This is a genomic window from Streptomyces sp. NBC_00080 (assembly GCF_045041255.1).
Lineage (GTDB): Bacteria > Actinomycetota > Actinomycetes > Streptomycetales > Streptomycetaceae > Streptomyces > Streptomyces coriariae.
This window is the reverse complement of sequence record NZ_CP108235.1, coordinates 4,570,655-4,797,796: the sequence shown is the minus strand read 5'-3', so window position 1 is coordinate 4,797,796 and position 227,142 is coordinate 4,570,655. Positions and strand designations below refer to the sequence as shown.

General features: G+C 71.2%; 215 protein-coding genes, 4 tRNA genes and 2 pseudogenes (2 of these 221 only partly in view). 107 read left to right on the top strand and 114 right to left on the bottom strand.

Translation table 11 applies throughout. The features are described from left to right. The 6 genes from murJ to trxA all read left to right on the top strand — a co-directional run. On the top strand, positions 1–128 hold the final stretch of the coding sequence (gene murJ / locus OHU34_RS21490) for a murein biosynthesis integral membrane protein MurJ (RefSeq protein WP_230195233.1). The gene continues 2,146 nt to the left of window position 1, outside the view; 128 of the gene's 2,274 nt are visible here — the last part of the coding sequence; its start codon lies beyond the left edge, outside the window; it ends in the stop codon at positions 126–128. 138 nt (positions 129–266) lie between these two features. After that, positions 267–1,982, top strand: a complete 1,716-nt coding sequence (locus OHU34_RS21485; protein WP_142265151.1) for a protein kinase family protein — start codon at positions 267–269, stop codon at positions 1,980–1,982. Between the two features lie 27 nt (positions 1,983–2,009). Beyond that, positions 2,010–2,729, top strand: a complete 720-nt coding sequence (sigM, locus tag OHU34_RS21480) for an RNA polymerase sigma factor SigM (RefSeq protein WP_142265152.1) — start codon at positions 2,010–2,012, stop codon at positions 2,727–2,729. Next, positions 2,726–3,637 carry an anti-sigma factor family protein gene (locus OHU34_RS21475; protein WP_405767862.1) on the top strand — a complete coding sequence of 304 codons (912 nt, stop codon included), beginning with the start codon at positions 2,726–2,728 and terminating at the stop codon, positions 3,635–3,637. The genes sigM and OHU34_RS21475 overlap by 4 nt, the downstream gene beginning before the upstream one ends. Positions 3,638–3,813: 176 nt before the next feature. After that, on the top strand, positions 3,814–4,782 hold the full coding sequence (gene trxB, locus OHU34_RS21470; protein ID WP_020130655.1) for a thioredoxin-disulfide reductase: 969 nt from the start codon (positions 3,814–3,816) through the stop codon (positions 4,780–4,782). A gap of 41 nt (positions 4,783–4,823) precedes the next feature. Then, entirely contained in the window at positions 4,824–5,156 is a 333-nt protein-coding gene (gene trxA / locus OHU34_RS21465) for a thioredoxin (protein ID WP_020130654.1), read from the top strand. Between the two features lie 92 nt (positions 5,157–5,248). Here trxA and OHU34_RS21460 read toward each other — a convergent pair whose 3' ends face one another. The 9 genes from OHU34_RS21460 to rpmH all read right to left on the bottom strand — a co-directional run bounded on the left by OHU34_RS21460 (position 5,249) and on the right by rpmH (position 12,155). Then, on the bottom strand, positions 5,249–5,866 hold the full coding sequence (locus OHU34_RS21460; protein ID WP_142265154.1) for a GNAT family N-acetyltransferase: 618 nt from the start codon (positions 5,864–5,866) through the stop codon (positions 5,249–5,251). Between the two features lie 327 nt (positions 5,867–6,193). After that, on the bottom strand, positions 6,194–7,294 hold the full coding sequence (locus OHU34_RS21455) for a ParB/RepB/Spo0J family partition protein (protein ID WP_142265155.1): 1,101 nt from the start codon (positions 7,292–7,294) through the stop codon (positions 6,194–6,196). Then, on the bottom strand, positions 7,291–8,364 hold the full coding sequence (locus tag OHU34_RS21450) for an AAA family ATPase (protein ID WP_078615788.1): 1,074 nt from the start codon (positions 8,362–8,364) through the stop codon (positions 7,291–7,293). The genes OHU34_RS21455 and OHU34_RS21450 overlap by 4 nt, the downstream gene beginning before the upstream one ends. Before the next feature lie 250 nt (positions 8,365–8,614). Next, entirely contained in the window at positions 8,615–9,331 is a 717-nt protein-coding gene (rsmG, locus tag OHU34_RS21445; protein ID WP_028806977.1) for a 16S rRNA (guanine(527)-N(7))-methyltransferase RsmG, read from the bottom strand. A gap of 119 nt (positions 9,332–9,450) precedes the next feature. Next, entirely contained in the window at positions 9,451–9,963 is a 513-nt protein-coding gene (locus tag OHU34_RS21440; protein ID WP_020130649.1) for a R3H domain-containing nucleic acid-binding protein, read from the bottom strand. Between the two features lie 15 nt (positions 9,964–9,978). Next, the gene (yidC, locus tag OHU34_RS21435) at positions 9,979–11,265 is read right to left on the bottom strand and encodes a membrane protein insertase YidC (RefSeq protein ID WP_020130648.1); all 1,287 of its coding nucleotides are present in this window, start codon (positions 11,263–11,265) and stop codon (positions 9,979–9,981) included. Between the two features lie 3 nt (positions 11,266–11,268). Beyond that, positions 11,269–11,628, bottom strand: coding sequence for a membrane protein insertion efficiency factor YidD (yidD, locus tag OHU34_RS21430; protein WP_405767857.1), 360 nt, complete (start codon positions 11,626–11,628; stop codon positions 11,269–11,271). Continuing rightward, positions 11,625–11,996: a ribonuclease P protein component gene (gene rnpA / locus OHU34_RS21425; protein WP_078615780.1), complete on the bottom strand. Its 372-nt coding sequence runs from the start codon at positions 11,994–11,996 to the stop codon at positions 11,625–11,627. Before rnpA ends, yidD begins: the two co-directional genes overlap by 4 nt. Positions 11,997–12,017: 21 nt before the next feature. Beyond that, positions 12,018–12,155, bottom strand: coding sequence for a 50S ribosomal protein L34 (gene rpmH, locus OHU34_RS21420; protein ID WP_020130646.1), 138 nt, complete (start codon positions 12,153–12,155; stop codon positions 12,018–12,020). A gap of 377 nt (positions 12,156–12,532) precedes the next feature. Here rpmH and dnaA point away from each other — a divergent pair, with 377 nt between their 5' ends. The 10 genes from dnaA to OHU34_RS21370 all read left to right on the top strand — a co-directional run bounded on the left by dnaA (position 12,533) and on the right by OHU34_RS21370 (position 26,129). Then, positions 12,533–14,530 (top strand): chromosomal replication initiator protein DnaA, encoded by a 1,998-nt coding sequence (dnaA, locus tag OHU34_RS21415; RefSeq protein ID WP_142265157.1) that lies wholly within the window; start codon positions 12,533–12,535, stop codon positions 14,528–14,530. Positions 14,531–15,628: 1,098 nt separating this feature from the next. Beyond that, complete coding sequence (gene dnaN, locus OHU34_RS21410) at positions 15,629–16,759, top strand: DNA polymerase III subunit beta (protein ID WP_054242113.1); 1,131 nt, start codon at positions 15,629–15,631, stop codon at positions 16,757–16,759. Positions 16,760–16,960: 201 nt separating this feature from the next. Then, positions 16,961–17,836: a phosphogluconate dehydrogenase (NAD(+)-dependent, decarboxylating) gene (gene gnd, locus OHU34_RS21405; RefSeq protein WP_142265159.1), complete on the top strand. Its 876-nt coding sequence runs from the start codon at positions 16,961–16,963 to the stop codon at positions 17,834–17,836. 52 nt (positions 17,837–17,888) lie between these two features. Further along, positions 17,889–19,010, top strand: coding sequence for a DNA replication/repair protein RecF (recF, locus tag OHU34_RS21400; RefSeq protein WP_020130642.1), 1,122 nt, complete (start codon positions 17,889–17,891; stop codon positions 19,008–19,010). Beyond that, positions 19,007–19,540, top strand: coding sequence for a DUF721 domain-containing protein (locus tag OHU34_RS21395; protein ID WP_142265161.1), 534 nt, complete (start codon positions 19,007–19,009; stop codon positions 19,538–19,540). Before recF ends, OHU34_RS21395 begins: the two co-directional genes overlap by 4 nt. Positions 19,541–19,914: 374 nt before the next feature. Further along, positions 19,915–21,999, top strand: coding sequence for a DNA topoisomerase (ATP-hydrolyzing) subunit B (gene gyrB / locus OHU34_RS21390; RefSeq protein ID WP_142265162.1), 2,085 nt, complete (start codon positions 19,915–19,917; stop codon positions 21,997–21,999). A 42-nt stretch (positions 22,000–22,041) separates the two neighbouring features. Continuing rightward, the gene (gene gyrA, locus OHU34_RS21385) at positions 22,042–24,636 is read left to right on the top strand and encodes a DNA gyrase subunit A (RefSeq protein ID WP_142265163.1); all 2,595 of its coding nucleotides are present in this window, start codon (positions 22,042–22,044) and stop codon (positions 24,634–24,636) included. An 18-nt stretch (positions 24,637–24,654) separates the two neighbouring features. Next, positions 24,655–25,446 (top strand): DUF3566 domain-containing protein, encoded by a 792-nt coding sequence (locus tag OHU34_RS21380; protein WP_230195229.1) that lies wholly within the window; start codon positions 24,655–24,657, stop codon positions 25,444–25,446. 123 nt (positions 25,447–25,569) lie between these two features. After that, a tRNA-Ile gene (locus OHU34_RS21375) sits at positions 25,570–25,646 on the top strand. A gap of 129 nt (positions 25,647–25,775) precedes the next feature. Next, the gene (locus OHU34_RS21370) at positions 25,776–26,129 is read left to right on the top strand and encodes a VOC family protein (protein ID WP_142265177.1); all 354 of its coding nucleotides are present in this window, start codon (positions 25,776–25,778) and stop codon (positions 26,127–26,129) included. Positions 26,130–26,272: 143 nt separating this feature from the next. Here the strand turns inward: OHU34_RS21370 and OHU34_RS21365 are convergent, their stop codons facing one another. Continuing rightward, positions 26,273–26,638 carry a DUF6344 domain-containing protein gene (locus OHU34_RS21365; RefSeq protein ID WP_142265178.1) on the bottom strand — a complete coding sequence of 122 codons (366 nt, stop codon included), beginning with the start codon at positions 26,636–26,638 and terminating at the stop codon, positions 26,273–26,275. Between the two features lie 349 nt (positions 26,639–26,987). Between OHU34_RS21365 and OHU34_RS21360 the strand changes: the two genes are divergently transcribed. Further along, the gene (locus tag OHU34_RS21360; protein WP_003999697.1) at positions 26,988–27,116 is read left to right on the top strand and encodes a DLW-39 family protein; all 129 of its coding nucleotides are present in this window, start codon (positions 26,988–26,990) and stop codon (positions 27,114–27,116) included. A 179-nt stretch (positions 27,117–27,295) separates the two neighbouring features. Next, entirely contained in the window at positions 27,296–28,714 is a 1,419-nt protein-coding gene (locus OHU34_RS21355) for a hypothetical protein (protein WP_405767850.1), read from the top strand. On the opposite strand, the gene OHU34_RS21350 is transcribed toward OHU34_RS21355, so the two are convergent. Beyond that, on the bottom strand, positions 28,678–30,921 hold the full coding sequence (locus tag OHU34_RS21350; RefSeq protein ID WP_405767849.1) for a protein kinase domain-containing protein: 2,244 nt from the start codon (positions 30,919–30,921) through the stop codon (positions 28,678–28,680). The genes OHU34_RS21355 and OHU34_RS21350 overlap by 37 nt on opposite strands. A gap of 166 nt (positions 30,922–31,087) precedes the next feature. Then, positions 31,088–31,636 carry a DNA-binding protein gene (locus OHU34_RS21345; protein WP_020130633.1) on the bottom strand — a complete coding sequence of 183 codons (549 nt, stop codon included), beginning with the start codon at positions 31,634–31,636 and terminating at the stop codon, positions 31,088–31,090. A gap of 180 nt (positions 31,637–31,816) precedes the next feature. On the opposite strand from OHU34_RS21345, the gene OHU34_RS21340 reads away from it, so the two are divergent. Then, positions 31,817–31,889 (top strand) — tRNA-Ala (locus OHU34_RS21340). Positions 31,890–31,969: 80 nt separating this feature from the next. Here OHU34_RS21340 and OHU34_RS21335 read toward each other — a convergent pair. Then, positions 31,970–32,674 carry a DUF5324 family protein gene (locus tag OHU34_RS21335; RefSeq protein WP_142265180.1) on the bottom strand — a complete coding sequence of 235 codons (705 nt, stop codon included), beginning with the start codon at positions 32,672–32,674 and terminating at the stop codon, positions 31,970–31,972. A gap of 332 nt (positions 32,675–33,006) precedes the next feature. On the opposite strand from OHU34_RS21335, the gene OHU34_RS21330 reads away from it, so the two are divergent. Then, positions 33,007–33,540 (top strand): peptidylprolyl isomerase, encoded by a 534-nt coding sequence (locus OHU34_RS21330; protein WP_020130631.1) that lies wholly within the window; start codon positions 33,007–33,009, stop codon positions 33,538–33,540. 156 nt (positions 33,541–33,696) lie between these two features. After that, on the top strand, positions 33,697–34,587 hold the full coding sequence (locus tag OHU34_RS21325) for a rhomboid family intramembrane serine protease (RefSeq protein ID WP_020130630.1): 891 nt from the start codon (positions 33,697–33,699) through the stop codon (positions 34,585–34,587). Positions 34,588–34,864: 277 nt separating this feature from the next. On the opposite strand, the gene crgA is transcribed toward OHU34_RS21325, so the two are convergent. Next, positions 34,865–35,119 (bottom strand): cell division protein CrgA, encoded by a 255-nt coding sequence (gene crgA, locus OHU34_RS21320; RefSeq protein WP_054242100.1) that lies wholly within the window; start codon positions 35,117–35,119, stop codon positions 34,865–34,867. Between the two features lie 140 nt (positions 35,120–35,259). Between crgA and OHU34_RS21315 the strand changes: the two genes are divergently transcribed. Genes OHU34_RS21315 through OHU34_RS21290 form a run of 6 tightly spaced genes read left to right on the top strand, consistent with a single transcriptional unit; the run spans position 35,260 to position 39,474 of the window. Beyond that, positions 35,260–36,078, top strand: a complete 819-nt coding sequence (locus OHU34_RS21315) for a DUF881 domain-containing protein (protein WP_142265182.1) — start codon at positions 35,260–35,262, stop codon at positions 36,076–36,078. Between the two features lie 33 nt (positions 36,079–36,111). After that, entirely contained in the window at positions 36,112–36,789 is a 678-nt protein-coding gene (locus tag OHU34_RS21310) for a class E sortase (protein WP_142267948.1), read from the top strand. 52 nt (positions 36,790–36,841) lie between these two features. Continuing rightward, a complete protein-coding gene (locus OHU34_RS21305; protein ID WP_142265183.1) occupies positions 36,842–37,003 on the top strand; it encodes a hypothetical protein in 162 nt (53 codons plus the stop codon). After that, positions 37,000–37,638, top strand: a complete 639-nt coding sequence (locus OHU34_RS21300; RefSeq protein WP_020130625.1) for an aminodeoxychorismate/anthranilate synthase component II — start codon at positions 37,000–37,002, stop codon at positions 37,636–37,638. The genes OHU34_RS21305 and OHU34_RS21300 overlap by 4 nt, the downstream gene beginning before the upstream one ends. Then, positions 37,635–38,690 carry a class E sortase gene (locus OHU34_RS21295; RefSeq protein WP_142265184.1) on the top strand — a complete coding sequence of 352 codons (1,056 nt, stop codon included), beginning with the start codon at positions 37,635–37,637 and terminating at the stop codon, positions 38,688–38,690. The genes OHU34_RS21300 and OHU34_RS21295 overlap by 4 nt, the downstream gene beginning before the upstream one ends. 22 nt (positions 38,691–38,712) lie before the next feature. Further along, positions 38,713–39,474, top strand: coding sequence for a class E sortase (locus OHU34_RS21290; protein ID WP_142265185.1), 762 nt, complete (start codon positions 38,713–38,715; stop codon positions 39,472–39,474). Positions 39,475–39,624: 150 nt separating this feature from the next. On the opposite strand, the gene OHU34_RS21285 is transcribed toward OHU34_RS21290, so the two are convergent. From OHU34_RS21285 to OHU34_RS21255, 7 genes are all read right to left on the bottom strand, one after another. After that, the gene (locus tag OHU34_RS21285) at positions 39,625–40,302 is read right to left on the bottom strand and encodes a restriction endonuclease (RefSeq protein WP_142265186.1); all 678 of its coding nucleotides are present in this window, start codon (positions 40,300–40,302) and stop codon (positions 39,625–39,627) included. Between the two features lie 234 nt (positions 40,303–40,536). Next, complete coding sequence (gene pknB, locus OHU34_RS21280; protein ID WP_142265187.1) at positions 40,537–42,519, bottom strand: Stk1 family PASTA domain-containing Ser/Thr kinase; 1,983 nt, start codon at positions 42,517–42,519, stop codon at positions 40,537–40,539. Positions 42,520–42,688: 169 nt separating this feature from the next. Continuing rightward, positions 42,689–44,158, bottom strand: a complete 1,470-nt coding sequence (locus tag OHU34_RS21275; RefSeq protein WP_142265188.1) for a penicillin-binding protein 2 — start codon at positions 44,156–44,158, stop codon at positions 42,689–42,691. Further along, positions 44,155–45,594, bottom strand: coding sequence for an FtsW/RodA/SpoVE family cell cycle protein (locus tag OHU34_RS21270; RefSeq protein WP_020130620.1), 1,440 nt, complete (start codon positions 45,592–45,594; stop codon positions 44,155–44,157). Before OHU34_RS21270 ends, OHU34_RS21275 begins: the two co-directional genes overlap by 4 nt. Before the next feature lie 27 nt (positions 45,595–45,621). Then, a complete protein-coding gene (locus OHU34_RS21265) occupies positions 45,622–47,145 on the bottom strand; it encodes a Stp1/IreP family PP2C-type Ser/Thr phosphatase (protein WP_037735838.1) in 1,524 nt (507 codons plus the stop codon). Between the two features lie 140 nt (positions 47,146–47,285). Continuing rightward, positions 47,286–47,801 (bottom strand): FHA domain-containing protein, encoded by a 516-nt coding sequence (locus tag OHU34_RS21260; RefSeq protein WP_020130618.1) that lies wholly within the window; start codon positions 47,799–47,801, stop codon positions 47,286–47,288. Positions 47,802–47,811: 10 nt separating this feature from the next. Further along, on the bottom strand, positions 47,812–48,684 hold the full coding sequence (locus OHU34_RS21255; protein ID WP_054242092.1) for a DUF3662 and FHA domain-containing protein: 873 nt from the start codon (positions 48,682–48,684) through the stop codon (positions 47,812–47,814). A 411-nt stretch (positions 48,685–49,095) separates the two neighbouring features. Between OHU34_RS21255 and OHU34_RS21250 the strand changes: the two genes are divergently transcribed. The 5 genes from OHU34_RS21250 to OHU34_RS21230 all read left to right on the top strand — a co-directional run bounded on the left by OHU34_RS21250 (position 49,096) and on the right by OHU34_RS21230 (position 52,722). Beyond that, a tRNA-Leu gene (locus tag OHU34_RS21250) sits at positions 49,096–49,179 on the top strand. Between the two features lie 225 nt (positions 49,180–49,404). Further along, positions 49,405–49,662: a hypothetical protein gene (locus OHU34_RS21245; RefSeq protein WP_235034531.1), complete on the top strand. Its 258-nt coding sequence runs from the start codon at positions 49,405–49,407 to the stop codon at positions 49,660–49,662. Positions 49,663–49,937: 275 nt separating this feature from the next. Beyond that, positions 49,938–51,416 carry a DUF2252 domain-containing protein gene (locus tag OHU34_RS21240; protein WP_405767840.1) on the top strand — a complete coding sequence of 493 codons (1,479 nt, stop codon included), beginning with the start codon at positions 49,938–49,940 and terminating at the stop codon, positions 51,414–51,416. Positions 51,417–51,531: 115 nt separating this feature from the next. Beyond that, positions 51,532–52,329 (top strand): J domain-containing protein, encoded by a 798-nt coding sequence (locus OHU34_RS21235; protein WP_054242089.1) that lies wholly within the window; start codon positions 51,532–51,534, stop codon positions 52,327–52,329. Between the two features lie 63 nt (positions 52,330–52,392). Continuing rightward, positions 52,393–52,722 (top strand): rhodanese-like domain-containing protein, encoded by a 330-nt coding sequence (locus tag OHU34_RS21230; RefSeq protein ID WP_142267949.1) that lies wholly within the window; start codon positions 52,393–52,395, stop codon positions 52,720–52,722. Positions 52,723–52,943: 221 nt separating this feature from the next. On the opposite strand, the gene OHU34_RS21225 is transcribed toward OHU34_RS21230, so the two are convergent. The 6 genes from OHU34_RS21225 to paaA all read right to left on the bottom strand — a co-directional run bounded on the left by OHU34_RS21225 (position 52,944) and on the right by paaA (position 57,904). Beyond that, the gene (locus OHU34_RS21225; RefSeq protein ID WP_142265190.1) at positions 52,944–54,140 is read right to left on the bottom strand and encodes an acyl-CoA dehydrogenase family protein; all 1,197 of its coding nucleotides are present in this window, start codon (positions 54,138–54,140) and stop codon (positions 52,944–52,946) included. Between the two features lie 141 nt (positions 54,141–54,281). After that, a complete protein-coding gene (locus tag OHU34_RS21220) occupies positions 54,282–55,343 on the bottom strand; it encodes a 2Fe-2S iron-sulfur cluster-binding protein (RefSeq protein ID WP_142265191.1) in 1,062 nt (353 codons plus the stop codon). Further along, complete coding sequence (gene paaD / locus OHU34_RS21215) at positions 55,343–55,894, bottom strand: 1,2-phenylacetyl-CoA epoxidase subunit PaaD (RefSeq protein WP_405767836.1); 552 nt, start codon at positions 55,892–55,894, stop codon at positions 55,343–55,345. Before paaD ends, OHU34_RS21220 begins: the two co-directional genes overlap by 1 nt. After that, a complete protein-coding gene (gene paaC / locus OHU34_RS21210; RefSeq protein ID WP_142265193.1) occupies positions 55,888–56,610 on the bottom strand; it encodes a 1,2-phenylacetyl-CoA epoxidase subunit PaaC in 723 nt (240 codons plus the stop codon). The genes paaD and paaC overlap by 7 nt, the downstream gene beginning before the upstream one ends. Beyond that, entirely contained in the window at positions 56,607–56,894 is a 288-nt protein-coding gene (gene paaB, locus OHU34_RS21205; RefSeq protein ID WP_054242083.1) for a 1,2-phenylacetyl-CoA epoxidase subunit PaaB, read from the bottom strand. Before paaB ends, paaC begins: the two co-directional genes overlap by 4 nt. Further along, on the bottom strand, positions 56,891–57,904 hold the full coding sequence (paaA, locus tag OHU34_RS21200) for a 1,2-phenylacetyl-CoA epoxidase subunit PaaA (RefSeq protein WP_054242082.1): 1,014 nt from the start codon (positions 57,902–57,904) through the stop codon (positions 56,891–56,893). Before paaA ends, paaB begins: the two co-directional genes overlap by 4 nt. A 565-nt stretch (positions 57,905–58,469) precedes the next feature. On the opposite strand from paaA, the gene OHU34_RS21195 reads away from it, so the two are divergent. The 3 genes from OHU34_RS21195 to OHU34_RS21185 are packed head-to-tail and all read left to right on the top strand — an operon-like array spanning position 58,470 to position 61,098. Then, a complete protein-coding gene (locus tag OHU34_RS21195; protein WP_399048072.1) occupies positions 58,470–59,108 on the top strand; it encodes a DUF5819 family protein in 639 nt (212 codons plus the stop codon). Then, a complete protein-coding gene (locus tag OHU34_RS21190) occupies positions 59,105–60,325 on the top strand; it encodes an HTTM domain-containing protein (protein WP_142265195.1) in 1,221 nt (406 codons plus the stop codon). Before OHU34_RS21195 ends, OHU34_RS21190 begins: the two co-directional genes overlap by 4 nt. Then, on the top strand, positions 60,322–61,098 hold the full coding sequence (locus tag OHU34_RS21185) for a TrmH family RNA methyltransferase (RefSeq protein WP_362267704.1): 777 nt from the start codon (positions 60,322–60,324) through the stop codon (positions 61,096–61,098). The genes OHU34_RS21190 and OHU34_RS21185 overlap by 4 nt, the downstream gene beginning before the upstream one ends. A gap of 4 nt (positions 61,099–61,102) precedes the next feature. On the opposite strand, the gene paaN is transcribed toward OHU34_RS21185, so the two are convergent. Next, positions 61,103–62,812 carry a phenylacetic acid degradation protein PaaN gene (gene paaN, locus OHU34_RS21180; protein ID WP_405767831.1) on the bottom strand — a complete coding sequence of 570 codons (1,710 nt, stop codon included), beginning with the start codon at positions 62,810–62,812 and terminating at the stop codon, positions 61,103–61,105. 159 nt (positions 62,813–62,971) lie between these two features. Between paaN and OHU34_RS21175 the strand changes: the two genes are divergently transcribed. Next, on the top strand, positions 62,972–64,495 hold the full coding sequence (locus OHU34_RS21175) for a 3-hydroxyacyl-CoA dehydrogenase (RefSeq protein WP_405767829.1): 1,524 nt from the start codon (positions 62,972–62,974) through the stop codon (positions 64,493–64,495). Then, positions 64,492–65,082, top strand: a complete 591-nt coding sequence (locus OHU34_RS21170; RefSeq protein ID WP_142265199.1) for a TetR/AcrR family transcriptional regulator — start codon at positions 64,492–64,494, stop codon at positions 65,080–65,082. Before OHU34_RS21175 ends, OHU34_RS21170 begins: the two co-directional genes overlap by 4 nt. A 3-nt stretch (positions 65,083–65,085) precedes the next feature. On the opposite strand, the gene OHU34_RS21165 is transcribed toward OHU34_RS21170, so the two are convergent. Further along, positions 65,086–65,661 (bottom strand): Lrp/AsnC family transcriptional regulator, encoded by a 576-nt coding sequence (locus OHU34_RS21165; RefSeq protein WP_230195216.1) that lies wholly within the window; start codon positions 65,659–65,661, stop codon positions 65,086–65,088. A gap of 175 nt (positions 65,662–65,836) precedes the next feature. On the opposite strand from OHU34_RS21165, the gene pdhA (OHU34_RS21160) reads away from it, so the two are divergent. From pdhA (OHU34_RS21160) to OHU34_RS21140, 5 genes are all read left to right on the top strand, one after another. Then, positions 65,837–66,982, top strand: a complete 1,146-nt coding sequence (gene pdhA, locus OHU34_RS21160; RefSeq protein WP_405767827.1) for a pyruvate dehydrogenase (acetyl-transferring) E1 component subunit alpha — start codon at positions 65,837–65,839, stop codon at positions 66,980–66,982. After that, positions 66,979–67,983, top strand: a complete 1,005-nt coding sequence (locus tag OHU34_RS21155; protein ID WP_054242075.1) for an alpha-ketoacid dehydrogenase subunit beta — start codon at positions 66,979–66,981, stop codon at positions 67,981–67,983. Before pdhA (OHU34_RS21160) ends, OHU34_RS21155 begins: the two co-directional genes overlap by 4 nt. Further along, positions 67,983–69,293, top strand: coding sequence for a dihydrolipoamide acetyltransferase family protein (locus OHU34_RS21150; protein ID WP_405767823.1), 1,311 nt, complete (start codon positions 67,983–67,985; stop codon positions 69,291–69,293). Before OHU34_RS21155 ends, OHU34_RS21150 begins: the two co-directional genes overlap by 1 nt. 81 nt (positions 69,294–69,374) lie before the next feature. Beyond that, positions 69,375–70,295 (top strand): NTP transferase domain-containing protein, encoded by a 921-nt coding sequence (locus tag OHU34_RS21145; protein WP_405767821.1) that lies wholly within the window; start codon positions 69,375–69,377, stop codon positions 70,293–70,295. After that, complete coding sequence (locus OHU34_RS21140; protein ID WP_405767818.1) at positions 70,292–71,719, top strand: molybdopterin molybdotransferase MoeA; 1,428 nt, start codon at positions 70,292–70,294, stop codon at positions 71,717–71,719. Before OHU34_RS21145 ends, OHU34_RS21140 begins: the two co-directional genes overlap by 4 nt. Positions 71,720–71,823: 104 nt before the next feature. Here OHU34_RS21140 and OHU34_RS21135 read toward each other — a convergent pair whose 3' ends face one another. After that, entirely contained in the window at positions 71,824–72,942 is a 1,119-nt protein-coding gene (locus tag OHU34_RS21135; RefSeq protein ID WP_230195210.1) for a potassium channel family protein, read from the bottom strand. 120 nt (positions 72,943–73,062) lie between these two features. Between OHU34_RS21135 and OHU34_RS21130 the strand changes: the two are divergent. Beyond that, positions 73,063–73,761: pseudogene (locus OHU34_RS21130) on the top strand (potassium channel family protein); the annotation flags it as partial. A 54-nt stretch (positions 73,762–73,815) separates the two neighbouring features. Here OHU34_RS21130 and OHU34_RS21125 read toward each other — a convergent pair. Together OHU34_RS21125 and OHU34_RS21120 are read right to left on the bottom strand one after the other, a co-directional pair. Then, a complete protein-coding gene (locus tag OHU34_RS21125; protein ID WP_142265206.1) occupies positions 73,816–74,664 on the bottom strand; it encodes an ABC transporter permease in 849 nt (282 codons plus the stop codon). Then, complete coding sequence (locus tag OHU34_RS21120; RefSeq protein ID WP_405767815.1) at positions 74,661–75,704, bottom strand: ATP-binding cassette domain-containing protein; 1,044 nt, start codon at positions 75,702–75,704, stop codon at positions 74,661–74,663. The genes OHU34_RS21125 and OHU34_RS21120 overlap by 4 nt, the downstream gene beginning before the upstream one ends. A gap of 163 nt (positions 75,705–75,867) precedes the next feature. Here OHU34_RS21120 and OHU34_RS21115 point away from each other — a divergent pair, with 163 nt between their 5' ends. Then, positions 75,868–76,848, top strand: a complete 981-nt coding sequence (locus tag OHU34_RS21115) for an NAD(P)H-quinone oxidoreductase (RefSeq protein WP_142265208.1) — start codon at positions 75,868–75,870, stop codon at positions 76,846–76,848. A 26-nt stretch (positions 76,849–76,874) separates the two neighbouring features. Here OHU34_RS21115 and OHU34_RS21110 read toward each other — a convergent pair whose 3' ends face one another. Beyond that, the gene (locus OHU34_RS21110; RefSeq protein WP_142265209.1) at positions 76,875–77,417 is read right to left on the bottom strand and encodes a hypothetical protein; all 543 of its coding nucleotides are present in this window, start codon (positions 77,415–77,417) and stop codon (positions 76,875–76,877) included. A 163-nt stretch (positions 77,418–77,580) separates the two neighbouring features. On the opposite strand from OHU34_RS21110, the gene OHU34_RS21105 reads away from it, so the two are divergent. Continuing rightward, positions 77,581–78,129: a bacterial proteasome activator family protein gene (locus OHU34_RS21105; RefSeq protein ID WP_054242066.1), complete on the top strand. Its 549-nt coding sequence runs from the start codon at positions 77,581–77,583 to the stop codon at positions 78,127–78,129. 86 nt (positions 78,130–78,215) lie between these two features. On the opposite strand, the gene OHU34_RS21100 is transcribed toward OHU34_RS21105, so the two are convergent. After that, positions 78,216–79,844 (bottom strand): protein kinase domain-containing protein, encoded by a 1,629-nt coding sequence (locus tag OHU34_RS21100; protein ID WP_405767811.1) that lies wholly within the window; start codon positions 79,842–79,844, stop codon positions 78,216–78,218. Positions 79,845–80,256: 412 nt separating this feature from the next. Between OHU34_RS21100 and OHU34_RS21095 the strand changes: the two genes are divergently transcribed. Further along, complete coding sequence (locus OHU34_RS21095) at positions 80,257–81,771, top strand: protein kinase domain-containing protein (protein ID WP_142267950.1); 1,515 nt, start codon at positions 80,257–80,259, stop codon at positions 81,769–81,771. 73 nt (positions 81,772–81,844) lie between these two features. Here the strand turns inward: OHU34_RS21095 and OHU34_RS21090 are convergent, their stop codons facing one another. The 3 genes from OHU34_RS21090 to OHU34_RS21080 all read right to left on the bottom strand — a co-directional run bounded on the left by OHU34_RS21090 (position 81,845) and on the right by OHU34_RS21080 (position 84,398). After that, positions 81,845–83,071, bottom strand: coding sequence for a phosphotransferase (locus tag OHU34_RS21090; protein WP_200839932.1), 1,227 nt, complete (start codon positions 83,069–83,071; stop codon positions 81,845–81,847). Positions 83,072–83,230: 159 nt separating this feature from the next. Next, positions 83,231–83,635, bottom strand: a complete 405-nt coding sequence (locus OHU34_RS21085) for a pyridoxamine 5'-phosphate oxidase family protein (RefSeq protein WP_405767808.1) — start codon at positions 83,633–83,635, stop codon at positions 83,231–83,233. A 70-nt stretch (positions 83,636–83,705) separates the two neighbouring features. Continuing rightward, entirely contained in the window at positions 83,706–84,398 is a 693-nt protein-coding gene (locus OHU34_RS21080; protein WP_405767805.1) for a response regulator, read from the bottom strand. Between the two features lie 321 nt (positions 84,399–84,719). Here OHU34_RS21080 and pdhA (OHU34_RS21075) point away from each other — a divergent pair, with 321 nt between their 5' ends. Genes pdhA (OHU34_RS21075) through OHU34_RS21065 form a run of 3 tightly spaced genes read left to right on the top strand, consistent with a single transcriptional unit; the run spans position 84,720 to position 88,462 of the window. Then, on the top strand, positions 84,720–85,943 hold the full coding sequence (gene pdhA, locus OHU34_RS21075) for a pyruvate dehydrogenase (acetyl-transferring) E1 component subunit alpha (protein ID WP_142265213.1): 1,224 nt from the start codon (positions 84,720–84,722) through the stop codon (positions 85,941–85,943). A 1-nt stretch (position 85,944) separates the two neighbouring features. After that, the gene (locus tag OHU34_RS21070; RefSeq protein ID WP_054242059.1) at positions 85,945–86,937 is read left to right on the top strand and encodes an alpha-ketoacid dehydrogenase subunit beta; all 993 of its coding nucleotides are present in this window, start codon (positions 85,945–85,947) and stop codon (positions 86,935–86,937) included. Positions 86,938–86,947: 10 nt separating this feature from the next. Further along, entirely contained in the window at positions 86,948–88,462 is a 1,515-nt protein-coding gene (locus OHU34_RS21065; protein WP_142265214.1) for a dihydrolipoamide acetyltransferase family protein, read from the top strand. Positions 88,463–88,665: 203 nt separating this feature from the next. On the opposite strand, the gene OHU34_RS21060 is transcribed toward OHU34_RS21065, so the two are convergent. The 4 genes from OHU34_RS21060 to OHU34_RS21045 form a co-directional block, all read right to left on the bottom strand. Next, a complete protein-coding gene (locus OHU34_RS21060) occupies positions 88,666–90,987 on the bottom strand; it encodes a hypothetical protein (RefSeq protein ID WP_405767801.1) in 2,322 nt (773 codons plus the stop codon). Positions 90,988–90,990: 3 nt separating this feature from the next. Next, positions 90,991–91,062: transfer RNA gene (locus OHU34_RS21055), tRNA-Ser, on the bottom strand. Positions 91,063–91,217: 155 nt separating this feature from the next. Continuing rightward, positions 91,218–92,465, bottom strand: coding sequence for a nitrate/nitrite transporter (locus tag OHU34_RS21050; protein ID WP_142267951.1), 1,248 nt, complete (start codon positions 92,463–92,465; stop codon positions 91,218–91,220). A gap of 62 nt (positions 92,466–92,527) precedes the next feature. Continuing rightward, positions 92,528–93,199 (bottom strand): GntR family transcriptional regulator, encoded by a 672-nt coding sequence (locus OHU34_RS21045; protein WP_405767798.1) that lies wholly within the window; start codon positions 93,197–93,199, stop codon positions 92,528–92,530. A gap of 255 nt (positions 93,200–93,454) precedes the next feature. Here OHU34_RS21045 and OHU34_RS21040 point away from each other — a divergent pair, with 255 nt between their 5' ends. After that, a complete protein-coding gene (locus OHU34_RS21040) occupies positions 93,455–94,357 on the top strand; it encodes a D-alanyl-D-alanine carboxypeptidase (RefSeq protein ID WP_230195199.1) in 903 nt (300 codons plus the stop codon). A gap of 125 nt (positions 94,358–94,482) precedes the next feature. Here the strand turns inward: OHU34_RS21040 and OHU34_RS21035 are convergent, their stop codons facing one another. Beyond that, complete coding sequence (locus OHU34_RS21035; protein WP_142265218.1) at positions 94,483–95,307, bottom strand: maleylpyruvate isomerase family mycothiol-dependent enzyme; 825 nt, start codon at positions 95,305–95,307, stop codon at positions 94,483–94,485. A gap of 211 nt (positions 95,308–95,518) precedes the next feature. On the opposite strand from OHU34_RS21035, the gene OHU34_RS21030 reads away from it, so the two are divergent. Then, positions 95,519–96,343, top strand: a complete 825-nt coding sequence (locus OHU34_RS21030) for a carbon-nitrogen family hydrolase (RefSeq protein WP_142265219.1) — start codon at positions 95,519–95,521, stop codon at positions 96,341–96,343. Between the two features lie 67 nt (positions 96,344–96,410). On the opposite strand, the gene OHU34_RS21025 is transcribed toward OHU34_RS21030, so the two are convergent. After that, a complete protein-coding gene (locus OHU34_RS21025) occupies positions 96,411–96,905 on the bottom strand; it encodes an LURP-one-related/scramblase family protein (protein ID WP_020130573.1) in 495 nt (164 codons plus the stop codon). Next, positions 96,902–97,912, bottom strand: a complete 1,011-nt coding sequence (locus OHU34_RS21020) for a GlxA family transcriptional regulator (RefSeq protein WP_142265220.1) — start codon at positions 97,910–97,912, stop codon at positions 96,902–96,904. The genes OHU34_RS21025 and OHU34_RS21020 overlap by 4 nt, the downstream gene beginning before the upstream one ends. A 52-nt stretch (positions 97,913–97,964) precedes the next feature. Here OHU34_RS21020 and OHU34_RS21015 point away from each other — a divergent pair, with 52 nt between their 5' ends. Beyond that, complete coding sequence (locus OHU34_RS21015; RefSeq protein WP_142265221.1) at positions 97,965–98,363, top strand: cupin domain-containing protein; 399 nt, start codon at positions 97,965–97,967, stop codon at positions 98,361–98,363. Between the two features lie 136 nt (positions 98,364–98,499). Here the strand turns inward: OHU34_RS21015 and OHU34_RS21010 are convergent, their stop codons facing one another. From OHU34_RS21010 to OHU34_RS21000, 3 genes are all read right to left on the bottom strand, one after another. Continuing rightward, positions 98,500–98,748 carry a DUF6458 family protein gene (locus OHU34_RS21010; RefSeq protein WP_054242050.1) on the bottom strand — a complete coding sequence of 83 codons (249 nt, stop codon included), beginning with the start codon at positions 98,746–98,748 and terminating at the stop codon, positions 98,500–98,502. 93 nt (positions 98,749–98,841) lie between these two features. Beyond that, the gene (locus OHU34_RS21005; protein ID WP_142265223.1) at positions 98,842–100,164 is read right to left on the bottom strand and encodes a M18 family aminopeptidase; all 1,323 of its coding nucleotides are present in this window, start codon (positions 100,162–100,164) and stop codon (positions 98,842–98,844) included. Positions 100,165–100,320: 156 nt separating this feature from the next. Next, the gene (locus OHU34_RS21000) at positions 100,321–102,162 is read right to left on the bottom strand and encodes an acyl-CoA dehydrogenase (RefSeq protein ID WP_142265224.1); all 1,842 of its coding nucleotides are present in this window, start codon (positions 102,160–102,162) and stop codon (positions 100,321–100,323) included. Between the two features lie 207 nt (positions 102,163–102,369). Here OHU34_RS21000 and OHU34_RS20995 point away from each other — a divergent pair, with 207 nt between their 5' ends. Next, positions 102,370–102,852 carry an SseB family protein gene (locus tag OHU34_RS20995; RefSeq protein WP_028806966.1) on the top strand — a complete coding sequence of 161 codons (483 nt, stop codon included), beginning with the start codon at positions 102,370–102,372 and terminating at the stop codon, positions 102,850–102,852. A 272-nt stretch (positions 102,853–103,124) separates the two neighbouring features. Further along, positions 103,125–104,096, top strand: coding sequence for a pirin family protein (locus tag OHU34_RS20990; protein ID WP_142265225.1), 972 nt, complete (start codon positions 103,125–103,127; stop codon positions 104,094–104,096). A gap of 96 nt (positions 104,097–104,192) precedes the next feature. Here the strand turns inward: OHU34_RS20990 and OHU34_RS20985 are convergent, their stop codons facing one another. Beyond that, positions 104,193–105,122 (bottom strand): Bro-N domain-containing protein, encoded by a 930-nt coding sequence (locus OHU34_RS20985; protein WP_142265226.1) that lies wholly within the window; start codon positions 105,120–105,122, stop codon positions 104,193–104,195. Positions 105,123–105,294: 172 nt separating this feature from the next. Between OHU34_RS20985 and OHU34_RS20980 the strand changes: the two genes are divergently transcribed. Further along, positions 105,295–106,347, top strand: coding sequence for an AI-2E family transporter (locus OHU34_RS20980; protein WP_142265227.1), 1,053 nt, complete (start codon positions 105,295–105,297; stop codon positions 106,345–106,347). On the opposite strand, the gene OHU34_RS20975 is transcribed toward OHU34_RS20980, so the two are convergent. Beyond that, positions 106,311–108,452: a SpoIIE family protein phosphatase gene (locus tag OHU34_RS20975; protein WP_230195197.1), complete on the bottom strand. Its 2,142-nt coding sequence runs from the start codon at positions 108,450–108,452 to the stop codon at positions 106,311–106,313. The two genes, OHU34_RS20980 and OHU34_RS20975, sit on opposite strands and share 37 nt — an antisense overlap. 144 nt (positions 108,453–108,596) lie before the next feature. Between OHU34_RS20975 and aspS the strand changes: the two genes are divergently transcribed. The 4 genes from aspS (at position 108,597) to OHU34_RS20955 (ending at position 112,189) form a co-directional block, all read left to right on the top strand. After that, on the top strand, positions 108,597–110,360 hold the full coding sequence (gene aspS, locus OHU34_RS20970) for an aspartate--tRNA ligase (protein WP_142265229.1): 1,764 nt from the start codon (positions 108,597–108,599) through the stop codon (positions 110,358–110,360). Between the two features lie 139 nt (positions 110,361–110,499). Next, entirely contained in the window at positions 110,500–111,444 is a 945-nt protein-coding gene (locus tag OHU34_RS20965) for an intradiol ring-cleavage dioxygenase (protein ID WP_142265230.1), read from the top strand. A 77-nt stretch (positions 111,445–111,521) separates the two neighbouring features. Next, positions 111,522–111,680, top strand: a complete 159-nt coding sequence (locus tag OHU34_RS20960; protein ID WP_160159987.1) for a hypothetical protein — start codon at positions 111,522–111,524, stop codon at positions 111,678–111,680. Between the two features lie 44 nt (positions 111,681–111,724). Next, positions 111,725–112,189, top strand: coding sequence for a hypothetical protein (locus OHU34_RS20955; RefSeq protein ID WP_200839741.1), 465 nt, complete (start codon positions 111,725–111,727; stop codon positions 112,187–112,189). Positions 112,190–112,381: 192 nt separating this feature from the next. Here the strand turns inward: OHU34_RS20955 and OHU34_RS20950 are convergent, their stop codons facing one another. The 4 genes from OHU34_RS20950 to OHU34_RS20935 all read right to left on the bottom strand — a co-directional run bounded on the left by OHU34_RS20950 (position 112,382) and on the right by OHU34_RS20935 (position 115,694). Continuing rightward, on the bottom strand, positions 112,382–113,173 hold the full coding sequence (locus OHU34_RS20950) for an ABC transporter permease (protein ID WP_142265231.1): 792 nt from the start codon (positions 113,171–113,173) through the stop codon (positions 112,382–112,384). After that, entirely contained in the window at positions 113,170–114,171 is a 1,002-nt protein-coding gene (locus tag OHU34_RS20945; protein ID WP_200839742.1) for an ATP-binding cassette domain-containing protein, read from the bottom strand. Before OHU34_RS20945 ends, OHU34_RS20950 begins: the two co-directional genes overlap by 4 nt. A 60-nt stretch (positions 114,172–114,231) precedes the next feature. Then, the gene (locus OHU34_RS20940) at positions 114,232–115,080 is read right to left on the bottom strand and encodes a DUF4097 family beta strand repeat-containing protein (RefSeq protein WP_142265232.1); all 849 of its coding nucleotides are present in this window, start codon (positions 115,078–115,080) and stop codon (positions 114,232–114,234) included. A gap of 98 nt (positions 115,081–115,178) precedes the next feature. Beyond that, complete coding sequence (locus OHU34_RS20935) at positions 115,179–115,694, bottom strand: toxin-antitoxin system HicB family antitoxin (protein WP_142265233.1); 516 nt, start codon at positions 115,692–115,694, stop codon at positions 115,179–115,181. A 483-nt stretch (positions 115,695–116,177) separates the two neighbouring features. Here OHU34_RS20935 and OHU34_RS20930 point away from each other — a divergent pair, with 483 nt between their 5' ends. Then, positions 116,178–117,212 carry a dioxygenase gene (locus OHU34_RS20930; RefSeq protein ID WP_405767788.1) on the top strand — a complete coding sequence of 345 codons (1,035 nt, stop codon included), beginning with the start codon at positions 116,178–116,180 and terminating at the stop codon, positions 117,210–117,212. A gap of 52 nt (positions 117,213–117,264) precedes the next feature. On the opposite strand, the gene OHU34_RS20925 is transcribed toward OHU34_RS20930, so the two are convergent. From OHU34_RS20925 to OHU34_RS20915, 3 genes are all read right to left on the bottom strand, one after another. Next, on the bottom strand, positions 117,265–117,942 hold the full coding sequence (locus OHU34_RS20925; RefSeq protein WP_142265235.1) for a hypothetical protein: 678 nt from the start codon (positions 117,940–117,942) through the stop codon (positions 117,265–117,267). An 89-nt stretch (positions 117,943–118,031) separates the two neighbouring features. Next, a complete protein-coding gene (locus tag OHU34_RS20920; RefSeq protein ID WP_230195193.1) occupies positions 118,032–119,489 on the bottom strand; it encodes an FG-GAP-like repeat-containing protein in 1,458 nt (485 codons plus the stop codon). 130 nt (positions 119,490–119,619) lie between these two features. After that, a complete protein-coding gene (locus tag OHU34_RS20915) occupies positions 119,620–119,985 on the bottom strand; it encodes a PH domain-containing protein (protein WP_142265237.1) in 366 nt (121 codons plus the stop codon). A gap of 228 nt (positions 119,986–120,213) precedes the next feature. Between OHU34_RS20915 and OHU34_RS20910 the strand changes: the two genes are divergently transcribed. Then, a complete protein-coding gene (locus OHU34_RS20910) occupies positions 120,214–121,557 on the top strand; it encodes a polysaccharide lyase family 1 protein (RefSeq protein WP_405767784.1) in 1,344 nt (447 codons plus the stop codon). 121 nt (positions 121,558–121,678) lie between these two features. On the opposite strand, the gene OHU34_RS20905 is transcribed toward OHU34_RS20910, so the two are convergent. From OHU34_RS20905 to OHU34_RS20885, 5 genes are all read right to left on the bottom strand, one after another. Beyond that, positions 121,679–122,296 (bottom strand): Uma2 family endonuclease, encoded by a 618-nt coding sequence (locus OHU34_RS20905; RefSeq protein ID WP_142265239.1) that lies wholly within the window; start codon positions 122,294–122,296, stop codon positions 121,679–121,681. A gap of 49 nt (positions 122,297–122,345) precedes the next feature. Continuing rightward, a complete protein-coding gene (locus tag OHU34_RS20900; RefSeq protein WP_405767782.1) occupies positions 122,346–123,230 on the bottom strand; it encodes a helix-turn-helix domain-containing protein in 885 nt (294 codons plus the stop codon). Between the two features lie 441 nt (positions 123,231–123,671). Further along, positions 123,672–124,163, bottom strand: coding sequence for a hypothetical protein (locus OHU34_RS20895; RefSeq protein ID WP_405767779.1), 492 nt, complete (start codon positions 124,161–124,163; stop codon positions 123,672–123,674). A 141-nt stretch (positions 124,164–124,304) separates the two neighbouring features. Further along, on the bottom strand, positions 124,305–125,921 hold the full coding sequence (gene metG / locus OHU34_RS20890; protein WP_405767776.1) for a methionine--tRNA ligase: 1,617 nt from the start codon (positions 125,919–125,921) through the stop codon (positions 124,305–124,307). Between the two features lie 83 nt (positions 125,922–126,004). Next, positions 126,005–127,738: a VWA domain-containing protein gene (locus OHU34_RS20885; protein ID WP_405767773.1), complete on the bottom strand. Its 1,734-nt coding sequence runs from the start codon at positions 127,736–127,738 to the stop codon at positions 126,005–126,007. Positions 127,739–128,004: 266 nt separating this feature from the next. Here OHU34_RS20885 and OHU34_RS20880 point away from each other — a divergent pair, with 266 nt between their 5' ends. Then, positions 128,005–130,122, top strand: a complete 2,118-nt coding sequence (locus tag OHU34_RS20880) for a PhoX family protein (protein WP_405767771.1) — start codon at positions 128,005–128,007, stop codon at positions 130,120–130,122. Here OHU34_RS20880 and OHU34_RS20875 read toward each other — a convergent pair. Then, a complete protein-coding gene (locus tag OHU34_RS20875) occupies positions 130,119–131,150 on the bottom strand; it encodes an endonuclease/exonuclease/phosphatase family protein (protein ID WP_405767768.1) in 1,032 nt (343 codons plus the stop codon). The two genes, OHU34_RS20880 and OHU34_RS20875, sit on opposite strands and share 4 nt — an antisense overlap. A gap of 11 nt (positions 131,151–131,161) precedes the next feature. Further along, on the bottom strand, positions 131,162–131,944 hold the full coding sequence (locus OHU34_RS20870) for an alpha/beta fold hydrolase (protein WP_405767765.1): 783 nt from the start codon (positions 131,942–131,944) through the stop codon (positions 131,162–131,164). Between the two features lie 81 nt (positions 131,945–132,025). On the opposite strand from OHU34_RS20870, the gene OHU34_RS20865 reads away from it, so the two are divergent. Continuing rightward, positions 132,026–133,393 carry a PLP-dependent aminotransferase family protein gene (locus tag OHU34_RS20865; RefSeq protein ID WP_405767762.1) on the top strand — a complete coding sequence of 456 codons (1,368 nt, stop codon included), beginning with the start codon at positions 132,026–132,028 and terminating at the stop codon, positions 133,391–133,393. On the opposite strand, the gene OHU34_RS20860 is transcribed toward OHU34_RS20865, so the two are convergent. Further along, positions 133,290–134,198, bottom strand: coding sequence for a hypothetical protein (locus OHU34_RS20860; protein ID WP_142265247.1), 909 nt, complete (start codon positions 134,196–134,198; stop codon positions 133,290–133,292). The genes OHU34_RS20865 and OHU34_RS20860 overlap by 104 nt on opposite strands. A gap of 143 nt (positions 134,199–134,341) precedes the next feature. Here OHU34_RS20860 and OHU34_RS20855 point away from each other — a divergent pair, with 143 nt between their 5' ends. Then, entirely contained in the window at positions 134,342–134,878 is a 537-nt protein-coding gene (locus OHU34_RS20855; RefSeq protein ID WP_142265248.1) for an SH3 domain-containing protein, read from the top strand. Between the two features lie 86 nt (positions 134,879–134,964). On the opposite strand, the gene OHU34_RS20850 is transcribed toward OHU34_RS20855, so the two are convergent. Further along, complete coding sequence (locus OHU34_RS20850) at positions 134,965–135,411, bottom strand: hypothetical protein (RefSeq protein ID WP_082412815.1); 447 nt, start codon at positions 135,409–135,411, stop codon at positions 134,965–134,967. A gap of 376 nt (positions 135,412–135,787) precedes the next feature. Here OHU34_RS20850 and OHU34_RS20845 point away from each other — a divergent pair, with 376 nt between their 5' ends. The 5 genes from OHU34_RS20845 to OHU34_RS20825 all read left to right on the top strand — a co-directional run bounded on the left by OHU34_RS20845 (position 135,788) and on the right by OHU34_RS20825 (position 141,653). Then, positions 135,788–137,254, top strand: coding sequence for a hypothetical protein (locus OHU34_RS20845; protein WP_405767758.1), 1,467 nt, complete (start codon positions 135,788–135,790; stop codon positions 137,252–137,254). Positions 137,255–137,623: 369 nt separating this feature from the next. After that, entirely contained in the window at positions 137,624–138,967 is a 1,344-nt protein-coding gene (locus tag OHU34_RS20840) for a helix-turn-helix domain-containing protein (protein WP_405767755.1), read from the top strand. Positions 138,968–139,029: 62 nt separating this feature from the next. Continuing rightward, on the top strand, positions 139,030–140,037 hold the full coding sequence (locus OHU34_RS20835) for a permease (protein ID WP_405767752.1): 1,008 nt from the start codon (positions 139,030–139,032) through the stop codon (positions 140,035–140,037). Beyond that, positions 140,034–140,828, top strand: a complete 795-nt coding sequence (locus OHU34_RS20830) for a TIGR03943 family putative permease subunit (protein ID WP_230195207.1) — start codon at positions 140,034–140,036, stop codon at positions 140,826–140,828. The genes OHU34_RS20835 and OHU34_RS20830 overlap by 4 nt, the downstream gene beginning before the upstream one ends. Positions 140,829–140,921: 93 nt before the next feature. Further along, complete coding sequence (locus OHU34_RS20825; RefSeq protein WP_308285912.1) at positions 140,922–141,653, top strand: GAF and ANTAR domain-containing protein; 732 nt, start codon at positions 140,922–140,924, stop codon at positions 141,651–141,653. A gap of 132 nt (positions 141,654–141,785) precedes the next feature. On the opposite strand, the gene OHU34_RS20820 is transcribed toward OHU34_RS20825, so the two are convergent. Next, positions 141,786–142,571 (bottom strand): hypothetical protein, encoded by a 786-nt coding sequence (locus OHU34_RS20820; protein WP_142265252.1) that lies wholly within the window; start codon positions 142,569–142,571, stop codon positions 141,786–141,788. Positions 142,572–142,960: 389 nt separating this feature from the next. Between OHU34_RS20820 and thrS the strand changes: the two genes are divergently transcribed. Together thrS and OHU34_RS20810 are read left to right on the top strand one after the other, a co-directional pair. Then, positions 142,961–144,226 carry a threonine--tRNA ligase gene (thrS, locus tag OHU34_RS20815; RefSeq protein WP_230195186.1) on the top strand — a complete coding sequence of 422 codons (1,266 nt, stop codon included), beginning with the start codon at positions 142,961–142,963 and terminating at the stop codon, positions 144,224–144,226. Positions 144,227–144,283: 57 nt separating this feature from the next. Next, positions 144,284–145,243: a nucleoside hydrolase gene (locus OHU34_RS20810; RefSeq protein WP_142265254.1), complete on the top strand. Its 960-nt coding sequence runs from the start codon at positions 144,284–144,286 to the stop codon at positions 145,241–145,243. A gap of 163 nt (positions 145,244–145,406) precedes the next feature. Here the strand turns inward: OHU34_RS20810 and OHU34_RS20805 are convergent, their stop codons facing one another. Beyond that, positions 145,407–146,378, bottom strand: coding sequence for an LAETG motif-containing sortase-dependent surface protein (locus OHU34_RS20805; RefSeq protein WP_142265255.1), 972 nt, complete (start codon positions 146,376–146,378; stop codon positions 145,407–145,409). A 268-nt stretch (positions 146,379–146,646) separates the two neighbouring features. Here OHU34_RS20805 and OHU34_RS20800 point away from each other — a divergent pair, with 268 nt between their 5' ends. Beyond that, on the top strand, positions 146,647–148,296 hold the full coding sequence (locus OHU34_RS20800) for a glycoside hydrolase family 13 protein (protein ID WP_405767748.1): 1,650 nt from the start codon (positions 146,647–146,649) through the stop codon (positions 148,294–148,296). Between the two features lie 211 nt (positions 148,297–148,507). Here the strand turns inward: OHU34_RS20800 and OHU34_RS20795 are convergent, their stop codons facing one another. Beyond that, positions 148,508–149,233, bottom strand: coding sequence for a DUF4142 domain-containing protein (locus OHU34_RS20795; protein WP_142267955.1), 726 nt, complete (start codon positions 149,231–149,233; stop codon positions 148,508–148,510). Between the two features lie 228 nt (positions 149,234–149,461). On the opposite strand from OHU34_RS20795, the gene OHU34_RS20790 reads away from it, so the two are divergent. Together OHU34_RS20790 and OHU34_RS20785 are read left to right on the top strand one after the other, a co-directional pair. Continuing rightward, entirely contained in the window at positions 149,462–150,145 is a 684-nt protein-coding gene (locus OHU34_RS20790) for an O-methyltransferase (RefSeq protein ID WP_230195206.1), read from the top strand. 43 nt (positions 150,146–150,188) lie between these two features. Next, a pseudogene (locus OHU34_RS20785) lies at positions 150,189–150,809 on the top strand (MOSC domain-containing protein); the annotation flags it as partial. Positions 150,810–150,820: 11 nt separating this feature from the next. On the opposite strand, the gene OHU34_RS20780 reads toward OHU34_RS20785, so the two are convergent. After that, positions 150,821–152,401 (bottom strand): carboxylesterase/lipase family protein, encoded by a 1,581-nt coding sequence (locus tag OHU34_RS20780; RefSeq protein ID WP_405767746.1) that lies wholly within the window; start codon positions 152,399–152,401, stop codon positions 150,821–150,823. 100 nt (positions 152,402–152,501) lie between these two features. Next, on the bottom strand, positions 152,502–153,317 hold the full coding sequence (locus OHU34_RS20775) for an alpha/beta fold hydrolase (protein WP_142265259.1): 816 nt from the start codon (positions 153,315–153,317) through the stop codon (positions 152,502–152,504). Positions 153,318–153,389: 72 nt separating this feature from the next. Between OHU34_RS20775 and OHU34_RS20770 the strand changes: the two genes are divergently transcribed. Then, on the top strand, positions 153,390–153,884 hold the full coding sequence (locus tag OHU34_RS20770) for a MarR family winged helix-turn-helix transcriptional regulator (protein WP_020132851.1): 495 nt from the start codon (positions 153,390–153,392) through the stop codon (positions 153,882–153,884). A 25-nt stretch (positions 153,885–153,909) separates the two neighbouring features. Here OHU34_RS20770 and OHU34_RS20765 read toward each other — a convergent pair whose 3' ends face one another. Genes OHU34_RS20765 through OHU34_RS20755 form a run of 3 tightly spaced genes read right to left on the bottom strand, consistent with a single transcriptional unit; the run spans position 153,910 to position 155,240 of the window. Next, positions 153,910–154,155, bottom strand: coding sequence for a hypothetical protein (locus OHU34_RS20765; RefSeq protein WP_020132852.1), 246 nt, complete (start codon positions 154,153–154,155; stop codon positions 153,910–153,912). A gap of 9 nt (positions 154,156–154,164) precedes the next feature. Continuing rightward, positions 154,165–154,395, bottom strand: a complete 231-nt coding sequence (locus OHU34_RS20760; protein WP_142265260.1) for a DUF397 domain-containing protein — start codon at positions 154,393–154,395, stop codon at positions 154,165–154,167. 8 nt (positions 154,396–154,403) lie between these two features. Beyond that, positions 154,404–155,240, bottom strand: coding sequence for a helix-turn-helix transcriptional regulator (locus tag OHU34_RS20755; protein ID WP_142267956.1), 837 nt, complete (start codon positions 155,238–155,240; stop codon positions 154,404–154,406). 199 nt (positions 155,241–155,439) lie between these two features. Here OHU34_RS20755 and OHU34_RS20750 point away from each other — a divergent pair, with 199 nt between their 5' ends. From OHU34_RS20750 to OHU34_RS20740, 3 genes are all read left to right on the top strand, one after another. Then, complete coding sequence (locus OHU34_RS20750) at positions 155,440–155,841, top strand: ATP-binding protein (protein WP_405767743.1); 402 nt, start codon at positions 155,440–155,442, stop codon at positions 155,839–155,841. A 33-nt stretch (positions 155,842–155,874) separates the two neighbouring features. Continuing rightward, positions 155,875–156,777 carry a hypothetical protein gene (locus OHU34_RS20745; protein WP_394641349.1) on the top strand — a complete coding sequence of 301 codons (903 nt, stop codon included), beginning with the start codon at positions 155,875–155,877 and terminating at the stop codon, positions 156,775–156,777. A gap of 121 nt (positions 156,778–156,898) precedes the next feature. Then, on the top strand, positions 156,899–157,603 hold the full coding sequence (locus OHU34_RS20740) for a DUF6445 family protein (protein ID WP_405767741.1): 705 nt from the start codon (positions 156,899–156,901) through the stop codon (positions 157,601–157,603). A gap of 24 nt (positions 157,604–157,627) precedes the next feature. Here the strand turns inward: OHU34_RS20740 and OHU34_RS20735 are convergent, their stop codons facing one another. Continuing rightward, the gene (locus OHU34_RS20735; protein ID WP_142265265.1) at positions 157,628–158,158 is read right to left on the bottom strand and encodes an FxLYD domain-containing protein; all 531 of its coding nucleotides are present in this window, start codon (positions 158,156–158,158) and stop codon (positions 157,628–157,630) included. A 190-nt stretch (positions 158,159–158,348) separates the two neighbouring features. Between OHU34_RS20735 and OHU34_RS20730 the strand changes: the two genes are divergently transcribed. Next, a complete protein-coding gene (locus tag OHU34_RS20730) occupies positions 158,349–158,837 on the top strand; it encodes a hypothetical protein (RefSeq protein WP_142265266.1) in 489 nt (162 codons plus the stop codon). A gap of 24 nt (positions 158,838–158,861) precedes the next feature. Here OHU34_RS20730 and OHU34_RS20725 read toward each other — a convergent pair whose 3' ends face one another. The 3 genes from OHU34_RS20725 to OHU34_RS20715 form a co-directional block, all read right to left on the bottom strand. Continuing rightward, positions 158,862–159,701, bottom strand: a complete 840-nt coding sequence (locus OHU34_RS20725) for a M23 family metallopeptidase (protein WP_142265267.1) — start codon at positions 159,699–159,701, stop codon at positions 158,862–158,864. Between the two features lie 62 nt (positions 159,702–159,763). Continuing rightward, complete coding sequence (locus tag OHU34_RS20720) at positions 159,764–160,774, bottom strand: glycoside hydrolase family 26 protein (RefSeq protein WP_230195180.1); 1,011 nt, start codon at positions 160,772–160,774, stop codon at positions 159,764–159,766. Positions 160,775–160,890: 116 nt separating this feature from the next. Further along, positions 160,891–161,334: a GNAT family N-acetyltransferase gene (locus tag OHU34_RS20715; RefSeq protein WP_405767738.1), complete on the bottom strand. Its 444-nt coding sequence runs from the start codon at positions 161,332–161,334 to the stop codon at positions 160,891–160,893. 110 nt (positions 161,335–161,444) lie between these two features. Here OHU34_RS20715 and OHU34_RS20710 point away from each other — a divergent pair, with 110 nt between their 5' ends. The 6 genes from OHU34_RS20710 to OHU34_RS20685 all read left to right on the top strand — a co-directional run bounded on the left by OHU34_RS20710 (position 161,445) and on the right by OHU34_RS20685 (position 170,113). After that, positions 161,445–162,347 (top strand): hypothetical protein, encoded by a 903-nt coding sequence (locus tag OHU34_RS20710; RefSeq protein WP_200839745.1) that lies wholly within the window; start codon positions 161,445–161,447, stop codon positions 162,345–162,347. Between the two features lie 178 nt (positions 162,348–162,525). Beyond that, the gene (locus OHU34_RS20705; protein ID WP_405772314.1) at positions 162,526–164,694 is read left to right on the top strand and encodes a TerD family protein; all 2,169 of its coding nucleotides are present in this window, start codon (positions 162,526–162,528) and stop codon (positions 164,692–164,694) included. 200 nt (positions 164,695–164,894) lie between these two features. After that, complete coding sequence (locus tag OHU34_RS20700; RefSeq protein WP_235034534.1) at positions 164,895–166,634, top strand: lysyl oxidase family protein; 1,740 nt, start codon at positions 164,895–164,897, stop codon at positions 166,632–166,634. A 374-nt stretch (positions 166,635–167,008) separates the two neighbouring features. Continuing rightward, complete coding sequence (locus tag OHU34_RS20695) at positions 167,009–168,322, top strand: LCP family protein (RefSeq protein WP_230195204.1); 1,314 nt, start codon at positions 167,009–167,011, stop codon at positions 168,320–168,322. 468 nt (positions 168,323–168,790) lie between these two features. After that, positions 168,791–169,159 (top strand): DoxX family protein, encoded by a 369-nt coding sequence (locus tag OHU34_RS20690; RefSeq protein ID WP_142265272.1) that lies wholly within the window; start codon positions 168,791–168,793, stop codon positions 169,157–169,159. A 30-nt stretch (positions 169,160–169,189) separates the two neighbouring features. Then, a complete protein-coding gene (locus tag OHU34_RS20685) occupies positions 169,190–170,113 on the top strand; it encodes an RNA polymerase sigma-70 factor (RefSeq protein WP_142265273.1) in 924 nt (307 codons plus the stop codon). A 33-nt stretch (positions 170,114–170,146) separates the two neighbouring features. On the opposite strand, the gene OHU34_RS20680 is transcribed toward OHU34_RS20685, so the two are convergent. After that, on the bottom strand, positions 170,147–170,743 hold the full coding sequence (locus OHU34_RS20680) for a hypothetical protein (RefSeq protein ID WP_405767734.1): 597 nt from the start codon (positions 170,741–170,743) through the stop codon (positions 170,147–170,149). Positions 170,744–170,933: 190 nt separating this feature from the next. Then, on the bottom strand, positions 170,934–172,094 hold the full coding sequence (locus OHU34_RS20675; protein WP_142267960.1) for an NADase-type glycan-binding domain-containing protein: 1,161 nt from the start codon (positions 172,092–172,094) through the stop codon (positions 170,934–170,936). On the opposite strand from OHU34_RS20675, the gene OHU34_RS20670 reads away from it, so the two are divergent. Continuing rightward, positions 172,084–172,380, top strand: coding sequence for a hypothetical protein (locus tag OHU34_RS20670; RefSeq protein ID WP_308285911.1), 297 nt, complete (start codon positions 172,084–172,086; stop codon positions 172,378–172,380). The genes OHU34_RS20675 and OHU34_RS20670 overlap by 11 nt on opposite strands. A 439-nt stretch (positions 172,381–172,819) precedes the next feature. Here the strand turns inward: OHU34_RS20670 and OHU34_RS20665 are convergent, their stop codons facing one another. From OHU34_RS20665 to OHU34_RS20635, 7 genes are all read right to left on the bottom strand, one after another. Further along, positions 172,820–173,377 (bottom strand): phage tail protein, encoded by a 558-nt coding sequence (locus OHU34_RS20665; protein ID WP_142265274.1) that lies wholly within the window; start codon positions 173,375–173,377, stop codon positions 172,820–172,822. Positions 173,378–173,408: 31 nt separating this feature from the next. Then, positions 173,409–175,367 carry a putative baseplate assembly protein gene (locus OHU34_RS20660; RefSeq protein WP_020132880.1) on the bottom strand — a complete coding sequence of 653 codons (1,959 nt, stop codon included), beginning with the start codon at positions 175,365–175,367 and terminating at the stop codon, positions 173,409–173,411. Next, entirely contained in the window at positions 175,367–175,810 is a 444-nt protein-coding gene (locus tag OHU34_RS20655; protein ID WP_020132881.1) for a GPW/gp25 family protein, read from the bottom strand. Before OHU34_RS20655 ends, OHU34_RS20660 begins: the two co-directional genes overlap by 1 nt. 49 nt (positions 175,811–175,859) lie before the next feature. Beyond that, positions 175,860–177,761 carry a VgrG-related protein gene (locus OHU34_RS20650; RefSeq protein ID WP_142265275.1) on the bottom strand — a complete coding sequence of 634 codons (1,902 nt, stop codon included), beginning with the start codon at positions 177,759–177,761 and terminating at the stop codon, positions 175,860–175,862. After that, positions 177,761–178,486, bottom strand: coding sequence for a LysM peptidoglycan-binding domain-containing protein (locus OHU34_RS20645; protein ID WP_054241994.1), 726 nt, complete (start codon positions 178,484–178,486; stop codon positions 177,761–177,763). Before OHU34_RS20645 ends, OHU34_RS20650 begins: the two co-directional genes overlap by 1 nt. 64 nt (positions 178,487–178,550) lie before the next feature. Further along, positions 178,551–178,976 (bottom strand): phage tail protein, encoded by a 426-nt coding sequence (locus OHU34_RS20640; RefSeq protein ID WP_020132884.1) that lies wholly within the window; start codon positions 178,974–178,976, stop codon positions 178,551–178,553. A 63-nt stretch (positions 178,977–179,039) separates the two neighbouring features. Next, complete coding sequence (locus OHU34_RS20635) at positions 179,040–180,446, bottom strand: hypothetical protein (RefSeq protein ID WP_405767730.1); 1,407 nt, start codon at positions 180,444–180,446, stop codon at positions 179,040–179,042. A gap of 178 nt (positions 180,447–180,624) precedes the next feature. Between OHU34_RS20635 and OHU34_RS20630 the strand changes: the two genes are divergently transcribed. After that, positions 180,625–181,599 carry a hypothetical protein gene (locus tag OHU34_RS20630; protein WP_405767727.1) on the top strand — a complete coding sequence of 325 codons (975 nt, stop codon included), beginning with the start codon at positions 180,625–180,627 and terminating at the stop codon, positions 181,597–181,599. A 105-nt stretch (positions 181,600–181,704) separates the two neighbouring features. After that, positions 181,705–181,869, top strand: coding sequence for a hypothetical protein (locus tag OHU34_RS20625; RefSeq protein ID WP_160159989.1), 165 nt, complete (start codon positions 181,705–181,707; stop codon positions 181,867–181,869). A gap of 1,022 nt (positions 181,870–182,891) precedes the next feature. Here the strand turns inward: OHU34_RS20625 and OHU34_RS20620 are convergent. The 4 genes from OHU34_RS20620 to OHU34_RS20605 form a co-directional block, all read right to left on the bottom strand. After that, the gene (locus tag OHU34_RS20620; RefSeq protein ID WP_020132885.1) at positions 182,892–183,050 is read right to left on the bottom strand and encodes a DUF6760 family protein; all 159 of its coding nucleotides are present in this window, start codon (positions 183,048–183,050) and stop codon (positions 182,892–182,894) included. Continuing rightward, positions 183,047–183,571: a hypothetical protein gene (locus OHU34_RS20615; RefSeq protein ID WP_062644980.1), complete on the bottom strand. Its 525-nt coding sequence runs from the start codon at positions 183,569–183,571 to the stop codon at positions 183,047–183,049. The genes OHU34_RS20620 and OHU34_RS20615 overlap by 4 nt, the downstream gene beginning before the upstream one ends. Next, positions 183,571–184,014, bottom strand: coding sequence for a phage tail protein (locus tag OHU34_RS20610; RefSeq protein WP_020132887.1), 444 nt, complete (start codon positions 184,012–184,014; stop codon positions 183,571–183,573). Before OHU34_RS20610 ends, OHU34_RS20615 begins: the two co-directional genes overlap by 1 nt. A 61-nt stretch (positions 184,015–184,075) precedes the next feature. Continuing rightward, positions 184,076–185,668 (bottom strand): phage tail sheath subtilisin-like domain-containing protein, encoded by a 1,593-nt coding sequence (locus tag OHU34_RS20605; RefSeq protein ID WP_142265278.1) that lies wholly within the window; start codon positions 185,666–185,668, stop codon positions 184,076–184,078. A 313-nt stretch (positions 185,669–185,981) separates the two neighbouring features. Here OHU34_RS20605 and OHU34_RS20600 point away from each other — a divergent pair, with 313 nt between their 5' ends. Continuing rightward, positions 185,982–187,406: a hydrolase gene (locus tag OHU34_RS20600; protein WP_405767723.1), complete on the top strand. Its 1,425-nt coding sequence runs from the start codon at positions 185,982–185,984 to the stop codon at positions 187,404–187,406. Between the two features lie 119 nt (positions 187,407–187,525). Beyond that, positions 187,526–188,905 (top strand): ricin-type beta-trefoil lectin domain protein, encoded by a 1,380-nt coding sequence (locus tag OHU34_RS20595; protein ID WP_142265282.1) that lies wholly within the window; start codon positions 187,526–187,528, stop codon positions 188,903–188,905. Positions 188,906–188,926: 21 nt separating this feature from the next. On the opposite strand, the gene OHU34_RS20590 is transcribed toward OHU34_RS20595, so the two are convergent. From OHU34_RS20590 to OHU34_RS20580, 3 genes are all read right to left on the bottom strand, one after another. Then, on the bottom strand, positions 188,927–191,137 hold the full coding sequence (locus OHU34_RS20590) for an ATP-binding protein (protein ID WP_405767721.1): 2,211 nt from the start codon (positions 191,135–191,137) through the stop codon (positions 188,927–188,929). Continuing rightward, entirely contained in the window at positions 191,134–191,808 is a 675-nt protein-coding gene (locus OHU34_RS20585; RefSeq protein ID WP_142265284.1) for a DUF4255 domain-containing protein, read from the bottom strand. Before OHU34_RS20585 ends, OHU34_RS20590 begins: the two co-directional genes overlap by 4 nt. Positions 191,809–191,947: 139 nt before the next feature. Next, positions 191,948–192,658 carry a LuxR C-terminal-related transcriptional regulator gene (locus OHU34_RS20580; protein WP_405767719.1) on the bottom strand — a complete coding sequence of 237 codons (711 nt, stop codon included), beginning with the start codon at positions 192,656–192,658 and terminating at the stop codon, positions 191,948–191,950. Between the two features lie 297 nt (positions 192,659–192,955). Between OHU34_RS20580 and OHU34_RS20575 the strand changes: the two genes are divergently transcribed. The 4 genes from OHU34_RS20575 to OHU34_RS20560 all read left to right on the top strand — a co-directional run bounded on the left by OHU34_RS20575 (position 192,956) and on the right by OHU34_RS20560 (position 197,153). Further along, positions 192,956–195,961, top strand: coding sequence for a LuxR family transcriptional regulator (locus tag OHU34_RS20575; RefSeq protein ID WP_230195166.1), 3,006 nt, complete (start codon positions 192,956–192,958; stop codon positions 195,959–195,961). Between the two features lie 52 nt (positions 195,962–196,013). Further along, positions 196,014–196,355 (top strand): VOC family protein, encoded by a 342-nt coding sequence (locus OHU34_RS20570; protein WP_142265287.1) that lies wholly within the window; start codon positions 196,014–196,016, stop codon positions 196,353–196,355. A 139-nt stretch (positions 196,356–196,494) separates the two neighbouring features. Then, positions 196,495–196,848, top strand: coding sequence for a hypothetical protein (locus OHU34_RS20565; RefSeq protein ID WP_020133237.1), 354 nt, complete (start codon positions 196,495–196,497; stop codon positions 196,846–196,848). 92 nt (positions 196,849–196,940) lie between these two features. Continuing rightward, a complete protein-coding gene (locus OHU34_RS20560) occupies positions 196,941–197,153 on the top strand; it encodes a DUF4287 domain-containing protein (RefSeq protein ID WP_142265289.1) in 213 nt (70 codons plus the stop codon). 24 nt (positions 197,154–197,177) lie between these two features. Here the strand turns inward: OHU34_RS20560 and OHU34_RS20555 are convergent, their stop codons facing one another. Beyond that, a complete protein-coding gene (locus OHU34_RS20555; RefSeq protein WP_142265290.1) occupies positions 197,178–198,686 on the bottom strand; it encodes a DEAD/DEAH box helicase in 1,509 nt (502 codons plus the stop codon). A 131-nt stretch (positions 198,687–198,817) separates the two neighbouring features. Beyond that, positions 198,818–199,021 carry a cold-shock protein gene (locus OHU34_RS20550; RefSeq protein WP_020133270.1) on the bottom strand — a complete coding sequence of 68 codons (204 nt, stop codon included), beginning with the start codon at positions 199,019–199,021 and terminating at the stop codon, positions 198,818–198,820. Between the two features lie 341 nt (positions 199,022–199,362). Between OHU34_RS20550 and OHU34_RS20545 the strand changes: the two genes are divergently transcribed. Then, complete coding sequence (locus OHU34_RS20545) at positions 199,363–199,686, top strand: SCO0607 family lipoprotein (RefSeq protein ID WP_405767716.1); 324 nt, start codon at positions 199,363–199,365, stop codon at positions 199,684–199,686. 22 nt (positions 199,687–199,708) lie between these two features. Beyond that, positions 199,709–200,071 carry a DUF952 domain-containing protein gene (locus tag OHU34_RS20540; RefSeq protein WP_142267962.1) on the top strand — a complete coding sequence of 121 codons (363 nt, stop codon included), beginning with the start codon at positions 199,709–199,711 and terminating at the stop codon, positions 200,069–200,071. A 177-nt stretch (positions 200,072–200,248) separates the two neighbouring features. Here the strand turns inward: OHU34_RS20540 and OHU34_RS20535 are convergent, their stop codons facing one another. Next, positions 200,249–200,704, bottom strand: a complete 456-nt coding sequence (locus OHU34_RS20535; protein WP_405767714.1) for a tellurite resistance TerB family protein — start codon at positions 200,702–200,704, stop codon at positions 200,249–200,251. Positions 200,705–201,136: 432 nt separating this feature from the next. Further along, positions 201,137–202,063, bottom strand: a complete 927-nt coding sequence (locus tag OHU34_RS20530; protein WP_405767712.1) for a hypothetical protein — start codon at positions 202,061–202,063, stop codon at positions 201,137–201,139. Between the two features lie 262 nt (positions 202,064–202,325). Here OHU34_RS20530 and OHU34_RS20525 point away from each other — a divergent pair, with 262 nt between their 5' ends. Next, on the top strand, positions 202,326–203,909 hold the full coding sequence (locus OHU34_RS20525) for a carbohydrate-binding protein (RefSeq protein ID WP_142265292.1): 1,584 nt from the start codon (positions 202,326–202,328) through the stop codon (positions 203,907–203,909). A 107-nt stretch (positions 203,910–204,016) separates the two neighbouring features. Here the strand turns inward: OHU34_RS20525 and OHU34_RS20520 are convergent, their stop codons facing one another. Further along, on the bottom strand, positions 204,017–204,481 hold the full coding sequence (locus tag OHU34_RS20520; protein ID WP_142265293.1) for a pyridoxamine 5'-phosphate oxidase family protein: 465 nt from the start codon (positions 204,479–204,481) through the stop codon (positions 204,017–204,019). Positions 204,482–204,631: 150 nt separating this feature from the next. Between OHU34_RS20520 and OHU34_RS20515 the strand changes: the two genes are divergently transcribed. After that, positions 204,632–205,177 carry a hypothetical protein gene (locus tag OHU34_RS20515; RefSeq protein WP_142265294.1) on the top strand — a complete coding sequence of 182 codons (546 nt, stop codon included), beginning with the start codon at positions 204,632–204,634 and terminating at the stop codon, positions 205,175–205,177. 50 nt (positions 205,178–205,227) lie between these two features. Here OHU34_RS20515 and OHU34_RS20510 read toward each other — a convergent pair whose 3' ends face one another. Further along, positions 205,228–205,887 carry a TetR/AcrR family transcriptional regulator gene (locus OHU34_RS20510; protein ID WP_142265295.1) on the bottom strand — a complete coding sequence of 220 codons (660 nt, stop codon included), beginning with the start codon at positions 205,885–205,887 and terminating at the stop codon, positions 205,228–205,230. Positions 205,888–206,061: 174 nt separating this feature from the next. Between OHU34_RS20510 and OHU34_RS20505 the strand changes: the two genes are divergently transcribed. The 4 genes from OHU34_RS20505 to OHU34_RS20490 all read left to right on the top strand — a co-directional run bounded on the left by OHU34_RS20505 (position 206,062) and on the right by OHU34_RS20490 (position 209,793). After that, positions 206,062–207,093 (top strand): medium chain dehydrogenase/reductase family protein, encoded by a 1,032-nt coding sequence (locus tag OHU34_RS20505; protein ID WP_142265296.1) that lies wholly within the window; start codon positions 206,062–206,064, stop codon positions 207,091–207,093. A gap of 138 nt (positions 207,094–207,231) precedes the next feature. Next, positions 207,232–207,885, top strand: a complete 654-nt coding sequence (locus tag OHU34_RS20500; RefSeq protein WP_230195161.1) for an SRPBCC family protein — start codon at positions 207,232–207,234, stop codon at positions 207,883–207,885. Positions 207,886–208,003: 118 nt separating this feature from the next. Continuing rightward, positions 208,004–208,687, top strand: a complete 684-nt coding sequence (locus OHU34_RS20495) for an RNA polymerase sigma factor (protein WP_142265298.1) — start codon at positions 208,004–208,006, stop codon at positions 208,685–208,687. Then, positions 208,684–209,793, top strand: coding sequence for a CU044_5270 family protein (locus tag OHU34_RS20490; protein ID WP_230195160.1), 1,110 nt, complete (start codon positions 208,684–208,686; stop codon positions 209,791–209,793). The genes OHU34_RS20495 and OHU34_RS20490 overlap by 4 nt, the downstream gene beginning before the upstream one ends. A gap of 12 nt (positions 209,794–209,805) precedes the next feature. Here OHU34_RS20490 and OHU34_RS20485 read toward each other — a convergent pair whose 3' ends face one another. Next, positions 209,806–210,261 carry a DUF5707 domain-containing protein gene (locus OHU34_RS20485; protein WP_142265300.1) on the bottom strand — a complete coding sequence of 152 codons (456 nt, stop codon included), beginning with the start codon at positions 210,259–210,261 and terminating at the stop codon, positions 209,806–209,808. A 258-nt stretch (positions 210,262–210,519) separates the two neighbouring features. On the opposite strand from OHU34_RS20485, the gene OHU34_RS20480 reads away from it, so the two are divergent. The 3 genes from OHU34_RS20480 (at position 210,520) to OHU34_RS20470 (ending at position 214,056) form a co-directional block, all read left to right on the top strand. After that, complete coding sequence (locus OHU34_RS20480) at positions 210,520–212,943, top strand: histidine kinase (protein WP_405767708.1); 2,424 nt, start codon at positions 210,520–210,522, stop codon at positions 212,941–212,943. Beyond that, positions 212,940–213,623, top strand: a complete 684-nt coding sequence (locus OHU34_RS20475) for a response regulator transcription factor (protein WP_142265302.1) — start codon at positions 212,940–212,942, stop codon at positions 213,621–213,623. Before OHU34_RS20480 ends, OHU34_RS20475 begins: the two co-directional genes overlap by 4 nt. 82 nt (positions 213,624–213,705) lie before the next feature. Next, positions 213,706–214,056 carry an SCO4225 family membrane protein gene (locus OHU34_RS20470; protein ID WP_372481726.1) on the top strand — a complete coding sequence of 117 codons (351 nt, stop codon included), beginning with the start codon at positions 213,706–213,708 and terminating at the stop codon, positions 214,054–214,056. Positions 214,057–214,058: 2 nt separating this feature from the next. Here the strand turns inward: OHU34_RS20470 and OHU34_RS20465 are convergent, their stop codons facing one another. The 11 genes from OHU34_RS20465 to OHU34_RS20415 all read right to left on the bottom strand — a co-directional run bounded on the left by OHU34_RS20465 (position 214,059) and on the right by OHU34_RS20415 (position 224,016). Beyond that, positions 214,059–214,397, bottom strand: coding sequence for a MerR family transcriptional regulator (locus OHU34_RS20465; protein WP_028807394.1), 339 nt, complete (start codon positions 214,395–214,397; stop codon positions 214,059–214,061). A gap of 466 nt (positions 214,398–214,863) precedes the next feature. Continuing rightward, positions 214,864–215,175, bottom strand: coding sequence for an SCO5918 family protein (locus OHU34_RS20460; RefSeq protein ID WP_142265303.1), 312 nt, complete (start codon positions 215,173–215,175; stop codon positions 214,864–214,866). 6 nt (positions 215,176–215,181) lie between these two features. Beyond that, positions 215,182–215,394, bottom strand: coding sequence for a CBS domain-containing protein (locus OHU34_RS20455; RefSeq protein WP_230195157.1), 213 nt, complete (start codon positions 215,392–215,394; stop codon positions 215,182–215,184). Positions 215,395–215,524: 130 nt separating this feature from the next. Further along, a complete protein-coding gene (locus tag OHU34_RS20450; RefSeq protein WP_142265305.1) occupies positions 215,525–217,012 on the bottom strand; it encodes a DEAD/DEAH box helicase in 1,488 nt (495 codons plus the stop codon). A 215-nt stretch (positions 217,013–217,227) separates the two neighbouring features. Then, a complete protein-coding gene (locus OHU34_RS20445; protein ID WP_020133169.1) occupies positions 217,228–217,431 on the bottom strand; it encodes a cold-shock protein in 204 nt (67 codons plus the stop codon). A gap of 307 nt (positions 217,432–217,738) precedes the next feature. Continuing rightward, entirely contained in the window at positions 217,739–218,728 is a 990-nt protein-coding gene (locus OHU34_RS20440; protein ID WP_405767704.1) for a polysaccharide deacetylase family protein, read from the bottom strand. 37 nt (positions 218,729–218,765) lie between these two features. After that, entirely contained in the window at positions 218,766–219,746 is a 981-nt protein-coding gene (locus OHU34_RS20435) for a glycoside hydrolase family 11 protein (protein WP_142265307.1), read from the bottom strand. Between the two features lie 475 nt (positions 219,747–220,221). Beyond that, positions 220,222–221,556, bottom strand: coding sequence for an ABC transporter permease subunit (locus OHU34_RS20430; RefSeq protein WP_230195154.1), 1,335 nt, complete (start codon positions 221,554–221,556; stop codon positions 220,222–220,224). Continuing rightward, positions 221,547–222,326 (bottom strand): ATP-binding cassette domain-containing protein, encoded by a 780-nt coding sequence (locus tag OHU34_RS20425; RefSeq protein ID WP_200839746.1) that lies wholly within the window; start codon positions 222,324–222,326, stop codon positions 221,547–221,549. The genes OHU34_RS20430 and OHU34_RS20425 overlap by 10 nt, the downstream gene beginning before the upstream one ends. Positions 222,327–222,359: 33 nt before the next feature. Beyond that, the gene (locus OHU34_RS20420) at positions 222,360–223,475 is read right to left on the bottom strand and encodes a sugar ABC transporter substrate-binding protein (protein WP_142265309.1); all 1,116 of its coding nucleotides are present in this window, start codon (positions 223,473–223,475) and stop codon (positions 222,360–222,362) included. A 73-nt stretch (positions 223,476–223,548) separates the two neighbouring features. Then, the gene (locus tag OHU34_RS20415; protein WP_230195153.1) at positions 223,549–224,016 is read right to left on the bottom strand and encodes a DUF5990 family protein; all 468 of its coding nucleotides are present in this window, start codon (positions 224,014–224,016) and stop codon (positions 223,549–223,551) included. A gap of 143 nt (positions 224,017–224,159) precedes the next feature. Here OHU34_RS20415 and OHU34_RS20410 point away from each other — a divergent pair, with 143 nt between their 5' ends. After that, complete coding sequence (locus tag OHU34_RS20410) at positions 224,160–225,017, top strand: polysaccharide deacetylase family protein (protein ID WP_230195152.1); 858 nt, start codon at positions 224,160–224,162, stop codon at positions 225,015–225,017. Here the strand turns inward: OHU34_RS20410 and OHU34_RS20405 are convergent. After that, positions 224,986–225,306: a hypothetical protein gene (locus tag OHU34_RS20405; RefSeq protein WP_230195151.1), complete on the bottom strand. Its 321-nt coding sequence runs from the start codon at positions 225,304–225,306 to the stop codon at positions 224,986–224,988. The two genes, OHU34_RS20410 and OHU34_RS20405, sit on opposite strands and share 32 nt — an antisense overlap. A 187-nt stretch (positions 225,307–225,493) precedes the next feature. Between OHU34_RS20405 and OHU34_RS20400 the strand changes: the two genes are divergently transcribed. Beyond that, on the top strand, positions 225,494–226,153 hold the full coding sequence (locus tag OHU34_RS20400) for a response regulator transcription factor (protein ID WP_142265312.1): 660 nt from the start codon (positions 225,494–225,496) through the stop codon (positions 226,151–226,153). Here OHU34_RS20400 and OHU34_RS20395 read toward each other — a convergent pair. Continuing rightward, complete coding sequence (locus OHU34_RS20395) at positions 226,108–226,809, bottom strand: response regulator transcription factor (protein ID WP_405772311.1); 702 nt, start codon at positions 226,807–226,809, stop codon at positions 226,108–226,110. The genes OHU34_RS20400 and OHU34_RS20395 overlap by 46 nt on opposite strands. Positions 226,810–226,866: 57 nt before the next feature. Further along, positions 226,867–227,142 carry the 3' portion of a sensor histidine kinase gene (locus tag OHU34_RS20390; RefSeq protein WP_142265313.1) on the bottom strand. Its footprint extends 1,014 nt past the window's final position, so only the last 276 of its 1,290 coding nucleotides appear in the window; its start codon lies off the right edge, out of view — the gene reads right to left on this strand; it ends in the stop codon at positions 226,867–226,869.

The window sequence follows — 227,142 nt, the reverse complement described above, 5'->3', positions numbered from 1 at the left end:
GTTCCTTCGCCGCGCTGCTGGCCGGCGGGGTCCTGTTGCTCGGCACCTTCTTCGTCGCCGCCCGCCGCATGCGCATCGAGGAGCTCAATTCGCTCGTCGGCATGGTTCGCGGACGCCTGGGTCGCTGAGTCATGGGGTAGGCGCACAACCATCGTCCGCCGCCGCGTGTCGTGCATAGCGGCGGACTGTGGGCACAATTGGGTTCGGCGTCGCACGGCGCGCACGAGGCCGGACGGCGCGCACTGAATGGGGAGGCAGGAACGACGGTGGCGGAACGGAGCACAGCTGCCGTCGACGTGGCAGACAACAGCGGTGACAAGCCGCTGACCGCACAAGCGGACCAGTCCACGGCCGACGGGGTGGTCAAGAACCGGGAGCAGGACACGGACAGCGACGAGGCACAGGGGAGCGGCGGGGCGGAACGTCCCGGGAAGGCCTCACCGCCGGAACTGCACAGTGGTCACAAGCTCGCCAGGCGCTATCGCCTCGAAGAGTGCGTCACCCGTCTGGACGGTTTCAGCAGTTGGCGTGCGGTCGACGAGAAACTCCGTCGTGCCGTGGGCGTCCACATCCTGCCCGCGGACCACACCCGGGCCCGTTCGGTGCTGGCAGCGGCCCGCTCGTCCGCCCTGCTCGGCGATCCCCGGTTCGTCCAAGTACTGGACGCCGTCGAGGAGAACGACCTCGTCTACGTGGTCCATGAGTGGCTGCCCGACGCCACCGAGCTGACCGCGTTGCTCGCGGCCGGTCCGCTGGAGCCGCACGACGCCTACCAGATGGTGAGTCAGATCGCCTCCGCCATGGCCGCCGCCCACCGCGAAGGCCTGGCGCATCTGCGTCTGAACCCCAACGCCGTTCTGCGCACCTCCTCCGGCCAGTGGCGCATCCGCGGCCTCGCGGTGAACGCCGCCCTGCGCGGGGTCACCACCGACACCCCTCAGCGCACCGACACCGAGGCGATCGGCGCCCTGCTGTACGCGGCGCTCACCCAGCGCTGGCCCTACGAGAACGACGCCTACGGCCTCTCGGGGCTGCCCAAGGACATCGGTCTGATCGCTCCCGACCAGGTGCGCGCCGGCGTCCACCGGGGCCTGTCGGAGCTGTCGATGCGCGCCCTCGTCAACGACGGCGCGACCGCCTCCCGGCACGAGGCTGCCTGCACGACGCCGGAGGAGCTGGTGAAGGCGATCGGCGAGATGCCCCGCATCCGCCCGCCGGAGCCCGCGTTCACCGCCCCGCCCGAGTACCAGCGCACGACGTACCAGCAGGGCACCTACGGCCGCCCCTCGCCCCATCCGGGCGTCACCCAGCAGGTGGCGCCCCCGCCGCCCCCACTGCAGAGCCGCACCGGCAAGGCACTGAAGTGGGCGGTCTCCGCCCTCCTCATCGCCGCCCTCGGACTGGGCAGCTGGCAGCTGGCGGACGCCCTGATGGACCGGGTCCGGTCCGACGACCCGGACCAGACGCAGACGACGGACGAGGGCGACAAGAACAGCACCGCACCCAAGCCGGTCACGACGCTCAAGATCCAGGATGCCGCCGAGTACTACCCGGACGGCAAGCCCCAGCACCCCGACGACGCGAAGCTGACGTACGACAACGACAGCTCCACGTACTGGCGGTCGTACTCCTTCGACGACGGGCCCGTGCTCGCGCCGTTCAAGAAGGGCGTGGGCATCGTCTACGACCTCGGCTCCGAGCAGAGCGTCTCGGCAGCCTCGATAGGGCTTCGCTACGGTGGCGGCCACACCGCCGTGAGCCTGTACGCGGCCGATTCGCTGTCGTCGTCGGCACCCCTCACATCCATGACGAAGATCGCCGACGCCAAGACGTCCGGACAGGAACTGAAGATCTCCGCCAAGACACCGGCGAAGACGCGGTACGTTCTCGTATGGATCACCGCCGCGCCGTACGCGCCCGGTGACCAGTACAGCGGCTCCGGCTTCAAGCAGGCCATCACCGACGTGAAGTTCACGGGCTGACGTCTCACCGCAGGGGGAGGAGGTCCGATGGCGGAAGGCGCCGGATATGACGAGGCGAGCGACCAGGACCTCCTCACCCGCCACGTAGAGGGCGACCCCGACGCCTTCGGTGAGCTCGTACGGCGTCACCGCGACCGGCTCTGGGCGGTGGCCCTGCGCACGCTGGGAGACCGCGAGGAGGCCGCTGACGCCGTCCAGGACGCCCTCGTGTCCGCCTACCGGGCCGCCCACACCTTCCGCGGCCAGTCCGCCGTCACGACCTGGCTGCACCGCATCACGGTGAATGCCTGTCTGGACCGCGCCCGCAAAGCGGCTTCCCGCAAGACCTCACCGGTCGACGACACCGAGCGACTGGAGCAGCTGCTCGAACCGCACGAGTCGGCGTCCGCGCCCGCCGAGCGCAACGACCTGCACCGCCAGCTCCTCGAAGCGCTCGGCACCCTCCCGCCCGACCAGCGAGCCGCCCTCGTCCTCGTGGACATGCAGGGCTACCCGGTCGCCGAGGCCGCCCGCGTGCTCGACGTGCCGACCGGCACCGTGAAGAGCCGCTGCGCCCGCGGCAGAGCCAGACTCCTGCCGCTCCTCACCCATCTGCGACCGGCCGGCGGCGGCAGAGAAAACGGCACAGGACGGAACCGGGCGCAGGGGACATCCGTCCCACCGGCAGCGGAACCTCGGGACGAGGGGCCGGGCAACGCCGGGACAGGCGATTCAGCTGCTGTGAAGGGCGGAGGTGGGCGAGCGTGACCTCGACGAAGGACACGACCGGGCATCCGGACGTCGCGGAGATCTCCGACCTCACCGAGGGCCTGCTCGCTCCCTCCCGGAGCGCCGACGTACGTCGGCATCTGGACACCTGCGAGCTCTGCGCGGACGTCCACGCGTCCCTCGAGGAAATCCGCGGCCTTCTGGGCACCCTCCCCGGCCCACCGCGCATGCCGGACGACGTCGCCCACCGCATCGATGCCGCACTCGCCGCCGAGGCGCTGTTGAACGCCACGGTGCCGGAGAACGCCGACACCTCGCCGTCGGCCGATGCCGTCACGACAGACACCGACGCGCTCCATGTTTCACGTGAAACACCGACGGCGACGGACCGGCCCGCCGGGCGCGCCCACGCCGCCACCGGCCCGGGCCGCAAGGACCGTAAGCGAGGCGGCCGCCGCAGGATCGCTGTCCTCGGGGCGGTCCTCACCGTCGCGGCGCTGGGGCTCGGTTCCGTCCTGGTGTCGTCCCTCACGGACGGCGGGGGGCCGGGCACTTCGGCTCATGAGTCGACCGGACCGGACACCTTCTCCGCGAGCGGGCTGGAGGGGCGGGTCACCGATCTCCTCGCCAAGGCCGCGGACTCCCGTGGCGCGCACAGCCTGGGCATCGAAGGAGCATCCGACGCCGCATCACCCGGTAACCAGTCCACCAAGATCCTCCGGCAGCCGGTGGTGCCTTCCTGCGTTCAGCAGGGCATCGGCCGCAGCGACACGGCGCTCGCCATCGAGGAAGGCACCTACCAGGGGAAGGGCGCTCTCCTCGTCGTACTGCCGGACAGATCCGACAGCACGCGGATCGACGCCTACGTCATGGACAAGACCTGTGTGGATCATCCAGCGGCGAGTCCGGCGAAGGTCCTGCTGACGAACTCCTACACGCGTCGCTGACGACCGACGCCCCTCTAGCTGCTGCGCCGTGTCCCCCCGTCATCCCCTACGGTGTGGTCCCTCCGTGTGCCCGGACACACCGGGAATGCACGCCCCTTAGGATCCGTTGGGTGGGGTGAGAGTCCAAGTAGCTCCCACCGCTCAACCGATGCAGTCCAGAGACGAGGAAACAAGCCGTGAGCGACGTCCGTAACGTGATCATCATCGGCTCCGGGCCCGCCGGCTACACCGCGGCGCTGTACACCGCGCGCGCGTCGCTGAAGCCGCTCGTGTTCGAAGGCGCCGTCACCGCGGGCGGCGCTCTGATGAACACCACCGAGGTGGAGAACTTCCCCGGCTTCCAGGACGGCATCATGGGCCCCGAGCTCATGGACAACATGCGCGCCCAAGCCGAGCGGTTCGGTGCCGAGCTGATCCCCGACGACATCGTCTCCGTCGACCTCACGGGTGAGATCAAGACCGTCACGGACACCGCGGGCACGATCCACCGGGCCAAGGCCGTCATCGTGACCACCGGCTCCCAGCACCGCAAGCTCGGCCTGCCGAACGAGGACGCCCTCTCCGGCCGCGGCGTCTCCTGGTGTGCCACCTGCGACGGCTTCTTCTTCAAGGACCAGGACATCGCCGTGATCGGCGGCGGCGACACCGCGATGGAGGAGGCAACCTTCCTCTCCCGCTTCGCCAAGTCCGTGACGATCATCCACCGCCGGGAGACCCTGCGTGCCTCCAAGGCGATGCAGGAACGCGCCTTCGCCGACCCGAAGATCAAGTTCGTGTGGGACAGCGAAGTCGCCGAGATCCAGGGCGACCCGAAGCTGGCCGGGCTGAAGCTGCGCAACCTCAAGACGGGTGAGCTCTCGGACCTCCCGGTGACCGGCCTCTTCATCGCGATCGGCCACGACCCGCGCACCGAGCTCTTCAAGGGTCAGCTCGACCTGGACGAGGAGGGCTACCTGAAGGTCGCCGCGCCCTCCACCCGGACGAACCTGACGGGTGTCTTCGCCGCCGGCGACGTGGTCGACCACACCTACCGCCAGGCGATCACCGCGGCCGGCACCGGCTGCTCCTCCGCTCTGGACGCCGAGCGCTACCTCGCCGGCCTCGCGGACGAGGAGCAGGCCGAGCCCGAGAAGACCGCAGTCTGACCCTCTCCCGCCCCACCGCCCAGAGAATTAAGGAGCCCCCTGTGGCCGGCACCCTGAAGAATGTGACCGACGCCGACTTCGACGAGGTCGTCCTCAAGAGCGACAAGCCCGTCCTGGTGGACTTCTGGGCCGCCTGGTGCGGTCCGTGCCGCCAGATCGCCCCCTCGCTCGAGGCCATCGCCGCCGAGCACGGCGACAAGATCGAGATCGTCAAGCTCAACATCGACGAGAACCCGGGTACGGCCGCCAAGTACGGCGTCATGTCGATCCCGACGCTGAACGTGTACCAGGACGGCGAGGTCGCCAAGACCATCGTCGGTGCCAAGCCGAAGGCCGCGCTCGTCCGCGACCTGGAGAGCTTCATCTCCGAGTGACACGCTGAGCCGTCCCGTCGACGGCTGATGTTTCACGTGAAACACGAATGGGCCAGCCCCTCAGGGGCTGGCCCATTGCGTTACGGAACTCTTCAGAGCGGGCGCAGCGCCGGCTCCTTCTGCACCGCACCCAGCAGCCGGTCGAGCGCCATCTCCACGTCTTCCTTCCAGGAGAGTGTGGTCCGCAGCTCCAGCCTCATCCGAGGATGAGCGGGATGAGGACGCACCGTCTTGAAGCCCACTGCCAGCAGATGGTCGGCCGGGAGGACACAGGCCGGCTCCTTCCAGCGTGCGTCGCCGAACGCCTCGATCGCTTTGAAGCCCCGTCGCAGCAGATCCTTGGCAACCGTCTGGACCATCACACGACCAAGCCCCTGCCCCTGGTAGCCCGGCATGATGAACGAGGTCATCAGCTGCACGGCGTCCGGCGACACAGGGCTCGTGGGGAACGCCGTCGAACGGGGAACGTAGGCGGGCGGCGCGTAGAGCACGAACCCCACGGGAACGTCGTCCACATAGACGACCCGGCCGCACGACCCCCAGTCCAGCAGAACAGCGGAGATCCAGGACTCCTTCTCCAGAGCGGACGTACCCGCCCTTACCGCGGCCGCACTGCTGACGGGGTCCAGCTCCCAGAAGACACACGCCCGGCAGCGCTTGGGTAGGTCTTGAAGGTTGTCCAGCGTGAGCGGTACGAGCCGACGCCCCATGAAGGCTGTTCCTCGCTTCCTTCGCTCGCAGCGTCGCGAGCGGCTGTCAGAGCGCTCCGTTCCCTGAGCAGGCTGCCGACGAACCCGCCGACCGCGCCCAGGCCCAGGCCGGCACTCACCAGTCCGGTCCGGCTCATCGTTCGCATGGCCCCCGCCTCCCGCTCCGAGGTACTGCCAGGTGGATGCGCCACAACCCCATCGCATCGTATCCACGATGCGATTCCATCGATACCGCCTGAAAGCAAAGAGCGAGCCGTGTTCCGGGACACACCGGACACGGCTCGCTCACAGGTCCCACGGCCGACAGGCGCTCGGCCGAGCCGCGGCTCAGTCTTCCGACTCCTCGGCGTCGCCGTCCACGAGGCCCTTCTGCAGCACGGGGCCTTCGCCGGGCGCGAGCGAGTCGAGGATGCGCTCCAGGTCCTCCATGGAGGCGAACTCGACGGTGATCTTGCCCTTCTTCTGGCCCAGGTCGACCTTCACCCGGGTTTCGAAGCGGTCCGAGAGCCGGGTCGCGAGGTCGGTCAGTGCCGGAGAGACCCGGCCGCCGGCCCTCGGCCCCTTGGCACGCTGAGCCGTCTGCGGACGCGAACCCATGAGGGTCACGATCTCCTCGACAGCCCGCACCGAAAGACCCTCGGCCACGATGCGGTGGGCCAGCCGGTCCTGCTCCTCCGAGTCATCGACCGAGAGCAGGGCCCGGGCGTGACCGGCGGAGAGCACTCCGGCCGCGACCCGGCGCTGAACGGCCGGCGAGAGCTTCAGCAGACGCAGCGTGTTGGAGACCTGCGGGCGGGATCGACCGATGCGGTCCGCCAGCTGGTCGTGCGTGCAGTTGAAGTCCTTCAGCAACTGGTCGTAGGCGGCTGCCTCTTCCAGCGGGTTCAGCTGGGCCCGGTGGAGGTTCTCCAGAAGCGCGTCCAGGAGAAGCTTCTCGTCGTCCGTGGCCCGCACGATCGCCGGGATCGCCTCCAGACCGGCCTCACGGCAGGCCCGGAAACGCCGCTCACCCATGATCAGCTCATAGCGCGCGGGGCCCAGCTGACGAACGACGACCGGCTGGAGCAGACCGACCTCCTTGATGGAGGTGATCAGCTCGTGCAGCGCGTCCTCGTCGAAGACCTCACGGGGCTGACGCGGGTTCGGCGCGATGTGATCGAGGGGAATCTCGGCGAAGTGCGCGCCGACGGGCGGCGCCGGCATCTCCACGGAGCCGTTCGCCGACACCTCCTCCGTTTCACGTGAAACAGGCAGCAGCGCGGCCACCTTCGCCGCTGCCACCCCGCGGTCGTTCGTCAGAACCGGCAGAGCTGCGGGGGACATGGATCCTCCGCCTCCCACCGCGGCCTGCGCCGGTGTCTTCTCCGTCGGGGCAGCAGGGATCAGTGCACCAAGACCGCGGCCCAGCCCCCTCCGTCGCTCACTCACTGAATGCCCTCCACCATGTTCGCGTTGTTCTGGGCGCCGATATGGGCGTGTGTCGCGTCGTAGCTGACCCCGACACCCCTCAGCGCCAGCTCTCGTGCTGCCTCAAGGTAGGAGAGAGCACCGCTCGATCCCGGATCGTAGGTCAGCACCGTCTGTCCATAGCTCGGCGCCTCGGAGATACGGACGGAGCGGGGAATGCTCGTCCGCAGCACCTCCTCCACGAAGTGGGTGCGCACCTCCTCCGCGACCTGCGACGCGAGGCGCGTCCGGCCGTCGTACATGGTGAGCAGAATGGTCGACACATGCAGGGTGGGATTGAGGTGTCCCCGCACCAGGTCGACGTTACGCAGCAGCTGCCCCAGACCTTCCAGCGCGTAGTACTCGCACTGGATCGGGATGAGGACCTCGGCGCCGGCCACCATCGCGTTGACCGTCAGCAGGCCGAGCGACGGCGGGCAGTCGATGAGGATGTAGTCCAGCGGCTGCTCGTAAGCCTGGATCGCTCGCTGGAGGCGGCTCTCACGTGCCACCAGGGACACCAACTCGATCTCCGCGCCGGCGAGATCGATCGTGGCGGGAGCGCAGAAGAGACCTTCTACATCGGGAACGGGCTGGACGACTTCCGCAAGCGGGCGACTGTCGACCAGCACGTCATAGATCGACGGAACCTCGGCGTGGTGGTCGATTCCCAGGGCGGTGGACGCGTTGCCCTGGGGGTCGAGGTCGACCACCAGGACCCGGCCACCGTGCAGGGCCAGGGAAGCGGCAAGGTTGACGGTCGTCGTCGTCTTGCCCACCCCGCCCTTCTGGTTGGCGACGACGATCACACGGGTCTGCTCAGGGCGTGGCAGGCCCTCGCCGGCGCGGCCCAGAGCCTCCACAGCGAGTTGGGCAGCACGACCGATCGGGGTGTCGTCCATCGGGGGCGGTGTTTCACGTGAAACATCCTCCCCAAAAGACTCGGTACGGGGACCGGGGACCGGATCGGTCATCGGTCCCGCGATGTTGGCGTCGGACCGCAAGGATTCACTCTCCTCGACTTCAGGCTCGCAATGAACAGAGCCTCCCATGGCTTCGGGGTCGTGAACCAGTGAGGCCTGGTGTTCTGTGGAGAAATCCACCTCTGTGGACAACTCCCGTCTCTCATCGAGTGAACCGAGAGGCTTACGGTCGCGGGGTTCGGCTGCGGCGCGGCCGCGGCTGATGATGCCGTGGAGCAGAGAGCGACGTTTCACGTGAAACACGATGCACAGCCGCGGCGGCCGGATCCCTCGCGACACTCCGTGATGCGTAGGTTTGGCTGCTTGTGTGGAGTACGTCTCAGCGGCGTCGGCGCGTTCGGCTGGTACGGGCCGCCTTGGCCCGCTTGGCGGCGAACCTCACACCGCCCGGACTCTCCCCGACCTCGACCCGCACCACCGTGGACAGAGGGTCCACCACGCCCTCACCGACATGCAGGATCGAGGTGCCCACGGCTCCGAGCTTGCTCAGCGCCGTGGACGCGCTCTTCAACTCCTCCTCCGCGGTGTCGCCCTTGAGGGCGAGCATCTCGCCGTAGGGGCGCAGCAGCGGGATGCCCCAGGTGGCCAGGCGGTCCAGCGGTGCCACCGCACGGGCGGTCACCACATGCACCGGCGGCATCGTGCCCATGACCTCCTCGGCACGACCACGCGCGACCGTCACATGGTCCAAGCCGAGAAGCTCGACGACTTCGGTGAGGAAGTTGGTCCGTCGCAGGAGCGGCTCCAGCAGGGTGATCTTCAGATCCTCCCGCACGAGCGCCAGGGGAATGCCGGGCAGTCCGGCACCCGAACCGACGTCGCAGACGGTCACGCCCTCGGGCACGACCTCGGAGAGCACCGCGCAGTTCAACATATGCCTCTCCCAGAGGCGGGGTACCTCTCGTGGGCCGATGAGCCCACGCTGCACGCCTGCCTCGGCCAGGAGCTCGGCGTATCGGACCGCATCGCCGAAGCGATCGCCGAATACCTCTCGTGCCACCTCAGGCGCAGGGGGGAGCTCCGCTGCCTCCGTCACGGGGACCGTCCTTCCGTACCGCATCAGCGCTGCGAGCGCCGACCACCAGAACTACCGGGCTGACAAAGTTTCGGCCCCGTCTGCGCAACAGACGGGGCCGGAGACACGTACGTACCGAATCAGTTGGGCAGGACGACGACGAAGCGCTGCGGCTCCTCGCCCTCCGACTCGCTGCGCAGGCCGGCGACCTTGACCGCGTCGTGGACGACCTTGCGCTCGAAGGGCGTCATCGGCTTCAGCTTGACCGGCTCACCGCTGTTCTTCGCGTCGGCCGCGGCCTTGGCACCCAGCTCGGAGAGCTCGGCACGCTTCTGGGCACGGTAGCCCGCGATGTCCAGCATCAGCCGACTGCGGTCGCCGGTCTCCCGGTGGACGGCCAGGCGCGTGAGTTCCTGGAGCGCCTCCAACACCTCGCCGTCCCGGCCGACCAGCTTGAGCAGGTCACGGGTACCCGCGTCGCTGATGATCGACACAGAGGCGCGGTCGGCCTCGACGTCCATGTCGATGTCGCCGTCGAGATCGGCGATGTCCAGCAGACCCTCGAGGTAGTCCGCCGCGATCTCGCCCTCTTGCTCCAGGCGGGTCAGGGTGTCTGCACCCTCGGCGGCGGCGGAGGTGGTGCCTTCCGTCACGGGATGGGCTCCTTCTTACTTCTTGGACGGGGACTTGGGGCGCTGCGGGCCGCCCTTGCGCTGCCCGGACTGGGCCTTGCTACGGCCTCCGCTGCCGGCGGGCTTGGGAGCGGCCTGCTTGGCCGTACCGGCGGCTCCGGAGGGCTTGGCGTCCTCCGGCTCGTCGGACTTGCTCAGGGAGATGGTCTCGTCGGCACCCTTCGCCGCGGCCGTGGACTGGCGCTGCGACTTGGACTGCCGCTTGGGCTGCTGCCGCTTGGCGGCGGCCGCGCTCGTCGGCGTGCCGTCCTCGGCCTGGGCCGCGGCCTGGGACTCGCTCTTGATCACGGTGCCGTCGGCCTGGGCGGCGAAGCCCACCTTGGTCAGACCGTTGATGAACTTGCGCTCGGCGTCGTTGCGCTCGCGGCCCTTGGCCACGATGGCCTTGACGATGGCCCGCTCGCCACGGCTGCGGGTCTTGCCGTGGTGCGTGACGTGCTTGTACAGGCGCTCCAGGTACGCGGCCTGAGCCTTGGAACCCGGGGTCGGGTTGTTGCGGATCACGTACATCTGCTGGCCCATGGTCCACACGTTGGTGGTCAGCCAGTAGACGAGCACACCGACGGGGAAGTTGATGCCGAAGACGGCGAACATGACGGGGAAGACGTACATCAGCATCTTCTGCTGCTGCATGAACGGGGTCTTCACCGAGGTGTCGACGTTCTTCGTCATCAGCTGGCGCTGCGTGAAGAACTGCGACGCCGACATCATGATGATCATGATCGCGGTCACGATGCGGACGTTGGTCAGCGAGGCGTCGAACGACACCAGGTCCGACGCGCTGTCCGTGAACTTCGCGGCCAACGGGGCACCGAAGATGTGCGCCTTCTGCGCGCTCTCCAGAAGGCTGTCGTTGATCACGCCAATGGTGTCACCGTTGGCGATGCCGTTGAGCACGTGGTACAGGGCGAAGAAGAACGGGGACTGCGCCAGGATGGGAAGGCACGAGGAGAGCGGGTTGGTGCCCGTCTCCTTGTACAGCTTCATCATCTCTTCGGACTGACGCTGCTTGTCGTTCTTGTAGCGCTCCTGGATCTTCTTCATCTCGGGCTGCAGCGTCTGCATCGCCCGCGTCGCCTTGATCTGCTTCACGAAGAGCGGGATCAGGCAGATACGGATCAGAATCACCAGGGACACGATCGACAGGCCCCAGGCCCACCCGGTGTCAGGGCCGAAGATGGCCCCGTACACCTTGTGGAACTGGACGATGACCCAGGAGACAGGTGTCGTGATGAAGCTGAAGAGGCTGGCAATCGTGTCCACTAATCATGCTCCTTGGGCATGGGACGGTGTCTCTGCGGCCGGGCCCGAAGGAGAAGGAAGTCCCTCTTCGGTGGCCGTTTCGGCGGCGGAGGTCCCGCCCATGCGTGCACGCCAGGCGTCACGCAACATTTCGTGCCACCGCGGGCGCTTGCGCGGCGGAACATGATCCACGCCACCGAGCGACCACGGATTGCATCGCAGGATCCGCCAGGCGGTAAGTGCCGTTCCCTTGATCGCGCCGTGCCGGTCGATGGCCGTGAAGCCGTAGTGGGAGCACGACGGGTAGTACTTGCACACCGGCCCGAGCAGCGGACTGATCGTCCACTGGTAGAGCTTGATCAGAGCCAGCAGCGGGTACTTCATCGCGCGCCCCCTCCCAGTAGCCGTTGAAGGGCGGCATCCAGGTCTTGGGCCAGCTGTGCGTGGTCGGCGTCGCCCGCCCCGGGCAACGCCCGTACGACTACCAGGCTACCGGGGGGGAACAGGGTGACTCGGTCGCGCATCAGATGACGCAGTCTGCGCTTCACCTTGTTGCGTACCACCGCGCCGCCCACGGCCTTGCTCACGACGAAACCCGCACGCGTCGGGGGAGCGCTCTCCCCAGGCGCGTGCGGGTCCGTGGCACCGCTTCGAAGATGGACCACGAGGGTCGGGCGGCCGGCCCGACGACCTCGTCGTACAGCGGTCGCGAAGTCCTCGCGCCGCCTCAGCCGATGCTCGGTAGGCAGCACGACGTCATGACCTGATCAGGCTCAGGCGGACAGGTTGGTGCGACCCTTGCTGCGGCGGTTCGCGAGAATCGCGCGACCGGCACGGGTGCGCATCCGCAGGCGGAAGCCGTGGGTCTTGGCGCGACGACGGTTGTTCGGCTGGAAGGTGCGCTTGCTCACTCGGGGGCTCCAGAAATCAATCGGTGGTGGCGGGGTGCCGTCCTGGCTGTCACCGTGCGCCCACGAGGTAGCTCGCGGTTAAACGCCCGAGTGCACCGCTTCCCGATCACCTGACGTGATCTGTGCCCATCGGAGGCAGGCGGCAGCAGCCATCGACAACTCGACCTGGTTACGGTACGCGCGGCTGCGCCATTCGGTCAAACCGGCGGTCACGAGGGACACTATCCACAGGCTGGGGACAACAACTTGAACCGTAGCCGTCGCCCTGACTACCGTGGCTGAACTCCGATTCGTTCCTTTGTCCCTGGCCCCACCCGATATGAATCCCGACCGTCCCACAACCACACGTTCGTGGGACCCACGAGAGAGCGTGCCCTGTGGCTGACGTGCCTGCCGATCTTGCCGCAGTGTGGCCACGAGTACTGGAGCAGCTCCTCGGGGAGGGCCGCGGCCAGGGTGTCGAGGTGAAGGACGAACACTGGATCCGGCGCTGCCAGCCGCTGGCGCTGGTCGCCGACACCGCGCTGCTCGCCGTACCGAACGAGTTCGCGAAGGGCGTCCTCGAAGGCCGCCTCGCCCCGATCGTCAGCGAAACACTGAGCCGCGAGTGCGGGCGGCCGATCCGCATCGCGATCACCGTCGACGACTCCGTCGGAGAACCCCCGGCCCCGCCGGCACCTTCCGCGCAGCAGCAGTCGCGCTACGAGGAGACCGAGCTCCCTGCCGGCCCCTACGACGGTCAGGACAGCCGGTACGAAGGTCAGGGGGACGGCCGGTACGACACCGGCTACGACAAGTCGCACGAGAGCCAGTACGAGGGCTACGGCCGGCACCGCGCCGAGCAGCTGCCCCCGACACCCGGTGACCAGCTGCCCGGCTCGCGTCCGGACCAGATGCCCACCGCGCGGCCCGCGTACCCGTCGGAGTACCAGCGTCCGGAGCCCGGCGCCTGGCCGCGGCCGCAGCAGGACGAGCACAGCTGGCAGCAGCAGCGGCTCGGCTTCCCGGAGCGCGACCCCTACGCGTCGCCCTCGTCGCAGGACACCTACGGCGGACCCGCGTCCCAGGCCCCTTACGGCGCCCCGCCGCAGCAGGACTCCTACGGCCCGCCGTCGCAGGACTACCGTCCCCAGTCGATGGAGCGGCCGCCGTACGACCCGTCGCCGTACCGGCAGAAGCGCCCGGAGTACGAGCAGTCGCGCTCCGACTACGACCAGCGCGACTCCGGTCGGCGTGAGCTGTCCGACCCGTCGGCCGGGCCCGGTCATCCGCACCGCGGGGGCCCGGCGGGTCCCGGCCAGCCGGCCAAGCAGTCCTCGCCGACGCCCGGCCCGGGTGAGCCGACCGCACGCCTGAACCCGAAGTACCTCTTCGACACATTCGTCATCGGCGCTTCCAACCGGTTCGCGCACGCGGCCGCGGTCGCCGTCGCCGAGGCGCCCGCGAAGGCCTACAACCCCCTGTTCATCTACGGGGAGTCGGGCCTCGGCAAGACGCACCTGCTGCATGCCATCGGGCACTACGCGCGGAGCCTCTACCCGGGCACGCGCGTGCGCTACGTGAGCTCCGAGGAGTTCACCAACGAGTTCATCAACTCCATCCGCGACGGCAAGGGCGACAGCTTCCGCAAGCGGTACCGCGAGATGGACATCCTGCTCGTCGACGACATCCAGTTCCTCGCGGACAAGGAGTCGACGCAGGAGGAGTTCTTCCACACCTTCAACACGCTCCACAACGCCAACAAGCAGATCGTGCTGTCCAGCGACCGGCCGCCGAAGCAGCTGGTGACGCTGGAGGACCGGCTGCGGAACCGTTTCGAGTGGGGCCTGATCACCGATGTGCAGCCGCCCGAGCTGGAGACGCGGATCGCGATCCTCCGCAAGAAGGCGGTCCAGGAGCAGCTGAACGCGCCGCCGGAGGTGCTCGAGTTCATCGCGTCCCGGATCTCGCGCAACATCCGCGAGCTGGAGGGCGCGCTGATCAGGGTGACGGCGTTCGCCTCGCTCAACCGACAGCCGGTGGACCTGGGGCTGACGGAGATCGTCCTGAAGGACCTGATCCCCGGTGGCGAGGACTCCGCCCCCGAGATCACCTCGACGGCCATCATGGGCGCCACCGCCGACTACTTCGGACTGACGGTCGAGGACCTGTGCGGCACCTCGCGCGGGCGCGCGCTGGTGACGGCCCGGCAGATCGCCATGTACCTGTGCCGCGAGCTGACGGACCTTTCGCTGCCGAAGATCGGCGCGCTGTTCGGCGGCCGTGACCACACGACGGTCATGCACGCGGACCGCAAGATCCGCAATCTGATGGCCGAGCGGCGCTCCATCTACAACCAGGTGACCGAGCTGACCAACCGCATCAAGAACGGCTGACGGCGCCGCAGAACGCCGTACAGACGTCGCGGAGGGCGCCCCCGGAGGGAGATCCGGGGGCGCCCTCCGTCATTCCTGGGCGCGGCGCGGCGCGGGGCGGCGCGGGGCGACAGCGGCAGCACCCGGGCTTGATCCAGAGCCCGCCGCCGGGCCTTGCCCGGCGCCCGCTCCAGGGCTTGGCGCGGGGCCGGCGCGGGGCGGCCGCGGGGGGCGATCCGAGGCCGATCCCGGGCTGTCCCGAGGCCGATCCCGGGCCGAACCGGCACCGAACCCGGGCCGGACCTCGCCCGCCAACGGTCGTCCACCGCTCACCCGTTGTTCGATTAACGGCCGGGTTACGGCCACTCTCCACAGATTCGGTGACTTTTTCCCGTCCACACCCTGGGGACTGGGAAGTTGTCCAGACTGTGTCCACAGGCGCCGCCGATGCGGGACCATCGGACCAGGTCACCTGGCTGTGGATTCGTGGACGAAGGATCTCCACAGGCTGTGGACAAAAAAATGATCCACAGGCTGTGCACGGAGTTGTCCACCGACAACCCACAGGCTGCGGCCCTTTGTCCCCAGCGATCTCGGGCTTCTCCACATGTCTGTCCACTGTTCGGCAACACGACGCGCCTCCTCACCGGGTCGAGTGAAAGGCGTCACACGAAGGTGCCGGCTTGCCCTGTGGGAAAGGTGGGTAAACCTGGGGACGCCGCTGGGGAGAACTCGCCTCAGCCTGTGCACGGCGTGTGCAGAACTTTCTGTTCTCCACAGAAGGCCCCGGTTGTCCACCGCCTCCGCCCACAGGCCCGGTGGATAAAATTCCGCCTCTGAGCTGCGAAAACAGGGTTATCCACCGTTTCCACAGCCCCTACTACTACTCCCGACTAGAGAGAGCGAGAAATCCGTTTAGAAGGGGGTCCTGTGCACAACTCGCTCCTCGGTGCCCGACTGCCCCTCGTCACGACTTGACCCCGAGGGGCACCGACTGTCAGTGCGGTGCGTCAGACTGGTCCCCGTTGGTCCTGCCCCTCACCGGGGCCGACCACACCGAGACAGACGACGAAGGCCAGGCAGGGCGAGAAGCGCCGGCAACAGCAGGAGGCGGCAAGAGTGAAGATCCGGGTGGAACGCGACGTACTCGCGGAGGCCGTGGCCTGGGCGGCACGCAGCCTCCCGGCCCGTCCGCCGGCGCCTGTCCTCGCCGGCCTGCTGCTGAAGGCGGAGGACGGCCAGCTGAGCCTGTCCAGCTTCGACTACGAGGTCTCCGCGCGGGTCTCCGTGGACACCGAGGTCGAGGAGGAGGGCACGGTCCTCGTCTCCGGCCGCCTGCTCGCGGACATCTGCCGTGCCCTGCCCAACCGTCCGGTGGAGATCTCCACAGACGGTGTACGGGCGACGGTGGTCTGCGGTTCCTCGCGCTTCACCCTCCACACACTGCCTGTGGAGGAGTACCCGTCCCTGCCGCAGATGCCGAACGCGACGGGCACGGTCCCCGGCGAGGTCTTCGCCTCCGCGGCCGCCCAGGTCGCCATCGCCGCCGGCCGTGACGACACGCTGCCGGTCCTCACCGGTGTGCGCATCGAGATCGAGGGCGACACGGTCACGCTGGCCTCCACCGACCGCTACCGCTTCGCGGTCCGCGAGTTCCTGTGGAAGCCGGAGAACCCGGATGCCTCCGCGGTCGCCCTGGTGCCCGCCAAGACGCTCCTGGACACCGCCAAGGCGCTCACGAGCGGCGACAGCGTCATCCTGGCGCTCTCCGGATCCGGCGCGGGCGAGGGCCTGATCGGTTTCGAGGGCGCGGGACGGCGTACGACGACCCGCCTCCTGGAGGGCGACCTCCCGAAGTACCGCACGCTGTTCCCGACCGAGTTCAACTCCGTCGCCGTGATCGAGACCGCCCCCTTCGTGGAGGCCGTCAAGCGTGTGGCCCTGGTCGCCGAGCGCAACACCCCGGTGCGGCTCAGCTTCGAGCAGGGCGTGCTCATCCTGGAGGCCGGCTCCAGTGACGACGCACAGGCTGTGGAGCGGGTCGACGCCCAGCTCGAGGGCGACGACATCTCGATCGCCTTCAACCCGACCTTCCTGCTGGACGGCCTGAGCGCCATCGACTCCCCGGTCGCCCAGCTGTCCTTCACGACGTCCACGAAGCCCGCGTTGCTCAGCGGCAAGCCGGCGCTGGACGCGGAGGCGGACGAGGCCTACAAGTACCTGATCATGCCGGTGCGTCTCAGCGGCTGACGCTCGTGCCGTGATCCGACCGGTCGTCCACAGGCGGTGGACGACCGGGGCGGTCCCTGGGGAGAAGCCACCGGTGAATCCCCAGGTGGGGTCGTACGTCTGAGCGCGTATGCCCACAGGTGTGCGTGACCGTCCGGGTTTAGGCTCGGACATGGGTACGAAGGTGCCCCACACGCCACACAGCGACCTAAGGAACAACTGATGGATCTCGGTCTCGTCGGCCTCGGCAAGATGGGCGGCAACATGCGCGAGCGGATCCGCCGCGCCGGCCACACCGTCGTCGGATACGACCGCAACCCGGACCTCGCCGATGTCCACAGCCTCGAAGAGCTTGTGGGCAAGCTCAAGGGCCCGCGCGTGGTCTGGGTGATGGTCCCGGCAGGCGCGGCCACCCAGTCGACCGTCGACGAGCTCGCCGAGCTGCTGGAGCCGGGCGACGTCGTCGTGGACGGCGGCAACTCCCGCTGGACGGACGACGAGAAGCACGCCGGTGAACTGGCCGCCAAGGGCATCGGCTTCGTCGACTGCGGCGTCTCCGGCGGTGTCTGGGGCCTGGAGAACGGCTACGCGCTGATGTACGGCGGCGACGCCGAGCACGTGGCCAAGGTGCAGCCCGTCTTCGACGCGCTCAAGCCCGAGGGCGACTTCGGCGCGGTGCACGCCGGCAAGGTCGGCGCCGGCCACTTCGCGAAGATGGTCCACAACGGCATCGAGTACGCCATGATGCAGGCCTACGCCGAGGGCTGGGAGCTGCTGGAGAAGGTCGACTCCGTCACCGACGTGCGCGAGGTCTTCCGCTCCTGGCAGGAGGGCACGGTCATCCGGTCCTGGCTGCTCGACCTGGCCGTCAACGCCCTGGACGAGGACGAGCACCTCGACAGGCTGCGCGGCTTCGCGCAGGACTCCGGCGAGGGCCGTTGGACGGTGGAGGCCGCGATCGACAACGCCGTGCCGCTGCCCGCCATCACGGCCTCGCTGTTCGCGCGGTTCGCCTCCCGCCAGGAGGACTCGCCGCAGATGAAGATGATCGCGGCGCTGCGCAACCAGTTCGGCGGCCACGCGGTCGAGAAGAAGTAGTCCACAGGGTCGCTCCGCGATCCACAACCCTGGGGGAGGTCGGCGAACGACCATGCACGTCACGCATCTGTCGCTGGCCGACTTCCGCTCGTACGCCCGGGTCGAGGTTCCGCTCGACCCGGGCGTCACCTCGTTCGTGGGCCCCAACGGGCAGGGCAAGACGAACCTCGTCGAGGCCGTCGGCTACCTCGCCACCCTCGGCAGCCACCGGGTCGCCTCGGACGCGCCCCTGGTGCGCATGGGCGCCGACCGCGCGATCATCCGGGCGCAGATCCGGCAGGGCGAGCGGCAGCAACTGGTCGAACTGGAGCTGAACCCGGGCAAGGCCAACCGTGCCCGCATCAACAGGTCCTCGCAGGTCAGACCCCGTGATGTGCTGGGCATCGTACGGACCGTGCTGTTCGCGCCCGAGGACCTCGCGCTGATCAAGGGCGATCCCGGTGAGCGGCGCCGCTTCCTCGACGAGCTGATCACCGCGCGCTCCCCGCGGATGGCGGGCGTGCGCTCGGACTACGAGCGGGTCCTCAAGCAGCGCAACACGCTCCTCAAGTCGGCCGCGCTCGCCCGACGGCACGGCGGCCGCTCCATGGACCTGTCGACCCTCGACGTGTGGGACCAGCACCTCGCGCGCGTGGGCGCCGAGTTGCTCGCCCAGCGCCTCGACCTGGTCGCCGCGATCCAGCCGCTCGCCGACAAGGCCTACGAGCAGCTGGCGCCCGGCGGTGGTCCGGTGGCCCTGGAGTACAAGCCGTCCGCGCCCGGTGAGGCACACACGCGTGAGGATCTCTACGGGCAGCTGATGGCCGCGCTCGCGGACGTCCGCAAGCAGGAGATCGAGCGGGGCGTGACCCTGGTGGGCCCGCATCGGGACGACGTGATTCTCAAGCTGGGCCAGCTGCCGGCCAAGGGGTACGCCTCCCACGGCGAGTCCTGGTCGTACGCGCTGGCGCTGCGGCTGGCCTCGTACGACCTGCTGAGGGCCGAGGGCAATGAGCCGGTGCTGGTTCTGGACGACGTCTTCGCCGAGCTGGACGCCCGTCGGCGGGAACGGCTGGCCGAGCTGGTGGCGCCCGGTGAGCAGGTGCTGGTGACGGCGGCGGTCGACGACGACGTGCCGCATGTGCTCGCGGGGGCCAGGTACGCCGTGGCCGAGGGGACGGTGGAGCGCGTATGACCGCCGACGAGCCTCCGAAGCGGGCTCCCGAGCCGTCCGGCGTCGACCTCGCGCGGGTGGCGCTCAGGGCGGCCCGCGAGCAGGCACGCGCGCGTGGGGACGCGGCTCAGCAGAAGAAGCAGGCACGGCGTGGCGGCGGCTTGCGCTCCGGGGCGCGCGCGGACGGCCGCGATCCCATGGCGCTGGGCGCGGCGATCAACCGGCTGCTCAACGAGCGCGGGTGGGAGGCGCCGGCGGCGGTGGGCGGTGTGATGGGCCGGTGGCCGCAGATCGTCGGCGAGGACGTGGCGAAGCACTGCGTTCCGGAGAAGTACGACGAGGACGAGCGGGCGCTGATCGTGCGCTGTGACTCCACGGCCTGGGCGACGAACCTGCGGCTGCTCGCGCCGACTCTGGTCGCGCGCCTCAACGAGGATCTGGGGCACGGGACGGTGCGGCAGATCAAGGTGCTCGGTCCCAACGGCCCCGCACGCCGCTACGGCCCCCTCAGGGCCCCTGGGAGCACCGGTCCCGGCGATACCTACGGGTGACGTGCGTCACGCTTTTCGAGGCCGGGAGGGTCCTGCGGGAACCGCCCGGCCTTTGTTGCGTGTGCCCGCGTGCGGGTGCGAATCCGGACGTGACTCCCAAGTAGCCAAGGGTTGACACCCGGAAGCGCTGAGTGCCTCCGTGAGCCTCTTGGAGCCCCCTTCCGTATATCGGGACCCGGAAGAGACCGGTTGAGGGCGGCACATGCGGACTCAGGTACCGGCAAACCCCCATCAGTGTCAGTGCTACCGGTAGACTGGAAGCCAATCCCGCCCCGAACGTGGGGACCGCCCGGGAGAAGCTGAGCAACGCTGATCAAGGCTTACCAACGCAACATGCCGCAGCCGCTCCGGCAACCTGCCGACGAGCCTGGCTGGTGCTGTGCCAGAAAGGGCGCTTCGTGGCCGATTCCGGCAACCCCAACGAGAACATCCCGTCCACCGACGCCGGCGCGAGCGGCGGGGCAGCCGCCTCGACCAGCGAGGTCACCACCTCGTACGACGCCAGCGCCATTACCGTCCTCGAGGGTCTGGACGCGGTCCGTAAGCGACCCGGTATGTACATCGGCTCGACCGGCGAGCGCGGCCTGCACCACCTCGTGTACGAGGTCGTCGACAACTCGGTCGACGAGGCGCTGGCCGGCCACGCGGACACCATCGACGTGACGATCCTGGCCGACGGCGGCGTCCGCGTCATCGACAACGGCCGCGGTATCCCGGTGGGCATCGTCGCGTCCGAGGGCAAGCCGGCCCTCGAAGTCGTGCTCACCGTGCTGCACGCGGGCGGCAAGTTCGGCGGCGGCGGCTACGCGGTCTCCGGTGGTCTGCACGGCGTCGGCGTCTCGGTCGTGAACGCCCTGTCGAGCAAGGTCGCGGTCGAGGTCAAGACCGACGGCCACCGCCACACGCAGGACTACAAGATGGGCGTCCCGACGGCCCCCCTCGTCAAGCACGAGGCCACGGACGAGACGGGCACGTCGGTCACCTTCTGGGCCGACGCCGACATCTTCGAGACCACGGAGTACTCCTTCGAGACGCTCTCGCGGCGTTTCCAGGAGATGGCGTTCCTCAACAAGGGTCTGACCATCAAGCTCACCGACGAGCGCGAGTCGGCGAAGGCCACCGCCGGTGCGGACGAGGCGGGTGCGGACGAGAAGGACGAGGTCAAGACCGTCACGTACCACTACGAGGGCGGCATCGTCGACTTCGTGAAGTACCTCAACTCCCGCAAGGGCGAGGTGGTGCACCCGACGGTGATCGACCTCGAGGCGGAGGACAAGGAGAAGAGCCTCTCCCTCGAAGTCGCCATGCAGTGGAACAGCGGTTACAGCGAGGGCGTGTACTCCTTCGCCAACATCATCCACACGCATGAGGGCGGCACCCACGAGGAGGGCTTCCGCTCGGCGCTGACGAACCTGGTCAACAAGTACGCGCGGGACAAGAAGCTGCTGCGCGAGAAGGACGACAACCTCACGGGTGACGACATCCGCGAGGGTCTGACGGCGATCATCTCGGTCAAGCTGAGCGAGCCGCAGTTCGAGGGCCAGACGAAGACCAAGCTGGGCAACACGGAGGCGAAGACCTTCGTCCAGAAGGCGGTCTACGAGCACCTCAACGACTGGCTGGACCGCAACCCGGTGGAGGCGGCGGACATCGTCCGCAAGGGCATCCAGGCGGCCACCGCGCGCGTGGCGGCCCGCAAGGCCCGCGACCTGACCCGCCGCAAGGGTCTGCTGGAGTCGGCGTCCCTGCCGGGCAAGCTCTCCGACTGCCAGTCGAACGACCCCATCAAGTGCGAGATCTTCATCGTCGAGGGTGACTCCGCCGGCGGTTCGGCCAAGTCCGGCCGCAATCCGCAGTACCAGGCGATCCTCCCGATCCGGGGCAAGATCCTCAACGTCGAGAAGGCGCGGATCGACAAGATCCTCCAGAACCAGGAGATCCAGGCGCTGATCTCCGCCTTCGGTACCGGTGTGCACGAGGACTTCGACATCTCCAAGCTCCGCTATCACAAGATCATCCTGATGGCGGACGCCGACGTCGACGGCCAGCACATCAACACCCTGCTGCTGACCTTCCTGTTCCGCTTCATGCGGCCGCTGGTCGAGGCCGGGCACGTGTTCCTCTCCCGCCCCCCGCTGTACAAGATCAAGTGGGGCCGGGAGGACATCGAGTACGCGTACTCCGACCGGGAGCGCGACGCGCTGCTCGAGATGGGCCGCCAGCGCGGCAAGCGCGTGCGCGAGGACTCGATCCAGCGCTTCAAGGGCCTCGGTGAGATGAACGCCGAGGAACTGCGCATCACGACCATGGACCAGGAGCACCGCGTCCTCGGCCAGGTCACCCTCGACGACGCCGCCCAGGCCGACGACCTGTTCTCGGTCCTGATGGGCGAGGACGTCGAAGCGCGTCGCGCGTTCATCCAGCGCAACGCCAAGGACGTCCGGTTCCTCGACATCTGAGTCGGTCTCAGCTGACCGCACCAGAAAGGATTCTCACCAGCAATGACCGACGAGAACACTCCCGTCACCCCTGAAGAGGGCGGCGATGTCGTGATGCGCATCGAGCCCGTCGGGCTCGAGACGGAAATGCAGCGCTCTTACCTCGATTACGCGATGTCCGTCATCGTCTCCCGCGCGCTGCCGGACGTCCGGGACGGCCTCAAGCCCGTCCACCGCCGCGTCCTGTACGCCATGTACGACGGCGGCTACCGGCCCGAGAAGGGCTTCTACAAGTGCGCCCGCGTCGTCGGCGACGTCATGGGCAACTACCACCCGCACGGCGACTCCTCGATCTACGACGCGCTGGTCCGCCTCGCGCAGCCGTGGTCGATGCGGATGCCGCTGGTGGACTCCAACGGCAACTTCGGCTCTCCCGGCAACGACCCGGCGGCCGCCATGCGGTACACCGAGTGCAAGATGATGCCGCTGTCCATGGAGATGGTCCGCGACATCGACGAGGAGACCGTCGACTTCACGGACAACTACGACGGCCGCTCCCAGGAGCCGACCGTCCTGCCGGCCCGTTTCCCGAACCTGCTGATCAACGGTTCGGCCGGTATCGCGGTCGGCATGGCGACCAACATCCCGCCGCACAACCTGCGCGAGGTCGCGTCCGGCGCCCAGTGGTACCTGGAGAACCCCGAGGCCTCGCACGAGGAGCTCCTCGACGCCCTCATCGAGCGCATCAAGGGCCCCGACTTCCCGACCGGCGCGCTCGTCGTCGGCCGCAAGGGCATCGAGGAGGCGTACCGCACGGGACGTGGCTCCATCACGATGCGCGCGGTCGTCGAGGTCGAGGAGATCCAGAACCGCCAGTGCCTGGTGGTCACGGAGCTGCCGTACCAGACCAACCCCGACAACCTCGCGCAGAAGATCGCCGACCTGGTGAAGGACGGCAAGGTCGGCGGTATCGCGGACGTCCGTGACGAGACGTCGTCCCGTACGGGCCAGCGCCTGGTCATCGTCCTGAAGCGGGACGCGGTCGCCAAGGTCGTCCTCAACAACCTGTACAAGCACACGGACCTCCAGTCGAACTTCGGCGCCAACATGCTGGCCCTGGTCGACGGTGTGCCGCGCACGCTCTCGCTGGACGCGTTCATCCGCCACTGGGTGGCGCACCAGATCGAGGTCATCGTCCGCCGTACGCGCTTCCGGCTGCGCAAGGCGGAGGAGCGGGCGCACATCCTGCGCGGCCTGTTGAAGGCCCTGGACGCCATCGACGAGGTCATCGCGCTGATCCGGCGCAGCGACACCGTCGACATCGCGCGCACGGGCCTGATGGCGCTGCTGGAGATCGACGAGATCCAGGCCAACGCCATCCTCGAGATGCAGCTGCGTCGGCTGGCCGCCCTGGAGCGTCAGAAGATCATCCAGGAGCACGACGAACTCCAGGCGAAGATCACCGAGTACAACGCGATCCTGGCCTCGCCGGTCCGCCAGCGCGGCATCGTGAGCGAGGAACTGGCCGCGATCGTCGAGAAGTTCGGCGACGACCGCAAGACGATGCTGGTGCCCTACGACGGTGACATGTCCATCGAGGACCTGATCGCCGAGGAGGACATCGTCGTCACCATCTCGCGCGGTGGCTACGTCAAGCGCACGAAGACGGACGACTACCGCTCCCAGAAGCGCGGCGGCAAGGGTGTGCGCGGGGCGAAGCTCAAGGAAGACGACATCGTCGACCACTTCTTCGTCTCCACCACGCACCACTGGCTGCTGTTCTTCACCAACAAGGGCCGGGTGTACCGGGCGAAGGCGTACGAGCTGCCCGACGCCGGTCGTGACGCGCGGGGACAGCACGTCGCGAACCTGCTGGCCTTCCAGCCGGACGAGGCGATCGCCGAGATCCTCGCGATCCGCGACTACGAGGCGGCGCCCTACCTGGTCCTGGCGACCAAGGGCGGCCTGGTCAAGAAGACGCCTCTGAAGGATTACGATTCGCCGCGTGCCGGTGGTGTCATCGCGATCAACCTCCGTGAGACGGAGGACGGTTCCGACGACGAACTGATCGGAGCCGAACTCGTCTCGGCCGACGACGATCTGCTTCTGATCAGCAAGAAGGCGCAGTCGATCCGCTTCACCGCCACGGACGAATCCCTGCGGCCCATGGGCCGTGCCACCTCGGGTGTCAAGGGCATGAGCTTCCGTGAGGGAGACCAGCTGCTCTCGATGAATGTTGTTCGACCCGGTACGTTCGTGTTCACTGCCACAGACGGTGGGTACGCGAAGCGGACCGCCGTCGACGAGTACCGCGTCCAGGGTCGCGGCGGCCTGGGTATCAAGGCTGCCAAGATCGTCGAGGACCGTGGTTCGCTCGTCGGCGCGCTGGTGGTCGAGGAGACCGACGAGATCCTCGCCATCACGCTGTCCGGCGGTGTGATTCGTACGCGAGTCAACGAGATCAGGGAGACGGGCCGTGACACCATGGGCGTCCAACTGATCAACCTGGGCAAGCGCGATGCCGTCGTCGGCATCGCACGTAACGCCGAGGCGGGGCGCGAGGCGGAGGAGGTCGACGGCGAGGTCGCCGTGGACGAGACCGTCGAGGCTGCCACGACCACCGGCACGGACGAGGGTGAGTCGCCCTCGTCCGAGTAGCACGAGGAGAGAGTCATCGTGAGCGGAGCCACGGGCGCCGGTACGTCTGCCGGTACGGGAAAGAACGGCGGCGGCCGTGGCTCCGCCGCGCCGGCGGGGGACGCGCGTACGACCGACGCGCGGGGCGCGGGGGGTGCCGAGGGGCGTGTGGCGGACACCCACACGACCCAGTTGAAGGCCATCAAGCCCCCTGCGGCCGACTCGCCCTCACCCTCGACCGACACGCAAGGATCGAAGGGATCCCAGGGGGGAACCGTGACGGACACCAGAGGCACGCAGGCCAAGCAGGAGGCATCGCCGCTCCCCGGTGACCGGCAGCCGCCGCAGCAGCCCGCCGGGCCCTACCACCCGCCGCAGGCCTACCCGACCCAGGCGCCCGCGGCGCCGGCCGCGACCGGCGCCGTACGGCGTCCGCGGACCGGCGCCCGCACCACGCCCCGGGTGCGCAAGGCGCGGCTGCGGGTGTCGAAGGCAGACCCCTGGTCGGTGATGAAGGTCAGCTTCCTGCTCTCCATCGCCCTGGGCATCTGCACGATCGTCGCGGCCGCCGTCCTGTGGATGGTCATGGACGCGATGGGTGTCTTCTCGACGGTCGGCAGCACGGTCTCGGAGGCGACCGGCTCGAACGAGTCGAACGGCTTCGACCTCCAGTCGTTCCTGTCGCTGTCCCACGTCCTGATGTTCACGTCGATCATCGCGGTCATCGACGTCGTCCTCGCGACGGCGCTCGCGACGCTCGGCGCGTTCATCTACAACCTGTCCGCAGGCTTCGTCGGCGGCGTCGAGCTGACGCTGGCCGAGGACGAGTGACCTCTGCCGTCGTAGCGGTTCCAAACCCTGCCGGGCCTCCCGCGACTATCGATTTTGGGACTGCCCGCGTCGTGCGCTAATCTTCAGGAGTCAGCGCGCGGGACACACACCGCAGAGCGCGGCGGGGCTATAGCTCAGTTGGTTAGAGCGCATCCCTGATAAGGATGAGGCCACAGGTTCAAATCCTGTTAGCCCCACCAGACACGAAGGCCCCCAGCCGATCATGGTTGGGGGCCTTCGGCGTGCACGGGCGGCATCAACGGCCGTGCACGGCTGGTGTCGGTCCATGAGCTTGTCCTCCGGGTTCCGGTAGCCCCTGGGCTCGGCGGATGACCTTGGAATGGGAACAGGTAATCGTTCACTCGGCGGATCCGGGTGCCCTGGGGCAGTGGTGGGCCGAGGCTCTCGGTCGGGTCGTGGTCCACTCCTCCGACGACGAGTTCGAGATCCGCCGGGAGCCGGACCGACTGCCGGGGTTGGAATTCGTCCGGCTCGAGGAGAGCAAGCAGGGCAAGAGCCGGCTGCATCTCGACTTCAGGCCCGATGACCAGGACGCCGAGGTGGCTCGCCTCGAGGCTCATGGCGCGAAGCGTGTCGACATCGGCCAGGGTGACCGGTCGTGGGTCGTCATGGCGAACCCCGAGGGCAACGAGTTCTGTGTCCTCGGCCCACGGCGCGGGTGAGAACCGCTGACCAGGGACGAGTGAGTGCCGTGGGGGCACGGCGAAGGCCCGGTGGCTCCTGGGGAGCTGCCGGGCCTGCTCGTGCGGGCTGTACGCAAGTTCGCCGTTACGTCGGGGGAGGCGGCACGTGGCGTGCCGGAGGCTCAGCGCTGCAGCGGGGTGGCCGGCTCGGCCGGGTCCGCGGAGTCGCAGGAGGCCGCGGTGTGCTCGGCCGCTTCCGTGTCCGGCAGGCCGCGGTGGCGGCAGCTGGGTGACTTGCCGTGTGCCTCGGCGCGGATGCGCTGCTTCATCGTGGGGGGCAGGGAGCGGGCTTGGGCCCAGACCCAGGGAGCCGCGACCGTCGGCCACGCCGTCGTGTCCGTGGTGGTCACGCTCTCGCTGCTGCGCGTCGGCGCGGTCTGCGCCGCCGCCGTGGTCGCGGTCGTCGTGATGAGTCCGAGCGCCGTGCACAGCGCGAGGAAGGCGGTGACGATGGCGGTCCACAGCTTCATGACCCGGTTCTCGGGCATGGCCCCTCACTTTCGGGTTGGGCGATTTGCGTACTTTCCTCATGATGTGTAGGGAGGGCGCGAAGTGGTGGACCGACGCTCGTGGCGTGGCGTTGTTCTGATGAACACCACCCGGATGGCCGCAAAGGACTACAAAAGCGGAGAAGTGAGGATCACATGGGATGAGGACGGACAAAAATCACCGTCCGTACGGATGTGATCACCCTCCGATCGGAGTGGTGTGATCCGCTCCTACTGCGCTGCCGAGGGCGGGAGTTGAGGGGCGGACGCAGGTCACCGATCGGTATCGGTCGGTGTGTATAGTCGGGCGCCAGAGGTCCCCTACGTCAAGGAAAGACGAGGTCGCGCGGTGAAGAAGCTTCTCCTGGTCGCACTGGCCGCCATCGGCGGGCTCCTCGTGTACCGCCAGATCCAGGCGGATCGCGCCGAGCAGGATCTGTGGACGGAGGCGACTGACTCCGTGCCCACGGGTTCGTGAGTATCGATACCGAAGACTGAACAGACCCCGGCCGCTCGCGGTCGGGGTTTTGTGTTGCGGATCCCCCGGCCCCCGGTTAGAGGCGGGCTTTTCGGACGCTCGTACGGAATGCGGGGGTGGCACGCGCGCGTGCGGGGGAGGATGGCCCACGTTCGGTCGAAGGCGAGGGGGCGGGGTCGATGGGCCGGCGTACGGGGCGTGGAGCGGCCGTGTGGCGGGCCGTCGTGCGGAGCGCGGTCGTAGGAGCGGTGCTCTGCGTGGCGTCGGCGGTGCTGCCCGGACGGGTCGCCCTGGCCGCGCCGGACGTGCCGTCGTACGCCTTCGCCGACGACGTCCGCAGCGCCCCCGCGACGACCGGCACCACCGGCGCCGCCCGGCTGGAACCCGGCGCGACGTACCGGAGCTCCCTCCGGGGCGAGGACAAGGCCTACTACCGCCTCGAACTCGACGGCATCTCGGACGTGTACGTCTCCGTCACGGCGATCCCGCGCGCGGGAGCCACCCTCTCCGCCGGGGACGGGATCAGCGTCTCCGTACAGGACGCCGACAGCGTCACGTGCTCCTCCGACTCCGTGACCGTCGGGACCGCCGTGAGCCCCCAGCCGCTCACCGCCTGGGGAGCGCGCGAACTCCTGCCGGGCAAGGGGCTGTGCCGGAAGGCCGGTACGTACTACGTCGTCGTCGAGCGCACCGGCACCGGCAGTAGCACCGGCACTGGCAACGGCACCGGTAGTGGCGAGGAGGACACGGACCTCTCCGACGGCCGGACCTGGGACCTGGAGCTCGCGCCCGTCTCCGAAGCGCCCCTGGCGAAGGCGGCCGCCACGCGCGTACCCGAGGTGTGGGACTCGTCCACGCCCACGCCACCCGTCGACGAGCCGGTCTCCGTCCGGGGCGGGGCAGGCTTCGCCGAGGCGGCCGCGGTGGAGCAGGGCGTCCGCAGCGACGAGATCGTGCCCGGGCAGACGCTCTTCTACAAGGTGCCCGTCGACTGGGGGCAGCAGCTGTCCGCCACCGTCGACCTGGGCGGCGCGGAGAAGAACTCCGCGTATGTGGTCGACGCCCTGGAGATGACGCTCTACAACCCGGTGCGCGCCTCGGTCAAGGACACGGGCATCGGTTACGGCGGCAGCCAGAAGTCGGCCTCGCTGCCCCCGGTACCGCCGGTCGGATACGCCAATCGGTACGCCCCCACCGACCCGACGAAGTCCCTGCGGTTCGCCGGGTCGTACTACCTGGTGGTGCACCTCGCCGCGCAGGTCGCCGATCGTTTCGGAGAGGGGCCGTACGGGCTGACCCTGCGCGTCCGGCTCGGCGGCAGCGCCCAGGCCGGTCCGGGGTACGCGCGGCAGTCGGTGCCGCGCGGGTTCTTCGACGTCGGCGCGCCGGACCCCGTGCCCTCGGGGGGCGGCAGCTTGGCGGGCGCCGACGCGTCGGGTGACGGAGCGTCGGGCGGCGATCCCGCGATGAAGGCGGTCGCCGTGGGCGGCATCGGCACCGGAAGCCTGCTGCTGATGGTGCTCGGCGTGTGGACGCTGACCGCCCGGCGCCGGGCGGCGGCTCAGATGCGCGTCAACGCCCAGAACCCCACGGCGTAGCAGGCCAGCGCGAGGAACAGCAACGGCAGCGCGACCCTGGCAGGCGGACCGGGACGCTCACGGCGGGCGGCACGATGCCCTCGGCGTCGGCCGTGCGGCGAGACGACCTGCGGCGAAGACGGGACCTGCGGGGCTCGTGCGGCGTGAGGGTCGTGCGCGGTGTAGGAGGCGGTGGACACCTCACCTTGCTGCCCGCGGGTGGGCAACACGAAGGTGGGCTCGTACGGGGGCGCGGCCATGGGGCCGGGCGTCGGCGCGTAGGCGGGAGGATACGGAGTGGAGGGCTCCGGTGCTCCGGGTTCGGTGAAGGAGCCGGCCGCCGGTTGCGGGGGCGGCAGGTGAAAGCTGCCCGTGTCCGACATGGAGGGAGCGGGCGCGGGATCGGGGGTGGAGGAGACCGACCGCGGCGTCGGGCGCGTGGGCCGACGCGGATCGGTAGGCGTCGAATCCGCTTGCTGCCGTGGGTCGTTCGGCGCGGAGCCCGGCGCACGGCCTGGCGCAGACGGTACGGATCCCCCGCCCGACCACGCAGACCCGGCACCGCTGCTGGTTCCCACGCCGCCGCCGACACCCGACCCTGTGCCGGTACCCGTACCCGTACCCGTGCCCGTGCCTCGGAGGGCGGGATCAGGCGCTCCGTCCGGCCGGGAGGGCAGGCCGCCTGTGCCCGGAGGGGCAGGAGCGGCGGGCCCCGCTTGACCGGAGGGGAGAGATCCGATGCCCGCCGGGTCTGTACCGGGGGCCACTCCCGGACGGGCGGGCAGCGAACCGATGCCTCGGCCGGCCGGCCGGGGCACGCCGTCCGGCAGACCCGGACCGGCCGCGGCGCCGAGGCCGGACGACTCGGGTGGGGTAACCGAGCGGCCTGGGTCAGGCGTGGCGGCCGAGCCACCGGGACCGGGTGCGGTGTGCGGGCGGCTCGGATCGGGAGCGGCCCCCGAGCCACCGGGGCCGGGAGCGGCGTCCAGGGCGCCTGGATCGGAAGCGTGGCCCGGGGCGCCTGGACCGGGAGCGGCGTCCAGGGCGCCTGGATCGGAAGCGTGACCCAGGCCTCCCGGATCAGGAGCGTGACCGCGGCTGCCCGGGCTGGAAGCGTCACCCAGGCCACCCGGATCGGAAGCGTCATCCAGGCCGCCCCGACCGGGAGCGTCACCCGGACCTCCCCGCTCAGGCGCGGTGCTCGGACGGCCCGTATCGGAGGTGGTGCCCGGGCGGCCCGGGTCGGGTGTGGTGTGTGGCCAACTCTGTTCGGGTGGGGTGTGCGGGCTGCCCTGTTGGAGGGTGGTGTTCGGGCGGGAGGCCGGGGAGTTGGAGGGCCTTGGTCGTCTTGGTGGGCCTTGGGGGCCGAACCCCGTGGGCAGCGGGCCGAGTTGGTCGAAGATCTCGATCAGCTCGTCGTCCGGGCCTGGCTCGGGCAGCAGCTCGACGGCCGCCGCGAGCGCCTTGCGCGCCCCCGTGGCCGTACGGAAGCGGGCCTGCGGGTCCGGCTGGAGCAGGGTCGCGACCACCTGCCACAGCGGCTCGGGAACACTCTTGGGGGCGCCCGGAGTTCCGTGCTCCGCGAAGTACTGGACGAGGGCCTTGGCGTCCGGCTTGGCGCCCTCCAGCAGATACAGCGCGACCAGTCCGACGGCGAACAGGTCGGCGGGGAAGTCCGGTTCGGCGCCCATCATCTGCTCGGGCGCGAGGTAACCGGGCGTCCCGACCACGAGGTTGGTCTCGGTCAGCCGTGGCTCGCCCAGCCGCATCGCGATGCCGAAGTCGGAGAGCCTGAGACGAGGCCGGGCCGTACCGGTGGCCTCCAGCAGGATGTTGGCGGGTTTGATGTCGCGGTGCACGACACCCTCCGCGTGGACCGCGGTGAGCCCGGAGAGCAACTGGTCGAGCAGCGTGCACACGAAGACCGGGGGCAGCGGGCCGTAGTCGCCGACGAGATGGACCAGCGAACCGCCGGCCACCAGATCCATGGTGAACAGGACCTTGTCGTCGTCGGCGGCCCAGCTGGCGGGCGCGAGCACATGGGGGTGGTCGATCCGCAGCGCCTGCTCGCGGACGAAGCGCAGCAGCGCGTGCGCGTCTCTCTGTTGCAGCACTTTGGCGGCCACGTAGCGGCGGCGGCGGTGGTCCCAGGCACGCCAGACCGCACCGACCCCTCCGCGACCGATCGGGTCGGCCAGTTCGTACCGTCCGGCGAAGACCTCACCCATGGCTGTGCGACGCTCCTCCCCCTGGTCCCGCTCGGGTCTCCCCCTCTGCCCCTCTGTTTCCCCCGCGACGAGCGATACGACCCCCGTGTGCCCCGCTGCGTACTGATACCCCCCGAGCTGCCGACTGCCCGGCTGCCGAACCCCCTTCGGCGACCGGGCCGAGGGCTCAGTTCTGGTGGGACTGGTAGTGCGTGACCGCGTCCGAGGTACGGCCGGCGCCGTACACCCGAAGGAACTCTGCCAGTTCCGGGTGGGTCGGGGCGAGGGTGTCGGCGGCGTCGATGATGTCGCCGGCGGCGGCCACCGAGCGCAGCAGGGACTGGATCTCGCGGACGACCCGCTTGACCGTGGGCGCTCCCGAACCGCTCGTCGTCTGTGTGGTGTTGCTGAGCACCGAGCCCCCCTGGGACCGCTTGATCTCGTCCATGCGCTCGGTCGCCTCGGCGGCGCTGACGCTGCCGTCCGCGACCTGTGCCGCCAACTCCTGGAGCAGCTGCACCCGCTGCACCACGGCCGGGTTGCCGATCTTCGCCCGCTGACCGCTCATCAGCTGCGACAGCATCGGCGCCGAGAGTCCCAGTACCCCAGCGAGACGAGCCTGGTTGAGGCCAAGATCGTCGATGAGCTTACGGAAGAGCGCCCCCAGCGGCTCTCCGTACCAGTTCCGCTGAAGTTCCCGCGCTCTCGCGGTCGCTTCCTGCTGTGCGGCGTCCATTGCGTCTCCCCATCGCTTCCCCAGAAACCGCGGTTCGCTGTAGCGAACCGCGTCCGAGCATCTTACGGAGAGTGGTCATCCGCGGGGACCCCCAATCTTTTTGCGAGATACCCCGGGTGACCCGGTACTCTGGTCTGCGGCGCCCGCCGGTACGAGGTTTTCCGGCCGGACGTCTCTTGCGGGGCCTTAGCTCAGTTGGTAGAGCGCTGTCTTTGCATGGCAGATGTCAGGGGTTCGACTCCCCTAGGCTCCACTGAAAAGACCCCGCCCACCTGCGTTTTTGCAGGTGGGCGGGGTCTTTTTTCGGTGTGGTGGAGGCGTGCCGTCGGCCGCTCAGCTGCGGTCGTCGCGGTTCGCGGCCTCCTCCTCGGCCTCCTTGGCCTGTACCTCGGCGTCGAGGACCGACGGGTCGCCGCTGCCGTCCACCGAGGTCAGGCCGCCCGAGACGGGTACCTCAGTGGCCGCCGGCGGCTCGACCAGCCAGTCCGGGTTGGCCTGCTTGTCCCACCACTTCCAGGCCGCGTAGGCACCGCCGGCGACGGCACCGAGGACGATCAGCGCCTTGGCGAGCTTGCCCGCCTTGGCCCGCCGCCGGTGCTTGCGCGTCAGCTTCTCGATCTCCTTCGGCGTCACCTGGCCGCGCAGAGCGGCCAGCGCGGCGACGCCTCGGGCGGCGGCCTCGTCCTTCACGGGGCCGGCCGCGGCCACGGCCTGTTCGATCCTCGGCCGGGAGTAGTCGGCGGCCTGTCGTGCGACCAGCCGGGTGCGGGCGGCCGCTTCCTGCGCGGCCAGGTCCACCTTCGGCGGGACATGGGTCTTCGCCTGTTCCAGACGCGGGGCGACGTGGGCGTCGTACTGCACGCGGGCCTGTTCTGCGGCCAGCGACACCTTGGGCGCGAGCCGTACACGGGCCTCATGCGCGTAGAGCGCGGCCCGTTCCTTGGCCGTGTCGGCGTAGGGCGCCACCACTTCCGCGGCGTGCAGCACGCTGTCCTTCGCCGAGCCGGTCGCGGCGCGCACGCTGTCGATGCGGGTCACGGGTTCCTCCTCCTCGGTGGCGTACGGTATTTCGACTTTCCACCCTTTTACGGATCATGCCTGTCAATGGCCGTCCCGGCACGCGTGGACGGGCATACGGGTGCTGATCACCTGCGATAGGGGACGGATCGGGGGCAACGGCAATAGAGGGTCGGCAGGGCGACAAAACCGACGATGCCACGGATCGGCGCCGCCCGCTCCCGTCCCGGACGGGTCGGATGCTGTTGTGTACCCGAACCGCCGGTTCTGATGCCGGAACGGGCCGTCGGGCGATGCCTGAGCCGGACCGTGCGAGGATCTGTGGGTCACAGAGAGACAACGGAAGGCAGACCGTGGCCGAGCACCTGTACGCCACCCTGAAGACCAACCACGGCGACATCGAGATCCGGCTCTACCCGGACCACGCCCCGAAGACGGTCAAGAACTTCGTCGACCTCGCGACCGGCGAGCGTGAGTGGGTCAACCCGGAGACCGGCGTGCGGTCCAAGGACAAGCTGTACGACGGCACGGTCTTCCACCGCGTGATCAGCGGGTTCATGATCCAGGGCGGCGACCCGCTGGGCAACGGGACCGGCGGTCCCGGCTACCAGTTCGAGGACGAGTTCCACCCGGACCTGCGCTTCGACAGGCCCTACCTGCTGGCCATGGCGAACGCCGGGCCGGCGACCAACGGCTCGCAGTTCTTCATCACCGTCTCCCCGACGGCCTGGCTGACCCGCAAGCACACCATCTTCGGCGAGGTCGTCGACCCGGCCGGCCAGAAGGTGGTGGACGCCATCGCGACCGCCCAGACCAACCCGCGCACCGACCGTCCGCTGAAGGACGTCGTCATCGAGTCGGTCGTCGTCGAGAGCCGCAAGAGCTGAGGCGACGCACGGCACACCGTCGGGGGCCACCGGCGCCCCGTCGGGAACCAAACGCCCTGCTCGTCCGTAAGGATGTGCAGGGCGGTTCCTTTCCGACTCCGCCGACTGCTCCGATACTCGACCACGACAACGCGGACGACTCACCTGGGGGAGCCCATGGACCAGGCGCCTGGCAGCCGGCAGGACGACGCGCAGAGCGGCCTGCCCGTCTGCTACCGGCACCCCGACCGGGAGACCGGCATTCGCTGCACCCGCTGCGAGCGCCCGATCTGCCCGGAGTGCATGGTCAGCGCCTCCGTCGGTTTCCAGTGCCCCACCTGCGTCCGCGAGGGCTCCGGCACGGGGCACGCGCCCGGTGCCTCGCAACCCCGCACCCTGGCGGGAGGCGTCGTCACCGCCGACCCCCGTCTGCTCACCAAGATCCTCATCGGGATCAACGTGGCGGTGTTCCTCGCCGTGCAGGTGCGGTCCTCGTTGCTGGACAGCCTGGTGCTGATCGGCCAGTGGCCGCCGGCCCCCTTCAACCCGACGGAGGGCGTGGCCGAGGGCGAGTGGTACCGCATGGTCACCTCGATGTTCACGCACGAGGCTCCCTGGCACCTCGCCTTCAACATGCTGGGCCTGTGGTGGCTCGGCGGCCCGCTGGAACAGGCGCTCGGCCGGGCCCGTTATCTGTCGCTCTACCTGGTGTCCGGTCTCGCGGGCAGCGCCCTGAGCTATCTGCTCGCCTCGCCGGGCACCGCGATGCTGGGCGCCTCCGGCGCGATCTTCGGTCTGTTCGGCGCGACGGCCGTCCTCATGCGCCGGCTGCGGCAGGACATGCGGCCGATCATCGCCCTGCTGGTGATCAACCTGGTCATCACCTTCGGGTGGAGCGGTATCTCCTGGCAGGCGCACATCGGCGGTCTGGTCGCCGGTGTCGTGATGGGGATCGGCATGGTCCACGCCCCCCGCGAGCGCCGGGCCCTCGTCCAGTTCGGGACCTGCGCGTTGATGCTGGCCGTCGTCGTGGTGGTGACGCTCCTGAGGACCGTCCAGCTCACCTGAGCGCACTGTTGTCCACAGTCTGTGTCGAATCTTGTGCACAACGTGCGGGAACAGCTGCGCCCCCTGCCCTCGACCTGCGTTTGCACAGGTCAGACAGGGGGCGAACACTCTTTCGAGTGAGGGGGACAGCCGGTAGTTACGTCACACCGGCGTCAACCTTCGATGAGTTATCCACAGATCGTCTTTCTTTTCCCCATGTGGAAAACTGCTGTGGATAACTCAGGGGATAGCCGTGGGCAGAGCTAATCGCCCCGCGCCGGCCCCGCTGCTGCCACCGCTACTTCCACTGCGTGGAGACGCCGAATCCGGCCGCGATGAAGCCGAAGCCGACGACGATGTTCCAGTTGTCCAGCTTGTCGATGGGCAGCGAGCCGTCCGTGACGTAGAAGACCACGATCCAGGCGAGTCCGATGAGGAACATGGCCAGCATCACCGGCGCGACCCAGGCTCGGCTGTTCAGCTTGATGGCGGTCGCCTGCTTCGCCGGGGGCGGCGTGTAGTCGGCCTTCTTGCGGATACGTGACTTCGGCACGAGGGTCTCTCCTGTCGATGCGCTGCGTGGCCGCGCAGGTGCTGGATCGGGCTCGGGGGCTGCGTGCCAGGGGACTGAAGGGCTCCCCCGGGCGTCCGTTAGCGTAGTGCTTCTACGGCGCCGAAGGAGATAAGGGTACGTTGAGCAATTCTGCCGACTCCCCCGGGACGGGTACAACGGGTTCCGCCCCCGAGTCCGCCGGCGACTCCTCCTCCGCCTACGACCGCCGGGGCGGCTTCCGGCCCGTACGGGTGCTCACCGTGGGTGTCTTCGCCCTCGCCGGCCTCCTGTTCTTCACCAGTTTCAACACGGCCAAGGGCACCAACATCCGCACGGACGCCTCCCTGCTGAAGCTGTCCGACCTCATCCAGGAGCGCAGCCAGAAGAACGGCGAGCTGGACGAGACGAACGGGGCCCTGCGCGACGACGTGGAGTCGCTGGCCGAGGCCGACGACGGCAGCACCCAGGCCCAGGACGACAAGCTCGCGGGCCTGGAGAAGGACGCCGGAACCCAGAAGGTCAAGGGCAAGGCCATCACGGTCACCCTCAACGACGCCCCGCCGAACGCCACCGCCAAACTCCCCGGCTACCCGGAGCCGCAGCCCGACTACCTGGTCATCCACCAGCAGGACCTCCAGGCCGTCGTGAACGCGCTCTGGCAGGGCGGTGCCCAGGGCATCAAGGTCATGGACCAGCGGCTGATCTCCACCAGCGCCGTGCGCTGTGTCGGCAACACCCTGATCCTCCAGGGCCGCGTCTACTCACCGCCGTACAAGATCCAGGCGGTCGGCGACCCGGAGAAGCTCCAGCAGGCGCTCGCCGAAGCCCCGGCGATCCAGAACTACATGGTCTACGTGAACGTCTACGGCCTCGGCTGGAAAGTCACCGAGGACGGGGCGGTGACTCTGCCCGGCTACTCGGGCACAGTGGATCTGCACTACGCCAAGCCTGTGGAGTAGTGGAGCAGCGGCCGCCGGGGGGCGCCTGTGTCGGTGCGGGTGATCGTCAGGACGTTCAGCGAGCTGTGCATCACCGCCGGTACCGTCATCGTCCTCTTCGTCGTCTACGTGCTGTTCTGGACCGGAGTGCAGGCCGACCGGGTCATGGGCGACCAGATCGACGACCTCCACGACCAGTGGGCACAGGGGACCGTGGCCCCCGCCCCCGGCGCGAGCGCCACCGCGCAGCCGGCGCCGTACCGGGTCGGCAGGCCCTTCGCGGTGATGTACATCCCACGCCTTGGTTTCACGTGGAACAAGCCGGTGCTCGAAGGCACGGCGACCGGCACCCTGAAGAAGGGGCTGGGGCACTACGCGGGCAGCGCTCGGCTCGGGCAGACCGGAAATTTCTCCGTCGCGGGTCACCGCCGTACCTATGGCGACCCTTTCAAGGACTTTCCCGAGCTCAGGCGGGGTGACGCGGTGGTCCTGACGGACGGGACGACCTGGTTCACCTATCGGATCGACAAAGGGCCCTACAAAACCGTGCCCTCGGACGTCGAGGTGATCGACGCTGTGCCACGTAAGTCGGGGTACACGCGTCCGGGCCGGTACCTGACGTTGACCACGTGCGATCCGGAATGGGGGCACAGTCACCGGCTGATCGTCTGGGCGCACCTGGACTCCACACAGCCCGTGGAGGCAGGCGAACCGAAGGCCCTGCGCCGTTAGTCTGGTGGCGTACGGCGTGAGTCAGGTGCCGTGATGCGACGGAAGGGACGGCATGTACGGCTGGATCTGGCGGCATCTGCCGGGAAACGCGTGGGCCAAGGCGCTGATCTCGATCATGCTGGTCGTGGCCGTGGTGTACGCGCTGTTCCAGTACGTCTTCCCGTGGGCCGAACCGCTGCTTCCCTTCAACGATGTGACGGTGGACAACCAGTGAGCGCGCGCATTCTCGTCGTCGACAACTACGACAGCTTCGTCTTCAACCTGGTCCAGTACCTGTACCAGCTGGGCGCCGAGTGCGAGGTCCTGCGCAACGACGAGGTCTCCACGGCCCACGCCCAGGACGGCTTCGACGGGGTGCTGCTCTCCCCCGGCCCCGGTACGCCCGAGGAGGCCGGCGTCTGCATCGAGATGGTCCGGCACTGCGCGGCCACCGGTGTGCCCGTCTTCGGCGTCTGCCTGGGCATGCAGTCGATGCAGGTGGCGTACGGCGGGGTCGTGGACCGGGCGCCGGAGCTGCTGCACGGCAAGACCTCGCTGGTGGAGCACGAGGGCCGGGGCGTGTTCGCCGGCCTGCCGACCCCCTTCACGGCGACCCGCTACCACTCGCTGGCCGCCGAGCCGGCCACGGTCCCGGCCGCACTCGAGGTCACGGCCCGTACGCACGACGGAATCATCATGGGCCTGCGCCACCGTGAACTGCCCGTCGAGGGCGTCCAGTTCCACCCCGAGTCGGTGCTGACCGAGCACGGGCACCGGATGCTGGCCAACTGGCTGGTGGAGTGCGGCGACCAGGGCGCGGTGGCGAGGTCGGCGGGGCTCGCCCCGGTGGTGGGCAGGGCCTCGGCGTGACCGCGCTGCGCCCCGAGCGCGAGGACTCGTACGGCACGGCGCCGTACGAGTCGTTCGGCGGTGATGCCTACGGAGCCGGTCCCTATGCCGGGGAGCCGTACCAGCCGCCGATCGACGAGGAGACGGTGGCGCTGCGGATACCGCCTGCGTCCATGTTCGGCGGCGGCCCCATATCCGCTTCTGGCGCCTCGACGTCCTCTCCCGCCCCTGGAACCCCGGCAGGCGGTCGCGCGGCCCGCAGAAAGGCCGCCAAGGGCCGTCACGGCCGTCATGGGGGCCCGGGCGAGGTCTCCGAGTCGTACAACGGGGCCGACGCGCCGGGCCAGGACGAGCGGCCGCTGTCACGCGTCGAGGCGCGCCGTCGGCAGCGGGCCCGTAAGCCGAGCGCCGCGGTGGTCGTCAGCCGGGCGGTCGGCGAGGTGTTCATCACCACGGGCGTGCTGATGCTGCTCTTCGTCACCTACCAGCTGTGGTGGACGAACGTGCGGGCGCACGCGCAGGCGGACAAGGAGGCCAGCAGCCTCCAGGACGACTGGGCGAACGGCAAGGGCGCCCCCGGGGTGTTCTCGCCGGGGCAGGGCTTCGCCATCCTGCACATCCCGAAGCTGGACGTGGTGGTGCCGATCGCGGAGGGCATCAGCAACAAGAAGGTCCTCGACAAGGGCATGGTCGGGCACTACGGCGAGAGCCCGCTGCAGACGGCGATGCCCGACGCGAAGACCGGCAATTTCGGGCTCGCGGGCCACCGCAACACACACGGCGAGCCGTTCCGCTACATCAACAGGCTCCAGGCGGGCGACGACATCGTCGTCGAGACGCAGGACGAGTACTTCGTCTACAAGATGGCGTCCTCGCTGCCGGTGACCGCGCCCAGCAACACGAGCGTCCTCGACCCCGTGCCGGCGGAGTCCGGCTTCACCGGGCCGGGCCGGTACATCACCCTCACCACCTGCACCCCGGAGTTCACCAGCAAGTACCGCCTGATCGTCTGGGGCAAGATGGTCGAGGAACGGCCGCGCAGCAAGGGAAAGCCGGATGCGCTCGTCGAGTAGGCGTGCAGTCGAGTAGGGGCAGATGAACGTGGCAGCGACCACCGGCGACACCGAGCACGAAGAGCACGCGCGCGTGGACGCGCCCGATCCCGCGCCGCGGCGCCGCGGTGGCGGCCGGATCGCGTTGGCCGTCAGCGTCTTCGGCGAACTCCTCATCACGGCCGGCCTGGTGCTTGGCCTCTTCGTCGTCTACTCCCTGTGGTGGACGAACGTGGTGGCCGACCGGCACGCGGACCGGCAGGGCGACAAGGTGCGCGACAACTGGGCCCAGCAGGACAGCGGTCCCGGGGCGCTCGACACCAAGGACGGCATCGGCTTCCTGCACGTGCCCGCGATGAGGAACGGCGAGGTGCTGGTCGAGAAGGGCACCTCGTCGAAGATCCTCAACGACGGCGTCGCCGGCTATTACACCGACCCCTTCAAGGCCGCTCTCCCGACGAGCGGCAAGGAGGGCAACTTCACGCTCGCCGCCCACCGTGACGGCCACGGAGCGAAGTTCCACAACATCGACAAGCTGGAGAAGGGCGACCCGATCGTCTTCGAGACGAAGGACGACTGGTACGTCTACAAGGTGTACGCGGTCCTTCCCGAGACCTCGAAGTACAACGTGGAGGTCCTGGGCCGGATCCCCAAGGAGTCCGGCAAGAAGAAGGCCGGCCACTACATCACCCTGACGACCTGCACGCCGGTGTACACGAGCCGCTACCGGTACGTGGTGTGGGGCGAGTTGGAGCGTGTGGAGAAGGTGGACGCGGACCGGACGCCGCCGAAGGAACTGGGCTGAAGCGAAGGCCCTTCTGCACGGGGTCCGTCGCCTGGCATGACGGTGGCCCGAAGCCGCAACTTGCCTGTGCGGCTTCGGGCCTTCTGTCTGGCTTCCGGTCACTCGAGAACCGTCAGGACCGCTCCAGCGCTCAGGTTGCTACGAACAGTGCTACCTCGGAGTCGTGCGGGACCTTGGTTGCCCCGAGGGGCGGGCTTCGAGCCGCTGGAGCCGGGCGTGGTGCTGCCGGAGCCGCTTTTCGACCTGCTGGACGCCTGCGCGGAGGGCGATCAGCTCCCGTTGGTGCTCGCCCGATGTTTCGATCAGGGCGTTGAACATGGGTACGACGGTCTGGCCGAGGATGTGGGTGATGCGCTGGTCGATGCGGTCGTCGAGAGACACGGAGTGCGAGGGGGCCGGGTTGTCCCCGGGCTGCGCCCGCGCCCGGTATTCCATGTCGAGAAGGTATGTGCGCACCTGACGGGCGACTTCACTGTCACGGAGGAGCATCGCGACGTTGAGGACCGCGCGACGGGAGTAGAGAGTGAGGCTGGACCGAGGCTGTGGATAACCCGCCGGATAGCGTGACAGGACGTCACGCTTAAATTCGACCAGGTCAGGGCCCTGCAGGGTGGACATTCCGTTGCCCGACAGCTCGTCGTGGTGCCGTGCTTTGAGCTGGCGGACGGCCTCGGCGGTGACGCCGAAGTACGCCGCCACCATCGCCGTGGTCACATGCATCCCGTCCGGCAGCAGGGACAGTGCCTTCACTCTGTCGAGTACGTCCGTGCGGTCGAGAGCGCTGTCGCGCAGGCTCTTGGATTCCAGCAGTGCCGATTCGTGGATCATGTCTGTCCCTCTGTCCGCGGTCGGGCCGTGCGGCCAGGGCAGAGCTGTGGCATGACACCCCACCCCAATCGATCAACGAGTCGGTCGATATGGAGACACGATCGTTCTGTCGGCGTGGGTTCGGTCGGGTGGAGCAAAGACGTGGGCCCCACCGGACGCATCCGGTGGGGCCACGCTCTTGCCATGTGCGGTCAACCGCCGCGGTCGACCGCCGTGCGGTCAACTGCTGTGCGGTCAACCGCCGGTGCCGCCGAAGAAGTTGACGCCGCCGTTGTTGCCGCCGTTGTTGTTGTCGCCGTTCTTGAAGGCGACCAGGTTGACCGTCTGCCCCTTGTTGACGGTGCTGCCGGGGGCCGGGTCGGAGCTGATCACCTGGGCGTCGTCGTCCGAGTTGCCGGTGATGTTGCCGACGTTCAGACCGGCGTCCTGGAGCGCCTTCTTGGCGTCCTTCACGCTCAGGCCCTGGAGGTTGTTCGGGACCTGGGTCTGGGTGCTCTTGCCGATCTGGATCTGGACCGTGGAGCCCTTGTCGGCCTGGGAGCCGATCGCCGGGACGGTCTGGATGACCTTGCCGACCTGGTTCTGGTCCTGGGTGTCGACCTCGACGCAGTTGCCCTTGAGGTCGTTCTGCTCCATCTGCGCCTTGGCGTCGTCGCAGCTCTTGTTGGAGACGTCGGGGACGGTGGCCTTCTCCTCGGCCTTGGCGATGGTGAGGGTGATGGTGGTCCCCTTCTCCACCTCCTTGCCGAGCTTCAGGCTCTGCTCCAGGACGGTGCCCTCCTCCTCGGTGGACACCTGCTGCTTGGTCTCGACGACGAGCCCGTACTGGTCGCCTTCCAGAAGCGCCTTGGCGTCTTCCAGGCTCTTGCCGAGAACACTCGGCACGGCCACCTTCGGCGCCCCGGTCGACACGACGAGGTTGACGGTGGAGTCCTTGTCGACCTTGGTCCCGGCGTCGGGGTCCTGGTCGCAGATCTTGCCCTTGGGCTGGTCCTCGCAGGCCTTCTGGGTGACCGTCCCCAGCTTGAGGTCGCTGTTGGTCAGCTGTTTCTGGGCGTCGGCCTGGGCCTGGCCGAGCAGGTTGGGCACCGCCACCGACTCGTTGTTCACGCCGCCGCTGAACACCCACTTGCCGATCAGTACCGCGCCGACGAGCACCAGTACCGCGGCGACGACCAGCAGGATCGTCGAGGCGTTGGACTTCTTCTGGCGGCGCCGGTCGGGACGGTCGTCGTAGCCGTAGCTGCCGTCGTCCGGGTTCATGGGGGGCAGCATCGACGTGGCGCCGGCGTCCGCGGAGCGCATGGCCGTGGTCGCCTGGTCGTCGCCGTAGCCGCCGTAGCCGACCGAGCCCATGGCCGCCGTCGCGCCGACCGGCTGGCCGTCGAGGCAGGCCTCGATGTCCAGGCGCATCTCGTCGGCGGACTGGTAGCGGTAGTTCGGGTCCTTGACCAGCGCCTTCAGGACGATGGCGTCCATCTCGGGGGTGATCTCGGGGTCGAAGACGCTCGGGGGCTGCGGCTCCTCGCGGACGTGCTGGTAGGCCACGGCGACCGGGGAGTCCCCGACGAACGGCGGGCGGACCGTGAGCAGCTCGTAGAGCAGACAGCCCGACGAGTACAGGTCGGAGCGGGCGTCGACCTGCTCGCCCTTGGCCTGCTCCGGCGAGAGGTACTGGGCCGTGCCGATGACCGCGGACGTCTGGGTCATCGTCATCCCGGAGTCGCCCATGGCGCGGGCGATGCCGAAGTCCATGACCTTGACCTGGCCGTTGCGCGTCAGCATGACGTTCGCCGGCTTGATGTCGCGGTGGACGATGCCGGCTCTGTGCGAGTACTCCAGGGCCTGGAGGATGCCGATGGTCATCTCCAGCGTCCGCTCCGGCAGCAGCTTGCGGCCGGAGTGGAGCAGCTCACGGAGCGTGGAGCCGTCGACGTACTCCATGACGATGTACGGGATCGAGACCCCGTCGATGTAGTCCTCGCCCGTGTCGTAGACCGCGACGATCGCGGGGTGGTTGAGCGAGGCGGCAGACTGGGCTTCCCGGCGGAACCGGGCCTGGAAGGAAGGGTCGCGCGCGAGGTCCGCGCGCAGCGTCTTCACCGCCACGGTGCGGCCGAGGCGGGTGTCATGCGCGAGATAGACCTCGGCCATGCCACCACGGCCGAGCACATGGCCCAGCTCGTACCGGCCGCCGAGGCGACGCGGCTCTTCCATAGCTACCTACCAGCCCTCTCCGTCGGTCCCGACCGGCACACGTGTGCGGCCGGAGGCTACCGTCCGGGCATACCGTACCCGGACGGCGCTGTGTGACCTGGCCAAGCCCGTCACCCGATACAGGACCGGTATCGCAACGTGCACCGATGTGTAGGCGACGTGATGGGGGTCACTTCTTGCTGTTGATGACTGCCTTCATCACGTCCCTTGCGATCGGGCCGGCGAGACCGCCGCCGGTGATGTCGCCGCGGTCGGCCGCGCCGTCCTCGACGACGACGGCGACGGCCACCGGCGCGCTGCCGTCGGACAGCTTCGCGTAGGAGATGAACCAGGCGTACGGCTTCTCGCTGTTGTTGAGACCGTGCTGGGCGGTACCGGTCTTGCCGCCGACGGTGACGCCGTCGATCTTGGCCTTGCCGCCGGTGCCCTGCGGGTCGTTGACGACCGTCTCCATCATTTCCTGGAGAGCCTGCGCGGTCTTCGACGAGACGGCCTGGGACAGCTGCTGGGGCTCCGTCGTCTCCAGGGTGTCCAGGTTGGGGGCCTTGAGCTGGTCGACCATGTACGGCTTCATCAGCTTGCCGTCGTTGGCGACCGCCGAGGCGACCATGGCCATCTGGAGCGGGGTGGCCGCGTTGGAACCCTGGCCGATGCCGTCCAGGGCGTTCTGCGGCGGGTTGTCCTCGGGGTAGGTGGACTTGGCGGCCCGCACCGGGGTGTCCAGCTCGGTCTCGTTGAAGCCGAACTTCTCCGCCTGCTCGATCATCTTCTCGTTGCCGACGTTGTCGGCCATCTTCGCGAAGACGGTGTTGCAGGACACCATGAGCGCGTAGCGCAGCGTGGCGTTCTTGCAGTCACCGTGCTCGTTGGTGAGCTTGTTCGTGGACTGCGGCAGCGGGAACGGGTCCGGGGTGTCGGTCTTCTCGTCGACGCCGGAGACCTCGCCGTTCTCCAGCGCGGCGGCGGCCGTGACCACCTTGAACGTGGAGCCGGGCGGGTAGGTCTCGCGCAGCGCGCGGTTGAGCATCGGGTCGTCGGCGTCGTTCTTCTTCTGGACGGCGTTCCACGCCTCCTGGTCCGTGTCGGAGGACCCGGCGAACTTCGACGGGTCGTACGACGGCGTGGAGACCAGCGCCAGGATCTTGCCGGTGGAAGGCTCGATCGCGGCGACCGCGCCCTTCTTGTCGCCCAGGCCCTTGTACGCGGCCTTCTGCGCGGCGGCGTTCAGGGTGGTGACGACGCTGCCACCCTCCTTCTCCTTGCCCGTGATCATGTCCAGGGTGTTGCGGAAGAAGAGCCGGTCGTCGTTGCCGCTGAGGATGCCGTCCTCGAGCTTCTCCAGCTGGTTGGCGCCGAAGGCCTGCGAGGAGTAGCCGGTGACCGGCGCCCACATCGCGCCGTTGGACCAGGTGCGCTTGTACTTGTAGTCGCCGGTGGTCTCGACCGAGCCGGTGATGGCCTTGCCTTCGACGATGATGTCGCCGCGCGGGGTGGAGTAACGCGTGATGTTGACGCGGCGGTTCTTGGTGTCGCTGGCGAGGCTGTCCGCCTTGACGTACTGCAGGTAGTTGTCGCGCAGCAGCAGGGTGAGGACCAGGAGGCCGCAGAAGATCGCGATCCGGCGCAGGGGCTTGTTCATGACGGGCGGACCACCTGGGTCATCTCGGCGTCGGGGTTCGAGGCGGGGGCGGGCGCGGGGCGGCGCGCGGTGTCGCTGATGCGGATCAGGATGCCGATCAGCGCCCAGTTGGCGATGACGGAGGAACCGCCGTAGGCCAGGAACGGCATCGTCATACCGGTGAGCGGGATGAGGCCCATCACACCGCCGGCGACGACGAACACCTGGAGGGCGAAGGCTCCGGAGAGGCCGATGGCCAGCAGCTTGCCGAACGGGTCGCGGGCGGCCAGCGCGGTGCGCACACCGCGCTCGACGATCAGGCCGTACAGCAGCAGCAGCGCCATGATGCCGGCCAGGCCGAGCTCCTCGCCGAAGGTGGCGAGGATGAAGTCGGAGTTGGCGGCGAACTTGATCAGCTCGGAGTGGCCCTGGCCCCAGCCGGTGCCGAGGGTGCCGCCGGAGCCGAACGCCCACAGGGCCTGCATGGCCTGCTCGGAGTGGCCGGCGACGCCGTCCTGGGAGAGCGTGTACTCCTTCATCGGGTCGAGCCAGGCCTGGACACGCTGCTGGACGTGGCTCTCGAACTGGGCCACGCCGACCGCGCCGGCCGCGGACATCAGCATGCCGAAGACGATCCAGCTGGTCCGCTCGGTGGCGACGTACAGCATGATGACGAACATTCCGAAGAACAGCAGCGAGGTGCCGAGGTCCGTCTCGAAGACCAGGATCAGGATCGAGATGATCCAGACGACGATGATCGGGCCGAGGTCGCGGCCGCGGGGCAGGTACAGGCCGAGGACGCGGCGGCTGGCCAGGGCGAGCGCGTCGCGCTTCACCATCAGGTAGCCGGCGAAGAAGATCGCCAGCACGATCTTGGCGAACTCACCGGGCTGGATGGAGAAACCGGCGACCGAGATCCAGATCTTGGCGCCGTAGATGTTCTGCCCGAGGCCCGGCACGAGCGGCAGCAGCAGCAGGAAGATCGCGCCGACCATGGAGATGTAGGTGTAGCGCTGGAGGACACGGTGGTCCTTGAGGAAGACCAGCACCACGACGAACAGTGCGATGCCCATCGCCGTGTACAGCAGCTGCCGTGGCGCGGCGGTACCGGCCTGTTCGATCCGCTGCAGCAGCTTGGACTGGTCGAGCCGCCAGATCGCGACGAGCCCGAGCCCGTTCAGCAGCGTGGCCACCGGCAGCAGCAGCGGGTCCGCGTACGGCGCGAACTTGCGCACGACGAGGTGCGCGACGCCGGCCAGCAGGCCGAGGCCGAGGCCGTAGCTCAGGAGGCCGGACGGCACCTCCTCGTTGATGGCGAGGCCCACGTTGGCGTAGGCGAAGACCGGGATCGCGACGGCGAACACCAGCAGCGCGAGCTCGGTGTTGCGCCGGCTCGGTGTACCGATCGAGCCGATCGTGGACGTGTGGTGCGTCGGCGAGTTGGTAGTACTGCTCATCGTGTGACGGGGCCTCTCACGGCTTGCCTACTGCTCACCGCACCGCGAGACGACCTTCTGCTCTTCCTCCGAAAGGCTGGGGCCGGGGGTGGGAGTAGTGGTCGCGGGTGCGGACGGGGACGCGGTTGCCGAGGGGCTCGGCGATGCCTTGGACGTGACGGAGACGGGCGTGGTTCCCGTGGTGCCGCCGGCCTGGCCCTCGCCGGTCTTCGAACCGGTCTTGCTCGCCGTGGGGGTCTCGGCGTGCTTCTTGCATGCGGAGGCCTGGACGGCCAGCTCGTCGATCTTCTTCTGGGCGGCGGACAGGTCGCCCTCGGCGATCGTCGCCTCGACCAGCTTCTGCTGGTAGTCCGGCAGGTACTTGAGTTCGATCTCGGGGTGGTCCTTCTCCACCTTCGACAGCGACACCCAGGCCAGATCCTGGCTGATGCCCCGGTACAGCGCGACGTGCTCGCCGCTGGTGCCGACGTAGTACTGCGTCTGCGTCCAGCGCCAGCCGCCGTACAGGCCACCGCCGATCACGGCGAGCGCGAGCACGCTGTAGAAGGATCTCTTCAGCCACCTACGGCCCTTGCGGGGCTTGACGAAGTCCTCGTCGGTGTAGTCGCCGAAGCCGTCGGTGGGGATGAAACCGGTGATGTCGCCGCCGGAGCCGGGCGGGCCGAACTCGCCGCCTCCGCCGCGCCCTTGCTGCCTGCGGCCGAGGCCCGAGGCGCGCCCTGCCGGGGTCTGCATGATGCCGTTGTCGTGCAGCTGGAGCTGGTTCTCGGCAACCGCGCCGACCACGACCGGGACGTCGGAGAGCTGCCCGGCGAGGGTGTCGCCGGTGTCCAGGTCGAGGACGTCGGCGACGATGACCGTGATGTTGTCGGGGCCGCCGCCGCGCAGCGCGAGCTGGATCAGCTCCTGCACGGTCTCCTGGGGGCCCTGGTAGCTGGCGAGGGTGTCCTCGAGTGTCTGGTGCGAGACGACGCCGGATAGACCGTCGGAGCAGATCAGATAGCGGTCGCCGGCCCGGACCTCACGGATCGACAGATCCGGCTCGACGTGCTCACCGCTGCCCAACGCCCGCATCAGCAGCGACCGTTGGGGGTGGGTGGTGGCCTCTTCCTCGGTGATGCGGCCCTCGTCGACGAGGCGCTGCACCCAGGTGTGGTCCTGCGTGATCTGGGTCAGCACGCCGTCCCGCAGCAGGTACGCGCGCGAGTCGCCGACGTGCACGAGCCCGAGGCGCTGACCGGTCCACAGCAGGGCGGTCAGGGTGGTCCCCATGCCCTCGAGCTGGGGGTCCTCCTCGACCAGTGAGCGCAGCTGGTCGTTGGCACGCTGGACGGCGGTGCCGAGCGAGGTGAGGACGTCGGAGCCGGGGACGTCGTCGTCCAGGGCGACGATGGTGGAGATGGCCTCGGAGGAGGCGACCTCACCGGCGGCGGCGCCGCCCATGCCGTCGGCGATGGCGAGCAGACGGGGACCGGCGTAACCGGAGTCCTCGTTGCCCTCCCGGATCATGCCCTTGTGCGATCCGGCGGCGAAACGCAGAGACAGACTCATGCGCACCTCGCCCGTCGGCCCCGGGTACAGCCGGTCGTGTCGAGCCACACTGCCCACCCTCCGGTCGGGAGCACGCCGGGGCCATGGGTGCCGGCCGCCGCCGCGTGCTCGCTCCGCTCGCACTCACTCATGATGTAGCACTACTTCCGCAGCTCGATGACGGTCTTGCCGATACGGATCGGCGCGCCCAGCGGGATCGGTGTGGGAGTCGTCAGCCGCGATCGGTCGAGGTACGTGCCGTTGGTGGAGCCCAGGTCCTCGACGATCCACTGGCCGTCGCGGTCCGGGTAGATCCTGGCATGACGGCTGGAGGCGTAGTCGTCGTCCAGCACGATCGTGCTGTCGTGCGCCCGGCCCAGAGTGATGGTCTGGCCCTGGAGCGCGACGGTCGTGCCGGTGAGGGTGCCCTCGGACACGACCAGCTTGGTAGGTGCGTTACGACGCGTGCGGCCGGCTGCGGCGGGCTGCTGGCGCTGCTGAGGGGGCGCCTGCTGGCGCTGTGCCTGCTGCGCCCGCCCTGCCTCCCGGCGCGACCCGCGCTGGGTGACACGCGTACCGAAGAGGTCGCTGCGGATGACCTGCACGGCCACGATGACGAACAGCCACAGTACGGCCAGAAAACCCAGCCGCATGACCGTGAGGGTCAGCTCTGACATTGCCCCCGCTTCACCCTTCGGCTTGCCGGTAAATGATGGTGGTGCTGCCCACGACGATCCGCGAGCCGTCGCGGAGCGTAGCGCGGGTGGTGTGCTGCCCGTCCACCACGATGCCGTTGGTGGAGCCGAGATCCTGGATAGTCGAGGGCGAACCGGTCCGGATCTCACAGTGCCGGCGGGATACGCCGGGGTCGTCGATCCGTACGTCGGCCTCGGTGCTGCGGCCCATCACCAGCGTCCCGCGGGAGATCTGGTGGCGGGTGCCGTTGATCTCGATCCAGTGGCGGGCACGTGACCCGGGCTGCGGAGCCCCGGCCAGGCCGCCGGCCGCCGCACCGGGGCGCTGGGCGCTCGCGGCGGGCGGATAGCCGTAGCCGCCGGCCCGGGCGCCGGGCGGCGGAGCGGAAGGCATGGGCGGAGCGGCGGTGCCGGCTCCGGCCCCGGGATAACCGGGCCCGCCGGGACGCTGCCTGCCGCCCGCGGGCGGCTGCTCCGGCGCCTGGCTGCTGGAGGAGGCGAGCGTACGGCTGCGCACCCGGTACAGGCCGGTGTCGAGGTCGTCCGCCTTCTCCAGGTTGACCTTGATCGGGCCCATGAAGGTGTAGCGCTGCTGCTTGGCGTAGTCGCGCACCATTCCGGCGAGCTCGTCGCCGAGCTGGCCGGAGTAGGGGCTGAGCCGCTCGTAGTCCGGCGTGCTCAGTTCCACGATGAAGTCGTTGGGGACGACGGTCCGGTCCCGGTTCCAGATGGTCGCGTTGTTGTCGCACTCGCGCTGGAGCGCGCCGGCGATCTCCACGGGCTGGACCTCGGACTTGAACACTTTCGCGAAGGTGCCGTTGACCAGACCCTCGAGACGCTGCTCGAACTTCTTCAGGACTCCCATGGGGCACCTCCTCCGTAGTGGCTGCTGTCCCGTGCCGTGCTGCTTACCTGGTACTGCTTACTGATCGTATCCACGCGCCGGTGAATCGGCTGGTTCCCCCTGTCGGCCCCGTCGACGGGTGTCGACGCCCTCTTGCGCACCCGCTTCTGCCCAGGATCGTAGAGGTGGCCGAGGACCAGTGTCCCGCACCTGACTGTGGTCCTCGTCCGGCTCCTGGGGAGACGGCCGCCTTAGGTACGAGGTTGATACGTGAACCAGTCACCGCCGAGACGTACGGGGGCCGCCGACGGCCTCCCACCTGCTCCCTGCCCCCGCAGAAGGGATGTGAACGCACCCTGGACCGCGTGCTAATGTTCTGCGTGTCGGAAGGCGCCAGGCCGAAAAGCCCACAAGCCCGAAGACACACCCAATGCGCGGGTGGCGGAATAGGCAGACGCGCTGGATTCAGGTTCCAGTGCCCGAAAGGGCGTGGGGGTTCAACTCCCCCCTCGCGCACAGCTGAAAGCCCCGCAGGTCTTAGACCTGCGGGGCTTTCGCGTATCCCGAAGGTGTTCCGTCCGGCACACGCGTGCGTGTCCAGGCCATGGCTGCTCACGGTGTGTGAGGAACGTCTCAGGCCCGTGCAGGGTGACGACCCGGGCGAGCCATCGGTCGTCGGCGGGGCCTCATGAGGGTGTAGCGGGCTACACCGCGTTCCCCCCGGGGGCGGCCTAGCGTTGGATGTATGGCGCAAACGATCTGGATGACGACGATCCGGCAGGCGGGACGCGCACGGGCCGGTTGCTCGTCGCCGCGCTGATGGCCTTCGGCACCTACCTCTTCGTCACCGTGCTGCTCATCGCCGCCATCGGCACGCTCGTGGTCGTCGGCGCGTGGATGCTGCCCGAGGCGGTGCTGCTGGTCCGCCGGATCGCCGGGGCCAGACGTCGCCAGGGGAGGGGTATGGGCGTTTTGGGCCGGGGGGCGTGTTTCACGTGAAACATTCCCGCTGCCGTGGAGCCGCCCCCGTGGAGCCGCCCCCGTGGGGCCGCCGTCGTGAAGCCGCCCCCGTGGAGCTGTCGCCTTCGGCGAAGGCGGGCGCCGGGCGGGCTGTCCTGCGGGGGTGGACGAGGGAATTTCCACCGGCGGGAGGTTGCCCACAGGAGCTGCCGCCGTGCCGGGCTGCCGCCGTGCCGTCGTCGGGCTGTACGGTCGGCACGAGTTGATGCTCGGCTCGTCGAGCCGACGGACGTACGTGTGCGGGGGAGGCGGTCATGGTGACCGAGGCCGGTGGCGCGGGGACTGAGACGGGTGGGGCACACAGGCTTCCCCGGGTGCGGGGCTTCGCCGAGTGGCCCACCGGGCGCCCCGCCGCGGGACCGGAAGCGGGTGCGGTCCCCGGGTCGCCCCGGCCGGGGTCCCCCAAGGAGGCGGGCAAGGCTCTGCGTGGCCGGGTGCCTCGGTCGGCGCACGCCGCGTTCGACCTGGACCCCTCCCGGCCGGACGCCGTGGCGGCGGTCGAGGAGTCCAGCCGGGGCCGCATCCCGGAGCTGGCCCCGATCCGGGTCGGCCGGATGGCGGCGACGCCGTTCGCGTTCCTGCGGGGCTCGGCCGGACTCATGGCGTACGACCTGGCCAGGACCGCCATGACCGGGATCCGCGCCCAGATCTGCGGCGACGCCCACGCCGCGAACTTCGGTCTGTACGGCGACGCGCGGGGCGGCCTGGTCATCGACCTGAACGACTTCGACGAGACCGTCGACGGGCCCTGGGAGTGGGACCTCAAGCGTCTCGCCGCCTCTCTGGTGCTCGCGGGCCGCGAGGCCGGCGCGGACGAGGACACCTGCCGCCAGGCGGCGCACGGGGTGGCCGGCTCCTACCGCCGCACCATACGGCTGCTGGCGAAGCTCCCCGTGCTGGACGCGTGGAACGCCATCGCCGACGAGGAACTGGTCTCCCACACCGACGCGCACGACCTGCTGGGCACCCTGGAGCGGGTCTCGGAGAAGGCGCGGGCCAACACCAGTGGGCGGTTCGCGGCGAAGTCGACCGAGCCGACGGAGGACGGCGGCCGCCGCTTCGTCGACGCGCCGCCGGTGCTGCGCCGGGTCCCGGACGCGGAGGCCCACGCGGTGGCCGCGTCCCTGGAGCACTACCTGACCACCCTGTCCGAGGACCGCCACCCGCTGCTGGCGCGCCACGCGGTCCACGACGTCGCCTTCCGGATCGTCGGCACGGGCAGCGTGGGGACGAGGTCGTATGTGGTGCTGCTGCTCGACCACCGGGGCGAGCCGCTGATCCTCCAGGTGAAGGAGGCCCGTGCCTCGGCCCTGGTCCCGCATCTGCTGACCGCCGGCTTCGAGGTGCCTGAGGTGGAGCACGAGGGACGCCGGGTGGTCATCGGCCAGAAGCGCATGCAGGTGGTCAGCGACATACTGCTGGGCTGGACGACGGTCGACGGACTCCCCTTCCAGGTAAGGCAGTTCCGCAACCGCAAGGGCAGCGTCGACCCGGCCGCGCTCGCCGCCGACCAGGTCGACGACTACGGCCGGATGACCGGCGCGCTTCTCGCCCGCGCCCACTCCCACAGCGCCGACCCCCGCCTCATCGCCGGCTACTGCGGCAAGAACGAGGAATTCGACGAGGCGATCGCCACCTTCGCCGTCGCCTACGCCGACCGCACCGAGGCGGACCACTCGGACCTGGTCGCGGCGGTACGCGAGGGGCGGATCCCGGCCGAGACGGGCGTGTGAGAGGCGGCCGGGCGGAGTCGGAGCACCGGAAGCCCCCGGGAAGGCAGTCCGGGCAGGGCCCCTGCGGGACCGTCGGCCGGGTGGGTTCGGGGGAGCGTTGGCCTAGGCTGGTCGGGTGACGACCCCCGAAGCTGAGCAGCCTAGGCCCGAGGCACGGCTGGAGCAGGCCGTGCGGGCCGCCGAGCAGGCGTTGATCGAGTTCGAGATCGCGGTGGAGACCTTCCGCGTCGAGGTCGAGAACTTCTCGCGGCTCCACCATCAGAAACTCGGCCCGATGTACGCCCGGCTCGACGAACTGGACGCCCAGATCGCCGAGGCCAAGGCCGCCCGCACCGGTGATCCCGAGGACAAGCGCAAGGCCGCCGAGGCGCGGGCCAGGGTGATGCCGATGCCCGGGGTCGAGGAACTGTTCCACGGCTGGATGGACGGCGAAGGTCTCTTCCCCGAGGCCGAGGCGATGCTCACGGACCAGTCGGTCCGGCCCCCGCAGCGGGTACGGCCCAGCGAGGAGGCCCGCAAGCTGTACCGCGAGCTGGCCCGCAAGGCGCACCCGGACCTGGCTCAGGAGGACGCCGAGCGGGCCCGGCGCGAGGAGTTCATCACCCGCGTCAACGCGGCCTACGCCCGTGGCGAGGAAGCCCTGCTGCGCGAGCTGGCCGAGGAGTGGGCGGCCGGTCCGGCACCCGCGGAGCGGAGCCCGAGCCCCAGCGAGGAGCTCTACGCCCGTCTCGAGTGGCTCGCCCAGCGCAAGGAGATGCTCGCGCTGGTCGCCCGGGAACTGGAGGAGGGCGCGATCGGCTCGATGCTTCGCATGGCGCCGGAGGACCCCGACCGGCTCCTGGACGAGATCGCCGACAAGCTCCTCGCGGACGTCGCCGCCCGCGAGGCGGAGCTGGCCGAGCTGGTGGGCTAGCGGGGACCGGTCGTGTCCTATGTCCGGTCGGGTAGCGTCGGGCGCATGAGTTTCGGAGCTGGTGTGCCCACGGTCGAGGTCGGCGACCTCAAGGACGACGACTTCCTGCTGGACGTCCGCGAGGACGACGAGTGGCAGGCGGGTCACGCCGAAGGGGCACTGCACATCCCCATCAGCGAGTTCGTCGCCCGCTACGGTGAACTGACCGAGGCGGCTCCGCAGGACGGCCGGGTCCACGTGATCTGCCGCTCCGGCGGTCGCTCGGCCCAGGTCACCATGTACCTCGTCCAGCAGGGCATCGACGCCGTGAACGTCGACGGCGGCATGCAGACCTGGGCCGCCGCTGGCCGCCCGGTCGTCACGGACGAGGGAAATTCGGGCTCCGTCCTGTAAGCACCCGGAACGGCAGGTCGTCGGAACGGTAGGTCGTGCGGCCTGCGGGCCGGGGGATCTGCGGGCCGGCGGATCTGCGGGCCGGGCGACCTGCGCGTTCTTGTACCGGCGGTCGCCTCGTCGGGGCGGCGGGTCCGTCGTGCCGGGTCGGCCCGTGCGTTCTGCGCCGGGTCGGTCGGTGGGTTCTGCCGGGTCGGCCGGTGCGTCGTGGCCGGGGGGCGTCAGCCGAGGGGGTGGGCGGCCAGTAGGTCGCCCAGGGCTTCCTCGTGTGCCGCGGCCGGGCCGAGCGACAGTTCCAGGTGCTTGGCCCAGGCGTGGTAGCGGTGCAGCGGGTAGTCGACGTCGGCGCCGAAGCCCCCGTGCAGATGCTGTGCGGTCTGCACGACCCGCCGTACGCCTTCCGAGGCCCAGATCTTGGCCACGGCGACATCCCCGGAGGCCGGCAGCGCGCCCGGCGCCCCGGAGGAGATCCGCCACGCGGCCTGCCACAGCGTGACCTCCATCGCGCGCAGGTCGATGTAGCGGTCGGCGGCCTGCACGGCGACGGCCTGGAACGTCGCGATGGGGTGTCCGAACTGCTCGCGCTTGCCGGCGTACTCGCCGGTCATCGCCAGGACGCGCTCGCCCAGACCGAGCGCCTGCGCGCAGGTCCCCGTGGTCAGCAGGGCGCGCAGCCACTCCCAAGCGCCGTCGGCGGTGATGACGTCCCGGTCGGCGATCCTCGCCGATTCGAGGCGCAGTTCGCCGAGCCGCTCGCCGGTGGTGGAGATCTGCTCGGCGAGCACGACTCCTTCGTGCTCACGGGCGACGACGGCGAGGACGCTCCGGTCGTCCCCGGTGCGCGCCGGTACGACGACGAAGTCGGCGTCGTACGCCCAGGGCACCACCGTCTGCACCCCGTCCAGCACCCACTCGCCGGCGCCCGGCTGCCCCGGGCCGCCCGCACCGTGTTGGTCACCTGTGCCGGTCGCGCCTGCCGTGCCGTTCTGCCGTGCGGTCACGGCGAGTTCGGCCGGATCGTGGCCGGTGCGGCCGTTCGCGGCGACGGTGAGGACGATCTCGCCCCGGCCGGCCCGGGCGAGCAGGGACGACTTCAACTCCGGTCCGCCGTAGGCCTGTAGGGCGGCTGCGGCCGCGCTGCTCTCCAGCAGCGGTACCCGTGCCAGCACCTTCGACGCCTCGCGCAGTACCAGACAGAGCGCGATCGCGTCGAGGCCGGCCCCGCCGAACTCCTCGTCCAGCAGCAGGCTCAGCAGGTCCGCCGAGGCGAGCCTGGCCCACAGTGCGCGGTCGAAGTCGTCGGCCACGGCGCCCCGGGTGAGCGCGGGGCTCGGCACCGCGTCGGGGGCGACCCCGGCGAACACCCCCCGCGCCGCCTCCGCCGCTGCCTGCTGCTCCTCGGTGAAGGTGAAGTCCACGGCCTGTCCTCCCGACGGGTCAGCTGATCTGACGGAGCGTCAAGATAGAACAGGTTCTAGAAGAAGGGAACGGTCGGTCCGAGGAGAACGGTCGCTCGCCCCCTCGTCACCCCTTCCTCATCTCCCCTCGTCGCCCGCCCCTCACCGGTCGAAGTCCACCTCCACGGCCTCCGTCAGCGGATGCGACTGGCAGGCCAGCACATATCCGGAGTCCGTCTCCTCCGGTTCCAGCGCGAAGTTGCGGTCCATGCGCACCTCGCCGGAGACCAGGAAGGCCCGGCAGGTCCCGCACACCCCGCCCTTGCAGGCGTAGGGCGCGTCCGGCCGGTTGCGCAGCACCGTCTCCAGGACCGACTCCCCGTCCCGCACGGGCCAGCTGCCGCCCCGGCCGTCGAGCCGGGCGGTCACGGTGCTGTGGGTGGGAGCCGCCACACGCACCGGGGGCGCCGTGACCTCCACGTGGAAGATCTCCTCGTGGATCCGGGATCGCGCGACCCCGATCTCCCGCAGCGCCTGCTCCGCGCCCTGGACGAGGCCGAGCGGCCCGCACAGGAACCACCCCGCCACCTCCGCCACCGGCAGCAGCGACGGCAGCAGCCCGGTCAGCCGCTCCCGGTCCAGCCGCCCGGACGGCAGTCCGGCCTGCTGTTCCTCCCGGGAGAGCACGGTGACCAGCTGGAACCGCTCGGGGTACCTGTCCTTGAGGTCGGCGACCTCCTCCAGGAACATCGTCGAGGCGGCCGTCCGGTCGCTGCGGATGAGGCAGAAGCGGGCCGCGGGCTCGCGGGCCAGCAGCGTCGAGACGATCGACAGCACCGGTGTGATCCCGCTGCCGCCGACGATCGCCGCGTACCGGCCGGGCGCGGGGGTGAGGGTGAACCGGCCGGCCGGCGTCATCACGTCCAGCTCGTCGCCGACGGCGATCTCCTTCAGCGCGTACGTCGAGAAGGCCCCGCCCTCGACCAGCCGCACGCCCACCCGCAGCGTGCCGGGCCCCGCGCCGTCGGGCCCAGGTGCGGGCGAGCAGATCGAGTACGTCCGCCTGACCTCGGTCCCGTCGACGACGCGGCGCAGGGCGAGATGCTGGCCGGGCGCGTGCCGGTACTCCTCGCGCAAGGCGTCGGGGACCGTGAGGGTGAGGGTGACGGAGTCGTCGGTGAGGTGGTCCACCGCGGCCACCTGGAGCGGGTGGAAGCGGGCCATCACAACTCCTTGAAGTGGTCGAAGGGTTCACGGCAGGCGAGGCAGCGCCGCAGCGCCTTGCAGGCGGTGGAGGAGAAGCGGCTGAGCAGTTCGGTGTCGGCGGAGCCGCAGTGCGGGCAGAGGATCGGCTCCAGGGCCACGCCCACGTCCGCGCTCGCGTCCGCGTCCCTGGTCCGGGTGGGGCCCAGGGTGATGCCGACCGGTTCGGCCGCCTTGCGCACGCGTGGTGGTGCGATGCCGAACTCCCGGAGTTTGCGGCGCCCTTCGGCGGAGATGTCGTCGGTCGACCAGGCGGGGGACAGCACCGTGCGCACGGTGACCTCGCGGACCCCGTGTGCGTGCAGCGCCCGTTCGATGTCCAGGGACATCGCCTCCACCGCCGGACAGCCGGTGTAGGTGGGGGTCAGCTCGACGTCGACGGTGTCCGTGTCGCGTACGTGCACCGCCCGCAGTACGCCGAGTTCCCGGAGGGTGACCACGGGCAGCTCGGGGTCGAGCACCGAGCCGGCGACCTCCAGGAGTTCCGCCTCCAGCGGGGTGAGCGTCACCATGACGCACCCGGGTGACTGCGGTGCAGGTGCTGCATCTCGGCGAGCATCCGGCCGAAGGACTCGGTGTGCAGGCCCTGGCGGCCCGCGCCGGCGCGCCAGGCTCCGGTGCGCGATCCCTCGGGCACGGCCAGACCGGCCCGCTCCAGCACGCTGCGCACCGACTCCAGCCAGACCGACTCCAGCTCCGACAGGTCGAGGTCGAGGCCGTCCAGGGGGGCGAACATCTCGCCGGTGAACCGCCACAGTGCCGTGCAGGCCCGCTGCATCCGCTCGTGGCTCTCCTCGGTGCCGTCGCCGAGCCGCAGTGTCCACTGTTCGGCGTGGTCGCGGTGGTAGGCGACCTCCTTGACGGCCTTCGCCGCCAGTCCCGCGAACGGGCCCTCCACGGACGCCAGCCGCGCGTACAGCAGGTGCTGGTAGGTGGAGAAGTACAGCTGGCGGGCGATGGTGTGGGCGAAGTCTCCGCCCGGTTGCTCCACCAACTGGAGATTGCGGAAGGCGCGTTCCTCACGCAGGTACGCCAACTCGTCCTCGTCGCCCGCCATCGACAGCAGGATCCGGGCCTGGCCCAGCAGGTCGAGGGCGATGTTGCCGAGGGCGACCTCCTCCTCGAGCACGGGCGCGTGGCCCATCCACTCCCCCAGGCGGTGGGAGAGCACCAGGGCGTCGTCGCCGAGGGCGAGGGCGGCGGTGTGGGTGTGCGTCGTCGTGGTCACAGGTGCTTCACCCCTTCCGGGATCTCGTAGAACGTCGGGTGCCGGTACGGCTTGTCGGCGGACGGTTCGAAGAACGGGTCCTTCTCGTCCGGGGAGGAGGCCGTGATCGCGGAGGACGGCACGACCCAGATCGAGACGCCCTCGCCGCGCCGGGTGTAGAGGTCGCGCGCGTTGCGCAGGGCGAACTCGGCGTCCGGCGCGTGCAGGCTGCCGGCGTGGGTGTGGGAGAGGCCGCGCCGGGAGCGCACGAAGACCTCCCACAGGGGCCAGTCGGTGTTCGTCATGCCTGCTCCACTTCCGTCCCAGAGCTGTGTTTGGCCGCGTAGGCGGCGGCCGCCTCTCGTACCCACGCGCCTTCTTCGTGTGCGCGCCTGCGTTGTGTGATCCGCTGCTCGTTGCAGGGGCCGTTGCCCTTGAGGACCTCCTTGAACTCGGTCCAGTCGATGGCTCCGAAGTCGTGGTGACCCCGCTCCTCGTTCCACTTCAGGTCCGGGTCGGGGAGCGTGAGGCCGAGCGAGGCCGCCTGGGGGACGCAGATGTCGACGAAGCGCCGGCGCAGTTCGTCGTTCGAGTGGCGCTTGATCTTCCAGGCCATCGACTGCGCGGAGTGCGCGGACTCGTCGTCGGGCGGGCCGAACATCATCAGTGACGGCCACCACCAGCGGTCCACCGCGTCCTGCGCCATCGCGTGCTGTTCCGGGGTGCCTCGGCTGAGGGCCAGCAGCAGCTCGTAACCCTGACGCTGGTGGAAGGACTCCTCCTTGCAGACGCGGACCATCGCGCGGGCGTACGGGCCGTAGGAGCAGCGGCACAGGGGCACCTGGTTGGTGATCGCGGCGCCGTCCACCAGCCAGCCGATCGCGCCGACGTCGGCCCAGGTCAGCGTGGGGTAGTTGAAGATCGAGGAGTACTTCTGGCGGCCGGAGTGGAGCTTGTCGAGCAGCTCCTCACGGCTGGCGCCGAGGGTTTCGGCGGCGCTGTAGAGATAGAGCCCGTGGCCCGCCTCGTCCTGGACCTTCGCCATGAGGATGGCCTTGCGGCGCAGGGAGGGCGCGCGGGTGATCCAGTTGGCCTCCGGCTGCATGCCGATGATCTCGGAGTGGGCATGCTGGGCGATCTGGCGTACCAGCGTCGCGCGGTAGGCATCGGGCATCCAGTCGCGTGGCTCGATGCGTTCGTCGGCGGCCACGGTGGCGTCGAAGGCGCGCGCGTACGCCTCGTCGGCGCCGGCTCCGCTGTCCTGCCCGGTGTGCGGCTGTGTGCGGGCCGTCTGGTGCGCGGCTGCTGTCGCCATGCGGTCCCCCTTGACCTCGGGCCTCGGCGCGGTGCCCAGGCCTCGGCTCTGCCGAGCCTTCTCCCGACCGATCGTTCGGTCCGTGCGATTCCATGGTGGGACGGCCGTCGTAAGGTGTCAACCGCTGTGGATAACCTGCGGGCATCCCCTGTGGAAAACCTGCCCCGGCCCTTCCCGGCCCGGGTGTCGCGGGGAGGGGGCTGCGCCGAACGGGTGAGGCTGAGTACCGTTCGCGATTGCGCGACGCAGCGCGAAGACGACCGGTATCGGGGAACGGGGCGGAATGGACGTGCACGACGGAGGGGCCGGCTCTCCACAGGGGCCGAACCCGTCGAGGGAGGCGGAGGCGGAGACGCCACCCGCCCGGGAAACCGTTCCCCGCCCCCGAGCCGAACTCCCGAGCCCTGAACCGGCCTCCCGGGCCGCAGACGCGGACTCCGAGCCTGTTCCTCGGGCCGAGCGCACCGACTCGGACGGTGTCTTCCAGGCTGAGTCCGCCGGTGACGCCGGTGACCCCGCCGCCGGTCTCGTGGGTGGGCCTCGGCGGCCGGAGCCCCGGACCGGTGTGGCCGCCCTCTCCCCCCGCTATCAGGTCGGCGCCGCGCTGGCGCTGGCCGTCGTCGCGGTGACCGTCTGCGTGCACATCGGGATGGTGTTCCTGCACGTCGCGCCGTCGAACACCGTCACCAAGACGCACGGCAAGGCGATCGACGACTGGATCTACCCGGAGTTCGAGCAGAACTGGAAGCTCTTCGCGCCGAACCCGCTTCAGCAGAACATCGCCGTCCAGGTCCGGGCCCAGGTCCGTACCGTGGACGGCGGCTCGCGGACCACCGGCTGGTACGACCTGTCGGCGCAGGACGGCCGGGCCATCGACGGCAATCTGCTGCCGAGCCACACCCAGCAGAACGAGCTGCGCCGCGCCTGGGACTTCTTCACCGCCACGCACGACAACGGCAACCGCCCCGTCGGCCTGCGCGGCGCCCTCTCCGAGACGTACCTGCGCCACATCGTGATGCTGCGTCTGGAGCGCGGCGGCGTGGCCGGCGACGGCGGTGTCGTCGAGCGGATCCAGGTCCGTTCGCAGACCACCAACGTGACCCCGCCGAAGTGGAGCACCGAGAAGGTGTCGATGAGCCCGGTGTACCGCGAACTGTCCTGGTGGTCGGTGCCGGACGGCGAGACCGAGGGAGGCACGAGGTGAACCGGTTCTCCCTGACGGTGTCCGCCGCCATCGCGCGCGTCACCGAGTCGGCGCTCGCGCCGTACCAGAGCGCCGTGGTCCGGATAGGCTTCAGCGCCACCTGGCTGATGTTCCTGCTGCGCGAGTTCCCCCACCGGCATGAGCTCTACGGCCCCGACGGTCCCTGGGACTGGGAGCTGGCCCGCCAGCTGATCGACACCAACGGCGCGTTCACGGCGCTGATGTGGTCGGACGGGCGGGGCTGGTTCGAGGCGGTGTACCTGCTCGCGCTGCTCTCCGCCGCGCTGCTGCTCATCGGCTGGCGCACCCGCGCGATGTCGGTGCTGTTCATGGTCGGCGTGCTGTCGCTCCAGAACCGCAGCGTCTTCATGGGCGACGGCGGGGACAACGTCCTGCACCTGATGTCGATCTATCTCGTGTTCATACGGTGCGGCCGGGTGTGGTCGCTGGACGCGCGACGCGAACGGCGTGCGCAGGAGGCACGCGCGCGTGGGGAGCGGGACACGGACCGGGTGGGTCCCGTCCTGTGGGCCGTGGCCGGGTTCGTCCTGGTCACGGTGACCGTGGCGGGCCGTTTCCACAGCGACTGGACGATTCCGGCGCTTCTGTGGGCGGCGTGGGCCGTACAGGGCCTGTGGTGGGCCGTCGGCCGTCGCACGAAGTCGGCGGAGCCCCGGATCCTGCTCGACGTGATCGGCAACATCCTGCACAACGGCGCCCTGGTCGTGATCATGGCCGAGGCCTGTCTGATCTACGCGACGGCCGGCTGGTACAAGATCCAGGGCTCGCGCTGGCAGGACGGCACCGCCGCGTACTACCCCCTGCACCTGGACTACTTCTCGCCCTGGCCCGCGCTCGCCGACCTGCTGGCCGGCAGCGGCACGATGGTCCTGCTGGCCACCTACGGGACCGTCATCGTGCAGGTCGCCTTCCCGTTCACGCTCGCCAACCGGCGGCTGAAGAACGTCCTGCTGGTCCTGATGATGACGGAGCACGCGGTGATCGCCCTGGTGCTCGGGCTGCCGTTCTTCTCGCTGGCGATGATCGCGACGGACGCCGTCTTCCTGCCGACGACCTTCCTGCGCCGGGTGGGCGGATGGACGTCACGCGCGCGTGGACGGCTGTTCTCCGACGTCGGTCGTACGCCTGCGCCGGAGTCACCGGGGGCGCGGGCCCAGGAGAACCCCGAGCACGCGCGCGTAGGGTTCACGGCATGACCGACCCCGTGACCGCCGGCTCCGATCCGCTCGGCCGGTGGCGGCGGCTCGCCGACGCCTCCGTCCTGCTCGACGGCTTCCACGCCCTCAAGCACGCCGTGCGCTTCGGAGCCGAGGTCCCGGTGGCGGTCACCGCCGACCGGCGGGCGACGCTCGCCCTCGCCGACGAACTCGCCCCGGACGTGCGTGACGCGCTGGACGCGCTGCTGACGGAGGTCCCCGAGGCGACGTACACCTCCCTGGTGCCGCGCCCGCATCCCACCGCGGTCGCCGCCCTGGCCGTACGGCCCTCCCGCGAGGCCAACCTGGAGCGGCTGGGGCGCGCGCCCCGCGCCACTCCCGTCGTGGTCCTGGACGACCCGCGCAACCTCGGCAACGCGGGCGCGGTGATCCGGCTGGCCGCCGGTTTCGGGGCCACCGGGGTGGTCACCACCGGCACCCTCGACCCCTGGCACCCGACCGTGGTGCGGGGCGGGGCGGGGCTGCACTTCGCGACCGCCGTGGAGCGGCTGACCGTCGGCGAACTGCCGGCCGGCCCGGTGTTCGCCCTCGACCCGGAGGGTGACGACCTGCGGGGCGTCAAGCTGCCGGACGACGCCCTCCTGGCCTTCGGGTCGGAGCGCAGCGGGCTCTCCGCAGAGCTGCGCGCGCGTGCCGACCACCTTCTCGCCCTGCCGATGCGCCCCCAGGTCTCCAGCTACAACCTCGCGACCAGTGTGGCCATGACGCTGTACCACTGGAGCGCCACCGGGGGCGCACCGCACGTCCCCTAGACGCCTAGGCGTCCCGGCGGACCTCCACCACCCGGAAGCGGTTGGCGACGAACGCGCCGTCGGTGAGGGCCGCGTTGGCCGCCGGGTTGCCGCCCGAGCCGTGGAAGTCGGAGAACGCGGCCGTCTGGTTGACGTAGACCCCGCCGGTGAGGTTGAGGGACAGCTGGGCGGCCTCCTCCAGGCAGACCTCCTCGATCGCCCGCTCCACCTCCGCGTCGGTGGTGTACGCGCCGACCGTCATCGCGCCCTTCTCGCGCACCGTGCGCCGCAGCAGGGCGACCGCGTCGGCCGTGGAGTCGACGGCGACGGCGAAGGAGACCGGGCCGAAGCACTCGCCCATGTAGGCGGCCTCGTCGTCCGTTCCCTCCCAGTACTTCCGCGCTCCGTCGAGCTTGACGAGCACCGGGGTGCGCACGATCGCGTCCGGGAACTCCGGGTTGGTCACCTCGCGGGAGGCGAGGGCGACCTCGCCGAGGCCCGCGGCGGCCTCCAGACGGGCCTTGACGTCCGGGTTGACGATGGCGCCGAGCAGCGCGTTGGCGCGTGCGTCGTCGCCGAGGAGGCCGTCGACCGAGCGGGCGAGGTCGGCGACGACCTCGTCGAAGGTCTTCGCGCCCTCGTCGGTGCGGATGCCGTCGCGGGGGATCAGCAGGTTCTGCGGGGTCGTGCACATCTGGCCGCTGTACAGGGAGAGCGAGAACGCCAGGTTGGCGAGCATGCCCTTGTAGTTCGCCGTGGACTCCACGATCACCGTGTTGACGCCGGCCTTCTCGGTGTAGACCTGCGCCTGGCGGGCGTTGGCCTCCAGCCAGTCGCCGAAGGCGGTCGAGCCGGTGTAGTCGACGATGCGGATCTCGGGGCGGGTGGCCAGGGTCTTGGCGATGCCCTCGCCGGGGCGCTCGGCGGCCAGCGCGACCAGGTTCGGGTCGAAACCGGCCTCGGCGAGCACCTCGCGGGCGACGCCCACGGTCAGCGCGAGCGGCAGCACCGCGCGCGGGTGGGGCTTGACCAGGACCGCGTTGCCGGTGGCCAGGGAGGCGAACAGCCCCGGGTAGCCGTTCCACGTCGGGAAGGTGTTGCAGCCGATGAGCAGGGCGATCCCGCGCGGGACCGGGGTGAAGCGCTTGGTCAGCGCGAGCGGGTCGCGCTTGCCCTGGGGCTTGCTCCACTCCGCCGTGCCGGGCGTGCGGACCTGCTCCGCGTACGCGTACGCCACAGCTTCCAGGCCGCGGTCCTGTGCGTGCGGGCCGCCCGCCTGGAACGCCATCATGAAGGCCTGGCCGGAGGTGTGCATGACCGCGTGCGCGAACTCGTGCGTCCGGTCGCTGATCCGCTTGAGGATCTCCAGGCAGACCACCGCGCGCACTTCGGCTCCCGCGTCCCGCCAGGCACCCTGTCCGGCCCGCATGGCGGGCAGCAGCGTGTCCACGTCCGCGTGCGGGTAGGCCACGCCCAGTTCGACGCCGTACGGCGAGACCTCGCCGCCCACCCAGTCGTCGGTGCCGGGCTGGCCGAGGTCGAGACGGGAGTGCAGAACGGCGTCGAAGGCGGCCTTGCCGGCCGCGGCGTCCAGGCTGCCGTTCTCCCCGTAGGCCTTGGGGTGTTCCGGGTGCGGGGACCAGTACGCGCGGGTGCGGATCGCTTCCAGGGCCTGGTCGAGGGTGGGCCGGTGCTGGGCGATCAGAGCGTGCGCGGTCGGTTCGGCGGCGGCCATGCGGGACCAACTCCTCGTCTTGAGAACTCTCCGTCGAGCTCATGACCTGGCGGAAACCTGGGCAGGAACAGCCAGTCAGGGTTAGAGTAACCGAACGATCGGTCGGGACAAGGGGGCCTGCCGCATCTGTGGAAAACCCCGTGCGGGAGGATCGCGCACATGACAGCACTCGACCTCAGCAGCCCCGTGGCCGTCGTCGGCACCGGCACCATGGGCCAGGGCATCGCCCAGGTCGCGCTCGTCGCCGGTCACCCGGTGCGGCTGTACGACGCCGTGCCCGGCCGCGCCCGCGAGGCGGCGGCCGCGATCGGCGCCCGCCTGGACCGGCTCGTCGAGAAGGACCGCCTCGCCGCCGGCGACCGCGACGAGGCACGTGCCCGCCTGCGGCCCGCGGAGAGCATCGCCGACCTCGCCGACTGCTCCCTGGTCGTCGAGGCCGTCGTGGAGCTTCTGGAGGCCAAGCAGGAGCTGTTTCGGCAGCTGGAGGACGTCGTCGGCGATGACTGTCTGCTCGCGACCAACACCTCGTCCCTGTCGGTGACCGCCGTCGGGGGCGCCCTGCGCAACCCGGGCCGCCTGGTGGGCCTGCACTTCTTCAACCCCGCGCCGCTGCTGCCGCTGGTCGAGGTCGTCTCCGGGTACGCCACCGACGTCACGTCGGCCACCCGCGCGTACGAGACCGCCCGTTCCTGGGGCAAGACGCCGGTCGCCTGCGCCGACACCCCCGGCTTCATCGTCAACCGCATCGCGCGGCCCTTCTACGCCGAGGCGTTCGCCGTCTTCGAGGCGCAGGGCGCAGACCCGGCCACCATCGACGCGATCCTGCGCGAGTCGGGCGGGTTCAAGATGGGCGCCTTCGAGCTGACCGACCTGATCGGACAGGACGTCAACGAGTCGGTCACGCACTCCGTGTGGCGGTCCTTCTTCCAGGACGTGCGCTTCACGCCCTCGCTCGCCCAGCGGCGCCTGGTCGAGTCGGGCCGCCTCGGCCGCAAGACCGGCCAGGGCTGGTACGACTACTCCACCGGGACCGGGGCCGCCGGGTCGGCCGAACCGCACACCGCGGAGAAGGCCCAGCCGCCCGCGTACGTCGTCGCCGAGGGCAATCTGGGCCCTGCCTCCGAACTGCTCGCGCTGATCCGCGAGGCGGGCATCCAGGTCCGCGAGGAGGAGGAGGACCACGGCACCCGCCTGGTGCTGCCCGGCGACGGCCAGCTCGCCCTCGCCGACGGCCAGACGTCGGTGGAGTTCCGGGACGTCGTCTACTTCGACCTCGCCCTGGACTACCGCAAGGCCACCCGCATCGCCCTGTCCGCCTCCCAGGACACCTCCACGCAGACGATGTCCGAGGCGGTCGGCCTGTTCCAGGCGCTCGGCAAGGACGTCAGCGTCATCGGCGACGTCCCGGGCATGATCGTCGCCCGTACGGTCGCGCGGATCGTCGACCTCGCGCACGACGCCGTGGCCAAGGGCGTGGCCACCGAGGAGGACATCGACACCGCGATGCGCCTGGGCGTCAACTACCCCCTCGGTCCCTTCGAGTGGAGCCGCAGGCTGGGCCGCACCTGGGCCTGCTCCCTCCTGGACGACCTGCACGAGCGCGACCCCTCCGGCCGCTATGCGCCGTCCCTCGCGCTGTACCGCCACTCCTATGCCACCGAGAAGCGGGAGGGCGCCTCGTGACCACCGCCAAGCGCGACACGTACACCCCGGAGACCCTGCTCTCCGTCGCCGTCCAGATCTTCAACGAGCGCGGCTACGACGGCACCTCCATGGAGCACCTCTCCAAGGCGGCCGGTATCTCCAAGTCGTCGATCTACCACCATGTCGCCGGCAAGGAGGAACTGCTGCGGCGCGCCGTCAGCCGGGCCCTGGACGGCCTCTTCGGGATCCTGGAGGAGGAGCACGCGGGCGTGGGGGACGCCTCGGAGCGCCTGGAGTACGTCGTGCGGCGCATGGTCGAGGTGCTCATCGGCGAGCTGCCTTACGTGACACTGCTGCTGCGCGTGCGCGGCAACACCGACACCGAGCGGTGGGCCCTGGAGCGGCGCCGCGACTTCGACCACCGGGTCGCCGAACTGCTGAAGGCGGCCGCCGCCGACGGGGACATACGCGGTGACATGGAGGTACGGCTCGCCACCCGGCTGGTCTTCGGGATGATCAACTCGATCGTCGAGTGGTACCGGCCGGGCGGCCGGGGGATGGTCGAGAGCGAGGTCGCCGACGCGGTGGTGCGGCTGGTCTTCGAGGGGCTGCGCACGGCCCCGTAGGGCTCACCCCTGCGGTTCGAGGTCCTCCTCCTCGAACACCAGCAGCGTGCGCGTGCTGAGCACCTCGGGGATCAGCTGGAGCCGGGTGAGCACCACCTCGCGCAGCGCCCTGTTGTCCGGCGTGTGCACCAGGAGCAGGACGTCGAAATCGCCCCCCACGAGGGCGATGTGGGAGGCGCCGGGCAGCAGCCTCAGCTGCTCGCGCACCGTCCGCCAGGAGTTCTGCACGATCTTCAGCGTGATGTAGGCGCTCGTGCCCTGCCCGGCGCGCTCGTGGTCGACACGGGCGCCGAAGCCGCGGATGACGCCGTCCTCGATGAGCCGGTTGATCCGCGCGTAGGCGTTGGCACGCGAGACGTGGACCCGCTCGGCGACCGACCGTATCGAGGCGCGGCCGTCCGCCTGGAGTATCTGCAGGATGTCCTGGTCGATGGCGTCCAGCGGACGCGGCGGCGGCAGCGGGGCGCCGCCCGGTGACGGGACACTGCTCGGCGACAGGACACCGGTCGGCGGCGGAGGGTTGCCCGGAGGCGGCGCGGTGCCGTTCTCCGGCCCTTCGGCCATTTGTTCAGGTGCCATGTCCCCCTGCCCTCCTGCCATGGACGTACTGCACCCATCTCAGGTTGTGGAGAACCGTTTGTCCACAGCCTGAGGGGCCCTGTAGCCAAAATGTGCCGACGACCGAACAATCGGTAGGTGAGGCGCATCACAACCGACGCGTCTCCCTTAGCCACTCCCATGAGGAGGTGCCGTCATGACGGTCATGGAGCAGCGGGGCGCCTACCGGCCGACTCCGCCGCCGGCCTGGCAGCCCCGTACCGACCCCGCGCCGCTGCTGCCCGACGCGGAGCCGTACCGCGTCCTCGGCACCGACGCGGCCGCGCAGGCCGACCCGGAGCTGCTGCGCCGGCTGTACGCCCAGCTGGTGCGCGGCCGCCGCTACAACGTCCAGGCCACCGCCCTCACCAAGCAGGGCAGACTCGCCGTCTACCCCTCCAGCACCGGCCAGGAGGCCTGCGAGGTCGCCGCCGCGCTCGCCCTCCAGGAGCGGGACTGGCTCTTCCCCAGCTACCGCGACACCCTCGCCGTCGTCGCGCGCGGAGTGGACCCCGTCGAGGCCCTCACCCTGCTGCGCGGCGACTGGCACACGGGCTACGACCCGTACGAGCACCGGGTGGCGCCGCTGTCCACCCCGCTCGCCACCCAGCTTCCGCACGCCGTGGGCCTCGCGCACGCCGCCCGGCTCAAGGGCGACGACGTGGTCGCGCTCGCCATGGTCGGCGACGGAGGCACCAGCGAGGGCGACTTCCACGAGGCGCTGAACTTCGCCGCCGTCTGGCAGGCCCCGGTCGTCTTCCTCGTGCAGAACAACGGCTTCGCGATCTCCGTACCGCTCGCCAAGCAGACCGCCGCTCCCTCGCTGGCCCACAAGGCCGTCGGATACGGCATGCCGGGCCGCCTGGTCGACGGCAACGACGCGGCCGCCGTGCACGAGGTGCTGACCGACGCCGTACGGCACGCGCGTGAGGGCGGCGGTCCCACCCTCGTGGAGGCGGTGACCTACCGCATCGAGGCGCACACCAACGCCGACGACGCCACCCGCTACCGCGGCGACGCCGAGGTCGAGACCTGGCGCGAACACGACCCGATCCAGCTGCTGGAGCGCGAACTCACCGCGCGCGGGCTGCTCGACGAGGACGCGAAGCAGTCCGCGCGGGACGCCGCCGAGGCGATGGCCGCCGACCTGCGCGCCCGCATGAACCAGGACGCGGTCCTCGACCCCATGGACCTGTTCGCCCACGTGTACGCCGAACTCACCCCCCAACTGCGGGAGCAGCGCGACCTGCTGCGGGCGGAGCTCGAGGCCGAGCACGCCGACCAGGAGGGCACGCACCGATGACCACCGTCGCCCTCAAGCCCGCCACCATGGCGCAGGCCCTCACCCGCGCGCTCCGGGACGCGATGGCCGCCGACCCGACCGTGCACGTCCTGGGCGAGGACGTGGGCACCCTCGGCGGTGTCTTCCGGGTCACCGACGGGCTCGCCGCGGAGTTCGGCGAGGACCGCTGCACGGACACCCCGCTCGCCGAGGCGGGCATCCTCGGCACGGCCGTCGGCATGGCGATGTACGGACTGCGGCCGGTCGTGGAGATGCAGTTCGACGCCTTCGCCTACCCGGCGTTCGAGCAGCTCATCAGCCATGTCGCCCGGATGCGCAACCGCACCCGCGGCCGTATGCCCCTGCCGATCACCGTCCGGGTGCCCTACGGCGGCGGCATCGGAGGCGTCGAGCACCACAGCGACTCCTCCGAGGCGTACTACATGGCGACCCCGGGCCTGCATGTCGTCACGCCCGCCACGGTCGCCGACGCCTACGGTCTGCTGCGCGCCGCCATCGCCTCCGACGACCCGGTCGTCGTCCTCGAACCCAAGCGTCTGTACTGGTCCAAGGACTCCTGGAACCCGGAGGAACCGCAGAGTGTCGAACCTATCGGCCGCGCGGTCGTGCGGCGCACGGGCCGGAGCGCCACACTGATCACCTACGGTCCTTCGGTGCCGGTCTGCCTCGAAGCCGCCGAAGCGGCGCGCGCCGAGGGCTGGGACCTCGAGGTCGTCGACCTGCGCTCGCTGGTGCCCTTCGACGACGAGACGGTCTGCGCCTCGGTGCGGCGGACCGGCCGCGCGGTCGTCGTGCACGAGTCGGGCTCCTTCGGCGGCCCGGGCGGCGAGATCGCGGCCCGCGTCACGGAGCGCTGCTTCCACCACCTGGAGGCACCGGTGCTGCGCGTCGCCGGGTTCGACCTTCCGTACCCGCCGCCGATGCTGGAGCGCCACCACCTGCCCGGCGTCGACCGCATCCTGGACGCCGTGGCGCGGTTGCAGTGGGAGGCGGACAACTGATGGCACAGGTGCTGGAGTTCAAGCTCCCCGACCTCGGGGAGGGACTCACCGAGGCGGAGATCGTCCGCTGGCTGGTCCAGGTGGGAGACGTCGTCGCCGTCGACCAGCCGGTCGTCGAGGTCGAGACGGCCAAGGCCATGGTCGAGGTGCCCTGCCCCTACGGCGGTGTGGTCACCGCGCGCTTCGGCGAGGAGGGCACCGAACTGCCCGTCGGCGCCCCGCTGATCACGGTCGCGGTCGGTGCGCCGACCTCCGGCGGCCCGGAGGTTCCCGCCACGGGTGCCGAGGGGTCGGGCAACGTGCTCGTCGGTTACGGCACCTCGGAGGCACCCGCGCGCAGGCGCCGGATCCGGTCGGCGCGACCGGAACCAGCCGCTTCGGTGACCGTCGCGGCCCCCGCCCCGGCTGTCCCGGGTGTCCCGGCCGGAAAGCCCGACGGCCCCGTCCCCGTGATCTCCCCCCTGGTGCGCAGACTCGCCCGGGAGAACAACCTGGACCTGCGGGAACTCACGGGCTCCGGGCCCGAGGGGCTGATCCTGCGGGCGGACGTGGAGAACGCGCTGCGGGGGGCCGCCCCGCGGGACCGGGCGGAGCCGTCACCCGCGTCCTCCGCTCCCTCCGGAAGCCGCCGCGTCCCGCTCAAGGGCGTCCGGGGTGCCGTCGCCGACAAGCTTTCCCGCAGCCGACGCGAGATCCCCGACGCCACCTGCTGGGTGGACGCCGACGCGACGGAGCTGATGCGGGCCCGGGCCGCCATGAACGCGTCCGGCGGGCCGAAGATCTCCCTCCTCGCGCTGCTCGCCCGAATCTGCACCGCGGCGCTGGCCCGCTTCCCGGAGCTGAACTCCACCGTCGACCTGGCGGCCCGGGAGGTCGTCCAGTTCGACCATGTCCACCTCGGCTTCGCCGCGCAGACCGAGCGGGGACTCGTCGTGCCCGTCGTCCGCGACGCGCACGCCCGGGACGCCGAGGGACTCACCGCGGAGTTCGCCCGGCTCACCGAGGCGTCCCGGGACGGTCGTCTCACCCCCGCCGACCTGACCGGCGGCACCTTCACCTTGAACAATTACGGGGTGTTCGGAGTCGACGGCTCCACGCCGATCATCAACCACCCCGAGGCGGCCATGCTCGGTGTCGGTCGCATCATGCCCAAGCCGTGGGTGCACGAGGGCGAGCTGGCGGTGCGCCAGGTCGTCCAGCTCTCGCTCACCTTCGACCACCGGGTGTGCGACGGCGGAACAGCGGGAGGCTTCCTGCGCTACGTGGCGGACTGCGTGGAGCAGCCGGCGGTGCTGTTGCGCACCCTGTGATGGCGGGCGCGCCCCGGCGATTCGCGTGTTTCCCGTGATCCGGCGGGCCCGCATCCCCGGGGCGGCCCGCATACTCGGGGGGTGACCTCGAACGAGCCCGCCGCCCACGACGCCGTCGTGCTCGCCGGTGGCGGCGCCCGCCGGCTCGGCGGCGCCGACAAGCCGGGGGTGCGGGTGGGCGGGCGCGCGCTGCTCGACCGGGTGCTGGGTGCCTGCGCCGACGCGCGTACCACCGTCGTCGTCGCCGATCCCCGGCCCACCGCGCGACCCGTGCGCTGGGCACGCGAGGACCCGCCCGGCGCGGGCCCCGTCGCCGCGCTCCACGCCGGACTGCGCCACACCGCGGCGGACGACGTCCTCGTCCTCTCCGCCGATCTGCCCTTCCTCGCGGCGGACACCGTACGGCGACTGCTGACCGCCCTGCGCGCGGGCGCGGTCGAGGGCGTGCTGCTCACCGACGCCGACGGCCGTGACCAGCCGCTCGTCGCCGCGTACCGCACGGCCGCCCTGCGCCGCGAACTGGCGGTGCTCACCGCCGGCGAAGGCGGCCTCACCGGACTGCCGCTGCGCCGGCTGACCGCCGGACTCGACCTCACCCGCGTCCCCGACCCGGTCGCGTCGTTCGACTGCGACACCTGGGACGACATCGCCGCCGCCAGAGCACGTATCAGGGAGCATGACCACGTGTTGGATGAATGGATTTCCGCAGTCAAGGACGAGCTGGGCATCGACCTCGACGTCGACACCGGCGCCCTCCTCGATCTGGCCCGCGACGCCGCCCACGGGGTGGCCAGGCCCGCGGCTCCGCTGACCACCTTCCTGGTCGGCTATGCGGCCGCGCAGGCCGAGGGAGGCCCCGAAGCCGTCGCCGAGGCCGCCCGCAAGGCCGCCGCCCTCGCGCTGCGCTGGGCGGAGGAGGCCGAACAGGAGAAAGCCGAGCAAGGGCAGGCCGAGCAGCGGAAGGCCGACAAGCCCGGCGACTCCGGACCGGACGCCGGATGACCGCCCGCGGTACGCGGCAGGGCCTCGACGCCGAGGACCTCGACGTCGAGGAGGCGCTAGCCCTCGTGAAGGACGGCAACGGCACCGCCCGCCCACCCGGCGGCCACAGCCCCGCACAGCGCGGGGGCAGCGGCGACGGCACGCCGCCCTCCTCTTCCCTCTCCTCCCCGGCCCGGAGTCCGGAGTCCGGTCACCGGGCCGACGCCGCCGAGCACCGTCACCGGGCGACCACCTGGCCCGAGGCCCGGACGATCGCCGCCCGCGCCGCACGCTCCGGCGCAGCCCGTCTCGCCCCCGTCTCCGTGCCCCTCGGCGACGCCCTCGGCCTCGTTCTGGCCGCCCCGCTGACGGCCCTCACCGACCTGCCCTCCTTCGACACCTCGGCGATGGACGGCTGGGCCGTCGCGGGTCCCGGCCCCTGGCACGTACGGGAGGAGGGCGTGCTGGCCGGCAGTTCGGCGCCCGCGCCCCTGGCCGACGGCGAGGCCGTACGGATCGCCACCGGCGCCCGGATCCCCCCGGACACCACCGCGGTACTGCGCAGTGAGCACGGCCGGACCGACGACAACGGCCGGTTGCATCCGACCCGCGAGATGCAGCACGGCCAGGACATCCGCCCACGGGGCCAGGAATGCCGCAGCGGGGATCAGTTGCTGCGGGCCGGGGCGGTGGTGACCCCGGCGGTCCTCGGCCTCGCCGCGGCCGCCGGGTACGACACGCTGGCCGCCGTCCCCCGGCCCCGGGTCGAGGTGCTCGTCCTGGGCGACGAACTGCTCACCGAGGGCCGCCCGCACGACGGCCTCATCCGGGACGCGCTCGGTCCGATGCTGCCCCCGTGGCTGCGGTCGCTGGGCGCCGAGGTCACCTCCGTACGCCGGGTCGGCGACGACGCGAAGGCCCTGCACAAGGCCATCACCGCATCCGCCGCCGATCTCATCGTCACCACCGGGGGCACCGCCTCGGGGCCCGTCGACCACGTGCACCCCACCCTGCGCCGGCTCGACGCCGAACTCCTCGTCGACGGCGTCAAGGTGCGCCCCGGTCACCCGATGCTGCTGGCCCGCCTCAAGGAGGACCGGCACCTCGTCGGCCTGCCCGGCAACCCTCTCGCGGCCGTCTCCGGCCTGCTCACGCTCGCGGAGCCGCTGTTGCGCGCTCTCGCCGCCCGCCCGGCTCCCGAGCCGTACGCGCTGCCGTTGCGGCAATCGGTGCACGGGCACCCCGACGACACCCGGCTCATCCCGGTCGTTCTGCGCGGTGACCATGCCGTGCCACTGCACTACAACGGCCCGGCGATGCTGCGGGGTATCGCGGCGGCCGACGCTCTCGCCGTCGTGCCGCCGGGCGGTGCACGCGCGGGTCAGGAGACGGAGCTTCTCGACCTGCCGTGGGCGACGGCCGGGATCGACGCCTGTTTCACGTGAAACCACCCTGGTTCACCCGTTCACCCGTTCACCCGTGTTTCACGTGAAATGGTCCCGGCTTGATGGGGCTCGCCCCCACCGCCCCGGTTTCACGTGAAACATCGTCATACCTGCTCAGGTGCCGGGACGGCCCGGCTGACCGTGATCACGCGGTCCCCCAGTTGGAGCCGGGTGAGCCGGGGGTCGGTGTAGTCCAGCAGTTCCTTGCCCCGGACGACGGCCACGACCAGGTCCGTGCAGCTGCGGGGCGCCGCGCCGACCTCCGCCTTGCTGACCGGCCGCTCGATGAGGTCCAGGCCTTTACCGAGGGTCATCAGGTTCTCCAGGGTCCTGGCCACGGTCGGGCTGACCATCGAGACGCCGAGCAGCCGACCGGCGGAGCTGGAGCTGGTGATCACGGTGTCCGCGCCGCTCTGCTTGAGCAGCGGCACGTTCTCGTCCTCCCGGGCGGCCACGACGATCGTCGCGCGCCGGTTCAGCTGCCGGGCGGTAAGGGTGACCAGGGCGGCCGTGTCGTCGCGTTGCGGGGCGACGATCACCCGGGAGGCGGTCTGGACCTCGGCCTTGAGGAGCGTCTCCGAGCGGGTGGCATCCCCGGTCACCGACACCAGTCCGTCGTCGCCGGCGGCCAGCGCGGACTTGCGCTGGGAGTCCACGATGACGATCCGGTCCTTGGCGATGCCCTGCCCGACGAGGGTCTCCACCGCGTGGCGGCCCTTCGTGCCGTATCCGACGACCACGACGTGATTGCTGGTGCGGACCCGCCAGCGGTGGACACGGACCTGCTGGCGGGTGCGCTCGGTGAGCACCTCCAGGGTGGTGCCGACCAGGATGATCAGGAACAGCACGCGCAGTGGCGTGATGACGAGGATGTTGACGAGCCGGGCCGTTTCACTGACCGGGGTGATGTCGCCGTAGCCGGTTGTGGAGAGTGTGACGGTGGCGTAGTAGGCGGCGTCGAGGAGGCTGACGGAGCCGTCCGAGTTGTCGTTGTAGCCGTCGCGGTCGACGTAGACGATCAGCGTGGTGACGGCCAGGACCAGCAGGCCCATGGCGAGGCGCCGGAGTACCTGCAGAAGCGGAGGGACGGCGATGCGCAGGGGCATCGTGATGGAACGGCCCGCCTCGGCGTCGTCCCGGGCTTCGGTGCGGGAGCGGTACCAGAGGGACCTGAAGAGGGAGAGTCTGGCCGGGCCGGCCGGCGGTCGTTCGTGGTCCTTCATCGTGTGCCCCCTGTGACGGTGATCCGATCGGTGGGCACCATGGTTCCCGGCGGGCTCCTGCCCGTCATGAAGCAACACGTGTCCATGAGTCCACAGATATCCATGATCCCGGAGGTCCCCTTGCGCGACCACACTGTCGTCGTCGGCTTCGGAACGAAGGGACGGTCCGCGATCCGGACGGCCTGTGCGGCGGGCCTGCGCAAGGAACAGGTCGTGGTGATCGATCCCAGTGCGAAGGTGATCGACGCGGCGACGGCCGAGGGCTACGAGGGCGTGGTCGGGGACGCCACCCGCAGTGATGTGCTGCGGCGGGCCGAGGTGCAGCGGGCGGGACGGATCGTCATCGCGACCCAGCGCGACGACACGGCCGTCCTCGTGGCCCTGACGGCCCGCCAGCTCAACCCCAGGGCGAAGATCGTGGCGGCGGTCCGCGAGGAGGAGAACGCCCCGCTGCTCAGGCAGTCGGGCGCCGACGAGGTCATCACCAGCGCCGGTGCGGCCGGCCGGCTCCTCGGTCTGTCCGTGCTCAGTCCGGCGGCGGGCCGGGTCATGGAGGACCTCATCCAGCAGGGCGACGGGCTCGACCTCGTCGAACGGCCCGTCACCAAGGCCGAGACGGGCCGCGGACCGCGTGAGACGGACGACCTGGTGGTCAGTGTCGTCCGCGGGCACCGCGTCCTCGCCTACGACGATCCGGCGATCGGCATGCTGGAGCCGACGGACCGGGTGGTCACGATCGTGCGGGTGGGCCCGGACCGTACCCGGGCCCCCCTCGGGAGCCCCGGCATGCCCGGGGTCCCGCCGCTCCCGCCGGCCTGAGGCGCCCGCTCCCGGGCGCTGCCCGACGGCGCTGCTTGCGGCGGTGGAGCCGCGTCACTTGCGGTTGTAGAGCCGCATCGTCACCGGCCCGAAGACCAGCACGAACAGTCCGGCCCACCCCAGCGACCAGGCGATCTCGGCAGCGGGCCAGTCACCCGCCATCAGGCCCCGCACCGCCGAGGCCAGATGGGTGACCGGGCTGTTGTTGACGAACGCCTGGAGCCAGCCCGGCATGGTGCGGGGGTCGACGAACACGTTGGACAGGAAGGTGAGCGGGAAGATCACCATCATGCTGACGCCCATCACCGACTTCTCGGTGCGCAGCAGGAGCCCGAACATCGTCCAGATCCACGAGAAAGCGAACGAGAAGACGACCAGCAGGGCGATTCCGGCGACCACGCCCGCGAGCCCGCCGTCCGGCCGGTAACCGAGGATCATGCCGACGGTGAGCATCACGACGGACGCGATCGTGTAGCGCAGCGCGTCGCCCAGCAGATAGCCGACCATCGTGGACGGCCGCCAGATCGGCAGCGACCGGAAGCGGTCGAAGACGCCCTTCTCGATGTCGGTGTTCACCGAGACACCCGTGTACATGGTGATCATCACGACCGACATCACCAGGATGCCCGGCAGCAGGAACTGGATGTACTCCTCCGGGGACCCGGCCAGGGCGCCCCCGAACAGGTACGTGTACATCAGCACCATCATGATCGGGAACGCGGTGACGTCGAAGAGCTGCTCGGGCACGTGCTTGATCTTGAGGATCGCCCGCCAGCCGAAGGTGAGGGAGGCCGACAGGGCGCTCGGGCGGGGCGGGCGCTCCTGCGCGACGAGCAGCGCGGCCAGCGACTCGGCGCTGACGGGGGCCAGATCCTGGACGTCTGTGCTGGTCACGGTGCTCATACCGCCACCTCGCCTTTCTGGCCGCGGGCCGGTGTACCGGCGTCGGCCGGTGTTCCGGACGCGGTGTCGGTCTTCGTGTCGTGTCCGGTGAGGGCGAGGAACACCTCGTCCAGGCTGGGCTGGCCCAGCGAGAAGTTGTCGACGAGGACCCCGGCCCGGGCCAGTTCCCCGAGGGCCCGGGCGGCCTGGGCGGCGGCCGTGTCGCCCGCCGCCGCGTCGAGCCGGGCGGTCAGCGCCACCGGGTCCGGCTCCCGCTGGACGTCCGCGTCCAGGGCCAGCCGCAGCACCTGCTCGGCCTCGGGCCGCTGCTCGGCGTCGCGCAGCCGCAGATGGACGGAGCCGGCGCCGACGGACGCCTTCAGCTCGCCCTTCGTGCCCTCGGCGATGACCCGGCCCCGGTCGATGACGGCGATCAAGGACGCCAGCTGGTCGGCCTCGTCCAGATACTGCGTGGTCAGCAGCACGGTGGTGCCCTGGGTGACCACGGCCCGCACGATGTCCCACACCTGGTTGCGGCTGCGCGGATCGAGCCCGGTCGTCGGCTCGTCGAGGAAGAGCAGGTCGGGCGTGCTGAGGATGGACGCGGCGATGTCGATCCGGCGCCGCATGCCGCCCGAGTAGTGCTTGACCTGCTTTCCGGCCGCGTCGGTGAGCCCGAACGCGGCGAGGAGCTGCGCGGACCGCTCCCGGGCGGCCTTCTTGCCGTGCCCGAGAAGACGGCCGAGCAGCACCAGGTTCTCGGTGCCGGTGAGGTCCTCGTCCACGGACGCGTACTGGCCGGTGAGGCTCACCCGGCCGCGCACCTCGTCTGCCTCCCGGACGACGTCGTGGCCGAAGATTCGGGCCTGGCCGCCGTCCGGCCGCAGCAGCGTGGCGAGCATCTTCACGGTGGTGGTCTTGCCGGCGCCGTTCGGGCCGAGGACGCCGTAGACCGTGCCGGCGGGGACGGCGAGATCGACGCCGTCCACGGCCCTGGTCTCGCCGAACGTCTTGACCAGGCCCGCAGTCTCGATCGCCAGGCCGGCGGTGTGCTGGCTCATGGGGGTTCCTTCCGCGTACTTGGGCTACGCATGGGGAGACCTTTACCGTCGCCCGAACTCATCGGTGATCGCATCCCGTTTTCCCCGCTCCCCCGCTTTTTGCCGCGGACCATGATCGAGAGGGAGGAAGGGGGAGGAGAGCGGGAGGAGTAGCGTCCCCTTCATGCATGCGATCACGATTCCCGAACCTGGTGGTCCCGAGGCGCTGGTGTGGGACGAGGTCCCCGATCCCGTACCCGGCGCGGGCGAGGTCCTGGTCGAGGTGGTGGCCGGCGCCGTCAACCGGGCCGACATCCTTCAGCGGCAGGGCTTCTACGATCCGCCGCCCGGCGCCTCCCGCTACCCCGGCCTGGAGTGCTCCGGCCGGATCGTCGAGGTCGGCCCCGGCGTCTCCGGCTGGGCCGTCGGCGACGAGGTGTGCGCGCTGCTCGCGGGCGGCGGATACGCGCAGAAGGTCGCCGTGCCGGCCGGCCAGTTGCTGCCCGTGCCGGACGGCGTCGATCTGCGGCGGGCCGCCGCGCTCCCCGAGGTGACCAGCACCGTCTGGTCGAACGTCTTCATGATCGCCCACCTCCGTCCCGGCGAGACGCTGCTCGTGCACGGCGGCTCCAGTGGCATCGGGACCATGGCGATCCAGCTGGCCAAGGCCGTCGGTGCCAGGGTCGCCGTCACCGCGGGCACCAAGGAGAAGCTGGACCAGTGCGCCGAGTTGGGCGCGGACATCCTGATCAACTATCGCGAGCAGGACTTCGTCGCCGAGCTGAAGCAGGCCACGGACGGCGCGGGCGCCGATGTCATCCTCGACAACATGGGCGCGAAGTACCTGGACCGCAACGTCCAGGCGCTCGCCGTCAACGGCCGCCTGGCGATCATCGGTATGCAGGGCGGCAGCAAGGCCGAGCTGAACATCGGCGCGCTTCTCGGCAAGCGCGCCGCGATCAGCGCGACCTCGCTGCGGGCCCGCCCCCTGGAGGAGAAGACGGCCATCGTGGCGGCTGTACGCGAACACGTCTGGCCCCTGCTCGCCGCCGGCCACGTCCGCCCCGTCGTCGACCGCGAGGTCCCGATGAGCGACGCGGCCGAGGCCCACCGGATCGTCGAGGCCAGCAGCCACGTCGGCAAGGTATTGCTGGTCACGACCTAGGGAAGACCCTGCCCGCGGCGGCGGCCTCAGGTCCGGCGCAGCCGCAGGGCGGCCAGGGCGAGGGCGATGCCGAGTCCGATGAGGACGAGACCGCTGCCGAGCGGCAGGATCTGCAGCACGGGGCCGTCGGCGCCCTCCGGCTGCGCCACGGGACGCCGCACGGGGTCCCGTGGCGCGCCCGAGGGCACGGGAACGGCGGCCTCCGGCGACTCGGACGCGGCGGTGTCGTCGGAGGGTTCGCCGTCGGCGCTCTCCTCGCCCGCGTCCTCGCTCGAGCTGTCCTCGCCCTCCGTGTCCTGCGCCTCCTCGTCCGCTTCCTCTTCGGCCTCCTCCGCCGCGTGGTCGCCCGCCCGGCCGGGCCGCTGGCGTCCCTCGCCCGCCCGGCTGCCGGCCCGGTCCGGTGCGGAGGAGGAGGGGGCGGGGGTGGCGGACGCCGACACGGCGGCGTACGACGTGACGGCCGCGTACGAGGAGACGCCCCCGCAGGGCATCGCGAGCACGCCCAGCACGACCGCTCCGACGCCCACGCCGGCCCGCGTCGCGCACCACGCCTGCTGCCATGGAGTCACGTCCGTGACCCCCTCCCGGTGCCCAGTCGCCAAGAAAAGACGCGACAAGCCTCACATCGGGGAACTGTCACCGCATTCCGGACTCCGCCGAACGGAAACAGTGGATCACCTTTCACGGGGGGTGCCACGGTGGTGAGGTGGGGACGTGCGCGAGAATGACGGCATGGAGATGCCGAGGAACGAAAGGTCGCCGGAGAACGCCCAGAAGATCCTGGTCGTAGGTCAGGACGGCATGGCGCTCGGTGACATCGACGCTGACGACGACTCCCGTGAGATCCCGGTGACCGAGCAGGTCGAACAGCCGGCGAAGGTCATGCGGATCGGCAGCATGATCAAGCAGCTGCTCGAGGAGGTGCGCGCGGCTCCTCTGGACGAGGCGAGCCGGGTCCGGCTTAAGGAGATCCACTCGAGCTCGGTGAAGGAGCTGGAGGACGGCCTGGCGCCGGAGCTGGTCGAGGAGCTGGAGCGGCTCTCCCTGCCGTTCAACGAGGACTCGACGCCGAGCGACGCGGAACTGCGCATCGCGCAGGCCCAGTTGGTCGGCTGGCTGGAGGGCCTCTTCCACGGCATCCAGACCACGCTCTTCGCCCAGCAGATGGCCGCGCGTGCCCAGTTGGAGCAGATGCGGCGGGCGCTGCCGCCGGGAGCGGGTCACGAGGGCGCGGACGATCCGCGCGCGGCGGGCGGCCGGACGGGCGGCCCGTACCTCTAGAGCGCCGGACAGTCGTCCCCCCAGCCGTACACACGAGAAGGGCCCGGCGTTTCGGCGCCGGGCCCTTCTGCCATGACGTCAGACGGTCACGACGCCGGGTTGCCCGTGGAGACCTTGATCTCGATCTCTGGCATGTCCTTCGGGTCGACGTCCGTCCCGGCGGAGGGGAACTGGTCCATGACCGCCCCGTCGCCGTAGGTGTTCTCGTCCACCTTCGTGATCTTGTACTGCCAGCCGGCGGCCTGGAAGCACTCCTTGACCGAGCCGATGTACTTGAACTTGAAGTTCGGCACCCGGATCTTGTCGGGGTCGTTGTACGACTCCTGCGGCTCGGAGCACTCCGTCGACTCGATCGTCTTGGAGGTGTCCGGCGCCCGGTAGTCCGCCGCCTTCGTCACCGACGGCGAGGAGCTGGAGGTACCGCCCTTGGCGTCGTCGTCGCCCTCGCTCATCGCGAGGCTGGCGATGAGGCCGCCGACCGCCACCACGGCGACGACGGCCGAGCCGATGAGCACCGGCTTGCTGTTGCGGCGGCCGCCACCGCCCGAGGACACCGTGGTGGACGGCTGCGGGCTGAGGTTGTACGCGGGCGGGGTGTGCGGTGCCTGCTGGTGGCCGTAGGCCGGAGCGGGCGTCTGGTAGCCCTGCTGCGGATAGCCGTAGGAGGCGGGCGTCGGGGTGCCGTACGGGTTCGGGGTCGGCGCGGGCTGGTAGGGCGTCTGGACGCCGGCCTGCGGCGCCGGGGTGCTCTGGCCGATCGGCGGGAACACCGCGGAACCGACGCCCGCGCCGCTCGACGTCTGCGCGCCCGGGACGATGCTCGGCGGGGCCGGCTGGAAGGAGGCGGCGACCCGCAGGCACTCGTCGCGCATGGCGACAGCGGTCGGAAAGCGCTCGTTCGGGTTCTTCTTCAGCGCGCGGGCGATCAGCGCGTCGACGGCCGGCGGCAGCGCCCGGTTGATCGAGGAAGGAGCCACCGGCTCCTCCTGGACGTGCGCGTACGCGATCGCAAGCGGCGAATCGGCCTCGAACGGCAGCCGCCCGGTGACCAGTTGGAACAGCATGATGCCGACCGAGTACAGGTCGGACCGGGCGTCCACCGCACGCCCCAGGGCCTGTTCGGGCGAGAGGTACTGCGGGGTGCCGACGACCATGCCGGTCTGCGTCATCGAGGTGACCCCGGACTGCATCGCGCGAGCGATGCCGAAGTCCATCACCTTGACCACGCCGCGCTTGGTCATCATCACGTTGCCGGGCTTGATGTCGCGGTGGACGAGCCCCATCTCGTGGCTGATCTCCAGCGCCGCCAGCACGTCCGCGGTGATCTTCAGCGCCTTGTCGGCGGGCATCGCGCCCTGCTGCCGTACGTCCTCGTCGAGCACCGAGCCGAGCGGGCGGCCCTCGATGTACTCCATGACGATGTACGGAGTCGTCAGTCCCTCGACGTCGTCCTCGCCGGTGTCGAAGACGGAGACGATGTTGGTGTGCGTGAGCTTGGCCACGGCCTGGGCCTCGCGGCGGAAGCGCTCGCGGAATGCCTGCTCACGGCCGAGTTCGGTGTGCAGGGTCTTCACCGCGACCTGACGGTCGAGCACGGCGTCGTAGGCGAGGTGCACCGAGGCCATGCCGCCCTCGCCGAGCAAGTCGCGCAGCTGATACCGGCCGGCGGCGAGCGCCCGCCCCGCATACCGGCCCTGCGCGCCGTCCTGGCTCATCTTCTGCGTCCCCCGTAGGCCCTCAAGCGCCGTTGACTGTCGTTGATCGATAGTGCTATTCCCGGCCAAGTCTGCCGTAGGGCACTGACACGTCAAGCTCGGTGCCCGTTCCGTGACCCTACGAGAAAGAAGCGTCGCGGAAGCGTTACAGGTGCCGTACGGCCGGTACACAGAATTTGCACGTCGGCACGGAGTACAGGTTTGATGGCCGGTCCGTCGCGGACCGGTGCCCGGGCTCGCCCCGGGCGATGTTCCGGGGATCGTCCCGGGCCGGAGGCTTGCGTGGAGGCTGTAGCGTGGCCGACGGAGACCGTAACAACACCGCGCGTTCCGCGGGCAGAAACGACGGCGAGGACTGATGGCACAGCAGCGCGCTCAGGGCCCGTCCGACCCCGAGGCGACTGGCGGCGGTATGTCAGATGCGCCGGAGAACTGGGGCAACGGCGGGCTGGTAGGGGACGGCCGATACCGGTTGACCCGCAGACTCGGCCGAGGTGGCATGGCCGAGGTGTTCGCGGCCGAGGACGTACGCCTCGGACGCACCGTCGCGGTGAAGCTGCTGCGCGCCGATCTCGCCGAGGACCCCGTGTCCAAGGCCCGCTTCACGCGCGAGGCCCAGTCGGTGGCCGGCCTCAACCACCATGCGATCGTCGCCGTGTACGACTCCGGCGAGGATTTCGTGGGCGGCCAGAGCGTGCCGTACATCGTGATGGAGATCGTCGAGGGACGCACCATCCGTGACCTTCTCCTCAACGCCGAGGCGCCCGGCCCCGAACAGGCCCTGATCATCACCTCGGGGGTGCTGGAGGCGCTCGCCTACTCGCACCAGCACGGCATCGTGCACCGTGACATCAAGCCGGCGAACGTGATCATCACGCACAACGGCGCGGTCAAGGTGATGGACTTCGGCATCGCGCGCGCCCTGCACGGCGCGTCCACGACGATGACGCAGACCGGCATGGTCATGGGCACCCCGCAGTACCTCTCCCCGGAGCAGGCGCTCGGCAAGGCCGTCGACTACCGCTCCGACCTGTACGCGACGGGCTGCCTGCTGTACGAACTTCTCGCACTGCGGCCGCCGTTCACCGGCGAGACGCCGCTGTCGGTGGTCTACCAGCACGTGCAGGACATCCCGGTGCCGCCGTCGCAGACCTCGGACGGGCAGTGCCCCCCGGAGCTCGACGGTCTCGTCATGCGGTCCCTGGCCAAGGACCCCGACGACCGGTTCCAGACGGCGGAGGAGATGCGCGGTCTGGTCCAGTACGGGCTCCAGATGCTGTACGACCAGGGTGGCCACACCGGCACCTGGAACACCGGCCCGGTCGGCGCGCACGACGGCCGCGGCACGCCCTCCGCCGGCTTCGCGAGCACGACCGCGCTGGCGCACGGCGCCGACGGCTCCAGCACCTCGCAGATCCCGCAGCCGATCCTGCCCACCGGCTACGGCGGCGGTGACGACGGCGGCTTCGAGGGGCACGGCAACAAGGGCAGCGGCCGCGGCAAGCTGTGGATCCTCGCCGTCTTCGCGGTGATCGCCATCGCCGCGGGTGTCGCGCTCGCGCTGAACGGCCAGGGGAAGGGAAGCGGCGACACCGACACCTCGCCGTCGCCGTCCACCTCGCAGTCGGAGACGGACGACGCCTCCACCGCGACACCGAGCGACGAGGCGAGCAACACGGCCTCGGACGACACCTCGGACGACAACTCCGGTTCGAACTCCGATTCGGACTGGACGCCGTCGTACTCGCCCTCGTACTCGCCGTCGTACTCCCCCTCGGAGTCGGCCAGCAGCGAGCCGACGGACGAGGAGACCGAGACCCAGCCCTCGGACGATCCGACGGACACGCAGCCTTCGGACGATCCGACGGATGTCGAGCCGAGCGACCCGGCCACCGAGGGTGGCACCCTCGGCAGCATCGGAAACTGACCGCAGTACGCGACACGCGCGCGTGGGCCCGTCACAGGGCTCCACGCGCGCGTGTCGCGTTCATGGGGCCGGGTCAGTCGGCGAACGCGCCGCACACCGCGTCGTACTCGCGGGTCCACCACACGGCGAGGGCCGAGGCCGCCGGGAACTGGGAATCGGCGCGGGTGTCGCCGCGCTCGTAGTGCCAGCGCAGCATCCAGAAGTCGTTGAGGCGCTCCCACCACACCCGGTGCACGGCCGCCGCGAGTTCGGAGGGCGTGGCCCCGGCCGCGCGTCGGTACGCGCGTGCGTACTGCCTCGCCTTCGGCAGGTCGAGGGTGCCGTCGGGCCGGACGAAGAAGATCGCGGCGGCGCGGACGGCCTCCTCGGCGCGGGGCTGCACGCCCAGCCGGTCCCAGTCGACGATGGCGGCCGGGGCGTCCCCGCGGTAGAGCAGGTTGAAGGGGTGGAAGTCCCCGTGCACCCAGCCGACCGGGCCGCTGTGCGGAGGACGCCGGTCCGCGTGCCGTTCCAGCAGCGTGCGCCGTTCCAGGAGGCGGTGGCGGGCGAGTTCGTCGAAGGAGTCGGCGGGGCGGTGGCGGCGCACGCGCGCGAGGAGGTCCTCGATGAGGACGAAGGTGTCGGCGGGGTCGGGGCTCGCGGCCGGGACGGCGGCCTCGACGGGCGAGGTGCGCCCGGCAGCGGTGATGGGCCCGGCGGGAGCGGCGGCCGCGGCCCGGGCAGGGCGCTCGGACGGGGCGATGCGGCCCTCAGGGGCGTGCCCCCGGGGCAGGCCCGGGTCACGTCGCGGATCGCGCGTCGGAGGCGCCTCGCCCCCCGCGGGCGCGTTGACCCCGAGGCCCCGGGGCACGTGTCCGCCACGGGCCGGGGGCAGGAGTTCGCCGTGGGCCGCCCGCATCACCTGCTCCAGGCTGGCGTGGACCACCCCCAGCAGCGCCCCCAGGCGGCCGCACTGGCCGGGGGTGAGCTGGGCGCCGTGGCGGTGGCGGCCGTCGATCCACGGGTGGAGGGCGTAGGCGTGGCCGCCGACGACGGCGACCGTGCGTCCGTCGTGGCCGGGCAGCGGGGGAGCGACCGGGACGCCGAGGTCGGCCAGTCGTTCGGTGGCCCGGTGCTGGCGGGCGATGGAGGCGGGGTCGGCGGTGTCGGGGTCGAAATGGTGCTTGAGGAAGTAGCGGCCGCGGGTGGTGCGCAGCCGGTAGCCGCGGTTCAGCAGCCCCTCGTCGACGGGCTCACAGGTGAGCGCGGTGCCGGCGGCGTACCGGCGGAGCAAGGCGCCCAGAGGGGGCGCGTGGAGCAGTAAGGGGGGTACACAGGAGCGCGGCACGCGCCCGATGCTAGGGCACGATCCGAGGCTGTGAGCTGGGCGTTGTCACAGACAGTCACTAAAGGTCAACAACTGTCACGGGCGGTCGCTCCAGGTTGCTCCACGTCGCTCCGGGTGGCCTCACGGGTCGTTTCAGGTCGCTCCCTGACGGTCCACGGTCACGAACTGCGGGGTCACGCGCAGGTGGACCGGGTCGAACGGGACGCCGCCTTCCACGGACCGGGGCGCGGGTCCGAAGAGCTCCAGTTCGGCGGCGGTGGGCTCCATGACCGCGCACTTCCCGACGATCTCCACCGACCACCGGCCCTCGGCGCGGCCCGGCCGCGCCCGGTTCAGGTTGTCCGAGCCGTAGGCGACCACATGGCCGTCGCAGGCCCGGTGATAGCCGTGGCCGCGGTGCATGCGCAGCAGCAGACGGCCGTCCACCACGATGTGGCGGGCGCAGGCCAGGAAGGGCATCGCGCGCAGGCTGGCGGCCACCCGTCCGTATTCGGTGCGGGCGAGCAGGTCGACGGCGAGTCGTTCGTCGGTCGGCATGCGACCACTGTGCGCGGCCGGTATGGGGCGCCACAGAGGCCACCGTCCCGTCCGGCCGGGACCTAGGTCCCTAGTTGCTCCCGGCCCGGTTTGCCGCCTGGATTCCCGCCTGGATTCCCGCCTGCATCCGGGCCACGTACGCGGCCGCCTGGGAGCGGCGCTGCATACCGAGTTTGGAAAGCAGACTCGACACGTAGTTCTTGATGGTCTTCTCGGCGAGGTGCAGTTCCGTGCCGATCTGGCGGTTGGTGAGGCCCTCGCCGATCAGGTCCAGGATCCTGCGCTCCTGGTCGGTGAGGTGCGCGAGCCGGTCGTCGGCCTTCGGAGCGCCCTCACGCAGCCTCTGGAGCACGCGCGCGGTGGCGACGGGGTCCGGGAGCGACTTCCCGGCGGCGACGTCCCGTACGGCCGTCAGCAGCTCCTCGCCGCGGATGGCCTTCAGGACATAGCCGGAGGCGCCGGCCATGATCGCGTCGAAGAGGGCCTCGTCGTCGGCGTACGAGGTCAGCATCAGGCATTTGACGGAGTCGTCCCGGGAGCGGATCTCGCGGCACACCTCCACGCCGCTGCCGTCCGGGAGCCGTACGTCGAGCACCGCGACGTCGGGCCGCGTGGCCGGGATGCGCACGAGCGCCTCGGCAGCCGTGCCGGCCTCGCCGACCACCTCGACATCGCTCTCCACGGAGAGCATCTCGCGGACCCCGCGCCGGACGACCTCATGGTCGGCGAGTAGAAAAACGGTGATTTTTCCTTCTTCGCGCACGCGCTCAGTCTCACATACTGAGTCTTCCCGTGGACCGGGTGCCCGGGATAACGTGCCGTTGCTCCGGCCTCCTGCAAGGCTGTGACCTGGGTCTCTCCCGACTTTGCCGATTTACTTGGAAATCCAAGCAAAAACGCAGGTCAAGAGGGGTTTCACAGAAATGTGAAGCACTGGGTAACGTGATGACCGCAGGGCGCTCGCCGGGGCACCTGTCACACCTGTTCCGACCGAGTGGCACCCACCCCGTGCACGGGCGTCGGACTCAGGTGAGCCGCACTGGTACCCGGCAACCCCGGGGGCCGGACCGACGGAGGAGCACACGTGACCGTGGAGAGCACTGCCGCGCGCAAGCCGCGACGCAGCGCCGGAAGCAAGGCCGGCACCACCGGCACCGAGCGCACCACCCGCACCACCGCCAGGAAGTCCGCCGAGCCCGAGCTCGTGCAACTGCTGACGCCGGAGGGCAAGCGGGTCAAGAACGCGAAGAACGCCGAGTACGCCAAGTACGTCGCCGGTGTGACCCCCGAGGAGCTCCGCGGCCTCTACCGCGACATGGTGCTCACCCGCCGCTTCGACGCGGAGGCCACCGCCCTCCAGCGCCAGGGCGAGCTGGGTCTGTGGGCCTCGCTGCTCGGCCAGGAGGCCGCCCAGATCGGCTCCGGCCGGGCCCTGCGCGACGACGACTACGTCTTCCCGACCTACCGCGAGCACGGCGTCGCCTGGTGCCGCGGGGTCGACCCGACCAACCTGCTCGGCATGTTCCGGGGGGTGAACAACGGCGGCTGGGACCCCAACGGCAACAATTTCCACCTCTACACGATCGTCATCGGATCCCAGACGCTGCACGCCACGGGCTACGCCATGGGCGTCGCCAAGGACGGCGCGGACAGCGCGGTGATCGCCTACTTCGGCGACGGCGCGAGCAGCCAGGGCGATGTGGCGGAGTCCTTCACCTTCTCCGCCGTCTACAACGCGCCGGTCGTGTTCTTCTGCCAGAACAACCAGTGGGCGATCTCCGAGCCCACCGAGAAGCAGACCCGGGTGCCGCTCTACCAGCGCGCGCAGGGGTACGGCTTCCCCGGCGTCCGGGTCGACGGCAACGACGTCCTGGCCTGTCTCGCGGTCACCAGGTGGGCGCTGGACCGGGCCCGCGCCGGGGAGGGCCCCACCCTCGTCGAGGCGTACACGTACCGCATGGGCGCCCACACCACCTCCGACGACCCGACGAAGTACCGGGCCGACGAGGAGCGCGAGGCCTGGGAGGCGAAGGACCCGATCCTGCGCCTGCGCCGCCACCTGGAGGCGTCAAACCACACGGACGAGGGATTCTTCGCGGAACTCGAGGCGGAGAGCGAGGCGTTGGGCAGGCGAGTGCGCGAAGCGGTCCGCGCCATGCCGGACCCGGACCGCTTCGCGATCTTCGAGAACGTGTACGCGGACGGACACGCGCTCGTCGACGAGGAGCGGGCCCAGTTCGCGGCCTACCAGGCATCGTTCGCGACGGAATCCGAGAGCGGCTTCGCCGCGGGTTCGGGGGGAAACTGAGATGGCGGAAACCGTGACGTCCAAGAACCTGGCCCTGGCCAAGGCGATCAACGAGTCGCTGCGCCGCGCCCTGGAGGCGGACCCCAAGGTCCTGATCATGGGCGAGGACGTCGGCAAGCTCGGCGGCGTCTTCCGGGTGACGGACGGCCTGCAGAAGGACTTCGGCGAGAGTCGCGTCATCGACACCCCGCTCGCCGAGTCCGGCATCGTCGGTACCGCGATCGGGCTGGCCCTGCGCGGCTACCGCCCGGTGGTGGAGATCCAGTTCGACGGCTTCGTGTTCCCGGCCTACGACCAGATCGTCACGCAGCTCGCCAAGATGCACGCGCGCTCGCTCGGCAAGGTCAAGCTGCCGGTCGTCGTCCGCATCCCCTACGGCGGCGGCATCGGCGCGGTCGAGCACCACTCGGAGTCGCCGGAAGCCCTCTTCGCGCACGTGTCGGGCCTGAAGATCGTCTCCCCGTCCAACGCGTCCGACGCGTACTGGATGATGCAGCAGGCCATCCAGAGCGACGACCCGGTGATCTTCTTCGAGCCGAAGCGGCGCTACTGGGACAAGGGCGAGGTCAACTTCGAGGCGATCCCCGGCCCGCTGCACAAGGCCCAGGTCGTCCGCGAGGGCACGGACCTGACCCTCGTCGCCTACGGTCCGATGGTGAAGCTCTGCCAGGAGGTCGCCGCCGCGGCCGCCGAGGAGGGCAAGAACCTGGAGGTCCTGGACCTGCGGTCGGTGTCCCCCATGGACTTCGACGCGATCCAGACGTCGGTCGAGAAGACCCGCCGGCTGGTCGTCGTCCACGAGGCGCCGGTGTTCTTCGGTTCGGGCGCGGAGATCGCCGCCCGGATCACCGAGCGCTGCTTCTACCACCTGGAGGCTCCGGTGCTCAGGGTCGGCGGCTATCACGCCCCGTACCCGCCGGCGCGTCTGGAGGAGGAGTACCTGCCGGGCCTGGACCGGGTGCTCGACGCCGTCGACCGTGCCCTGGCGTACTGAGGAGAGGGTCGTGACGACGATGACGGAAGCGTCCGTACGCGAGTTCAAGATGCCCGACGTGGGCGAGGGCCTCACCGAGGCCGAGATCCTCAAGTGGTACGTCCAGCCCGGCGACACGGTGACGGACGGCCAGGTGGTGTGCGAGGTCGAGACGGCCAAGGCCGCCGTCGAGCTGCCCATCCCCTACGACGGGGTGGTCCGCGCGCTGCACTTCCCCGAGGGCACCACGGTCGACGTGGGCATGTCGATCATTGCCGTGGACGTGTCGGGAGGAGCGGGCGGCGCCCCGGCGGCCGCCCCGGTCGCCGAGGTACCGGCGCAGGCGGCCGTGCAGACGCCCGCGCAGGCCCCGGCCGCCCCGCAGGGGCAGCCGCAGGCGGCGCAGGCCGAAGCACCGCAGGCCGAAGCACCGAAGGCCGAGGCCGCCAAGCCGGCGGGATCCGGCCGCCAGCCGGTCCTCGTCGGGTACGGCGTGGCCGCGTCCTCCACCAAGCGCCGTCCGCGCAAGGGCCCGGAGATCGCGGTCTCCCGGGTCCCGGACACGATCCAGGCGGAGCTCAACGGCCACGGCGGCGCGTCCGCCGTGCGCGAGCGCCCGCTGGCCAAGCCGCCGGTGCGCAAGCTGGCCAAGGACCTCGGCGTCGATCTCGCCACGGTGGTCCCGTCCGGCCCGGACGGCATCATCACCCGCGAGGACGTCCACGCGGCGGTGGCCCCGGCCGCCCCGGCGCCCCAGGCCGCTCCGGTGGCCGAGCCGGTGCCGCAGGTGACACAGGCTCCGGTCACGACCCCCGCGGCCGTGCCCGCGCCGTCGTACGACACGGCCCGTGAGACCCGCGTCCCGGTCAAGGGCGTCCGCAAGGCGACGGCTGCGGCGATGGTCGGTTCGGCCTTCACCGCGCCGCACGTCACGGAGTTCGTGACGATCGACGTGACGCGCACGCTGAAGCTGGTCGAGGAGCTCAAGCAGGACAAGGACATGCAGGGCGTGCGGGTCAACCCGCTCCTGCTGATCGCCAGGGCCCTGCTGGTCGCCGTCAAGCGCAACCCGGAGATCAACGCGTCCTGGGACGAGGCGACGCAGGAGATCGTGGTCAAGCACTACGTCAACCTGGGCATCGCGGCCGCGACCCCCAGGGGCCTGCTGGTCCCGAACATCAAGGACGCCCACGCCAAGACGCTGCCGCAGTTGGCGGAGTCCCTGGGCGAGCTGGTCTCGACGGCGAGGGAGGGCCGGACATCGCCGGCCGCCATGCAGGGCGGCACGGTGACCATCACCAACGTCGGCGTCTTCGGCGTCGACACCGGCACCCCGATCCTCAACCCCGGCGAGTCCGCGATCCTCGCGATCGGTGCGATCAAGCTCCAGCCGTGGGTCCACAAGGGCAAGGTGAAGCCACGTCAGGTGACCACGCTGGCACTGAGCTTCGACCACCGGCTGGTGGACGGGGAACTGGGCTCCAAGGTGCTGGCGGATGTGGCGGCGATCCTGGAGCAGCCCAGGAAGCTGATCACCTGGGGTTAGGGGCGACCCGGCCGGCCGGGCCGCGCACCCCGAGGGGGCGCGGTCCCGGACCTGGTGGTCCCGGACCTGGTGGTCCCGGACCTGGTGGTCCCGGACCTGGTGGTCCCGGACCCATGGCCGTGGACCCATGGCCGCGGACCCGACGGCCCCCGACGGCCCCCGACGGCGGCCTCCTCTCCATGGCGGCCCCGGGCCCGGCGGCCTCAGCCCGCCGAGGCCGGGTCCGGACGCAGCCAGTGTCCGTCCGTGGTCCAGCCGAGAAGCAGCCGCCCGGTGCCCTCGTCGGCCCGGCCGCCCTCGGCGACCTGGTGCAGGCCGGTCAGGGCGGGGGCCAGCCGGCCCGCCACATGGCCGGGGTGCCGGGTCAGTTCCTCCGGCAGCCGGGCCAGTGTGCGGGCCCGCTCGCCGGGGGTGCACAGGGACAGGTGGAACACCATCTGCCGCCAGGCGTAGGCCACGTCCTTGATCGTGCTCAGCGGGCGCGGGTTGCCGTGCACGCGGCCGGTCAGCCGGCACACGGTGACGAAGCAGCGGCGGGCCAGGTCGGGCCAGCCCGCGGCCGGCTCGATGCCGACCCGGTGGACCAGGGTGGCCAGGTTGTGCGTGGTGAGGATCTGCGCCTGCTCGATCACCTTGCCGTTCGCGGCCACCGATCCGCCTCCGCGCCGTGACCGGGACGAGCCGGCCTCGGCCCGCGCGACACACAGCTTCGCGAACCCGGGCGAGGTCCTGGCCCCGTACGACCTCGTCAGCGCCTCGCCGGTCTCGACGATCGCCAGATTGCGGACGGCCCGGTAGTCGACGGCGTAGTAGCGCTCGTAGAGCGAGCCGCCGCCCAGCAGCTCCGCCGCGACCCGGGCCGCGGCGAGGAACTTCGGGGTGAAGGTGCCCATGAAGATGTCCGCGGCCAGCTCCTCGACCAGGGGAGCGCCCAGATCGGCCTGGCGGGCCAGCACGGACAGCTCACGGACCAGGGAGTTGGGCAGGATCGTGCCGGGGAAGGCCTGCACGGACAGCTCACCGAGCCGGCGCAGCGCGACGGCCGACACCGCACCCGCCGCGCCGTCCGTGCGCTGCCCGGCCACGGCCCGTACCCACGGCAGTTCCTCCGCCCGCACCTGCCGCTGGAGGTTGAGCAGCAGCAGCGAACGGCGGCCCGCGAACGCCCGGTGGTGGGCCGCCGCCAGCGTGCGCAGGGCCGGGTCGGGGTAGGCCTGCGCGGTGGTGGCGGCGACGAGCTGCGGTACGAGCTCGGCCAGCACCTCGGCCGAGGGCACCACCCCGCGTTCCACGAGGGTGCTCAGGGGCGCGCTCAGCGCGGCCTCGACGGGCCGCCGTACGCCGGCCGGAATCACCGCGCCCGCGGGCAGCCCCGTCTCCCGCGCCTCCTCCTCGCCGACCGCGGCGACGAGCGGCGCGACCTCGGCCACGCCCGCCTGCTGGTCCAGCCCGGACAGCCGGCGCAGCACCAGCTGGGCCAGCGCGTGGTGCGAGGGCAGTGCCGCCTGCGCGGCCTGCTCCCGGCGCAGCGCGGTGAGCTCCGCGGAGCCGGGCAGCCCGCGCCGCCGCACCATGGAGGTGACGGCGTGCCGCAGCAGCCCGAGCCGGCGGGCGTCCAGTTCCCGTCCGGCGACGGTCTCCTCCAGCGCCCCGCGCAGGATCCCCAGGTTCTCCTTCGGCTTGAGGTGCTTGGTGCAGTGGGTGTGACGGTCGGCCAGGTCGCGGTAGCGGCGCAGCAGTTCGGCGCCGTGCCCGTGCCAGGCGGCGTCGGGGGCGCGCGTCAGCACCCGGGTCGGCTGCCCGGCGTCGGCGGTCTCCAGCCAGTGGCCGAGCAGTTCGTCGCCGAACGGCTGCCACACGGCCAGTGCCTCCCGCTGCGTCTCCACCGCCTCGCTGGTCCGCCGCCGCGCCAGGCTCTCGCCGGCCTCGGCGACGGTCCGGCGGTGCACCGCGGCGGCATCGGGCGCCGGTCGGGTGGACGGGCGGGGCGTGAACCGCAGCCGTCCCGCGAACGGGGCGAGCTCCTCGACGAGTCCGAGTGCCGCGTCGGTCTCCCCGGCCCTGGCCAGCCAGGCCACGGTGAGCAGGGCGGCCTCCTCGGGGACGGTCACCTCGTACCGTCCGCCGTCGAGGAGTTCGTGGAGCCGCGCCAGCCCGTCCTCGGACAGCCAGTACGCGAACAGCGCCTGCCGGTCCAGCGGCACACCGGCCCGGCGCGCGGCCTCGGTCTCGTACTCCGTCAGGGGCCCGCCGGCGCTCGGCGCGCCGGTGGCGAAGCCGCCCCGGAGCACCTCGGGTGTCACCCACGCGGGCAGATCCCGGACCGGTGTGCGGGAGCCGATGGTGAGCAGTCCGTTCGCCATGCCCGCCAGTACGGACCGCCACGCGCGCTGTCGTTCTCCGGCGCGCCGGCGGGTGTCGGGGTCTTCGTGGGTGAGCGCGGTGCTGAGCGCCCCGGCCAGTTGGCCGGAGGCGTAGCCCGGGTTGGCCTCTGCGAGGTGCTGCTGGTCAGCGTCGTCGTTCATAAGCCGACGTGGCGGGTGCCGCCCCCGCGCCCTCCGGGTCTCGAGCCCGGTGCTCTGCTGCTGAGCTACACGTCGATGAGGCCCGACGGTAGACGTCGAACGGGCGTGCGTTCAAACGTGTTTCGGCGGCGAGGAGCCCTGAACGGCCCGCACGCCGTCCGTTCCCTCCGGGCACTCCGGGCACTCCGGGCACTCCGGGCCGTTCGGGCACTCCGGGCCGTTCGGGCCGTCTACGCCGGTACGTGCACCGTCTCCACGCGGCTCGCCACCAGCCGTTCCCGCTCGCGGCGGGCCGCGCGGCTGCGCAGCCGCAGGATCTGGCTGACGCCGAGGGCCTGGAGGACGAAGACGCAGGAGAAGGCGATCGTGTAGTCGTCGCCGGTCGCGTCCAGCAGCACGCCGACCGCGAAGAGCGTCGTCATCGACGCCACGAAGCCACCCATGTTGGTGATGCCGGAGGCCGTTCCCTGGCGCTCGGGCGGGTTGGCCGGGCGGGCGAAGTCGAAGCCGAGCATGGAGGCGGGGCCGCACGCGCCCAGGACCGCGCAGAGCGTCACGAGCAGCCACATCGGCGCCCGGTCGCCGGGGTAGGCGAGCGTGGCCGCCCACATCAGGGCGGTCGCGCCGACCGTGCTCAGGGCCAGCGGCAGCCGGGCCTCGTGGTGGCGGGCGACGACCTGGCCGTAGACCAGGCCCACGACCATGTTGCTCAGCACCACCAGGGTCAGGAGTTCGCCGGCCGTCGCTCGCGACAGGCCCTGCGCCTCCACCAGGAACGGCAGGCCCCACAGGAGCAGGAACACCATCGCCGGGAACTGGGTGGTGAAGTGCACCCACAGGCCGAGGCGGGTGCCCGGCTCGCGCCAGGACGCGGCGATCTGGCGGCGGACGTACGCCGCGCCCCGGTGCGGGAACGGCTCGGGCTCGTGGCCTTCGGGGTGGTCCTTCAGGAACAGCAGCAGGAGGACCAGGACGACCACTCCCGCGAGCGAGCTGCCCGCGAAGGCCGCCGTCCAGCCGATGCCGTGCAGGAGGCGGGCCAGGACGAGGGTCGAGACCAGGTTGCCCGCCATCCCCGCCAGTCCCGCCAGCTGCGCGACCATCGGTCCGCGGCGCGCCGGGAACCACCTGCTTCCCAGCCGCAGGACGCTGATGAACGTCATCGCGTCCCCGCAGCCGAGCAGCGCGCGGGAGGCGAGGGCCGTGCCGTAGGACGGGGAGAAGGCGAAGCCGAGCTGGCCGGCCGTGAACAGCACGACGCCGATGGTCAGCACCTTCTTCGTGCCGAGCCGGTCGACCAGCAGACCCACCGGTATCTGCATGCCCGCGTAGACCAGGAGCTGGAGGATCGAGAAGGTGGACAGGGCCGAGGCGTTGACGTGGAAGCGCTCGGCGGCGTCCAGGCCGGCCACGCCGAGGGAGGTGCGGAAGATGACCGCGACGAAGTAGACCGAGACGCCGATCCCCCAGACGGCCATCGCGCGCCGTCCGCCCGGTGGATCACCCGGAAGGGTGGAGTTCAGGCTGCGGGGGCCGGGGCTCATCGGACCTCCCCGCGGGCCAGGTGCGAGAACCAGCCGACGTGCCGGTGCACGATCTCGACGGCGGCCTCGGCGTCACCGGAGCGCAGTGCCCGGAGGATCTCCTCGTGCTCGCCCAGCGTCTTGGCTATCCGGTCGGGGTGGGAGTGCATCACGGCGACGCCCATCCGCAGTTGGCGGTCGCGGAGCTGGTCGTACAGCCTCGACAGGATGTCGTTGCCGCCGCTGCGGACGATCTCGGCGTGGAAGCAGCGGTCCGTCACGGCGGCCGCGGCCAGGTCGCCCGCCGCGGCCTGCGCCTTCTGCTTCGCGAGCAGTTCTTCCAGCCGCTGGATCAGCGCGGCCGAGGCGGGGACCGCCTTGCGCGCCGCGTGCTCCTCCACCAGCAGCCGGGTCTCCACCACGTCCGCGATCTCCTGTGCGGAGACCGGCAGGACCAGGGCGCCCTTCTTCGGGTAGAGCTTGATCAGCCCCTCCACCTCCAGGCGCAGCAGCGCCTCCCGCACCGGAGTGCGCGAGACCCCCACGGCCTCGGCGAGCTCGCCCTCGGTGAGGAGCGTGCCGCCCTCGTAGCGGCGGTCCAGGACACCCTGCTTGACGTGGGCGTACACGCGGTCGGCGGCGGGCGGTTGCTTCACGGGAGCGGGGGCGGGCGGGGCGGACGAAGGCATGCCCACAGGATAGATACAACACGTACGCAACGGGGGGCCGGTCCAGAATGCGGACCCGCGACGGGCTGCGACGAGGGGTGCGGGAAGCGGGGTGGGCGAGGGCCGGGTAAGAGCAGGGTCAAGTAATCGGAAATTCGGCCCAGCGAGCGCACAACTTTCTGTGCTACTTACGTGTCACACACATGCGGCCCCTTCTTCTTTCCCCTTGAACTTGGCCGCATCGCAGGGGCATTCGACGTAATCGGGGTATTTCAGTTGATAACCGCCACCAAGGGCATCCGAGTCCGCAGGGCCGCATCCGTCGCCGTCACCGTCGGCGCAGTGCTCGCGACCGGAGCCCTCACCGCGGCGCCCGCACAAGCCGTCACGACGCCCACGATCGCCGCCAAGACCGGCTACGTGATGAACAATGCGAACGGCGCCGCGCTGTACAACAAGGGCATGGACACCAAGCTGTCCACCGGCTCCACCACGAAGATCATGACGGCGAATGTCGTGCTGTCGCAGACCAACCTGAATCTCAACACCAAGGTCACCATCCAGAAGGCGTACAGCGACTACATAGTGGCCAAGGGCGCCTCGTCCGCGCGCCTGATCGTCGGCGACAAGGTCACGGTCCGTCAGCTGCTCTACGGGCTGATGCTGCCGTCCGGTTGTGACGCCGCGTACGCCCTGGCCGACAAGTTCGGCACGGGCACGACGCGGGCCGCGCGCGTCAAGAACTTCATCGCCAAGATGAACAACAAGGCGAAGGCGCTCGGCATGACGAAGACGCACTTCGACTCGTTCGACGGCATCGGCAACGGGTCGAACTACTCGACCGCCAAGGACCTGACGAAGCTCGCCAGCAACTCGCTGAAGAGCGCGAACTTCCGTGCGATCGTCAAGACGAAGTCGTACACCGCCAAGACGATCACCAAGACCGGCTCCACCCGCACCATGGCGGCCTGGACCAACACCAACACGCTGCTGAGCAGCTACAGCGGCACCATCGGCGTGAAGACGGGCTCCGGTCCGGAGGCGAAGTACTGCCTCGTCTTCGCCGCCACCCGCAACGGCAAGACCGTCGTCGGTACGGTGCTGGCCTCCACCAGCGCGACGGTGCGTGCCGCCGACGCGACGAAGCTGCTGAACTTCGGCTTCGCCAAGCTGGGCTGACACCCGCTCAACCCGTAACACCCCGGAACGGGCCCGTCGTGATCGTCACGTCGGGCCCGTTCTGTCGAGGGGTGCGGGGTGCGCTCATACCGGCGACTTGCGGTGGCCGGGGGGAGCGCCGCCGGTTACCGGGTGACCGCGAAGTTCCGCAGGATCGCCGCCGTCAGCTCCGGATCGCCCTCCGCCTTCACCCGGTCGGCGACCGCCTCGGCCGTCACCCGGCCGCAGGCCAGCCGCACGAACGTCTCCCAGTCGAGGGTGAACGCGGCGGCCGGGCCGAGCGCCGGGGCCGTCTCCAGGGTGCCGCGGCCCTGGATGTCGACGCGGATGGTGCGCAGGAACTCGATCGGCCCGTGCACGTCGAAGACGACCGCGGAGCTGCGCGGGGCGTCGGCCTTCTCGGCGACGACCGCCGGGAGTTCGGCGAGCAGCGCGTCACGGGCGATGTGCGCGCCGGGCGAGTCGAGGTTGCCGGGCCGGCCGAGGGCGGCGCGCAGGTCCTGCTCGTGCGCCCACACGTTGAACGCGTGCTTGCGCATGGACTCCTCGAGCGTGAGCTCGGTGCCGAGCGGGCCGCGCACCATCGTGGTGGGCTGGCGCGACTCGTTGCGCAGCTGGCGGTTGCGGCGGATGACCGTGTACTCCAGCTCGGACGTCATCTCCGGCGCCGTGTGGTGGCGGCGGACGTCGACCTGCATCTCCATGTAGCGCTGGATGTCATTGGTGACGTGGTAGAGGTCGCGCGGCAGGGTGTGGATGGGGCGCGGGTCGCCGTACATCTCGCAGTCCAGCCCGATGACGTGCGACACGATGTCGCGCACCGACCAGCCGGGGCACGGTGTCCGGCGGTTCCAGTCCGCCTCCACCAGCGGCAGCACCAACTCGGATATCGCTTCGATGGAGTGGGTCCAGGCGTCGGCGTAGGGCTGGAGGGTGGGATGCAGACTCACGGAAACGGGACCCCTCGGCGGTCGGTACTCGGGTGGTTGCGGCGGCGTTGCCAGCGGGAGGTGGCGGTGTGGGCAGGTATCGGCGGGTGTCGCCGGGTGTCGGCGGGTGTCTCGGAACGCTAAGTTACGCTGCTGTGAGGCACCCCGGCAGTGCTTTCGTGTGACGATCGTAGGCCCGTGTGGACGACTCGAATGCCAGGACGGTGGTAGTGTGCGCGCCTCTCTGATCCAGATCGCTGTAGAAGAGGGCGAATCGGTCGAATCGCGACGGGTGCGGGTTGCCGCACTGGTACGGGAGCAGGCCGGTGCCGCCGACCTCGTGGTGCTGCCGGAGCTGTGGACGACCGGGGCGTTCGCCTACGAGGAGTTCGGCAGCGAGGCCGAGCCCCTTCAAGGGCCGACGTACGAGGCGATGGCCAAGGCCGCGAGCGACGCGGGCGTGTGGCTGCACGCGGGCTCGATCCCGGAGCGCGCTCCGTCCGGCGGCTCCGCCGCGGGCGAGGGCTCCCTCTTCAACACGTCTCTCGTCTTCTCCCCCTCCGGTGACCTGGCCGCCTCCTACCGCAAGATCCACCGCTTCGGCTTCGACAAGGGCGAGGCCGTGCTGATGGGCGCGGGCGAGGAACTGGTGACGGTCCGCCTTCCCGAAACGACCGTCGGTGTCGCCACCTGCTACGACCTCCGTTTCCCCGAACTCTTCCGCGCTCTCGTCGACGCCGGCGCCGAGACCCTCGTGATCCCCGCGGGCTGGCCGGAGCGCCGCCGGGCGCACTGGACGCTGCTGGCCCGGGCGCGGGCGGTCGAGAACCAGGCGTTCGTGCTCGCGTGTGGAACGGCCGGGACGCATGCCGGAGTTCCGCAGGCGGGTCACTCGATCGTGGTGGATCCGTGGGGCGAGGTGCTGGCGGAGGCGGGTTCCGGCGAGGAGGTCCTGAGGGTCGAGTTCGACCCGTCCAGGGTCGCCACCACCCGGGAGCAGTTCCCGGCCCTGAAGGACCGGGTGCTCGGCCTGCGCACTCCTGAACGCCGCCCCTAGCCGCGGCCTCCCGCGCCGGGCGGCGCCCGGCCTGCCGCGCCGGGCCGCTCCCGGTGCTTTCCGGCCCTCAGTCCTCGCGTTCCTTGTCGGCGAGGTGGATCACGCACACCGCCACCGCGATGAGCAGCGCCGGATCCGCGTCCTCCCGTACGACGTCGACGCCGTAGGTCTCCCGCACGTGCAGCCACCGCCGGGAGACGACGGCCAGCAGTTCGCCGTCGTACTCGACCGCGAACTCCCGGTCGAGGATCTTGCCGCTGACGTCGAGTTCGGTACGGCCGTCCGCCAGGGCCACCCGGTAGTGGTTGCGCAGCAGCGACAGCCGCTTGCGCCGGATCGTGGCCAGCGGTTCGCCGTCCCGTTCGATCACCATCGTGTCCCGCAGGGCGAACATCTTCTGGTGGATGTCGATCAGGACCCGCCCACGGGTGTCCTTCAGCTCGAAGGTCTCCCGCAGCCGCATCGCCTTGCCGTCGACGAGGTACACCTTGTTGCCGCGGTCGTCCTCGATCCAGTAGTCGTCACCGAAGCCGAGGAGCCGGTCGCGTACGAGGAATCTCATGCGGTTACGGCTTCCCCGACGGCCGGTCCGAAACGCCGCCGGTAGGCCGTTGGGCTGAGTCCGGTCTCGCGCCGCACGCGGGCGCGCAGGTTCGCGGCGGTCCCCAGCCCGCTCCTGGCCGCCACCACTTCCAGCCGCTGCTCACCCCGCTCGATCAGCCGGCAGGCGAGCGCCACCCGCTCCGCCGTCAGCCAGGCGAGCGGGGTGGTGCCGAGCTGAGCCCGGAACCGCCGGTGCAGGGTCGCCGGGCTCACCGCCGCCCGCGCCGCCAGCTCCGCCACCGTCAGCGGCTCCCCCAGCCGCTCCTGCGCCCACGCGAGCAACGGCGCCAGCGACTCGTCGGGCACGTCCGGCACCGGGCGCTCCACGAACTGCCGCTGGCCGCCGTCCCGGTGCGCGGCGAACACCAGCCGCCGGGAGACGGCGTTGGCGATCTCCGCGCCGTGGTCGCGTCGTACGACGTACAGCCCGAGGTCGAGGGCGGCGGCGCTGCCCGCGGCGGTGAGGATGCCGCCCTCGTCGACGAAGAGGACGTCGGACTCCAGCCGCACCTTCGGATGCAGCGCGCGGAACGCCTCGGCCCACATCCAGTGCGTGGTGGCCCGGCGTCCGTCGAGCAGGCCGGCTTCGGCGAGCGCGAAGGTGCCGGTGCAGAAACTCATCACCCGCGCCCCGCGCGCGTGGGTACGCCGGATGGCGTCGAGGACGGCGGGGCCGCGCGGGACGACGTTGTCGGGCCGGCCCGGCACCACGAGGGTGTCCGCCGAGTCCACCGCCTCCAGGCCGCGCCCGCCGGTCATGGTGAAGAACCCGTGGTTCATCCGCACCTCGCGCGCGGGGGTGCACAGCACGACCTCGTACAGCGGCCGGGCCAGCCCGAGTTCGGGCCGGGGCAGTCCGAACAGCTCGGTGGCGACACCGACCTCGAAGGGATTGGTGCCCTCGTCCACGATCACGGCGACCCGGTGCGGCGCACTCACGGCGCGTTGAGAGGAATCTTGCGGCATGTGCGATTCCTAGCACTCGCGCGGCCGCGCGGCCCACCCCACGATGAGGGACATGACCAACGAACCCGTCTCCCTCCCCGCCGCGCTCGCCTCCTTCACCGAGCAGTGGAGCCCGCGCATCGTCACCACCGTGAACGACTACGACGTGCGCGTCACCCATGTCGAGGGCGAGCACCTCTGGCACGTCCACGACGAGACGGACGAGTTCTTCCTGGTCCTGGAGGGGGAGCTCCGTATCTCCCTGCGCGAGCCGGAGGGAGAGCGCACCGTGACCCTTCCCAAGGGCTCCGTCTTCACCGTCCCGCGCGGCACCGAACACAAGCCGTACGCGCCCGTGCCCACCGAGATCCTCCTCCTGGAACCCACCGGCACCTCCACGGTCGGCGATCGTCACGAGGAGGTCCCGGCCCACGTGGACGCCACCACGGGGCACGCGCTGACGTCGCGCTGACGTGGCGGTCGGCCGGGAGAGTGCCCCGTCGGCCAGGTCCGCCGGCAGGACCGGGCTTTCCGGTCCGCCTCACCGGGGGCGGGGCGGACCGGTTGCCGTGGGTCCTGGCCGGACCGGGCGCTGACCCGGGTCACGGTCAGACGCCGTAGCCGCCGTTGTAACCGTCGCGCTGGTGCCGCTCTGTCTCGACCACCGTGGTCGAGGTCGGAGGCACCATCACCCGGCGGCGCCGGGCGATGCTGCTGAACGTCGTCACGCCGATCAGCCCGACGATCATCAGGATGACGCCGACCAGGTCGAGATTGACGCCCTGCATGTCCCAGTCCGTCGCGAACGTGAGGATGGCTCCCACGGCGATGAGGATGATGCATCCGCCGAGGCCCATGATGTTGCCTCCTGTCCGGTGTACCGGCCACTCCGGTTCACCACCGGATCCGGGTACCCCGGGGCCCGACTCCCATGCGCGGCGGCCGACTTGCTACCCCTCCAGGAACGCCGCCAGCGCGTTGGCCAGCAGGTACGGGTCGGCGTCGCCGCACAACTCCCGCGCGCTGTGCATCGACAGGATGGCCACGCCGATGTCGACGGTGCGGATGCCGTGCCGGGCGGCGGTGATCGGGCCGATGGTCGTGCCGCAGGGCATGGAGTTGTTGGAGACGAAGTTCTGGAACGGCACGCCGGCCTTCTCGCAGGCGGCGGCGAAGATCGCCCGGCCCGAACCGTCGGTCGCGTAGCGGTTGTTGACGTTGACCTTGAGGATCGGACCGCCGTTGACCCGCGGGTGGTGCGTGGGGTCGTGCCGCTCCGCGTAGTTGGGGTGGACGGCGTGACCGGTGTCGGAGGACAGACAGACGGTGCCCGCGAAGGCTCTCGCCCGGTCCTCGTACGACCCTCCGCGCGCGAACACCGAACGCTCCAGCACGCTGCCCAGCAGCGGTCCGTCCGCGCCGGTGTCCGACTGCGAGCCGTTCTCCTCGTGGTCGAAGGCGGCCAGCACCGGGATGTACGGCAGGCCCTGGCCGCCGGTCGCCACGGCTGTCAGCGCCGCCGTACCGGCGTGCACGGAGAGCAGGTTGTCCATACGGGGGCCGGCCAGCAGCTCCTCGTCGCGGCCCAGGTAGGCGGGCGGCTCCACGGAGTGCGCCATCAGGTCCCAGCCGGTGACCTGACCCGCGGCCAGCCCGGCCTCCTGCTCCAGGAAGGCGATCAGGTCGCCGTCGCGCACATCGCCCGCCAGGCCCCAGACGGGCTGGAGGTGGCGCTGCTTGTCGAGCTTGAGGCCGTCGGTGTTGACCGCCCGGTCCAGGTGGATGGCGAGTTGGGGGACCCGCAGGAGCGGGCGGCCCACGTCGACCAGACGCGTCGAGCCGTCCCGCAGGGTCAGCCGCCCCGCCAGGCCCAGGTCGCGGTCGAGCCAGGAGTTGAGCAGCGGACCGCCGTAGATCTCCACGGCCACCTGGCGCCAGCCGTGCGCCCCGGTGTCGGGCAGCGGCTTGACGCGCAGGTTCGGGGAGTCGGTGTGCGCACCGATGATGCGGAACGGCGTGTGCGGCGCGGCGCCCTCGGGCACGTACCAGGCCACGATCGCGCCGCCGCGCAGCACGTACCTGCCACCGCTCCCCGCCGCCGAGGCCTCCGAGGCCTCCGCGTCCCAGGCGTCCGTCTCCGAGACCTGCCGGAACCCGGCCTTCTCCAGGCGCTCGGCCGCGTTCGCCACGGCGTGGTACGGCGACGGGCTCGCCGTCAGGAACGTCATGAGGTCGTCGGTGTGGCCGCGGTCGAAGCGGGAGGGTGCGCTCATGGGGTTCACCTTAACGACGTACGAGAGCCCGCTCCCGGTGATGGGGAGCGGGCCCTCGTGAGGACAATGTGGAGTGTCGCGCGGTTGTGCGGATGCGTCCTGGAACGCGGCCTCTGAGTGCTGGAGGAGCTCCGAGTGCCAGAGGGCCTCCGAGTGCTAGAAGGCGGCCTCGTCCAGCTCCATCAGGTCGAGCTCGACACCCGCGGCGATCTTGCGGGCCAGGGTGACGCCCGGCAGGACGTCGGCCGCGAAGAACTTCGCCGCCGCGATCTTGCCGGTGTAGAAGGCCACGTCCTTCGCGGAGAGGGCCTTGGTGGCGGCCGACTCCAGCTTCTCGGCGGCGATCGCGGCACCCTTGAGGAGCAGGTAGCCGACGATGACGTCACCGGAGGCGAGCAGCAGACGGGTGGTGTTCAGGCCCACCTTGTAGATGTTCTTGACGTCCTGCTCGGTGGCCGCGAGGTCGGTCAGCATCAGGCCGACGATGGCCTCCAGCTCGACGGCGGCCTTGGCCAGGTGCTCGCGGGCGCCGGCCAGCTCCTCGCCGCCGGTGCCCAGCGCCAGGAACTTCTTGATGTCCTCGGCGAGGGAGTTCAGCGCGGCGCCCTGGTTGCGGACGATCTTCCGGAAGAAGAAGTCCTGGCCCTGGATCGCCGTGGTGCCCTCGTACAGGGTGTCGATCTTGGCGTCGCGGATGTACTGCTCGATCGGGTACTCCTGGAGGAACCCGGAGCCGCCGAAGGTCTGGAGCGACTGGGCGAGCTGCTCGTAGCCCTTCTCGGAGCCGTAGCCCTTGACGATCGGCAGGAGCAGGTCGTTGAGCGCGTGCTCCGTCTTCGCGTCCTCGCCGTTCGCCTCCTTCACGGCGATCGCGTCCTGGACGGAGGCCGTGTAGAGGACGAGGGCGCGCATGCCCTCCGCGTACGCCTTCTGCGTGATCAGCGAGCGGCGCACGTCGGGGTGGTGGGTGATGGTGACCTTCGGCGCGGCCTTGTCCATGAAGTTCGCCAGGTCGGGGCCCTGGACGCGCTCCTTGGCGTACTCCAGGGCGTTGAGGTAGCCGGTGGAGAGCGTGGAGATCGCCTTCGTGCCGACCATCATGCGGGCGAACTCGATGATGCGGAACATCTGGCGGATGCCGTCGTGCTTGTCGCCGATCAGCCAGCCCTTGGCCGGGTGCCGGTCGCCGAACGTCATCTCGCAGGTGTTGGAGGCCTTCAGGCCCATCTTGTGCTCGACGTTGGTGGCGTAGACGCCGTTGCGCTCGCCCAGCTCACCGGTCTCGAAGTCGAAGAGCGTCTTCGGGACCATGAAGAGGGACAGGCCCTTGGTGCCGGGACCGGCGCCCTCGGGACGGGCCAGCACGTAGTGGAGGATGTTCTCCGACATGTCGTGCTCACCGGACGTGATGAAGCGCTTCACGCCCTCGATGTGCCAGGAGCCGTCCTCCTGCTGGACCGCCTTGGTACGGCCAGCGCCCACGTCCGAGCCGGCGTCCGGCTCGGTGAGGACCATCGTGGAGCCCCACTGCCGGTCGACGGCGATCTGCGCGATCTTCTTCTGGACGTCGTTGCCCTCGTCGAAGAGGATGCCGGCGAAGGCCGGGCCGGAGGAGTACATCCACACGGCCGGGTTGGCACCGAGGATCAGCTCCGCGTACGCCCAGATCAGGGACGGCGGGGCGGTGGTGCCGCCGATCTCCTCGGGCAGGCCCAGACGCCAGTACTCGGAGTCCATGAAGGCCTGGTAGCTCTTCTTGAAGGACGCGGGGACCGGCGCGGTGTTGGTCTCGGGGTCGAAGACGGGCGGGTTGCGGTCGGCGTCCGTGAAGGACTCCGCCAGCTCGTTCTCCGAGAGGCGGGTCAGCTCCTCGAGGATGCTCTTCGCGGTCTCGGTGTCCATCTCCCCGAACGGGCCGGTGCCGTACAGCTTGTCGCGCCCGAGCACCTCGAAGAGGTTGAACTCGATGTCGCGGAGATTCGACTTGTAGTGCCCCATGGCGACGGCTCCGTAAAGAGAGATCGGCGAGGGACTGGGATCCTCGCGCTAGTTCACGTACCAACAAGTAGCTACCGATGATGCTACCCGTCGGTAATAAGTCGCAACCCCGAACCGGCCATCTGTGACGCGTAACGCGTCCCGTGCGCCTCGGAAGGGGCCCCCGTACCGCCCCGCCCGCCGGGCGCGCTCGGTACGCTTGCGCCCATGTACGGATACGGCCAGCCCATGGACGGCGGTGCTGCACAGCAGCAGTACGCCCCGCCGCAGCAGCAGATGCCCGGCGGCCACGGCGGGTACGGTCAGCAGCCGCCGCTCTACCCGGAGCCGTCCCCGCCGTCCCTCGCGGACGCGGTGCGGGCCTTCACCACCGGGCAGCTGGCCGCGGAGGACTTCCAGCAGGTCTTCGCGACCTCCAAGGTCTACTGCCCGCGCGGTGACAACCCCGGTTTCCTCGCCCTGCACAACACCCAGCAGCCGGTGATCCCGATGTTCACCTCGCTCAAGGAGCTGCGCCGGTACGCGGGCAAGGAGTCCAAGTACTTCGTGATCACCGGCTCCGAGATGATCGACCTGCTGCCCACCGGGTACGGCTTCGTCCTCGACATGGAGGGTGAGCACCGGATGGTGTTCGACGCGAAGGCGGTCGAGCAGATGGTCGAGTTCGCGATGCGGCGGATGTACGGCTGAGGGTTCGCCTCTCCCCGTTACTTCCTGCCGCTCCACTCTTCTCTCGCTGTCTTCTGCCCCGTTCCTCTTCTTTCTCGTCCTTCCCGGCTGTCCCTCGGCTGTCCGGTGGATGTCTCATGCCCTTCACAGCCATGCCATAGGGTTCCCCCGCGTCGCTGCCCCTGCGTGCTCGCCGCTCCACGGGAATGTCCTCCGGGCTTCCATCGTTACGGGTAGCAGAAAGTTCAATGCTCAACTAAACTGGGACGTACGTCGCCCAAGGAGGTACGGACATGCCCGCAGTGACCGTCGAGAACCCGCTGACCCTGCCGCGCGTCACCGCATCGGCCGACGCGGTCGCACGTCCCGTGCTCACCGTCACGACCGCGCCGAGCGGTTTCGAGGGTGAGGGCTTCCCGGTGCGCCGTGCGTTCGCCGGGATCAACTACCGCCACCTCGACCCGTTCATCATGATGGACCAGATGGGCGAGGTGGAATACGCGCCGGGCGAGCCGAAGGGCACCCCCTGGCACCCGCACCGCGGCTTCGAGACCGTCACCTACATCATCGACGGGATCTTCGACCACCAGGACAGCCAGGGCGGCGGCGGCACCATCACCAACGGCGACACCCAGTGGATGACGGCCGGCTCGGGCCTTCTCCACATCGAGGCGCCGCCGGAGTCGCTGGTCATGTCCGGCGGTCTCTTCCACGGCCTCCAGCTGTGGGTGAACCTGCCGGCCAGGGACAAGATGATGGCGCCGAGGTACCAGGACATCCGTGGCGGCCATGTACAGCTCCTGGCGAGCCCGGACGGCGGCGCGCTCCTGCGGGTCATCGCGGGCGAGCTGGACGGCCACGCCGGTCCCGGTATCACCCACACCCCCATCACGATGGTCCACGCGACCCTCGCGCCGGGCGCGGAACTCACCCTTCCGTGGCGTGAGGACTTCAACGGTCTCGCGTACGTCCTGGCCGGCCGCGGTTCGGTCGGCGCCGAGCGTCGGCCGATCCACCTGGGCCAGACGGCGGTCTTCGGCTCGGGTTCCTCGCTGACGGTCCGCGCGGACGAGAAGCAGGACTCGCACACGCCTGACCTGGAGGTCGTGCTGCTCGGCGGGCAGCCGATCCGTGAGCCGATGGCCCACTACGGCCCGTTCGTGATGAACACCAAGGACGAGCTCCAGCAGGCCTTCGAGGACTTCCAGAAGGGCCGGCTGGGCACGATTCCGGCGGTGCACGGGATGACGGCGGAGGGCATCTAGCCCTCCGGCCCGCCGGAAACCGATACGGTGTGACAAGGCCCGAAGCCGCAACTTTGGTTTGCGACTTCGGGCCTGTCTCGTATCGCGGTGACGCCGCTACGGCAGCACGTAGACGGGCGCTCCGTCAGTGGAGCAGCCGGTCTGCCGCATGCAGCCGCGCTTCAGCAGTATGCGTAGGCAGTCGTGGACGCGATCCTGCGACATACCGGTTCGGGCGGCGATCTCCTCGACACGGTAGCGGGCCTCACCACGCGCCAGTGCCGGGGCGAGGACGGCGGCGACTGTGTGCACGTCGTCCGTGACGAGGAGGTGCCTCTTCTGCCACGTGGCGAGAAGCTGTTGGGCAGTCAGTCCAGGTGCGGGGGCGCTGTGGCTGGACCGCCCGAGGGCTTCGGCGATGTCTGTCAGCGCGTCGGCCATCCTGTTCTGGCTGTCGGTGATCTGCCGCAGCAGGTCGTTGCGCTCTCCTGCGACGGCCGCCAGCATCTCGTCCGCATGCAGGTTGCGCTCCTCGAGCCGCATGATGGCTTCGACGACCTGCTCGGGCATGACGTACGCGGTACCGCCGGCGGGGGCGGGTTGTCCGGGGGCCGGTTCCAGGGAGTAGGAGCCGTCGCGCTGGATGGTGGCGATGACTCCGGCGACCCAGGTTTTGAAGGGCTGGGCCTCCGGCTTGGTGCATCCGTTCACGAGCTGGATGAGTCCCTGGAGATTCACCATCTTCATCGACTTCTTGAGCCTGCGACCTGCAATGTTGCACGAAGCGTCGGCTGTACCGACGCTTCGTGCAAGATCGTCGAGAGATGTTGTGTGTTGTTGCGCAACACTCTGTTGCAATGCATCCCGGGTGTTGGCGTAGCCGAGTTGAGCCGCCACGTCCACGGCTGGGAACCAGTGTTCTCCGTCCGGCGTGGTCAGCCTCCGTACCCTCGCCCCCGTCGCCGCGAACACGAAGTCGTTGACATCGATCGCGTCCTGCTGTGCCGCCGACCGGTCCGGCGGCGGTGTGTTGTTCTGCTCGTACATCGAGCATCACCTCCGCCATGAAAAATAGGCATATGCCACCGCAACTGGCCGCGCTGGCAAGGATGTTCACCCTTTAGGAGCGGACGTTCGATTCTGAGTCCGGGTCACGTGCCCTCACCCGGGCGGCCCGTCAGGTCAGGACAATCCGGCGCCTCCGTGATCCGCTGGACGCGTGCACCTGCTCCCCGTCCCCGCTCGCCGGTTCGCCGCCTGGTGCGCCGTGATTCTGCTCGCGGCGGGTGTCGGGTACGTGGGGATCCGGCTGTGCGCCGAGTTGCGTACGGCCGTCACGCCCGTGTTGCTCGCGTTGCTCGGGACCGCGCTGCTCAGGCCGCTGTACCGGAGGCTGGTGGAGGTGGGGGTGCCCCGGTCGGTGTCGGCGGGGCTGACGTGTGTCGCCGTCGTCGCCGTGGTCGGCGGGGCGGTGTACATCGTCGTCGCCGCGCTGATCGACAGCGGGGATCAGATCGTCGCCGCGCTCAGGTCGGCGGCACGGAGCATCGCCGAACACTTCGGGGCCGCCGGGACCTCGCTCGACGACCTCGCGTCCAATGCGAAGGAGTTGCTGACCAAGTTCGGGGGGACGGCCGCGTCCAACGTCATCAGCGGGGTGAGTGTCGTCGGCGAGAGCATCGCCATGGCCGTGCTCGCGCTGCTGCTCGTCTTCTTCTTTCTGCGCGACTCGCACCGGGCGATCGGCGCGCTGCGTTCCGTCGCGCCACGCGGTACCGGCGACACCCTGGAGGCCATGGCCCGGCGGGCCTTCCGGGCCGTGGAGGGGTTCATGCGGGGCACGACCTTCATCGCCTTCATCGACGCCGTGTGCATCACCGTCGGACTGCTCGTCCTCGATGTGCCGGGGGCGGTCGGGCTGGGTGCCCTCGTCTTCGTCGGGGCGTACATCCCCTATCTCGGCGCCTTTCTCTCCGGGGCCGTCGCCGTGCTGGTGGCGCTCGCCGACCGGGGCTTCGTCATCGCGCTGTGGGCGCTCGGGGTGGTGCTGGCGGTGCAGGTGCTGGAGGGGCATGTGCTGCAGCCGGTGATCCAGAGCCGGACCGTGCAGATGCATCCGGCGGTGGTGATGGTGGCCATCACGGCCGGGGCGTCCGTGGCCGGCATCCTGGGCATGCTGCTCGCCGTTCCCGTGACGGCCGCCGCCTTCGGGGTCCTGCACGAACTACGGACGCGTCACAGTGCTCCCGCCGAGGGCTCGCCGAACTCGTAGAGCTCGAACCAGATGCTCTTGCCCTCGCCCCGGGGCGCCACCCCCCAGGTGTCCGCGAGCAGTTCGATGAGGACCAGGCCTCGCCCCGAGGACGCCAGTTCGCCGGGGCGGCGCTTGTGGGGGAGGTCGTCGCCGGCGTCGGTGACCTCGATGCGGAGCCGGCGTTCGCCGGGCGCGCCGGTCACCTCGGCGACGAGCAGCGCGTCCGCGTCGGTGTGGACGAGGACGTTCGTCAACGTCTCGGAGACGAGCAGGACCGCCGAGTCGACCTGGTCCTCACAGGTCCAGTCGTGCAGCAGCTCGCGCAGTTGCTGCCGGGCCACGGCGATCCGTTCGGGCTCGGCCTGCGCGACCGTCAGCATCGAGCGCCGCACGGGCTGCCGGACCGGCACGGGAGCGGCGCCCGGGCCGCAGCCGCCCGCGCCCTGGCGGCACAGGAGCAGCACGGCGATGTCGTCCTCGCGGCGGTCCGCGAGAGGGCCCGTGGTGTGGTGGGAGGAAGGGCCGTGCACCGCCTGGACCAGGGCGTCGGCCAGCTCCTCCAGATCGCCCTGGTGTGCCTCGAGGATCTTGCGGACGCGCCCCCAGCCGGTGTCGAGGTCGTGACCGCCGGTCTCCAGCAGGCCGTCGGTGCAGAGCATCAGCGCCTCGCCGGGTTCCAGGGCGAGCCGGGTGGTGGGGTAGTCGGCGTCCGGGTCGATGCCGAGGGGCAGGCCCCCGGCGGTGGCGCGGACCAGCACGGTGCCGTCGGACATGCGGATCGTGGGATCCAGATGTCCGGCCCGGGCGGTCTCCAACACCCCGGTCACCGGGTCGACCTCTATGTACAGGCAGGTGGCGAAACGCGGATCGGCCCCGGCTCCGCCGTCCGTGTCGGTGAGGCCGTGGAAGAAGCCGGAGGCTCGGGAGAGGACGGCGTCGGGGCGGTGGCCCTCGGCGGCGTACGCCCTTACCGCTATGCGCAGCTGGCCCATGAGCCCAGCGGCGCGGACGTCATGGCCCTGGACGTCGCCGATGACCAGGGCGAAGCGGCCCCTGGGCAGCGGGATCATGTCGTACCAGTCGCCGCCGACCTGAAGGCCGCCGCCGGTCGGTATGTAGCGGGCGGCGAGGGTCATGCCCGGTATCTCGGGGCCGAGGGTGGGGAGCATGGAGCGCTGGAGGCCGTCGGTCAGCTCGCGCTGGGTCTCCGCCAGACCCGCGCGGGTGAGGGCCTGGGCGAGCATGCGCGCGACCGTCGTCAGCACGGACCGCTCGTCCGGGGTGAACGCCACCGGGTACGCGAAGCCGGCCATCCAGGTGCCCATCGTGCGGCCGGCCACCGTCAGCGGCAGGAACGCCCATGAGTGACGGCCGAAGTGCGCGGCCAGCGGCCAGGTGAGCGGGTAGCGCTCCTTGTACCGCTCGGGGGAGGACAGGTATACGGCCCGCCCGGTGCGCACGACCTCGGCGGCCGGATAGTCCGTATGGATGGACATCTGACTGAAGGGGTCCTCGTCGCCGGACTGGTGTCCGTGGTGGCCGATGATCGTCAGCCGGTCGCCTTCCACGCCGAAGACGGCGAGTCCGTCCGGTGAGAAGCCCGGCATGGACAGGGCCGCCGCGACCCTCAGCACCTCCTCGGTGGACCGCGCCTCCGCCAGCGCCCGGCCCGCGTCCAGCAGGAACGCCTCGCGTGAGCGCCGCCAGTCGCCGGTGACGGCGGTCCGTCCCGCGGGGGTGCCCGGCGTCGGTTCGGTCACTTCCTGGAGGGTGCCGATCAGCTCGTACGCCTTCTTCACCGGGTCGAAGGACGGCTTGGAGCGGCTGCGCACGACCCGGACGACCCGTCCCAGGTCGTCCATGATCCGGATGCGTACCTCGGCGAGGGTGCCCTCGGCGACGGCGAGCTGGATCACCCCGGTGATCTCGTTCCAGTCGACGGGGTGGAGGCGGGCCCGGGTCTGGGCCTCGGTGAGGACCGTCTCCTCCGGGGGCAGCCCGAGCAGCCGGGCTGCCTCGGCGTCGACCGTGACCAGCCCGGTGGCGGTGTCCCAGTGCCACAGGCCGGTCGCGAGGGAGGCGAGGACCTCCCCCACGGCAGGCAACGGCTCGCCAGTGCGCATTGCCCCACTTTAGGAATATGGGGCGGAGAAGTGCCACTGATCGCCGCACCCGTATTGAGGGGAGGTGATCAGTGACTGCCCGGTACGCTGGGGGTTGTTTCACGTGAAACACGCCCCCGATCCGCGAAGACTGGATGAACGACGATGCATCGGTACAGGTCCCACACCTGCGGCGAGCTCCGCGCCTCTGACGTCGGCACCGACGTCCGGCTGAGCGGCTGGCTGCACAATCGGCGCGACCTGGGCGGCATCCTCTTCATCGATCTGCGTGATCACTACGGCATCACGCAGCTCGTCGCCCGTCCGGGCACGCCCGCGTACGAGGCCCTCGACCGGCTCACCAAGGAGTCGACGGTCCGCATCGACGGCAAGGCCGTCTCACGCGGCGCGGAGAACGTCAACGCGGATCTCCCGACCGGCGAGATCGAGGTCGAGGTCGGCGAGGTCGAGCTGCTCGGCGCCGCCCAGCCGCTCCCCTTCACGATCAACGCCGAGGACGGGGTCAACGAGGAGCGGCGCCTGGAGTACCGCTTCCTGGACCTGCGCCGTGAGCGCATGCACCGCAACATCATGCTGCGGACGTCGGTCATCTCGGCGATGCGGCACAAGATGACGGCGCTGGGCTTCAACGAGATGGCGACGCCGATCCTGTCCGCGACCTCCCCCGAGGGCGCCCGCGACTTCGTCGTCCCGTCCCGTCTGCACGCGGGCCGGTTCTACGCCCTGCCGCAGGCCCCGCAGCAGTTCAAGCAGCTGCTGATGATCTCGGGCTTCGACCGCTACTTCCAGATCGCCCCCTGCTTCCGCGACGAGGACGCGCGCGCGGACCGCTCGCCGGGCGAGTTCTACCAGCTCGACGTCGAGATGAGCTTTGTCGAGCAGGAGGACGTCTTCCAGCCGATCGAGAAGCTCATGACGGAGCTGTTCGAGGAGTTCGGCGGCGGCCGCCACGTCACCTCCCCCTTCCCGCGCATTCCGTTCCGCGAGTCGATGCTGAAGTACGGCTCCGACAAGCCGGACCTGCGGGCTCAGCTCGAACTCGTCGACATCACCGACATCTTCGACGGCTCGGAGTTCAAGGCCTTCGCGGGCAAGCACGTCCGCGCGCTGCCGGTGCCGGACGTCTCCGCGCAGCCCCGTAAGTTCTTCGACCAGCTCGGCGACTTCGCGGTGACGCTGGGCGCGAAGGGTCTGGCCTGGGTCCGGGTGGCCGAGGACGGCTCGCTGACCGGTCCGATCGCGAAGTTCCTGACCGAGGAGAACGTCGCCGAGCTGACCAAGCGCCTGTCGCTGGCCGCCGGCCACGCGGTGTTCTTCGGCGCGGGCGAGTACGACGAGGTCTCGAAGATCATGGGCGCGGTGCGGGTCGAGGCCGCCAAGCGTGCCGGGCACTTCGAGGAGAACGTCTTCCGCTTCTGCTGGATCGTCGACTTCCCGATGTACGAGAAGGACGAGGAGACCGGCAAGATCGACTTCTCGCACAACCCGTTCTCGATGCCGCAGGGCGGTCTGGAGGCCCTGGAGACCCAGGACCCGCTGGACATCCTGGGCTGGCAGTACGACATCGTCTGCAACGGCGTGGAGCTGTCCTCCGGCGCGATCCGGAACCACGAGCCGGAGATCATGCTCAAGGCGTTCGAGATCGCGGGCTACGACCACGAGACGGTCGAGGAGAAGTTCGCCGGCATGCTGCGCGCGTTCCGCTTCGGCGCCCCGCCGCACGGCGGTATCGCGCCGGGCGTCGACCGCATCGTGATGCTGCTGGCCGATGAGCCGAACATCCGCGAGACCATCGCCTTCCCGCTCAACGGCAACGCCCAGGACCTGATGATGGGCGCGCCGACGGAGCTGGAGGAGGCCAGGCTGAGGGAGCTGCACCTGTCGGTGCGCAAGCCGCAGCCGAAGTAGCACGCACGGCCGAGAGCGGCAGGCCTTTTCGTGGAGTGGCCCGGAACCGACGTCGGTTCCGGGCCACTTTCGTTTTCCCCGGCAACTGACAGCTCTTCCTTATGCTCCTGACAGGTTTCGTCCCTAGCGTCCCGGCCTCATGACGGGATCTCAGAAACCACACAGCGAACAGGACTTATCACGTCGCAAGGTCGTGGCCGTGGCCGCGGGCGGCGTCGCGGTGGCGGGCCTGGGCGGCACCGCCTTCGCGGCGAGCGCCGCCGAGGGGCGCGGCAGACCGGCCCGGGCCGGCACCGACGGCGAGGTCTGCTACCGGCTGACCTCGGAGACGGTCGAGGGCCCTTACTACATCGACGCCGACAAGATCCGTCGGGACGTCACGGAGGACCGGGAGGGCATCCCGCTCCTCCTCGGCCTGAAGGTGATCGACTCGGAGACGTGCAGGCCGATCCGGGATGCGGCCGTCGACATCTGGCACTGCGATGCGGCGGGGGTGTACTCGGGTTACGAGGACCAGGGCAACGGCGGTGGCGGCGGTCCCGCTCCGACCGGCGAACCCCCGACCGGCGAACCTCCGACGGGGGCGCCCACCGGGGCACCCCCGGGAGGCGGCCACCAGGAGCCCACGGACGACAGCCGCTATCTGCGCGGCACCTGGCGAACGGACCGGCACGGTCAGGTGACCTTCCGGACGGTCTTCCCGGGCTGGTACCGCGGCCGGTGCGTCCACATCCACGTCAAGGTGCACGTGGACGGCGAATGGACGGACGCCGGTTACGAGGGCGGGCACACCTGCCACACGGGCCAGTTCTTCTTCGACGAGGAGTCCGTGCTCGCCTCGGCGGTGGTGGAGCCGTACGCGAGCAACGCCGCGGAGCGCACGACCCTCACCGAGGACACGATCTACGACCAGAGCGGCACCCAGGGCGGTCTGCTGAAGCTGCGCTACGACAAGCGGGACATCGCGAGGGGCGTCCACGGGTCGATCACGGTCGGCGTGGACCCGGACGCGACGGAGGACGGCCAGGGCTCACCGCCGCAGCCGAGCGCGTCGGCGTCAGCGTCGGCGTCCGATTCCGCCTAGGCGTCGGCTTCACCTTCGGTCTCCGACAGCTGACGGATTTCTCCGGGCCATGCCCCCCGACCCGCGGGTCGGGGGGCATGGCTCTCTTCCTGAGCTGTTCACCTATGTGGGCCACGCTCTTCGGCTACCTCAAGGACACGACCGGCAGCACGAACGGCGGCGATCCGCTCCTGGAGACCTCACCGGAGGCGCACAGGAAGGCCGAGGCGGGAGCACAGCGCCGCGTCGTCTCATAGCGGTACGCCGGCACGGGCCGACGGGGCAAGGGAGGAAGCCAGCCATGGGATCCACGGGGTTCATGATCACGCTGTCGGTGCTGCTGATCGTCGGCGTGGTGGCGGGGGTGGTGGCCCAGCGCCGGACGGCTCGCACCCGACGTCCGGCCGGTCGGCCCGGACTGTCCGACCTGGATGCGGAGGCGGAGGCGAACCACTGGCTGATCCGGCTGGGCGGCGGCCTCGTCCCGCCGGGCGCTCGGGCCTGGGCGGGTGCGGACGAGGCGGCGGGCCGGGCGCTGACCAGCGCGGCGGAGTGTCACCGCGCGGCGCGCGACCGGCTGTCCGGGGCCCGTACGGCGGGGGACTACGAGGAGGTCACGCGGGTGGCGAAGGAAGGGCTGGAGCATCTTCGCTCGGCGCGTGCGGCACTGGGCCAACCGGCTTCGGGGGCCGTGGACGGGCCCGCTCTCCCTCGTGCGGCCCGCGTCCCGGCCGTCGGCGCGGGCCGCGCGGTCACGTCCCGCTAGACGACCGTGTCTGCTTCACCGTGTCTGCCTTGCTGTTTCCTGCCCGGTGGTTCTTCCTCGCTGCCCCTCCGTCGGTGCCGCCGCGTGAACGGCTGCGGGGCGGCGGACGCCGACGCGGTGTCGGAGTACGCCGCCCCGCGGCGGGTCGAGCTTCGGGCCCACGCCGGCACGCTGCCGGCGGGTCCTTCTCCCCTACTTCGGGTCGCGGTCGAACAGCGACTTGGACCAGAAGCAGCCGAGCACCGCGAGTCCCAGGCACCAGGCGACGGCGAGCCATCCGTTGTGGCCGATTTCGCTGCCGAGCAGCAGTCCGCGGAGGGTCTCGATGGCGGGGGTGAACGGCTGGTACTCGGCGATCGGCTGGAACCAGCCCGGCATCGCGTCGACCGGGACGAAGGCGCTGGAGATCAGCGGCAGGAAGATCAGCGGCATGGCGTTGTTGCTGGCCGCCTCGGCGTTCGGGCTGGACAGGCCCATGCCGACCGAGATCCAGGTGAGCGCGATGGCGAAGAGGACGAGCAGCCCGAAGGCCGCCAGCCATTCCAGGGCCGTGGCGTCCGTGGACCGGAAGCCGATGGCCACCCCGACGGCCCCGGCGAGGGCCACGCTCATCACGCACTGGATGACGCTGCCGACGACGTGTCCGAAGAGCACCGACCCGCGGTGGATCGCCATCGTGCGGAAACGGGCGATGATGCCCTCGGTCATGTCCATGGAGACGGACACCGCGGTGCCGATGGTGGTGGAGCCGATGGTCATCAGCAGCAGGCCCGGCACGAGGTAGGCGATGTACGCGGAGCGGTCGGCACCGCCGCCGCCGATGCCGGCGCTCATCGCGTCGCCGAAGACGTAGACGAAGAGCAGCAGCAGCATGACGGGTGTGAGCAGCAGGTTCAGTGTCATCGACGGGTAGCGCCGTGCGTGCAGGAGGTTGCGGCGCAGCATCGTGGACGAGTCGCGCACGGCGAGGGAGAGGGAGCTCATCGGACGTTCTCCTTGGGCTGGCCGGGGACGGTGGCGGTGGCGGTGAGGGCGAAGAAGACGTCGTCGAGGTCGGGGGTGTGCACGGTCAGTTCGTCGGCCTCGATGCCGGCGGTGTCGAGCCGGTCGAGGATGGTGCGCAGGTCGCGCTGGCTGCCGTCGCTGGGGATCTGCAGGGCGAGTGCCTCGTCGTCGCGGGTGACCTCGGGCAGTGCGCGGGCGGCTCTGTGGTGGGCGGCGGGGTCGGAGAAGCGGAGCCGGACGTGTCCGCCGGGGACGAGCCGTTTGAGTTCTTCGGCGCTGCCTTCGGCGGCGATCCTGCCGTCGTTGAGTACGGCGATGCGGTCGGCGAGTTCGTCGGCCTCTTCGAGGTACTGGGTGGTGAGGAAGACGGTGACGCCGTCGCGGACCAGCTCGCGGATGATCTGCCACATGTTGTGCCGGGAGCGTGGGTCCAGGCCGGTGGTCGGCTCGTCGAGGAAGATGATCCGCGGGCTGCCGACGAGGGTCATGGCGATGTCGAGGCGGCGCTTCATGCCGCCGGAGTAGGTCGAGGCGGGCTTCTTCGCGGCCTCGACCAGGTCGAAGCGCTCCAGCAGGGCGGCGGCGACCCGCCGCCCCTCCGCCCTGGGCAGGTGGTGCAGGTCCGCCATGAGGAGCATGTTCTCCTCGCCGGTGATCAGCCCGTCCACGGCCGAGAACTGCCCGGTGACACCGATCGCGGCCCGCACCGCCCGCGGATCGGCCGCGAGGTCGTGGCCCGCGACCTGGGCCTGCCCGCCGTCGGCGGTGATGAGCGTGGACAGGATCTTGACGGCGGTGGTCTTGCCGGCGCCGTTCGGCCCGAGCAACGCGAACACGGAACCGGCCGGGATGCGCAGGTCGATGCCGTCGAGGACGGTCTTGTCGCCGTAGGACTTGCGCAGACCGATGGCGGAGACGGCGATCGGCGACGGGTGACCGTCACCCCGGCTGGACGTGGGCATGACAGAAGAAGGCATGGGGCCCTCCGTTCGAAGGCTTGACGTGGGTGGGGGCGGGGCTGGTCGAGAACGCGCTGCTCAGGCCTTGGCGCGGCGGACGTGGATGTTGCCGAACCGGGTGCGGGCGCGGATCTTCACGGTGTCCTCGGTCTGCTCCGGGGACTCGGACGCGGTGAGCGTGTTGCGCACCTGGCCGGAGTCGGAGCTGACGTCGAGCCAGGCCGCCGTGCCCAGGCGGATGCCGACGTCGATGGCCCCGTAGGAGGTCTCCAACTGGACGGTGCCGCGGACCACTTCGCCCACCCGCAGGGTGCCGTGCGCGGTGGTGGCGGTGACCGAGTCCTCGGCGCGTGTGATGTCGATGTCGCCGTTGGCGCCGCTCACGCGCAGTTCGCCGGTCACGGCGCCGACCGTCGTGCTGCCGTGCGAGTTCTTCAGGACGGCGGAGCCGTCGACGAAGCCGACGCGCATGCTGCCGGAGCTGGCGGTGATCTCGGCGGAGCCCTCGACGCGGTCCACGGTGATCGTGCCGTGCGAGGCGGTCAGCTCCAGCGGGCCCGTGGTGTCGAGGCGGACGTCGCCGGCCGAGTTCTTCACGCGGACCTCGCCGAGCCGGCCCTCGCCGATCACCTGGGTCCAGGCGCCGGTCGTGTCGACGCGTGAACCCGTGGGCAGGTCGACCGTCACGTCGACGGTGCCGGTGCGGCCGAGGCCGAACAGCGTGGGCTTGGGCGTCCTGATGGTCAGTACACCGCTCGCGTAGGTGACCTCGGTCTGGGCGGCCGCCCGTGTGTCCAGGTCCTTCTCCGGGTCGCGGGGCCGCACCTCGACGACGGTGTCGGGGCGGTCGGTCGCGGTGAACTGGAGGGAACCGGCGTCCACGCGTGCGGTGACCGAGATCGGTTCGGGAGTGTCGTAAGAAGGCATGGCTGTCCCGTCCTCTTGGGTCTTCAGGGCGTCCCCGCTGGTGGGACGTGGTGTGGGTGAAGTGGTGCGGGTGCAGTGGGATGCGGGCGGGTGCGGCGCTAGCGCACCCAGCCCGTGAAGCTCTGTCCGAGGGCCTGGGTCTTCTCCGTCGTGCGCGGCGGCCGGGCGCCACCGTCGACCGCGGCCGACACGGCACGCACCAGCCACGCGTTGACCGACAGGCCCTCGCGGGTCGCGGCCTCCTCGGCGCGGGCCTTGAGGTGGGCCGGCAGGCGCAGGTTGACGCGGGCGGTGCCGCCCTCGTCGCCGTCGGCCGGAGCCTTGAGCGGCTCGGTGGGCGCGACCGGCTCCGCGATGGCACCGCCGTCGCCGGGCGGGAGTGTCACCACGAACTGGGGGTCGAGCCCGCGCAGCCGTACGTCGACCGAGCCGGGGGCGAGATCGCGGGTGATCTCGTCCGTGGCGGCGGACAGCACATGGAGCATGGTCAGCCGGGTCGCCGACTCCAGGGGAGCGGTGAGCCGCTCCGCCAGCTCACGGGCTTCGTCACCGCCGGCTTCGGCGGCCACCGCGAGTTCGCGGCGGAGGGTGTCGACATACGGGGTGAGGTCCATGACGCCATGATGGCACCACTATGGCGCCATGTGCAAGCCGTGGGGTGACATCTCTGGACCATAGGCCAGCGGCGGCGCTCTGACCTGCTAAAACGTGATGGCGCCTATGTGGGCGACTGTGGCACCATGCGCATTCACGGGCTTCGGGTGGCGACGATTGGCGCCCGGTGGCGCCCGGTGGCACCTGATGGCGCCCCGTATCGCGCCCCAGGGCACCTCGTGGCGTCCAGGTGGTGCCAGGTGGTGCCAGGTGGTGCCAGGTGGTGCTCCGGGAGGCGTCGGGCGGCGCTTCCGGGGTGATGCCCGACGGAGTCGAGTCGAGCGCGGGTCCGGGTGTGGCGATAAAGGTGAGGTAAGCCTCACCAGGCCCTCTGCCATGGGCAGGCTCAAAACAGACCCGGAGTCCGGCGCATTTTGCCTGCCCTTGGAATTCCACAGGTCGTTCCCACGCCTGTGACAGGCCCGCCTCCTAGCTTCGCGGCCATGACGGGAAACTCAGGAAACACAGAAAACACAGCCGGTGCCGAGAATGACCAGCAAGGCCCCAGGCACAAGCGTGATCTGACCCGACGCAAGGTGGTCGTCGCCGGTGCGGGCGCGGCCGTCGCCGTCGGAGCGGGCGGGGCGCTCGCCGCCGGCGCCTTCGCTGGGGAGAAGAGCGGAACCAAGCCCAAGGCCGCCGCTTCCGCGAGCGCCGGCGAGGTCTGCTACAAGCTCACCTCCGAGACCACCGAAGGCCCGTACTACATCGACGCGGACAAGCTCCGCCAGGACATCACCGAGGACAAGGAGGGCATCCCGCTCACCCTCGCCCTCAAGGTGATCGACTCCGAGACCTGCAAGCCCCTCGCGAACGCCGCCGTCGACATCTGGCACTGCGACGCCCTCGGCATCTACTCCGGCTACGAGAGCCTCTCCACCGGTGGTGGTGGCGCCCCCACCGACGCGCCGTCCGGCACCCCGACCGGTACGCCGACCGACGTGCCGACCGGCACTCCGACCGGCGAGCCGCCGTCGGGCGGCGGCGGTGGCGGCGGGCACGAGGAGCCCACCGACGACGAGCGCTATCTGCGGGGGACCTGGAAGACCGACAGGCAGGGACGCGTCACCTTCAAGACGATCTTCCCGGGCTGGTACCGCGGCCGCACGGTCCACATCCACACCAAGGTGCACGTCAACGGCGAGTGGACCGACGCCGGTTACGAGGGCGGCAACACCTGCCACACGGGTCAGTTCTTCTTCGACGAGGAGTCCGTGCTCGCCTCGGCCGAGGTGGAGCCGTACTCCACCAGCACCACCGAGCGCACCACGCTCACCGAGGACACGATCTACGACCAGAGCGGCGTCCAGGGCGGTCTGCTCAAGCTGAAGTACAACAAGAAGAACATCGCCAAGGGTGTCGTGGGTTCGATCACGATGGGTGTCGAACCCGACGCCACCCACGAGGGCACCGACGACGCGGTCCAGCCGGGCGCGTCCGAGACGGCGTCGGCCGAGGCGTCGGCCTCTTCCGGCTGATCCCGGCGGCGGGGCCGTCCCGGCGGACCGGGCCCTCACCCGTGCGTCCCGGTCACTCGTCCGGTGACGCCCCCTCCTCCAGCAGCCGCTCCGCGATGTCCGTCGACCAGCTCTGGGCCCACGCACGCAGGTCCGTGAGCTGGTCCTCGGTCAGGCCGTACGCCGTGAACGCCGTGTCCGGGTAGTGGTCCGTGCCCGTCAGCCGGGTCTGGAGGGTGGGCAGGTCGAAGTCGTCCCGGGCGTGGCGGCGGGCCAGTTCCTCCAGGTCGGGGTGGGTGAAGCGGGCCGACGCCGCTCTCGCGTCGATCAGGTCGACGGCCAGACCGCGGTCGTAGAGCGCCCGCACCTTCGTGCCCACCGCGTCCGGGAGGGCGAGCGCCGGACCGTACGGGGTCGGGACGGGCGGGCTCCAGAAGGTCTCCTTGTGCAGGGCCAACCGGAGGACCGTGTCCGTGGCGCGGTCCAGCACGGCCAGGTGCGCGGACAGCGGGTCCGTGTCCCGGACCGTCGCCTCGTGGCCGCCCCGGGAGGTGAGCGCCGCGCCCAGCGCTTCGGCGAGCCGGGGCATCGGCTCCGCGCTCTCGGTCGCCAAGTCCACGTTCGCGTGCGGGCGTTGGAGCAGCTCGTGCGCCTGGAGCGCGTAGCCGCCGGCCAGGGCCCAGGGGGCGCCGGCGGCGGCCACGTCGAAGACCTCGGCGAGGAGCCGGAGGTGGGGTTCGAGAAGGTCCACCGGGTAGTCGTACCAGGTGCGGTGACCGTCGTGCGGGGTGCGGCGGGTGCGGCGGCACCACCGGGTGCTGGTGGCCGGGTGACCCGGGGTCAGATCACCCAGCCCAGGCCGTACCCGCCCAGCAGGACCGAGTTCGGCTGGGTGAGGCCCACCGAGGGGGCCGTGAAGACGCGGCTGCGGGCGGCGGTCGGGCCATTGGTGAAGCCGGGCAGGGTCCAGACGGCGCCGGTGGACTCGTTCTCGCCCGAGGCGCTGACGAACAGCTCCGGCCTGCCGTCCCGGTTCACGTCCCCGGCCGCGACCGTCGTACCGAACCCGTCGCCCGCCTCGGAGGCGTCCGGGACGCCCGCCGTGTCCTGGGTGAAGGCGTACGAGCCGGCGCCGAGGGCGCCGGTGCGGCGGCCGGGTACGACCGTCACCTGGCCGGCCTGCGCCTTGGTGCCGACCGACTCGCGCGGCGCGCCGATCACGAGGTCCGCGAGGCCGTCGCGGTTGAGGTCGGTCACCGTCAGGGCGCCGCCGAAGACGTCGCCCTTCTCGCTCGCGTCGGGCACGCCGACGGTGTCCTGCGTGATCTGCTCGGGCACGGCGTCGGGTGCGATGCCGGCCGCCGAGCCGCGCCAGACGAGCACGCGGCCGCCCGGCACGCCGTCCACGCCCGCGACTTCGGGTTCGTCCGGGTCGCCGACGACCAGGTCGTCGTAGCCGTCGCCGTCGACGTCCCCGGTGGCGGCGATACGGCCGTTGCCGTGGGCGAGACGGGCCGGCAGGCCGACGTGGTCCTGGTCCTCCGGGTCGACGAAGACGAACCCGCCGGTCTCCCCGCCCTGGCCGTACGTCACGTTCACGTGCTCGGGGGAGCCGTCGCCGTCGAAGTCGCCGAGCGCGACGGAGTCCCCCCAGGAGCTGTCCGCCGCGACCGCGGAGGTGCCGTAGCCGCCGGTGCGGGTGAAGGGGCCGGTGAAGCGGACGGCACCGCCCCAGCTCGCGACCAGGATCTCGGACCGCGCGGCCGAGGCCCCGCGGGTCGCGGCGATGTCCGCGCCGTAGTGGTAGGGGACCATGCCCGCCGTCGCCGAGGCGGGCAGGTCGGTACCCGTGGTGAGCCCGCTCCCGCTGCCCCACAGCACGGTCACGGACCCCGCTTCCTGGCCCCTCGCGGTGCTCTCGAAGGGGGAGCCGACGACCAGGTCCGCGTAGCCGTCGCGGTTCAGGTCGGCCGTGGCGGTGGCGGAGCCGAACCCGTCGCCCGCCTCGGCGGTGTCCGGCACGCCCGCGGTGTTCTGCGTGATCAGTGCTCGCCGGGCGGCCGACAGTCCCGTCTTGGACCCGTACAGCACGACGACGGCGCCCGCCCGTTCCCTGCCCGCCACGTTCGCGCCCGGCGCGGGCAGTACGGCGTCGCGGTAGCCGTCCCCGTTGAAGTCACCGGGCACCGCACCGTGCACGGCGACGGCGGGCACGGCGGGCAGTGCCGCGGCACCCAGCAGCCCGGCCAGAAGCACCACGGCCACCCGCCAACCACGCCTGAGAGCAAGCTCGTTCACGCGAATCCCCCATCCCCACGCGCGCACCCTCCGTGCGCCTGCGCCCCGCCCGCGAGTGTAAAGCGCGCCCGGGGCGCACGCCCCCCGAACGGGGCCGTGGACCTCGTGGACGGGGTCGTGAACGGGGGCGTTACCTGGCCACGAACTGCGTGAGGATCGCCTGCACCTCGTAGATGTCCACGCCCTTGGTGAACGTCTTCTCGATCGGCACGGACGAGCCGGACACCCAGATCTTCAGTTCGGCGTCCAGGTCGAAGGTGCCGGCGGTCTCCACCGCGAAGTGCGTGATGCTGCGGTACGGAATGGAGTGGTACTCCGTCTTCTTGCCGGTGATCCCCTGCTTGTCGACGAGGATCAGCCGCCGGTCCGTGAACAGGATGGTGTCGCGGATCAGCAGGAACGCGGCCTGAACATGCTCGCCCTGGCCCAGCAGACGGGCGTAGTCCTGCTGCGCCTGCGCCGGGTCGATCGGGTGCGCGTTGCCGAAGAGTGCCATGGAAGCTCCCCCAGTTGACGATGACGCCGGTCCATGTGTGGTGATCCCTCCCCGGAGAGAGGTGTTCGTCCCCCGATGCGCACCTTAAGGGGGAGGTGGGGGAATCGTGAAGGCGTTTGATCGACCGGCGGAGACGGCCCCGGAAAAAATCCTCTGCACGCGGCAACTCTTCACGCGGCGGCGACCACTGACAGGACGTAAGCCCGCTCCTCCCCGTAAGGATCCCCCGTGGCAGCTCCCTCCCACCGCCGGTCCCTCCGCTCGCGCCGCGTCCTCGTCGTCTCCGCCGCCGCCGTGGCCGCGGCCGTCGGCGCCGGTGTCGTCGTGATGAACGCGAACGCCGGGACCGTCGACCTGTACCACCAGACGCTCGCCGCCAAGGACGGCTGGGCCTCTTCCGGCACGGGCACCACCGGTGGCACCAAGGCCGACGCCGCGCACACGTTCACCGTCTCCACCCGCGCCCAGCTGGTGAAGGCGCTGGGGTCCGCCTCCGACACCACCCCCCGGATCATCAAGATCAAGGGCACGATCGACGCCAACACCGACGACGCGGGCAAGAAGCTGACCTGCGCCGACTACGCGTCGGGCACGGGCTACTCGCTCTCCGCCTACCTGAAGGCGTACGACCCCTCCTCGTACGGCACCTCCAAGCTGCCCTCCGGCACCCAGGAGAAGGTCCGCGCCGCGGCCCAGACCAAGCAGGCGAAGAACATCGTCTTCAAGGTGCCGGCCAACACCAGTGTCGTCGGCGTGCCGGGCACCAACGCCGGGATCTCCGGCGGCATGCTCCAGATCCAGAACGTGGACAACGTCGTCGTCCGCAACCTGACCTTCGCCGCAACCGAGGACTGCTTCCCGCAGTGGGACCCGACCGACGGTGACGACGGCAACTGGAACTCCAACTACGACTCGGTCACGCTGCGCGGCGCGACCCACGTGTGGGCCGACCACAACACGTTCACCGACGCGCCCCACCTCGACAGCGCCAACCCGAAGTACTACGGCCGCGAGTACCAGATCCACGACGGCGCCCTGGACATCACCAAGAGCTCGGACCTGGTGACCGTCTCGCGCAACCAGTTCACCAACCACGACAAGACGATGCTGATCGGCAGCAGCGACAGCGAGCCCGGCGGCAAGCTGCGCGTCTCCATCCACCACAACATCTGGAAGGGCATCGTCCAGCGCGCCCCGCTGGCCCGGGTCGGCCAGGTGCACATCTACAACAACTACTACGACGTCACGACCCTCAACGGCTACGCGACGCAGTACAGCATCAACTCCCGCGCCAAGGCCCAGGTCGTCGCCGAGAACAACTACTGGAAGGTCCCGACCGGCGGAAAGGTCGCCAAGCTCCTGAGCGGCGACGGAACCGGTGCGGTCAAGGGCTCCGGCAACCTCGTCAACGGCACGGTCACCGACGTCGTCGCCGCGTACAACGCCGCCTCGTCGAAGGACCTGAAGACCACGGTCAACTGGACCCCGGCCCTCACCTCGGGCCTCGAGGCGTCGGCGAAGAACCTGCCCACCACCCTCGCCACGACCACCGGTGCGAACGTCCTGAAGTAACACCCCTCAGACACGCGAGGGCCGGGTGACCACGAGCCCCCGGCCCTCGCGTTCTCATGCCGCGCATGCGCCTTCCGAGGGATGCGGGTGAGACGCAGGTGACCAGGGAAGACCAGGGGATTCACTGCTGGGCGTGCTCGCCGCCCTCACTCCGATAGCGCGGCAGGTCCCGGGTCGGGATCGTCCACTCACCGATGGTGACGTCCTCGCCGTAGAGGAAGTCCTTGCGGGTGGCGTAGCGCGGGCCGTCGGGGGTGGAGTGGATGTCGGTGAGTACGGCGCCCGTTCCGGTGCGGGGGTCGAAGACGGCGTAGACGGGGATGCCGATCAGTGGGTAGTCACGCATCTTGCCGACCCAGTCGTTGTCGGGGTTGGAGCGGGAGACGACCTCGATGGCGGCGATCAGTGTGCGCGGGTCGAAGGAGCCCGGGACATCCATGTCCGCCCAGGCGATCACCATGACATCAGGGTGGCGCATGATGCCTTCGGGTTCGGCCTCGACATCGGGCGTACCTGTGTGAGCGACCAGGTCTTCCGGCATGACCTTCTCAAGGCGTTTTCGAAGGTGCAGCGTGGTCAGCTCGTGGGGACCGATGGGCGCCATCATGTCGTGGACGATCCCTTCCGGGGTGATCTCGAACTTGCCGGGAAGCGTGTCGTCCATGGACTGAACGAAGTCCCTCATGGCCCGGTACAGGTGGGAGGCGCCCTGCTGCGCGTCGTCCGGGGCGATGGTCATGGCGCTCGCTCCTCGTCTGTGCCCGGGGGCAAGGATCGTCACGTTCATGCTAGGCGGCCTCCGGGAGATCGGGTCGGCAGTTGTGGCAGTGGCCCGGCGTGGGGGAACGGAAGGCACGGTCGCAGCGGTCGCAGTTCCGGAGGGGATGCCGCACGGCCGGTGGCGGTGAGGGGGCTCGGAACGGGGGTGGGGGCGGGAACTGGGAGGCCAGCCGGTGGGCCAGGAAGGCGGCGGGGCGGTGCAAGGGCTCCAGGGGGAGGTTCGCGATGAGGGCGTCGCGTACGGCGGCGGGGGTGAGGTCGCGCTCCAGCCAGGCGGCCACGCCGGGGGCGAGGTGTCCGGCGTCCGTGGCCGAGAGGAGGAGGCGGGTGTCCGCGCGGCGGAGGCCGGCGAGGAGGTCGGTTGCTGTCTGCAGGAGGGTGGGGGAGGAGTGAGCGGGCTGGGGGACTGCCGGGAGTTTCCTGCGGGGCGGGCGGTTGTCCGAGGCGGACTGCCGGGCGGGTTTCGTGGGGGCGTCGGCTGCCGTGCCGTGGTGCTCCGTCTGCGTTCCGCGGTGGCCGGGCTGGTTGCAGGAGACCGTGCGGGTGACGATGCGGCCGGTCTCGGTGCGGACGCGGGTGCGGCGGAGGTAGCCGTGGGCCTCGAGTTCGCGCAGGGCGGCGGCGATACGGGTCGCGCCCTCGGGGAAGCGGGCGGCGAGGGTTTTGATGTCCGCGGAGGCGCCTTCGGGGAGGGACTGGATGTGGACACCGAGTCCGATCGCGAGTCCGGACAGCTCCGGGTGCTGGGCGAGGTGGTTGCCGATCACCGTGAAGCGGGTGGAGTGGCGGACGTTGTCGTGAACGACGCCGGAATGAGGGTGTTTGTGAGGGTGGTTTTTGCCCGGGATGCGGGACTGGGCGCGCGGGGGCGCGCTAGGGTTTTCGTTGTCCATCGGGAAGCTTCCTTCTTCCTCGGTGGTCAGGCCCTCGCACTGGGAATTGCAGTCCCGGCGGGGGCCGTCCCCTTTTCTGCCGCATGGTCGCGGTGCTGGCGTGTTGCGCTGAGCGTAGGGCAGGCAACCCATCCCAAATCCAGCTGAGTTGGGCATATTCACTCGGGGGAGTGAGTTTGCGTCGCGGGCGGGAGGGGTGGGGCTTGGCAGGGTTCTTTCACCCTCGTGGTTCTTTGAAAAAGACCGCCGGGCGCACCGGAGCACGGTGCCCCGGGCTCCGGTGTCCGAAGCTTCGGTTCGACCCCGGCGATCTTGCGGGTGGATGGTGTCGGGGTTGACTCCCCAGCGGTCGGCGAGAGTCTCGAGGAGGAGAAGTCCGCGTCCCGATTCGGGCTCGACGGACGGGGGTTGCGGGCACGGGGGGTCGTCACCGCGCGCCCGTCAGGTGTCGTACGTGCCGTCCCAGGGTTCGGCGAAGGCCAGGCGGTCCGGGTAGAGCTCCGCCCAGGTCTCCGGCTCGCCGTCCTCGTCCTTGTCCTCGCGGATCACCAGGCCGAACAGCACGCCCTCGAAGGTGAGCCGGAAGGGGCGGACCGCGATGTCCGTGTAGGAGCGGCGGGGCAGGCTGCGCAGGAGGGTGGCCAGGCGGACGCGGGCCCGGGTGAGGACCGAGTCGTCGCCGTGCGGGTCGCGCTGCTGCTCGGCCCAGGTGCCGGCACACCAGATGTCCGAGTCGCGGTAGTTGCCCGCGGCGTCGAAGGTGTGCAGCACGGTGTAGAGGCGCTTGTGCTCTTCCCAGCCGTCGTCGAGACGGAACCCTTCGGGGAAGGCGTACGTGACCGACGCGAGGAACTGGCCGTCCGCGTACCGCCCGATGGACTCGGTGCGGTGCTTCGGCTCGTAGGCGATCGGAATGACGTGTGGGACTGCCATGGCGGAAACCATACGGCTTGGCGGGAACATGCCCGAGTCGGGGGAACGTCTACGGCACTTCCCCTGCGTCTTCGGAGCAGGGTCCGGGAAGCCGCTCGTTCCCGGACCCCGTGATGAACCTCGTGGTCGGTCGCCGACGCGCTACGCGGTCGGCTTCTCCTCCAGGCGCGGGAAGAGCACCGCTCCCTTGGTGACCGTCGTACCGGCCGGGAGCGTGCCCCAGGTGCCGGCCTCCTGGACCCGCTGGTCCGCGAGAGCACCCAGGACCGCCTCGGCACCCAGCGAGTCCCAGAGCTTCTGGGAGGTGTCCGGCATGACGGGGTTCAGCAGGACGGCGACGGCGCGCAGGGACTCCGCGGCGGTGTAGAGGATGGTCGCCAGACGGGCCCGGCCCTCGGCCGAGTCGTCCTTCGCGACCTTCCACGGCTCCTGCTCCGTGATGTAGCCGTTGACCTGCTTGACGAAGTCGAACACGGCCAGGATGCCGCCCTGGAAGTCCAGCTCCTCGCCGATCTTCCGGTCGGCCACCGCGACCGCGGTCGCCAGGCCGTCGTGCAGCGCCTTCTCGGCCTCGCTGTCGGCCGTGGCCCCGGGCAGGACGCCGTCGAAGTACTTGCCGACCATCGCGGCGACGCGGGAGGCGAGGTTGCCGTAGTCGTTCGCCAGCTCGCTCGTGTAGCGGGCGGAGAAGTCCTCCCACGAGAACGAGCCGTCCTGGCCGAAGGCGATGGCGCGCAGGAAGTACCAGCGGTACGCGTCCACGCCGAAGTGCGAGGTCAGGTCCTGCGGCTTGATGCCGGTCAGGTTCGACTTCGACATCTTCTCGCCGCCGACCATCAGCCAGCCGTTCGCGGCGATCTTCCCGGGCAGCGGGAGGCCCTGCGCCATCAGCATCGCGGGCCAGATCACCGCGTGGAAGCGCAGGATGTCCTTGCCGACCAGGTGGACGTCGGCCGGGAAGGTCTCTTCGAACTTCTGCTGGTTCTCGTTGTAGCCGACCGCCGTGGCGTAGTTCAGCAGCGCGTCGACCCACACGTAGATCACGTGCTTCTGGTCCCACGGGATCGGGATGCCCCAGTCGAAGGTGGAGCGCGAGATGGACAGGTCCTGAAGGCCCTGTCGGACGAAGTTCACGACCTCGTTGCGCGCGGACTCGGGCTGGATGAAGCCCGGGTTCGCCTCGTAGAGGGCGAGGAGCTTGTCGCCGTACTCGCTCAGCTTGAAGAAGTAGTTCTCCTCGCTGAGGATCTCCACGGGCTTCTTGTGGATCGGGCACAGCTTCTGACCTGCGAAGTCGCCCTCGCCGTCGAGCAGCTCGCCCGGGAGCTTGTACTCCTCGCAGCCGACGCAGTACGGGCCCTCGTAGCCGCCCTTGTAGATCTCGCCCTTGTCGTACAGGTCCTGCACGAACTCCTGGACGCGGTCGGTGTGCCGCTGCTGCGTGGTGCGGATGAAGTCGTCGTTCGCGATCTCCAGGTGCTCCCAGAGGGGGCGCCAGGCCTCGTCGACGAGCTTGTCGGCCCACTGCTGCGGGCTGACGCCGTTCGCCTCCGCGGTGCGCATGATCTTCTGACCGTGCTCGTCCGTGCCGGTGAGGTACCACACCTTCTCGCCACGCTGGCGGTGCCAGCGGGTGAGCACGTCGCCTGCGACGGTCGTATAGGCGTGGCCCAGGTGAGGAGCGTCGTTGACGTAGTAAATGGGGGTGGAGACGTAGAACGCCTTGCCACCCTGCTTCTCGGTTCCAGTGGCCGCCATGCCCGAAATCCTACTGGGCCCGCGAAGATCCACTCACATGCGTTTCGGGGGGTGGACGTGATTCTCCACCCCCCGAAGTGGGCCTACGGGCGCCAGGTGGCCAGTACGCCTTCGTAGAGCTCGACGTCCGTCAGCTCGCGCGGGGTCGGGCCCGCGTGGAAGAAGGACGTGTTGGGGGTCTTCAGCTTGCGGAGGTAGTCGAAGGCCTTGTTGTCGGGCTCTCCGAAGGCGACGAAGGAGAAGAAGACGGCGGGGTGGTTCTTCGCCGCGTCCGTGAGGGACTGGGTGGCCGGGGTCTTCGCGTCCGGGGCGCCGTCCGTCTGGAAGACGACCAGGGCGGGGGTGTCCGCGGCTTCCTTCTCGTGGTGGGTGAGGACCGCTTCGACCGCCGCGTGGTAGCTGGTACGGCCCATGCGGCCGAGGCCGGCGTGCAGCTCGTCGATCTTGTTCTCGTGGTCCGTGAGGGTCAGCTCGCCGGTGCCGTCCAGTTCCGTGGAGAAGAAGACGACGTGGACCTTGGCCTCGGGGTCCAGGTGGGCGGCGAGGGCGAGGGTCTGCTCGGCGAGGGCCTGGGCGGAGCCGTCCTTGTAGTACGGGCGCATGCTCGCGGAGCGGTCCAGTACGAGGTAGAGCTTCGCTCGGGTGGCGGTGAGGTGGGTTGCCTCCAGGGCGGTGGCCGCCGCGGCGTACGCGGTGGCGAGGCCGGCGGGGAGGGTGGGGGTGGGGTGAGTCTCGGCCGGGGCCGCCTCGTCCTCGTCCTCGGCTTCGCCTTCGGCGGCCGCGGGCTCGTCGGTCTCGGCCGCAGCCGCGGCTGCGGCGAGCGCGGGCTCGTCGGTGACGGTGGTCGGCTCGGGCTCGGGTGTGACCTCGTCCGCGGCTTCGCCTGCGGCCGAGTCGTTCCCACCCGCACCACCCGTGCGGCTTTCGTCGTCGGCCGCGAGTGGCCCCTGTGCGGTGTCCTCGCCGTCGGCGGCCGCGGGCTCGTCGGTCTCGGCCGCAGCCGCGGCGAGCGCGGGCTCCTCCGCCACGGGCGCGGTCTCCGGCTGCTCGGCCGCAGGCTCCGTGTCGGCGTCGGTGACCGCCGTGGGTTCCTCGGTTGCCGGCTCCGCCTCCGCGACCGCTTCGATCGTCGGCGTGGGCTCCTCGGCCACCGCCTCGGCCGTCGGCTCGTCCACCTCGGCCTCGGCCTTCGCTTCGGCCTGCGGCTCCTCGGCCTCCGTCTCCGCCTGCGTCTCCGCCTCAGCCTGCGTCTCAGCCTCGACCGTCGGCTCGGCTTCGACCGGCACCTCGGCCTCAGCCTTCGCTTCGGCCTGCGGCTCCTCAGCCTGAGTCTCAGCCTGAGTCTCAGCCTCGGCCTCGGCCTCGACCGGCGCCTCAGCCTCAGCTTCCGCCGTCGCCTCAGCCTCAGCCTCCGCCTCGACCGCTGCTTCCGCCCCTTCCGCCTTCGGCGGCGCCTCAGGCGTCTCCGCCCCCGTTGCGGGCAGGTCCTCCGTCGACTGGGTCGGTTTGGGGACCGAGACGTTGTCGAAGGCTGCCGAGACGAGGTCGTGTTCGTCCTGGGATGCCGGGCGGGGTTCCGGGACCTGGGCCGTGGGGGTGGCCCTCGGGGTGGGTTCGGGGGACGGGGACGGGACCGTCGGTTCGGGTGCCGGGGTCGGCGCCGCTGTCGATGTGGGGGCGGCCCCGGTCGACTCCTGGTCCCGCTCCTCGGAGGCGGTCTGTTCCTGCGAAGGAACCTGTTCCGCACCCTCTGCCTCGGCGGCCCGCTCTTTGCGTGACCGTCCGAACGCGTTCCGCAGGAGAGTGAGAATGCCCATGTGCGCAACCCTTCGCGTGAGTTGAAGCCCGTAAATCCCTGGCCAGGACGGACACGTAAGGTTAGCGGCCCCGGATGGTGATCTTGGGCAGGGGTGAGTGTAAGGAACCCAGGTGTGTCAATACCGCCTCGGACCCCCCTTCGCGCAAGTCCAACACCCTTGTGGCTGCCGGGGCTTCACTTTCCGTTCATCCCACAGCAGCGCCTCCGCACATACGTGCCCCTAACGTCACGAGCACACCAAGGGCATGCAAGGGGAGATTAAAGGTGCGCAAGCTTCTGCCGCTGATCGGAACGCCGTCCCAGTCCCATCCCGGCGGACGCTCCGCCATGACCTGCCGCTTCCGGTGTGGTGACGCCTGCTTCCACGAGGTGCCCAACACCAGCGACAACGAGTACGTCGGTGAGGTCATCGCGGGGGCGATCGGCCGCCGTGCGATGGTGCGAGCCGCCGCGGTCGTCACCGTCGCGGCCGCCGCCGGGACCGCAGGGATGGCCGGTGCGCCGCCCGCGGCGGCCGCGTCCGCCGATACGTCCGGAAAGTCCTCCGGGAATTCCGGGCAATCCTCCGGGAATTCCGTGAGTTCCGGGAAACCGGGCGCCAAAAGTGCTCGTGGGCTGCGATACAGCTCTGTCGCTCCGAATACCGCCGACGCCGTCACCGTTCCGGACGGATACGGGCAGAATGTCGTCATCCGTTGGGGCGAGCCCATCCTGCGCGGCGCTCCCGCCTTCGACCCGGAGAAGCAGACCGCCGCCGCCCAGGCCGGACAGTTCGGCTACAACAATGACTTCCTGGCGCTGCTGCCCATTCCGGGCGAATGCGACCGGCAGCTGCTCGTCGCCAATCACGAGTACACCGACGAAGTGCTCATGTTCCGTGGCTACGACGCCGCCGACCCCACCCGGCAGCAGGTCGAGATCGCCTGGGCGGCGCACGGTCTCGGCGTGGTCGTCGTGCAGGAGGACCGCAGGACCGGCAAGCTGACCGCCGTGCCCCGGCACCACCTCAACCGGCGGGTCACCGCCACCACCGAGTTCCGGCTCACCGGGCCCGCCGCCGGCTCCGACCTGCTGAAGACCTCCGCCGACCCGACCGGCACGAAGGTGCTCGGCACGCTCAACAACTGCTCCGGCGGTACCACGCCGTGGGGCACCACGCTGCACGGCGAGGAGAACTTCAACCAGTACTTCGCCAACAGCGGCCGGGCCACGGACAAGCGGTACGGGATCGGGACCGGCGCGACCGAGCGCAAGTGGGAGCGGTTCGACAAGCGGTTCGACGTCGCCCAGGAGCCGAACGAGGTGCACCGCTTCGGGTACGTCGTCGAGCTCGACCCGTACGACCCGGCCTCCACGCCCCGCAAGCACACCGCCCTCGGCCGGTTCAAGCACGAGGCCGCGACCGTGCGGCTGACCGAGGACGGGCGGCCGGTCGTCTACTCCGGTGACGACGAGCGGTTCGACTACTTCTACAAGTTCGTCGGCAGCAAGCGGATGAAGAAGGGGTCGAGCCGGGCCGTCCGCGAGCACAACCTGTCGCTGCTCGACGAGGGCACGCTCTACGTCGCCAGGCTCACCGGTGACTCCCCCACGATCCAGATCGACGGCACCGGCAAGCTGCCCGCCGACGGCGAGTTCGACGGGAGCGGCGAGTGGATCCCGATCGCCACCGCCACCGCCCGGGGAGCCGTCTCGCACGTCGAGGGGATGAGCGCCGAGGAGGTGTTCGTCTTCACCCGGCTCGCCGGGGACAAGGTCGGCGCGACGAAGATGGACCGGCCCGAGGACATCCAGCCCTCGCCGGTCACCGGCAAGGTGTACGTGGCCCTCACCAACAACACCAACCGCGGTGTCGGCGCGAACGCCAAGGCCGACGAGGCCAACCCGCGCAACGCCAACAAGCACGGGCACATCCTGGAGCTGACCGAGCGCCGGGGTCGTCCCGAGAGCACCGCGTTCGCGTGGTCGCTGTTCCTCGTCGCCGGGGACCCCGACGACCCGGCGACCTACTTCGCGGGCTTCCCGAAGGACGACGTCAGCCCGATCTCCTGCCCGGACAACGTGGCCTTCGACCCGCACGGCAACCTGTGGATCTCCACCGACGGCAGCCAGCTCGGCTCGCACGACGGGCTGTTCGGCGTCGCGACGCGCGGATCGCGGCGCGGCGAGCTGAAGCAGTTCCTGACGGTGCCGAAGGGTGCGGAGACCTGCGGCCCGATCGTCCAGGACCGGCGGGTGCTCGTCGCCGTGCAGCACCCGGGCGAGATCGACGGCGCCACGGTCGAGAAGCCGGCGAGCACCTGGCCGGACGGCCCCGGGAAGATCGTCCGCCCGGCGGTCGTGGCCGTGTGGCGCAAGGACGGCGAGGACATCGGGGTCTAGGCGCCGGAGCCGCCCGGTGCCGACCGCCCGCGGCCACGATCCTCGCCGCCCGGCCGCCGGCCCGCCCCCGGCTGTCGGCCCCGGTGGAGGGTGAGGTCGACGACCAGGGCGCGGTGGTCGGTGCCGGCGAGGCGGAGGAAGCGGGCCCCGGCCGCCGAGAAGTCCCGTGAGACGAGCACATGGTCGATCTGTGTGCCGAAGGCGGGCGCGGTGCGGCTGGGCCAGCTCGGCTCGCGGTCCTCGCCGGCGAGCCGGGCCGCGTCGCGCAGGCCGGTGCCGAGGACGCGGCGGAAGGCGGCGTGGTCCTGGGAGGCGTTGAAGTCCCCGGCGAGGACGAGCGGGGCGTTCTCGTAACGGGCGGCGAAGTCCCGCAAGCGCCCCAGCTCCCGTTTCCACAGGGACACCTGGCGGGGCAGCGGGGGTTTGGGGTGCGCGAGCTGGAGCCGTACGGCATGTCCGCCGACGTCGGCCACCGCCCCCGGCATGCCCATGCTGCCGGGCACGCCCGCGGTGGCCGTCAGCGGGAACCGGCTGAGGACGACGGACCCGACGGAGCCGTCGCCCTCGACGGCCCGCCGGTGCGGATAGGCGGACCCGACCTCCTTCGTCACCGCCGCCTGACAGGTGTACTCGCACTCCTGGACGAACACGATGTCCGGCCGCTCGCGCCGGACGACCGGGATCAGGGCGTCGGTCGCCCACCCGAACTCCACGTTCGACGTCAGCACCCGCAGCCGCGCGAGCACCGGGCCGTCCGGCCGCTCCCCCGTCCCGTACGGCTCGACGAACCAGGCGAGCAGCCCGAGCACGACCGCTCCCCAGATCACCCCGGCCGGCCGGCGGGCCAGCAGCGAGAGGGCGACGGCGGCCCCGGCGGGCACGGTCAGCCACGGCAGGAAGGCGAGCAGTTGCGGTACGGGGGTCACGGCATCGGTGTCGGCGATCCGGCATCCGACGACCACGCTCACCCCGGCCAGCAGCAGCCCGGCGCACCAGGCACCGAGGAGCCGTCCTCGCGTCGACCTCATCCCGCCGAAGGCTACGCCCCGGTCTTCGCCAGGAACTCCGCCAACACCCTGTTGAACTCGCCCGCCCGCTCCAGGTTCGGCAGGTGGGCCGCGCCTTCGACGATCCGCAGCTCGGAGTGCGGGAGCGCCGCGTGCATCGCCTCCGCGTCCGAGACCGGGGTGTACTCGTCGTCCTCGCCGACCACGACCAGGGCGGGGACGGAGACGCGGGCCAACAGGGGCCGGTAGTCGGGGCGTTCGGCGCGGCCCCGCAGTGCGGCGGCGGCGCCCTCGGGAGGCGCCGACGTCATCATGCGGTGGACGTGGGCCTTCACCTCGGGGGCCGCGTAGGGGGCGACCATCTTCTCCAGGACCTCGTCGGCGTAGCCCCGCATGCCCTCCGCGAGCAGCCGGTCGGCCATCTTGTTGCGCGCCAGTCTGCCGCCGGGGGTCTCCGGGGCCGGGAAGGTGTCGGCGAGGACCAGGCCCCGGACGCGGTCGGGGAACTGCCAGTAGATGTCCATCGCGATCTGGCCGCCCATCGACAGCCCGGCCAGCACGAACGTCTCCACCTTCAGTTCGTCCAGGAGCGCCGCGATGTCCTGGGTGAAGTCGGACAGCAGCGTGATGCCGGGGACCACCGGGGACGCGCCGTAGCCGCGCAGGTCGGGGGCGATCACCCGGCGGGCGGTGGAGAACGCCTCGATCTGCGGGGCCCACATGGTGCGGTCGAAGGGGTGGCCGTGGACGAGGACGAGGGGGAGCGCCGGGGGCGTATCCGCGCCTTTGTCCTCGTATGCGAGGAAGGGTGCCATGGGAGCGACAGTAGGGCGGGCCGTCTTCTCGGTGCAATAAGATCTTTGCCCTCGGTGCAATCTCTGGTTCCAGGAGTCCCCATGGCCGACTTCCGGCTCATCGCCGACCGCATCGCCGAGGACATCGTCACCGGACGGCTCGGCCCCGGCCAACAGCTGCCCCCGCAGCGGTGGTTCGCCCGGCGGCACCGCATCGCGCCCTCCACGGCCGGACGGGTCTACGGCGAACTGGTGCGGCGTGGCCTGGTGGTGGGAGAGGTGGGGCGAGGGACCTTCGTGCGGGCCGCACCGGCCGTCGCGCAGGGGCGGGCGCTCATCGAGACGGCCACCTCCGCGCCCGTCAACCTCGAGCTCAACTACCCCTCGGCCGCAGGGCAGTCGGAGCTCGTTGCGGCCTCCCTCGCGCCGCTGCTGCGGGCCGACGTGCTGACGGAGGCCATGCGTCCGGGCGCCGCCGACGGGACCGCGGCCGCCCGCGAGAGCGCCGCCCGGCTGCTCGCCGTGCCCGGCTGGCGGCCGGACCCCGCCCAGCTGCTGTTCACCGGCAACGCCCGGCAGGCCATCGCCGCCGCCCTCGCCTCCCTGGTCCGGCCGGGCGGCCGGGTCGGCGTGGAGGAGCTGACGTATCCGCTGGTCAAGGAGATCGCCGGCCGGCTGGGGGTGGTTCTCGTCCCGCTCGCGGGTGATGCGGAAGGAGTACGGCCGGACGCCCTCGCCGCCGTCCACCGGGCCGCTCCGCTCTCCGCCCTCTACCTTCAGCCGACGCTCCACAACCCGACGTCCTCGACCACGAGCGAGCGGCGGCGGGGCGAACTGGGCGATCTCGTCGTCGCGTTGGGGCTGCCGGTCGTCGAGGACCGCATCTGGTCCTTCCTCCGCCCGGACGCCGCCGCGTTCGCCGCGCACGCCCCGGGGCTGACCCATGTCGTCGACGGGCTGTCCAAGCGGGTCGCGCCGGGGCTGACCGTCGGCTTCCTCCTCGTACCGGAGGGTCGGGCGGAGGCCGTGGGGGCGGCGGTGCGGTCCGGCGGGTGGAGCGCGGGGCGGTTCGCGCTGGAGGCGGCCGTGCGGTGGACGGCTGACGGGGTGGTGCGCCGGCTCGTCGAGGAGAAGCGGGCGGACGCCGCCCGGCGCCAGGCGATCCTCACCGAGCACCTGACCGCGCACCTCACCGAGCAGGGCGGGGTGGGCACGGTACGGACCGATCCGCACGCCTACTTCGCCTGGTGGGAGCTGCCCACGCCCTGGCGGGCCGACACCTTCACCGCCGCGGCCGCCGCGCACGGCATCGCCGTCACCCCGGGGACCGCCTTCGCCGTCGACCCGCACCGCACCCCGGACGCGGTCAGGCTCGGACTCGCGTCGGCTCCGGAGGAGGAGTTGGCACGGGCGCTGCGCACACTCGCCGCCGTCGCAGCAGGCGGACCGCCGGGGAGGGCCGGCGGATGAGCCAGGTCGCCGCCGCCACCGTCAGGCCGAGCGCGAGCAGCAGCCAGGAGGCCGTCCGCAGGGTGGCGGTGAGGGCGTCGTACACCGCGCCCGCGGCCGGGCGGTGGGCCTCGTCGGGGAGGTCGGAGAGGGTCAGGCGGCGGGCGATGGCGACGGCGAGACCCAGCAACGCGCCGCCCAGGGCGGTGCCGAGGGCCGTCGCCGTGACCGCCCGGCGGCGGGAGACCGCCAGGGAGATACCGGCCATCGCGAACACGACGGCTGCCAGGGGCAGCCAGAATCCGGCTACGTGGAGCACGTGGTAGCCCTTCCGGAGAGCGGCCAGTCCAGCTGGCGGGAGGAGTGCGACACGGGTGTGCTCCACCGGCACGCGGTCGGCGAACGGCACGTGGTCGGCGGTCAGTCGAAGCTTCAGCGGTGAGGTGACGGCCGCGAGGTCCACGGTCACCGGGTGGGAGTCGCGGTCGGCGCTCTCGTCGTTCAGCGCTCTCATCACGGCCGTGTGGGCCGCCTCGTTGCCCGCGTCCCAGGCCGTGCGGTAGGCGCGGGTCGCGGTGAAGGAGCGGACCGCGTCCCGCAGGAAGAGCGGGTTCAGCCCGGCCTCGCGTGCCACTCCGTCACTCACCGTGTCCGCGACGGCGTTCCGTACGGCGGGGTCGGAGGCGAGCGGCGCCATCGTGGCGACATAGCCGCGTGTGTCGGTGAGGCCGTACGCCGCCCAGGCCGCGAGCGCACTGATCGGCACGAGCAGGCAGGACAGCGCGACGAGGACGGCCGAGAGGGCGGTCCGCAGGCTTGGGGACACCCCTCCAGGCAACGGGGTCCGGGCGGGGAACGCGAGCCCATGGCGGCCGTCCGGGTGGCGCCCCGCGCAGGCCTCGCGACGCGCTCCGGTGGAGGGTTCACCCGAACGGGTGTTTCCTGGTTCTGGGGAGAAGGAGGTCGATCATGCGCACCACTTTGGCCCTGCGGACTCTGGCCGCGGCCCTGCTCACCGGTGGCACCCTCGCCGGGGCGACCCTCGGAACCACGGCGGCGGCAGCCCCTTCGACCAGCGGCGGCGACGGGAACAGCTCGATCAGGGGCACCGTCGTCTCCCGCTCCGAGCTGAGTGTGCGACAGGACCCCACCACTCGCTCGCCCGTCGTCGCGACGCTCGCGCCCGGCAGTCACGACCGTGTGCAGTGCAGGGTCAAGGGGCAGAGCGTCAACGGCAACCCGGACTGGTACTGGCTCTTCGGCGCCCAGGGCTGGGCGAGCGCCGCCTTCGTGGACACCGGCGGCGCGCGGGTGCCCGACTGCGCCGATCCGTGCCCGCGGTGGAAGAACGGCGACTGGACCAACTGGGACGACCCGTTCACCAACGTCTCGGTCAGCGTCTCGGCCTCCGTGACGTTCAGCTTCTCCGGCTCCTGGAGCGTCAGCACCTCCGGGACATCAGGAACCTCGTCGGGTGACTGGGAGTGGGTCCCGGTCGGCCGGTGAGTGGAGGGATGAGGGAAGGCACGGGCCCCGGCGTCACAACGCCGGGGCCCGTGTGCGTCCTTGCGCGGACGCCTGCGGTGGGCGGATCAGCGGATACGTTTCCCTGCCGCGTCCTCCTGTGTGTAGAAGCGGTAGAACAGGGTCAGGAAGACGCCTGCCGAGATGGCCAGGGACATCCCCACGGAACGCAGGACGGTCGCGCCGGTCTGGCTGTAGAGGAAGCCGAAGGCGCAGCCGGCGAACGCCGTCCACAGCAGGGCGTGCAGCTCGCGCCGCATGTGTGGGGCCAGGGCGTGGATGCCCGTCCACAGGGCCGCGAACACGATCGCGCTCACGAAGCCGAGCAGCAGGTTCCAGCCGGTGATGGGGCCTCCGGAGCGGTTGTTGGCCGCGACCCAGTAGCCGTAGACGAGCCCCAGTGCCACGGGTGTCGTCCACTCCGCGGCCCGGTGGGCCCGTTCGCTGAAGACATCGGGCGTACGGGACCGTGCGGACGGTGTCCGTGTGCCTGACGCGGGTGCCGCATGAGCCATGAGAGGACTCCTCTCTCCTCGCCCCCCGCCTTCCAGGGCACACCTGGCCGGGGGCGGTGGCAAGTCGGCTGCACCGGGTTCCTGCACCGGGTTCGTCCGCCGGTTCCCGGATGCGGGCGCCGCGCCCCCGTGTTTCGCTGACCTCATGGAGTCCGGTGTGGACGACGACGCTCTTCGCGGTGCTCGCCCCGCGTCGGGAGCGCCTGTGCGGCCGGGAGCGCCTGTGCGGCCGGTGCCGCCGGGGCAGCCTGTGCCACCGGCCGACGAAGGCCCCGTAGGGGGACGTTTGCAGGGCTGAGGGTCCCCTTTGCACCCGCAGCGGTTACGGTGCTGAGGTACGTGATCGACAGGGGAGGGGACCATGCGGGAGGGGACCATGCCCGGAACCGTGCTGCTGCTCGCGGCCTCGCCCATGGGCAAGGGATGTCTGGTGGACGCGGCCTCCGTGCTCCCCGTGCTCGCGGCCGTGCCACCTCCCGTGCTGGCCGGCACCGACACCGCGAACGTCGTCGAACTCGCCGATCCGCTGGATCCACAGGCCGTTCTCACCCGGCTGCGGGCCGCCGCGGTGGCCCCCGGGCCGCTCACCCTGTTCGTCGCGGGTCAGCTCCAGCTCGACCGGCGGCAACGGCTGCCCCACCTGGCGCTCGCCCGTACGACGCCGCCGACGGTGCGGTACACGGCGTTCCCGTGGCACTGGTTCCGGGAGGAGCTGCGGCTGCGGGCGCCCGGCTCCACGACGCTGATGCTCGATCTGCGCGCGGACCCGGAGACCTGGGACTGGCTGCGGGGGAACACCCTGGACTGCGGGCCCGCGGTCGCCGTCTACGGGCGGATCGCGCCGCCGCCGGGCCGTCGGGCCGTCGCCGCGCCGTCGTACATGAGAGCGGTCGCGACGATACTGCGCAGCGGAGGCCGTCCGGCGGTCGAGCGGTTGCACCAGGCGGCGCTGGCCCGCATCGCGGGAGACGGCGAGGTGGGCGACCTGGTACTCACCCCCTGGTCCACCCCCACCACCTCCCACGCGCCTGCCGACACGCGTGCACCCCTGGCGCCGCTCGCACCGCCGGCTCCGGGCGTGCCTGCCGCGTTCGCCGAACCAGGCGCCTCGCGTGCACCCCTCGCGTCGCTCGCACCCGCCGCTTCCGGAGTACCTGTCGTGTCAGGCGCCCCCGTAGCCCCGGGCGCACCTCTGGCCTCGGCCGTACCCGACGCTCCCGGCGTGTCCGCCGCCTCGGGAAAGCCTCTCACTTCGGCCGTACCCGCAGCTCGCGGCGTACCCGCCGTCGCCCGGGCCGCATCTCTCGCCCCGGCCACACCTGCCGCTTCTGACGCACCTGGCGTGCCCACCGCTTCCGGCGTCCCCGGCGTGCCCACCGACTCCGCCGCATCTGCCACCCCCGGCGTGCCCGGCATACCCGCCGACCCCCACGTCGCCATCTCCACCGCCGTGCGGGACGGGCGGCACGGTGATGCCGATGTTCTTGCCGCTCGGCTGGAGCAGGCGGCCGCCGTCTCGTGGGGGGTCGGGTCGGAGGAGGCGTTGCACTGGGGTGAGGTGCGGGCGGATCTGGCGATGTTCGCGGGGGACGCCGAGCGCAGTTGCCGTACCTGGATGGCGGTCGCCGTCGCCCGGTTGGAGGCCGGGCAGCCGGTCGACGCGCCCGCCGTGGAGGCGGCGGTCGACCGGGCGCACCACCAGTGGGGGCGGATCCCCGACGTGCCGCGGGCCCGCGCGCTGGGCCCCGAGATCGCGCAGCTGCGCGGCCGGGTACCGGGCCGCCGCGAGGGCGCGCTGGACCACGTCCGGCAGCAGTTGCGGCAGCTTCAGAAGCAGGGCTGAGCCGTCCCGGCGACGAAGCGGCCGCCGGCGGACAGGCGGGAGAGTTCGAGGCGCCCGGCGTCGGGCCCTAGCGGCGCTCCGCCGTCTCGTGCCGGGACGCCGGGGAGGCGGGACCGGCGTCCGTCGCTCTGGCGGGGCCCGCGTTGGCCGCGGTGATCAGGGCCGTCACGGTCAGGACGGCCGCGGCGACTGCCCTGACATAGGGCGCGAAAGGGCGTGCGGATGGGCGTCCGGGCACGGCTACCTCGCAACGTCGGCGACTGCGATACTCACGTCAGCAAGCTGTTAAGCATGCTTAACTCGCCGTTTAACCTAGGGGCTGAGATAGTCCAACGACAAGAGGCACAGGGGTAGTTGGGGGAGCCGGGCGTGGGAGAGCGGGACGAACCGGAGGTCGTCGGTCGCCGGGTGCAGCGACTGCGGGTCGAACGAGGCCTCACACAGCGGCAGTTGGCCGAGCCGACGTACACCCCCGCCTACGTCTCCACGCTGGAGGCCGGCCGGGTGCGGCCCTCCGACGAGGCGCTCAAGCACATCGCCGAGCGGCTCGGTGTCGACTTCGAGGAACTGGCGACCGGCCGCCCCGCCCGTCTCGTCACCGATCTGCGGCTCCGTCTCATCGAGGCCCAGCGGGCGCTGGCCACCGGGGCGGCGGAGGAGGCGGCCCTGCAGTACTCCGGGCTGCTCGCGGAGGCCGAGGAGCACGGGCTGGCGGCGGAGCAGGCCACCGCGCTGCTCGGCCTCGGGGAGTGCGGGATCGACACGGGAGACCTGGACACGGCGCTGCGCTGCTTCGAGCGTGCCGAGGCCGCTCTCGCGCACGCGCCGCTCCCCGCCCGCGTCCCCGCCCTGCGCGGCCGCGCCGTCGCCCACTACCTCACCGGTGAACTCCGCTACGCCGTCTACCTGCTGGAATCCACCCTCGACGAGCTCAACCGGGGCGGGCTGCACGACCCCGACGCGCTGCTCCTGCTCTACGCCTCCGTCATCGGCCCGTACATGGACATGGGCGCGCAGGCCCGCGCCGCGCAGGCCGCCGAGTTCGCCCTCGCCCTCGCGCCCCAGGTCGGCGACCCCGCGCTGGTCGCCCGGATGCACCGGTCCGTCGCCCGCACCCTGCTCGCCGAGGGCCGCCTCGCGGAGGCCGACGCCTCACTGGCCAAGGCGTCCGAGCTCTACCGTCAGCTCCAGCTCCGTACCGAGCTGGCCAACTGCCACTGGATGCGCGGCTACGTCTACGCGCAGAACGGTGAACTGCAGCGCGCCGAGGACGAGTTGAAGCAGGCCCAGGCCATGCTCTCCGCGCAGCGCGCCGCCCTCTACAGCAGCCAGGTCGCCGTCGAGCTGGCCGACGTCCTGCACCGGCGGGGCAAGTCGGAGGAGGCCGCCGCGCTGCTGCACACCGTCCTCGGGGATCTGTCGCCCGAGCGGGGCGCCGTGCACTCCGCGGGGGCGCACCGGCTGCTCGGGATCATCGCCGAGGACGCGCGGGACACGGAGGCGGCGGAGGAGCACTATGTGCGCGCCCTCAGCCTGCTGGAGCGGGCGGGGGCCGCGGGGGATCTCGCCGATCTGTGCCGGATGCTGGGGGATCTGCTGCGGCGTACGGGGCGGGTGGAGGCGGCGCTCGACGCGTATCGCACGGGGCTGGGGCACCGTACGGCGCCGGGGACGACGACCCTGGGGCCGGCGCCCGCGCAGCCGCCGCTGTAGTCACAGCATTCTCTTGGGAAAGTGGCCGGTCGGGCACAGCCGTCGTCGTTAGCTTGCGAGGCGTGCAGAATCAACGGACTGTGGCCGACGGCCTGCGGGTCGCCGTGCGTGCGTCCGTGTACGCCGTGCTCGGGGGCGCCGCGCTCATCGCCATCGCGACCGTCGTGTCCGTTCTCGGGCCACTGCTCGCGCTCGACCTCTACACCCCGCCGGTGGCCGCCTGGTGGACGGTGTTCACCGCCGTCGCCGTCCAGGGGGTGCCCTTCCTGCTGCTCGGTACGGTCGTCTCGGCGGCGATCGGCGCGTTCGTGCCGGAGCGGGTGTTCCGGCGGCTCCTGCCGCGCAACCCCGCGCTCGCCGTACCGGTGGCCGGACTCGCCGGCGCCGTGCTGCCCGGCTGCGAGTGCGCCTCCGTGCCGGTGGCCGGAAGCCTGATGCGGCGCGGGGTCGCCCCGGCGGCCGCCCTCGCCTTCCTGCTGTCCGCGCCCGCGATCAACCCGGTCGTGCTCGTCGCGACCTCCATCGCCTTCCCGGGCCAGCCGAAGATGGTCCTGGCCCGGCTGCTCGCCTCGCTCGGCACCGCCGTGCTGATGGGCTGGCTGTGGGCGCGGTTCGGGAAGGAGAAGTGGCTGCGGCTCCCGGGGCGCGGCACGCCGTCGGCGCACGCCACCGGTGCCCGCGCCTTCCTCGCCGGACTCCAGCACGACTTCCTGCACGCTGGCGGCTTCCTGGTGCTGGGCGCGGCGGCCGCGGCGACCTTCAACATCGCCGTCCCGCGCTCGGTGCTCGACCTCTTCACCGGGTCGCCCTGGATCGCGGTGCCGCTGCTGGCCGTACTGGCCGTCGTGCTGTGCGTGTGCAGCGAGGCCGACGCCTTCGTCGCCGCCTCCCTGAGCGCCTTCCCGCCCACCGCGCGGCTGGCTTTCATGGTGGTGGGCCCGATGGTGGACCTGAAGCTGCTCGCCCTCCAGGCGGGCACCTTCGGCAGGTCCTTCGCCGTACGGTTCGCGTCGACGACCTGGATGGTGGCCGTGGCCGCCAGTGTTCTCGTGGGGTGGTGGCTGCTGTGAGGCGGTACGGACCGGCGGCGCTGCTCCTCCTGACGGGCGGCGCGGTCCTGCGGATCACCCTCTTCGGCGATCTGTACCTGCGCTACGTGCAGGCGGGCCTACGGCCTTACCTGATCGTGTCCGGGGTCGCCCTGGTGCTGCTGGGACTCGTGACGGCGGTCCTGCGCCACCGCACGCCCGGCCCTGACGAGGACGTCCACCACGAGGACGTCCACCACGAGGACGTCCACCACGAGGACGACGACGGGCACGCCGGGCACGCCGGTCACGAGGGGCATTCCCACGGCCCCGCCGGACCCCGCGTCGCCTGGCTGCTCACGCTCCCCGCCCTGGCGCTCCTCCTCTTCCCGCCCCCGGCCCTCGGCTCCTACAGCGCCGGCCGTGAGGCCGCCCAGCGGGCCGCGCAGGGCGTAGGTGCCTTCCCGGCGCTCCCGGCGGGGAACCCGGTCGAGCTGACGGTCGCCGAGTTCAGCTCGCGCGCGATCTACGACAGCGGACGCTCGCTGAAGGGCCGTACCGTCCGCCTGACCGGCTTCGTCACCCACGGCGACGACGGCACCTGGTACGTCACCCGCCTCGTCGTGACCTGCTGCGCCGCGGACGCCACCACCGGCAAGGTCGAGATCCGCAACGCGGACGACGACGTCCTGCCCGCCGACACCTGGGTCACCGTCACCGGCGCCTGGCGTCCGAAGGGCAGGCTCGGCTCCGACGCGGCCTGGCCGCCGGTCCTGGACGCGGCCACGGTCACGCAGGTGAAACAGCCGGCGGATCCGTACGAGAAGCCGTAGCCGAGGCAGGTTGTCCCGGCGAGCGGGAGGGGTACCCGGCGCACCACGGGAGGTGATCCGGCCCGTCCACGCAGGTGATGGCAGGTGATGACCATGGACCACCGGGATCGGGATCGGGACCGGGTCGCCGAGGTCATCGCCGAGGAGATGCGCGGCGCCGGTCCGCCGGAGGTGCCGCAGCGGCTGTGCGACGCCGTGCTGAAGCTGCTGCCGGTGAGCGGGGCGAGCATGTCCCTGCGCGGCGACGGGATTCCGGTGCCGCTGAGCGCGAGCGACGAGCGGGCCGCGGATGTGATGGAGATGCAGGTCAGTCTGGGGGACGGGCCCTGCTTCGAGGCGGTCGAGACCGGTTCGGTGGTCTCCGCCGGGGATCTGATGTCGAGCCGGGACGCCTCCCGCTGGCCGGTGTTCGCCCAGCAGACGGCGGCGCTCGGGGTGCGGTCGGTGTACGCGTTGCCGCTGGGCGACCGCGCGGTGTGCGTGGGCACCCTCGATCTCTACCGGGACGTGCCCGGCGAGCTCGCCGCCGAGGAGGTACGCAGGGCGCGGGTGGTGGCCGAGATCGTGACGGACGCGCTGGTGGCGCTGCCGCGGGCCGAGTCGGACGACCCGGACGCCGTCGGCCTGTGGCTCAGCCCGCTGGCCACCGACCACGACGACGTGTACCGGGCCGTCGGGATCGTGATGGCCCAGCTCGGCGTCGCCGCGGACGAGGCGCTGTCGCTGCTGCGCGGCCACGCCTTCGCGAGGAGCCGTACGGTGCTGGACCTGTCCCACGATGTGGTCGCCCTGCGAACGCGCTTCGACGACGACCCACCCCTCTGACCCCCCCCTCTGACCCCAGCCCCTGGCCCCGCCCGTCCGGCCCCGCCTTTCCGATCCCGCCCCTCCGACCTCTGACCCCGCCCCCCCGACCCCGCACCCGCGCACACTCGCCGGGGCGCTCGCCCCTGTGCCTCAGACCCGCACCTTTCCCTGCTGTCTGACGTCGGCCAGTCGGCGGACGCCGAGCTGGACGGCCGCCTGGGTCGCCGCGTTCGGCGCGTCGTTCAGGCCGCCGTTGGTGAGGGCGAAGGAGTCCTCGCCGGCCCGGACGGCGGCGACGTCCAGGGTGAGGGCGGTCGGATCGCCGCCGGGGTTCTCCTCGGCCGTCGCCCAGACCGTCAGGGTCACGCGCAAGCCCTGGCGGACGTCGCCCACCTCCGGCAGCGGCAGCTCGGAGACCTGCGCGTCCAGCACGGCGTCGCCGGTCGCCTTGGCCGTGAACCGGGCGCACTTCTGCGGCATCGTCTTCAGCCAGGCCAGTCGGGCGTCGACGTCCGCCGGACGGCTGCCGCTGAGCTGGTAGCGCAGCTGGGCGCCGGCGTCCGGGTCGTCGAGTCCGACGACCGCGCGGGCGGGGCCGCCGAGCAGCTCGTCGGCGTAGAGGGCGTCGAGGAGTTTCTGGCAGTCGGGGACCGACGTGGTCGCCTTGAGCATGCCGTCCCGCCAGGTGGCGGCGCCACGGGTCGGGGTCCAGGGCGCGCCGAGGTCGGTTTCGGTGATGAGGGCGGCGCGCGCCTGCGCCTCGGTGAGGACGGGCGAGGTGGTCGGCGCGGTGGGCCTGGCCGACGACCGTTCGACGGTCGGGGTGGCCGGGGCGGCGGTCGGCGGGTGTTCCAGACCGAGGGTCGCGCAGCCGCTGGTGAGGGTGGCGACGGTGACCAGGAGGAGCGTGGAGGCGAGGAGGGGGGGACGGGCCATCGGGGGGTGCCTCCAGGGTGCGCGCGGGTGCCTCCTCTCACGGCAACACCGGTGCCACGAGCCGACCAGCGCGGCGGGCCGTACGGGTTACCGGCGTTGGTGCGGGCGGGTGGTGCGGGCGGCCGACGGGGCGGCAGCCGGGCGGGTGGTGCGGACCGGTGCCGGGGCGGTGGGCGGGCGGAGTGGGCGGCGCGGGAAAACGGATCGCCCGTGCCGGGTCCCGTTGCTACGGTCGTCGGCATGAAGCGCGCCCAGCCGTCCCTCACGACGACGCCGGACCCCGTCCCGGCGCGCTGATCCACGAACTGGATGTCCGTAGCCCCGGGGCGAGTGCCCCGGGGCTTCGACGTGCTCCGGTTCCTCGCCCCTCCCCGATCGAGGGAGCCCTCATGAACGACCGGAACCGCGACCCCGAGCACCACGACCCCGAGCACAGCCACGGCCATGACCACCGGCGCCTAGGCCGCGAGCTCGGCCTCTTCGACACCGACCCCCTGATGGGCGCGGGCCTGCCGTACTGGCTGCCGGACGGCGCGGTCGTACGTCACGCCCTGGAGGAGTACGTACGGCAGGCCGAGCGCGCCGCCGGCTACCGGCACGTCTACTCGCCGGTCCTCGGCAAGCGCGAGCTGTACGAGATCTCCGGTCACTGGGACCACTACAGCGAGGACATGTTCCCGCCGATGGAGCTCGGTGCCGAGGAGGTCGTGCTGCGCCCCAGCCTCTGTCCGCACCACGCGCTCATCTACCGTTCCCGCTCCCACAGCTACCGCGAACTGCCTCTCCGTATCGCCGAGTTGGGCGGGATGTACCGCTCCGAGCCGTCCGGTGTGCTCGGCGGGCTGACCCGCGTACGGGCGATCCAGCTCAACGACGCCCATATCTTCTGCACCCTGGAGCAGGCCGTCGAAGAGGCCCGGGCCGCCCTGGAACTCATCGGCCGCGCCTATGCCGACCTGGGGATCCGCCCGGCCCGGTACCGACTCTCCCTGCCGGGCGAGGGCGGTAAGTACGTGGCCGACCCGGAGCTCTGGCGGCGGGCGACCGGCCTGCTCCGGGAGGTCCTTCGGCAGGCGGGCGTCGCCTACGAGGCCGTCGAGGGCGAGGCCGCCTTCTACGGTCCGAAGATCGACGTACAGATCACCGACCGCGCGGGCCGCGAGGCGACCCTGTCCACCGTCCAGATCGACTTCCACCAGCCCGAACGCTTCGACCTGCACTACATCGGCGCCGACGGGGCGAAACACCGCCCGGTGATGGTGCACCGCAGTGTCATCGGCAGTGTGGAACGGGCCGTGGCGCATCTCCTGGAGGAACACGGCGGCGCGTTCCCCGTGTGGCTGGCGCCGGTCCAGCTGGTCGTGCTGCCGGTGTCCGAGGCGCAGGAGGGACAGGCGGCGGAGCTGGTGCGGCGGGCGGTGGCGGCAGGGCTCAGGGCGGAACTCGCCGGGCCGGACCGGGGCAGCCTGGGGGCCCGGGTCCGGGCGGCGCGGCTGGTGCCGTACCAGGCGGTGCTCGGGGAGCGGGAGGCGCAGGGCGACCTGGCCGCCGTCCGGCTGCGCGACGGCCGCCGCCCGGGGGCGCTGCCCGCCGACGAACTGGTCCGCCGGATCGGGGAGCGGGCGGCGGCGCGCGGGACCGGGCTGTGGGTGTGAACGCGCCCGCATAGGGTCGGTGGCGACGGCGAACGTGGTGCGGAAGGAGTCCCCGAGGTGACCGAGCAGCCCATCCCCGTGATCATCGACTGCGACACGGGTGTCGACGACGCCCTCGCGCTGCTGTTCGCGGTACGCCATCCCGGCCTGGACGTGCGGGCGGTGACGTGCGTGGCCGGGAACACGGACGTGGACGGCGTGGTCCGCAACACGCTGACCGTGCTGGAGTACGCGGGCGCCGGGGACATCCCGGTCGCCCGGGGCGCCGAGCGGCCACTGATCGAACCGGTCCGCACGGCAAGCCATGTGCACGGCCGGGACGGCATGGGCGACCTCGGGCTGCCCGCCCCGACCCGCAGAGCGGTCGACGTGGACGCGGTCACGCTGCTGCGCCGGGAGATCCTCGCCTCCCCGCGCCCGGTCACCCTCGTTCCCACCGCCCCGCTGACGAACATCGCCCTGCTGCTGCGCACCCACCCGGAGGTGACCCGCAACATCGAGCGGATCGTGTTCATGGGCGGCGCGGTGACGACCGGGAACGCCACGCCGGTCGCGGAGTTCAACGTGTGGCACGACCCGGAGGCGGCCGCGGTCCTGCTCACCGCGGGCGTGCCGATCACCATGTACGGGCTGGACGTCTTCAAGCGGGTCCTGGTGCCGGCGGCGGACGTGGCGCGGCTGCGGGCGAGTCCGGAGCCCCGCCTGCGGCTGGCCGGCGAACTGCTCGCCCACCGCGACCCGGCCACCTCCGGCGACCCCACGCCCACCGGTGGCCTCGGCGACGCGGGCGCTGTCTGCGCGGTGGCCGACCCGGCGGGCCTGACCACCGAGCTTCTCCCGGTGGAGGTCTCGCTGGCCCCCGGTCCGGCCCGCGGCCAGACGGTCGTCGACCGCCGCCCGCGCCCCGGCGAGTCCGAGATCCACGAGGGCGCACGCGAACAGACCCTCGTGGACGTGGCGTTGGACGTGGACGTGGAGCGCTACGTGAAGCTGTGGCTGACCGCGCTGGAAGGCTAGCCCGCAAGCCCCGCGACCTCCACGTGCTCCACAAGCCCCCTCAAAGCGGAACGCGGGCCTGGGGACATGGTCCCCAGGCCCGCGTCACGTCGGCCGAGTCAGCCGCTCAGGCCGAGCCGGCCACTCCGCCGGCCGGCCGAGCCGAGTCGGCCACTCATCCGAGTCAGCCGCGCAGCGACTTGCGGCGCCGGGTCGCGACGACGATCGCCGCGCCGCCCGCCAGCAGTGCGGCCGCGCCGCCCGCGATCAGCGGGGTGTTGCCGTCCGCACCGGTCTCGGCGAGGTCACCGCCGCCACCGTTCGGCGTGGGGGCCGGCGCGCTCGTCGACTCGGACGCGGACGGCGTCGGCGTGCTCGACTCCGGCGCGGACGGCGACGGAGACGTGCTCTCGGACGCCGACTCGGAAGGCTCCGACGGCTCCGAGGGCTTCGACGGCTCCGACGGGGTCGAGGCGGACGGCGACGGCGACGACCCGTCCCCGGCCGGCGGGGACGACGGCGGCTGTTCGGTGACCGTGCAGTCCTTCGTGCCGCCGTTCCAGGCCGCGATCAGCTTGTCCTTGATGACCGGACGGTCCGGCCCCTTGGGCAGGTCGCCGTGGACGAACCCGTCCTTCGCGTCGAGCTTGCCGTCGAACTTGACCGCGCCCCGGTAGAGGTCGATCTGGGCGAAGCAGCCCGCGTCGGGCACGGCGATGTCGAGGGTGTCGGTCTGGCCGGGCTTGACCGTCACGCTGTCGAAGTCGACGAAGACCTGCTCGCCGGAGGTGCGGAAGCTGGAGCCGTGGGCGAGGTAGGAGGCGAGGGAGGCGGTGCACGTCGACGCGTCGCCGGCCGCGCGGACCTTGACGTGGATCTTGCCGTCCTCGCTCGGCCTGAGGTTCTGGTCGTCGACCCGGACCGAGTCGTAGAAGTGTGTGCCGTCGAGCGAGAACTGGCAGCGGTCGGTGCCCGTCTCGGTGCCCGCGCCCGTCCCCGGCTGGTACTGGCCGCCGGACTTCCAGCCGTCGCCACCGGGCGTGCCGGTACCGGCGAAGGCGCCGGAGGCGGCGGCTACGGAGGCGGCGCACAGGGTGAGCGAAGCGGCGCCCGTCCCCAGCAGGCGGCGCACGGTGACACGTCTCGCTATGGACATGCGTATCCCATTCTTGGCGAGTGCCAGGACTGATCGGCCAGAGCTGAATGGCCGGGGCTGATTGGTCAGATCAGAAGAAGAAACACCAGGCCCTCCGGTCACAGGGGCCACAGCGTGGGCCCATCGTCGTGCGGACCACAGACCGCTGTCAACCTGCGTCAAACCTCAGGGAGTTCAAGGTTCCGTCACATCTCCCTCACGTTCGGAATGATCCACTCCGAACGGCCCGCACGTTCACTTTCCGGGCAAGATGGACAGACTTCCGCTCATGACCGACTTCTCCTCCCACCGCCCCGACTGGTGGCGCCAGGCCGTCGTCTACCAGGTCTATCCGCGCAGCTTCGCCGACGCCGACGGCGACGGACTCGGGGACCTGCGCGGCGTCACCGACCGGCTGTCCCACCTGGCCGGCCTCGGCGTGGACGCCCTGTGGCTCTCCCCCTTCTACCCGTCCGAGCTCGCCGACGGCGGCTACGACGTCGCCGACCACCGGGACGTGGACCCGCGCCTGGGATCCCTGGCCGACTTCGACGCGCTGGCCGCCGAAGCCCACCGCCTCGGTCTGAAGGTGATCGTCGACCTCGTCCCCAACCACACCTCCCACCAGCACCTGTGGTTCCGGGAGGCACTGGCCGGCGGCCCCGGCTCCCCGGCCCGCGAGCGCTATGTCTTCCGTGACGGACGCGGCCCGAGCGGCGAACTCCCGCCCACCGACTGGCAGTCGGTCTTCGGCGGCAGCGCCTGGCAGCGCGTCCCCGACGGCCAGTGGTACCTGCACCTCTTCGCCCGTGAGCAGCCCGACCTGAACTGGGACCACGAGGAGGTCCGCGAGGACTTCCGCACCACCCTGCGCTTCTGGTCCGACCGGGGCGTGGACGGCTTCCGCGTGGACGTGGCCCACGCCCTCGCCAAGGACCTCGCCGAACCCCTCCGCGACCTGGGCACACCGGAACTCGCGGGCGAGGACGCCCTCGACCGCCTGCCCCCCGGCACCCACCCCTTCTACGACCGCGACGAGGTCCACGAGATCTACCGCGACTGGCGCCGCGTCCTCGACTCCTACACCCCACCCCGCACGGCCGTCGCCGAGGCCTGGGTCCCGGGTGCCCGGCGCGCCCTCTACGCCCGCCCCGAGGAACTGAACCAGGCGTTCAACTTCGAGTATCTCCAGGCGAGCTGGGACGCCGAGGAGATCCGTACGGTCGTCACCGACTCCCTGGCCACCGCCCGCGCCGTCGGAGCCTCGGCCACCTGGGTGCTGTCCAACCACGACGTCCTGCGCCACGGCTCGCGCCTCATGCTGCCGCCGGGCACGGACGACAACGCCTGGCTGCTCTCCGGCGGCCACGCCCCGCCCGTCGACGAGGCGGCCGGTCTGCGCCGGGCCCGCGCGGCGACGCTGCTGATGCTGGCGCTGCCGGGATCGTCGTACGTCTACCAGGGCGAGGAGCTGGGCCTGCCCGAGGTCGCCGACCTGCCCGTCGAGGTGCTCCAGGACCCGCTCTGGGAGCAGACGGGCCGCGTCCGCAAGGGCCGCGACGGCTGCCGGGTGCCGCTGCCCTGGACGACGACGGGAGCGTCGTACGGCTTCGGCGTGTCCGGTGCCTGGCTGCCGCAGCCGCCCTACTTCGCGCGGTACTCCGTCGAGGCCCAGGAGGGCGTGCAGGGCTCCACGCTGGAGCTCTACCGCACGGCGCTGCGCCTGCGCCGCAAGCTGCTCGACGGCGAGGAGCTCGGCTGGCTGCGGGACGGCACCCCGCCGGGTGTGCTGGCGTTCGCCCGCCACGACGGCTGGCGGTGCGTGACCAACCTGTCGGACGCGCCGGTGCCGCTGCCGCCGGGCGAGGTACTGCTGAGCAGCGTTTCCCTCGACGGAGACGGGCTGCTGGGCCCGGACACGACGGTGTGGCTGGCCTAGGGAGACCCGTGCACCGCCGCCCCCATAGCCCACGGGACCACCCTGATCACGGGTGACCGGGTGGGGGTGAGCGCGGCGGGCGAGCCGGTGCGGATCGTGCCCGCGAGGGCCGCTAGAACATGCCCGTCAGGATCGAGCGAACTGACGACCCCGCGGCAGGACCCGGCCGACGCTTCCGTCGGCCGGGCTCCCTCGTGTCTGCGTCCGCCGGTTATCCGGCGTTGCCCGACACGGCGGCGTTCAGGTCCAGCGGGGTGGAGGTGGCGGTCGGCGGCGGGGTGAGGACGACCATGGGCTGGCCGGCGGGCGGGACCGGAGGGGTCATGTCCGACTGGGGCAGCTTCGGCGGTGTGGTCTGGTTGAACAGTGTGGTGTCGAAGTCGACCAGCCCTGTCTTCTCCATCACCGTGATGTGGTCCAGGACCGTGTCGTTGGCCTGGTCGGCGAGGGCTCGGACCAGCGTGTTCTTGGTCGTGGAACGGATCTTGGCGATCGTGTTGAAGATCGAACCGTGTGTCATCCGCAGGATGTTGGCGAAGTCGACGTCGAACTGCTTGCCGGTTTCCGCCTTCAGCTGGGTGACGAAGCCCTCCTGCTGAGGGCTGGCCACGTTGGGCAGCTGGATGTTCAGCATCGGCGCGATCTTGCGGCAGCTCTCGTCCAGTGCGCCGTGACCGTCGATCAGGTGCTCGCTGGCGGTGAGTACCGCTTTGCTCTGCCCCTTCTGGAGCCCGATCTGGCCCAGCGGGTACTCCCAGAGACCGGCGGCCCGCACCTTCACCACGAAGTCCCGGTCGCCCTCGGTCAGGGGACCCCACTGGGTGTTGGCGATGATCCGGTCCGTCGAGGTCGACACCGTGTCAAGTCCGAGCATCGATGGGTATGCCAGCGCGCTGAGTGTCAGAGTCAGCGCACCGCCGACGAACAGGGTTCCCATCATGTTTCGCGAAATTGGCACCGTGCCTCCTGCCCGGTCGGGGATTCCGCCGATGTGTCGATGTGCTGTGCCCGGTGGGGGCGGACGCACAGGAGTACGGACGCGGGGCCGATCGTACTCACCGTCCTGAGCGAAAAGTTGATGGACGGGTCACCCGGGCAAGGATAGGTTCCCATAAGGAACTCACTCGGAACTCGCTGAAGCCCGTGCAGGACACCGAAGGGACCCCTGGTGCAGCCGACCTGGACCGCCGTCGACGACTACTTCAACGACCTGCTGGTGGAGGAGGACGAAGCCCTGCGGGCGGCCGGCGAGGGCAGCGAGGCGGCGGGCCTGCCGCCGCACCAGGTGGCGCCGAACCAGGGCAAGTTGCTGCACCTGATCGCCCGTGTCCAAGGGGCCCGCAACATCCTGGAGATCGGCACCCTCGGCGGCTACAGCACGCTGTGGCTGGCCCGCGCCCTGCCCGAGGGCGGCCGTCTGGTGACCCTGGAGGCGGACGAGCGGCACGCGGAGGTGGCGGCGGCGAACATCGCGCGTGCGGGACTGGACGCGGTGGTGGACCTGCGGGTCGGCAAGGCGGCGGACACCCTGCCGGTGCTGGCCGCCGAGCTCGGTGACGAGCGGTTCGACCTGGTCTTCATCGACGCGGACAAACCGTCCAACCCGCTCTACCTGGAGTGGGCCCTGCGGCTGACCCGCCCCGGCAGCGTCATCGTCGGCGACAACGTGGTGCGCGAGGGCGCGGTCACGGACGCCGAGAGCACGGACCCCCGCGTCCAGGGAGTCCGCAGCTTCACCGAACTCATCGCGCGGAACCCCGGGTTGACCGCGACGGCGTTGCAGACGGTGGGCGGAAAAGGGTACGACGGATTCGTACTGGCGCTGGTGACGGATCGACGGACTGGCTGACGGACGGGCCGGCTGACTGACGAGGGGGCGAGGGGGCGTGGGGATGACGGTCGCGCGATTGGTCGGGATCACGTACTACCCGGTGAAGGGATGCGCGGGAACGGAGCTTTCGGAGGCGGTGCTGACGAGCACCGGGCTGCTGCACGACCGCACGTACGCGATCGCCGACGAGAAGGGCGACCTGCGCTGGCAGTGGGGCGACCCCGGGCTGGCCCTGATCACACCGGAGTCGACGGAGGGCGGGCTGACGCTGCGCGCACCCGGCCGGGACCCGGTGCGGGCGGACAGCGCGGACGTGCACGACTGGCTCACGGACGTACTGGGCACCCCGAGCACCCTGGTCCGGTCCCCGGCCGGCAACAGCGGCCGCCTGCACCTCGTCTCCCGGGCCAGCCTGGACGCCCTGAACCACCGGATCACGGAACGCGGAGCCACCCCCCTCCCGATGAACCGCTTCCGGCCCAACCTGGTGGTGGACGGCTGGGGCACCCCGCACACGGAGGACGGAGCCGCCCGCCTCACCATCGCCGACACCGAACTTGCCCACACCGAGGACACGATCCGCTGCGCCATCACGATGGTCGACCAGCGCACCGGCCGCCGCTCGGGCCCGGAACCCCTGCGTACCCTCGCGGACTACCGCCGGGCGGACGGCGGCGGCCTCGCCTTCGGCGCCTACTTCGAGGTACGGCGGGCGGGGAAGGTGTCGCTGGGCGACGAGGTGGTGGTCGGTCCGGGCACGAGCGAGGGTTCGGCTTCGAGCGGGACGCCCCGCCACAGCGCGCGGACGGCGGAGGTGCCGTCGTCGGACAGGTGATCGTCCGGCACGGCCCAGACCCGCACCGTCGTGGCATCGGCGGTGACCGCGGGCCAGCCGGGGTCACCGCAGGCGGCGAAGTCGGCCCAGGCCCGGAGCATGCGCCGGGACAGTGCCCGGTCCTGTGCGTCGGGGGCGCCGCCGATCAGGAAGTCGGCGCCCGCCGCGTCCAGGTTGCCGAAGGCGAAGGGGATGTCGGCGGTGTGCCAGGGCCGGGCCCCGCCACCGGGACGCGGGTGTCGGCGGGCGAACCGCGCCAGATACGCCCGGCCGCCGGCCCGGGCGTGCTGCTCGGCGAGCCGGCTGCTGTACTCGCCGAACACCGCGTCGCCGAAGATCGCCAGGTAGCGGTCCGGCACCGGAGCGTCGGGCATCAGCGCGCGGTATCCGGCGACCAGCCGGGCGGGCAGCGAGAGGGCCTCGGCGAAGTCCGCGAGTTCCGGCTCCGAGGCGACCTCCCGCACCGCGCCGACCTCGTGCAGGAACCAGTACTCCTCCAGGGTGTGGCACACCAGGAGGTCGACTTCGCGGGCGCTGCCGGAAGCGAGCGCGGAGAGCGGATCCACGGGCAGCACCTCGCCGTCGATCACCGGCTGGAAGACGACCGGGTCGAAGGCCTGGACCGCCGTCACGGGATCGTCCCCGCAGCTCCCGGCGACCTTGTCGGAGGCGGCCACCAGGGCCTGCGGTGACGCGGAGAGCAGCCCGGGACCGGTCGCGGCCACCCCGGCCTCCGCCGCGATCCTCGACGTGATCGCGGCGGCGACCTCGACGCCGAAGAAGGCCTGGGGCACGCTGTGCGCGACGACCCTGCGGAACAGCCCGCGCGCCTGCTCCATGGCCATCAGGCAGACGGCCGAACCCGCTCCGGCCGAGTGTCCGGCGACCGTGACGTTGCCGGGATCGCCCCCGAACGCGGCGATGTTCTCCCGGGCCCAGCGCAGCGCGGCCACCTGGTCGAGCAGCCCGCGGTTGTCGGGAAAGCCCGGCACATGGCCGAACCCCTCGAAGCCGACCCGGTAGTTGCAGCTGACCACGACCACTCCGGCCCGGGCGAGCGCGGCGCCGTCGAAGTCGGGCTGGGCGGAGGAGCCGAAGGTGTAGGCACCGCCGTGGATCCAGAAGAGCACCGGCAGCGGGCCGGTGTCCGAGGGGGGCCGCGCCCACACGTTGACGGTGAGCACCTCCTCGTCCCCCGGACGCCAGACCGGTGAACCGGGCAGCTCCGCGGACTGCGGCGCGACGGGTCCGAACGCCGTGCAGTCCCGTGACGCGCTCCACCCGGCGGCGGGCCGGGGCGCGCGGAAGCGGTGCGCGCCGAAGGGTGCGGCGGCATACGGGATGCCGAGCACGGCGGTGATCCCGTCGGGCGATCGCCGGCCGCGGACGATGCCGCCGGCCGTCCGGAACTCGGTCTCCGCCCACGGCTGTTCCCCCATGTGCCGAAAGCCTGCCACTCCCCGCCCGCCTGATCCACCGGATACCCGCCGACCCGGCGGCCGCTCCCGCGGGCGGACCCGTGACCGGTCCCACGGCCGGTCAGACGGTGCGCAGGAAGTCCGCGACGGCGGCGGTGAACTCCTCGGGCTTCTCCATGTTGAAGTAGTGCCCGGTGCCCTCGATCAGCACGGACCGGCCGTCCCGGACGCCGTCGGCCAGGCGTTGCGCCGAGGCGATCACGTCGGGGGTGTCCAGGGCGCCGTTCACCGTGAGCACGGGGACGTCGATCTTCGGTACCCGCGACCAGGTGTCGGTCACCCGGACGAGGTGGTCCTGCTCGCCGGGTGTGTGCTTGGAGAGGGTGTTCAGGGCCATCTCGCTCAGTCGCCGCGGGATGTCCGGGTCCACCTCGTCGAGGGTGCGGTGCGGGCCGGGCACATAGCTCAGGAACGCCTTCAGCCAGCCCTCGATGTCACCGGCGGCCAGGGTACGGACCGTCTCGGCCTGGATCGCCCAGTGCCAGGGGTCGGTGTCCTGGAACTCGCCGGTCGAGGCGCCGCCCACGACGGCCGCGCGCACCAGTTCCGGATGTTCGAGCAGGGTGTCGCTGACGATCACACCACCCATCGAGACGCCGACCAGCACCGCGGGGCCCGCGTCGAGGTGGCGCAGCAGCGCGGCGAGGTCGTCGGTCCAGCGGAAGGACCGGGTCGCGTTGGCGGAGGCGCCGTGGCCGCGTACGTCCGGCGCGATCACCCGGTGGGTGCGGGCCAGCGCCGGGATCACCGCGTCGAAGACACGGTGATCGACGAATCCCGAGTGGACCAGGACCACGAGCTGTCCGGCGCCGGCCTCGCGGTAGGCGAGGTCCCCGTCGGCGGAGGCGAAGTACTTCATGTCCGAAGCAGCAGTCATGACAACCAAGGTGTCATTCCGGGCGGGTTTTGGCAACCAAGGTGTCATGTTCTCCGGGTGCATCATGTGGGGGTGAACGACACCGACCCGTCTCTCCCCGCCGACGCCCCGCTCCCGCCCGACGAACTCGGCCACCGGCTCACCGAGGTCTTCGACCTGGTCGGCCCCCTCTACCGCCGCGCCCTGCGCAAGGTCGAACAGGGCGAGGCCGTCGAGGGGGCCTCCGTCGGGGTGCGCGGCGTGCTCGATCTGCTGCGTCGCAAAGGAGAGTTGACGGTCCCGCAGCTGAGCCGGAGCCAGGCACTGAGCCGGCAGTTCGTGCAGCGCATGGTCAACGACGCGGTGGCGCACGGGTGGGTGGAGACCCTCCCCAACCCCGCGCACCAGCGCTCGTCCCTGATCCGGATCACCGACGAGGGCCGGACCCTGATTGCCACCGTCCTGGACCGCGAGCACATGCTGAACCGCGAGGTCGGGGGCGAACTGACCGACGCCGAGGTGCGGGGCTGCGTGCGGGTGCTGACCGAGATGCTGAGGACGTTCGACCACGTCGACGTCGACGACTGAGAGACCTCGGGGCGCCCTAGGTGCCCTAGATGCCCTCGATGCGCTTCATGCCCTCCATGGCCTTCAGCTGGCGGCGGGTCTGGAGGGCGCGCCGGATCGTGTGGATGCGGACGGCCGTGAACACGGCGACGGCGAGGCCGAGAGCGGCCCCGATCCACTCCTGGTCCCGGATGGCCGCGTAGAAGAGCAGGCCACTGAACGGCACGCCGACGACGACGAGCAGGGGCTCGCGCACCCAGAACGGGAGGACGCGGATTACGAGACCGATCATGCGGTCACTTCAGCAGGAGCCGCCCGAGTGTGCTGTGACGGAGGCCACAATTCCGGGAGTTCCTGTGCGTATGGCGTGCAGAAACCGAGCGAGCGGGGCCGGTGCGGTGGTGAGGACGGTGCCGGGGGCGTCGGACTCACGGAGGTGGAGCGCGGCGGGGGTGGAGGCGAGTTCGACGCAGTCGTTGCCGTCGCCGCCACCGGAGAAAGACGACTTCTGCCATTTGCCCGGGGTGCTCATGGTGCGCCTCACAGTTCCTTGGCCAGTCTGTGGATGAAGTCACGCGACCTGTCAGGTTCGAGTGACGCCGTCTCCACAGTATGGAAGAGCGCTCGGAACGCGCTGAGTTGGGACTCGGAGTCGATGAAGACTGTGCCGTGCGGCGCATCACGGACCACCGTGTCCAGTTTGGGGACGGCGCCGCCCACGTACGTCATGGAGCTACCGGCCCGGGAGAAGCCGTCCAGGTCGAAGGGGATGACGCGCAGGGTGATGTGGTCCGCCTCGGAAAGCTCGGCGAGGCGCACGAGCTGAGCCTGCGAGGCCGCACGGTCACTGACCCTGATGCGTAGTGCCGACTCGTGGATGACCACCTTGTACGGGATGGTGATCTCCTGTCGCGCCATTCGGTGGCGGACGCGCAACTCAAGCTCTCCGGGTGTGAGCTCAGGCAGTCGGGACGAGAAGACGGCGCGAGCGTAGGTCTCCGTCTGAAGCAGGCCCGGCACGTACAGCACAGCCACTTCGTCCCGGAACCTCGCGTGGTGATCCAGTTCGGACAGGTCCAGGAATGATGTCGGTAGTAGTCCGCGGTACTCCTCCCACCAGCCACGCGTCCTGTCGGTGGCCATCGCGACCAAGGCGTCGATGAACTCGCCGTTCGTGCAGGCGTAATGGGAAGCGAGCCGACGTAGCCGCTCCTCGCTCACGCCGGTGACGCCGGACTCGATCTGGCTGATCTGGACGTTGCTCACGCCGAGAAGTGCGGCCGCCTGGCGGGCGGAAAGTCCCGCCGCCTCGCGAAGCCTGCGCAGTTCCACCGCCAGGCGCATCTGACGTGCTGTTGGTTCGCGCCTGGTCGTCATCGACACCCCTTGCTCAACACGCCCGAGAGCGCGACCCGTTCGGGGCCAGATTACGCGATCGGCTTGCTGCACCGAAACATTCAGTTCTACCGTCGGTGACGCACCGCACACGCTGCGGAAGCGCACCGCTTCGTCCTGCCATGACGGCTGCGGCAATGCCACCGCGCGTAAATCCCCTCACGCCACTCGGAGTTGACGCATGTCCGATCCCTGGGAGTACTCCCTCTACATCCCCAGCGACCCCCGCGCCGTGACCGTCTGCCGCCGCACCCTGCGCCTGATCCTCACCCTGCACGGCCTGATCCACCTCGTGGACACCGCGGAGCTGCTCGCCTCCGAGCTGGTCTCCAACGCCGTACGGCATACCAAGGGACCGGCCTGCCTACGCCTCCGCTTCCGGGACGGCATCCTCCAGATCGGTGCCTGGGACGCGGACCCCGAGCCGCCCGAGCCGCCGGGACCGCTGGAGGACCTGACCGACGCCGAGAACGGCCGAGGCATGGCGCTGGTCCGGGCCTGCTCGGACCTCTGGCACTGGCAGCCGCTGTCGCGCATGGGGCGTCGCGGCAAGCTCGTGTGGTGCGAACTGAACGCGGCGTAGCTCGTTGATCACGTCGGACAGAAAGGAGAGCCGATGGTCGGCTCGTCGCACGAGGCACTGCACCGGATCTTCCAGAAGGATCCGGCACTCCTGACCCGTGCCCTGCAAGAGGTGTTGCACGTGCCCTTCCCGGAGCCGCGCGAGTTCGCTGCCATGAACGTCGACCTCACCGAGATCGAGCCCATCGAGCGGCGAGTGGACACGCTGCTGAAGGCCGAGACCGACGAGGGCAGCTACCTCCTGGTTGTGGAGTCTCAGGGCAAGCCGGACGAGAGGAAGCGAGGCAGTTGGCCGTACTACCTCGCCTTCCTCCGCGAGAAGTTCCGCTGCGAGCCGGTGCTGATCGTCGTCACGCAGAACAGCGCGACTGCCCGTTGGGCGGCGGAGCCCATCTATGTGGGAGTACCGGGACGGCCGTCCATGGCGGTGTGGCCGTTCGTGCTGGGCCCTGACAACGTGCCAGTGATCGCAGACGTACGCGAGGCCGCGCAGAACGTTACCCTTGCGGTGTTTTCTGCGATGACGCACGGTCGCGGCCCGATGGCCGCGGGCATACTGGAATCGCTGGCAACCGCCCTGCGGACCATCGACGAGGACAGTGCCGCGGTGCTCGTGCAGTTCGTCGACTCTTGCCTGGTGGACCCCCAGGCGCAGCAGATGTGGAGGGACCTGATGACGACGATGCAGTACTTCTGGCGGCATCCGCTCGCCGAGCAGGTACGCGAGCAGGGCCTTGAGCAGGGCCTTGAGCAGGGCCGGATTCGGGATCGGGCCGAGATGACCCTGAACATCCTGCGCTGGCGTGGCATCGACGTCCCCGACCACATCCGCGAGCGGGTCGAATCGTGCACCGACTTCGACCAGCTGACCGTCTGGTCCGAGCGCGCCGTCCACGCCACCACCGCCGACGGCCTCTTCGCGGATCCGAACGGATGACGCCGGGGCTTCCCTGGTTGGGGAACCGTTGACCGGCCCGACGAAACGTTGACCACTTCGCGGAGGAGTGCGGACGAACGGAAGGGCGAGTCATGAGGATCCCCCGACCTAGATTCGCTGCATGTCCATGCCACAGCGGCCCCACCAGCCCGTCAGGGCTGCCGCCACGCTCCCCGTGCTTCCCTACCGCAAGCCCACCAAGGGCCGCGACTACTGGGTGATCGACGACGTCTTCCCCGAGGCCGGCATCACCGCGATCCGCGACCGCTGCCTCGCCAAGGACGACTGGGTCAAGGGGTACCCGTACACCTCCGAGAGCTGGCCCGGACTGCGCACCATGCCGGGGCTGGACCCCGGTGAACTCGGACACGTGGAACGGCTGGTGAGGAACGCGACGGGGGCCGGGAAGCTGTGGGTGCAGCGGGCGCCCGGCGGCGGGACCCTCAACCACAACTGCATCCAGGTGGTGGGGGAGGGCGAGAGCTCTCCCCGGCCGCACTCCGACTCGCGGGCACTGTGCCGGTACGCGGCCGTGCTGTACCTCAACCCGGCCGTCCCCAAGGACTGCGGCACCAGCTTCTACCGGCAGTCCCTGCCCGGCGGGCGGCTCGGCGGCAACGTCGTCCAGGCCCCGCACAACAACCTCGTCGAGGCGCTCGGCACCCGGTTCGTCGCGCCGGACGCCTTCGAGGAGGACGTACGGGTCCCCCACAAGCACAACCGGCTGCTCCTCTACAACGCCAACCTCGTGCACAGCGCGACCGGTTACTCCGGTACGACGCTGGAGGAGAAGCGGATGACGGCCGTCTTCTTCTGGATGGCGTGAGCCCAGGGGTTCCGCCCACCGAGGTCAGTACCGCACCGCCCTCGCCACCGCCGCCTTCACCTGGCCGGACAGTGTGCGGTTGCTGCGGGCCGTCTCCTTGCCCGTCTTGCCCGCGGCCACGTCGGAGACGGTGGTGACGACGGTGTCGAGCCGGTTGCCGGAGGAGTCGGTGAAGTCGATCTGGACGGCGAAGGACTTCGACGCGTCGGTGGTGTTGGTGACGGTGACCTCGACGGTGGCCCGGCCGTCCTGGTCCGTGTCCGGGGTGCCGAGCTTCACGTCGGACTTCACGTCGACGCCGTCCTTGATCTCGTCCAGCTTGCGGCTCGCCGACGCCGAGGCCGACGCGAACGCCGACGAGGCCTCGGAGGCGAAACCGGAGGCGAGCGAGGACGCGGCCGCGGTGGCCTCCCGGCCCAGCGACTCGGCCGCCGAGGCGGCCTTGCTCGCCGCGGACGACACCGACGAGGGGGTGTCGTCGTCCGAGCAGCCGGTGAGCACGATGGCGCAGCAGATCGCCGTCGCCGTCAGCAGCACGCCCTTGGTGCGTGGCATCTTGTTCTCCTCCTGAGGGGTCCTGCGGGCCTTCCTCCAGTGAAGGGGCGGTCCCGCCCGTCCGCATGCCGGGTCACCCGTACGGCGCACCCCCCGTGGTGGCGGCCCCCGGCCGGACGGATGGTCGGTGCAGTGCAGAACGCAGTGCGGAACGCAGTGCAGAACACCGACACAGAGACGGGGTGGCGCCATGAGCGATCAGCCGCACTCCCAGCCGTCGCAGGGGCCCCGGGTGTGGGACCCGTCCCACCAGGGCACCGGTTCGCCCGGCCTGGGCTCGCCCCCGCCGACGGGGGGTGGACTGGTCGCCGGCGGGGTCGTCTTCGGCGGAGTGCTCATGTTCGTCAGCGGTTTCCTCGCCGTGTTCCAGGGCATCGCCGCGATCGCCGAGGACGACGTGTACGCCCGGGTCGCCCAGTACGCCTACGAGATGAACCTCACCGCCTGGGGTTGGATCCTGGTGATCGTGGGCGTCGTGGCCGTGCTGACCGGCTACGGGCTGCTCAGCGGGGGCGAGTGGGCCGGGTGGGCCCGGATCAGCGGCCTCGCGCTGGCGTCCCTGAGCCTGATCCTCCAGTTCCTGTTCCTGCCGTACGCGCCGTTCTGGGCGGTCATCCAGATCGCCATCGACGTGTTCGTGATCTGGGCGCTGGCCGCCTACCGCCCCCGGCAGGCGTAGTACTTCCCCGGCCGTCGCCCGTGGTCAGGGCAGCGCGGGCGCCCCGGTCACCTGGACGTCCTTCCGGCGCAGCCAGGGCAGGGGCGGCACCGCGGATCCGACGTACGGGGTGATCCGCACCTCGAAGTGCAGATGCGGTCCGGTGACGTTCCCGGTCGCGCCGGAGAGGCCGATGCGCTGACCGGCCGTCACCCGCCCGCCCTTGCGCACGTCGATGCGCGAGAGGTGGGCGTACTGCGTGAAGTAGCCGTCGCGGTGGCGGACCACGACCTGGTTGCCGAAGCCGTCGCCGCAGGTCGTGGCCCGGACGGTGCCGGCGCCGACGGCGTACACGGGGGTACCGGAGTCCACGGCGAAGTCCTGGCCGGTGTGCCGGTGGGCCCAGCGGGAACCCTTGGCGGCGTAGCCCGCGGAGAGCCAGTAGCGGCGGGTCGGGGCCGTCCAGGGGTGCGCGCGCCGCTCGGGCGGGCGGCTCCGGTCGCCGAACGGACAGCGGCTGTCCTGTCCGGACGGGTCGACGGCCACCGGATCACCGGAGTTTCTCCCGCTGGCCCACAGCAGGTCCCACAGCCCGGCGCGGACGGCCTTGCGGCGGCGTTCGGCGTCCTTGACCTCCGTGGGAGAGGCATCGGACTCGCGCAGCCGGTCCACCCGCGCGCGTGCCCGCTCGTGCGCACGGACGGCACGGGCCGCCTCCTTGCGGAAGCTGTCGCTGCGTAAGCCGTCGCCGCGGGCCCCGTCGGCACCGGCTCCCGCGGGCACGGCGGCGAGCGCGAGCAGCAGGAGGGCGAACAGGGCCGCCCCGGTCGCGCCACGGAAGCGCGCCCGCGTTCGTGGGAGGCGCGCGTGGTGTTCTCGTCCCATCTTGGGATCATCAGACCGGCGGGGCGGTCAGGAGCGGCACGCGGCCCGCGTGGCGGCCGGGTTCAACCGAACGGCCCCCCGACCAGGGCCCGGTACACGGCCGACGACCGGGGATTGCCGGAGCACCGCCACACGCCGTGCGGGCAGTAGTCGCTGATGGTCTGGTACAGCGGCCGGTGCTCGGCGAACCAGGTGAGCATGCCCCGCACGTACTCCGGGTTGTCGCCGTTGCGGTACAGCCCCCACTCCGGATACGAGACCGGCTTGCCGTGCGCCCGCGCGAAACGCACGTGCGCGGCGAGGCCGTACGGCTCGGCGACCTGTTCCTCGAAGGACATGCCGTGGGGCTGGTCGTAGGCGTCCATCCCGATGACGTCGACGTACCGGTCGCCGGGATAGCACTCGTTCCAGGGGACGGCGTCCAGCCCGCGACTGGGCGTGAACTCGAACCGGAACCGCTGCCCGCCGCCCACGGACCGCATGGCGTCGACGATCCGCGCCCAGTACCGCTTCCAGGCCTCCGGGTCGGGCCCGCACCGGTGCGTGTAGGTGACCCCGTTCATCTCCCACCCGACCACCAGCACGGCATCGGGCACCCCGAGCGCGACGAGGCGCCGGGCCAGCACCCGGAAGTGCTCGTCGTAGGCCCCGCGCGCCCCCGCGCGCAGCTCGTCCCGCACGACCTGGTCGGGCACATGCTCCTCGGTGCGCTCGAGCATCGGCACGTTGAGCACGAACATCCGGTCGGCGCGCTCCTGCCGCCACCGTGCCCAGTACTCCAGATACCCGGGCGCCCCCTCGATGTTGCTCCACCGGTCGCCCGGCAGATACGCGTGCCCGACCCGGGGCGTGGCCGCCCCGAGCCACCCGTCGAGCGCCGCGATCCGCCGCACACCGGCGTCGTCGTACCCGACGTACGCCCCGAAGGCCCCGGGCGGCGCACCGACCCCTCGGCCGACGGGTACGCAGGCGGGCCCGGCGAGCAGGGCACAGGCGACGAGAAGCGCGGCCAGCGGCGCCCGAGGGGAGTGAAAGGAGCGAAGGGAGCGAAGGAAGCGAAGGAAGCGAAACACCGGCTCATGATGGAGCCGCGGCCGCCTCCCCCACCCCGAACCCGCCAGGAACCACCCGGACCGGGGACGGGAACGGGTAGGGGAACGGAACGGGTAGGGGAACGGCGACGGCGGAGTCAGGGGCGGGGCGCACGCACCAGGAACACGTCCACGGCGTCCTCCTCTTCGAGCGTGAAGCCGTGCCGTTCGTAGAGACGGCGGGCCGGACTGCCCTGAAGGACGTCGACGCGCAGCCGGAGTGCCGAGCGATCGGCCGTCTCGACCAGCTCCCGCAGCACGGCGGTGCCGATACCGCGCCCCTGGGCGTGCGGCGCGAGATAGAAGTGCTCCAGCCAGTGCGCGTCGACCGCCGGACGCAGGGCCACACAGCCGGCGAGGGCGCCGTTGACCTCGATGATCCGGGTGTGCGCGGGTATGAACCCGTCGCGCAGCCGCTGCCGTACCCGGTGCTCGTCGTAGCGCCCGAGCCGCTCCAGATCGGCACGCATCGCCACCGCCCGCACCTCCGCGACGGCCTCGACGTCGTCCGCCGTGGCCGGTCGGGTCACCCAGTCCGCCATGGCGCAGATGCTACGGCCGGAATGCGGCAACCCGCCGGGGCCCGGCGGCGACCCAGTGACGAACGAACGCGAAGGCAAGTGAATCCCGTTCCCCACACGAGGAGTTCACCATGCGCAAACAGCCCGCACGGCACCTCGCGCGCCATCCCTCAAGGCGTCCCGCAAGACCCCTCGCCCGACTGCTCACCGTCCTCGCGGCCCTCACCGCCCTCCTCTTCCACGCCACCGGCGTCGCGGCCCCCCGAGCCGCGGCCGCCGACGAGTGGAACCCGCCGAGCAACCTGGTCCAGCCCCTGAACGAGGTCTGGAACCACGTCTCGACGACCTACCCCGACCTCTACGGCTTCCGCAACTACGGCTGGGACCAGGTCATGGCCAACAAGGGCAGCATCAACTACTGCGTCCGCTGGGAGTCCGACGCCCCCGTCAGCACCACCCTGCGCGACCAGATCCACGCCGCGCTGAAGAAGCAGTTCGCCAAGTGGATGGCGGCGCAGGTGGAGAACGGCCGGGCCTACAACAACTGGCCGTACACCACCGTCCCGGTCAACATCGTCGGCTGGGCGGTGAAGAACCGCTCCACCCTCCAGTGGACCGACAACTCCGTCGACATCTACTCCGGCGTCCTCGACGGCGCCGGCGCCCCGCAGTGCGCCCCCGACTGCGGCCGCTTCTTCCACCAGGACGGCAACTACTCCAAGTGCCCCGGCGGCACCGCCCGCCACTACGACCAGTCCCTCTGGCTCACCAAGGGCTTCCAGGGCGGCGCCGGCGGCGACTGGGGCCAGCGCGTCGGCCAGGAGTACTTCACCGGCGTCCTGAACCAGGAGAACATCCACATCTACCTGCACGAAGTCGGCCACACCTTCGGCCTCGACGACTTCTACGACTGGACCCCGACCGGCCAGTGCTGCTTCCTGATGAACGCGGGCAGCGCCACCCAGATCACCGACTTCGACAAGTGGATGCTCCGAGACTTCTGGCGCCACCTGAAGCCCCGCTACAACCTCTGACGCTCCCGCTCCCCAACCGTCGGTCCTCCCTTCGCGCGGCGATGACCTCCCCGGTCGTCGCCGTGCGGATTTCCGGCGGATCGCCCCGAGATTCACCCTCCTGGCACTAGAGTCTCACCGTGCGTCACATGTGGCGCGTGTCACATCAGTGCGGTCGCTAGGGGGGCTAGTGCACGAGATGGTCAAGGGCGCCAACGTCGGTTTGGCGGCCCTGAGCGAGAACACGGACGCGGTGGTCGTGAGCCTGGGGTGGGCCAGTCCGACCGGCGAAGGCGACGCGGATGTCTCCGTACTCCTGCTCGACGCGAAGGGGAAGGTGCGCAGCGACGCCGACTTCTACTTCTACAACCACCCGGTCGCCCCGGACGGAAGCGTGCAACTCCTGGGCAAGGTGCCCTCGGGCGAGGGCAGCGAGGACCGGATCGGGTTCGATCTGACGGCGATCCCGGCCGACGTGGACCGGATCGTCGTCGCCGCCAGCCGGTACGAGGGTGCCCGCTTCGGTGAACTGGACGACCTCCGGGTCACGTTGGCCGACGGAGCGGGAGAGGACCTGTTGCGTTTCACCATCGAGGACGCCGGCTCGGTGAGCGCGTTCATCTTCGGTGAGCTGTACCGGCGCGGGGAGGAGTGGAAGTTCCGGGCGGTCGGGCAGGGCTACGAAACCGGTCTGGCCGGCCTCGCGATGGACTTCGGCGTCGACATCGACGACGACGCCGACGAGGCGGACGCCGCCCACGCCGACGCCCTGTCCGCCATCGGCTACGAGTCAGAGCCCGAGTCACAGCCCGGTTCCGCCTCCGACACAGGCATCGGCACCGGCATCTCCGGCACCGATGCCTCGGCCACGGGCGTCCCGGGCGAGACAGACGGCTCCGCGCCGGCCACCGCTCCCACTGCCGAGTCCGACCGGCGCGCGTCCGACCGGCCCACGTCTGATCCGCTCCCGGCCGTACCCGCGCCGCGCACGGCCGCCGACGACACCGAGCCGGACAGGGCCACGGCACGGCCCCGAACCGCCAAGAAGAAGATCACCCTGCCGAAGACGCCGAAGAAGTCCCTCGCGGAGAACGAGTCGTGGCGCGGCGCCCGGCTCTTCCCGGTCTCCGCGCTCAAGAGCGACCGGGACCGGGAGACCCGCGCGACCTCGGTACTGCTGTCGGTGATGGCGCAGGTCCCGGAGTTCGGGCGGCGGCTCACGGCCGCCTTCGGCGCGCCGGCGGGCCGCATGGAGACCTTCACCGAGGTGTCCCTGCCACACGGCGACACCCCGCGGCGCCCGGACGGCGTCATCCGCGTCGAACGCGCCGGCAAGCTGTGGACCGCGCTGGTCGAGACCAAGACCAACGGAAACGCGCTGCGGCCCGAGCAGGTGCAGGCCTACATGGACATCGCCACGCGGCGGGGCTACGAGGCCGTGATCACCATTTCCAACGACGTCGCGCTCGAGGGCAGTCCGCTCGTCGACGTCAAGATCGACGGTCGGCGCAAGCACAAGGTGGCCCTCCGTCACCTGTCCTGGGCCGAGGTGGCCCACCAGGCCCAGCTGCTCATTCGGCACGAGGGCGTCGGCAACAGCGCGCACGCCTGGTTGCTCCAGGAACTCCTGCACTACCTCCAGCACGACAACTCCGGCTGCCACGGATTCCAGAACATGGGCGCGGCCTGGGTTCCCGTGCGCAAGGGCATCGACGACGAGACGCTGTGCCCGGGTGACGCGCGGGCCCTGGAGGTCGTGGAGAGCTGGGAGCGGCTCATCCGGCAGGTCTGTCTGGGTCTCGGCGGTGAGCTCGGGCAGAAGGTACTGCCCGTCCAGCGCGCCCGGCGGGGCACCGACCCCGGTGCCCGCCGCGCGCGGATGGCCGATGAGCTGTGCGCGGAGGGGAAGGTGGGGGCGGAGCTGCGGATCGAGGGGACGCCCGGCGTGCTGGCGGTCGGCGCCGACCTGCGCACCGGCAGGCTGCGTACGTCCGTGGAGATCCCCGTGCCCGACCAGGGCTATCCGCTGACCTGGATCAAGCGGCTCCTCCGACGCCTGGCGGAAGCGCCGGCCGACCTGCACGTGGAAGCCCTGCTCGAGGACGGACCGGGCGGGCCGCGCGGCACCCTGGAGCGGCTCCGCCCGGAACCGGCGGACCTGCTGCCCAAGAACGGGGCGCGGATCACCGGTTTCCGGCTCACCCTCGTCAAGGGCATGGGCAGCGGTCGCGGCAACGCCGAGTCCGGCTTCATCCGCAGCGTCGACGACGCCGTACAGCGCTTCCACTCCACCGTCGTCGTCCACCTGGAACAGTCGGCGCCGCGCCGTCCCGTGGCCGGAGCGGCGGTCGGTCAAACGGGCGGGTGAACCTCGGCGCCGGGCTGCGGGTTTCCCCTGGGTTCCTTCATTGGTTCGCCGCAACAGGCAACCCAGGCATGCTATTTGGGGCTCTCACAGGGTGCTCACAGTTCCGGCCGGGGCGCGTGGGGTGCGTCTGCAGTGCCGGTCGGGGTCGTGGGCTGTCCAGTCCGATGCCACTGACCATGGCACTCGCAGACGAGGAACCGATGACCAGATCGCAAGACCGTAAGGGCCTCAAGCGGGCGGCGTTCGCCGCCGGGGCCGCGCTCACCGTCGTGGCCGCCGTCGCCGGGTCCGCTCCCGGTGCCGGGGCCGCGCCCGCGAGCCCGGCCGGGACGCCGAAGCTCAAGCTCGTCGCCGCGTCGAAGGCCGTGACCGCCGACCGGTACGAGGGGAACTCCGGGGTCTACCTCGACCTCGGCACGTACGTCACCGTCGACAACGCTCCGCTGGAGCTGAAGGTGACCCGTAAGTCGTACAAGGACCCGATCGTCGCCCAGCAGATCCTGCGCAACGGGTCGAAGGTGACGACGAAGACGCTGCCCGCCGGGCTCGTCAAGGACTTCAGCGGCCTTCCGGACTTCCTGGAGGTCTCCATCAAGAACGCGGCCGGGGTGGAGGTGCAGAAGAGCAAGAGCAACTTCTGCCTCAACAACGCCTCCGGACGGCTGCGTCCGGACGCCCCGGCCACCTCGCACTATCCGGAGAGCTGCTCCACCAACCCCTTCACGCTCGGCTCGGTCTGGGGTGTGGAGAAGGGCTGGGCGGCCAACACCTCCGCCTTCGACTACGACAGGCCGGTCGACCTGGCCGCGGGTGAGTACACCGTCAAGGTCGGGGTGGCGAAGAAGTACCGCGACCTGTTCGGCATCCCCGACGACCGGCCGACCATCGCGCTGACCGTCCGGGAGATCAGCGACGGCGGGGAAGGCCAAGCAGGAGGGGGCGGCGGGGCCGGCCTCACCGCCCACAGCGCCACCACCGGTGGCGGCCATGGCGCGTCGCACGACATGGCGGGCATGGAAGGCATGAAGGGCATGGAAGGCATGGCCGGCATGGGGGGCGGTCATCACTACGGGCCCCGTGGCGCCGACGCCCCCACGCCCTCCGCGCTCTCGCACGCCCTGGAGGCCCGCGGTCTCGCCCACCACCTGGGCGACGGCTCCGGTCACACCGACGGCTCCCGGGTCGCGCCCGCGCTGAAGTCCGCCACCAAGCGGCCCACCGGGCGCGCCGGCGTACCGGCCAACGTGCCCAAGCCGGACCTGCGTTCGCTGCCGGCCTGGGACATCGCGGTCACCGACGGCGAGGACGGCGACGTGGCCGGCAAGGACTACCTCGCCTTCAGCGCCAACGTCTGGAATGCCGGCCCCGCTCCGCTCGTCGTGGACGGCTTCCGCAAGCCGGGCGCGGACCTGATGGACTCGTACCAGTACTTCTACGACGCCAAGGGCAAGCAGGTCGGCTACGCCCCGGCCGGGACCATGGAGTGGGACCCGCGCATCGGCCACGAGCACTGGCACTTCACCGACTTCGCCAGCTACCGGCTGCTCGCCGCCGACCAGAAGGAGATCGTCAAGAGCGGCAAGGAGGCGTTCTGTCTCGCCAACACCGACGCCATCGACTACACGGTGAAGAACGCCAACTGGCACCCGTACAACACCGATCTGTCGACCGCCTGCGGTCAGCAGAACTCGATCTCCGTGCGGGAGGTCCTCGACGTCGGCTCCGGTGACACGTACACCCAGTACCGTCCCGGCCAGTCCTTCGACATCACCGGCCTGCCGAACGGCACCTACTACATCCAGGTCATCGCCAACCCGGCCAACCGCCTGCAGGAGACCGACACCAAGAACAACGTCTCCCTGCGCAAGGTCGTCCTGGGCGGCACCGACGGCGCCCGCACGGTCTCGGTCCCGCCGGTCGACCTGATCAACGCGCCGTAGCCGTACGTCTCCTGACCGACCGGACCGCCGTACGTCCATCCGTCCGTCCGTCGGTCTCCGACGCCCCCGCGGTGATGCACCGCGGGGGCAACCCTTGGGTGGCTCTGTGAGTCTCCTGAGTCATCTGTGCTTTTCAGACGTATTCCTGCACGCGTGTAGGGTTCCGACGTTCGGCGGTGACCAGCGCCGACGATCCGAGCACGGTGTACGGGGTGAAGACAGCCGAGGCGGAGGAGCGAGCGCCGGTGAGCGGGACGAGGAGGCGTGGGCGTACTCCGGTGGAGGCGGCCGGCCGCGGCAGCAGGAGCAGGACGGGCGGGCCCGGTGGCGGGACGGGTGGGCCCGGCAGGACGCGGCTGACGAGGCGGGGGCGGATCCTCGCGTGGGGCGCGGGCGTCACGTCCGTCGTCGTCCTCGCGGTGGGCGGGGTCGGGGCCTGGGTCTACAACGACCTCAACAACAACATCAACTCCGCCGACGTGGACGACAAGCTGGGCGAGAACCGGCCCGAGAACCTCAGCCCCGGCTCGAAGAACATCATGATCGTCGGATCCGACAGCCGCGACGGCGCCAACGCCAAGTACGGCAAGGACCTGACCACCATGCAGTCCGACACGTTGATGGTGCTGCACATCCCGGCCGACCGTAAGTGGGCCTCGGTCGTGTCCTTCCCCCGCGACTCCTGGGTGCAGATACCCAGTTGCGAGAAGGGGGACGGCAGCTCGTCCTCCCCGCACCACTACAAGATCAACGAGGCGTTCGCGCTCGGCGGCAGCAACGGCAAGGTCGGCGAGGCCGCCGCGTGCAGCATCAAGACCGTCGAGGCCAACACCGGTCTGCGCATCGACCACTTCATGTCGGTCGACTTCTCCGGCTTCAAGGGCATGGTCGACGCGCTGGAGGGCATCGAGGTCTGCCCGAAGCAGGCCATCCACGACAAGAAGTCCCGGCTGGACATGGAGGCCGGCTGCCAGACCGTCAAGGGCGAGCAGGCGCTCGGCTATGTCCGGGTCCGCTACAGCGTGGGCGACGGGTCCGACATCGGACGCATCGGACGCCAGCAGGAGTTCATGGACGCGCTGGCCAAGAAGGCCAAGTCCAAGCTCACGAGCCCCGACGCCATGTACGGCTTCCTCCAGTCGATCACCAAGTCGCTCACCACCGACCCCGACATGGCGGGCATCAAGCCGCTGTACGGGCTCGCCGACGAGCTCAAGGGGATACCGAGCGACCGGCTGAGCTTCCTCACCGTGCCCAACTACGGGCGGGAGGCCGACCAGCCCACCGACAAGGCCAACGTGGTCTGGCAGTACCCGCAGGCCGCCGACCTGTTCACCTCCCTGGCCAAGGACAAGGAGGTCACCAAGCCGCAGTTGGAGGCGGCGAAGAAGAACGTGGTGTACGCCTCCAGCGTGCGGGTCCAGGTGCTCAACGGCACCGGGGTCTCCGGACGCGCCGCCGCCGTCGCGGAGAAGCTGAAGGACGCCGGATACACCGTCACCGGCACGGGCAACGCCCCCAGGACGGTGGCCAGGACGACCGTCACCTATCCGACCGGCCTCGACAGCCAGGCCGCCGTCCTCGCCTCCCGGCTGCCCGGCCGGACGGCCACCGCCGACGCGTCGGCCACCCCGGGTGTCGTCACCCTGGTCGTCGGACCCGAGTTGAAGGTCGGCGACGTCGCCTGACGGGGCGTCCGGCCTGACGATGTACATGGTCAAGAGCACCCCGGAGATGGGGTAAGCTTGATCTTGAGCCGGTCACCGGAAAGAAAAACGGTGAACGAACTCGTGCGTTGGTCGTCTAAGGAAAGACGCCCCGCTTCCTGCGGGGAAATGCAGGTGCAAGGCCTGCCCGGCGCTCCATGCGGAACGAGTCCCATCCCGTGTCAGACGGGGTGGGACTCGTTCGTTTTCCACGTGCCCAGGGGCAGTTCGGTGACGACCTCGAAGCCCCCGCCGGGCCGATGCCCCGTACGGACCCGCCCACCCGCCGAGCGGGCCCGCTCCCGCATGCCGATGAGGCCGTAGCCGCCGCCCGTGGAGGCGGGGACCTTAGGCCTTCGTGGCGTTCGCCGGGGGGCGGATGTCACAGGTGGAGGCCGCTGTCTCGTCTTACGGGGTGCAGGGAGAGCAAGCCTCGATCAAGGAGTGACGATGGACCTCGCGCTGTGGATCGTCGCCGGACTGCTGGCCGCAGTGGCCCTGGCCGGTGGCGTCACCAAGACGTTCGTGCCCAAGGAGACGCTGGCCGCCGCCCACGGTGGGGGATGGACCGCCGACGTCGGCGTCGCCTTCGTCAAGACGCTCGGTGTCCTGGAACTGCTGGCCGCGGCAGGCCTGATCCTGCCCGCCGCGCTCGGTGTCGCGCCGATTCTGGTCCCGGTGACCGCCGTCTGCTGGATCTTGTTGATGGTGGGCGCGATGATGACCCACGGCCGCCTGGGCGAGTCCAAGTTGGTGATGCTCAACCTGGTCTATCTCGCCTGCGCGGCATTCGTCGCGTGGGGCCGCTTCGGCCTCTGACCGCGTGGGTGATGACACGGAGGAGCCGGGATGGGCAGGACCGAGGAGTTCCAGGAGCTGCGGCCGCTGCTGTTCTCGATCGCCTACCGGATCCTCGGCAGCGTCGGTGAGGCCGAGGACGCCGTCCAGGAGACCTGGCTGCGCTTCGAGGCCTCCCCGACCGAGCCCAGGTCGGCCGAGGCCTTCCTCTCGGCCGTGGTGACCAGGCTCTCGATCGACGTGCTGCGCTCGGCCCGTGTCCGGCGGGAGGAGTACGTCGGGCACTGGCTCCCCGAGCCGCTGCTCAGCGACCCCTACGAGGATCCGGCGCGGTCGGCGGAGCTGGCGGACTCGGTGTCGGTGGCGGCCCTGCTGCTGCTGGAGCGGCTCAGCCCGCTCGAACGGGCGGTCTTCGTGCTGCGCGAGGTGTTCGCGTTCGGATTCCCCGAGGTCGCGGCGGCCGTGGGGCGTTCGGAGGCGGCGTGCCGCCAGCTCGCGGTGCGGGCCCGGCGCCACATGGCCGAGGGCCGGCCCCGCTTCGCGGCGGACCGCAGGGAGCGGGAGGAACTGGCGTCCGGCTTCTTCGACGCCCTCCGCGAAGGCGACGTCGCCGGCCTCCAGAAGCTGCTCGCCGCCGACGTGGCGATGGTCGGCGACGGCGGCGGCAAGGCCCCGCAGCCGGCCAGGGCCGTCATCGGCGCCGAGAACGTGGCCCGGGTGCTCGCCACCGCGTCCGTCCTGGTGGCGCGGATCGACGTGACCTTCGAGCCGCACGAGATCAACGGCGAGCCCGGCGCGATCTTCCGCGACCGGGACGGCCGGGTGCTCCACACCTTGGCGCTGGACGTCGTCCAGGGGCGGATCCAGGCGGTCCGGCTGGTGATCAACCCGGACAAGCTCGGCCACCTGGGCCCGGTGGCGGACGCGTGGGCCCTGGACCGCGAAGCGAGGCAGGCGCGCCGGCCTGCGCGGTGAGGGCGTGGCCCCGGCCCCGGCCCCGGGCCTCGGTCAGCTCGGGCTGACTGCCGCCGTGAGCCCGCCGGTGGTGACCGGCGTCCGCCGGGGGCGGGGGACGGTCGTCGCCTTGGTCGGCAGGTTCGTGTCGGCCGTCTTCGCCGTCTTCGCCGTGCTCGCCGTCTTCGGCATGTTCGGCGTGTGCACCGAGCCGGTCGTCTTCGCCGTCTCTTGGCCGCTGCCTGTCGCGAAGACGAACAGGCGCAGGATCACGAAGCGGCCTGTGCCGGCGAGGCCCGAGGCCGAGAGGTAGACGAGCTGCTCGGTGAGCATGCCGGGGGTGGGCTGGATCGCGTGGAGGGCGAACACGGCCACGGAGGTCGCCGCGTAGGCGGCCGCCGCCGAACCCGCCGACTGCCAGTGCCGGCGCAGGCCCGCGCGGCGGCCGGTGCGAAAGGTGTAGCGGGCGTGGAGCTCGGTGCACAGGACCGTCGAGGCGAGGGTGATCAGCGCGTTCGACAGGGTCCACGGCATCAGCACCGCCAGCAGCGGGACGGCCAGGCTGGAGAGGACTCCGGTGCCGCCGCCGAGGACCACGAAGCGGGCGAAGGAGGTCAGCGACTTCACGACGGTTCCTTCCACGGCGGGCAAGTGGCTTGCTTAACTCAGGCAACTATAAATAGCTTGCTTGACTTACGCAAGTACATCCCCAAGGGGAAGGGCCCTGGTCCGCCGGGAGACCTTCCTCCCGGTCGACCAGGGCCCTGAACCGCCAGATCGGACCGTCGAGCCGTCGAGCCGTCGAGCCGTCAGGCTGTCAGGCCGTCAGGCCGTTAGGCCGTCACGTCGAGTTGGCGCTCGACCGGCCGAAGAACTCGATCTCGGCTATCGACACCTGCTTGCTCCCGGACGCCATGTACGACGACTCGATCGTGAAGCGGACCTTGGTGACCTCGCCCACGCGGAAGGCGCGCCGCTGGCCCCCCGAGCTCTGGTCCAGGGTGATCTCCCGGGTCGTCGTCTTGCCGTCCTTCAGGGTGATCGTCGCCTTGATGCGGTGCGGGAGGGCCGACTGGTTGAGCTGGTCGGGGCGGACCGACGTGCCCGAGGTGATGATCAGGTCCAGCAGGCGGGTCGGCTCGTCGAAGCGGGCCTCGATCCACTCGCCCTCGCCCGACTGCGAGACACCGGGACCCCACCAGCTGTTGTTGATCTTGTCGAAGGCCAGCTCCGGCTTGTGCCCCGGGTAGGAGCGCGAGGCCGCGAACGAGTCCGGGGCGACCGGCGCGCGCTTGGCGAAGTGGTCGCGGGTGGCCTGGATCGCCTCCGGCGTGTTCATCGCCGCGATGATCACGAGGGTGAGGACGACCGCCGCCACCACCCAGCTGAGGATGCGGTCGAACGTACGGCGCAGGCGCGGACGGTCGCCGGCCCAGGGGGACGCGCCGTTGCGGTTGAACAGGCGGCGCCACCAGGGGAGGCGGATCGAGGAGCGGTCCTCCAGCGTCATGGGCATCGCGCAGCGGACGCAGAAGTGCCGGTCGGGGTTGTTGGGGGTGGCGCACCAGGGGCACGCGACGCCGTACGGCTCGCCCTGGACGGGTCCGGGCGCGCGTACCTGTGGCCGGTCCGCGACCGGCCTGCCCGGCAGCACCGGGGCCACGGACGGGGGCGCGGCGGGGCGGGGTTCCGCGTCGGCGACGGGGACCAGGAGGGAGCGGGCGCGGGCGGCCATCGTGTCGCCGAGGGCGGGAGCGGGCGCGGCCGCCGGTACGGGTGTGGTGGGGGCGGTCTGGTCGGGGGCGTGGGCGTGTGCTTGCGCGGAAGCCGGTGCTGCGCCTGACGGAGCGGCGGTGCCGTCCTCCGGCGGGATGACCGGCAGGGGAGTTTCCGTGGTGTCCTCGTCGTCCGGGTCGTGGTCGTCGTCGGCGGCCGGGGCGGCGGCCTGGGTCGAAGGCTCGGGTGTGGCGTGGGGCGAGGTGGGAGCCGACGTGTTCGCCACCGTCGTACCGGGGACGGCGCCGGAGGCGGGTGCCGCAGCGGGAGCGGTGGTGGCGGAGGCGGAAGCCGTACGGGAGACCGCACCGGCCTCCGGCCCCGCGGCGCCCGACGGCGCCCGCGTGCCCTCCGTGGGGCGGTATCCGGCCCCGGAGCCGCCGCTCAGGGCCCCGGAGTCGGCCCCGGCCGCCGCCCCCGCCCCGTACGCCGAGCCCGAGACGGGTCCGGAGACCGGCCCGGACCCGTACGTGGAACCGGAAGCCGTCCCGGACCGGGGCCCGGAACCGTGAGCGGACGCCGTCCCGGAACCGGAGGCAGCCCCGGACCCGTAGGGCGCCCCTGTCCCCGCCCCTGTCCCCGCCCCTGCTTCGTCACCCGTCGCGGCCCCGGCACCGGCACCTGTTCCGGAGGCCGAGCCCGAGCCCGAGTGCGCGCCCGAGTTCGAGCCCGAGCCCGAGTGCGCGCCCGAGTTCGAGCCCGTCCCGGCAGCGAAGCCCGTCCCGGGTCCGGAAGCCGACCCGGATCCGGTGCCGGGGTTCGGCCCCGAGCCCGTCCCGGACCCCGGGTCCGAGCCCGTCCCGGACCCCGACCCGGACCCGGCGGTCGACCCGGTGCCCGCGCCGGTGCGGGCCGGGGGGCGGTCCGTCCAGCTCAGTACGGCGCCGCAGGCGTCGCAGAACGACTGGCCGGGCTCGGCCCGCGTGCCGCACTCGGCGCAGTTCTGGGTGGTCATCTCTCCGGGGTCCTTTCGGCGGCGGTCACCTTGACCGTGTACGGCATGTGGGCGGGGCGGGCGGCGGCCACGAGGGTGTCCAGGCGGTGCTCGTCCGCCGGGCCGGGGTCGGGCAGCCGGATCGTGACGTGCAGGTGCGGCCGGGGTTGGCCGGGGACCGGCCCGAGCGGCCGGGCGCTCCACTCGGCGCCGCCGCTCTCGGAGATCTCCGGCTCCACGCCGAAGGCCAGCCGGACCGTCTCCGACAGGCCGCGCCGGGTGCCGCGCACCCGGTGCAGGTAGGCGGCCGCCGCGACCGCGGCCCGCAGCCTCGGTTCCGGTTCCGTGCCGTCGGTCTCCGCGCCGACCCAACTCGCCAGCCAGCGGGTGAAGTCGACCGGGGCCAGGGCCGGGTCGAAGTAGGCGGGCAGGCAGTCGAGGACGTTGAGGATGGGGGCCATCACCTCGTCCAGGCCCCCGACGAAGCGCTGTGCCAGGTCGTCGTCGGCGAAGACGGCCGGCAGCATCGCGCCGATCGGCACGGAGGAGCCGAGTCCGTCCACCGAGCCCCTCAACGTCCCCTTACCTTCCGTGAGTTCGCGCCGCTCATGCGCCGTCCCCGATCACTCGCACCCGGTGGTCGTAGGAGAACACCAGGGCCGGGGCGGCCAGGTCGATGCGGTCGGTGGCCTCGCCGCGCTTGCCCGTCAGCGGGTCGGCGGGGTGCAGCATGACCTGGTCGACCAGCTCCACTCCCGGGACGCGTTGGAGGACGGCGAAGACCTCGCCCGACTGCACCGGCCGGCCGAAGGGCCAGCCCTTGCCGTCCGCGCCGCCGATCAGCGGGTCGAGGTGGCGGTAGAGGGCGTCGTGGGCCTGTCGGCGGACGCGGTCCGTGTCGACACCCCGGAAGGCGTGCACCGTCGCCACCACCGTCACGCCCTGGTAGTAGGGCGGGCCGACGGCCAGCCTGGTGCCGATCAGGCGGCGCTCGTCGAGGTGGCGGGTGATGCGGTCCAGCAGGGAGTCGCCGGGCACCAGTTGCTCGAAGCGGAGGCGGCCGCCGGGGTCCGGTACGGCCTGCGGGACCACCAGCACCCGTACCGCGTAGGAGCCGTGCTCGTCGGGCTGACCCTCCAGGCAGGTGATGCGGGCGGTCTCGGGGGCGGCGCGGCGGGCGAGTTCCTCGTAGTCGCGCAGGGTCACGGCCCGCTCCTGGGCGCGCAGGGTGATCGGCGCGCGGAGTTTCGCCTCCTCCACCGTCTCGCCGTCGACTCCGCCGCGCGCGGCCTCCCGGTTGACGACCTCCGAGACGTACGGGACGGAGGTGCGGAGCACCTGGACCGCGCCCCGGGCCACGTTGCCCGCGCGGCCGCCGCCCGTGCGGTAGCGGCGGGCCCGGATGACCGAGCCCTTGGGGGCGACGGCGCCGTACTGGCGGAGTTTGCCGTCGGGTTCGCGGACGGACGGACCGAAGGCGATCTCGCCGGTGGCCGCGTCGAGGGTGACATGGCGGTCGTCGGGGCCGGAGGCGGCGAAGTGCGGGACGACCTGCCAGTCGGACCAGCCCTCGTGCTGGGCGGTCTGGAGCAGGAGCGGCGGGTCGTCGCCGACGACGGGCGCGTGCGCGAGGGCGACGTGCTGGCCGGGGAGGCCCGTGGACTCGCCGAGGGCCTCGTCGTAGACGGTCTCGGCGTGCACGGCGGGCGCGGTGCCGCCGACCGTGAACACCTCGGCGGACCGCACGGTGGGGGAGGTCGTGTAGAAGGGCTGGCCGGGGAGGGGCTCGGTGACGCGGCAGCGCAGCCAGCCGGCCTCCTGGCCGCCGGAGCGGGACAGGACGTGGCCGCCGGTGATGTGCAGGACGACCTCGCCGGGGCGGTTGAGGCCGCCGGTGCCGTCGCGGTCGATCTCGCACTCCTGCCAGCCGTCCTCGGTCCACGCCTCCCAGACCAGCGGGGGCTGGCGCGGGTCGACGCCGACGCCGTCGACGCGGCTGTCGAGTTCCAGGACCACCGCGCAGTGCGGGACGGCCGCGCTCAGACCGAACAGCATGCAGTCGCCGGGCTGCGGTGCCTCGGCGAAGCAGAGCAGGTCCTTGCCCTCGGTGAGGTCGGTGGTCCGGTCGGTGACCGGCTCGCCCCGGTGCTGCACGACGAGGTGGTTCAACTGGCTCGGTACGACGGTGAGTTCCCGTTCGGTCGCGAAGACGACGGCTTCCTCGCTCTCCGTGCGGACCGTCGCCACCTCGGTGCCCACCGGCAGCAGGACCGGCTCGTCCTGCGGCGCGGACAGCCAGAAGGTGACCTCCGTGCGGGCGGCGGACGGCGGGAAGAGGCGGATGCCGACCAGGTCCAGGAAGGCGAGGTGGTTCTTGTCGGGGACGCGGTTGAGGCGGTAGACGATCTGGTCGGCCATGTGGGCGACCGTCTCGACGAGCGTCACGCCCGGGTCGGAGACGTTGTGGTCGGTCCACTCCGGTGCGCGCTGCTGGATGTAGCGCTTGGCGTCGTCGACGAACTGCTGGAAGCGGCGGTCGTCCAGGTTCGGGGAGGGCAGGGCCATCAGCGGTCGCTTTCGGAAGCCGTACCGGACGGACCGGGGAGACCCGGCTCGTCATGGGACGGAATGACGTAGAAGGGGAAGACGAGACTGCGCGGATTGTTGGTGCCGCGGATCGCGTACTGGACGTCGATGAAGAGCACGCCCTGCTCGGCGCCGGCCGTGACCTCGACGTCGGTGACCTCGATGCGTGGCTCCCAGCGGTCCAGGCTGGTGTACACCTCGTGCTGGATACGCCCGGCCGTCGCCTCGTTGACCGGGGCGAAGACCAGGTCGTGGATGGCGCAGCCGTACTCCGGGCGCATGGGGCGTTCGCCCGGCGCGGTGGCGAGGATCAGCCGGATGGCCTCCTCGATCTCGCGCTCCCCGCTGACCAGGGCGATGCCCCCGGTGGGGCCGATGCGGAGCGGGAACGCCCAGCCCGATCCGACGAATTGCTCGGCCATCAGAGGGCCACCTGCCTTTTCCTGATTCTCACGGCGTGCCGTCCGCGTGTCACGGCAGCGGGTACGGCTTGGCGTTGACCATGACCATGCCCTGGAGCATGAGCGTGGCGGCCCGGATGCCCACGTTGGCGGTGGAGTTGATCTGGACGGTGGCGCCCGCGCTGAACGTGGCGGCGCCGCCCGACTTGAGGTTGAGCAGGCCCGCCGCGTCCACCGACACCATGCCCGTCATCGACCTGATGTTGATCAGGTTGCCCCTCAGGGTGATGGAGCCGCCGCTTCGGATGGCGATGTTGCGGCCCGCGGTGAGGGTGAGGTCGGTGCCCGCCTTGACGGTCACCGAGCGGCTGCCCGTGATGCTGACGGTGCCCTTGCTGTCCACGGTGATCTCGGTCTGCGCCCGGTCCAGGTTGATGACGAGTTTGTCGTCGCCGCTGGTCAGCCGCACGCCCTGCTTGCCGCCGGTCCGCTGGCTGAGCAGGTCCACCCGGTTGCCCTCGCGGTCGGACAGGGTGTGCCGGGAGGCCCGCTGCCGGGCGCCGTCGTGCAGGGGCACGTCCTTGACGGGGGTCGGCTTGTCCTTGCCGTTGTACAGGCCGCCGATGACGTAGGGGTGGTCCAGGGCGCCCCGGTCGAAGCCGACCAGCACCTCGTCGCCGACGTCGAGGGGGAAGATCGAGCCGCCACGCTTGCCGCCCCACTGCACCACGCGCGTCCAGTCGCTGACGTAGGCGTCGTCGAGCCAGGGGAACTGGAGCTTGACGCGGCCCTGCTTGAGCGGGTCGCTGACGTCGGTGACCAGGGCGTTGGCGGTGCCGGGGAGGTTCAGGCCGTTGGAGGCGTTGCCGCCGCCGGAGGCGAGTCCGTACAGGGACCGCCACTGCCGTCCGCTGACCGTCACCCAGGCCTCGTAGTGCTTGCCGTCGCCGAAGACGTGCCGTACGGAGGTGGCGGTGTACTTGCCCTCGAAGGGAGCGCCGACGTCGGCGAGGGTGACGGGCAGCCCGGGGCGGAGCTTCGGGGTGCCGCGCGCGATGACCTCCAGCTCGGCGAAGGATCCGGTGACGTCGTCGGCGAGGGCCTCGGCGGCGAACTTCACCTCCGACTGCCGGTCGTACGGCGTCTGCGCGTCCACCAGCTTGGCCGGCTTGAACTTGGCGGCGGCCTCACCGGGGGTCGTGCCGATGCTGATGCCGGGGTTGGTCCTGGCGGGCGCGGTCGCGGTGAGCTTCTTCTTGGTCGTCACGTCCCACCCGCGCGCCTCGACGGTCGCGACCTGCTCGGCGGCCGTGACGGCGGCCCGCAGCCGGAGGATGTCGGTGCCGGCCTCCAGGACGAACGGGCTCTTGTCACCGGGGGTGGAGGTGGCCGGGGCGCCGGACGCCGGGTCGGGCTTGACGAACTGGAACTTGCCCTTGGCGTCCACCGACATGACCATCTCGTTCTCGTCGGCCAGCCGGGCGAGGAAGTCCCAGTCGGTGACGTTGGCCTGGCTGATGAACTCGTAGACGGTCTTGGTGGACTGGATCTTCCCGACCGGGACGCCGTCCTGGGCGGCCAGCTTGCGGGCGATGTCGGAGGCGCTCTGGTTGCGGTAGGCGGCGACGCGGCGCTGGCGCATCAGACGGTGGCCGAAGTCGTAGCCGCGGATGACGGTGAAGGTGCCGGTGCCGTCGTAGTCGGCCTCCAGGCCGCACACCTCGCCGGTGAGGAGCGGGTCGGAGGCGCCCTTGCCGTCGGCGATCGGGGCGAGGACGACGGGGGTGCCGAACTTGACGCCCAGCTTGCCGAGGACCAGACGGCCGGGGTCGCGGAAGGTGAGCCGGAAGGCGGCCGGCACGCCGAGACCCTGGTCCACCCAGCCCTCGACGAGAAGCGGCGCGATGTCGACGGGCAGGGGAGCGCCACCGAGGGTGACCTGGATGACGCTGGAGAACGCGGACTGGACCACTAGTGGCGCACCTCCTCGGCGGAGGGCAGCACGAGCTCGATGCCGGTCGGCAGGCGGGACGGGTCGTCGATGCCGTTGACCTCGGCGATGGACCGCCACGCGGAGGCGTCGCCGTACTCGCGCCAGGCCAGCGACTGGAGGGAGTCACCGGCGACGACCCGGTGCACCCGCTGCGCGGTGAGGGCGCCGGAGGTCGGGTTCTGGCCCTTCGTCTTGCTGGGGATCTCGTTCAGGCGTACCTGGCAGGTGGCGCGGATCGGGACGCCGGTCGTGCCGAAGAGCGAGTACGTGACGTCGATGCTGCTGACGTAGGCGGTGAAGCGGGCCGTGGAGAACGAGCCCCACTGGAAGACCACCCACGGCGGCGAGGGCTGCTTGGCGGCGATGCTCTTGGTGGTGACCTCGCAGCACTCCAGCAGTGACTCGACCTTCTTCAGGACGGTGTTGCTGCCGGGCTGGTCCGAGGTGTCGAGGAAGATCTCGACGGTCATCTCGCGGGGCTCCGGGCCCATGAACTCCGGTACGGAGCCGTCCCGGACGGCCGCCGTGGGGGTGACCTTCCACTGGGCCCGGCGGCCGAGCTGGAGCTGTGCCGGGTTGAAGTCGAACCCGAAGGATTTGATCAGCCCGCCGGGGGTCGTGCTCGTGCCCACCGGCGGTTCGTGGATCGCGAGGGTGGCACGGACCAGGCTCTTGCCGGCGCCGCCTTTGCTTCCCTTGGCCATGGCTTGTACTCCCTGCCTCGTCCTGGTCCTGGTCCTGGTCCTGGTCCGGTTCTCGTCCCGGTCCTCAGTCCGTGAAGCCGTGGTGGGTGATCTCCAGGACCTCCGTGGCCACACCCGGGCTGTCCGGGCTGAGGGACGGCCCCTGCCAGCTGACCGGCAGCACGTCGATGAGCCCCCACCGGGCCACCTCCGAACCGTCCGCGCGCAGTGCCGCGATCTGCGCGGTCGGCCGCGTCACCCCCGTGGTGACCGACGAGATCCACTTGGCGACCTTGGTGGTGTCCGGGGTGAGCGGCCGGGTCAGCCGGATCGTGGAGAACGTGACCCGGGAGGGCAGCTGCCAGACGAAGCCGTTGTTGCCGCCCTCCTGGCGGTGCTCGATCTCCACCTGGGACGAGAGCCCCTCACACCCGTTGAAGAAGCCGAGGCTCTCGCCGTCGATGGTCAGGGTGAAGAAGATGGTGGAGCCCGGGTCGAGATCGGAGGGCATCGGGGCCTGGCCTTTCTGGGAGAGGGGGCGTCGGGAGCGGCGGGGCTTCGGGGTCGGTGGCGGTCAGTGGCGGGGGTCGCGGAGTCTGCCGATCCGTTCGCGGTCGAGCCGCAGTTCGGTGCGGAGCAGACGGGTGATGCGACCGGTCAGGCGGTGCGTCAGCTCGTCGAGCTGGAAGTCGGTGAGCGCGCGCGGATCGAAACCGGGATGCGTGTGAGCGTGAGCCGGATCCGCCGCACCCTGGTCGCCGCCGGGCGGGGGCCCGCCGGCGCCGCGGGGCGGCTTCGGCAGCGTGGGGGGCGGTGCGGCGTGGCGCCGCTGCACCACCGGGGCGGGCGGCGTGGGAGCCGCGGGCAGCGGCCGTGGGGCGGGGGTCGGGACCGGCAGGGGAACCGGCACCGGGACGGGCGCCGCCTGGGCCGGTGGTGCGAGGGGTGACGGCGGTGCGGCCGGGCGTACGGGGGCACCGCCCGCCGCTCCCGGAGCGGGCAGCGGCCGACGCTGAACGGCCGGAGCCGGCGAGTCGGTCGGAGTCGCGGGGGCCGCCCCCGGAGCGGGCATGGGCGTGAGGCCGGGGGTGGGGTAGGGACGCGCCACGGGCCCGCCCGCGGTCGCCCCGGGCGTGGTGCGGCGCAACGGTACGGGCGTCCTGGCCGCGTGGCGCTGCACGGGCGCCGGGGACACCGGGGGGACCGAGACCGGGGCCACCGGGGGCCTGCCGGTGAGGACGACGGGCGGTGCGGGGTGGTGCTGTCCGGTCGTCGTCGTGGGACGGACGGTACGGGGGAGGGCGCCGGTGGGGCCGGTGGCGGCGTCCTGGGGCAGCGGGGCCGGACGATGCGTCGGCGTGCCGGTGCTGTGGGCGGACGACGGTGTGGCCGGCGGGAGTCCGGGAGCGCCGGGCGACGCGGTGCTGCGCTGCACGACGGGGGGCGTGAACGAGGGCAGCGCCGAGGAGGTGCCGCCGGGACCGGTCGCCGCACGGGCGTCGCCCTGGCGTCCTTCGCCCTGGCGTCCGTCGCCCCGGGGCCCGATCGGGATGCCGCTCGGTGCCTTCAGCGGTGCTGCGTCCGCGGGCCGGGTGGAGAGGGGGGCGCCCAGCGCGGGGCGCGCTGACGTGGGCTGCGTGGGCTGCGTGGGCTGCGCGGCGGCGGTGACCGGTAGGGCGGCACGCTGCACGGGGGCGCCGAGAGGGGTGGAGCGTCGCAGCGGGGACAGCGGTTCGGTCCGCGCACCCGGGGCGCCGGTGCCGTGGGCGGACACGGCCACGGAGGGCGTGCCGACGGGGGCCGGAGCCGGGAGAGGCGTCGGCGAGGCCGCGGGCGGGCTGAGCGGCGTCGCCGGGCCCGGTCCGCCCGAGGGAGGGCTCGTGGGGGCGCCGAGGCCCGCGCGACGCCGGGGGGCGGGCGCACCGGAGGCGGCCCGCTGGACGCTCGTCGCGGACGGGGAGGCGGGCGCGCGCACGGACACAGGTGCGGGCGTGGTCGCGGAACCTGCGGCGGACGCCGGGGAGTTGGCGGCAGAACGCGCCGGAAGCGCCGGCCCGGTCTGCGCCGGCACCGAACCGCTCACGCCGCCCGGAGCCTGCGTGGCGGGTCGCGCGGGCGGGGTGACCGCAACGGGGGCCGATACGGCACGTTGCACGTCGGTGGCTGCCGTACGAGGGCCGGTGGGCGTGGGCGTGGGAGCGGGTGTGGTCGTCGGCCGGGACGGCGTCGAGGCCGGTGCCGGTGCCGTCGCGGCGCGTTGCACGCCGGGGGCCGATGCGCGGCCGGTGTCGCCGGAACCCGAGGTGGGACCGGGCACCGAGGCGGGGGGCGAGGCCGGTGCCGTCGCGGCGCGTTGCACGCTCGGGGTGGGCGTGCGGCCACCGTCGTGCGAGGTCGCGGTGGCGCGGGGCGCCGGGGCGGGGCCCGCACCGGAGGCCGCACTCGACCCGGGGCCGTGGCCGGGACCGGTGCGGGAGGTCGAGGTCGAGGTCGGTGCCGACGCGGCGCGTGGCAGGCCGGGCGGCGATGTGCGGCCCCCGTCACGCGAGGTCGCGGTGGGGCCCGAGGCCGAGCCCGGAGTCGCTGCCGCCCGCTGCACGCCGGGGGGTGCCGTACGACCACCGCCACCGGAGGCCGAGCCGGGCCGCACGGGCGAACCGGGGCCGCTGCTCGGGCCGGAGCCCGGCGCGGACCCGGATCCTCGCGCGGGACCTGAAGCGGCACCGGAGGTGGAAGCGGAGGTGGAAGCGGAGCTTGCAGCGGGGGCGGAGGCCGGGCCCGGGGATGACACCGAACCGGATCCGGGACCCGAACCGCGGGCGGCCGAAGCCCCGGTGGGGACATCGGCGGTGGGCGTGGAGCTCGCGTCGGTGGCGGCACGTCGGCTCACGGTGACCGGCGCGACCGTGCCGGAGGGCAGGGAGGCCTGGGCGGTCGGGGCGGTCGGGGCGGAGCGTGGAGGGGTCGCCGGGGAGGGACCCGGAGTGGACGTCGGCGACGGGCCACGTTCCGTTCCGCCCGGCCGAGGTGCGGCGGAGCCGCTGCCCGGGGAGCGCATGCCGGTGCCCCCGGGCGCCCCACCGGGGGAGGAGGACGGCGCCGTACGGGCCGGAACGGCACGCTGCACGCTGTGACCGGCGCTCGCCGAAGGGGACCCGGCGGAACCGGCCGACGGAGCGGCCGCCGCCCCCGGCGCACCTGAAGGGCCCGACGCACCCGCGGCACCCGAACCGGCCGACGTGGATGAGGACTTCGCCGATGGCGGCAGGGCCGAGCCGGGCCGCGCGGTGGGCGTGACGCCGCCCGCCGTCGACGGACCGGGGACAGCCGCACCGGTGCCGCCCGCGCCCGGTACCGCGCGCCGCACCCGCACCGGGGTTCCGCTGGGCGCCGAGCCCGTGTGACGGGGCACCGCCCGCTGGAGCCCGACGGGCGGGAGTGCAGCCGTACGGGGCTCCCCCGCACCGGAGTTGCTTCCCGCCGCCGGTGAACCCGGGTCGGCGGCGCCTCGCGGACCCGGGGCGGGTTCCTTGCCGCTCGCCGGGCTTCCGCCGTCGGTCTCCGCACCCCGCCCGGACGCCTGAGCCGATCCGCTGCCGCCGGACGAAGCCGGGGCAGGGGCAGGGGCCTGGGTCGGTGCCGGGGAGGTGGACGGGGACGCCGGTCGGGCGGGCAGGCTGCGCCGCTGTACGGGCGCAGACACGGACCTCGTCAACGGGGCCGGCCCCGTCGAGGGGACCGGGCTCGCAGGGGACACCCGGATGCCCCGCGCCGGGAAGGCGGCGGGAGCGGACGGCTCCGTCGGCCGTGACGGCACCACGGGCACCGTGGGGGCAGCCGGAGCCGCCGATCCGGACGGGCGCGGGGCCGCACCCGAAGCCGCAACCCCGTTGGCACTCGCCCCACTTGAAGCACCCGAAGCACCCGAAGCGCCCGAAGTGCTCGAAGCACCCGCCCCACCCGGCCCGGCCGTCGGGCCCGGACCGGCCGAGGCCGGGCGGGGAGCGACCGGCGAGGACGCGGGGACGGCACGCTGAAGGGGGGTCGGCCGGGGCGGCGCGGCCACCCGCTCGGGTTCGGCGACCGGTGGGGCGGTCCGCAGGCTGCTCATCAGGCCGCCCGGCGCCGCGTCCAGCACCGCGTGGAAGCCGGTGCCGGTGAAGGAGGGGTTCTGCCAGGTGGCCAGCCGGCCGCCGAACCCGGCGTCGGCGACCCCCGACGTGCGCCCGGCCGCCGCGCGTTGGATGGGCGGGAGCGTCGGCCAGGCGGCCGCGACGACGCGTGGCGCCGCACCGGCGTCGCTCACCGGTGCGCCACCGCCGCCGGTCGTGGTCGGCGCGGCGGTGTCGGCGGCCGGCGAAGGGGCCGAGCCGTCCCCGCGTCCGCCCCCGCGGCCACCCCGGAACCGTTCCAGGAACCCCATGCCTCAGCCCTCCGCCCCGCCCCGGGTCACCAGGGACGCGATCTGGTCGGCGTAGCGGCGCCGGTCGTGGTGTTCCAGGTCCAGGATCTCGTCCTGGCCCCAGTGGAAGTGGTAGGCGACGTACGCGATCTCCTCGTGCAGCCGGTCGGTCGCGTACGTCACGATTCCCCCAGGCGGCTCCCGCCGAGTTCCACCTCGAAGGGCTCCGAGCAGTGAGGGCACTGCACCGAGGCGCGGGTGTGCCCCTCGGCGTTGACCTGACGGTAGAAGTCCTGGAGGAACGCCAGGTCGGAGGCGAACATGTTCTCCACGACGCCGTCGTGGACCAGCGGGAGGCTGCCGAGGCGGGTGATGACCCGCCCCAGCAGCACCACCGACAGGTACGCCGGGTTCTCCTGGACGCGGATGTCGCGGAGCGGGACCAGTTCGTCCCGCGCCGTCGCCAGCCGCATCACGCCGTCGCGGTGGACGGTGCCCGCCTCGTCGACGTACCCGCGCGGCAGCTCGAAGGGGAACTCCGTCTGGAGCCGGTACGGCGCGGGGGCCGGGGCGGCGGCCGCGCCCGGCGCGGAGAACGCGGACGCGGCGCCGGACAGGGATTCGGACTCGGGCACGGCGGTGGCCGGGAGCGCCTCCTGCGGCTCCCCGCTCGCCGCCGCTGCCCGGACAGCCGTGCGCCGCATTACTCGATGACCAGTTCTTCGAACGTGATCGTCACGGTCTCGGTCAGCGCGGAGGCCTCGCCGGCCTTCACCGAGCTGGTGTCGATCTTGCTGCACCAGGCGTTGCGCATGTTGTACCGCTTGACCGGGTTGTTCTGGTAGTCCATCACCATGATCGTGGCGTTCTTGCGGGCAGTGCCCATCACGCCGTTGATCGACTCGGTGATCCACTGGTTGAACGCCGCGGACTGGGTCATACCGCGCACGACCGTGCAGGTGCCCGCCTTCTTCACACCGGGCAGCTTCTTGGTGACGGGCTTGCCCTGCGCGGAGACCTGCTGGTACTCGATGACGTCCTGTTCGAGGCTGAGGCCGCTGACCTCGGCGAGGTACTCGACCATCACGCCGTCGATCTGGAGGCCGAAATTGTGTGAAGTAAGGGCGTCACCCGGCTGGAGACTCATCTGACTTTCCTTCTAAGTGTGGTGAAGAGGGCGGTACGACGGCGGAGGGCCTGCTCGCGGCCTACTCCTCCAGCTCTCCGTTGCCGCTGGAGAACTGGGCCAGCCGGAAGATCACGAACTCGGCGGGCTTGACCGGCGCGATGCCGATCTCGCAGATCACACGGCCGAGGTCGACCGACTCCGGCGGGTTGGACTCCTCGTCACACTTGACGTAGAACGCCTCCTCGGGACGGGCGCCGAACAGCGCGCCCCCGCGCCACTCGTTCACGAGGAACGCCGAGACGTTGCGCCGGATCCGGGCCCACAGGGCGTGGTCGTTCGGCTCGAACACCACCCACTGGGTGCCGATCAGGATCGACTCCTCCAGGTAGTTGAAGTACCGGCGGACGTTCAGGTAGCGCCACGCCGGGTCGGAGGAGAGGGTGCGGGCGCCCCAGATGCGGATGCCGCGGCCCGGGAAGGCCCGGATGCAGTTCACGCCGATCGGGTTCAGCAGGTCCTGCTCGCCACGGGTGATCTGGATCTCCAGGTCCACCGCGCCGCGCACGACCTCGTTCGCGGGGGCCTTGTGCACGCCGCGCTCGGAGTCGTTGCGGGCCCACACACCGGCCACGTGGCCGCTCGGCGGGATCAGTCGGGCCTTGCCGGCGGACGGGTCGAAGGACTTGATCCACGGGTAGTACAGGGCCGCGTACTTGGAGTCGTAGCCGGCCGTCTCCTGGCGCCAGACCCGGATCTGACGGGCGTTCAGGCCGGGCGGCGGGTCGATGATGGCGACGCGGTCGCCCATCAGCTCGCAGTGGGCGATCAGGCCCAGCTGGACGGCCTTGACCGACTCCAGGTCGATCGCGCCGCGCTGGTAGGCGGCCATCAGGTCGGGCACCGCGACCATGGACACCTCGTCGACGGCCTCCAGGCCACCGAAGCCGGTGCGGTCGGAGCTGTCGCCCAGGTACTGCGCCGGGCCGACGGACTGCGCGGCCTCGACCGCGCCGGCCGGTGTGCCGGCGGGCGGCGCGGCCAGTGCGACCGTCTGGTTGTCCGGGCGGGCCAGCTGCGCGGCGGGCGCCGCCTCGGCCACGGTGATGAGCTTGGAGCGCTCCTTGACCTGGGTGACGACGTAGGAGCGGTTGCCCTTCTTTGCCGACACGTCGAACGTTTCGACGGCCTTGTCGCCGTCCTTGACGATCAGCTTGAAGCGCTCGGCGGGGCCTTCGCCCTCCGCGTCCGCGACCTCGACGCTCAGCGGGCCGCCGGTCTCGCCCGGCGCCACGGCCGTCACCGTGAACGTGCCGAGCTGCTTGGGCTCACCGGCCGGGAGGGCGGCCGGCGCGGAGCCGGAACCGGACACCGCGGCGGGCGACTTGGCGTCTCCGGCGGCACCCGCGGAGGTACCGCCGACGCGGACGACGTACGCCGCCGAGCCACCGTTGTTGAAGAATCCGTAGACGGAGTGCGCCAGGTAGTAGCCGTCGGTGAAGTCACCGAACGCGGCCACGTACTGGGTCCAGTTGGTCACCAGCGTCGGCTCGTTGAGGGGGCCGGTCGGGGCGAGCCCGACGAAGGCCGCCACCGAGGTGCCCACCCCTTCGATCGGGCGGGAGCCGCTGGCCACCTCCTCGACGTATACGCCGGGCGACAGGTAGGACGGCATGCTGTGCTCTCCTCGGGGTACGCGTCAGGACGTCTTTCACCGTCACGCGCGAAGCGCGTCCGCCGAAACGGCTTCCGGTGCACGGTCCGGGGCACGGCTGTTGCCCTCGCGGGCAGCGCGGGCCGCCGGACCCCGCCCGGGCCGCCGTCACCGCCGCCGGTGCGCCGGGGTCCCCGGCGGGAGCACGGGGGCGGCCCCGGGGGCGGTGACGGGCCACCGGGTCCCCTCGGGCAGCCGGTCGCGGCCCGGCGGGGCACGCACCCTGCCCCGTCGCCTCTGACCCCGCCCGCCGTTCTCCCCGTAGCGTCGGCACGTGAGCCTGTGGACATCCCTCGAACCCGCCTCCGTCACCGTCGACCCCGGCAGCCGGGCGACCGTCCGGCTGCGGGTGCGCAACACCGGTGACGTCGTCGACGAGTACCGCTTCGAGCCGGTCGGCCCGACCGCACCCTGGACGACGGTGGAGCCGCAGACGCTGCGGTTGTATCCGGGGACGACGGGCACGGTCGAGCTGACCTTCGCCCCGCCGCGCACCCCGGACGCCACGGCCGGCCCCAACCCGTACGCGGTGCGCATCACGCCGACCGAGCATCCGGAGGCGGTGACCGTCCCCGAGGGGAACCTGACGATCACGCCGTTCACCGAGGTGCGCGCGGAACTGGTGCCGCCGACGGTCAAGGGGCGGTTCCGCGGCCGGCCGCGCCTCGCGATCGACAACATCGGCAACACCAAGCTCACCGCCTCGCTGAGCGGCAGCGACCACGGCGACCGGCTGGCGTACGAGCTCCAGCCGGCCAATGTGCAGATCGAGCCGGGCCGGGCGGTGTTCGTGAACACGACGCTGCGCCCGCGCCAGATCATCTGGTTCGGCTCGAAGGAGGAGCAGCGCTACAACCTGGCGGTGCGCCGGTCGGGTGCGCAGGCGCTGGAGGTGGAGGGCACCTTCGTGCAGCGCGGGTTCCTGCCGCGCTGGCTGGCGACGGCCCTCAGCCTGACGGTGGCCCTGGCGATCGCGTTCGTGATGATCTGGCTGGCGTACAAGCCGCAGGTCAACAGCAGCGCCAACGAGAAGCTCGCGGAGGCCGGCGTCAGCACCCTCGCGCCCAGCCCCTCGGCCACGCCCAGCGCCCCGGCCCTGGTGCCCACCCCGACGGCTCCCGTCGTGGTCGAGGCGCCCGCCAGCAGCCAGGCCCCGGCCGACGGCGGCAGCGGCAGCGGCGGCGGCGGCGGGGGCGGCGGGACCGAGTCGAAGGCCCCCGTGAAGCCCAAGCAGGAGACGGCGGCCGACGCCGTGAACAAGCTCGCGGCACGCAGCGACGGGCGGCACATCTGCTACCGCGCCTATGTGGCCGACAAGGGCTGGCAGGACCCGGTCTGCGACGGTGCGATCGCCGGTACGACCGGCAAGAACCTGGCCATCAAGGCCCTCAACATCGCCACGGCGAGGACCGGCGGCGTCACGGGCAACGCCGCCCATGTGGTCGGGGGCTGGCTGACCGGCGACAAGTGGTCGAAGGCCGGCGACGGCGTCAACATGTGGATGGGCTCCAGCAAGCCGGCGGTCGCGGCGATGGAGGGCTACACGATCAAGACGATCGAGGGCTCCGTCTGCCAGAACGCGCACGTCAAGGACCGGGGCTGGCTGGGGAACGGCTGCACCAAGGCCGGTGACTGGATCTACGGCGGCAGCCCCATGGAACAGAAGCTCCAGCTGGAAGCCGTCCGCTTCACCGTCTGACACGCGGTGACACCCGGTCCGAAACCGGGTGAACGGGCACGGCCGCTCGGCCCTTTCGGGCAGCGGTCGTGCCCCTCGGCCTCCTGACGCGCCCTCACCCCGCGGCATAGCGTCGACAGGTGACTCTGTGGACTTCTCTGGAACCGGCCGCGGCGACCGTCGACCCCGGCGGCACGACGACCGTCCGGCTGCGGGTGCGCAACACCGGTGACGTCGTCGACGAGTACCGCTTCGAGCCGGTGGGCGCGGTGGCGACCTGGACGGCGGTGGAGCCGCAGACGCTGCGGTTGTATCCGGGGACGACGGGCACGGTCGAGCTGACCTTCGCCCCGCCGCGCACCCCGGACGCCACGGCCGGCCCCAACCCGTACGCGGTGCGCATCACGCCGACCGAGCATCCGGAGGCGGTGACCGTCCCCGAGGGGAACCTGACGATCACGCCGTTCACCGAGGTGCGCGCGGAACTGGTGCCGCCCACGGTCAAGGGGCGGTTCCGCGGCCGGCCGCGCCTCGCGATCGACAACATCGGCAACACCCGGCTGACGGCGTCCGTCACGGGCACCGACATGGGTGACCACCTCGGGTACGAGTTCCGGCCGGGCAGCGTGCAGATCGAGCCGGGCCGGGCGGTGTTCGTCGACACGACGCTGCGCCCGCGCCAGATCATCTGGTTCGGCTCGAAGGAGCAGCGGCCGTACGCGCTGAGCGTGCAGCGGTCGGGGGCGGTGCCGCTCTCGGTGGACGGCACGTTCGTGCAGCGCGGGTTCCTGCCGCGCTGGCTGGCGACGGCCCTCAGCCTGACGGTGGCCCTGGCGATCGCGTTCGTGATGATCTGGCTGGCGTACAAGCCGCAGGTCAACACCAGCGCCAGCGAGAAGCTCGCGGAGGCCGGCAGCACCGCGCTGCCCAGTCCGTCCGTCTCCGCGCCGTCGGCTCCGAAGGTGGACGCCTCCGCCGCCCCGCTGCCCGAGCAGCAGACGTCCTCCGCCCCGGCCGCGGAGGAGGACGGCAGCGGCGGTTCCACGTCCGGCGGTTCCTCGGGGTCAGGCGGCGGGAGCGGCAGTGGGTCCGGCGGCTCGGACGACACGAAGACGACGGCTCCCGTGCCCGGCGCCGTGATCATCGGCCAGGCCTCGGACCGGTGCATCGACATCACGGGCGCCCAGAACGGCAAGGGCAAGGACGGCACCCCGCTCCAACTGTGGGACTGCGCCGGGTCGGCCAATCAGAAGTGGGTCTTCAAGAGCGACGGCACCGTGCGCGCGCTCGGTCTGTGCATGGACGTCGCCTGGGGGTCGAAGGACGACGGCGCGGTCATCCAGGTGGCCAACTGCTCCGGCAACCCGGCCCAGCAGTGGGTGCTGAGCCAGGCCGGCGACCTGGTCAACCCGCAGGCCGACAAGTGCATCGACGCCAAGGACAACGGCACCGGCAACGGCACCAAGCTCCAGCTGTGGACGTGCTCGGGGACGCCCAACCAGAAGTGGCGCGCACAGTAGCAGCCAACGGGTGCAGGCGGCCTACCAGTTGGCTTCGCCCGGCACCAGGCGGCCCGCCTTGCGGTATTCGCGGCGGGCCCCCTCCAGCAGGTCGCCGTCGCCGACCGGCTCGTCGCGTCCGGCGGCGAGGTAGGCGGCGGTGACGACGGCGCTGCGGATCGAACCGCCGGCCAGCTCGAAGTCCTTGGCCAGCTGCCCGGGATCGACGTCGGCGGCGCACGGCACGTGGCACAGCCCGTGCCGCCACAGCGCGAGCCGTTGCCCGGCGTCGGGGAACGGGAAGTCGACCACCAGGTCCAGGCGCCGGGTGAACGCCTCGTCGATGTTGGCGCGCAGGTTGGTGGTGAGCAGCGCGATGCCGTCGAAGGACTCCAGCCGCTGGAGCAGGTAGGCGCTCTCCATGTTGGCGTACTTGTCGTGCGCGTCCTTGACCTCCGACCGCTTCCCGAAGACGGCGTCGGCCTCGTCGAAGAGCAGTACGGCGTCGGTTCGGTCGGCCTCGGAGAAGATGCGCTCCAGGTTCTTCTCGGTCTCGCCGACGTACTTGTCGACGATCGAGGAGAGCTGGACGACGTAGAGATCGAGGCCGAGTTCGGCGGCGACGACCTCGGCGGAGAGCGTCTTGCCGGTTCCGGACTCGCCCGCGAACAGTCCGAGCACCCCTCGGCCGCGCCCGCCGCCTGCGCTGAGCCGCCAGTCGCCGAGCACCCGGTCGCGGTGCCGGGCCCGCAGGGCGAGTTCGCGCAGCTGGGTCAACGGCCGCTCGGGCAGCACGAGGTCCTGCCAGCCGACGTCCGGCCGGATCCGCCGCGCGTGCCGTTCGAGGCCGGACGCCGACTGCTGTCGCGCGGCCAGCCGCACATGGTCGGCGGTGAGCGGCCCGCCCTCGAAGGCGGCCAGGACGGAGGCGGCCCGCGCGGCCCGGGCGACCCGCTCGCCGCCGAGGCGGTAGGGGGCGACGGTGGCGGCGAGGTCGAAGCCGGGGGCGGTGTCGAGGGGGCCGGCGGAGTCCAGCGCGGCCGCCCAGGCGGCCGTCCCGCCGGCCCGGCGGCGCGGCGCCTCCAGGACCAGCGGATCGTGCGTGGACCAGTGCGGGTCGTAGGGGCGCGGGTCCGTGAGCAGGACGGTGACGTCCTGCGCGTCGGCCAGCGCGCCGATCAGCGGCCCCGGCTGGTCCGGCAGGCCGGACAGCACGACCGCCCGGCCGCCGAGCCGTGCCTCGCGCAGCAGGCCGGGCACGCCGTCCTCGGGACCGGTGAAGCGGAGGGCGTCGACTCCGGCGGCGCGCAGGGCGGAGGTGATCGCGGCGAGGCCGTCGCCCTCGCGGTGTTCGCGCAGATAGGCGGTGAGCGGGCCGCCCTCCCGCATCCGGCGCGCGAGCAGCCGGACGAAGTCCTCGTCGTCGGCGGGCAGCGGCGGGGGCAGCGGGTGCAGGTGTCCGTGCAGGGCGGCGTCCGGCGTGTCGTCGCCCAGCAGATGGGCGAGCAGCCGGTCCGGTACGCGCAACAAGCGTGAAAGGAAGGGCCGTTCGGGCTCCTCGACGTCCAGCAGCCCGTACGCGCGCAGCGGCGCCGAGGAGTGGAAACGGGCTCGGGCCGCGGCCAGGTGGGCGGGCACCCCGCACAGTTCGAGGGCGAGCCCCACGGTGGCCCGTCGCCTGCTCACATCGTCGTTGAGGTAGCCGTAGAGCGGCTCGAAGTCGCGGTCCAGATCGGGCGCGAGGGCGATGAGGAGGATCGCGGCGTCCAGCTCGGTGAGCCGGAGCCGGGCGGCGAGGGCGCTGAGCGAGTCGGTCGGCTCCGCTTCCCTGGGCGGGGCCGCGACGGGGCCGGCGGCGGCCCGGCCACCGTCGAGCAGGTGCCGTACCGCCTCCTCGGAGAGGTACAGGCCGCGCAGCGGATCGGCGGCCGTCGGGTCGGCGGCGGCCCGACGGTCGACCAGAGCACCGACCCGATCCCGCAGAACACCGACCCGCCCGAGCAACGCGCCGGCCCGGTCGTCCCGGGCATCAAAGTCCCCGTGCCCCTCGTGCCCCTCGTGCCCCACAGCGCCGTGCCCGCCCGCGTCGGCGCCGTCGGCGCCCGGGCCGGTGTCGGCCATGAACGCGCCGGCGTCGGCCGCGAGTACGTCGGTGGCCGGCAGGGGTGCCTCGGTGTCGAGTGTGAACGTATCGGTGTCGGGTGCCGGTGTGTCGCGGTCGGCCTCGGCCGCCCCGGTGTACGCGTCGCTCACCGCTGGTCCGGACGGCCGGTGCCGGCCTCGCGGGCGGCGCGGGCCGCGGCCACCTGGTGGGGGCGGTGGGCGCGTTCGCCGGACTCCGGCGGGTCGCCGTCGATCCCGCGCAGGCGGACCGCCGCGCCCTCCGTGACCGGCGGCCCGGCGTCGTACTCCGGATAGGCCGGGAAGGGTGCCGTGACCACGAGGTCCAGCGACGGCTTCAGCTCACCGCCCAGGGCGGACCAGATCTCGGCGAGGGAACGCGACTCGGTCTGGATGCCGGCCACCGTCACCGGCATCGCGAGGCCCAACGCGCGCAGGGAGCCCGGAAGCTCGTCGGCCGGCAGCATCTCGCGCGGCAGCAGCGTCGCCAACACGGCCGACAGCAGCCTGTGTTCGTCCTGCGGGGTCCGCGTCCAGGCGGTCACCAGGTACGACAGGCGGAACCAGCGCGGCGGTTGACGGCGCTTCACGACGACGTCCCGCTCGTCCCGCACCGCCATCTGGCCGCGCTGGCGACGGGTCACGTCCTCCCGGATGTCGTACAAGTAGGTGTTGATCACAGGGGCGTTGCGCCGGGCCGCCCAGTCCCGGGTCGGAGCCTCGAAGGAGACGTCGATGCCGGAGCCCGCGAGCGCGCCGCTCGAGAGCAGCTCTTTGAGGACCTCGTCCACCTCGTGGATCACCGTCGTGCTCCTCAACTTGCCGTGCCACACCCACCGTCCGACGATCGTGCCCCGGACGGCCCCGGATCCGCAGGCACGACGGGGTCGGCGGCCGGGCAGGGCATGCTGCCCGCGTGTCCGCCTTCGATTGCCCGTTCGGTCAGATGTAGCCTTCCCGCAGGGCATATGCCACCGCGTGCGCCCGGTTGCGCAGATGCAACCGCGTCGTGAGTCCGTGCATGACGTTCTTGACGGTTCGTTCGGAGTAGGACAGCTTGCTGGCGATCTCTCCGGTGTCCAGGCCCTCGGCGACCAGCCGCAGGACGTCCACCTCCCGTGGCGCGAGTCCCAGGGAGGGGGCGCCGGGCCGGCCCGCCGCACCGCGGTGCAGCGTGCCCACCTGGCTGATGAGCCTTCCGAGCAGGTCGGCGGGCAGGTCGCCGTCGCCGCGGTGGGCGGCCAGCACCGCCTGCACCAGCCGGTGCGCGGTGGCCTCCCGGCGCCAGACGATGGCCCCGACCCCGCACTCGATGACGTCCAGGAGTTCCGTCTCACGGATCGTGCCCACGACGAGCACCGCCCGCGCCCCCTCGCTGCGCACGATCCGCCGCAGCCGGCCCAGCGCCCCCTCGTCGAGGGTGTCCTCGATCAGCAGCGCCACCGTGCCGGCGACGGCCGAGACCTCCTCGCGGACCTCGACCTCGGGGCGCCCGCGCAACTGGCTGACGGCGCCCTCGCGGGAGATCGGGTCGGGTGCCTGGACGGCCACGGGAATCCGCCGCCGGGTGCCGAGGGTGACGCCTGGAACGGCGGCGCCCATCGCGGCGATACCCGCGGTGCCGGTCTCTGTTGTCCGTGGTGAGCTGAGCAACCGTTTCCCCCAAGTTCACGGGCCCGCCGTCCGATGGGGACCGGTGACGGGTGGGTACGGTCCAAACTTCTGTGACCTCCGGGGCGCGCGCAATCGTGGAGCACCACGAGGCGGACCACGAGAGCAAGCCCCCCACCACCACGATTCGCCTGCATCGTCGCAGGTCAGAGCTTTTTCGGTCGGTGCGCTCCAGGGCACCGTGAGCCTCGCCACAACGGCCGCGCGGACCCGTACCGAACCGCACGACCTCTACGTGTACATGGACAAGTCCGATGTGCCCGACAGCAGGAGGCAGGGATGACCGGACCGTTGCGGGAACGCGAGGACGCGCACGCGCTGCTCACGGCGGAGGCGGAGCGGGCCCGAGCCGGCGGAGGCCGTCTCGTCCTGCTGCGCGGGGCCACGGGCACCGGCCGGTCCGCCGTCCTGGAGGCCGCCGCCGCGCACGCCACCCACCTGGGCCTGCGGGTGCTGCGCGCCCGCTGCTCACCCGACGACATCGCGCTGCCGTTCTCCTCGGTGCTCCACCTCCTCGGCTCCGTACCCGAGTTCGCGGACGTCGGGCCGGGCGACGACGACCGGGGCAGTGCGGCGCGGCTGTGGCGACTGCTGCGTTCGTACGCCGACGAGTCGCCGCTCATGGTGGCCGTGGACGACGTCCACCTCGCCGACGAGGCCTCGCGCCGCTGGTTCGTGGAGGCGGCCCGCCGCATCGACCGATTACCGGTACTCCTGGTGGCCACCGAGCGCAGTCAGTACGACATCGATCCGCGGCCCGCCGGTCTCACCCACGCCCTGTCCCCGTCCATGGTCCGCACCCACACCCTCGCCCCGCTCACCGACAACGCCTCGGCCGACCTGGTCCGGGCCGCCTTCCCGACGGCCTCCGACCGGTGGACGGCGGACTGTGTGCGGGCCGGCGCGGGCAGCCCGCTGCTTCTGCACGCCCTCCTCGACGACCTCGACGGCGCCCCGCCGCCGACGGCCGTCCCGAGGACGTGCGCCGCGCTGTACCCGGGTTCCTACCCGGCGGCCGTCTCCTGGTGGCTGGACAGCGCGGGCCCGGCGACGGCGGAGGTGGCCCGCACCCTCGCGGCCCTGGAACAGGCGGAACGCACGGAAAGGACGGAACGGGCCGTACGGGCGGAACGGGCGGCGAGCGCTGCACGGGCCGCGCGGAAGGCGAGCGCCGAGCTGGCGGAGAACGCCGACCGGACGGAGAACGCCGAGCGGGCGGCGAGTGCCGAGCGGGCGGAGGGCTCCGCTGCCCGCGACACCGTCCCCGTTCCCTTCTCCTTCCCCCTCCCCGACCCCGTCCCTGATCCCGACGGCTGCACAGACACCGTCACCGAAGCCGCCCATGAAGCCCTGCCCGCGGCCGAAGCCGCCACCGACGCCCTCGCCGCGCTCGTCGCCGACGCCTCCGGCGCCGACCCGGCCCGTGTCTCCGGGTGGTTCACCGCGATGACGCGGCTCGGCGTGCTGCGCCCGGACCGGGCCGGCCGGCCCCGCTACGCGCACCCGCTCCTGCGGGACGCCGTCCTCGGCGGCTGGTCCACCGCCCGCCGTCAGGACGCGCACCGGGCGGTCGCCCAGGCGATGCTCCGCCGGGGCGACCACCTCGACGCCGTGGCACGGCAGTTGCTGGGCAGCGCGCCCGCCGGCCTGCCCTGGGCGCTGCGCGTGCTGCGCGACGCCGCCACCGTGGCCGCCCGGGACGCCCGCCCCGGCGACGCCGTCCGCTACCTGCGCCGAGCCCTCCAGGAACCGTTGCCCGACGACCTGCGGCAGCGGCTGCTCACCGAACTCGGCTCCCTGGAGTACGCCTCGGCCGACACCCCGGCTGGCATCCCCCGGCTGGCCGAGGCGCTCGACCTGCCCGCCGAACCCCGGGACCAGGTCCGTACGGCCATCGCGCTGGGCACCGCGCTCGTGGGCCGAGGGGAGGTCCGTACGGCGGTGGAGGTGCTGCGCCGACTGGAAGGCCGGCTGGCCGGTCACCCCGACCTGGCGCGGGCCCTGCAGACCGCGTCCGCGCTGCTCTCGGACCAGGACCAGACGGTCCGCCGGGAGGCCTACCGCTGGCTCACCGACACCGCCGAACGCTCCCCGGAGCTCGTCGGCGCGTCCGGGCAGGCCCTGCTCGTGCGGTACGCGGCGACCGCGGGCGACCTCCCGGCGCAGGAGGCGATGCGACGGCTCCGCACCCTCCTGACGGAACCCGCCGATCCCCTGGCCGAGCCGTTCCTGCTGGGCACGGCCGCGGCGGTGGCCCAGTGGGCCGACGAACTCGACGAAGCCGAACGCCTGGTGGAACGCGGCCTGGCCGGCCAGCATCCGAGCCTCCTGCACCCGATGGAACAGGCGCTGCTGGACACCAGGTGGGACATCGCGGCGGCGCGGGGCGCGTACGGCACGCTGCTCGCCGCCCTCCCCGAGGCGGGCCGTGCCCGGCGCACCGGCGGCAGCCCGGTCAACGCCGACGCACACACCCTGCTCGCGCTGGTCGAGACGGGCCGTACGTCGCAGGCCCGCCGACTGGCCGACACCTTCGACCTCCGCGACACCCCGGACTCCTGGGAGCTGAACCGGTTCCTGTACGCGCGGGGTGTGCTGCGCCACACCGAGGGGGACGTCGCGGGCGCCCTGCACGACTTCCTGGAGTGCGGCCGGCGTCAGTCCGCCCGCGCCGTGCACAGTCCGGTCGTCACGCCGTGGCGGACGGCGGCCGCGGAGTGCCGGCTGGCGCTGGGCAACCCCCAGGAGGCGCTGGCCCTGGCGACGGAGGAACTGCGACTGGCCCGGGTGTGGAACACCCCGCGCACGACGGGTCGGGCGCTGCGGGTCCTGGGCCGGGCCACCCGGGGCCGGCGGGGCCTGGAACTGGGCGCCGAGGCGGTGGCCCTCCTGCGGGACTCCCCGGCCGAGGCCGAACTCGTGGCCTCCCTCCTCGCCCACGGCCGGCAGCTGACCGCCGCAGGTGAACGCGGGCGTGGCCGCGACCATCTGCGGGAGGGCGCCGAACGCGCCGAACGGCTGGGCAGCGTCCGCCTGCTGACCTACGCCGAACAGGCCCTCCGCACCGCGGGCGGCCGCCGTACCACGCCCGCGCACACCGGTTCCGGGTCCCTCACCGGCAGCGAGCGCCGTATCGCGGAACTCGCTGCGGACGGCCGCACCAACACCGAGATAGCGGACCTCCTGCATGTGGCCCGCCGTACCGTGGAAACCCACCTGACCAGCGCCTACCGGAAGTTGGGCATTCGGCGCCGGGGCGAGTTGCGGGGCGTGCTGGACGACTGAGGCGGCTGCGTGGCACCGGGTCGTCGCGCGCCGCCGGACCTACGATGAGGGGATGGCCGTCGACCTCTTCGCAGGCATCCCCGTCAACGACTACGCAGCGGCCCTCGCCTGGTACGAGCGGCTGCTCGGCGCCCCGCCGGCGTTCTTCCCGAACGACACGGAGGCCGTCTGGGAGCTCGCCGAACACCGCTACCTGTACATCGAGCACCGCCCGGGCCACGAGGGCCACGCCCTGAACACCCTCTTCGTCGACGACCTCGACACCCGGGTCGCCGCCATCACCGGCCGCGGTCTGACGCCGACCCGCCGCGAGACCTACTCCAACGGCGTGCGCAAGGTCACCTTCCACGACCCGGACGGCAACGAGATCGGCTTCGGCGGCGCCCCCGCCTGACCGTCCGACGCCCCGGCCGGCGCGCGAAGCGCCGGTTCAGGGCCCGGTTCCCGGTGCGCCGGGCCGCTGTGACAGGCCTGTGACCGGAGGAGTGGCTTCCGCCACAGCCCGCCCGGCCCCGCCCTGGTGGGGTGACCGGATGCGTACCGCACTCTCCGTACTGCGCGGCTGTCTGCCGCCGCTCCTGGTACACCTGCTGATCGGCCTGCCGACGGCCGTCGTCCTGCTGTGCGCGCGCTGGTACCTCAGCCACGGGCACTGCACCTACGAGGACCTCGGCCTCCGCGACCTGGACCACTGCACGTACGACCAGATCGAGGACGGCGGTTTCGTGCGGATCACGCTCGTCCTGTTCGCGGTGTTCGTCGCGCTGCTGCTCGTCCTCTTCGACGGTCTGCGCCCCCTGCGGACGGGCCGCCCGCTCAAGCCCCGGCTGCTGACCCTGCCCGCGATCCTGCTGCCCTACGCCGTGTACGCCGCCGCCGGCGGGTGAGCGCGGGCCGGCCACGCGACCGCCGGAGGCAGGTGACGCGGATCACTTCCCCCGCGCCGATCACTTCTCCCGCCCGCGCCGGTCGTACGGACATGACTGAAGCTGTGAAGGGCCCCGCGAGTTACTTCCCGTCGATCGAGAAGAAGTACGGACGTCCGATCGCCGAGTGGAAGACCCTGATCCGGGCCTCGCCGCTCACCCGGCACATGGAACTCGTCGCCTGGCTGAAGACCGAGCACGGGCTGGGGCACGGCCACGCCAACGCGCTGGTCGCGCACACGCTGGCGGAGGACACCGGCGGGTGAGCCCCCGCCGGCCCCGGCCCGGCCTCAGCGGCCGTTCGCGGCGTTGCCGTTGCCCTTGGCGGGGGAGCGGCGACGGCCCTGGGAGGTGGGTCGTCCGCCCTGGGAGGTGGGACGGCCGTTGCCCTGGGCCGCGGGGCGGCCACGGCGCGAGCGCGCGGTGGACGCCGAGCGCGCGGGACGTTCCTCGGTGACCGCCGGAGCGAGGACGACGGGCACGCCGGAGGGCGCCTGCGCGCCGGTGATACGGCTCAGCTCGGTCTCGCCCGAGCGGACCCGGGTGGTCTGCGGGGTGATGCCGGCGTCGGCCATCAGCCGCGTCATCTCACGGCGCTGATGGGGCAGGACCAGCGTGACGACGGTGCCGGACTCGCCGGCGCGTGCCGTACGGCCGCCGCGGTGCAGGTAGTCCTTGTGGTCGGCGGGCGGGTCGACGTTGACGACCAGGTCGAGGTTGTCGACGTGGATGCCGCGGGCCGCGACGTTGGTCGCCACCAGCACCGTGACGTGGCCGTCCTTGAACTGGGCCAGGGTCCGGGTCCGCTGGTTCTGGGACTTGCCGCCGTGCAGGGACGCGGCGCGCACCCCGACCGCCAGCAGCTTCTTCGCCAGCCGGTCCGCCGCGTGCTTGGTGTCCAGGAACATGATCACGCGTCCGTCGCGGGCGGCGATCTCCGTCGTCGTGGCGTGCTTGTCCTCGTCCTCCACGTGCAGCACGTGGTGCTCCATCGTGGTGACGGCGCCGGCCGAGGGGTCGACCGAGTGGACGACGGGGTCGTGCAGGTAGTTCCGGACCAGCCGGTCGACGTTGCGGTCCAGGGTGGCGGAGAACAGCATCCGCTGGCCGTCGGGAAGCACCTGATCGAGCAGCTGCGTCACCTGCGGCATGAAGCCCATGTCGGCCATCTGGTCGGCCTCGTCGAGGACGGTGATGGCGACCCGGTCCAGCCGGCAGTCGCCCCGGTCGATGAGGTCCTTGAGGCGGCCGGGCGTGGCCACGACGACCTCGGCGCCGCCGCGCAGGGCGCTCGCCTGCCGGCCGATCGACAGACCGCCGACCACCGTGGCGAGCCGCAGCCGCAGCGCGCGGGCGTAGGGGGTGAGGGCGTCGGTGACCTGCTGGGCCAGTTCCCGGGTGGGGACGAGGACCAGGGCCAGCGGCTGCCGGGGCTCGGCCCGCTGTCCGGCCGTACGGGCCAGCAGCGCGAGCCCGAAGGCGAGGGTCTTGCCGGAACCCGTGCGGCCACGGCCCAGGACGTCCCGGCCGGCCAGCGAGTTCGGCAGCGTCGCGGCCTGGATCGGGAACGGGGTGGTCACACCCTCGGCGCCGAGGGCGGTCAGCAGCCGCTCGGGCATGTCGAGGTCGGCGAACGACTCGACGGCCGGCAGTCCCGGGGTGAGGGTCACGGGCAGCGCGAATTCACCGCCGGACGCGGCGGGACGACTCCCGCGTCCACTCCGCCCGGGCTTGGCCGAACGGGACGGGGCACCCTGGCGCCGGTCCGTACGGGAGCGGACGGAGCTGTTGCGGTTCATCCGATACCTTCCTCGAAAGGGCAAAATGCCATGGGTCGGGGCCCGCACTCAGGAGTGCGGGCCCCGACCACGTAGTCCGCGTGATGCGCAGCCGATCGCGTCAGCGTCAGCGTCAGGCGGCGTCAGGCGGTTCAGGCGGGCTGGATGTTCTCCGCCTGCGGGCCCTTCTGGCCCTGAGTGACGTCGAAGGTAACCTTCTGGCCTTCCTGAAGCTCACGGAAGCCGGACGTGGCGATGTTCGAGTAGTGGGCGAACACGTCAGCGCCGCCACCGTCCTGCTCGATGAAGCCGAAGCCCTTTTCCGAGTTGAACCACTTCACGGTGCCAGATGCCATGTTGAATCTCCCTATGGGGCAATGCCCGGACTCCGCACCTTGCGGACCCGGGTGCGGCAGGATCGGGAAAGCCCCACAAACAAAAAGAGTGCCCGTCGACGGAAGGTCGAAGAGCACTCAAAAGCCTCTGGTAACCGAAACTGCCACTTTTATCACGGTAGCACAGGTCCGGATGAGGGGCCGGGGACCGGGAGAGCGCCACCGGGACGTGTTGAGGACGTCGTCCCAGGCATATGAGTACCCGTACTCAAGAGGAACACTCCCGCCGCTCGGCAGGCTGATCGCACACCTGGTACGGCCGTCGAGCCGGCCGGCCGTCGAGCCGTGCAGAGGAGCCGACCGTGCGCAGGACCAGGACCAGGACCAGGAGCCGAGTGGGAGTGGGCCGCGCCCTGGCCGGTGCGGCCGTGGTGGCCGTCGCGACGCTGACCGGCTGCTCCTTCCGGATCGAGGAGGCGAGCTGCGGCGGCGGCGAGTACCCGGTGCTGGCGGTGAACAGCGGCGGCAGCGATTGTGTGCCGGACGGCGAGGAGCCGGCGCAGGGCTGGGCCCGTTATCCGGAGGGCAAGGTCCCCGAGAAGGTCGGCGACAAGTGGGACACCTACTGGAGCACCCACACCCTCGACGAGAACGGCGAGATCATCGAGCTCCCCGAGGGCGGATGAACGCCCGCTGTATAACGGGATGATGATTTATCACGTCGTACCGCTCGACGACTGGAGCACCGCCCCCGAGCGGCCCTACGCGCCGGCCTCCCTCGCGGAGGACGGGTTCGTCCACTGCTCGCCCGACGAGGCGAGCACGCTCGCCGTCGTCAACGCGTTCTACCGGACCGGTCCCCGGCCGCTGCTGGCGCTCGTGCTCGACGAGAAGCGGCTCACCGCGATCTGCGCATGGGAGGCGGCCGCGCCCGCTCCGCCGCCCGGGGTCGCCGAAGGCACCCTGTTCCCGCACGTGTTCGGGCCGATCGACCGGGAGGCGGTGACCCGCGTCATGGAGGTCCGATGGGACGAGAACGGCCTGGCGACCGGCCTGACGGCCAGGGACTGACGGGGCGTCGGATGACGGGCTTCAGCTGACGGGCGTCTGCGCCGAGGCCCCGGCGGCGCTCGGAGGGTGGTGGGGGAAGGCCGTAGGGGTTCTCCCGCACCACCCTCCGGCGGCCCGGCCGAGCGGCGCGGCTTCACCTTGCCGAGCGCGGCGGCGCCGACGGGGGCGAGGGCGCGCTCAGAGGTCGAACTCGTGCGGCGGCAGGTCGAGGGTGAAGCACGCCTCCCGTACGACGGCCTGCTCGGTCTTGTCGAAGTCGCCGTCGGCGCCGCCGATCACGATGCCGATCTGGATGACGGCCCGTGCCTCGGCCGGCTTCTTCTTCGCCTTGGCGATCTCCTGGAGAACGCTGACCTTGCCGAAGTCGAAGTCGGTGGTCAGCTTGTTGAGGTTGTCGTCGAAGCGCCGCTGGAGATCCGCGGCGTCGAAGTTCTGCAGCACCTCGTTGGAGGCGATCAGCTGCGCCACCCGGCGCCGCTCCGCGGGGTCGATGGTGCCGTCCGCCGCCGCGACCAGGGCACACATCGCCATGCTCGCGTCGCGGAAGGCGCCGCTCTTGAGGTCGTTCTTCTTCGACACGAGCTGGGTCTGCATCGTCGACGCGGACTCCTTGATGCGGTCCCACAGGGCCATGAGAACTCCAGAAGGTCGGGGCGGAGTAAGTGACTGCACAAGATCTACAGCAACGTAGAAACTCACAGCCGCCCCGATAAGTTCCCCCGGCCTCCTCGGCCCCCTCAGGCCCCGTTCCCAAAAGGGCGTGTTGCGGACGCGGGCGGCCTCCACGGGGCGCCGGAACACCGGGAGGAGACCCGCCGGGTCGTACGACCGCACGGCGGGTGGAAGGAATCAGTGACCCGGTGTCGACAACACACAGCCGGGCGTCGGCACAGGTCGGTGACCAGGCGTCGCACCAGGGGCTCGTGAATCACGGGGCCCGTTTCCACCGGCGCCGGGTCCCGCTACCAAGAGGCGTCCTGCTTCCTGGAACGGGACCCGTCGCGCGTGCGGCCCCGGTGGGCCCGGCGCACGTCCGTGAACTGGGGCCGAGCAGCCCCGGCCCCATCAGCCGAGGCAGATCAGGCCCAGCAGACAGACGTCCGAAGGCGAGGTCCCCGCGGGGGCGGTGCTCGTCGAGGAGGACGACGAGGAGTTCGACGAAGACGACGAAGACGAAGATGACGACGACGAAGTCGAGGAGTTCGAGGCGGAGTTCGAGTTCGAGGTCGACGACTCCGTGCCGTCGGTCGAAGTGGAGGCGGACGACTGCTGACCGCTCGCGCCACTGGCGCCGTTCGTGCCGTTCGTGCCGCTCGTGTCCGTGATGCCGGTCGTGCCGGTGGGAGCGGTGGCCGTTCCGTCGGCGGCCGAGTTTCCGGTCCGCTGCCGGGGGGCGGACGGCACCGTGGCGGGGGAGGAGGCCAGCGAGTCCGGGTGGGTGTTCGTCGACGACCGCGGGGTGCTGGGTGAGGGCGAGGTCCGGTGCGCGCCGGAGCGGCTCACCGTCGGCAGGGTGTGCTCCAGGGTCGGTTCCTCGCCGCCCGCCGTGGTCGGGGTCTCCGGCACGGTGGCCGCCTGTGCCTGGTCGCCGGTCTGGCGGTCCAGCGCGGCGAAGGTCAGACCGCCTCCGACGAGGGCGACGGCCGTCGCGACCACGGCTCGACGCTGGTTCTTCTTCCAGCGGGCCAGCTGCCGCCGACGGGCCGCCCGCCCCTGCCGTGCGTAGGGAACGGCCGTCGCGGACGGCACGCTCTCGGAGTCGGACGCCGGGGTGTCCGACGCCGGGGTGTCCGTGTACGTCGTCGACGGAGGTGTGACTCTCGTAGACGTCGGATCCGGCATCGGGGCCGATATCCGTGTCGTCATCGCGACCCGGGCCGGGGCGATGCCGCGGTCGACCGTGACCGGCGCGATGTCCGGAGCGTAGGCGCCGCATCCAGGGCACACCAGGGCGCCGTTGAGATGCCGACGACACGTGGAGCAGTAGTCCATCTGCGGTCTTCCTACGCGGGGGTCCGATGGCCGGCAACGCTAACGAGTCGTTCGAAAGACTGTGTGCAGTCTGTGTGACGCTCCTGCACGGATCCCTTGAGGAGATCGAGCGCACACGAGCACACGCCACACTTCCGTCCACAGATGTGAACGAAGAACAGGTACGCGTCTCTTGACGCGCTCACGCCACGCCCCTAACTTCCGGGAGAAAGCGCTTTCTGGTCCGGCCGACCCGCACTCGTTCCGTTCCTGGAGATGAATCATGCAGCTGAGATCCGTCATGGCCTGCGTCAGCCTGGTGGCAGGAGCGCTCGTCGCGCTGTCCGGCACCACGGCCCAGGCGGCCACCACCACCCGCTACGAGGCGGAGACCTCCCCGGCGGTCTGCGCCGGCACCATCGACTCCGACTGGACCGGCTACTCCGGCAGCGGATTCTGCAACGGCACCAACGCGACCAGCGGATACGCCCAGTTCACCGTGAACGCGGCCACGGCCGGCACGGCGACCCTGAACGTCCGCTTCGCCAACGGCGGCGGCACGGCGCGCCCGGCCTCCCTGGTCGTCAACGGCACGGCCGTGCAGACGCCGTCCTTCGAGGCCACCGCCGCCTGGTCGACCTGGGTCACCAAGACGCTCACGGTGTCCCTCAACGCGGGCAGCAACACCGTCCGGCTCACCCCGACCACCGCGGCCGGCCTGCCCAACGTCGACTACCTGGAGGCGACGACCGCCGACAGCACCACACCCCCGGCCGGCGGCGCGCTCTACGTCTCACCGAGCGGCACGGACAGCGCGGCCGGCACCCAGTCGGCCCCGACCACCCTCACCTCGGCGATCAGCCGGGTCACCGCGGGCGGCACGATCTACCTGCGCGGCGGGACGTACGCCCAGTCGTCGACGGTCACCGTCCCGGCGACCAGCAGCGGCACGGCGAGCGCGCTGACCACCCTGTCCGCCTACCCGGGTGAGACGCCGGTCCTCAACTTCTCGGCACAGAGCGAGAGTTCGTCGAACCGCGGGCTCCAGCTGTTCGGCTCGTACTGGCATGTCTACGGCGTCGTCGTCGAACACGCCGGTGACAACGGGATCTACGTCGGCGGCAGCCACAACGTCATCGAGCGCACCGTCACCCGCTTCAACCACGACACCGGGCTCCAGCTCGGCCGGATCGCCTCCAGCACGCCCGCCGCGCAGTGGCCGTCCGACAACCTGATCCTCTCCGCCGAGTCGCACGACAACGCCGACTCCGACGGCGAGGACGCCGACGGCTTCGCCGCGAAGCTCACCACCGGAACCGGCAACGTCTTCCGGTACGCCGTCTCGCACCACAACATCGACGACGGCTGGGACCTCTACACCAAGACCGACACCGGAGCCATCGGCCCGGTGACCGTCGAGGACTCCCTCTCCTACGGCAACGGCACCCTCTCCGACGGCACCGTGAACACCAACGGCGACCGCAACGGCTACAAGCTCGGCGGCGACGACATCGCCGTCAACCACGTCGTCCGGCGCAGCATCGCCTACCGCAACGGCCATCACGGGTTCACGTACAACAGCAACCCGGGCTCCATGGCCGTGTCGAACAACCTGAGCGTCGACAACGCCGAGCGCAACTACTCCTGGGACGCGGGGACCTCGGTGTTCCGCACCAACACGTCCTGCCGGTACAACGTCAGCGGCTCGAACGACAAGACGGTCGGTGACGCCGACAGCACCAACCAGTTCTGGACCGGCACCAACGGCTCCCGGTGCGCCTCCTCCTACGGCGGCGCCCTCGCCTGGTCCTTCGCCTCGAACGGCCAGCTGGTGGTGACGCTGGGCGGCACGAAGGTGACGCTGTAACAAGCGGCCGGCCGACACGGGTGCGAGGGGCCTCCTCGCACCCGTACGCGGTGTTCTCCAGCCGTCTCCAGCCGTCTCCCGCCGTCTCCCGCCGTGTCGGGTCGTGCCTAGCCGTCGATGTCGAGCGCCGTCCCGTACAGTCGGTCCACCTTCAGCCGGACGACCACCCGGCGTTCGGCGACCTGCTGCTCCAGGAACGCGTCCTCGTCCACGCCCTCGGGTCGCGCGTCCGCCGGGATCATCCCGAGCAGCTCCCGTCCGACCGCGTCACCGGGGACGGCCGTGACCCCGGAGACCTCGGCCTCGCCCTCGGCGACGGCGAACGACCACACGTCGTCGCCCGATACGTGCAGGGCGGCATGCGGGTCGCGGCGCAGGTGCTGGAGCTTGACGCGGTCGGCCGTCGTCGAGAACCGCACGATCCGGGCGTCGGCGTCCCAGCTGTAGAGCATCGTGGTCAGGTGCGGGTGCCCGGTACGCCGGACGGTGGCGAGCGTGCCGAACCGCTGTCGCCCGAGCAACTCGGAGAGCGCTTCGTCGGACAGCGTGCGAGGTGCGGGACCTTGAGTCATGACGTGATCAACTCCCTTGGACCCAAGGGTATTTCACTCCACTCCCATTTCACGGGAATTGACCTCCGTAAGCAGTCTGTCGGCCGGTCGAGGGCGCCGCGGGTCCCGCAAGTAGGGTTCCTGAGTACCTACGTGATCGGCGGGGGCGGTATGTCGGGACAGTTGTTCACCTTGATCGGTGTGCTGGTCGGCGCGGCGGCCTCGTACGTCGGCGGGGCCTTGATGGAACGGGCACGATGGCGGCGCCAGCTCTCGACGAGGTGGGACGAGCGCCGTCTGGACTGCTATCTCCGCTATGCCGACGCCGTGAAGAGGTTCACGTCACTGGCGGGCCGGCTGGCGGCGGGGAAGGGTCTTTTCCAACTCCCTCAGCCACTGGCCGAGGAAGCCGGCCTGGAGCTGATGGCGGAGGCCGAACTGGAGCGCGGCTACGCCTTCGAGGCCGTCCTCCTCATGGGAGACGCGGAAACCATCTCCGCGGCCCGGGCGCTGCAGCGCCACGCCTGGGTACTGGAACAGTTCGTCCGCGACATGCGCCCTGGCACACCGGACGACTGGACGAGGGCGTTCCGTGAGTTCCAGGAGAAGCGCGACGAGTTCTACGTAGCCGCCCGCGACAGCCTGGGCGTGCATGCGAAGTTCCGGCTGCGCTCGGAGGATCCGGCCCTCCGTGCCACCGATCCCCGCCATATGTAGACGATCCTCGGCCACGGGTTCGCCGAGGAGGTCGGCCTCGCGGGCGCTCCTCAGTTCGCCGACGTGCCGGTCAAGGTGTCGAGTTCGGCTGTGAAGAGCAGGGTGGGGTCGAAGCCCATTCCGTTGAAGTGGCCTGCCAGTTCGAGGGACAGGACGCCGTGCAGGCGGGTCCAGCAGGTCAGGGCCCGGTGGAGGGCGGCGGGTGGGGCGGGGTGGCCGGTCGTCCACTGGTCGCCGAGGCCTTCGAGGTGGGCGGCGAGCGGGGGCGGCGGGCCGTCGGCGGGCAGGTCGGCGCAGGCGTCGAGCAGGGCCGTCATGATCTCGGACGCGATCGTGGTGACGTCGTCGGGCGCGTGGTAGCCCGGGACGGGCGTGCCGTAGACGAGGAAGTACCGCTGGGGATCGTCCAGGGCCCAGTCGCGCAGCGTGTGTGCCAGTCCGGTCAGGCCGCCGCCCGCGGCCGAGGCGGTGCGGAAGGCGTCGGCGAGGCTTCGGTACGCGTCCCGGACGAGCTCGGTGATCAGCTCGTCGCGTCCGGCGAAGTACCGGTACAGCGCGGGCCCGCTCATCCCCATCTGCTTGGCGATCGCGTTGAGGGAGAGCGCGGACGCCCCCGCCGTGGCGATCTGTTCCCAAGCGCGCTCCTTGATCTCCGCCTGTACCTGGGCGCGATAGCGCTCGCGCGGGGTCGTCGTACCCGTCTCCGCCATGGCCTGCCGCCTCTCCGCTCTCACGGTCTCAAGGTCCCGAGCTCGGACGCACACTCGCGTCTATAGCTTCAAGAATTAGTTAGAGGCTATCACGGAGGTTATTGACACTCCCCTTCGATCTGCGTTACAACTTCTAACGAACGCAAGCAGAGGTAACGCTCACTGGAGGCTGTCATGAACGCCGAGGGACTCGTCGAGGTCGTCCTGCCGGGCAAGGTCGAGCCGGAAGGGCTGCGGATCCGGCACGGAGCCGTCCCCACCCCGGGCCCCGGGCAGGTGCTGATCCGGATGGAGGCGACCGGAGTCTCCTTCGCCGAGCAGCAGATGCGCCGCGGCCGCTACTACGACCAGCCGCCGTTCCCCTTCGTCCCCGGCTACGACCTGGTCGGCACGGTGCTGACGACCGGCGACGGCGTCGAGCCCGGCCTGGCCGGCATCCGGGTGGCCGCCCTGCTCAAGGTCGGCGGCTGGGCCAGCCATGTCCTCGTCGACGCCGCCGACGTGGTGCCGGTGCCCGCCGGGATCGACGCGGCGGAGGCGGAGACCCTGGTGGTCAACGGCATCACCGCCTGGCAGATGCTGCACCGAAAGGCACGGGTCCGCGCCGGCGGCACCATCGTCGTGCACGGTGCCAACGGTGGCGTCGGCTCGGTCCTGGTCCAGCTGGCCCGGGCCGCCGGCATGCGGGTGATCGGCACGGCGTCCACCCGCCACCACGACGCCCTGCGGCAACAGGGAGTCACCCCCGTCGACTACCGCGCCGCCCACCTGGCCGCGCGGATCCGCGAACTCGCGCCCGGTGGCGTGGACGCCGTCTTCGACCACGTCGGCGGGCGGGGCATCGCCGACTCCTGGCGCCTCCTCGCCCCCGGCGGCACGCTCGTCTCGTACGGCACCGCATCCACCCGGGACGACGAGGGGTCCAAGCAGTGGCCCGTGCTGAAGCTGCTCGGCCGACTGTGGGTGTGGAACGCGCTGCCCAACCGCCGCCGCGCCTACTTCTTCAACGTCTGGGCCGGCCGCGCCCTGGCCAAGAACCGCTTCCGGGCCCGGCTGCGGACCGACCTCACCGAGGTGTTCGCCGCCCTCCAGCGCGGTGACGTGACACCCCGGATCGCGGCCCGGCTCCCGCTCACCGACGTAGCCGACGCTCTCCGGCTGGCCGAGTCCGGAACGGTCGCGGGCAAGGTCGTCCTCCACCCGTGAGCTGGGGCCCTCGCACCCGCACCCGCACCCCCACACCGCACCCCGTACTCCTCGCCCGTCGCCCGTCGCCCGTCGCCTCGCGCCGACCCGCCAGCCTGCTCACCGGCCCAACGGGCCTTCAGACCAAGGGGAATCCCCATGCCCGGCACCAGGAACAGGACGCTGACGTCCGCCCTCCCGCTCGCACTCGCCGTCGTCGGCACCCTCGCCACCGCCATCCCCGCCGCCCAGGCCGCGCCCGACCGGGCCGCGCCCGACCGGGCCGGCGCCCACCACAGCCGTCCGTCCCACTGCCGAGGGCAGGGCGTGGACGCCTCCGCCCGTATCCGCTACCGATCCGACGTGGTGATCAAGGCGCCGCTGAGCACCGTCTGGAAGCTCCAGACCGACGTCGAACGCTGGCCGTCCTGGCAGCAGCCCGTGCTCACCGCCGAACGCCTCGACCCCGGCCGGCTCGGCAAGGGCTCGCGGTTCCGCTGGACCACCCCGGCGCCCGCCACCCCCACCACCCCCGCCACCACCCTCGAGATCACCTCCACCGTCCGGCAACTCCAGCGGGGGGCCTGCGTCCTGTGGAGCGGACCCGCGGTCGGCCAGGGCCTGCGTATCGACGAGGGCGTTCACCTGTGGACCTTCACCGAGGTCAAGGGCGGCGTCCGCGTCCACACCGAGGAGACCTGGACCGGCGCCCAGGTCGAAGCCGACGTCCCCACCGCGACCGCGGCACTCGGCGCGGGCCTCGAAGCCTGGCTCCACGACCTGAAGACCACCGCCGAGCACCGCCGGAAGTGACGGCGCCCGCGTGCGAACCTCTACGCCGGGGTCCGGTACCAGCCGGTGGGGCGAGTGTGGCGCAGGTCACGGGAAGTCGGTGTCGTGTGCCGGACAGCTCAGTGAGGTGAGCACTCATATGCGTACCCGGGTACGGGCCGGGGAGTCGAGCGCGTTCGCGGAGTTGTTCGACGACTACGCCCGCGCCGTCTACAACCATGCCTTCCGGCTGACCGCCGACTGGTCGACGGCCGAGGACGTGATGGCCGCTACCTTCATGGAGGCGTGGCGGCTGCGCGACCGGGTCGATCCCGAGGGCGGCTCCCTGCGGCCCTGGCTGCTGGGCATCGCCACCAACACCGCCCGCAACCAGTACCGCAGCAACCGGCGGTACCGGGCGGCGGCCGGCGCCGCCGCGGCCGCCGAACTGTCCGTGCCCGACCACGCCGACGAGGTCGCCGACCGGATCGACGACCGGCGGCGGCTCGCGACGGCCCTCACCGCCCTGGCCGGTCTGCGCAGACCGGAGCGCGAGGTCGTGGCGCTCTGTCTGGGGGAGGGGCTGGACTACGAGGCCGCGGCCGAAGCCCTGGGAATCCCGGTCGGCACCGTCGCCTCCCGTCTCTCCCGGGCCCGGAAGAAACTGCGCGCGCTCGCCGCGGACGAACCGGTCCGCCGCCCGGCCTTCCGCCCGGCGCCCGACCGGACTTCCGACCGGACTTCCGAGAAAGTTCGCGGAAATCGGGAAGGCGGCCGCACCGGTCGACAGACAAGAGGCGATCACACCAACGTGGTCCGGCCCGCGCAGGGAGGAAACCGATGAACGCGAACACGTCCCGGCAGAGTCCGGCCGAGGGGGAGGAGAGCGCACAGCTCTTCACCCGGACGGCGCGTGACCTGCCGTCGGGTCGTCACCAGTTCCACAAGGAGCGTCTGATGGCCCAGATCCACGAAGCGCGACAGGAAGAGCGACAGGAAGAGCGCACGACGGCCGGCGTCCCGGGCCGGATCCGGCGGCTGCGGCTGCCGCGCCCGGCGATCACGCTGCCCGTGCTGGCCGCCGCACTGGCCGGAGTGGTCGTCGCCGGAGTGGTGCGGACCGGGGGCGACGGCGTCAGGGACGGCGGTGTCGCCACCGGACCGGCCCTGACCACGACCGTCGGCGTCGCCACCACCAAGGGCCTGCCCCAACTGCTCGACCAGATCTCGCTGGCGGCCGCCGAGGACGACCACCCGGTGGTCAAGCCCGGTCAGTACGTCTACATCGAGTCCAAGTCGGCCGACACCTTCCTGAAGACCGTCGACGACAAGACCAGCCTGGCCAGTCACCAGCTGCACACCCGTCAGCTGTGGGAGTCCCCGGACGGCACCAAGGGCTGGCTCATCGACCCCGCCGTCAACGACAGCCCCGAGGGCGAGACCCTGAGCCTCCCCGACGAGCTGGGCAACACCCCGAAGGCGCACCTGGGCGCCCCGTCGTACGACTACCTGACCAAGCTGACCACCAACCCCGACGAGCTGCTCGCCAAGATCTACAAGGAGACCGAGGGCCAGGGGAACACCCCGGACCAGCAGGCCTTCACCACCATCGGAGATCTGCTCTCCGAGAGCTACCCGCCGGCGGAGCTGTACTCGGCGCTGTTCAAGGCCGCCGCGAAGATCCCCGGTGTCGTGGTCGTGAACGACGCGGTGGACGCGGTCGGCCGGCACGGGGTGGCGGTGGCCCGGCTGGACGAGGCCAGCGGCCAGCGCGAGGAGTGGATCTTCGACACGAAGTCCCACGTCTTCCTCGGTGAGCGCTCGGTCCAGGTGAAGCGGCTCAGCGGGACGGACGCCCTGATCAAGCCCGGCACGGTCACCTACACCAGCGCCATCCTGAACCGGGCGATCGTCGACGGCATCAAGCAGACGCCGTCCCAGGCCGGCTGAGCCGGTACGCGGTCAGCCGGTGACGTCGAAGACGGCGGCACGGGACACGAACGCCGTGCCCCCGTCCTCGGCGGTCGCCAGCGCCGAGACGTGCCAACTGCCCCGGGGCAGCTCGGCCGCCTCCGCCTGGGTGACCTTCAGCGTGTAGGTGCAGCGCGCCTTCTCCGCCGAAACGCTCCGGCACACGGCGCTGTCCACGTCGTCCTTGCGCAGGTCGTCCTCGGTCGGGTCGAGCTTCGAACCGACGGGCCAGGCAACGACCTTGAGGCTCCGGACGCCGGAGTCGTCGCTCACGTCCGCGGTGAAGGTGAGGGTGCCCGCACGGCCGTCGACGGGGGCGACATAGCGGGCCGAGCCGTTCGCCACGGTCGGCTCGGTGGCGCCGTAGGCCATGGCGAGACCACCGGCGGCCACTCCGCCGAGGACGACGACACCGACGATCGACGAGACGAGAACGCGCTTGGACATGGGAGATCCCCCTGGATTCGCTGGATGGGCTTGATGCACTGAACTCGTTGAACTCGTTGAACTCGGTGCGGAGAAGCGGTGGTCGACCGCTTTCTCGATGGGATCGAGGCTAGGTCCGGGGGCCGGGGGCTGTCCTCGCGCTGCGGGACGATTGCGGTGTCGAACCGCAGGTAGAGGAACTGCAACCCAGGTAAGAGAACGAAATCCGCCTTCAGCCGGAGGGGGACCCGCTCACCTGCGGCCTAGCCTGGACCGGCCATGAACCGAACCGACGACCGGCTGCTCCCGGTCCTGCTGATCTGCGCCCAGACCGCCGTGTGGCCGGGCGCCGAGCTGGTGCGCGGGGCCGTGCCGCCCGCGTCCGCCCTGCTCGTGGCGGCTCTGGTGGCCGGACCGGTGACGGCCGCGCTCGCCCTGCGCCGCGCCCGCCCGGTGACGGCCCTCGTCGTGGTCGCCGCGGCCTGCGCGCTGGGTGCGGGGCCGCTGCCCACCGGGGCGATGGCGGTACTCGGGACCGCGGGGGTCGCGCTGGCCCTGTTCACCGTGGCGACCGAACGCGACACCTTCACCACCGTGTTGTGCGCGACGGCGCTCGCCGCCTGGCAACTGCTGCAGAACATCAGCCTGCACGGGATCGGTGACCGCGACGGACTCGACCTCGTCCTGACCGCGATGCTGTACGCGGCCGCGTGCGGCGCCGGACTGCTGGTGCGGCGGACCCGACGCGCCCGCCGGGCCGCCGAACGGACCCTGAAGCGGGCCGAGGCCGAACGGCACCGGCTCCCGGAGGTCGAACGGCGGCGCATGGAACGGGAGTTGCACGACGTCAGCGCCCATCATCTGACGGCCGTCGTGGTCACGGCGGGAGCGGCCCTCGGGCTGCGTGACCGTCGTCCCGAACTCGCCGACCAGGCATTGGAGTTCGCGGCCGAGACCGGCCGGGAGGTCACCCGGGCGCTCGGCGCGGTGCGGGCGCCGACTCCCTCCCGGGAGGAACTGCCGTCGCCGGAGGAACGGTTGCGGGCCCTGGTCGAGGGGTTCCGCCGGCTGGACCAGCCGGTGGACTGCGAGATCGACGCCCTGCCGGACGGCGTGGTCGCGGACGCGGTGTACGGCATCGTGCGCGAGGCGCTGACCAACGTGGCACGGCACGCACCCGGCGCGCACACGACCGTGCGGTGCCGGTACGGCGACACCCGCACGGAGGTCGTGGTCACGAGCGCGGCACCGACGGCCGGTTCGGCGGCGCACGGGGCGGACCTGGGCGGCGGCCGCGGCCAGGGCTTCCTGCGGTCCCGGGCCCGGGAGGCGGGCGGCAGCCTGACCAGCGGCCCGACGGCGGACGGTGGCTGGGAGGTACGTGCCGTGCTGCCCGGCCGGACCGCCGCCCCGACGGAACGGCCGGTGCCGCGGAACTACCGCGTGGCGCAGCTGACGGCCGCCGCCGGCCTCGTCCTCCAGCCCCTGCTTCCCGTCCTGGTCGTGCACGCGCAGCCCACGTCGACCGGGACCCAGGTGTCCGCCGGCGTGTTCTTCGCCCTGCTGGCGGCGGCGCAGGCGGTCGCGCTGCTGTGGCTGCGCCGGGCGCCCCGCACCGCCCAGGGCGTTCTGCTCGGGCTGGCCCCCCTCTGGCCGGTGGCGATGGCCGCGGGCGACTACACAGGCCCGGTCGTCCTGCCCCCGGTGCTGAGCCTCCTCGCCACCTGCGCGGCGATCGCGGCGGACGCGTCGCGTACGGCGGCGCGGGAGCCGGTCCCGGCTGTGAACGCGTCCGGTGCGGCAGCCGTCCCGCCTGCCGCGGCCCGGTCCGGACCGGGCGGGTTCGCCGTGGCCGGTGGGTTGTTCGCCGCTGGAGGGTGTCGTGCGGCGGCCCGGTCCTGGTTGCTTCCGGCGTCGGCCGTGGTCGTGCACGCGGCGGCCGCGGTGGTCGCCGTTGTGGACCGGGGGACGACGGTCCCCCTGTGGGCGGTGGTCGGGTGGGCGCTGTCCGGGGCGTCCCTGGCGGTCGGTGCGGCCCGTCGGGGCGGGACCCTGCGGGCGCGGCGCGACCTGGCCGCCCGCGGCACCCGGGACGAACGCCTCGCCGCCTGGACCGAGGAGGCCGTCCGGGACGCGTGGGCCGAACGCCGTCGGATCGCCGCCGGTCTGGAGACCACCGTGCTGGCGCGTACCGCCGACATGGTCACCGAGGCGGAGGCGGGCCGGCTCGACGTGAGCGCCGAGCGCGCCCGCGAGGCCCTGGCCGCGATGCGCGCCCTGCTCGACACGGTCCGTCAGGGGCGGACGGAGCCCGAACTGCGGCCGCAGCCCACCCTCCAGGCGCTCGACCTGCTCGCCCGCCAGTGCCGGGCCACCGGCCGCGACGTCGAGATACGGTTGACCGACCGGGTGCCGGAGCGGCTGCCCACGGCGGTCGACCTGGCCGCCTACCATGCCGCCGAGACGGTGCTGGCGGCCGGCGGCGAGGAGCCCGCGGTGCTCGAACTCGACGCGGACGGCGTTACGTTGACTCTCACGGCCACCGGTGTGCCGCGCGCCGCCCGCCCCGCCGTACGGGAGCGGCTGGCAGCACGGGTCGCGGCGCTCGGCGGCACCCTCACCACCGGCCGGCCGGACACGGTCGGTCTCCGGCTGCCACTCGCGCCGGTTCCACAGCAGGGCGACGAGGAGAGGGAGCGATGAGCCTCAGGGTGCTGGTCGTCGACGACCAGGGCATCGTGCGGGCGGGCTTCGCCGCCGTGATCGACGCCGAGGAGGACCTGACGGTCGTCGGTGAGGCCGCCGACGGCGTCGCCGCGGTGCGTCTCGCCGAGGAGCTGGCGCCGGACGTGGTCGTCATGGACGTCCGGATGCCCGAACTGGACGGCATCGCCGCCACCCGGATCATCACCGGCCGGGAGGACGCGCCCCGGGTCCTGGTGCTGACCACCTTCGACCTCGACGCGTACGTCTTCGACGCGCTGCGCGCCGGCGCGTCCGGTTTCCTGCTCAAGGACGTGCACCCCGCCGAACTGCTGCACGGCATCCGGGTGGTGGCGGCCGGTGAGAGCGTGCTCGCCCCCTCCGCCACCCGCCGTCTCATCGGCCACTACGCGTCCGGAGCGGGCCCGGGGCAGCCGACGGGAGGCGGCTCCCGCGAGCTGGACAGCCTGACCGCCCGCGAACGGTACGTCCTGACGCTGATCGCGACGGGGCTCACCAACGCGGAGGTCGCCGAGGAGCTCGGGATCACCGTGGGCACGGTCAAATCCCATGTGAACGCGCTGCTGCGCAAGCTGGGTCTGCGCGACCGCGTACAGGCGACGATCCTCGCGTACGACCTCGGCCTCGCCCGTCCGAACCCACCCGGCAGTCACCTCTGACGGCACTCCAACGGGCCCCGACGCCCGCCCGTCCGACGCCCCCGACCACCGCGACGATCACCGCAACCGAGGAGTCCACACCGTGACCGGTACCGGTTCCGGCCGAACCTACCCCCGACGTCCGTTCCACCGGCTGTTGCACCGCGTGGGCCAGGCCCTCGGCGATGTCTTCGCCCTGGTCTACCTGGCGCTCTGCGCGGGCCTGCTGGTGTGGGCGATCGTGGTGAGCGCCGTCGACACCTCGGACGAGTCCATGGCGGGTGTCATCCCCCTGCTCGCCACCGCTCCGGCCTGCTTCGTGCTCATCTTGCTGCCGGACGGCATCGCGATGTTCGTCCTCGCCGTCGTCTTCGGCGCGCTGGTCAACGCCACGGTCATCGGCTGGTGCGCCCGCGCTCTGCGCCGGGGCGAGCGCCCGGACCCGACGCCCTGAGATCAGCTGGAGCTGTCGGACGTGTCGTTCGCGGCGCGGCGGTACTCGGCGTTGATGCGCTGAGCCTCCTCGAGCTGGTCCTCGAGGATCACGATGCGGCACGCGGCCTCGATCGGGGTGCCCTTGTCGACGAGCTCGCGGGCGCGGGCGGCGACCCGGAGCTGGTAGCGGGAGTAGCGGCGGTGTCCGCCCTCCGAGCGGAGCGGCGTGATCAGCCGGGCCTCGCCGATGGCGCGGAGGAAGCCCGGAGTGGTGCCGAGCATCTCTGCGGCCCGGCCCATCGTGTACGCGGGATAGTCGTCGTCTTCCAGACGACCACCGAGCGGGGTATCTGCTGTCATTTCACCTCGTTGAGCAACGCGTCGAGGGGCCCTGGTGCCGTACGGCACCAGGGCCCCGAGGGAAATTCAACACCATCGGTCGGCTGTACTGCTGTGCCGACCTTCTGTTTTCGCTACCCGGGCCCGTCATACGGGCGGGGGCGCGTGGATCGCGGCTGCGTGACCGGGGACCACCTTCCAATCCATGGCCTTGCGGTACCCGGACCCGGAAGCTTCCTCGGGCCGGGCGATCCTGATGGCGTATGCGTTTCCGTCCTTCCTTTGAACCGACCAGTGCCTGGTCGTGCGTACGCAAGAAACGTTACCCAAGCGGCATGCCAATGTCTACTCTGGCGAGAGTAGATTTCAGATCGCCGGGGGCGCAGATACCTCTCCCGCTCCCCCAACGCGGTGAGGGCCCCGCCGACGTGTGTCGGCGGGGCCCTCACTGCGTTTGTTCTGGGGTGCTTCCGGGTTTTTCGGCCCGTCAGTCCTGCCATGTCCCGGGCGCGCCGAGCAACGCCGAGGCGCTCTGGAGCGGCGTCAGGACCTGTACGGGTTCGGCGGGGTGGTCGTGGCAGGTGAAGCCGAGGCGGACCATGGCCCGGACGACCTCGCCGCTGGTGAAATCGCGGCGGTCCTGGCGGGTGATGATCTCCCCCACCTGCTTGACGGGGTAGCGGCGGCGGCCGATGGTCACGGACTCACCCGTGATGGGCTCGGCCGGGACGCCCTTCATCGAGTCCATGACGCCGTCCTTGGTGAGGTCGAACGGGTACCGGGCGATGACGCAGCGCATGTTGCCTCACAGAGAGAAGGAGCAGGGCCTCGAAGAGAGCCGGACCGGAGTGTCGAGCACGTCCCGCAGGCGGAGCCGGTCCGTGTACGTCGCCCCGGCGCGCAGCACGGCCAGCTGGGCGCGGGTGACCGAGCCCGTGCACTGGTCGTCGCCGTCGCAGAGGATCAGCCGATCGACCTGGGCACCGGCCATGACGGACAGGGCCACCTCGACGGTCATGTCGTCACGGACCCGCGGTCCGGAATCGTCGTGCTGTCGCCGCGTCCGCACCGGGTGCGTCTGGACCGATGTCACTGGTGCCTCCTGCTGAGATGGGGGAGCCTTCCGGCCGTGTGAACCGGGTCCGGCATCAGGCCGCCGGGTTGACGGCGGGCCGGTTCCGGCTCGGCCGCCCGCGGCGGCCCCGGGACGAGGAGGACCGGGACGAGGAGGAAGGCGAGGAGGACGAAGACGACGACGAGCGGCGACGGGGCGTGGCCGCGACCGGCGCGGTGATGACGACCGGGACACCGGAGGGCGTCCGGGCACCGGTGACGCGGTTGAGCTCTGCCTCACCCGAGCGGACCTGGGTGATCTGCGGGGTGATGCCGGCCGAGACCATCAGCCGGCTCATGCCGCGCCGCTGGTCGGGGGTCACCAGGGTGACGACGCTGCCGGACTCGCCGGCCCGAGCCGTACGGCCGCCGCGGTGCAGGTAGTCCTTGGGGTCGCTCGGCGGATCCACGTTGACGACCAGGTCGAGGTTGTCGACGTGGATGCCGCGGGCCGCGACGTTGGTCGCCACCAGCACCGTGACGTGGCCGTCCTTGAACTGGGCCAGGGTCCGGGTGCGCTGCGGCTGGGAACGGCCGCCGTGCAGGGCCGCGGCGCGGACGCCGTTGTGCAGGAGGTGCTTGGTCAGCTGGTCGACCGCGTGCTTGGTGTCCAGGAACATGATCACCCGGCCGTCCCGTGCCGCGATCTCGGTGGTCGCCTGCTGCTTGTCCGTGCCGTGCACGTGGAGGACGTGGTGTTCCATCGTGGTGACGGCGCCCGCGACCGGGTCGACCGAGTGGACCACCGGGTCGACCAGGTAGCGGCGGACCAGCAGGTCCACGTTGCGGTCCAGGGTGGCCGAGAAGAGCATCCGCTGGCCGTCGGACCGCACCTGGTCGAGCAGCGCGGTGACCTGGGGCATGAAGCCCATGTCGGCCATCTGGTCGGCCTCGTCGAGGACGGTGATGTCGACGGCGTCCAGTCGGCAGGCGCCCCGGTCGATCAGGTCCTTGAGCCGGCCGGGCGTGGCCACGACGACCTCCGCGCCGTTGCGCAGCGCGCCGGCCTGCCGGCCGATCGACATCCCGCCGACCACGGTGGCCATGCGCAGCCCCACGGAGCGGGCGTACGGCGAGAGCGCGTCGGTGACCTGCTGGGCGAGTTCGCGGGTCGGTACGAGGACCAGCGCGAGCGGCTGTCGGGGTTCGGCGCGTCGGCCCGCCGTACGGGCGAGCAGCGCGAGACCGAAGGCGAGGGTCTTGCCGGAGCCGGTGCGGCCGCGGCCGAGTACGTCGCGGCCCGCGAGCGAGTTCGGCAGGGTCGCGGCCTGGATCGGGAACGGTATGGCGACGCCCTGGTGACCCAGCGCGGCCAGCAGCCCCTCCGGCATGGCCAGGTCGGCGAACGACTCGACGGCGGGCAGCGCCGGAGTGATCGTCTTCGGCGGCGCGAACTCGCCCTGGGGCGAGATCCGTCGACGTCCGCCGTCGTTGCCGCGGCGGGGAGCGCCGGAGCGGTCGGGCCGGGAGCGGTGATCGGCGAAGCGATCGTTCCTGCGGGTGTGCGTGCGTGCGTAGTTCATGGGACCTTCCTTGATGCGTCGGCGCGTATCAAGGAATTCCCGCGGCACTGGTGCGGCGCTGAGAATCGCGAGAACGGGCCAAAGGCGATGGCGTCGAATCGGGTCGACGGCGAAAAATGCGCCGCGGGTTTATCCGCGTGAAAGCAGCGAGCTGGGGCCCGCACCCCAAGGTGCGGGCCCCAGCTGCCAAGTTATTGTGTCCGCGTCAGCGTGGGTCAGGCGGGGACGATGTTCTCGGCCGTCGGGCCCTTCTGGCCCTGGGCGATGTCGAACGTCACCTTCTGGCCCTCCTGGAGCTCGCGGAAGCCCTGGGCGGCAATGTTCGAGTAGTGGGCGAAGACGTCGGGACCGCCGCCGTCCTGCTCGATGAAGCCGAAGCCCTTTTCAGCGTTGAACCACTTCACGGTGCCAGCAGCCATTTTGAATCTCCTTCGGGAACGGTGTCGGAATCCACCCTGTGCGGATCCCGGTCGCCGTGATGATCACCCCGTCGGAAAAACCTTCTGGAGACCACAACTGCAACTGCTAAAGACAGTAGCACGCCGCGATCGACGTTGCGTGACCGATAATTACGCTCCGTCTGTCGGTCGAGAAATACTCATCGCGTGTCCCGTCCATTTCTCACTTTGCGACAACAGATAATGCCCCACCGGCGTCGCCGGGCCGTTGTGTGGCGCGGCGGCGGGGGTCGCCGCGCCACGGGTGCGGTGTGACGGCCGGTCGGGGTCAGGTCGCGGTGCAGGTGACCGTCGGCCAGGTCCAGGAGCCGTTGGTCTGGATGGTGACCCCCCAGTTGTTGCCACTGCCGTTGGGCCTGGCGGTGAGCACCTGGGTGCTGGGGTAGGTGGCGCTGATGTTCCAGGTGGCGATGATCTTCTCGGGGGAGGGGACGTTCATCGTGACGGTCCAGTTGCCGGAGCCGGTGACCGTGACGTTGAGGTTGTACCGGTCGCTCCACTGCTGTCCGGCGGACAGGGTCGCGGTGCAGCCGCCGGTGCCGCCACCGCCACCGCCACCGCTGTCGTCGGGGGCCACGGCCCGCCCGGTCTGCGCGGAGATCCTGCCGGCGCACAAGCCGCGCGCGGCCAGACCCTGCGCGATGCGCGGGATCGCCGCGAGGGTGTTGGCGGGCCAGTCGTGCATGAGGATGACCTGGCCGTTGGTGAGTCGGCCGGCGGCCTGCACGATCGCGTCGGTGCTCGCGTTGTTCCAGTCCTGCGAGTCGACGTCCCAGATGATCTCGGTCAGTCCGTACTTGGCCTCGACCGCTTTCACGGTCGCGTTGGTCTCGCCGTAGGGCGGGCGGAACAGGACCGGGGTGCCGCCGCCCGCGCCGGAGACGGCCGCTTGGGTCCGGGAGATCTCCGAGTCGATCTGCGACTGGCCGAGCTGGGTCAGATGCGGGTGGGTGTAGCTGTGGTTGCCGACCCACATGCCGGCGTTGACCTGGGCCCGGACCAGGGACGGGTTGGCGGCGGCGTACTGGCCCTGGTTGAACATCGTGGCCCGCAGCCCGTTCTGGGTGAGGGCGTTGAGCAGGGCCGTCGTGGTGCCGCCCGGGCCGTCGTCGAAGGTGAGCCCGACGTACCCGTTGCAGGTGGCGGCCTGTGCCGGGGCGGCGGCGGCCTGGACGGTGAGGGTGCACGCGGCGGTCGTCGCGACGACGACCAGCCTCGTGACCAGGGTGCGTAAGGAGAGATGCGGTCTCGTGCTCATGCGGGGTGGTCCTCCAGCCTGGTGCGGGGTGTGGGGGTCAGCTCGCGGCGCAGGAGACCGTCGGCCAGGTCCAGTTGCCGTTGGGCTGGATGGTGACGCCGAAGTTGTTGCCGCTGCCGTTGGGTTTGGCGGTCAGCACCTGGGCGCTGGGGTAACTGGCGCTGGTGTTCCAGGTGGAGAGGACCTTCGCCGGGGAGGGCACGTTCATCGTGACGGTCCAGTTGCCGGAGCCGGTGACCGCGACGTTGAGGTTGTACCGGTCCCCCCACTGCTGTCCCGCGGACAGGGTCGCGCTGCAGCCGCTGCTCCCGCCGCCGCCGGTGCCGCCGCCCGAACCGGTGCCGTCCACCGTGATGTTGGAGTTGCCGCTGCTCTGGTATCCCTCGGTGGCGAGGATCATGTAGTAGTTGAAGCTGCCCAGGGTCATTCCGGCGCGGGCCCAGGCGTCGAAGTGGTTGCCGGTGGTGATGGTGCCGCCCGTCCGCTTCGACTGCCGGACGCTCCAGTACTGGTCGAAGGTCTTGGTGCCCTCGACGGACGGGGCGTTGTACCGGGTCGTCTTGTAGATGTCGTAGGTGCCGCCGTCGCTGGTGACGGTGCCCATGTGCGTGCCCGTGGGCCGGTAGGTGCCCCAGTTGTCGACGATGTAGTACTCCACGAGCGGGTTCGACGTCCACCCGTAGAGGGCCAGGTAGGCGTTGCCGGACGGGTTGAAGGTGCCCGAGTAGGTGACGCTCCGGCGCCCGCCGTTGCTCCAGCCCTTGCCGGCGACGAAGTTCCCGGTGTTGCTCCAGGAGGTGCTGTAGTTGCCGCCGGAGCCCAGGTTCATGGAGACCGTGCCCTGCGAGTCGGTCCAGAACGAGTAGTAGTACCCGTTGTTGGTGCCGGTCTGGTTCGTGGTGACGACCGTGTCGGCGTGCGCGGTGCCGGGCAGGGTGAGCGCGGCCACGGCGACCAGCAGCATGGTGCAGACACCGCTGATGAGCAGCCTGAGTCGCTGTGCGGGTGCGGTTTTCATGTGCGTGCTTCCTCCTCGTCCTCATACGGCCGATGACGGCGTCAGTGTTGGCCGGAGCACGACAACTGTCAATACTTTCGGTTTTCACTTCGAAACATTCGGAACCGGGAAATGGTACGCGGGGGCCTATATTTGCAGTTCAGTGGCGGTACCGACTCGAATTCGTCAATTCACCCGAGCAAGATCGGTAAAGTCCAGATCAAGAGACCTCGGGTGAATTCTTCGAATGTTTCGAAAGTTCACCGATCTTTCCGGGCTCTCCCCGATGCCCGGAAGCGGAGCGGCCGGAGGCCGGGTGGAGGCCGGGTTCGCCCCTGTGTTCGAGGCGACGACGGCATCACTGTCATCTCTGCTGGACGGTGCGCGAGCCGTCGTGACGCGATGGAGCGCGCGGGGTGTCGTGCTGCGGGACGGGGTTCTCACCGTCGTCCTCGCGCCGGTGATGTTCGCTCACCGGCATCGCCCCGGACCGCTCTCAGACCCGTCCGCGCGACTCCGCCGAGCGCCGTGTCAGCGAGTCGAGGACCACCGCGGTGAACAGCACCCCACCCGTGATCATGAACTGGATCGGGGGCTCGACCCCCAGCAGCGCCATGCCCGAGCCGATCGACTGGATGATGAGCACCCCCAGCAGCGCGGACCAGGTCGAGCCGCGTCCGCCGAACAGGCTGGTGCCGCCGATGACGGCCGCGGCGATGGCGTTGATCAGCAGTACGCCGGAGCCGGAGATCTGGCTCGCCGAGGTGAGCCGCGACGCGATGAACAGGCCGCCGACCGCGGCCAGGGTCCCCGACACCATGAACACCGAGATCCGCACGCGCGCCACGTCGACGCCGGAGCGCCGGGCCGCCTCCGCCCCGCCGCCCAGCGCGAGGACCTGCCGGCCGTAGGGCGTGCGGCGCAGCAGGAGGTCCGAGGCGACGATGACCGCCAGGAAGATCAGCAGCGCCAGCGGCAGCCCCTCGAACCGGCCCAGCACATAGACGACGGAGAACGAGACCAGCGCGAGCAGGGCCGTACGCGCCCAGATCCCGGCCGTCGGCCGGCACGGCATCCCGGCGGCGGTGCGACGCCCGCGGTCGTGGAGGGAGACGAGGAGGTATGCGGCCGTGCAGAGCGCCGCCAGACCGTAGACGGCGACGGCGGAGTCGAAGTAGCGGCTGGTCAGGGTGGCGACCAGCCCGTCCTCGCTGAAGCTGATGGAGCTGTCGGGGCCCAGCAGGTAGAGCGTCATGCCGTTCCAGACCAGCAGACCGGCGAGGGTCACGACGAACGCGGGTACGCCGATCCTGGCGAAGGAGAACCCGTGGACGGCCCCGGCGGCCGTGCCGCACGGCACCGCGACGAGCACGGCGAGCCACTCCGGCATCCCGAGGTTCACGTTCAGTGACGCGAACACGGCGCCCGCCAGGCCCGCGAGCGAGCCCACGGCCAGGTCGATCTCGCCGATCAGCAGGACGAAGACGATGCCGACGGCGACCATGCCGGTCCCGACGATGTCCACGCTGAGGACGGACAGGTTGCGCGGCGAGAGGAAGTTGGCGTTGAGGGCCTGGAAGACGATCCAGGTCACGGCCAGGGCGAGCAGGACCGGGACGGGGCCGAGCCCGCCCTCGCGCAGCCTGCGGCGCATCGCGTCGGTGGGGGCACGGAGACGTCCGGCAGCTCCTCCGAGGAGTCCGGCGTACGCCCCGAGACGTCCGGCGTGGCCCCGGTGGCCGTCGTCCTCCCGGTCGGCGGCGGGCGCGGCATCGGTGGTGGGCGCGGCATCGGTGGTGTGGGTCCGGTTCCTCCTCCCCCTCAGGGCCATGCTTCCTCCGGGCGGGTCGTGCGGTGCGCCACGGCGTTGTCCGACGCGCCGGTGATGGAGGAGATGATCTGTTCCTGGGAGGTGGTGGTCACGTCGAAGAAGCCGTTGTTGCGGCCGAGGCGCAGGACGGCGACCCGGTCGGCGACGGCCTTGATGTCCCCCATGTTGTGGCTGATGAGCAGCACCCCGAGGCCCTGGTCGCGCAGCTCCTCGATGAGGTCGAGGAGCTGGCTGGTCTGCTCGATGCCCAGGGAGGCGGTGGGCTCGTCGAGCAGGACGAGCCGGGGCTCGCCGAGGAACGAGCGGGTGATCGCGACGACCTGCCGCTGGCCGCCGGACAGCGTGGCGAGCGGCACGCGCACGTCGGGGATGCGGATGGACAGGGTCTTGAGCAGCTCACGGGTGCGGCGCTCCATCTCCACCTCGTCGAGGATGCCGAACCGGTGGATCTCCCGGCCGAGGAAGAGGTTGGCGACGACATCGAGGTTGCCGCACATCGCGAGGTCCTGGTAGACGGTCGCGATCCCCAGCACCTGGGCGTCCTGGGGACGCCTGATCTGGACGGCCCTGCCCTGCCACTCGATGACGCCCCGGTCCGCGGGGCCCACTCCCGAGATCACCTTGACCAGGGTGGATTTGCCGGCTGCGTTGTCGCCCATCAGGGCGACCACCTCCCCGGCCCTGATCTCCAGCTCGACGTCCTCCAGCGCCTGGACGGCGGCGAACCGCTTGGAGACACCGCGCAACGCCAGCAGGGGCTGAGCCGCCACGGGGTCACCTCCTTCCGCTTCGGGGACGACGCGTCAAGTGAGTCCGGCCCTGTCGCAGGCGGACCTGAGCTCGGGGGTACAGATCTGGTCGATGGTGTACATACCGTCCTTGACCACAGTGTCCTTGATGTTGCCGAGGGTCACCGGGACCGACGGGAGCAGGACCGCCGGGATGTCCTCGGTGGTGGCGTTGTCGACGGTGCCCGAGGCGAGGGAGTCCACCGACTCGCCGCGCCCCAGGGCGACGGCCATCTTCGCGGCGGCGCCGGCCGCGGGCTCGAACGGCTTGTAGACGGTCATGTACTGGTCGCCCCGGACGATCCGCCGCACGCCGGCGAGATCGGCGTCCTGGCCGGTGATCGGAGGCAGCGGGCTGACCTCGGCGGCGTTGAACGCGGCGACCACGGCGCCGGCGAGACTGTCGTTGGCGGCCAGGACCCCGTCGATGTCGCCCGCGCCCAGGGCGGCGATGGCGTTGGTCATGTTCACGAAGGCGTTCTCCGGGCGCCAGCCGACGGTGTCGTACGACTTGCCGATCTCGGTCTTGCCCTCGAGGACGGAGAGCGCGCCCCGCTTGAACCAGCCGGCGTTGGGGTCGGTCGTGGCGCCGTTCATCATGACGATCTGTTCGCCACGCGCCTCGGCGTCCATGGCCTTCAGCAGTGCCTCGCCCTGGAGCCTGCCGACGGTCGCGCCGTCGAAGGTGACGTAGCCGGAGATCGGGCCCTGGGCGAGCCGGTCGTAGGCGACGACCGGGATGTCGGCCCGGTGTGCGGCCTCGACCGACGGGCGCAGCAGCTGGGGGTCGACGGCGGCGAGGATCAGGACGTCGACCTGTCGGGTGATCATGGACTCGATCTGCTGCCGCTGGACGGCCGGGTCGGAGGTGGCGGCGACGGTCGGCGCCGGGCAGTCCGGGCAGAGCCGCTTCAGCTGCCGCACGAGCAGGGGCTTGTCGAACTGCCCGAAGCGCGAGGCGCCGCCCCCCGGGAGCAGCACCCCGACGGCGAGACCGCCGTCGCCCTCGTCGTCTGTGCCGCTTCCGCCGCAGGCCCCGACCAGGGCCAGAGCGGCGGCGACCGCGACCGCCACGGACGCGCGGGTGAGGGACCTGCGTTTCACGGCCCGAAGGCCGGCACCGAGACCCATCTTCGGTTCCTTAGGACATTTGTCCGCCATTGCCCCGTAATGGGCGCTTAACGCCAAGCGTAGCGATGCCGCTCTAGTCGGCGCGTTCGGCGGTCCAGGTGACGCGCGGGGGCTCGACGCGCGCGCAGAGGGGTCCGCCCTGCGCGTCGGTCAGGCCGAGGCGTCCGACCAGCAGTCCGTCCTGTGCGGCGGCGTCGAGCACGTCGGCGGGGACGGCGTCGAGCATGAGCTTGGCGCGGCGGAACATCGTGAAGACGCCCGCCTCGTCGACCGTGCCCCAGGACAGGTAGACGAACCGCCGGCCCAGACGGTCCTGGACATAGGGCCCTCTGACCTCGGTGCCGGTCGGCGAGGCGCTGGTGGTGCACTCCAGGGTCCAGGTCGCGGACGGCGCGTCGCCGGGCTGCGGCTCGAGCAGCTCGGCCGGACGGTCGCGACGCTGCACGGCGACGTGCAGGTTGCCGTACGCGGGGACCTTGCCGTCGGCGGAGGCCGGTCGGGTGAGGCCGGGCAGGTCGACGGCGTCGATGCGGATGCGCATGCCGGCCATCATCGCGCGCCCGTCCGTACCCGTCCGCACCGGGGAGACGCGTCACCCGGTCCGCTCCGGGGCGGAACCTCGGACGTCCGTTCGACATCAAGCAGTGGACGGGCGAGGCGTACGGACGACATGGGGTGCACACGATGGACAGGCGGATCAGAGGGGCGGCGCTGGCCTGCGTCCTTCTCGTGACAGGCGTCGCGACGGGTTGCGGGGCCGAGACCTCGGCGGATTCCCACCGTCCCGCCGCAGCACCGTCCGGCTCCGCACCGTCCGGCCAGTCGCCCCGCGGCGAGGCGGGCGCGCGTGCGGACGTCGAGGCCGCGTACGCCAAGTGGGGCATCGAGCCGCTGGCCGCACCGCCCGCCCCGCCCGAGGTCAAGCCCGTCGGGTCGTCGGCCGCCGGTGGCCCGGTGCCGGTGATCAGCGAGATACCCACCCAGGAGAAGATCGTCTTCCTCACCTTCGACGACGGGGCGGAGAAGGACCCGGAGTTCGTGACGATGATGCGGGAGCTGAAGATCCCCTTCACGATGTTCCTGACGGACTCCGCCATCCGCGCCGACTACGGCTATTTCGGCAAGCTCCAGGCCCTCGGCGACGGCGTCCAGAACCACACGCTGAACCATCCGAACCTCCGCACCCTGGGCGCGGCCGCGCAGAAGCAGGAGATCTGCGGCCAGCAGACCAAGCTGAAGGATCGATACGGCACCGTGCCGCGGCTGTTCCGGCCGCCCTACGGCAACTGGAACGAGGACACCCGGGCCGCCGCCGCGTCCTGCGGTGTCGAGGCGATCGTCCTGTGGCGCGAGTCCATGCAGATCAAGAACATGCAGTACCAGCGCGGCGACAAGAAGCTCCACCCGGGCGACATAGTGCTGGCCCACTTCCGCGGGCCGTCCGAGCTCAAGGGCACGACCATGACCGAGATGACCGCCAACCTGCTGCGGCACATCCAGGAACAGGGCTTCACGGTCGCCCGCCTCGAGGACTACCTCTAGGGCGTGTCCGGCCCTCCACGGCGCGCCCGCGCCCGTCCCCGCCGACGAAGAAGCTCAGCGCGGCCGTGAGGGTGCCGATGACGGCGAGCCGCACGACCCACGGGGCGACGCCGCTGTCCCCGACGGTGGAGCTGAGGCAGCGCGTGCCGAGCAGGGCGTGGCTCAGGGGCAGGGAGCCCACGCCGGTCAGCAGGTAGACCCACAGCGGTGGTTCGTTGGAGGCGGTGAGGACCGAGGCCGCGACGATCACGACCACGCCGAGCACGACGGTGAGCGAGGTGATGTCCATGGCCTTCAGCATTCCGTCGGCCGGACGGCGAATCGTCGGCGCGACGGAGGAACGGAATCTCTACCGCAGGGTAGAGGCCGGCCCGTTCTGTCGTGTGCGAACAGGCCGGTACGGTGAGGGCGTTGCTGCCGCTGCCGGCCGGACCCGGTCCGGCCCGGGCCCAGGAGGTGTCCCCGTCGCCACACGCGTGCTGGTCGTCGACGACCAGGCAGTGGTCCGTGCCGGGTTCGCCGCCATCGTCGACGCCGAACCCGACCTGACCGTGGTCGGCGAGGCCGGGGACGGCGCGAGCGCCGTGGAGCTCGCCGGCCGCGAGGCACCCGACGTGGTCCTGATGGACATCCGGATGCCCGGCATGGACGGCCTGACCGCCACCCGTCTCATCACCGTGCCGGAGTCGGGACCCCGCGTCCTGGTGCTCACCACCTTCGACCTCGACGCCTATGTGTACGAGGCGCTGCGCGCCGGCGCCTCGGGTTTCCTGCTCAAGGACGCCCAGCCGGAGGAGCTCCTGACCGCGCTGCGTGTCGTCGCGTCCGGCGACGGGATCCTCGCCCCGGCCGTCACCCGCCGGCTGATCGACACCTTCGCCCAGGGCGCGCCCCCGCCGCCCGTCGTCACCGGCGCCCTCGGCGGGCTCACCCCGCGCGAACGGGAAGTGCTGCTGCACATCGCCTCGGGCCTGGCCAACGCGGAGATCGCGGCCGTCCTGGGCGTCACCACCGGAACGGTCAAGACCCACGTCAACGCCCTGCTCACCAAGCTGGGGCTACGGGACCGGGTGCAGGCGACCATCCTGGCCTACGAGAGCGGGCTGATCCGTCCCCGTGGCGCGCCGGCCGGCTGACCTCCCGCGCCGGTCGCCTCCAGGTACCGCAGGACGGCCGCGACCCGCCGGTCCACCTGGTCCGTCGGGGCCAGGTCGAGCTTCGCGAAGATGCTGCGGATGTGCTTGTGGACGGCGCCGTCCGTGACGACGAGCCGTTCGGCGACGGCCGAGTTGCCCAGCCCCTCGGCCATCAGCGCGAGCACGTCCCGCTCACGGGGGCTGAGCCGCTCCAGCCGGGTGTCCTGACGAGAGCGGGTGAACAACTGGGCGACGACCTCGGGGTCGATGGCGGTGCCGCCCGCCGCGACCCGCCGCAGCGCGTCCAGGAACTCCTCCACCCGGCCGACCCGCTCCTTGAGTAGATAGCCGAGCCCCTGCACACCGCCGCCGAGCAGTTCGGTGGCGAAGCTCTGCTCGACGTACGCGGACAGCACGAGCACGGCCAGGCCGGGCCGCCTGCGCCGGGCCTCGACCGCCGCGACGATCCCCTCGTCGGTGTGGGTCGGCGGCATCCGGACGTCGAGGATGGCGACGTCCGGCTCGTGCACGTCGATGGCGTCCAGCGCCTCGTCGGCGGTGCCGGCGGTGGCCACCACGTCGAGGGACTCGGCGCGCAGCAGCAGGGCGAGCCCCTCGCGCAGCAACGGGTCGTCCTCGGCGATCACGATCCGCATCTCATGCTCCACGACTCACGCTCCACAGCTCACGATGCACAGTTCACGCTCCACGACTCACGCTCCACAGGGCAGGTCCACTTCCAGGACGGTCGGGCCGCCGGGCGGGCTGGCCAGCGAGAGGCTGCCGTCGTGCGCCGCGACCCGGCGGCGGATGCCGGCGAGTCCGGTCCCGCCGTCCGCTTCGGCGCCGCCCCGGCCGTCGTCCTCGACGCGGAGCAGGAGGCGGCCGCCCCGCCCGCGGGCCGTGACGACGGCGTGTCCGGCGCCGCTGTGCTTGGCGATGTTGGTCAGGGCCTCGGCGACGACGAAGTAGGCGGTCGCCTCGACGGA

Coding starts and splice junctions, on each gene's coding strand:
- OHU34_RS21155 (WP_054242075.1), top strand. CDS start 66,979: ATGACCACCGTCGCCCTCAAGCCCGCCACCATGGCGCAGGCCCTCACC.
- paaD (WP_405767836.1), bottom strand. CDS start 55,894: ATGGTGACGCTCACCCCGCTGGAGGCGGAACTCCTGGAGGTCGCCGGC.
- OHU34_RS20520 (WP_142265293.1), bottom strand. CDS start 204,481: ATGACTCAAGGTCCCGCACCTCGCACGCTGTCCGACGAAGCGCTCTCC.
- OHU34_RS20965 (WP_142265230.1), top strand. CDS start 110,500: ATGACGGGATCTCAGAAACCACACAGCGAACAGGACTTATCACGTCGC.
- OHU34_RS20440 (WP_405767704.1), bottom strand. CDS start 218,728: ATGAGCACGAGACCGCATCTCTCCTTACGCACCCTGGTCACGAGGCTG.
- OHU34_RS20870 (WP_405767765.1), bottom strand. CDS start 131,944: ATGGCACCCTTCCTCGCATACGAGGACAAAGGCGCGGATACGCCCCCG.
- OHU34_RS20725 (WP_142265267.1), bottom strand. CDS start 159,701: ATGGGACGAGAACACCACGCGCGCCTCCCACGAACGCGGGCGCGCTTC.
- OHU34_RS20740 (WP_405767741.1), top strand. CDS start 156,899: ATGTCCATGCCACAGCGGCCCCACCAGCCCGTCAGGGCTGCCGCCACG.
- OHU34_RS20510 (WP_142265295.1), bottom strand. CDS start 205,887: ATGGCGGAGACGGGTACGACGACCCCGCGCGAGCGCTATCGCGCCCAG.
- OHU34_RS21015 (WP_142265221.1), top strand. CDS start 97,965: ATGACCAACGAACCCGTCTCCCTCCCCGCCGCGCTCGCCTCCTTCACC.
- OHU34_RS21070 (WP_054242059.1), top strand. CDS start 85,945: ATGGCGGAAACCGTGACGTCCAAGAACCTGGCCCTGGCCAAGGCGATC.
- OHU34_RS20765 (WP_020132852.1), bottom strand. CDS start 154,155: ATGATCGGTCTCGTAATCCGCGTCCTCCCGTTCTGGGTGCGCGAGCCC.
- metG (WP_405767776.1), bottom strand. CDS start 125,921: ATGGCGGCCACTGGAACCGAGAAGCAGGGTGGCAAGGCGTTCTACGTC.
- OHU34_RS20690 (WP_142265272.1), top strand. CDS start 168,791: ATGGACCTCGCGCTGTGGATCGTCGCCGGACTGCTGGCCGCAGTGGCC.
- yidD (WP_405767857.1), bottom strand. CDS start 11,628: ATGAAGTACCCGCTGCTGGCTCTGATCAAGCTCTACCAGTGGACGATC.
- OHU34_RS20705 (WP_405772314.1), top strand. CDS start 162,526: ATGGTCAAGGGCGCCAACGTCGGTTTGGCGGCCCTGAGCGAGAACACG.
- OHU34_RS20415 (WP_230195153.1), bottom strand. CDS start 224,016: ATGCGCATCCGCATCGACGCCGTCGACCTGCCCGGCCTCACCCGACCG.
- OHU34_RS20990 (WP_142265225.1), top strand. CDS start 103,125: ATGCCCGCAGTGACCGTCGAGAACCCGCTGACCCTGCCGCGCGTCACC.
- OHU34_RS21140 (WP_405767818.1), top strand. CDS start 70,292: ATGACCGCCCGCGGTACGCGGCAGGGCCTCGACGCCGAGGACCTCGAC.
- OHU34_RS21175 (WP_405767829.1), top strand. CDS start 62,972: ATGACAGCACTCGACCTCAGCAGCCCCGTGGCCGTCGTCGGCACCGGC.
- OHU34_RS20500 (WP_230195161.1), top strand. CDS start 207,232: ATGCCCGGCACCAGGAACAGGACGCTGACGTCCGCCCTCCCGCTCGCA.
- OHU34_RS20995 (WP_028806966.1), top strand. CDS start 102,370: ATGTACGGATACGGCCAGCCCATGGACGGCGGTGCTGCACAGCAGCAG.
- OHU34_RS21105 (WP_054242066.1), top strand. CDS start 77,581: ATGGAGATGCCGAGGAACGAAAGGTCGCCGGAGAACGCCCAGAAGATC.
- OHU34_RS20615 (WP_062644980.1), bottom strand. CDS start 183,571: ATGCGGCGCACGGCTGTCCGGGCAGCGGCGGCGAGCGGGGAGCCGCAG.
- OHU34_RS20655 (WP_020132881.1), bottom strand. CDS start 175,810: ATGGCCGAGCAATTCGTCGGATCGGGCTGGGCGTTCCCGCTCCGCATC.
- pdhA (WP_405767827.1), top strand. CDS start 65,837: ATGACGGTCATGGAGCAGCGGGGCGCCTACCGGCCGACTCCGCCGCCG.
- OHU34_RS20805 (WP_142265255.1), bottom strand. CDS start 146,378: ATGTCCATAGCGAGACGTGTCACCGTGCGCCGCCTGCTGGGGACGGGC.
- recF (WP_020130642.1), top strand. CDS start 17,889: ATGCACGTCACGCATCTGTCGCTGGCCGACTTCCGCTCGTACGCCCGG.
- OHU34_RS21150 (WP_405767823.1), top strand. CDS start 67,983: ATGGCACAGGTGCTGGAGTTCAAGCTCCCCGACCTCGGGGAGGGACTC.
- OHU34_RS20975 (WP_230195197.1), bottom strand. CDS start 108,452: ATGCGCACTGGCGAGCCGTTGCCTGCCGTGGGGGAGGTCCTCGCCTCC.
- OHU34_RS21025 (WP_020130573.1), bottom strand. CDS start 96,905: ATGAGATTCCTCGTACGCGACCGGCTCCTCGGCTTCGGTGACGACTAC.
- OHU34_RS20525 (WP_142265292.1), top strand. CDS start 202,326: ATGCAGCTGAGATCCGTCATGGCCTGCGTCAGCCTGGTGGCAGGAGCG.
- OHU34_RS20395 (WP_405772311.1), bottom strand. CDS start 226,809: ATGCGGATCGTGATCGCCGAGGACGACCCGTTGCTGCGCGAGGGGCTC.
- OHU34_RS21005 (WP_142265223.1), bottom strand. CDS start 100,164: ATGAGCGCACCCTCCCGCTTCGACCGCGGCCACACCGACGACCTCATG.
- OHU34_RS21355 (WP_405767850.1), top strand. CDS start 27,296: ATGGGCCGGCGTACGGGGCGTGGAGCGGCCGTGTGGCGGGCCGTCGTG.
- OHU34_RS21185 (WP_362267704.1), top strand. CDS start 60,322: ATGACCGACCCCGTGACCGCCGGCTCCGATCCGCTCGGCCGGTGGCGG.
- OHU34_RS20605 (WP_142265278.1), bottom strand. CDS start 185,668: ATGCCGTCCTACCTGTCGCCCGGCGTATACGTCGAGGAGGTGGCCAGC.
- OHU34_RS20610 (WP_020132887.1), bottom strand. CDS start 184,014: ATGAGTCTCCAGCCGGGTGACGCCCTTACTTCACACAATTTCGGCCTC.
- OHU34_RS20575 (WP_230195166.1), top strand. CDS start 192,956: ATGACCGGACCGTTGCGGGAACGCGAGGACGCGCACGCGCTGCTCACG.
- OHU34_RS21350 (WP_405767849.1), bottom strand. CDS start 30,921: ATGGGTGAGGTCTTCGCCGGACGGTACGAACTGGCCGACCCGATCGGT.
- OHU34_RS21365 (WP_142265178.1), bottom strand. CDS start 26,638: ATGCCCGAGAACCGGGTCATGAAGCTGTGGACCGCCATCGTCACCGCC.
- OHU34_RS20940 (WP_142265232.1), bottom strand. CDS start 115,080: ATGCCTTCTTACGACACTCCCGAACCGATCTCGGTCACCGCACGCGTG.
- paaB (WP_054242083.1), bottom strand. CDS start 56,894: ATGACGAACACCGACTGGCCCCTGTGGGAGGTCTTCGTGCGCTCCCGG.
- OHU34_RS20820 (WP_142265252.1), bottom strand. CDS start 142,571: ATGGCCCGTCCCCCCCTCCTCGCCTCCACGCTCCTCCTGGTCACCGTC.
- OHU34_RS21000 (WP_142265224.1), bottom strand. CDS start 102,162: ATGGGGCACTACAAGTCGAATCTCCGCGACATCGAGTTCAACCTCTTC.
- OHU34_RS20515 (WP_142265294.1), top strand. CDS start 204,632: ATGTCGGGACAGTTGTTCACCTTGATCGGTGTGCTGGTCGGCGCGGCG.
- thrS (WP_230195186.1), top strand. CDS start 142,961: ATGAACGACCGGAACCGCGACCCCGAGCACCACGACCCCGAGCACAGC.
- OHU34_RS20555 (WP_142265290.1), bottom strand. CDS start 198,686: ATGAACCGCAACAGCTCCGTCCGCTCCCGTACGGACCGGCGCCAGGGT.
- OHU34_RS21255 (WP_054242092.1), bottom strand. CDS start 48,684: ATGGGAGTCCTGAAGAAGTTCGAGCAGCGTCTCGAGGGTCTGGTCAAC.
- OHU34_RS20565 (WP_020133237.1), top strand. CDS start 196,495: ATGCGTACCGCACTCTCCGTACTGCGCGGCTGTCTGCCGCCGCTCCTG.
- paaA (WP_054242082.1), bottom strand. CDS start 57,904: ATGGCGACAGCAGCCGCGCACCAGACGGCCCGCACACAGCCGCACACC.
- OHU34_RS20825 (WP_308285912.1), top strand. CDS start 140,922: ATGGACCACCGGGATCGGGATCGGGACCGGGTCGCCGAGGTCATCGCC.
- OHU34_RS20760 (WP_142265260.1), bottom strand. CDS start 154,395: ATGAGCACCCCGGGCAAATGGCAGAAGTCGTCTTTCTCCGGTGGCGGC.
- OHU34_RS20985 (WP_142265226.1), bottom strand. CDS start 105,122: ATGTACGAGCAGAACAACACACCGCCGCCGGACCGGTCGGCGGCACAG.
- OHU34_RS20485 (WP_142265300.1), bottom strand. CDS start 210,261: ATGTCCAAGCGCGTTCTCGTCTCGTCGATCGTCGGTGTCGTCGTCCTC.
- OHU34_RS20435 (WP_142265307.1), bottom strand. CDS start 219,746: ATGAAAACCGCACCCGCACAGCGACTCAGGCTGCTCATCAGCGGTGTC.
- OHU34_RS21260 (WP_020130618.1), bottom strand. CDS start 47,801: ATGTCAGAGCTGACCCTCACGGTCATGCGGCTGGGTTTTCTGGCCGTA.
- OHU34_RS21290 (WP_142265185.1), top strand. CDS start 38,713: ATGAACGTGGCAGCGACCACCGGCGACACCGAGCACGAAGAGCACGCG.
- OHU34_RS20750 (WP_405767743.1), top strand. CDS start 155,440: ATGTCCGATCCCTGGGAGTACTCCCTCTACATCCCCAGCGACCCCCGC.
- OHU34_RS20780 (WP_405767746.1), bottom strand. CDS start 152,401: ATGGGGGAACAGCCGTGGGCGGAGACCGAGTTCCGGACGGCCGGCGGC.
- gyrA (WP_142265163.1), top strand. CDS start 22,042: ATGACCGACGAGAACACTCCCGTCACCCCTGAAGAGGGCGGCGATGTC.
- OHU34_RS20800 (WP_405767748.1), top strand. CDS start 146,647: ATGACCGACTTCTCCTCCCACCGCCCCGACTGGTGGCGCCAGGCCGTC.
- OHU34_RS21395 (WP_142265161.1), top strand. CDS start 19,007: ATGACCGCCGACGAGCCTCCGAAGCGGGCTCCCGAGCCGTCCGGCGTC.
- aspS (WP_142265229.1), top strand. CDS start 108,597: ATGCATCGGTACAGGTCCCACACCTGCGGCGAGCTCCGCGCCTCTGAC.
- OHU34_RS21115 (WP_142265208.1), top strand. CDS start 75,868: ATGCATGCGATCACGATTCCCGAACCTGGTGGTCCCGAGGCGCTGGTG.
- OHU34_RS20455 (WP_230195157.1), bottom strand. CDS start 215,394: ATGACCGTCGAGGTGGCCCTGTCCGTCATGGCCGGTGCCCAGGTCGAT.
- OHU34_RS21245 (WP_235034531.1), top strand. CDS start 49,405: ATGTATGGCGCAAACGATCTGGATGACGACGATCCGGCAGGCGGGACG.
- OHU34_RS20475 (WP_142265302.1), top strand. CDS start 212,940: ATGAGCCTCAGGGTGCTGGTCGTCGACGACCAGGGCATCGTGCGGGCG.
- OHU34_RS20495 (WP_142265298.1), top strand. CDS start 208,004: ATGCGTACCCGGGTACGGGCCGGGGAGTCGAGCGCGTTCGCGGAGTTG.
- OHU34_RS20795 (WP_142267955.1), bottom strand. CDS start 149,233: ATGGGAACCCTGTTCGTCGGCGGTGCGCTGACTCTGACACTCAGCGCG.
- OHU34_RS20700 (WP_235034534.1), top strand. CDS start 164,895: ATGACCAGATCGCAAGACCGTAAGGGCCTCAAGCGGGCGGCGTTCGCC.
- OHU34_RS20865 (WP_405767762.1), top strand. CDS start 132,026: ATGGCCGACTTCCGGCTCATCGCCGACCGCATCGCCGAGGACATCGTC.
- OHU34_RS20855 (WP_142265248.1), top strand. CDS start 134,342: ATGCGCACCACTTTGGCCCTGCGGACTCTGGCCGCGGCCCTGCTCACC.
- pknB (WP_142265187.1), bottom strand. CDS start 42,519: ATGGAAGAGCCGCGTCGCCTCGGCGGCCGGTACGAGCTGGGCCATGTG.
- OHU34_RS21120 (WP_405767815.1), bottom strand. CDS start 75,704: ATGAGCCAGCACACCGCCGGCCTGGCGATCGAGACTGCGGGCCTGGTC.
- OHU34_RS21050 (WP_142267951.1), bottom strand. CDS start 92,465: ATGGCCGTCTGGGGGATCGGCGTCTCGGTCTACTTCGTCGCGGTCATC.
- OHU34_RS20445 (WP_020133169.1), bottom strand. CDS start 217,431: ATGGCTGCTGGCACCGTGAAGTGGTTCAACGCTGAAAAGGGCTTCGGC.
- OHU34_RS21460 (WP_142265154.1), bottom strand. CDS start 5,866: ATGGGGCGTCGGCTCGTACCGCTCACGCTGGACAACCTTCAAGACCTA.
- OHU34_RS20460 (WP_142265303.1), bottom strand. CDS start 215,175: ATGCGCTGCGTCATCGCCCGGTACCCGTTCGACCTCACCAAGGACGGC.
- OHU34_RS20935 (WP_142265233.1), bottom strand. CDS start 115,694: ATGGACCTCACCCCGTATGTCGACACCCTCCGCCGCGAACTCGCGGTG.
- OHU34_RS20660 (WP_020132880.1), bottom strand. CDS start 175,367: ATGGCCCTGCCCTCCCCGAACCTGGACGACCGCCGCTTCCAGCAGTTC.
- OHU34_RS20900 (WP_405767782.1), bottom strand. CDS start 123,230: ATGGACAACGAAAACCCTAGCGCGCCCCCGCGCGCCCAGTCCCGCATC.
- OHU34_RS20530 (WP_405767712.1), bottom strand. CDS start 202,063: ATGGACTACTGCTCCACGTGTCGTCGGCATCTCAACGGCGCCCTGGTG.
- OHU34_RS21270 (WP_020130620.1), bottom strand. CDS start 45,594: ATGAGCAGTACTACCAACTCGCCGACGCACCACACGTCCACGATCGGC.
- OHU34_RS21325 (WP_020130630.1), top strand. CDS start 33,697: ATGGACCAGGCGCCTGGCAGCCGGCAGGACGACGCGCAGAGCGGCCTG.
- OHU34_RS20550 (WP_020133270.1), bottom strand. CDS start 199,021: ATGGCATCTGGCACCGTGAAGTGGTTCAACTCGGAAAAGGGCTTCGGC.
- OHU34_RS20480 (WP_405767708.1), top strand. CDS start 210,520: ATGAACCGAACCGACGACCGGCTGCTCCCGGTCCTGCTGATCTGCGCC.
- OHU34_RS21010 (WP_054242050.1), bottom strand. CDS start 98,748: ATGGGCCTCGGCGGATGCATCATCCTCATCGCCGTGGGAGCCATCCTC.
- OHU34_RS21165 (WP_230195216.1), bottom strand. CDS start 65,661: ATGGCACCTGAACAAATGGCCGAAGGGCCGGAGAACGGCACCGCGCCG.
- OHU34_RS20645 (WP_054241994.1), bottom strand. CDS start 178,486: ATGGCCAAGGGAAGCAAAGGCGGCGCCGGCAAGAGCCTGGTCCGTGCC.
- OHU34_RS21095 (WP_142267950.1), top strand. CDS start 80,257: ATGTCAGATGCGCCGGAGAACTGGGGCAACGGCGGGCTGGTAGGGGAC.
- OHU34_RS20450 (WP_142265305.1), bottom strand. CDS start 217,012: ATGAACTACGCACGCACGCACACCCGCAGGAACGATCGCTTCGCCGAT.
- OHU34_RS20775 (WP_142265259.1), bottom strand. CDS start 153,317: ATGACTGCTGCTTCGGACATGAAGTACTTCGCCTCCGCCGACGGGGAC.
- OHU34_RS20755 (WP_142267956.1), bottom strand. CDS start 155,240: ATGACGACCAGGCGCGAACCAACAGCACGTCAGATGCGCCTGGCGGTG.
- OHU34_RS21125 (WP_142265206.1), bottom strand. CDS start 74,664: ATGAGCACCGTGACCAGCACAGACGTCCAGGATCTGGCCCCCGTCAGC.
- OHU34_RS20640 (WP_020132884.1), bottom strand. CDS start 178,976: ATGCCCTCCGATCTCGACCCGGGCTCCACCATCTTCTTCACCCTGACC.
- OHU34_RS21450 (WP_078615788.1), bottom strand. CDS start 8,364: ATGGGAGGCTCTGTTCATTGCGAGCCTGAAGTCGAGGAGAGTGAATCC.
- OHU34_RS20570 (WP_142265287.1), top strand. CDS start 196,014: ATGGCCGTCGACCTCTTCGCAGGCATCCCCGTCAACGACTACGCAGCG.
- OHU34_RS20540 (WP_142267962.1), top strand. CDS start 199,709: ATGATTTATCACGTCGTACCGCTCGACGACTGGAGCACCGCCCCCGAG.
- OHU34_RS20715 (WP_405767738.1), bottom strand. CDS start 161,334: ATGGCGGACTGGGTGACCCGACCGGCCACGGCGGACGACGTCGAGGCC.
- OHU34_RS21020 (WP_142265220.1), bottom strand. CDS start 97,912: ATGCCGCAAGATTCCTCTCAACGCGCCGTGAGTGCGCCGCACCGGGTC.
- OHU34_RS21370 (WP_142265177.1), top strand. CDS start 25,776: ATGACCTTGGAATGGGAACAGGTAATCGTTCACTCGGCGGATCCGGGT.
- OHU34_RS20430 (WP_230195154.1), bottom strand. CDS start 221,556: ATGGCCCTGAGGGGGAGGAGGAACCGGACCCACACCACCGATGCCGCG.
- OHU34_RS20505 (WP_142265296.1), top strand. CDS start 206,062: ATGAACGCCGAGGGACTCGTCGAGGTCGTCCTGCCGGGCAAGGTCGAG.
- OHU34_RS20560 (WP_142265289.1), top strand. CDS start 196,941: ATGACTGAAGCTGTGAAGGGCCCCGCGAGTTACTTCCCGTCGATCGAG.
- OHU34_RS21265 (WP_037735838.1), bottom strand. CDS start 47,145: ATGAGTCTGTCTCTGCGTTTCGCCGCCGGATCGCACAAGGGCATGATC.
- OHU34_RS20915 (WP_142265237.1), bottom strand. CDS start 119,985: ATGGCACTCTTCGGCAACGCGCACCCGATCGACCCGGCGCAGGCGCAG.
- OHU34_RS20905 (WP_142265239.1), bottom strand. CDS start 122,296: ATGACCATCGCCCCGGACGACGCGCAGCAGGGCGCCTCCCACCTGTAC.
- OHU34_RS20850 (WP_082412815.1), bottom strand. CDS start 135,411: ATGGCTCATGCGGCACCCGCGTCAGGCACACGGACACCGTCCGCACGG.
- OHU34_RS20490 (WP_230195160.1), top strand. CDS start 208,684: ATGAACGCGAACACGTCCCGGCAGAGTCCGGCCGAGGGGGAGGAGAGC.
- OHU34_RS21045 (WP_405767798.1), bottom strand. CDS start 93,199: ATGCCTTCGTCCGCCCCGCCCGCCCCCGCTCCCGTGAAGCAACCGCCC.
- OHU34_RS20875 (WP_405767768.1), bottom strand. CDS start 131,150: ATGAGGTCGACGCGAGGACGGCTCCTCGGTGCCTGGTGCGCCGGGCTG.
- gnd (WP_142265159.1), top strand. CDS start 16,961: ATGGATCTCGGTCTCGTCGGCCTCGGCAAGATGGGCGGCAACATGCGC.
- OHU34_RS20845 (WP_405767758.1), top strand. CDS start 135,788: ATGCCCGGAACCGTGCTGCTGCTCGCGGCCTCGCCCATGGGCAAGGGA.
- OHU34_RS20950 (WP_142265231.1), bottom strand. CDS start 113,173: ATGAGCTCCCTCTCCCTCGCCGTGCGCGACTCGTCCACGATGCTGCGC.
- paaN (WP_405767831.1), bottom strand. CDS start 62,812: ATGGCCGCCGCCGAACCGACCGCGCACGCTCTGATCGCCCAGCACCGG.
- OHU34_RS21285 (WP_142265186.1), bottom strand. CDS start 40,302: ATGATCCACGAATCGGCACTGCTGGAATCCAAGAGCCTGCGCGACAGC.
- OHU34_RS20420 (WP_142265309.1), bottom strand. CDS start 223,475: ATGGGTCTCGGTGCCGGCCTTCGGGCCGTGAAACGCAGGTCCCTCACC.
- OHU34_RS21100 (WP_405767811.1), bottom strand. CDS start 79,844: ATGAGCCAGGACGGCGCGCAGGGCCGGTATGCGGGGCGGGCGCTCGCC.
- OHU34_RS21305 (WP_142265183.1), top strand. CDS start 36,842: ATGTACGGCTGGATCTGGCGGCATCTGCCGGGAAACGCGTGGGCCAAG.
- OHU34_RS20405 (WP_230195151.1), bottom strand. CDS start 225,306: ATGGACATCACCTCGCTCACCGTCGTGCTCGGCGTGGTCGTGATCGTC.
- OHU34_RS20745 (WP_394641349.1), top strand. CDS start 155,875: ATGGTCGGCTCGTCGCACGAGGCACTGCACCGGATCTTCCAGAAGGAT.
- OHU34_RS21060 (WP_405767801.1), bottom strand. CDS start 90,987: ATGAACGACGACGCTGACCAGCAGCACCTCGCAGAGGCCAACCCGGGC.
- OHU34_RS20960 (WP_160159987.1), top strand. CDS start 111,522: ATGGCTCTCTTCCTGAGCTGTTCACCTATGTGGGCCACGCTCTTCGGC.
- OHU34_RS21240 (WP_405767840.1), top strand. CDS start 49,938: ATGGTGACCGAGGCCGGTGGCGCGGGGACTGAGACGGGTGGGGCACAC.
- OHU34_RS20930 (WP_405767788.1), top strand. CDS start 116,178: ATGACGGGAAACTCAGGAAACACAGAAAACACAGCCGGTGCCGAGAAT.
- OHU34_RS20955 (WP_200839741.1), top strand. CDS start 111,725: ATGGGATCCACGGGGTTCATGATCACGCTGTCGGTGCTGCTGATCGTC.
- OHU34_RS21135 (WP_230195210.1), bottom strand. CDS start 72,942: ATGAAGGACCACGAACGACCGCCGGCCGGCCCGGCCAGACTCTCCCTC.
- OHU34_RS20885 (WP_405767773.1), bottom strand. CDS start 127,738: ATGGGCATTCTCACTCTCCTGCGGAACGCGTTCGGACGGTCACGCAAA.
- OHU34_RS20710 (WP_200839745.1), top strand. CDS start 161,445: ATGCGCAAACAGCCCGCACGGCACCTCGCGCGCCATCCCTCAAGGCGT.
- OHU34_RS20895 (WP_405767779.1), bottom strand. CDS start 124,163: ATGGCAGTCCCACACGTCATTCCGATCGCCTACGAGCCGAAGCACCGC.
- OHU34_RS20535 (WP_405767714.1), bottom strand. CDS start 200,704: ATGGCCCTGTGGGACCGCATCAAGGAGTCCGCGTCGACGATGCAGACC.
- sigM (WP_142265152.1), top strand. CDS start 2,010: ATGGCGGAAGGCGCCGGATATGACGAGGCGAGCGACCAGGACCTCCTC.
- OHU34_RS20465 (WP_028807394.1), bottom strand. CDS start 214,397: ATGACAGCAGATACCCCGCTCGGTGGTCGTCTGGAAGACGACGACTAT.
- OHU34_RS21345 (WP_020130633.1), bottom strand. CDS start 31,636: ATGGACGCCGCACAGCAGGAAGCGACCGCGAGAGCGCGGGAACTTCAG.
- OHU34_RS20735 (WP_142265265.1), bottom strand. CDS start 158,158: ATGCCACGCACCAAGGGCGTGCTGCTGACGGCGACGGCGATCTGCTGC.
- OHU34_RS20730 (WP_142265266.1), top strand. CDS start 158,349: ATGAGCGATCAGCCGCACTCCCAGCCGTCGCAGGGGCCCCGGGTGTGG.
- OHU34_RS21220 (WP_142265191.1), bottom strand. CDS start 55,343: ATGGCCCGCTTCCACCCGCTCCAGGTGGCCGCGGTGGACCACCTCACC.
- OHU34_RS21085 (WP_405767808.1), bottom strand. CDS start 83,635: ATGCCGACCGACGAACGACTCGCCGTCGACCTGCTCGCCCGCACCGAA.
- OHU34_RS20685 (WP_142265273.1), top strand. CDS start 169,190: ATGGGCAGGACCGAGGAGTTCCAGGAGCTGCGGCCGCTGCTGTTCTCG.
- OHU34_RS20945 (WP_200839742.1), bottom strand. CDS start 114,171: ATGCCTTCTTCTGTCATGCCCACGTCCAGCCGGGGTGACGGTCACCCG.
- OHU34_RS21275 (WP_142265188.1), bottom strand. CDS start 44,158: ATGAACAAGCCCCTGCGCCGGATCGCGATCTTCTGCGGCCTCCTGGTC.
- OHU34_RS20410 (WP_230195152.1), top strand. CDS start 224,160: ATGGACAGGCGGATCAGAGGGGCGGCGCTGGCCTGCGTCCTTCTCGTG.